At 67.3% G+C, this 222,160-nt stretch carries 229 protein-coding genes, 2 tRNA genes and 18 pseudogenes (2 of these 249 running past the window's edge); 152 read left to right on the top strand and 97 right to left on the bottom strand.

Going from position 1 to position 222,160, the window contains the following annotated elements:
* From ACFQE0_RS14550 to ACFQE0_RS14535, 4 genes are all read right to left on the bottom strand, one after another.
* On the bottom strand, positions 1–1,244 hold the 5' end (the start) of the coding sequence (locus tag ACFQE0_RS14550; protein ID WP_378970816.1) for an ATP-binding protein. Its footprint begins 2,686 nt before the window's first position; 1,244 of the gene's 3,930 nt are visible here — the first part of the coding sequence; its start codon is at positions 1,242–1,244; its stop codon lies off the left edge, out of view.
* Positions 1,245–1,333: 89 nt separating this feature from the next.
* On the bottom strand, positions 1,334–2,254 hold the full coding sequence (locus ACFQE0_RS14545; protein ID WP_378970813.1) for a molybdopterin-binding protein: 921 nt from the start codon (positions 2,252–2,254) through the stop codon (positions 1,334–1,336).
* Entirely contained in the window at positions 2,251–3,138 is an 888-nt protein-coding gene (locus ACFQE0_RS14540) for a cytochrome b/b6 domain-containing protein (protein ID WP_378970810.1), read from the bottom strand. Before ACFQE0_RS14540 ends, ACFQE0_RS14545 begins: the two co-directional genes overlap by 4 nt.
* Before the next feature lie 76 nt (positions 3,139–3,214).
* A complete protein-coding gene (locus ACFQE0_RS14535) occupies positions 3,215–3,448 on the bottom strand; it encodes a hypothetical protein (RefSeq protein WP_378970808.1) in 234 nt (77 codons plus the stop codon).
* 559 nt (positions 3,449–4,007) lie between these two features.
* Between ACFQE0_RS14535 and ACFQE0_RS14530 the strand changes: the two are divergent.
* From ACFQE0_RS14530 to ACFQE0_RS14520, 3 genes and pseudogenes are all read left to right on the top strand, one after another.
* Positions 4,008–6,088 (top strand): annotated as a pseudogene (locus tag ACFQE0_RS14530) (ATP-binding protein).
* Positions 6,089–6,275: 187 nt separating this feature from the next.
* Positions 6,276–6,858 (top strand): annotated as a pseudogene (locus ACFQE0_RS14525) (molybdopterin-dependent oxidoreductase); the annotation flags it as partial.
* A gap of 111 nt (positions 6,859–6,969) precedes the next feature.
* A complete protein-coding gene (locus ACFQE0_RS14520) occupies positions 6,970–7,356 on the top strand; it encodes a molybdopterin-binding protein (RefSeq protein ID WP_378975482.1) in 387 nt (128 codons plus the stop codon).
* A 162-nt stretch (positions 7,357–7,518) separates the two neighbouring features.
* Here ACFQE0_RS14520 and ACFQE0_RS14515 read toward each other — a convergent pair whose 3' ends face one another.
* From ACFQE0_RS14515 to ACFQE0_RS14480, 8 genes and pseudogenes are all read right to left on the bottom strand, one after another.
* Positions 7,519–7,767, bottom strand: a complete 249-nt coding sequence (locus ACFQE0_RS14515) for a hypothetical protein (protein ID WP_378970805.1) — start codon at positions 7,765–7,767, stop codon at positions 7,519–7,521.
* A 6-nt stretch (positions 7,768–7,773) separates the two neighbouring features.
* A complete protein-coding gene (locus tag ACFQE0_RS14510; protein ID WP_378970803.1) occupies positions 7,774–8,718 on the bottom strand; it encodes a permease in 945 nt (314 codons plus the stop codon).
* Between the two features lie 48 nt (positions 8,719–8,766).
* Entirely contained in the window at positions 8,767–10,464 is a 1,698-nt protein-coding gene (locus ACFQE0_RS14505) for a GMC family oxidoreductase (RefSeq protein ID WP_378970800.1), read from the bottom strand.
* Between the two features lie 14 nt (positions 10,465–10,478).
* Entirely contained in the window at positions 10,479–11,138 is a 660-nt protein-coding gene (locus ACFQE0_RS14500; RefSeq protein ID WP_378970798.1) for a gluconate 2-dehydrogenase subunit 3 family protein, read from the bottom strand.
* Between the two features lie 14 nt (positions 11,139–11,152).
* Positions 11,153–12,187 carry a hypothetical protein gene (locus ACFQE0_RS14495; RefSeq protein WP_378970795.1) on the bottom strand — a complete coding sequence of 345 codons (1,035 nt, stop codon included), beginning with the start codon at positions 12,185–12,187 and terminating at the stop codon, positions 11,153–11,155.
* Positions 12,177–13,271 (bottom strand): enolase C-terminal domain-like protein, encoded by a 1,095-nt coding sequence (locus ACFQE0_RS14490; protein WP_378970793.1) that lies wholly within the window; start codon positions 13,269–13,271, stop codon positions 12,177–12,179. The genes ACFQE0_RS14495 and ACFQE0_RS14490 overlap by 11 nt, the downstream gene beginning before the upstream one ends.
* Before the next feature lie 15 nt (positions 13,272–13,286).
* Positions 13,287–15,073: pseudogene (locus ACFQE0_RS14485) on the bottom strand (thiamine pyrophosphate-requiring protein).
* A 157-nt stretch (positions 15,074–15,230) separates the two neighbouring features.
* Entirely contained in the window at positions 15,231–16,175 is a 945-nt protein-coding gene (locus ACFQE0_RS14480) for an SMP-30/gluconolactonase/LRE family protein (protein WP_378970791.1), read from the bottom strand.
* Positions 16,176–16,451: 276 nt separating this feature from the next.
* Here ACFQE0_RS14480 and ACFQE0_RS14475 point away from each other — a divergent pair, with 276 nt between their 5' ends.
* The 10 genes and pseudogenes from ACFQE0_RS14475 (at position 16,452) to ACFQE0_RS14425 (ending at position 29,379) form a co-directional block, all read left to right on the top strand.
* A complete protein-coding gene (locus ACFQE0_RS14475; RefSeq protein WP_378970789.1) occupies positions 16,452–16,691 on the top strand; it encodes an ATP-binding protein in 240 nt (79 codons plus the stop codon).
* A gap of 167 nt (positions 16,692–16,858) precedes the next feature.
* Positions 16,859–17,668 (top strand): Crp/Fnr family transcriptional regulator, encoded by an 810-nt coding sequence (locus tag ACFQE0_RS14470; protein ID WP_378970787.1) that lies wholly within the window; start codon positions 16,859–16,861, stop codon positions 17,666–17,668.
* A pseudogene (locus ACFQE0_RS14460) lies at positions 17,665–21,242 on the top strand (PAS domain S-box protein). Before ACFQE0_RS14470 ends, ACFQE0_RS14460 begins: the two are co-directional and overlap by 4 nt.
* The gene (locus ACFQE0_RS14455) at positions 21,239–21,670 is read left to right on the top strand and encodes a response regulator (RefSeq protein WP_378970780.1); all 432 of its coding nucleotides are present in this window, start codon (positions 21,239–21,241) and stop codon (positions 21,668–21,670) included. The pseudogene ACFQE0_RS14460 and the gene ACFQE0_RS14455 overlap by 4 nt, the downstream one beginning before the upstream one ends.
* Before the next feature lie 117 nt (positions 21,671–21,787).
* Positions 21,788–24,227: pseudogene (locus tag ACFQE0_RS14450) on the top strand (hybrid sensor histidine kinase/response regulator).
* 452 nt (positions 24,228–24,679) lie between these two features.
* Positions 24,680–27,619 carry a hybrid sensor histidine kinase/response regulator gene (locus ACFQE0_RS14445; protein WP_378970778.1) on the top strand — a complete coding sequence of 980 codons (2,940 nt, stop codon included), beginning with the start codon at positions 24,680–24,682 and terminating at the stop codon, positions 27,617–27,619.
* Positions 27,502–27,792: a DUF2934 domain-containing protein gene (locus ACFQE0_RS14440; RefSeq protein ID WP_378970775.1), complete on the top strand. Its 291-nt coding sequence runs from the start codon at positions 27,502–27,504 to the stop codon at positions 27,790–27,792. The genes ACFQE0_RS14445 and ACFQE0_RS14440 overlap by 118 nt, the downstream gene beginning before the upstream one ends.
* Before the next feature lie 439 nt (positions 27,793–28,231).
* Positions 28,232–28,399, top strand: coding sequence for a hypothetical protein (locus tag ACFQE0_RS14435; RefSeq protein WP_378970773.1), 168 nt, complete (start codon positions 28,232–28,234; stop codon positions 28,397–28,399).
* 283 nt (positions 28,400–28,682) lie between these two features.
* Positions 28,683–28,958: a hypothetical protein gene (locus ACFQE0_RS14430; protein WP_378970771.1), complete on the top strand. Its 276-nt coding sequence runs from the start codon at positions 28,683–28,685 to the stop codon at positions 28,956–28,958.
* Positions 28,959–29,001: 43 nt separating this feature from the next.
* Complete coding sequence (locus tag ACFQE0_RS14425; protein WP_378970768.1) at positions 29,002–29,379, top strand: hypothetical protein; 378 nt, start codon at positions 29,002–29,004, stop codon at positions 29,377–29,379.
* A gap of 157 nt (positions 29,380–29,536) precedes the next feature.
* On the opposite strand, the gene ACFQE0_RS14420 is transcribed toward ACFQE0_RS14425, so the two are convergent.
* Together ACFQE0_RS14420 and ACFQE0_RS14415 are read right to left on the bottom strand one after the other, a co-directional pair.
* Positions 29,537–29,947 (bottom strand): hypothetical protein, encoded by a 411-nt coding sequence (locus ACFQE0_RS14420; RefSeq protein WP_378970766.1) that lies wholly within the window; start codon positions 29,945–29,947, stop codon positions 29,537–29,539.
* A 224-nt stretch (positions 29,948–30,171) separates the two neighbouring features.
* A pseudogene (locus tag ACFQE0_RS14415) lies at positions 30,172–31,443 on the bottom strand (flavin monoamine oxidase family protein).
* Between the two features lie 155 nt (positions 31,444–31,598).
* Between ACFQE0_RS14415 and ACFQE0_RS14410 the strand changes: the two are divergent.
* The 8 genes from ACFQE0_RS14410 (at position 31,599) to ACFQE0_RS14375 (ending at position 40,817) form a co-directional block, all read left to right on the top strand.
* A complete protein-coding gene (locus ACFQE0_RS14410) occupies positions 31,599–32,198 on the top strand; it encodes a sensor histidine kinase (protein ID WP_378970764.1) in 600 nt (199 codons plus the stop codon).
* Positions 32,199–32,691: 493 nt separating this feature from the next.
* The gene (locus ACFQE0_RS14405; protein WP_378970762.1) at positions 32,692–33,810 is read left to right on the top strand and encodes a sensor histidine kinase; all 1,119 of its coding nucleotides are present in this window, start codon (positions 32,692–32,694) and stop codon (positions 33,808–33,810) included.
* A gap of 20 nt (positions 33,811–33,830) precedes the next feature.
* Positions 33,831–34,271, top strand: coding sequence for a response regulator (locus ACFQE0_RS14400; protein ID WP_378970760.1), 441 nt, complete (start codon positions 33,831–33,833; stop codon positions 34,269–34,271).
* Between the two features lie 1,276 nt (positions 34,272–35,547).
* Positions 35,548–37,191, top strand: a complete 1,644-nt coding sequence (locus ACFQE0_RS14395) for a PAS domain-containing protein (protein WP_378970757.1) — start codon at positions 35,548–35,550, stop codon at positions 37,189–37,191.
* 2 nt (positions 37,192–37,193) lie between these two features.
* Positions 37,194–37,586, top strand: a complete 393-nt coding sequence (locus ACFQE0_RS14390) for a response regulator (protein WP_378970755.1) — start codon at positions 37,194–37,196, stop codon at positions 37,584–37,586.
* 204 nt (positions 37,587–37,790) lie between these two features.
* Complete coding sequence (locus ACFQE0_RS14385; RefSeq protein WP_378970753.1) at positions 37,791–38,858, top strand: hypothetical protein; 1,068 nt, start codon at positions 37,791–37,793, stop codon at positions 38,856–38,858.
* A 12-nt stretch (positions 38,859–38,870) separates the two neighbouring features.
* Positions 38,871–39,692, top strand: a complete 822-nt coding sequence (locus ACFQE0_RS14380; RefSeq protein ID WP_378970750.1) for a mechanosensitive ion channel family protein — start codon at positions 38,871–38,873, stop codon at positions 39,690–39,692.
* A gap of 108 nt (positions 39,693–39,800) precedes the next feature.
* Complete coding sequence (locus tag ACFQE0_RS14375; protein WP_378975480.1) at positions 39,801–40,817, top strand: mechanosensitive ion channel family protein; 1,017 nt, start codon at positions 39,801–39,803, stop codon at positions 40,815–40,817.
* Here the strand turns inward: ACFQE0_RS14375 and ACFQE0_RS14370 are convergent.
* From ACFQE0_RS14370 to ACFQE0_RS14360, 3 genes are all read right to left on the bottom strand, one after another.
* The gene (locus ACFQE0_RS14370) at positions 40,811–42,253 is read right to left on the bottom strand and encodes a carbohydrate porin (protein WP_378970747.1); all 1,443 of its coding nucleotides are present in this window, start codon (positions 42,251–42,253) and stop codon (positions 40,811–40,813) included. The genes ACFQE0_RS14375 and ACFQE0_RS14370 overlap by 7 nt on opposite strands.
* 222 nt (positions 42,254–42,475) lie before the next feature.
* A complete protein-coding gene (locus ACFQE0_RS14365) occupies positions 42,476–42,727 on the bottom strand; it encodes a hypothetical protein (RefSeq protein WP_378970745.1) in 252 nt (83 codons plus the stop codon).
* Between the two features lie 26 nt (positions 42,728–42,753).
* Positions 42,754–43,209, bottom strand: coding sequence for a PRC-barrel domain-containing protein (locus ACFQE0_RS14360; RefSeq protein WP_378970743.1), 456 nt, complete (start codon positions 43,207–43,209; stop codon positions 42,754–42,756).
* A 309-nt stretch (positions 43,210–43,518) separates the two neighbouring features.
* On the opposite strand from ACFQE0_RS14360, the gene ACFQE0_RS14355 reads away from it, so the two are divergent.
* From ACFQE0_RS14355 to ACFQE0_RS14280, 16 genes and pseudogenes are all read left to right on the top strand, one after another.
* Positions 43,519–43,848 carry a hypothetical protein gene (locus ACFQE0_RS14355; RefSeq protein WP_378970741.1) on the top strand — a complete coding sequence of 110 codons (330 nt, stop codon included), beginning with the start codon at positions 43,519–43,521 and terminating at the stop codon, positions 43,846–43,848.
* Between the two features lie 22 nt (positions 43,849–43,870).
* A complete protein-coding gene (locus ACFQE0_RS14350; RefSeq protein WP_378970738.1) occupies positions 43,871–44,938 on the top strand; it encodes an endonuclease/exonuclease/phosphatase family protein in 1,068 nt (355 codons plus the stop codon).
* 55 nt (positions 44,939–44,993) lie between these two features.
* On the top strand, positions 44,994–46,265 hold the full coding sequence (locus ACFQE0_RS14345; RefSeq protein ID WP_378970736.1) for a cation:proton antiporter: 1,272 nt from the start codon (positions 44,994–44,996) through the stop codon (positions 46,263–46,265).
* A gap of 967 nt (positions 46,266–47,232) precedes the next feature.
* Complete coding sequence (locus ACFQE0_RS14340) at positions 47,233–47,655, top strand: MerR family transcriptional regulator (protein WP_378970734.1); 423 nt, start codon at positions 47,233–47,235, stop codon at positions 47,653–47,655.
* Between the two features lie 108 nt (positions 47,656–47,763).
* Entirely contained in the window at positions 47,764–48,723 is a 960-nt protein-coding gene (locus tag ACFQE0_RS14335) for a cation diffusion facilitator family transporter (RefSeq protein WP_378970731.1), read from the top strand.
* 7 nt (positions 48,724–48,730) lie between these two features.
* A pseudogene (locus ACFQE0_RS14330) lies at positions 48,731–49,416 on the top strand (ZIP family metal transporter).
* A gap of 15 nt (positions 49,417–49,431) precedes the next feature.
* Positions 49,432–50,169, top strand: a complete 738-nt coding sequence (locus ACFQE0_RS14325) for a response regulator transcription factor (RefSeq protein WP_378970729.1) — start codon at positions 49,432–49,434, stop codon at positions 50,167–50,169.
* Entirely contained in the window at positions 50,166–51,500 is a 1,335-nt protein-coding gene (locus ACFQE0_RS14320) for an ATP-binding protein (RefSeq protein WP_378970727.1), read from the top strand. Before ACFQE0_RS14325 ends, ACFQE0_RS14320 begins: the two co-directional genes overlap by 4 nt.
* Positions 51,501–51,596: 96 nt before the next feature.
* Complete coding sequence (locus ACFQE0_RS14315) at positions 51,597–51,851, top strand: hypothetical protein (RefSeq protein ID WP_378970725.1); 255 nt, start codon at positions 51,597–51,599, stop codon at positions 51,849–51,851.
* 225 nt (positions 51,852–52,076) lie between these two features.
* Positions 52,077–52,274, top strand: a complete 198-nt coding sequence (locus ACFQE0_RS14310) for a hypothetical protein (RefSeq protein ID WP_378970723.1) — start codon at positions 52,077–52,079, stop codon at positions 52,272–52,274.
* 415 nt (positions 52,275–52,689) lie between these two features.
* A complete protein-coding gene (locus ACFQE0_RS14305) occupies positions 52,690–52,995 on the top strand; it encodes a hypothetical protein (RefSeq protein WP_378970721.1) in 306 nt (101 codons plus the stop codon).
* 123 nt (positions 52,996–53,118) lie between these two features.
* Positions 53,119–54,476, top strand: a pseudogene (locus tag ACFQE0_RS14300) (efflux RND transporter periplasmic adaptor subunit).
* A 12-nt stretch (positions 54,477–54,488) separates the two neighbouring features.
* A complete protein-coding gene (locus ACFQE0_RS14295) occupies positions 54,489–57,737 on the top strand; it encodes an efflux RND transporter permease subunit (protein WP_378970719.1) in 3,249 nt (1,082 codons plus the stop codon).
* Positions 57,738–57,741: 4 nt separating this feature from the next.
* Positions 57,742–58,289: pseudogene (locus ACFQE0_RS14290) on the top strand (threonyl-trna synthetase).
* 45 nt (positions 58,290–58,334) lie between these two features.
* A complete protein-coding gene (locus tag ACFQE0_RS14285; protein WP_378970717.1) occupies positions 58,335–59,252 on the top strand; it encodes a cation diffusion facilitator family transporter in 918 nt (305 codons plus the stop codon).
* Positions 59,253–59,261: 9 nt separating this feature from the next.
* Complete coding sequence (locus tag ACFQE0_RS14280) at positions 59,262–59,432, top strand: hypothetical protein (protein WP_378970715.1); 171 nt, start codon at positions 59,262–59,264, stop codon at positions 59,430–59,432.
* A gap of 394 nt (positions 59,433–59,826) precedes the next feature.
* On the opposite strand, the gene ACFQE0_RS14275 is transcribed toward ACFQE0_RS14280, so the two are convergent.
* From ACFQE0_RS14275 to ACFQE0_RS14265, 3 genes and pseudogenes are all read right to left on the bottom strand, one after another.
* The gene (locus tag ACFQE0_RS14275) at positions 59,827–60,804 is read right to left on the bottom strand and encodes an Ldh family oxidoreductase (RefSeq protein ID WP_378970713.1); all 978 of its coding nucleotides are present in this window, start codon (positions 60,802–60,804) and stop codon (positions 59,827–59,829) included.
* A 109-nt stretch (positions 60,805–60,913) separates the two neighbouring features.
* Positions 60,914–61,572 (bottom strand): annotated as a pseudogene (locus tag ACFQE0_RS14270) (aspartate/glutamate racemase family protein).
* 279 nt (positions 61,573–61,851) lie between these two features.
* Entirely contained in the window at positions 61,852–62,409 is a 558-nt protein-coding gene (locus tag ACFQE0_RS14265) for a sugar O-acetyltransferase (RefSeq protein WP_378970711.1), read from the bottom strand.
* Between the two features lie 144 nt (positions 62,410–62,553).
* Here ACFQE0_RS14265 and ACFQE0_RS14260 point away from each other — a divergent pair, with 144 nt between their 5' ends.
* The 3 genes from ACFQE0_RS14260 (at position 62,554) to ACFQE0_RS14250 (ending at position 65,140) form a co-directional block, all read left to right on the top strand.
* On the top strand, positions 62,554–63,099 hold the full coding sequence (locus tag ACFQE0_RS14260) for a TetR/AcrR family transcriptional regulator (protein WP_378970709.1): 546 nt from the start codon (positions 62,554–62,556) through the stop codon (positions 63,097–63,099).
* Between the two features lie 385 nt (positions 63,100–63,484).
* A complete protein-coding gene (locus ACFQE0_RS14255; protein ID WP_378970706.1) occupies positions 63,485–64,504 on the top strand; it encodes a YihY/virulence factor BrkB family protein in 1,020 nt (339 codons plus the stop codon).
* A gap of 204 nt (positions 64,505–64,708) precedes the next feature.
* Positions 64,709–65,140 (top strand): response regulator, encoded by a 432-nt coding sequence (locus ACFQE0_RS14250; RefSeq protein ID WP_378970704.1) that lies wholly within the window; start codon positions 64,709–64,711, stop codon positions 65,138–65,140.
* A 182-nt stretch (positions 65,141–65,322) separates the two neighbouring features.
* On the opposite strand, the gene ACFQE0_RS14245 is transcribed toward ACFQE0_RS14250, so the two are convergent.
* The 3 genes from ACFQE0_RS14245 to ACFQE0_RS14235 are packed head-to-tail and all read right to left on the bottom strand — an operon-like array spanning position 65,323 to position 67,489.
* Positions 65,323–65,796, bottom strand: coding sequence for a hypothetical protein (locus tag ACFQE0_RS14245; protein ID WP_378970701.1), 474 nt, complete (start codon positions 65,794–65,796; stop codon positions 65,323–65,325).
* On the bottom strand, positions 65,793–66,476 hold the full coding sequence (uvsE, locus tag ACFQE0_RS14240) for a UV DNA damage repair endonuclease UvsE (protein ID WP_378970699.1): 684 nt from the start codon (positions 66,474–66,476) through the stop codon (positions 65,793–65,795). The genes ACFQE0_RS14245 and uvsE overlap by 4 nt, the downstream gene beginning before the upstream one ends.
* Positions 66,473–67,489: a DHH family phosphoesterase gene (locus ACFQE0_RS14235; protein WP_378970697.1), complete on the bottom strand. Its 1,017-nt coding sequence runs from the start codon at positions 67,487–67,489 to the stop codon at positions 66,473–66,475. The genes uvsE and ACFQE0_RS14235 overlap by 4 nt, the downstream gene beginning before the upstream one ends.
* A gap of 628 nt (positions 67,490–68,117) precedes the next feature.
* On the opposite strand from ACFQE0_RS14235, the gene ACFQE0_RS14230 reads away from it, so the two are divergent.
* Entirely contained in the window at positions 68,118–68,528 is a 411-nt protein-coding gene (locus ACFQE0_RS14230; protein ID WP_378970695.1) for a hypothetical protein, read from the top strand.
* On the opposite strand, the gene ACFQE0_RS14225 is transcribed toward ACFQE0_RS14230, so the two are convergent.
* Positions 68,525–68,962: a response regulator gene (locus ACFQE0_RS14225; RefSeq protein WP_378970693.1), complete on the bottom strand. Its 438-nt coding sequence runs from the start codon at positions 68,960–68,962 to the stop codon at positions 68,525–68,527. The genes ACFQE0_RS14230 and ACFQE0_RS14225 overlap by 4 nt on opposite strands.
* Before the next feature lie 30 nt (positions 68,963–68,992).
* Positions 68,993–69,505 (bottom strand): GAF domain-containing protein, encoded by a 513-nt coding sequence (locus ACFQE0_RS14220; RefSeq protein ID WP_378970690.1) that lies wholly within the window; start codon positions 69,503–69,505, stop codon positions 68,993–68,995.
* A gap of 324 nt (positions 69,506–69,829) precedes the next feature.
* On the opposite strand from ACFQE0_RS14220, the gene ACFQE0_RS14215 reads away from it, so the two are divergent.
* From ACFQE0_RS14215 to ACFQE0_RS14200, 4 genes are all read left to right on the top strand, one after another.
* Entirely contained in the window at positions 69,830–70,258 is a 429-nt protein-coding gene (locus tag ACFQE0_RS14215; protein WP_092044055.1) for a LexA family protein, read from the top strand.
* Entirely contained in the window at positions 70,255–71,541 is a 1,287-nt protein-coding gene (locus tag ACFQE0_RS14210) for a Y-family DNA polymerase (RefSeq protein ID WP_378970688.1), read from the top strand. The genes ACFQE0_RS14215 and ACFQE0_RS14210 overlap by 4 nt, the downstream gene beginning before the upstream one ends.
* A gap of 634 nt (positions 71,542–72,175) precedes the next feature.
* Entirely contained in the window at positions 72,176–72,526 is a 351-nt protein-coding gene (locus ACFQE0_RS14205; protein ID WP_378970685.1) for a hypothetical protein, read from the top strand.
* Positions 72,527–72,751: 225 nt separating this feature from the next.
* On the top strand, positions 72,752–73,084 hold the full coding sequence (locus ACFQE0_RS14200) for a hypothetical protein (RefSeq protein ID WP_378970683.1): 333 nt from the start codon (positions 72,752–72,754) through the stop codon (positions 73,082–73,084).
* A gap of 75 nt (positions 73,085–73,159) precedes the next feature.
* Here the strand turns inward: ACFQE0_RS14200 and ACFQE0_RS14195 are convergent, their stop codons facing one another.
* Positions 73,160–73,954 (bottom strand): hypothetical protein, encoded by a 795-nt coding sequence (locus ACFQE0_RS14195; RefSeq protein WP_378970681.1) that lies wholly within the window; start codon positions 73,952–73,954, stop codon positions 73,160–73,162.
* An 84-nt stretch (positions 73,955–74,038) separates the two neighbouring features.
* Positions 74,039–74,770, bottom strand: coding sequence for a hypothetical protein (locus ACFQE0_RS14190; protein WP_378970678.1), 732 nt, complete (start codon positions 74,768–74,770; stop codon positions 74,039–74,041).
* A 218-nt stretch (positions 74,771–74,988) separates the two neighbouring features.
* Here ACFQE0_RS14190 and ACFQE0_RS14185 point away from each other — a divergent pair, with 218 nt between their 5' ends.
* From ACFQE0_RS14185 to ACFQE0_RS14165, 5 genes are all read left to right on the top strand, one after another.
* Positions 74,989–75,270, top strand: a complete 282-nt coding sequence (locus ACFQE0_RS14185) for a hypothetical protein (protein WP_378970676.1) — start codon at positions 74,989–74,991, stop codon at positions 75,268–75,270.
* The gene (locus ACFQE0_RS14180) at positions 75,270–76,436 is read left to right on the top strand and encodes a hypothetical protein (protein ID WP_378970673.1); all 1,167 of its coding nucleotides are present in this window, start codon (positions 75,270–75,272) and stop codon (positions 76,434–76,436) included. The genes ACFQE0_RS14185 and ACFQE0_RS14180 overlap by 1 nt, the downstream gene beginning before the upstream one ends.
* A 74-nt stretch (positions 76,437–76,510) precedes the next feature.
* The gene (locus ACFQE0_RS14175) at positions 76,511–78,346 is read left to right on the top strand and encodes a ParB/RepB/Spo0J family partition protein (protein ID WP_378970671.1); all 1,836 of its coding nucleotides are present in this window, start codon (positions 76,511–76,513) and stop codon (positions 78,344–78,346) included.
* Between the two features lie 59 nt (positions 78,347–78,405).
* Entirely contained in the window at positions 78,406–78,690 is a 285-nt protein-coding gene (locus ACFQE0_RS14170; protein ID WP_378970669.1) for a hypothetical protein, read from the top strand.
* A complete protein-coding gene (locus ACFQE0_RS14165) occupies positions 78,687–79,412 on the top strand; it encodes an HIRAN domain-containing protein (RefSeq protein WP_378970666.1) in 726 nt (241 codons plus the stop codon). The genes ACFQE0_RS14170 and ACFQE0_RS14165 overlap by 4 nt, the downstream gene beginning before the upstream one ends.
* Before the next feature lie 123 nt (positions 79,413–79,535).
* Here the strand turns inward: ACFQE0_RS14165 and ACFQE0_RS14160 are convergent, their stop codons facing one another.
* From ACFQE0_RS14160 to ACFQE0_RS14150, 3 genes are all read right to left on the bottom strand, one after another.
* Positions 79,536–80,078 carry a hypothetical protein gene (locus ACFQE0_RS14160; RefSeq protein WP_378970664.1) on the bottom strand — a complete coding sequence of 181 codons (543 nt, stop codon included), beginning with the start codon at positions 80,076–80,078 and terminating at the stop codon, positions 79,536–79,538.
* Between the two features lie 73 nt (positions 80,079–80,151).
* On the bottom strand, positions 80,152–80,646 hold the full coding sequence (locus ACFQE0_RS14155; RefSeq protein WP_378970662.1) for a hypothetical protein: 495 nt from the start codon (positions 80,644–80,646) through the stop codon (positions 80,152–80,154).
* Positions 80,647–80,680: 34 nt separating this feature from the next.
* Positions 80,681–81,199, bottom strand: a complete 519-nt coding sequence (locus ACFQE0_RS14150) for a metallophosphoesterase (protein ID WP_378970660.1) — start codon at positions 81,197–81,199, stop codon at positions 80,681–80,683.
* Positions 81,200–81,803: 604 nt separating this feature from the next.
* Between ACFQE0_RS14150 and ACFQE0_RS14145 the strand changes: the two genes are divergently transcribed.
* The gene (locus ACFQE0_RS14145; protein WP_378970658.1) at positions 81,804–83,282 is read left to right on the top strand and encodes a hypothetical protein; all 1,479 of its coding nucleotides are present in this window, start codon (positions 81,804–81,806) and stop codon (positions 83,280–83,282) included.
* Between the two features lie 107 nt (positions 83,283–83,389).
* On the opposite strand, the gene ACFQE0_RS14140 is transcribed toward ACFQE0_RS14145, so the two are convergent.
* The 23 genes from ACFQE0_RS14140 to ACFQE0_RS14030 all read right to left on the bottom strand — a co-directional run bounded on the left by ACFQE0_RS14140 (position 83,390) and on the right by ACFQE0_RS14030 (position 95,468).
* Positions 83,390–83,457 (bottom strand) — tRNA-Leu (locus tag ACFQE0_RS14140).
* Positions 83,450–84,643: a site-specific integrase gene (locus ACFQE0_RS14135; RefSeq protein ID WP_378970656.1), complete on the bottom strand. Its 1,194-nt coding sequence runs from the start codon at positions 84,641–84,643 to the stop codon at positions 83,450–83,452. The genes ACFQE0_RS14140 and ACFQE0_RS14135 overlap by 8 nt, the downstream gene beginning before the upstream one ends.
* 208 nt (positions 84,644–84,851) lie before the next feature.
* Positions 84,852–85,265, bottom strand: a complete 414-nt coding sequence (locus tag ACFQE0_RS14130; RefSeq protein WP_378970653.1) for a hypothetical protein — start codon at positions 85,263–85,265, stop codon at positions 84,852–84,854.
* Positions 85,265–85,747 (bottom strand): phosphatase domain-containing protein, encoded by a 483-nt coding sequence (locus ACFQE0_RS14125; protein WP_378970651.1) that lies wholly within the window; start codon positions 85,745–85,747, stop codon positions 85,265–85,267. Before ACFQE0_RS14125 ends, ACFQE0_RS14130 begins: the two co-directional genes overlap by 1 nt.
* Complete coding sequence (locus tag ACFQE0_RS14120; RefSeq protein ID WP_378970649.1) at positions 85,744–86,175, bottom strand: ASCH domain-containing protein; 432 nt, start codon at positions 86,173–86,175, stop codon at positions 85,744–85,746. Before ACFQE0_RS14120 ends, ACFQE0_RS14125 begins: the two co-directional genes overlap by 4 nt.
* Entirely contained in the window at positions 86,175–86,354 is a 180-nt protein-coding gene (locus ACFQE0_RS14115) for a hypothetical protein (RefSeq protein ID WP_378970647.1), read from the bottom strand. The genes ACFQE0_RS14120 and ACFQE0_RS14115 overlap by 1 nt, the downstream gene beginning before the upstream one ends.
* Complete coding sequence (locus ACFQE0_RS14110; protein WP_378970645.1) at positions 86,347–86,706, bottom strand: HNH endonuclease; 360 nt, start codon at positions 86,704–86,706, stop codon at positions 86,347–86,349. Before ACFQE0_RS14110 ends, ACFQE0_RS14115 begins: the two co-directional genes overlap by 8 nt.
* Entirely contained in the window at positions 86,706–87,203 is a 498-nt protein-coding gene (locus ACFQE0_RS14105; protein WP_378970643.1) for a hypothetical protein, read from the bottom strand. Before ACFQE0_RS14105 ends, ACFQE0_RS14110 begins: the two co-directional genes overlap by 1 nt.
* A gap of 4 nt (positions 87,204–87,207) precedes the next feature.
* Entirely contained in the window at positions 87,208–87,909 is a 702-nt protein-coding gene (locus ACFQE0_RS14100; protein ID WP_378970641.1) for a hypothetical protein, read from the bottom strand.
* The gene (locus tag ACFQE0_RS14095) at positions 87,906–88,400 is read right to left on the bottom strand and encodes a zinc-finger-containing protein (RefSeq protein ID WP_378970639.1); all 495 of its coding nucleotides are present in this window, start codon (positions 88,398–88,400) and stop codon (positions 87,906–87,908) included. The genes ACFQE0_RS14100 and ACFQE0_RS14095 overlap by 4 nt, the downstream gene beginning before the upstream one ends.
* A complete protein-coding gene (locus ACFQE0_RS14090) occupies positions 88,400–88,816 on the bottom strand; it encodes a helix-turn-helix domain-containing protein (RefSeq protein WP_378975478.1) in 417 nt (138 codons plus the stop codon). The genes ACFQE0_RS14095 and ACFQE0_RS14090 overlap by 1 nt, the downstream gene beginning before the upstream one ends.
* Positions 88,816–89,037, bottom strand: a complete 222-nt coding sequence (locus ACFQE0_RS14085) for a hypothetical protein (protein WP_378970636.1) — start codon at positions 89,035–89,037, stop codon at positions 88,816–88,818. The genes ACFQE0_RS14090 and ACFQE0_RS14085 overlap by 1 nt, the downstream gene beginning before the upstream one ends.
* A 2-nt stretch (positions 89,038–89,039) precedes the next feature.
* Complete coding sequence (locus ACFQE0_RS14080; RefSeq protein WP_378970634.1) at positions 89,040–90,038, bottom strand: DEAD/DEAH box helicase family protein; 999 nt, start codon at positions 90,036–90,038, stop codon at positions 89,040–89,042.
* Positions 90,035–90,241, bottom strand: coding sequence for a hypothetical protein (locus ACFQE0_RS14075; protein WP_378970632.1), 207 nt, complete (start codon positions 90,239–90,241; stop codon positions 90,035–90,037). Before ACFQE0_RS14075 ends, ACFQE0_RS14080 begins: the two co-directional genes overlap by 4 nt.
* Positions 90,205–91,542, bottom strand: a complete 1,338-nt coding sequence (locus ACFQE0_RS14070; protein ID WP_378970630.1) for a hypothetical protein — start codon at positions 91,540–91,542, stop codon at positions 90,205–90,207. The genes ACFQE0_RS14075 and ACFQE0_RS14070 overlap by 37 nt, the downstream gene beginning before the upstream one ends.
* 5 nt (positions 91,543–91,547) lie before the next feature.
* A complete protein-coding gene (locus ACFQE0_RS14065; protein ID WP_378970628.1) occupies positions 91,548–92,147 on the bottom strand; it encodes a hypothetical protein in 600 nt (199 codons plus the stop codon).
* Complete coding sequence (locus ACFQE0_RS14060) at positions 92,119–92,853, bottom strand: AAA family ATPase (RefSeq protein WP_378970625.1); 735 nt, start codon at positions 92,851–92,853, stop codon at positions 92,119–92,121. Before ACFQE0_RS14060 ends, ACFQE0_RS14065 begins: the two co-directional genes overlap by 29 nt.
* A gap of 5 nt (positions 92,854–92,858) precedes the next feature.
* Positions 92,859–93,110: a hypothetical protein gene (locus tag ACFQE0_RS14055; RefSeq protein ID WP_378970623.1), complete on the bottom strand. Its 252-nt coding sequence runs from the start codon at positions 93,108–93,110 to the stop codon at positions 92,859–92,861.
* Positions 93,111–93,183: 73 nt separating this feature from the next.
* Positions 93,184–93,399: a hypothetical protein gene (locus ACFQE0_RS14050; protein ID WP_378970620.1), complete on the bottom strand. Its 216-nt coding sequence runs from the start codon at positions 93,397–93,399 to the stop codon at positions 93,184–93,186.
* Positions 93,396–93,623 (bottom strand): hypothetical protein, encoded by a 228-nt coding sequence (locus tag ACFQE0_RS14045; RefSeq protein ID WP_378970618.1) that lies wholly within the window; start codon positions 93,621–93,623, stop codon positions 93,396–93,398. Before ACFQE0_RS14045 ends, ACFQE0_RS14050 begins: the two co-directional genes overlap by 4 nt.
* Position 93,624: 1 nt before the next feature.
* A complete protein-coding gene (locus tag ACFQE0_RS14040) occupies positions 93,625–93,975 on the bottom strand; it encodes a hypothetical protein (protein ID WP_378970616.1) in 351 nt (116 codons plus the stop codon).
* A gap of 120 nt (positions 93,976–94,095) precedes the next feature.
* Entirely contained in the window at positions 94,096–94,287 is a 192-nt protein-coding gene (locus ACFQE0_RS14035) for a hypothetical protein (RefSeq protein WP_378970614.1), read from the bottom strand.
* A 413-nt stretch (positions 94,288–94,700) separates the two neighbouring features.
* The gene (locus tag ACFQE0_RS14030) at positions 94,701–95,468 is read right to left on the bottom strand and encodes a helix-turn-helix domain-containing protein (RefSeq protein WP_378970611.1); all 768 of its coding nucleotides are present in this window, start codon (positions 95,466–95,468) and stop codon (positions 94,701–94,703) included.
* 66 nt (positions 95,469–95,534) lie between these two features.
* Between ACFQE0_RS14030 and ACFQE0_RS14025 the strand changes: the two genes are divergently transcribed.
* The 38 genes from ACFQE0_RS14025 (at position 95,535) to ACFQE0_RS13840 (ending at position 117,000) form a co-directional block, all read left to right on the top strand.
* Positions 95,535–95,765, top strand: a complete 231-nt coding sequence (locus ACFQE0_RS14025) for a transcriptional regulator (protein WP_378970609.1) — start codon at positions 95,535–95,537, stop codon at positions 95,763–95,765.
* On the top strand, positions 95,765–96,202 hold the full coding sequence (locus tag ACFQE0_RS14020) for a GIY-YIG nuclease family protein (RefSeq protein ID WP_378970607.1): 438 nt from the start codon (positions 95,765–95,767) through the stop codon (positions 96,200–96,202). The genes ACFQE0_RS14025 and ACFQE0_RS14020 overlap by 1 nt, the downstream gene beginning before the upstream one ends.
* 250 nt (positions 96,203–96,452) lie before the next feature.
* A complete protein-coding gene (locus ACFQE0_RS14015; RefSeq protein ID WP_378970605.1) occupies positions 96,453–96,647 on the top strand; it encodes a hypothetical protein in 195 nt (64 codons plus the stop codon).
* Positions 96,647–96,940 carry a hypothetical protein gene (locus ACFQE0_RS14010; protein WP_378970603.1) on the top strand — a complete coding sequence of 98 codons (294 nt, stop codon included), beginning with the start codon at positions 96,647–96,649 and terminating at the stop codon, positions 96,938–96,940. The genes ACFQE0_RS14015 and ACFQE0_RS14010 overlap by 1 nt, the downstream gene beginning before the upstream one ends.
* Before the next feature lies 1 nt (position 96,941).
* Positions 96,942–97,130, top strand: a complete 189-nt coding sequence (locus ACFQE0_RS14005) for a hypothetical protein (RefSeq protein WP_378970600.1) — start codon at positions 96,942–96,944, stop codon at positions 97,128–97,130.
* A gap of 341 nt (positions 97,131–97,471) precedes the next feature.
* Positions 97,472–97,834: a hypothetical protein gene (locus ACFQE0_RS14000; RefSeq protein ID WP_378970598.1), complete on the top strand. Its 363-nt coding sequence runs from the start codon at positions 97,472–97,474 to the stop codon at positions 97,832–97,834.
* A 2-nt stretch (positions 97,835–97,836) separates the two neighbouring features.
* Positions 97,837–98,370 carry a DUF2829 domain-containing protein gene (locus ACFQE0_RS13995; protein ID WP_378970596.1) on the top strand — a complete coding sequence of 178 codons (534 nt, stop codon included), beginning with the start codon at positions 97,837–97,839 and terminating at the stop codon, positions 98,368–98,370.
* Positions 98,371–98,421: 51 nt separating this feature from the next.
* On the top strand, positions 98,422–98,727 hold the full coding sequence (locus tag ACFQE0_RS13990; protein ID WP_378970593.1) for a Gp49 family protein: 306 nt from the start codon (positions 98,422–98,424) through the stop codon (positions 98,725–98,727).
* The gene (locus ACFQE0_RS13985; protein ID WP_378970590.1) at positions 98,727–99,026 is read left to right on the top strand and encodes a hypothetical protein; all 300 of its coding nucleotides are present in this window, start codon (positions 98,727–98,729) and stop codon (positions 99,024–99,026) included. Before ACFQE0_RS13990 ends, ACFQE0_RS13985 begins: the two co-directional genes overlap by 1 nt.
* Positions 99,027–99,067: 41 nt before the next feature.
* Positions 99,068–99,517 carry a hypothetical protein gene (locus tag ACFQE0_RS13980; RefSeq protein ID WP_378970588.1) on the top strand — a complete coding sequence of 150 codons (450 nt, stop codon included), beginning with the start codon at positions 99,068–99,070 and terminating at the stop codon, positions 99,515–99,517.
* Positions 99,518–99,540: 23 nt separating this feature from the next.
* Complete coding sequence (locus ACFQE0_RS13975; RefSeq protein ID WP_378970585.1) at positions 99,541–99,945, top strand: hypothetical protein; 405 nt, start codon at positions 99,541–99,543, stop codon at positions 99,943–99,945.
* 88 nt (positions 99,946–100,033) lie between these two features.
* Positions 100,034–100,624 (top strand): hypothetical protein, encoded by a 591-nt coding sequence (locus tag ACFQE0_RS13970; protein WP_378970583.1) that lies wholly within the window; start codon positions 100,034–100,036, stop codon positions 100,622–100,624.
* Positions 100,625–100,678: 54 nt separating this feature from the next.
* Complete coding sequence (locus ACFQE0_RS13965; RefSeq protein ID WP_378970580.1) at positions 100,679–101,098, top strand: RusA family crossover junction endodeoxyribonuclease; 420 nt, start codon at positions 100,679–100,681, stop codon at positions 101,096–101,098.
* Positions 101,095–101,337: a hypothetical protein gene (locus tag ACFQE0_RS13960; protein WP_378970578.1), complete on the top strand. Its 243-nt coding sequence runs from the start codon at positions 101,095–101,097 to the stop codon at positions 101,335–101,337. The genes ACFQE0_RS13965 and ACFQE0_RS13960 overlap by 4 nt, the downstream gene beginning before the upstream one ends.
* Positions 101,334–102,014, top strand: a complete 681-nt coding sequence (locus tag ACFQE0_RS13955; protein ID WP_378970576.1) for a DNA methyltransferase family protein — start codon at positions 101,334–101,336, stop codon at positions 102,012–102,014. The genes ACFQE0_RS13960 and ACFQE0_RS13955 overlap by 4 nt, the downstream gene beginning before the upstream one ends.
* 5 nt (positions 102,015–102,019) lie before the next feature.
* Entirely contained in the window at positions 102,020–102,232 is a 213-nt protein-coding gene (locus tag ACFQE0_RS13950; protein ID WP_378970574.1) for a hypothetical protein, read from the top strand.
* Positions 102,233–102,234: 2 nt separating this feature from the next.
* Entirely contained in the window at positions 102,235–102,564 is a 330-nt protein-coding gene (locus ACFQE0_RS13945) for an endonuclease domain-containing protein (RefSeq protein ID WP_378970571.1), read from the top strand.
* Complete coding sequence (locus ACFQE0_RS13940; RefSeq protein WP_378970569.1) at positions 102,561–103,385, top strand: helix-turn-helix domain-containing protein; 825 nt, start codon at positions 102,561–102,563, stop codon at positions 103,383–103,385. The genes ACFQE0_RS13945 and ACFQE0_RS13940 overlap by 4 nt, the downstream gene beginning before the upstream one ends.
* Before the next feature lies 1 nt (position 103,386).
* The gene (locus tag ACFQE0_RS13935; RefSeq protein ID WP_378970567.1) at positions 103,387–104,061 is read left to right on the top strand and encodes a hypothetical protein; all 675 of its coding nucleotides are present in this window, start codon (positions 103,387–103,389) and stop codon (positions 104,059–104,061) included.
* Positions 104,058–104,489, top strand: coding sequence for a hypothetical protein (locus ACFQE0_RS13930; RefSeq protein ID WP_378970565.1), 432 nt, complete (start codon positions 104,058–104,060; stop codon positions 104,487–104,489). The genes ACFQE0_RS13935 and ACFQE0_RS13930 overlap by 4 nt, the downstream gene beginning before the upstream one ends.
* A 2-nt stretch (positions 104,490–104,491) precedes the next feature.
* Positions 104,492–104,914, top strand: a complete 423-nt coding sequence (locus tag ACFQE0_RS13925; RefSeq protein ID WP_378970563.1) for a Ros/MucR family transcriptional regulator — start codon at positions 104,492–104,494, stop codon at positions 104,912–104,914.
* Positions 104,915–105,108: 194 nt separating this feature from the next.
* The gene (locus ACFQE0_RS13920; protein ID WP_378970561.1) at positions 105,109–105,540 is read left to right on the top strand and encodes a hypothetical protein; all 432 of its coding nucleotides are present in this window, start codon (positions 105,109–105,111) and stop codon (positions 105,538–105,540) included.
* 96 nt (positions 105,541–105,636) lie between these two features.
* The gene (locus ACFQE0_RS13915; protein WP_378970559.1) at positions 105,637–105,912 is read left to right on the top strand and encodes a hypothetical protein; all 276 of its coding nucleotides are present in this window, start codon (positions 105,637–105,639) and stop codon (positions 105,910–105,912) included.
* Positions 105,912–106,652 carry a hypothetical protein gene (locus tag ACFQE0_RS13910; protein WP_378970557.1) on the top strand — a complete coding sequence of 247 codons (741 nt, stop codon included), beginning with the start codon at positions 105,912–105,914 and terminating at the stop codon, positions 106,650–106,652. Before ACFQE0_RS13915 ends, ACFQE0_RS13910 begins: the two co-directional genes overlap by 1 nt.
* Positions 106,653–106,931: 279 nt before the next feature.
* Positions 106,932–107,207 carry a hypothetical protein gene (locus ACFQE0_RS13905; protein ID WP_378970554.1) on the top strand — a complete coding sequence of 92 codons (276 nt, stop codon included), beginning with the start codon at positions 106,932–106,934 and terminating at the stop codon, positions 107,205–107,207.
* 155 nt (positions 107,208–107,362) lie between these two features.
* Positions 107,363–108,208, top strand: coding sequence for a recombinase family protein (locus ACFQE0_RS13900; RefSeq protein WP_378970552.1), 846 nt, complete (start codon positions 107,363–107,365; stop codon positions 108,206–108,208).
* A 62-nt stretch (positions 108,209–108,270) separates the two neighbouring features.
* Positions 108,271–108,444, top strand: a complete 174-nt coding sequence (locus ACFQE0_RS13895; RefSeq protein WP_378970550.1) for a hypothetical protein — start codon at positions 108,271–108,273, stop codon at positions 108,442–108,444.
* Positions 108,441–108,641 (top strand): hypothetical protein, encoded by a 201-nt coding sequence (locus tag ACFQE0_RS13890; protein WP_378970547.1) that lies wholly within the window; start codon positions 108,441–108,443, stop codon positions 108,639–108,641. Before ACFQE0_RS13895 ends, ACFQE0_RS13890 begins: the two co-directional genes overlap by 4 nt.
* Before the next feature lie 341 nt (positions 108,642–108,982).
* Positions 108,983–109,195 (top strand): hypothetical protein, encoded by a 213-nt coding sequence (locus ACFQE0_RS13885; RefSeq protein ID WP_378970545.1) that lies wholly within the window; start codon positions 108,983–108,985, stop codon positions 109,193–109,195.
* Positions 109,195–109,830, top strand: a complete 636-nt coding sequence (locus ACFQE0_RS13880; protein ID WP_378970543.1) for a putative metallopeptidase — start codon at positions 109,195–109,197, stop codon at positions 109,828–109,830. The genes ACFQE0_RS13885 and ACFQE0_RS13880 overlap by 1 nt, the downstream gene beginning before the upstream one ends.
* Before the next feature lie 19 nt (positions 109,831–109,849).
* The gene (locus ACFQE0_RS13875; protein WP_378970540.1) at positions 109,850–110,281 is read left to right on the top strand and encodes a DUF2280 domain-containing protein; all 432 of its coding nucleotides are present in this window, start codon (positions 109,850–109,852) and stop codon (positions 110,279–110,281) included.
* Complete coding sequence (locus ACFQE0_RS13870) at positions 110,235–111,803, top strand: hypothetical protein (RefSeq protein WP_378970538.1); 1,569 nt, start codon at positions 110,235–110,237, stop codon at positions 111,801–111,803. Before ACFQE0_RS13875 ends, ACFQE0_RS13870 begins: the two co-directional genes overlap by 47 nt.
* 49 nt (positions 111,804–111,852) lie before the next feature.
* Positions 111,853–114,138, top strand: coding sequence for a portal protein (locus ACFQE0_RS13865; RefSeq protein WP_378970536.1), 2,286 nt, complete (start codon positions 111,853–111,855; stop codon positions 114,136–114,138).
* Between the two features lie 13 nt (positions 114,139–114,151).
* Complete coding sequence (locus ACFQE0_RS13860) at positions 114,152–114,469, top strand: hypothetical protein (RefSeq protein ID WP_378970534.1); 318 nt, start codon at positions 114,152–114,154, stop codon at positions 114,467–114,469.
* An 83-nt stretch (positions 114,470–114,552) separates the two neighbouring features.
* Positions 114,553–114,966 (top strand): hypothetical protein, encoded by a 414-nt coding sequence (locus ACFQE0_RS13855; protein ID WP_378970532.1) that lies wholly within the window; start codon positions 114,553–114,555, stop codon positions 114,964–114,966.
* A gap of 59 nt (positions 114,967–115,025) precedes the next feature.
* Positions 115,026–115,265 carry a hypothetical protein gene (locus ACFQE0_RS13850; RefSeq protein ID WP_378970530.1) on the top strand — a complete coding sequence of 80 codons (240 nt, stop codon included), beginning with the start codon at positions 115,026–115,028 and terminating at the stop codon, positions 115,263–115,265.
* 3 nt (positions 115,266–115,268) lie between these two features.
* Complete coding sequence (locus ACFQE0_RS13845; RefSeq protein ID WP_378970528.1) at positions 115,269–115,400, top strand: hypothetical protein; 132 nt, start codon at positions 115,269–115,271, stop codon at positions 115,398–115,400.
* A 37-nt stretch (positions 115,401–115,437) separates the two neighbouring features.
* Positions 115,438–117,000, top strand: coding sequence for an SGNH/GDSL hydrolase family protein (locus ACFQE0_RS13840; RefSeq protein ID WP_378970526.1), 1,563 nt, complete (start codon positions 115,438–115,440; stop codon positions 116,998–117,000).
* 311 nt (positions 117,001–117,311) lie between these two features.
* Here ACFQE0_RS13840 and ACFQE0_RS13835 read toward each other — a convergent pair whose 3' ends face one another.
* A complete protein-coding gene (locus tag ACFQE0_RS13835) occupies positions 117,312–118,301 on the bottom strand; it encodes a hypothetical protein (protein WP_378970523.1) in 990 nt (329 codons plus the stop codon).
* Positions 118,302–118,655: 354 nt separating this feature from the next.
* Here ACFQE0_RS13835 and ACFQE0_RS13830 point away from each other — a divergent pair, with 354 nt between their 5' ends.
* The 11 genes from ACFQE0_RS13830 to ACFQE0_RS13780 all read left to right on the top strand — a co-directional run bounded on the left by ACFQE0_RS13830 (position 118,656) and on the right by ACFQE0_RS13780 (position 128,263).
* Positions 118,656–119,516 (top strand): hypothetical protein, encoded by an 861-nt coding sequence (locus ACFQE0_RS13830; RefSeq protein WP_378970521.1) that lies wholly within the window; start codon positions 118,656–118,658, stop codon positions 119,514–119,516.
* Positions 119,517–119,537: 21 nt separating this feature from the next.
* On the top strand, positions 119,538–120,797 hold the full coding sequence (locus tag ACFQE0_RS13825; protein ID WP_378970519.1) for a P22 phage major capsid protein family protein: 1,260 nt from the start codon (positions 119,538–119,540) through the stop codon (positions 120,795–120,797).
* 63 nt (positions 120,798–120,860) lie between these two features.
* On the top strand, positions 120,861–121,418 hold the full coding sequence (locus ACFQE0_RS13820; protein WP_378970516.1) for a hypothetical protein: 558 nt from the start codon (positions 120,861–120,863) through the stop codon (positions 121,416–121,418).
* 1 nt (position 121,419) lies between these two features.
* Positions 121,420–121,842, top strand: coding sequence for a hypothetical protein (locus ACFQE0_RS13815; protein ID WP_378970514.1), 423 nt, complete (start codon positions 121,420–121,422; stop codon positions 121,840–121,842).
* Positions 121,843–121,845: 3 nt separating this feature from the next.
* Positions 121,846–123,267 (top strand): hypothetical protein, encoded by a 1,422-nt coding sequence (locus ACFQE0_RS13810; RefSeq protein ID WP_378970512.1) that lies wholly within the window; start codon positions 121,846–121,848, stop codon positions 123,265–123,267.
* Positions 123,264–123,419: a hypothetical protein gene (locus ACFQE0_RS13805; protein WP_378970509.1), complete on the top strand. Its 156-nt coding sequence runs from the start codon at positions 123,264–123,266 to the stop codon at positions 123,417–123,419. Before ACFQE0_RS13810 ends, ACFQE0_RS13805 begins: the two co-directional genes overlap by 4 nt.
* A 10-nt stretch (positions 123,420–123,429) precedes the next feature.
* On the top strand, positions 123,430–124,107 hold the full coding sequence (locus ACFQE0_RS13800; RefSeq protein ID WP_378970506.1) for a hypothetical protein: 678 nt from the start codon (positions 123,430–123,432) through the stop codon (positions 124,105–124,107).
* 330 nt (positions 124,108–124,437) lie between these two features.
* Positions 124,438–125,256, top strand: a complete 819-nt coding sequence (locus tag ACFQE0_RS13795) for a hypothetical protein (RefSeq protein ID WP_378970504.1) — start codon at positions 124,438–124,440, stop codon at positions 125,254–125,256.
* Entirely contained in the window at positions 125,168–126,229 is a 1,062-nt protein-coding gene (locus ACFQE0_RS13790) for a hypothetical protein (protein ID WP_378970502.1), read from the top strand. The genes ACFQE0_RS13795 and ACFQE0_RS13790 overlap by 89 nt, the downstream gene beginning before the upstream one ends.
* Positions 126,226–126,564 carry a hypothetical protein gene (locus ACFQE0_RS13785; RefSeq protein ID WP_378970499.1) on the top strand — a complete coding sequence of 113 codons (339 nt, stop codon included), beginning with the start codon at positions 126,226–126,228 and terminating at the stop codon, positions 126,562–126,564. The genes ACFQE0_RS13790 and ACFQE0_RS13785 overlap by 4 nt, the downstream gene beginning before the upstream one ends.
* Positions 126,565–126,724: 160 nt before the next feature.
* Entirely contained in the window at positions 126,725–128,263 is a 1,539-nt protein-coding gene (locus ACFQE0_RS13780) for a hypothetical protein (protein WP_378970497.1), read from the top strand.
* A gap of 278 nt (positions 128,264–128,541) precedes the next feature.
* On the opposite strand, the gene ACFQE0_RS13775 is transcribed toward ACFQE0_RS13780, so the two are convergent.
* Complete coding sequence (locus ACFQE0_RS13775) at positions 128,542–128,883, bottom strand: Arc family DNA-binding protein (protein ID WP_378970494.1); 342 nt, start codon at positions 128,881–128,883, stop codon at positions 128,542–128,544.
* 130 nt (positions 128,884–129,013) lie between these two features.
* Between ACFQE0_RS13775 and ACFQE0_RS13770 the strand changes: the two genes are divergently transcribed.
* The 12 genes from ACFQE0_RS13770 (at position 129,014) to ACFQE0_RS13715 (ending at position 137,610) form a co-directional block, all read left to right on the top strand.
* On the top strand, positions 129,014–129,223 hold the full coding sequence (locus ACFQE0_RS13770) for an Arc family DNA-binding protein (protein WP_378970492.1): 210 nt from the start codon (positions 129,014–129,016) through the stop codon (positions 129,221–129,223).
* Between the two features lie 13 nt (positions 129,224–129,236).
* The gene (locus tag ACFQE0_RS13765; RefSeq protein WP_378970489.1) at positions 129,237–129,827 is read left to right on the top strand and encodes a phage antirepressor N-terminal domain-containing protein; all 591 of its coding nucleotides are present in this window, start codon (positions 129,237–129,239) and stop codon (positions 129,825–129,827) included.
* Between the two features lie 77 nt (positions 129,828–129,904).
* Complete coding sequence (locus ACFQE0_RS13760) at positions 129,905–130,630, top strand: Rha family transcriptional regulator (protein ID WP_378970487.1); 726 nt, start codon at positions 129,905–129,907, stop codon at positions 130,628–130,630.
* Between the two features lie 916 nt (positions 130,631–131,546).
* Positions 131,547–131,807, top strand: coding sequence for a hypothetical protein (locus tag ACFQE0_RS13755; RefSeq protein WP_378970484.1), 261 nt, complete (start codon positions 131,547–131,549; stop codon positions 131,805–131,807).
* Positions 131,808–131,898: 91 nt separating this feature from the next.
* Positions 131,899–132,705 carry a hypothetical protein gene (locus ACFQE0_RS13750; protein WP_378970481.1) on the top strand — a complete coding sequence of 269 codons (807 nt, stop codon included), beginning with the start codon at positions 131,899–131,901 and terminating at the stop codon, positions 132,703–132,705.
* Between the two features lie 5 nt (positions 132,706–132,710).
* A complete protein-coding gene (locus ACFQE0_RS13745) occupies positions 132,711–133,115 on the top strand; it encodes a hypothetical protein (protein ID WP_378970479.1) in 405 nt (134 codons plus the stop codon).
* 9 nt (positions 133,116–133,124) lie between these two features.
* Entirely contained in the window at positions 133,125–133,460 is a 336-nt protein-coding gene (locus ACFQE0_RS13740) for a hypothetical protein (RefSeq protein WP_378970477.1), read from the top strand.
* Between the two features lie 8 nt (positions 133,461–133,468).
* Positions 133,469–135,550, top strand: a complete 2,082-nt coding sequence (locus ACFQE0_RS13735; RefSeq protein WP_378970474.1) for a hypothetical protein — start codon at positions 133,469–133,471, stop codon at positions 135,548–135,550.
* Between the two features lie 83 nt (positions 135,551–135,633).
* Entirely contained in the window at positions 135,634–136,404 is a 771-nt protein-coding gene (locus ACFQE0_RS13730) for a hypothetical protein (RefSeq protein ID WP_378970472.1), read from the top strand.
* 1 nt (position 136,405) lies between these two features.
* Complete coding sequence (locus ACFQE0_RS13725) at positions 136,406–136,678, top strand: hypothetical protein (RefSeq protein WP_378970469.1); 273 nt, start codon at positions 136,406–136,408, stop codon at positions 136,676–136,678.
* Positions 136,678–137,100: a hypothetical protein gene (locus ACFQE0_RS13720; RefSeq protein WP_378970466.1), complete on the top strand. Its 423-nt coding sequence runs from the start codon at positions 136,678–136,680 to the stop codon at positions 137,098–137,100. Before ACFQE0_RS13725 ends, ACFQE0_RS13720 begins: the two co-directional genes overlap by 1 nt.
* Positions 137,101–137,277: 177 nt before the next feature.
* Positions 137,278–137,610, top strand: a complete 333-nt coding sequence (locus ACFQE0_RS13715) for a DUF7201 family protein (RefSeq protein WP_378970464.1) — start codon at positions 137,278–137,280, stop codon at positions 137,608–137,610.
* A gap of 70 nt (positions 137,611–137,680) precedes the next feature.
* Here ACFQE0_RS13715 and ACFQE0_RS13710 read toward each other — a convergent pair whose 3' ends face one another.
* Both ACFQE0_RS13710 and ACFQE0_RS13705 read right to left on the bottom strand, forming a co-directional pair.
* Positions 137,681–137,995, bottom strand: a complete 315-nt coding sequence (locus ACFQE0_RS13710) for a hypothetical protein (RefSeq protein ID WP_378970461.1) — start codon at positions 137,993–137,995, stop codon at positions 137,681–137,683.
* Positions 137,996–138,225: 230 nt separating this feature from the next.
* A complete protein-coding gene (locus ACFQE0_RS13705; protein ID WP_378970459.1) occupies positions 138,226–138,516 on the bottom strand; it encodes a hypothetical protein in 291 nt (96 codons plus the stop codon).
* A gap of 113 nt (positions 138,517–138,629) precedes the next feature.
* On the opposite strand from ACFQE0_RS13705, the gene ACFQE0_RS13700 reads away from it, so the two are divergent.
* Entirely contained in the window at positions 138,630–138,806 is a 177-nt protein-coding gene (locus ACFQE0_RS13700; RefSeq protein ID WP_378970456.1) for a hypothetical protein, read from the top strand.
* A complete protein-coding gene (locus ACFQE0_RS13695) occupies positions 138,803–139,297 on the top strand; it encodes a GIY-YIG nuclease family protein (RefSeq protein WP_378970454.1) in 495 nt (164 codons plus the stop codon). Before ACFQE0_RS13700 ends, ACFQE0_RS13695 begins: the two co-directional genes overlap by 4 nt.
* On the opposite strand, the gene ACFQE0_RS13690 is transcribed toward ACFQE0_RS13695, so the two are convergent.
* The 4 genes from ACFQE0_RS13690 to ACFQE0_RS13675 form a co-directional block, all read right to left on the bottom strand.
* Positions 139,294–139,527, bottom strand: a complete 234-nt coding sequence (locus ACFQE0_RS13690) for a hypothetical protein (RefSeq protein WP_378970451.1) — start codon at positions 139,525–139,527, stop codon at positions 139,294–139,296. The two genes, ACFQE0_RS13695 and ACFQE0_RS13690, sit on opposite strands and share 4 nt — an antisense overlap.
* Positions 139,528–139,752: a hypothetical protein gene (locus ACFQE0_RS13685; RefSeq protein ID WP_378970448.1), complete on the bottom strand. Its 225-nt coding sequence runs from the start codon at positions 139,750–139,752 to the stop codon at positions 139,528–139,530.
* A 19-nt stretch (positions 139,753–139,771) separates the two neighbouring features.
* Positions 139,772–139,848, bottom strand: a tRNA-Pro gene (locus tag ACFQE0_RS13680).
* Positions 139,849–139,925: 77 nt separating this feature from the next.
* Positions 139,926–140,630 carry a 4'-phosphopantetheinyl transferase family protein gene (locus ACFQE0_RS13675; protein WP_378970446.1) on the bottom strand — a complete coding sequence of 235 codons (705 nt, stop codon included), beginning with the start codon at positions 140,628–140,630 and terminating at the stop codon, positions 139,926–139,928.
* A gap of 46 nt (positions 140,631–140,676) precedes the next feature.
* On the opposite strand from ACFQE0_RS13675, the gene ligA reads away from it, so the two are divergent.
* Together ligA and ACFQE0_RS13665 are read left to right on the top strand one after the other, a co-directional pair.
* Positions 140,677–143,097, top strand: coding sequence for an NAD-dependent DNA ligase LigA (ligA, locus tag ACFQE0_RS13670; protein ID WP_378970444.1), 2,421 nt, complete (start codon positions 140,677–140,679; stop codon positions 143,095–143,097).
* 16 nt (positions 143,098–143,113) lie between these two features.
* Positions 143,114–143,968 carry a 3'-5' exonuclease gene (locus ACFQE0_RS13665; RefSeq protein WP_378970442.1) on the top strand — a complete coding sequence of 285 codons (855 nt, stop codon included), beginning with the start codon at positions 143,114–143,116 and terminating at the stop codon, positions 143,966–143,968.
* A 2-nt stretch (positions 143,969–143,970) separates the two neighbouring features.
* On the opposite strand, the gene ACFQE0_RS13660 is transcribed toward ACFQE0_RS13665, so the two are convergent.
* The 3 genes and pseudogenes from ACFQE0_RS13660 to ACFQE0_RS13650 all read right to left on the bottom strand — a co-directional run.
* Positions 143,971–145,020: a GntG family PLP-dependent aldolase gene (locus tag ACFQE0_RS13660; RefSeq protein ID WP_378970439.1), complete on the bottom strand. Its 1,050-nt coding sequence runs from the start codon at positions 145,018–145,020 to the stop codon at positions 143,971–143,973.
* Positions 145,017–145,436, bottom strand: a complete 420-nt coding sequence (locus ACFQE0_RS13655) for a type 2 periplasmic-binding domain-containing protein (RefSeq protein WP_378975747.1) — start codon at positions 145,434–145,436, stop codon at positions 145,017–145,019. Before ACFQE0_RS13655 ends, ACFQE0_RS13660 begins: the two co-directional genes overlap by 4 nt.
* 92 nt (positions 145,437–145,528) lie before the next feature.
* A pseudogene (locus ACFQE0_RS13650) lies at positions 145,529–145,930 on the bottom strand (transporter substrate-binding domain-containing protein); the annotation flags it as partial.
* A 152-nt stretch (positions 145,931–146,082) separates the two neighbouring features.
* Here ACFQE0_RS13650 and ACFQE0_RS13645 point away from each other — a divergent pair.
* Complete coding sequence (locus tag ACFQE0_RS13645) at positions 146,083–147,009, top strand: LysR substrate-binding domain-containing protein (protein WP_378970437.1); 927 nt, start codon at positions 146,083–146,085, stop codon at positions 147,007–147,009.
* A gap of 2 nt (positions 147,010–147,011) precedes the next feature.
* Here ACFQE0_RS13645 and ACFQE0_RS13640 read toward each other — a convergent pair whose 3' ends face one another.
* Positions 147,012–149,210, bottom strand: a complete 2,199-nt coding sequence (locus ACFQE0_RS13640; protein ID WP_378970435.1) for an FAD-dependent oxidoreductase — start codon at positions 149,208–149,210, stop codon at positions 147,012–147,014.
* Between the two features lie 115 nt (positions 149,211–149,325).
* Here ACFQE0_RS13640 and ACFQE0_RS13635 point away from each other — a divergent pair, with 115 nt between their 5' ends.
* Positions 149,326–150,105: an EAL domain-containing protein gene (locus ACFQE0_RS13635; protein WP_378970432.1), complete on the top strand. Its 780-nt coding sequence runs from the start codon at positions 149,326–149,328 to the stop codon at positions 150,103–150,105.
* A 42-nt stretch (positions 150,106–150,147) separates the two neighbouring features.
* Here the strand turns inward: ACFQE0_RS13635 and ACFQE0_RS13630 are convergent, their stop codons facing one another.
* From ACFQE0_RS13630 to ACFQE0_RS13620, 3 genes are all read right to left on the bottom strand, one after another.
* Positions 150,148–150,648 carry a DUF2059 domain-containing protein gene (locus ACFQE0_RS13630; protein WP_378970430.1) on the bottom strand — a complete coding sequence of 167 codons (501 nt, stop codon included), beginning with the start codon at positions 150,646–150,648 and terminating at the stop codon, positions 150,148–150,150.
* Between the two features lie 116 nt (positions 150,649–150,764).
* Entirely contained in the window at positions 150,765–151,973 is a 1,209-nt protein-coding gene (locus ACFQE0_RS13625) for an acetyl-CoA C-acetyltransferase (RefSeq protein WP_378970428.1), read from the bottom strand.
* Between the two features lie 69 nt (positions 151,974–152,042).
* Entirely contained in the window at positions 152,043–152,822 is a 780-nt protein-coding gene (locus ACFQE0_RS13620; RefSeq protein ID WP_378970426.1) for an HpcH/HpaI aldolase family protein, read from the bottom strand.
* Positions 152,823–153,104: 282 nt separating this feature from the next.
* On the opposite strand from ACFQE0_RS13620, the gene tolQ reads away from it, so the two are divergent.
* The 4 genes from tolQ to tolB are packed head-to-tail and all read left to right on the top strand — an operon-like array spanning position 153,105 to position 157,072.
* Positions 153,105–153,824, top strand: a complete 720-nt coding sequence (gene tolQ / locus ACFQE0_RS13615; RefSeq protein ID WP_378970423.1) for a protein TolQ — start codon at positions 153,105–153,107, stop codon at positions 153,822–153,824.
* 12 nt (positions 153,825–153,836) lie between these two features.
* Complete coding sequence (locus ACFQE0_RS13610; protein ID WP_378970421.1) at positions 153,837–154,283, top strand: ExbD/TolR family protein; 447 nt, start codon at positions 153,837–153,839, stop codon at positions 154,281–154,283.
* Positions 154,284–154,302: 19 nt separating this feature from the next.
* Positions 154,303–155,673, top strand: a complete 1,371-nt coding sequence (tolA, locus tag ACFQE0_RS13605; RefSeq protein WP_378975476.1) for a cell envelope integrity protein TolA — start codon at positions 154,303–154,305, stop codon at positions 155,671–155,673.
* 55 nt (positions 155,674–155,728) lie between these two features.
* Positions 155,729–157,072 carry a Tol-Pal system beta propeller repeat protein TolB gene (gene tolB / locus ACFQE0_RS13600; protein WP_378970418.1) on the top strand — a complete coding sequence of 448 codons (1,344 nt, stop codon included), beginning with the start codon at positions 155,729–155,731 and terminating at the stop codon, positions 157,070–157,072.
* Positions 157,073–157,076: 4 nt separating this feature from the next.
* Here tolB and ACFQE0_RS13595 read toward each other — a convergent pair whose 3' ends face one another.
* The 7 genes and pseudogenes from ACFQE0_RS13595 to secA all read right to left on the bottom strand — a co-directional run bounded on the left by ACFQE0_RS13595 (position 157,077) and on the right by secA (position 168,849).
* Positions 157,077–158,309, bottom strand: coding sequence for an MFS transporter (locus tag ACFQE0_RS13595; RefSeq protein WP_378970415.1), 1,233 nt, complete (start codon positions 158,307–158,309; stop codon positions 157,077–157,079).
* A gap of 47 nt (positions 158,310–158,356) precedes the next feature.
* The gene (locus ACFQE0_RS13590; RefSeq protein WP_378970412.1) at positions 158,357–160,885 is read right to left on the bottom strand and encodes a sensor histidine kinase; all 2,529 of its coding nucleotides are present in this window, start codon (positions 160,883–160,885) and stop codon (positions 158,357–158,359) included.
* A gap of 297 nt (positions 160,886–161,182) precedes the next feature.
* Positions 161,183–162,582 (bottom strand): annotated as a pseudogene (ahcY, locus tag ACFQE0_RS13585) (adenosylhomocysteinase).
* A 108-nt stretch (positions 162,583–162,690) separates the two neighbouring features.
* The gene (locus ACFQE0_RS13580) at positions 162,691–163,107 is read right to left on the bottom strand and encodes a CsbD family protein (RefSeq protein ID WP_378970410.1); all 417 of its coding nucleotides are present in this window, start codon (positions 163,105–163,107) and stop codon (positions 162,691–162,693) included.
* 125 nt (positions 163,108–163,232) lie between these two features.
* Positions 163,233–165,182, bottom strand: coding sequence for a potassium transporter Kup (locus ACFQE0_RS13575; protein WP_378970407.1), 1,950 nt, complete (start codon positions 165,180–165,182; stop codon positions 163,233–163,235).
* 116 nt (positions 165,183–165,298) lie between these two features.
* Positions 165,299–165,967: a dethiobiotin synthase gene (gene bioD, locus ACFQE0_RS13570; RefSeq protein ID WP_378970405.1), complete on the bottom strand. Its 669-nt coding sequence runs from the start codon at positions 165,965–165,967 to the stop codon at positions 165,299–165,301.
* Complete coding sequence (gene secA / locus ACFQE0_RS13565) at positions 165,964–168,849, bottom strand: preprotein translocase subunit SecA (protein WP_378970402.1); 2,886 nt, start codon at positions 168,847–168,849, stop codon at positions 165,964–165,966. The genes bioD and secA overlap by 4 nt, the downstream gene beginning before the upstream one ends.
* Positions 168,850–169,106: 257 nt before the next feature.
* Between secA and ACFQE0_RS13560 the strand changes: the two genes are divergently transcribed.
* Positions 169,107–170,006 carry a peptidylprolyl isomerase gene (locus tag ACFQE0_RS13560; protein WP_378970399.1) on the top strand — a complete coding sequence of 300 codons (900 nt, stop codon included), beginning with the start codon at positions 169,107–169,109 and terminating at the stop codon, positions 170,004–170,006.
* Between the two features lie 108 nt (positions 170,007–170,114).
* On the opposite strand, the gene ACFQE0_RS13555 is transcribed toward ACFQE0_RS13560, so the two are convergent.
* Both ACFQE0_RS13555 and hemH read right to left on the bottom strand, forming a co-directional pair.
* Positions 170,115–170,273, bottom strand: a complete 159-nt coding sequence (locus ACFQE0_RS13555) for a hypothetical protein (RefSeq protein WP_378970398.1) — start codon at positions 170,271–170,273, stop codon at positions 170,115–170,117.
* 119 nt (positions 170,274–170,392) lie between these two features.
* The gene (gene hemH / locus ACFQE0_RS13550; RefSeq protein ID WP_378970396.1) at positions 170,393–171,475 is read right to left on the bottom strand and encodes a ferrochelatase; all 1,083 of its coding nucleotides are present in this window, start codon (positions 171,473–171,475) and stop codon (positions 170,393–170,395) included.
* A gap of 195 nt (positions 171,476–171,670) precedes the next feature.
* Between hemH and ACFQE0_RS13545 the strand changes: the two genes are divergently transcribed.
* A complete protein-coding gene (locus ACFQE0_RS13545) occupies positions 171,671–172,360 on the top strand; it encodes a uracil-DNA glycosylase (protein WP_378970393.1) in 690 nt (229 codons plus the stop codon).
* A gap of 1 nt (position 172,361) precedes the next feature.
* On the opposite strand, the gene ACFQE0_RS13540 is transcribed toward ACFQE0_RS13545, so the two are convergent.
* Positions 172,362–172,766 carry a hypothetical protein gene (locus ACFQE0_RS13540; RefSeq protein ID WP_378970391.1) on the bottom strand — a complete coding sequence of 135 codons (405 nt, stop codon included), beginning with the start codon at positions 172,764–172,766 and terminating at the stop codon, positions 172,362–172,364.
* A gap of 261 nt (positions 172,767–173,027) precedes the next feature.
* On the opposite strand from ACFQE0_RS13540, the gene ACFQE0_RS13535 reads away from it, so the two are divergent.
* The 4 genes from ACFQE0_RS13535 (at position 173,028) to ACFQE0_RS13520 (ending at position 176,249) form a co-directional block, all read left to right on the top strand.
* Positions 173,028–173,486 carry an AMP-dependent synthetase gene (locus ACFQE0_RS13535; protein ID WP_378970388.1) on the top strand — a complete coding sequence of 153 codons (459 nt, stop codon included), beginning with the start codon at positions 173,028–173,030 and terminating at the stop codon, positions 173,484–173,486.
* Positions 173,487–173,547: 61 nt separating this feature from the next.
* Positions 173,548–174,351 carry an enoyl-CoA hydratase gene (locus ACFQE0_RS13530; protein WP_378970386.1) on the top strand — a complete coding sequence of 268 codons (804 nt, stop codon included), beginning with the start codon at positions 173,548–173,550 and terminating at the stop codon, positions 174,349–174,351.
* 105 nt (positions 174,352–174,456) lie between these two features.
* The gene (locus ACFQE0_RS13525) at positions 174,457–174,735 is read left to right on the top strand and encodes a hypothetical protein (RefSeq protein ID WP_378970383.1); all 279 of its coding nucleotides are present in this window, start codon (positions 174,457–174,459) and stop codon (positions 174,733–174,735) included.
* A 77-nt stretch (positions 174,736–174,812) separates the two neighbouring features.
* Entirely contained in the window at positions 174,813–176,249 is a 1,437-nt protein-coding gene (locus ACFQE0_RS13520) for a phospholipase D-like domain-containing protein (protein ID WP_378970381.1), read from the top strand.
* Here the strand turns inward: ACFQE0_RS13520 and ACFQE0_RS13515 are convergent.
* Positions 176,167–176,835, bottom strand: coding sequence for an endonuclease/exonuclease/phosphatase family protein (locus ACFQE0_RS13515; protein WP_378975474.1), 669 nt, complete (start codon positions 176,833–176,835; stop codon positions 176,167–176,169). The two genes, ACFQE0_RS13520 and ACFQE0_RS13515, sit on opposite strands and share 83 nt — an antisense overlap.
* A 445-nt stretch (positions 176,836–177,280) precedes the next feature.
* Between ACFQE0_RS13515 and ACFQE0_RS13510 the strand changes: the two genes are divergently transcribed.
* Entirely contained in the window at positions 177,281–178,030 is a 750-nt protein-coding gene (locus ACFQE0_RS13510) for a lytic murein transglycosylase (protein ID WP_378975472.1), read from the top strand.
* Between the two features lie 57 nt (positions 178,031–178,087).
* Here ACFQE0_RS13510 and ACFQE0_RS13505 read toward each other — a convergent pair whose 3' ends face one another.
* Positions 178,088–179,449 carry an MFS family transporter gene (locus tag ACFQE0_RS13505; RefSeq protein ID WP_378970379.1) on the bottom strand — a complete coding sequence of 454 codons (1,362 nt, stop codon included), beginning with the start codon at positions 179,447–179,449 and terminating at the stop codon, positions 178,088–178,090.
* A gap of 307 nt (positions 179,450–179,756) precedes the next feature.
* Between ACFQE0_RS13505 and ACFQE0_RS13500 the strand changes: the two genes are divergently transcribed.
* Positions 179,757–180,476 carry a DUF1236 domain-containing protein gene (locus ACFQE0_RS13500; RefSeq protein ID WP_378970377.1) on the top strand — a complete coding sequence of 240 codons (720 nt, stop codon included), beginning with the start codon at positions 179,757–179,759 and terminating at the stop codon, positions 180,474–180,476.
* A gap of 7 nt (positions 180,477–180,483) precedes the next feature.
* Here ACFQE0_RS13500 and hrcA read toward each other — a convergent pair.
* Positions 180,484–181,539, bottom strand: a pseudogene (gene hrcA / locus ACFQE0_RS13495) (heat-inducible transcriptional repressor HrcA).
* 161 nt (positions 181,540–181,700) lie between these two features.
* On the opposite strand from hrcA, the gene rph reads away from it, so the two are divergent.
* The 3 genes from rph to hemW are packed head-to-tail and all read left to right on the top strand — an operon-like array spanning position 181,701 to position 184,218.
* A complete protein-coding gene (gene rph, locus ACFQE0_RS13490) occupies positions 181,701–182,414 on the top strand; it encodes a ribonuclease PH (RefSeq protein WP_378970375.1) in 714 nt (237 codons plus the stop codon).
* Positions 182,411–183,046, top strand: a complete 636-nt coding sequence (gene rdgB, locus ACFQE0_RS13485) for an RdgB/HAM1 family non-canonical purine NTP pyrophosphatase (protein WP_378970372.1) — start codon at positions 182,411–182,413, stop codon at positions 183,044–183,046. The genes rph and rdgB overlap by 4 nt, the downstream gene beginning before the upstream one ends.
* Positions 183,019–184,218, top strand: coding sequence for a radical SAM family heme chaperone HemW (hemW, locus tag ACFQE0_RS13480; RefSeq protein WP_378970370.1), 1,200 nt, complete (start codon positions 183,019–183,021; stop codon positions 184,216–184,218). Before rdgB ends, hemW begins: the two co-directional genes overlap by 28 nt.
* A 61-nt stretch (positions 184,219–184,279) precedes the next feature.
* Here hemW and ACFQE0_RS13475 read toward each other — a convergent pair.
* A pseudogene (locus tag ACFQE0_RS13475) lies at positions 184,280–185,228 on the bottom strand (L,D-transpeptidase).
* Between the two features lie 424 nt (positions 185,229–185,652).
* Between ACFQE0_RS13475 and ACFQE0_RS13470 the strand changes: the two are divergent.
* From ACFQE0_RS13470 to ACFQE0_RS13455, 4 genes are all read left to right on the top strand, one after another.
* Entirely contained in the window at positions 185,653–186,903 is a 1,251-nt protein-coding gene (locus ACFQE0_RS13470; protein ID WP_378970368.1) for an MFS transporter, read from the top strand.
* A gap of 216 nt (positions 186,904–187,119) precedes the next feature.
* Positions 187,120–188,412: an MFS transporter gene (locus tag ACFQE0_RS13465; protein ID WP_378970366.1), complete on the top strand. Its 1,293-nt coding sequence runs from the start codon at positions 187,120–187,122 to the stop codon at positions 188,410–188,412.
* 4 nt (positions 188,413–188,416) lie between these two features.
* A complete protein-coding gene (locus tag ACFQE0_RS13460; protein ID WP_378970363.1) occupies positions 188,417–189,640 on the top strand; it encodes a CaiB/BaiF CoA transferase family protein in 1,224 nt (407 codons plus the stop codon).
* A gap of 22 nt (positions 189,641–189,662) precedes the next feature.
* Positions 189,663–190,475 carry an enoyl-CoA hydratase/isomerase family protein gene (locus ACFQE0_RS13455; RefSeq protein WP_378970361.1) on the top strand — a complete coding sequence of 271 codons (813 nt, stop codon included), beginning with the start codon at positions 189,663–189,665 and terminating at the stop codon, positions 190,473–190,475.
* 31 nt (positions 190,476–190,506) lie between these two features.
* Here ACFQE0_RS13455 and xoxJ read toward each other — a convergent pair whose 3' ends face one another.
* The 5 genes from xoxJ to rnd all read right to left on the bottom strand — a co-directional run bounded on the left by xoxJ (position 190,507) and on the right by rnd (position 196,104).
* Positions 190,507–191,352, bottom strand: a complete 846-nt coding sequence (xoxJ, locus tag ACFQE0_RS13450; protein ID WP_378970358.1) for a rare earth element methanol dehydrogenase accessory protein XoxJ — start codon at positions 191,350–191,352, stop codon at positions 190,507–190,509.
* The gene (locus ACFQE0_RS13445; protein ID WP_378970356.1) at positions 191,352–191,960 is read right to left on the bottom strand and encodes a c-type cytochrome, methanol metabolism-related; all 609 of its coding nucleotides are present in this window, start codon (positions 191,958–191,960) and stop codon (positions 191,352–191,354) included. The genes xoxJ and ACFQE0_RS13445 overlap by 1 nt, the downstream gene beginning before the upstream one ends.
* Before the next feature lie 132 nt (positions 191,961–192,092).
* Entirely contained in the window at positions 192,093–193,898 is a 1,806-nt protein-coding gene (gene xoxF1, locus ACFQE0_RS13440; RefSeq protein WP_378970353.1) for a lanthanide-dependent methanol dehydrogenase XoxF1, read from the bottom strand.
* A gap of 657 nt (positions 193,899–194,555) precedes the next feature.
* Positions 194,556–194,843, bottom strand: a complete 288-nt coding sequence (locus ACFQE0_RS13435) for a hypothetical protein (RefSeq protein WP_378970350.1) — start codon at positions 194,841–194,843, stop codon at positions 194,556–194,558.
* A 97-nt stretch (positions 194,844–194,940) separates the two neighbouring features.
* Positions 194,941–196,104, bottom strand: a complete 1,164-nt coding sequence (gene rnd / locus ACFQE0_RS13430; RefSeq protein WP_378970348.1) for a ribonuclease D — start codon at positions 196,102–196,104, stop codon at positions 194,941–194,943.
* Between the two features lie 207 nt (positions 196,105–196,311).
* Between rnd and aspS the strand changes: the two genes are divergently transcribed.
* The 4 genes from aspS to ACFQE0_RS13410 all read left to right on the top strand — a co-directional run bounded on the left by aspS (position 196,312) and on the right by ACFQE0_RS13410 (position 200,517).
* Positions 196,312–198,156, top strand: coding sequence for an aspartate--tRNA ligase (gene aspS / locus ACFQE0_RS13425; protein WP_378970345.1), 1,845 nt, complete (start codon positions 196,312–196,314; stop codon positions 198,154–198,156).
* A 110-nt stretch (positions 198,157–198,266) separates the two neighbouring features.
* A complete protein-coding gene (locus ACFQE0_RS13420; protein WP_378970343.1) occupies positions 198,267–199,136 on the top strand; it encodes a glycosyltransferase family 2 protein in 870 nt (289 codons plus the stop codon).
* Positions 199,133–200,212: an acyltransferase family protein gene (locus ACFQE0_RS13415; RefSeq protein WP_378970341.1), complete on the top strand. Its 1,080-nt coding sequence runs from the start codon at positions 199,133–199,135 to the stop codon at positions 200,210–200,212. The genes ACFQE0_RS13420 and ACFQE0_RS13415 overlap by 4 nt, the downstream gene beginning before the upstream one ends.
* Positions 200,209–200,517, top strand: coding sequence for a hypothetical protein (locus tag ACFQE0_RS13410; protein WP_378970339.1), 309 nt, complete (start codon positions 200,209–200,211; stop codon positions 200,515–200,517). Before ACFQE0_RS13415 ends, ACFQE0_RS13410 begins: the two co-directional genes overlap by 4 nt.
* Before the next feature lie 22 nt (positions 200,518–200,539).
* On the opposite strand, the pseudogene ACFQE0_RS13405 reads toward ACFQE0_RS13410, so the two are convergent.
* Positions 200,540–202,869 (bottom strand): annotated as a pseudogene (locus ACFQE0_RS13405) (NADP-dependent malic enzyme).
* 69 nt (positions 202,870–202,938) lie between these two features.
* On the opposite strand from ACFQE0_RS13405, the gene ACFQE0_RS13400 reads away from it, so the two are divergent.
* Both ACFQE0_RS13400 and ACFQE0_RS13395 read left to right on the top strand, forming a co-directional pair.
* Entirely contained in the window at positions 202,939–203,607 is a 669-nt protein-coding gene (locus ACFQE0_RS13400; RefSeq protein WP_378975470.1) for a CatB-related O-acetyltransferase, read from the top strand.
* On the top strand, positions 203,604–203,852 hold the full coding sequence (locus ACFQE0_RS13395; RefSeq protein WP_378970337.1) for a DUF3297 family protein: 249 nt from the start codon (positions 203,604–203,606) through the stop codon (positions 203,850–203,852). The genes ACFQE0_RS13400 and ACFQE0_RS13395 overlap by 4 nt, the downstream gene beginning before the upstream one ends.
* A 35-nt stretch (positions 203,853–203,887) precedes the next feature.
* Here the strand turns inward: ACFQE0_RS13395 and ppx are convergent, their stop codons facing one another.
* The 3 genes from ppx to ACFQE0_RS13380 all read right to left on the bottom strand — a co-directional run bounded on the left by ppx (position 203,888) and on the right by ACFQE0_RS13380 (position 208,646).
* Positions 203,888–205,429 carry an exopolyphosphatase gene (gene ppx, locus ACFQE0_RS13390; protein WP_378970334.1) on the bottom strand — a complete coding sequence of 514 codons (1,542 nt, stop codon included), beginning with the start codon at positions 205,427–205,429 and terminating at the stop codon, positions 203,888–203,890.
* A gap of 11 nt (positions 205,430–205,440) precedes the next feature.
* Positions 205,441–207,843 (bottom strand): RNA degradosome polyphosphate kinase, encoded by a 2,403-nt coding sequence (locus ACFQE0_RS13385; protein WP_378970332.1) that lies wholly within the window; start codon positions 207,841–207,843, stop codon positions 205,441–205,443.
* Between the two features lie 89 nt (positions 207,844–207,932).
* Positions 207,933–208,646, bottom strand: a complete 714-nt coding sequence (locus tag ACFQE0_RS13380) for a P-loop NTPase family protein (protein ID WP_378970330.1) — start codon at positions 208,644–208,646, stop codon at positions 207,933–207,935.
* Positions 208,647–208,750: 104 nt separating this feature from the next.
* Between ACFQE0_RS13380 and purM the strand changes: the two genes are divergently transcribed.
* Together purM and purN are read left to right on the top strand one after the other, a co-directional pair.
* The gene (gene purM / locus ACFQE0_RS13375; RefSeq protein ID WP_378970327.1) at positions 208,751–209,815 is read left to right on the top strand and encodes a phosphoribosylformylglycinamidine cyclo-ligase; all 1,065 of its coding nucleotides are present in this window, start codon (positions 208,751–208,753) and stop codon (positions 209,813–209,815) included.
* Positions 209,815–210,465 (top strand): phosphoribosylglycinamide formyltransferase, encoded by a 651-nt coding sequence (gene purN, locus ACFQE0_RS13370; protein ID WP_378970325.1) that lies wholly within the window; start codon positions 209,815–209,817, stop codon positions 210,463–210,465. Before purM ends, purN begins: the two co-directional genes overlap by 1 nt.
* Positions 210,466–210,579: 114 nt before the next feature.
* Here the strand turns inward: purN and ACFQE0_RS13365 are convergent, their stop codons facing one another.
* Positions 210,580–210,942, bottom strand: coding sequence for a hypothetical protein (locus tag ACFQE0_RS13365; protein WP_378970322.1), 363 nt, complete (start codon positions 210,940–210,942; stop codon positions 210,580–210,582).
* A gap of 151 nt (positions 210,943–211,093) precedes the next feature.
* The gene (ndk, locus tag ACFQE0_RS13360) at positions 211,094–211,516 is read right to left on the bottom strand and encodes a nucleoside-diphosphate kinase (protein WP_378970320.1); all 423 of its coding nucleotides are present in this window, start codon (positions 211,514–211,516) and stop codon (positions 211,094–211,096) included.
* A gap of 288 nt (positions 211,517–211,804) precedes the next feature.
* Between ndk and ACFQE0_RS13355 the strand changes: the two genes are divergently transcribed.
* Positions 211,805–212,281 (top strand): DUF2147 domain-containing protein, encoded by a 477-nt coding sequence (locus ACFQE0_RS13355; protein WP_378970317.1) that lies wholly within the window; start codon positions 211,805–211,807, stop codon positions 212,279–212,281.
* A 4-nt stretch (positions 212,282–212,285) separates the two neighbouring features.
* Here ACFQE0_RS13355 and ACFQE0_RS13350 read toward each other — a convergent pair.
* Positions 212,286–212,920: pseudogene (locus tag ACFQE0_RS13350) on the bottom strand (glutathione S-transferase family protein).
* 212 nt (positions 212,921–213,132) lie between these two features.
* Here ACFQE0_RS13350 and ACFQE0_RS13345 point away from each other — a divergent pair.
* The 4 genes and pseudogenes from ACFQE0_RS13345 to ACFQE0_RS13330 all read left to right on the top strand — a co-directional run bounded on the left by ACFQE0_RS13345 (position 213,133) and on the right by ACFQE0_RS13330 (position 216,821).
* Entirely contained in the window at positions 213,133–213,405 is a 273-nt protein-coding gene (locus ACFQE0_RS13345) for a hypothetical protein (protein ID WP_378970315.1), read from the top strand.
* A gap of 91 nt (positions 213,406–213,496) precedes the next feature.
* Positions 213,497–215,529 (top strand): annotated as a pseudogene (locus tag ACFQE0_RS13340) (FUSC family protein).
* 22 nt (positions 215,530–215,551) lie between these two features.
* Positions 215,552–215,745: pseudogene (locus ACFQE0_RS13335) on the top strand (DUF1656 domain-containing protein).
* On the top strand, positions 215,745–216,821 hold the full coding sequence (locus ACFQE0_RS13330) for an HlyD family secretion protein (RefSeq protein ID WP_378970313.1): 1,077 nt from the start codon (positions 215,745–215,747) through the stop codon (positions 216,819–216,821). Before ACFQE0_RS13335 ends, ACFQE0_RS13330 begins: the two are co-directional and overlap by 1 nt.
* Before the next feature lie 567 nt (positions 216,822–217,388).
* On the opposite strand, the gene ACFQE0_RS13325 is transcribed toward ACFQE0_RS13330, so the two are convergent.
* Together ACFQE0_RS13325 and ACFQE0_RS13320 are read right to left on the bottom strand one after the other, a co-directional pair.
* On the bottom strand, positions 217,389–218,324 hold the full coding sequence (locus tag ACFQE0_RS13325; protein WP_378970310.1) for an alpha/beta fold hydrolase: 936 nt from the start codon (positions 218,322–218,324) through the stop codon (positions 217,389–217,391).
* A complete protein-coding gene (locus tag ACFQE0_RS13320) occupies positions 218,321–218,860 on the bottom strand; it encodes a phasin family protein (RefSeq protein ID WP_378970308.1) in 540 nt (179 codons plus the stop codon). The genes ACFQE0_RS13325 and ACFQE0_RS13320 overlap by 4 nt, the downstream gene beginning before the upstream one ends.
* A 216-nt stretch (positions 218,861–219,076) precedes the next feature.
* Here ACFQE0_RS13320 and ACFQE0_RS13315 point away from each other — a divergent pair, with 216 nt between their 5' ends.
* On the top strand, positions 219,077–220,720 hold the full coding sequence (locus ACFQE0_RS13315; RefSeq protein WP_378970306.1) for an AMP-binding protein: 1,644 nt from the start codon (positions 219,077–219,079) through the stop codon (positions 220,718–220,720).
* A 7-nt stretch (positions 220,721–220,727) separates the two neighbouring features.
* Here the strand turns inward: ACFQE0_RS13315 and ACFQE0_RS13310 are convergent, their stop codons facing one another.
* Positions 220,728–220,943: a hypothetical protein gene (locus tag ACFQE0_RS13310; RefSeq protein ID WP_378970303.1), complete on the bottom strand. Its 216-nt coding sequence runs from the start codon at positions 220,941–220,943 to the stop codon at positions 220,728–220,730.
* A gap of 98 nt (positions 220,944–221,041) precedes the next feature.
* On the opposite strand from ACFQE0_RS13310, the gene xseA reads away from it, so the two are divergent.
* Positions 221,042–222,160, top strand: the 5' portion of a protein-coding gene (gene xseA / locus ACFQE0_RS13305; protein ID WP_378970301.1) for an exodeoxyribonuclease VII large subunit. The gene runs 504 nt beyond the window's last position; the window shows 1,119 of its 1,623 coding nt (coding positions 1–1,119); its start codon is at positions 221,042–221,044; its stop codon lies off the right edge, out of view.

The following is a 222,160-nucleotide window of genomic DNA, read 5'->3' as shown; positions in this document are numbered from 1 at the left end:
CCGGCCGGCGGCTTGGCGAGGATCTCCTCCAACGGGCTGAGCATCAACGTCAGCGGCGTGCGGAACTCGTGGCTGACGTTGGAGAAGAAGGCGGTCTTGGCTCGGTCGATCTCGGCCAGGCGCTCCGCGCGGGCCCGTTCCTCCTGGTAGGCGAGCGCGTTGGTCACGGCGGCGCTGAGGTTGGAGGCGACCTGCTCGCAGAAGGCTTGGTAGCGCTCGTCGAACCGTAGGCGCGGGCTGATACCGATGACCGCGATTCCGCTGGTGCGGCCTCCTGTTCCGGCCGTGACGGGCATGACCCGTGCCTGGGTGACCGGCTCCGGCCAAGGCCCGCCCGGCAGCCCGGGAATCCGCGCGTCGAGCCCTTCCACCAGGATGGGCGTACCGGTGGCGGCCACGTGGCGCAGCGACCATGGATCGGTCCCGGCCTTGTCCGACAGGGCGAAGCGGGTTGCTGCGTCCGGCATGCCGACCTGGCCGGCGAGCGTCAGGCCCGGCCCCTCCGCGTCGAAGGTGTAGAGCAGCGCGAACGGTACGTCGTGCGGGTCACCGGCCAGCACATCGGCGGCGACGGCATAGGCCTCCTCGGTCGACTTCGCCTCGATGGACCGGGCGGCCAGGTCGCGCAGCAACCTCGTGCGGCGGTCGGCCAGCACCCGCTGCGTCGTCTCGGCGACGGCCGTGAAGATGCCCTCGACGCGGGCCTGCTCGCCGCGGATCGGGCTGTACGAGTAGTAGAAGTAGCACTCCTCGACGTACCCGAAGCGATTGAGGGGCAGGAGCTGGTCGTCGGACCACGTCGCCTCGCCCGTCTCGAAGACCGTGTCGAACATCGGGCCGATGATGTCCCAGATCTCGGCCCAGACCTCGGTGCCCGCCCGCCCGAACGACCAGGGATGCTTGTCGCCGACGACCGGCCGCCATGCGTCGTTGTAGATCAACGCCCGCTCCGGCCCATAGTACAGCACGACGGGAAAACGGGTCGTCAGGCAGATGCTGACGGCCGAACGCAGGGCCTGGGACCAGTCGGAGACTGGGCCGAACGAGGTTTGCGACCAGTCCATGGACCGCATGAGCGCGCCCATCTCGCCGCCGCCGGCCATGAAGCCGGTGTCGACCGGCGCGTCGGCCGCGTCGAACGGAACGCCGGCCTGCCGCAGCATCTCGCGGAGCCTGGCGTTCTCAAGGGCCAGCTCTCGGTCGGCGCCTTCCGCGCGCGCGAAGGGAAGCACGTTCTCGGACACGGATCCCGGTCAATTCCACAGGGTCAGCAGGGATGCCGATATCGGTCAGGATATGAACGAAACCAAGGCCGCGCCCAGGGCATCGGCCTTCATATGCCGGCGTACCAGGCGTAGCCCTGGTCCTCCCAGTATCCGCCCTTGCCTTCGCCGATGTCGGCGAAGCTCTCCACGACCTCGATCCGCATGACGTACTTGGCCTGCTTGTAGCCGAGGTTGCGTTCGAGGCGCAGCCGCAAGGGGGCACCGTTCGCCACCGGCAACGCCTCCCCGTTCAGGTCGTAGGCGAGGATGGTCTGGGGGTGGAAGGCGTCCACGAGGTCGATGCTCTCGTAGTAGCGAACGGGTGCGTCGTCGCCAGCGGAGGTCCCCTCAGCGGCCTGTTGGCCCCCGGAATCCCGCTTGTCCTCACCCCCGCCTGTTTGCTTAGTCATCGCGGGATTGGCGTTGCCGCCGGACGAGGCGTCCTCCGTCCCGTCCCCTTCGGCGCCATCGTCCTCGCCCTGGTCCATCGTGTCGGCGCAGCGGAACACGACGTAGCGCGCCTCCGGTTTCAGCCGCGCCCGGTCCAGGATCTCGGACAGGGGCACGCCGGTCCACTTGCCGATGCAGCTCCACCCCTCGACGCAATCGTGCCGGGTGATCTGCGTGCGGGCAGGAAGCTTGCGCAGCTCGGCCAGGGAGAGCTTCAGCGGGGTCTCGACGAGGCCGCCGACCTCCAGCCGGTAGTCCGCGAACTTGCGCCGCGCCAGCGCCTTGTAGGCCTTGTCGGGCGGGTCCTCGGTGCCGTTCGGCTTGAACCATGGCGAGATTTCCGCCTCGGCGTACTCGGGCGCGAGCGTCCGCTCGGTGAGGAGTAGCCGTTGCACGAACTGGTTGGCGTCCTCGCCGGTCTTGAGCGTGCGCCGGAACCAGTCGGCCTCGCCGAGCCGGTCGCAGCCCCCGAGCATCGCGGTGCCGGCCGCGGCGGTGGCGCCGAGCAGGAGAGAGCGTCGGCTGGGCGGCTGGATCATGCGCGGTGCTCCCGGACATCATTCCCCGCCGCGGGCTCGATCCGGCGCTCGATCACGAACCAGCCGGTGAGCATGCCGCGCATGTTGTTCCAGAAGCCCGACAGCACGACGAGGGCGACGTGGACGACGACGAACAGGACCAGCAGGGCCGCGACGACAAAGTGGACGGTCCGCGCCGACTGCCGCCCGTCGAACAGCGTCAACAGGAACGGGAACGCCGCGTCCATCGCGGGCGACATCGCCAGGCCGGCCAGCACCTGCACCGGCAGCAGCACGAACAGCACGACCGCGTAGGTGAGCTTCTGAATGACGTTGTAGCGCTTGGCCTCGTCACCTTGCGGGAAACGCAGGGTCAGGTGCTCCCAGACCGAGGCGGCGAAATGGCGGACCTGGTCCCGCTGCGGGACGACGCGGAAGCGCAACTGACCGCTCAGCAACCCGTACAGCAGGTACAGGGCGCCGTTCAGGACGAAGGCCCAGGCGAAGAAGAAGTGCCAGCTGCGCCCACCGGTGAGGTCCTGGTCGCTCGGCAGGGTCAGCCACGCAGGGAAACCCCGGTCAGCCGGCTCGCCATCGGCGCCCGCCGAGGAGCCGAGCCAGCCGGTGGTGTCGAGGCTGTGGCCTAGCAGAGTCGTGACGCCTTTGGGCGGGTCGTCGTCGGTCGAAGTCATCGATAGCAGCGGGTGGTCGAAGGTCGAGACCTTGCCCCAGTCCAGCGCCGGGTGGGCGTTGAAGATCTGCAGGCCGCTCATCAGCAGGACAAGCAGGCACAGGGCGTTGACCCAATGGGTGATCCGGATGACGGCGGGGTGCCGGAACATCCAGCGCCGACGCTCGACCTCGCCGGTGTCGGGGGCGGAGCGCGTCAAGTAGGTGCGGGGCACGTGCGCGACGTATCCTGGGAACCGCGGGGCGCGGCGATCGACCCGAAGGTCGAGCCGCCGCGTTCGAGAAGACCGCTTACATGCGGTTCATCATCATCTTCCGCTTCATCATCCGGCGCTTCATCATCTTCTTATGCATCATGCGCTTCTTCATCATCATGCGCTCGCTGTGCGTCATACGCACCTGCGTGATGCCTGCCGGGCCGGCCTGGAGGCCGTTCGGGCCCATCGGTGCGGCTGAAGCGGCGCCGGTGCCGAGCGTGAGGCCTCCGAGGACCGAGGCGGCGAGCGCGAGGGTGGTGATCTTCATTCGTCGTCTCCTGTACGGGGAAGAATTCCCCCTGTCGCACAATGAGGCAAGACGATGTATGCGCGTAAGTTCCTGATTTTTATAAAAAAAACTATGGTGTATGGGCGTCGGGCACGGTTATTGGGGCGCTGAAGCGAGGCCTCGCGCCGTGCCCTGGCCGGGCGTATGCCCGCCTGTACGAGGGGTTGTCCCGGAAGGTTTCACGGGACGGGAATAATCTGGTCCCGGGTATGAATGGGGTGATGGTGTTCCACACCCGACCGGCTTCGCGAACGAGACCCAAACGGAAGCCGAGCAGCCTGCCCTGTACGGGCCGATCAACGGACGAAGGCTGGCCAGACTTCCACTTTACGCTTCAGCGCCGACGAGAGGACGGTTTTCTCCCCGGCCAGATCGGCGAGATCCTGGTAACCACGGCTCCCAGACGGCACAACCGCGAACGTCGCCTGAGTCGGTGCGTTCTCCCAAGGCCAGGTGGCAAACGGGAATAGAATTGGCACAGGTTCCTCGACGAGCGGACGGCACGGCCGCAACGGGTTCCGCGGCAAAGGCGAGGGCCATGTCCCAGGCGCTTGCCTGCCTCGGCATCGTGGTCTCGCTCACGGTCGCCTCCGGCTGGGCGTTCCGTCTGCCTCTCCTGACGACAATCCTTCCGGGCGAGGCGCCGATGGTGGCGCTGACCGCCCTCGCGGTGCTGGCCCTGTCGGTCTCGCTGCTGCTCTCGGCACAGCACGAGGGGCGAGTGGACGACAGGCGTGTCGGCCGCTGGCTCGCCGTCGTCGCGGTCGCAGTGGCTGCCGGCGGGGGCATCCAGTACGCCGTTCCGCACGGTTTCCGGCTCGACGACTGGCTGCAGCGACTCGTGTCAGGTCCGCTTGGGCCGGACAACGGAATATCGCTTGCGACCGTGGTCTGCGTCCTGGGCGCCGCGGCCGGCATCATCCTCGGCGATGCGCGAGGCCGGACGTTCACCCGCCTCGGCGTGGCGGCGGCGGCCCTCGCCTTCGTCGCCGCCGCCGTGGGCGGCCTGGGCTACGTCTACGGGGTCGGGGCCTTCCATCAAGGCGGACCCTACTCGCGCATGTCGTTACTCACCGCCCTGACCTTGGGCCTGCTGTCGGCCGGAGTTCTGCTCTCCAGGCCGCACGGGCCGTGGGTCGCGACCGTGCTCCGCGGCGGGGAGGTCGCTCGGCTCCTTCTGCCGGCCGTCGTGGTCGTCCCGCTGCTGCTCGGGGGCCTGCAGATCTACGCCGTCCGTTTGGACCTGCTGGAGCCCGAGACCGGGACCGCGCTCCTCGTCACCGTGCTCGCGATCTGCCTGGCCGCGCTCGCCCTCCGCCTCGCCCGTGACGTGGAGCGGCGCATCGTCGGCGAGCGTCGGCTCCGGGACACCCTTCAGGACATGAACGAGGCGCTGGAGCGGCGGGTCGATGAGCGGACCCGAGACCTCGCGCAGGCGCAGGACGCTCTGATCCAGGCCCAGAAGATGGAGGCCATCGGGCAGCTCACCGGCGGTGTGGCCCACGACTTCAACAACCTTCTGACCATCATCCGGTCGTCGGTCGAGTTCCTGCGCCGGCCGAACCTGCCGGAGGAACGGCGTGTTCGCTACATGGACGCCGTGTCCGACACCGTGGACCGTGCGGCGAGGCTCACCGGACAGCTCCTTGCCTTCGCCCGCCGGCAGCCGCTGAGGCCCGAGACCTTCGACGTAAGCTCCCGCCTCGTCGGCTTGGCCACGATGTTGGACACCCTGACGGGGGCCCGCATCCGCGTCGTGACGACCAAGCCCGAGTGCCCCTGCTTCGTGCGCGCCGACGCCAGCCAGTTCGACACCGCCATCGTCAACCTCGCCGTGAACGCCCGCGACGCGATGGACGGCGAGGGCACGCTGACCTTGGCCCTGTCCTGCGGCAGGGCGAAGCCGGCGATCCGCGGCCACGCTGGCCTGTCGACGCCGTTCGTGACGCTCGCTGTCGGCGATACCGGCTCGGGAATCGCGGCAGAGAGCGTCGCCCGCATCTTCGAGCCATTCTTCACCACGAAGGAGGTCGGCAAGGGGACCGGCCTTGGCCTCAGCCAGGTCATTGGCTTCGCGAAGCAGTCTGGCGGCGACGTCGACGTCGCGAGCGTCGTAGGCCGCAGGACCACTTTCACGCTCTACCTGCCGCAGGCCGAGGAGGCGGTCATGGACGTCGTCGAGGACGTCGTCGAGGACACGCTGGCCGACGACAATGATCGGTGCATCCTAGTGGTCGAGGACAACGTGGAGATCGGACGCTTCTGCACGCAGATCCTGGACGACCTGGGCTACGGCACGACCCTGGCGCAGACCGCGGAGGCGGGGCTCGCGGAGATCGAGGCTGCACCATCCCGCTTCGACGCGGTCTTCTCGGACGTCGTCATGCCGGGCATGGGCGGCTTGGGCTCGCCAAGCGGCTTCGGGCGACCCATCCGGGGCTGCCGGTGGTCCTGACGTCCGGCTACAGCCACGTGCTGGTGCAGGACGACGCCCACGGCTTCGACCTGGTGAGGAAGCCTTATTCCGCCGCCCAGGTCGATGGGGCCTTGCGCTCGGCGACGCGGCGGCGGCGACGCGCGGACATGCGGCCGGCACCCGTGCAGGAGACGACTTCATGACCACCTTGAAGCTTCTCCTCGTCGGCCTCAACCACGTCGCATGGAAGGTCGGCGACATCGGGGTGGCGCTCCGAGGCAACCATGAGGACGAGCCGTGATCCGATGTCCCGCTCGGCGTCGCTTAACTCGGACGCCACTGTGTGCGCCGATATGCTTTGAGCCCAATCTCTCCTGAGAAGAGCGCCTGATGTCGAGCTTGGCCAAACGCAAGATGCGCCTGATCGTCCACGGCGAGCGGCCCTACAACGCCGAGACACCCCTGGCTCGACTGCGCGCGCACTATAGAACCACCGTGGACGATTTCTACGTGCGATCCCACGGCGATCTGCCGGACATCGATGCCGCGGCGTGGCGTCTGTCCGTCGTCGGTGCGGTGGGGAACGTCCTCGACCTGTCGCTGTCGGATCTGCGCACGCGCTTTTCGGAGACGACAGTCACCGCCACGATGCAATGTGCCGGCAATCGCCGAGCTCGACATGAGGGCGGTCGCTCCGGTTTCCGGCGATCCCTGGGATGGGGGCGCCATCGGCACGGCCGACTGGACCGGCGTGCGCCTCGCCGACGTCTTGACCGCCGCGGACGTCGCCCCGGGGCCGGACCTGCACGTGGCTTTCGAGAGTCACGACGTCGTGGACGGCCAGCCCTACGGAGTCTCGATCTCGCTCGCCAAGGCGACCGCAGGCGAGACCCTCCTGGCCTATGCGATGAACGGAACGCCGCTGCCGCGGGAGCACGGTTTCCCGCTCCGCGCGGTCGTGCCGGGCTATGCCGGCGTGCGCAGCCCGAAATGGCTGCGGCGCATCACCGTGCAGGACCACCCGTCGACCAACCCGATACAGGCGGAGGATTACAAGCTCTTTCCACCACACGTCAGCGCCGAGATGGCTGATCCCGCGCAGGGACACACCATCGAGACGATGCCGCTCAACGCAGCGATCTGCGAGCCCGCCCGGGGGGCCCACCTTTCAGCGGGTACGACCGTCGTCCGAGGATACGCCATCGCGGGAGATCGCGCGGTGGTGCGTGTCGATGTTTCGGGCGATGGCGGTCGATCCTGGCGTCAGGCGAAGATGGAGCATGAGGCCGGCGCCCCCTTCGCCTGGACGTTCTGGACGATCGTGCTGGATTTGCCCCCGGGAGCGCACGAACTGGCGGTGCGGGCCTGGGATGCCGCCGGGCAGACCCAACCGAGTCAGCCGGACGACACGTGGAATTACAAGGGCTACCTCAGTACATCGTGGCACCGCGTCCCCGTCGAGGTCACCTGAGTCTTGCGGTCGGCCGAAACGGGTGTGGTAGTCGCATCACTGTCGATCGCCGGGTAGAAGGCAGGCAGCGGCGAGGCGCAAACCGCCAAGGTCGGCCCGGACGGCGAGGTCGTTGACTGACGCCGTCGCGGCCCCGCCGTACCGAGTCCGCCATTAATTGGCTCACCCGTTGCGGTGTTGTTCCGAGCCCGACCTTTGATTGGCATGCTCATGCTCGTCATGGCCATGCTGCATCGGATGCTGCCGACTGATCCACCAAAGGTATAACCCCAGCGCCCCGAACAGCAGGTTCAGCCAGAACGTGTAGTTCAGAGAAAAGTGCGTCAGTTGCGCCCGAACGTCGGTATCATGGCTCGGTACCAGCCGTAGACCGGTGAATATCAGGTCCATCACCAGCGCGGCGATGACCATAGTCAGTTAGAACACCCCGGCGATGTAGGCGGCCATTTTCCAGCCGAAGTAGCGCCGGTAGGTGTCAAGCAGCGGCAGCACGATCAAGTCGGCGTATAGGAACGCCAAGACGCCGCCGAAACTGGCACCGCCGGCCCACAGCACCGCGGCGAGCGGCACGTTGCCAATCGAGCAGACGAAGGTCAGGACGGCGATCAGGGGCCCGAGCAGAGCGTTGAGTAACACCTTCAGCCACGGTGAGGCGTCGGTCAAAAACAGGGACTTCCAAAAGGCGTTCGGCACGAAGGCGGAGAGGAACCCGCCGACGAGGAAGCCGATCGCGAGATCCTTCCACAGCATCGACCATTCCATCGTGAAGTTCTGAGCCATGCGAATCCGGGTTTGTGGGTTGGTCAGCCGCTGGCCGATCGTGTCGCCCTCGACCGCCATCGTCATATGGTTGTGCCCGCCCACCGCCTCCTCGTGGTTGCGGGCCTCCTCGGCGAGCTTTCGCGGGTAAGTCAGCTTGACCAGAATGCTCATCACCACGACGAGCACGATCCCGCCGATCCATTCACCGGCCATGAACTGCCACCCGAGCAGGAGGTAGAGGATGATGCCGAGTTCGAGCACGAGGTTTGTCGAGGCGAACATGAAGGCGAGCGAGGTCGCCAGCGCGGCGCCCTTCTTAAACAGGGTGCGCATGATCGCCGCCGAGGCGTAGGAGCATGAGGACGAGGCGGCGCCGGCGACCGATGCCAGGGCCAATTCCTTCGGGCCGCTGCGGCCGAGCACCGTCTCCATCTGGTCGGTCGAGACGACCGACTGCAGTAGCGCCGAGATCGCAAAGCCGAGGATCAGCGTCCAGCCGGTCTGCCACGCCATCCCTACGGCGATGAGCAGAGCTTGGCCTAAGTGTCGACGCTGCCCAACACGTGCAGACCTCCGTGTCGAGAGCAAAAATGGAGACACGCGATCCCGTTCCGCTCGAACGGGTATCCCCGATGCCGCTCACGCCGATCACCGTCTCCCCGCCAAAATTCGATCGGCTGTGCGCAAAGCGACGGCTTGGATCGTGAGCGAGGGATTCACGCCGCCCACCGTCGGGAAGACCGAACCATCGCAGACGTACAGGTTCGGGATGTCCCAGGACCGGCAATCTGCATCGACCACGGAAGTGCGCGGGTCGGCACCCATGCGAGCCGTACCGTTGAGGTGGCAGGTGTCGTCGCCCTGGTCCCAGACCTCGCGCCCGCCTGCCGCCACCAGGGCCTCGCGCAGGAACTTGAGCGCGTGGCGGTTCAGCGCCTTGTCGTTGTCACACCAGGAATAGGTGATGCGCGCCACCGGCAGCCCGTACTGGTCCTTCACGTCGGAGAGCGTCACCCGGTTGCGCTCCTGCGGCATGTATTCGGAGACGACCTTCAGCCCGGCGACGTGGTTGTAGCGCTGCATCTCCGAGACGAGCGCCTCACCCCACAGACCGTGCGCGGAGGCCTGGGTGTTGGCCCAGAGCCGGGGCAGCGGCCCCTGGCTCATGTAGGAGTAACCGCCGAAGAAGTCCTTGGCGAAGGGGCCACGGCCCTTGTCGTCGTAGTTCCAGTGCTCGCTGATCGCGAGCGAGGGCGGCCCCTTGTAGCTGCGGATCTCCTCGTCGAAGACGCCCCAGACCGCTTGGTTGCCCTGAACCATCAGGTTCCTGCCGACGAGGCCCGAGGAGTTGGCGAGTCCGTCCGGGAACTCCTGGTTGGCCGAGTTGAGGAGAAGCCGCGGCGTCTCGATGGCGTAGCCCGCCACCACGACGTTCTTAGCACGTTGGAACCGCCACTTTCCCTCGCGGAAATAGTGAACACCGGTGGCGCGCCCGTTCCTCGTTTCGATGCGCCCGACCATTGCGAGGTCGCGGATCTCGGCGCCGGCCTTCAGGGCGCGGGGCAGGTAGCTTACAAGAACGCTCTGCTTGGCGTTGGTGGAGCAGCCCAGCGTGCAGAAGCCGCGGTAGACGCAAGGGGGCGCATCGCCGTGCGGAGCCGAGACCGTGGCGAGCGGCGTCGGCGTCCAGCCGATCCCCATCGCCTCGGCGCCCCGGGCCAGCACTTTGGCGGCGGCGTTGATCTCGTGCGCGCGGCGATGGTAGCGCCGCCGGTGCGGCCCCCAGGGGTAGGAGACCGGACCGGAGATCTTCAGGTCGTCTTCGACCTGATCGTAGTAACGCCACATCTCCCGCCAATCGAGCGGCCAGTCGGCGCCGTAGCCCATCAGGGTGCGGGTCTTGAACCATTCCGGTCGAAAGCGCAGGGCAACCATGGCGTAGTGGACGGTCGAGCCGCCCACCGCCTTGCCGGAATTGTTCGAGCCCATCTGCAACGGGTTCTCGCCGTCGACGATGCGCTCGTCCGTCCAGTAGAGCTTGGATTGGTGGCTCTCGTCCGAGGCGAAATCCTCCAGCGGCCGGAAATACGGGCCGGCATCGAAGGCCACCACCGAGAGGCCACCCTCCGCGAGCCGACAGGCCAGGGTTCCGCCGCCCGCCCCGGTGCCGACGATGGCGAAGTCGACCTCGTCCTCGTCCCGGTGCTGGCGCATCGGCACCCATTCGCCGATCCGCATGACGTTGGGGGCGCGACCGTCGCGGGCGCGGGGATGGTGCTCCGGGTCGTCGTCGGGCGTGACGTGCTTGGGGTTGTCGGCGGCGTTGCCGAGGCCGGGGATGCGCATCGACGGAGGTATCCTTATCGGCCGACCCGGAGGTTCTCTTGGTAGGCCTCGTCCTCGCGGCCGGGCTTGGCCTCGGCGGCCTCCCAGGGGTCGCGGCGGTCGAAATCCATGCGGACGTAGCCCCGCGGGCTCGCCGGCCCGCCCCAGCCGATCTCGTTCCAGGCCGTGGGGTGGGCGTAGTACGCCTTCACCACGTCGGCGAGGATGCGCCGGTGGAAGAACAGCTTCGAGGGCATGCCCTCCCAGACAGCGCTATTCAGGTCACCCTTCTCGGCAAGCTTCAACAGCTCGTCCTGCGCCCAGGCGCCGAGCTCGTGGAAGCGTGCACCGAACCGCGCCCGTGCCTCGCTATCGAGGGCCCGCAGTCCCAGGCGCCATGCCTCGCGCTCCTCCGGCAGTTCGGCGTTGCGGTAGCCGTCGCGGGTATCGGTCGCGAGCTTATGGTCCACGAGGGCGGCCACCGGCACCGGATCCCCCCGGTCGGCGGGTTGCGGCACGATCCGCTCAGCCAGCGCCGTCATCGTCGACCATTCGATCTCGTCGAAGAAGCGGCGCGTCTCCGGTCCGATGGCGAGCCTTTCCTCCAGAACCTCGCGGGTCTTGGCGTTCCAAGACGGGCCGTCGCGCTTCGCGAGCACGTCGTAGCCCGGATAAAGGTCCAGTCTCGGCCGCATGATGATCTCTCGGCTCAGAAGCGGAAGCGGCTGCGTTCGATGAGTTCGAGGGCCGCGAGCCCCCCGAGCGCCACCCCCGAGAAGGAGGGCGGTGCCGGCAGCGGCGGTCCGTCGATGAGGTTCTGGCGCCAGTTGGCCCAGCCGCCCATCATCCGGGCGACGCCGTAGGCGTGGAACGCGACGCCGCCGACGCCCATCGCCGACACCGCCCACATCCCCCACTTGGCCCCCGCCTGACTCGCTCCCTCCGGCTTGGTCGCCGCGCGGACGAGAAGGGCGGCGGCGAGCGGCGGCAGGGTGACGGGAACGAACATCGCCGGGTTCTGAAAGGCACCCCGAAAGTGAAGCAGCCCGGCTTCCAGGGTCGTGCCGGCGAGCATGCCCGCCGTGGCGACCGCAAGGGAACGCCCCGCCGGCAAGCCACCGAGCCGGGGCTCGTCGGGGTCGGCGTCGCGAACGCGTTCAGCGACGACCCCGAGGACCCCGGCCAGCGTCAGCGCCATCGGCGCGCCGATGGGGGCGGAATAGAACAGGTTCTGGAAGGAGTAGCCGCCCTCGCGCTTGCCGACGTTGTAGGCGTGGAAGCCGAAGCCGATCAGCCCTGTCAGGCCGGCGAGCGCCTGCACCCCGTGCCGGACGCGGGAGCGGCCGGGATCGGTGTCGCCGGCCCCGTGCAGGGACGCCGCCAGAGTGACGCTGGACACGATGATGGGGGTGTACATCGCCCGGTTGAAGAACTGGCCGCGGTAATGCTCCAGGCCGGAATCGAACAGTACCGAGGCGGCGAGCATCGTCGAGGCGTGGTTCAGGCGCTGCGCCGCGCTCGCGGTGACATCGCGCCCGCGCGGACTGTATCGGCGGCCGCCGGAAGCGAGCCCCAGAGGCTTGGAGCGCCCCGCGGCGAACCAGGTCAGCAGACCGGCCCCCGCTGCCGCCGCCGCGAGGACCACCACCGGGTGGACGGCCGCCTCGACACGTACGGGTGCGACACGACGCTTGACGCTGGCGGCGCGCCGTCTCGGCGAATGGGAGGCGCGGTCAGACGGCATAGGCATCGGCGTCCCGAGTCTTGAGGATCAGGCCGTGGCCCGGCCGGGTCGGGTCGGGGGTGATCACGCCATCGCGCGGCACGGGTGCCCCGTCGAACAGCATCCGCTCGATGCGGACGTGGTCGTGGAACCATTCGAGGTGTCGGAAGCGGGGGGCGGCAACGGCCACCGGGAGGTGCAGGGCGGGGGCGCAATGGCCGGACAGGTCCAAATGCGCCGCCTCGCAGAGAGCCGCGATCTTCAGGAAGCCGCTGTAACCACCGCAGCGGGTCACGTCCGCCTGGGCCACGTCGACCGCCCCCACGTCGAGCAGTCCGCACAAGTCGTCCAGGGTGTAGACGTACTCGCCCGCGGCGACCTCCATGCCGGCAGGTGCTGAGGCGCGGACGAAAGCCATCCCCACAGGATCGTCGCTGGACACGGGCTCCTCGAACCACGTGACGCCGAACCGCTCCGCAACGTGCGCCGCCTCGATGGCGCGCTTCGGGGTGAAAGCGCCGTTGGCGTCGATGAACAGACGTGCATCGCCGATGGCCGCCTTCGCGACCGCCATGCGTGCCGGGTCACGCTCGGGAGCGCTGCCCACCTTCATCTTTACCGCCCGACAGCTATCCCGCTCGACCCACCCGGCAAGCTGCTCGCGCAACTGACGGTCGTCGTAGCTCGTGAAGCCGCCGCTTCCATAGATCTCCGCGTGTTCCCGCGCCTGCCCGAACAGGCTTGCCAGGGATACGTCGAGGAGGCGTGCCTTGAGGTCCCAAAAGGCGGTGTCCAATGCCGAGATCGCCGTGGCGGCAAGCCCGGAGCGCCCGAGGTTCCGCACGGCGCCCCACAGCACGGCGTTGGCCCGCGGGATGTCGAAGGCTGACAACCCAGCCAAACGCGATGCGAGTGTCCCTACAATCAAGTGCGCAACACTGGGGTCGGTGTAGCTGTAGCCGAGGCCGGTCTCACCGCCGGCTTCGACATGGACGACGACAATCGTCGTCTTGTCCCAACTGAGCGTCCCGTCCGCCTCCGGCGCGTCGGTGGGAACAGTGTAGGCTCGCGCCCGCACCGTTCCGATTCTCGGATCGTCACGCATGCCGTGGAAGCCGTCCTACTTGCTGCCGGGTAGCACGGAACTCAGCACCTGACGCGCGGTGTCGACGAGCAGGTGGCGTTCCTTCGGATCGCCCTTGCCGAGCATCGACATGAAGTTCTGCACCTGCTGGAGCGTGAAGAACGGCGGCAGCGGCGGCACCTCGGGGTCGGTCTTCACCTCCAGCACCACCGGCACGGAGCTAGCGAGCGCCTCGTCCCAAGCCGCCCCCATGCGCTGGGGATCGTCGACGTAGATGCCCTTCAGGCCGATCAGCTCTGCAAACTTGTGGTAGGGCACGTTCGGGATGGTCTGGCTCGCCTCGAACTTCGGGTTGCCCTCCATCACCCGCTGCTCCCAGGTCACCTGGTTCAGGTCCTCGTTGTTGAACACGCAGCAGATCCAGGTCTTGTTAGACCAGCGGTGCATGTACTTCGCCACGGTGATCAACTCGGCCATGTTGTTCATCTGCATGGCGCCGTCGCCGACCAGCGCGATCACCGGCCGGTCGGGATGGGCCACCTTCGCCGCGATGGCGTAGGGGACCGCGGCACCCATGGAGGCGAGGCCGCCCGAGAGCGAGCACATCTGGCCGCGTCGCATCTTCAGGTCCCGGGCGAACCAGTTGGCGCAGGAGCCGGAATCCGACGTGATGATCGCCCGCTCGGGCATGCGCGGCGAGAGTTCCCAAGTGACGCGCTGTGGATTGACCGGGTTGGCCTTGGCCATCGCCCGATCCTCCGCCTCCTTCCACCAGGAGACCATCCCCTTCTCGATACCAGTGCGCCAGGAGCCACCCTCCGTCTTCTGCTCCAGCAGCGGCAGCAAGGCGCGCAAGGTCTCGGCGGACTCACCGCACAGCGGCACCTCCATCGGATAGCGTAGCGACAGCATCTCCGGGGAGATGTCGATCTGTACCCCGCGCGCCTGCCCCTCCTTCGGCAGGAACTCGGCCCAGGGGAAGCCGGAACCGATCATCAACAGGGTGTCGCAATCCTCCATCATGTCCGACGAGGGCTTGGACCCGAGGAGGCCGATGGTGCCGGTCACGAAGGGCAGGTCGTCCGGCAGCGCCGCCTTGCCGAGAAGGGCCTTCGCGACGCCGGCCTGGAGCTTGTTGGCCACGGCGATGACCTCGTCGGTGGCATGCAAAGCGCCTGCTCCAACCAGGATCGCGACCTTCTTGCCGGCGTTCAGCACGTCGGCGGCGCGGCGCAGATCGGCATCGAACGGCACGACCTTCGGCGCGGTGTAGCCGACGCCGGAAAAGGTGTTGCCGTGCTTGTGGACCGGCGCCTCGTAGGGAACGTCCTGCAGGTCGTTAGGCAGGATGATGGCCGAGACCTTCCGTTCGGCCTTGGCGATCCGCATGGCGCGGTCGACGATATGACGGACTTGCGCGGGCGAGGATGCCTGCTGCACATAGGCCGAGACGTCTTTAAAAACGCTCGTGAGGTCAAATTCCTGCTGGTAGTGGGCGCCGTTGACGTTGCGCGCCTGCTGCCCGCAGATGGCGAGAAGCGGTACGTGGTCGAGATGGGCGTCGTACATCCCGGTGAGAAGGTGCGTCGCGCCGGGACCGGAGGTCGCCATGCAGACGCCGACCTCGCCGGTGAACTTAGCGTAGGCCGCGGCCATGAACGCAGCCATTTCCTCGTGCCGCACCTGAATGAACTCGAACGGCAGGTCGCTGCGCTGGAGCGCCCCAAGCAGCCCGTTGATGCCGTCGCCGGGATAGCCGAAGATCTTCTTCACCCCCACTCGGCGAGGCGTTTCCAGAAGAAGTCGGCGACGGCGTCGGCCATGATAGTTCCTCAAGCCTGTGCGTCCCCGTGACCCGACGTGAGCCACGGGCCCACGCATCGATATGCGGGGTGTGATCTGTCCTTGGCCAACTGGTTGCACCTGCGGTCGTTCCAGCCACGCGCACCGGCGCTTTGACGTTTGCGTGAGCAGTCGGATCTACGCCGCTGTCAGATCGAGGGCGTAAAGATGCTGCTTGGAGGTGATGAACAGCCGTGCCTCGCCGGGGCCAAAGCAGCAGTTGGAGCAGACCTGCGGGGTCGGGATCAGCCCCAGCCGATGTCCTTCTGCCGAGAAGACCTGAACCCCGGCTTCGGAACTCGTCCAGATCCAGCCACGGCGGTCGACGCGAAAGCCGTCGGGAAAGCCGGGCTCAATCTCGGCGAAAATCCGTCGCTCCCCCAGGCTGGCATCCTCGCCCACAGCGAAGGCGTAGATCGTATGCCCATCGCCGCCCTCGGTGCGCGAGGTGTCGCTGACGTAGAGGATGCGCCCATCCGGTGCGAAAGCCAGCCCATTCGGCTGGCCGAGATCCGCCATCCGGCGAACGCTGTCGTCGGCTGGGTCGAAGCGGTAGACGCTGTGGTGGCCGAGGTCAGAGACGTCGAGCACCCCCTGTTTCGGCAGGCGTAGTCCGTAGGTAGGGTCGCTGAACCAGAGAGCGCCGTCGGCAGCGCAGACGACATCGTTCGGAGCGTTGAAGCGGCGGCCGTCGAAGGTCTCTACGAGCGCTGTGTATGTTCCATCCGGTGCCGTCCGGGATAAGCGGCGGTTGCCATGCTCGCAGTGGACCAGGTTACCGTCACGGTCGACCGTATTGCCGTTGATGAATGGTGTGGCGTCGATGACCACGCGGACGCATCCATCCGGATGCCAGCCGAGCACCCGGCGGCCTTCGATATCGGACCAGACGAGAATATTGCGGGCCGTCCACCATGTCGGTCCCTCGCTGAAGATGGCTTGATCGTAGAGCGAGATGAGGCGAGCGTGATGCGGCACCACCTCGGAGAAGCACGGGTCGGACGCACGCGGCGGATCGACATGGGGTACGGGTTCCGGCGGGCCGGGCTGGCGTAACAGGTTTGACCTCTGCTCGACGGTCATGGGACCTCAACGTAAGAAACTCGCTCGAAGCAGACCCCACTCTGCAGCAAGCAAAACGAGCGGGTCGGATCGCCGTCAGGACAGTGCAAAGAAGCCGCCCCCTTTTGCCCTGTGCATCCCTGAGGCCGCGCAGCAACGCGCGATGTCCTCGGCATCCATCGGCACCGCGTTCCTCCCAACCAACTGCAGCCCCGGACTGGGAGCCAATCTTCCCATGGCAAGGCGGTTCCCGACCGTTCCGATGAAGACGTCCGTCCAGCAGATGCGGGGCTGGGGTTGGCGCGCCGGCGACGGCAAGGACCGCTGGTTTCTCTCTGGCTGCACCTTACCGCGAACGGCACGGCGGGCGAGCGGGGAAGCGGGCTCGGCCTGCTGCTATGCCGGGATCTCGTCGAGCGACAGGGCGCCGTGCTGACTGTGACGAGTGCCATCGACCGTGGCACGACCTTCTGGTTCCGTCTGGCAGCTTCGATCCTGGCTGGACAGCTCCCCAACTCGGCCGCTTCAGCTTTCTGACCCCACCCGACGATCCTGATCGTTTGGAGGTGACAAAACCCCCGTAGACCAGGGGAAAAAGTCGCGCCCGTCATCCGGTTTTGGCACCATTTGTCAGGTATCGGACATCTTCGTCCCAAGAAGTCCGCTAGTGGACAACCCAACGGCCAGCGCTGCGACCATCCCCTGTGAACATCCGATTTTCGTCTGCCATCGACGGCAACCTGCTGCTCGAAGCCCTCGAAGCTGACGACCGGGCCCTGCTCGCACCGCATGCCGAGCGCCGCGAGGTCCGACGCGGCGACGTGCTGTTCCGCGCCGGCGACGACGTCAGCCACGTCACTTTCCCCGCGCACCATTGCGTCGTCACCCTGGTGGTTCCGCTCATAGACGGGAAGTCGGTCGAGACCGCCACGGTCGGCCGCGAGGGCGCCATGGGCGGCGTTGTCAGCCACGGCTACCTTCCCGCCTTTGGGCAGGCGGTCGTACAGGTCGGCGGCCCGGTCATCCGGATCGACGCCGCCCGCCTGTCCGAGGCCAAGCAGGCTTCGAAGGGCATTCGCGACCTGTTCGTGCGCTACGCCGACTGCCTTCTGGCGCAAGTGCTGCAGTCGGTTGCCTGCAACGCTGCCCACACCATCGAGCGGCGCTGCCTGCGCTGGCTCCTGACCTTACAGGACCGGATCGGCACGCCCGAATTGCCGGTCACCCACGAACTCCTGGCCGACATGCTCGGTGTGCGCCGCTCCTACCTGACCGAGGTGCTCGGCCGCATGCAGCGCGATGGCCTGATCACCATCGGCCACGGACGCATCACCCTCCCGGACCGGGAGCGCGCCGAAGCCGGCTCGTGCGAGTGCCACGCCGCGGTCCGGCGGCATTTCGAGGAAGTGATGGGAGCGGTCTACGCCCCGGGCGGCCGCATCGTCGCCGTCGATGTCGGCGATCCGGAGCGGCTGCGTCCCCCGTCGCCGCTCGTGCAGGACGCGACCCCGTGAACCAAGTCACACGTCCCGTCCAGGTCGAGGAGGACGCGCGGCTGGCCGCGCTCGCCGCATTCGACATCCTCGACACCCCGCCCGAGCGCGGCTTCGACGACATCGTCCATCTCGCGCGACGCCTCTGCGCCGCGCCGGTGGCGCTGGTCAGTCTGGTCGACCGCGACCGCCAGTGGTTCAAGGCCCGCGCCGGCTTCCCGCCCTGCGAGACGGACCTCGACCGCTCGGTGTGCAAGTTCGTCCTCACGGAACCCGGCGTCCTGCAGATCCCGGACCTCACACGGGACGCGCGCACCTGCGCCAACCCGCTGGTGACAGGCGAGCCGCACCTGCGCTTCTACGCCGGCGCCCCCTTCGCACGCCCGACGGGCAGGTGGTCGGCAGCCTGTGCGTGATCGACCATGTCCCGCGCCCGGGGGGCCTCTCCACGGAACAGGTTTCGGACCTGGAGGCCCTCGCCCGGCAGGTCATGGACCAGCTCCTGCTGCGCCGCTCCCGGTCGGACCGGGACCGCGCCGGGCGCCAGGGCGAGGCTGTCGCCGTGACCCTGGCCGGCGTCGCGGCGGCGGGCGGCGACCTCGCCGAGAGCTTCCGGGCCGTGCTTGCCGGCGCGATGCGCGCCGTCCCCGCCGCCGAGGCCGGCACGGTCGAGATCCGCGAGGGGAATTTCCTCGTCTACCGCGCCGTCACGGAAAGCCTCGCGCCGCATCTCGGCCTTCGCGTTCCGCTCCGGGGAAGCCTCGCGGGAGCCTGTTATCGGGAGGGCGTCCCGCTCCTCGTCCCCGATGTCCTGAGCGACGACCGGGTCGAACCTGAACTGGCCGAGCGGCTTCGCCAGCGCTCGTGCATGCTGGTGCCCGTCCGCCGCGGCGGGGTCGTGGTCGGTGTCCTGAAGCTGCAATCGAGCCGCCCGGGCGCGTTCGCGGGGGAGGACCTGCAGGTTCTCGGCGTCCTCGCCGGTTCCGTCGCCTCCGGCCTTGCCGAGGCCGGCGAGCGCGCCGCCAACCGGGCGGCAGCCCTGACCGAATACCGGCGTCGCGCCGTGTTCGACAGCGCGCTGGATTATGCCATCATCCTGCTCGACCTCGACGGCAAGATCACCGACTGGAACGCTGGCGCGACCCGCATCCTCGGCTGGCGTCCCGAGGAGATGTGCGGTCAGACCGCCGACGCGTTCTTCACCCCCGAGGACCGGCGCGATGGCATCCCGGCCATGGAGATGCAGTCGGCCCTGGAGAAGGGCACCGGCATCGACGAGCGCTGGCACCTGCGCCGCGACGGCGAGCGATTCTGGGCCAACGGCGAGATGATGGTCCTGCGCGACGGGGCAGGCGCCGCCATCGGGTTCGTGAAGATCCTGCGCGACCGGACGGAGCAGAAGGAGGCCGCCGCCCGCCTGCAGGAGAGCCAGGACCGCTACAGGCTCGCGGCCCGGGCCACCAACGACGCGATCTGGGACTGGGACCTCGCCACCAACCACGTTCTCTGGAACGAAGCCCTCACCGAGGCCTACGGCCATGCAGCCGAGACGGTCGACACGACCGGCGACTGGTGGATCGCGCAGATCCATCCCGACGACCGCGCCCGTATCGACGCGTCGATCCACGCTGTCATCGACGGCGTCGGTACGACTTGGACCGACGAGTACCGCTTCCGCCGCGCGGATGGCTCCTACGCGCATGTCCTCGACCGCGGCCACGTCATGCGTGACGCCGAGGGCCGGGCCTTTCGCATGATCGGCGCGATATTCGACCTGACCGAGCGCAAGCGGGCCGAGGACGCGATGAGGGAGAGCGAGCGCCGCCTCAGCCTCGAGCGCGGCTTGCTGGAATCGATCTTCCGTCAGGCCCCCGTCGGCATCTCCATCGCCGGAGCCGAGGCCGGCATGCCATCGTCGTTGAACGCCAAGGCCGAGGAGATCCTCGGCCATGGGCTCGGGACGGAGGGCGACGCCCGCTACGTCTCCTACGGCGCCCTACACCCGGACGGTCAAAGGTACGAGCCTGCCGATTACCCGACGCTGCGCGCCCTGCGGAAGGGCGAGACGGTGCGCGGCGAGGAGATGCGCTACCGCAACGCCGGTACGGGCGAAATTCGCCTCCTGGAGGTGTCGAGTGGCCCGGTGCGCGATGCCGAGGGCGCGATCCAGGCCGCGGTGACCGTGCTGGTCGATGTCGAAGACCAGCGCCGGGCCGATGCCGAGACGCGCCGCCTTGCCGCCCTGGTTGAGCAAAGCCAGGACTTCATCGGCTTGGCAGCCCCCGACGGGAGCGTCGACTTCGTCAACGAGGCCGGCCGACGCCTCATCGGCCTACCCGACCTCGCGTCGGCCCGGGCAATGCCCATCGTCGACTACTTCGTGCCGGAGGAGCGCGTGCGCGTCCTCGACGAGGTGCTGCCGGCCGTCGAGCGGGACGGCTTCTGGGAAGGTGAACTGCACTTCCGTCACGTGGTCACCGGGGCGGCGGTCCCGGTCCTGTACAACCTCTTCCCCGTGCGCGACGCCGATGGGCGCAAGCTGGGCTACGGCACCGTCACGCGCGACCTCACGGAACAGCACCGCGCCCGCCAGGCCTTGCAAGCCAGCGAGGCGACGTTGCGCGCCGTGCTCGACACGGTCCCGGTCGGCATCCTGTTCGCGGAGGCGCCATCCGGTCGCATCGTCGCCGGCAACCGTCGGCTAGAGGAGATCCTCCGCCATCCCATCCTGCCGTCGCCCGACACCGACAGCTACGGCGAATGGGTCGCCTTCCACGAGGACGGCCGGCCGGTCGAGGCCGCCGAGTACCCTCTCAGCCGCCTCATCCGGGAAGGCGTAGAGCACGCCGAGATGCGCTGCGAGTACCAGCGCGGCGACGGTACCCGGCTCTGGATCGAGATCGCCGGTGCGCCGATGCGCGACGAGGCCGGGACGATGGTCGGCGCCGTGGTGGCGGTCGCCGACGTCGACACCCGCCGCCGGGCCGAGGAACGGCAAGACCTGCTCAACCAGGAGCTTTCGCACCGGATGAAGAACCTATTGGCGATGGTGCAGGCCATCGCCGCGTCGACGCTGCGCGGCGCCACCGACATGGACGCGGCGCGCGAGGTCCTGGGCAGCCGGCTGGTCGCGCTCGGCAAGGCGCACGACGTTCTGCTTGGGGGCGCCGCCGAGAGCGCCTCCCTGGCGGCGGTGATCCGAGAGGGCGTCGGCGTCCAGGAATCGGCAGGTCGGCGCGTCGCGTACGAGGGCCCGGACGTCGAGATCGGCGGCAAGGCCGCGCTGTCGCTCGCCCTCACCCTGCACGAGCTGACCACGAACGCGGTCAAGTACGGCGCTCTGTCGGTGCCCGGCGGCAAGGTCGCTGTGACGGCTTCGCTGGTCGGGCCGGAGGACGCGCTGCGCCTGCGCATCGTCTGGTCCGAGAGCGGCGGCCCGCCGGTCGTACCGCCATCGCGAAAAGGGTTCGGGTCGCGCCTGATTGAGCGCGGGCTGACGGCGCAGGTCAACGCCAGCCTCGCCCTCGACTACCTCCCGGGGGGCGTGGTCTGCGTCGTCGAGGCGTCGCTGGCCGATTTCCAGGCGGTCGCTTGACGGTTCGGCGCAACGAAGGGTTCGGCGGGCCGTTGCCGCTCGCCATGACTGATGCCCCGAACGCGAAGACGGCCCTGGTGGTCGAGGACGAGATGCTGTTCCGCCTGGAGGTCCGCGATTTCCTTGAGGCGAAAGGCTACGCCGTGGTCGAGGCCGGCAACGCCGCCCAGGCGCTGGAACGGCTCGACGACGGGGTCGCGCTGGTGGTGACCGACGTGCGTATGCCGGGGTGGATGGATGGCCTGGCGCTGGCGCGCGAGGTCATCCGTCGCCGGCCGGACGTGGCCATTGTCGTCGTGTCGGCGCAGGTGACGCCGCGGCCTGGGGACCTGCCCGGCCACGTGCCCTTCGTCGCGCGGCCGTTCCTGGAGAGCCGCTTCCGCGACGCCGTCGACCGGGCCGAGGCGGCCAGGAACGGAGGACGATGATGCCTACGGGCTTCTTAACCGCGCTGGCCTCGGCCAGACCAAAGGACGCACCCGACATCCGGCTCGGCGCCCCCGATGGCGTTGGCCTCCGCACAAACGGTGGTTAGAGACCGGGGCATGAGCGACGAGGATCTTCGGGGGAGGTCGAGCGGCTGCGCCGACGCGAGAGTGAGTTGGTGGCGGAGAACTCCCGCCTGCGCGCAGGCCGCGAACCGGATGCCCCCTCCACGGCGAGCGAGGCCGGCGTCGGGACCCTCAGGCCCGACCTGCTGTTCACCGCCGCTGACAAGACGCGGATGGCGATGATCGTCACCGACCCGAACCTGCCCGACAACCCCATCGTTTTCGCCAACCGCGCCTTCCTGGGCTCTCCGGCTACGCGGCGGAAGAGTTGATCGGGCGCAACTGCCGCTTCCTTCAGGGGCCGGAGACCGACCCGGCCCACGTCGCCCGCATCCGGGATGCCGTCGCGGCACGGCGGGACGTGGTCGTGGAGTTGTTGAACTACCGGCGCGACGGCAGCCCCTTCGTCAACGAGCTCTACGTCAGCCCGGTCTTCGGCCCGCACGGCGAGTTGCTGTTCTTCTTCGGCAGCCAACTCGACCTCACGCGTTTCCGGGAGCAGGAGGGCAAAGCCGTCCGGCGGGGCGCCTCCTTCCGCAGCCTGCTGGAGGACGGCGAGGCCGGGTTTTGCATCATCGAGATGCGGTTTGACGGGGAAGGCCGGGCCGAGGACTACCGCTTCGTCGAGGTCAACGCCGCCTTTGAGCGTCAGTCCGGGCTCGCGAACGCCGAGGGCCGGTGGATGCGCGAGCTCGAACCTGAGCTTGAGCGGCACTGGTTCGACACCTACGGCGAGGTCGCCCGCACGGGACACGACGCGCGGTTCAGGGGCACGGCGTCCCGGCTGGGGCGCGTGTTCGACGTGCATGCGGTGCGCATCGGCAGCCAAGCGCAAAACCGGGTCGCGGTGTTGTTCGAGGACGCCACCGCCAAACAGAAGGGTGAGGAGCGACGCGAGGCGCGGGACCGGGACCACCTGGTCGAGCGTGACTTGGTCTGGCGTACGAGCCGCGACCTCCTCGTGATCTGCGGCCTCGACGGGACCATCCGTGCGGTCGGGCCGGCCTGGACCGAGACACTCGGCTGGCCTGCGGGAAGCCTCGTGGGCACTCGAATCGACGACTTGGTTCATCCGGATGACCGGGATGCCGCGACACGGGCCTTCGAGACGCTGGCTGCCGGCCGGCACCTCACCGACCTCGATGTCCGCTTCAGGGCCGCGGACGGTGGCCACCGTTGGATCTCGTGGAACGCCATTCCGCAAGGGGACCGCTACCACGCCACCGGCCGGGACGTGACCGAGCGCAGGACGCTGGAGGAGCAACTGCGCCAATCCCAGAAGATGGAGGCGGTCGGGCAGTTGACCGGCGGCGTCGCGCACGACTTCAACAACCTGCTGACGGTCATCAAGTCCTCGACCGACCTGCTGAAGCGACCGAACCTCGCGGAGGAGCGCCGGGTCCGCTACGTCGACGCCATCTCCGACACGGTCGACCGTGCGGCCAAGCTGACCAGCCAGTTGCTCGCGTTCGCGCGCCGCCAGGCGCTGCGGCCGACTGTGTTCGATGCCAGCCAGTCGGTGGCTGCCATCGCCGACATGGTCGGCACGCTCACCGGCGCCCGCATCCACGTCGAGACCGATACGAATGCCGGGACGGACGAGGCCGGGCGCGCGCTGCCCTGCCACGTCGACGCCGACCCGAGCCAGTTCGACACGGCGCTCGTGAACCTCGTCGTGAACGCCCGCGACGCGATGCAGGGCGAGGGGCGCCTGCGCATCGCTGTCCGGCGCGCGGACCGCATCCCGGCCCTGCGCTCGCACCCGGCGGTGCCGGGGGACTTCGTGGCCGTGTCGGTCTCGGATACCGGCGCAGGCATCGAGTCGGACCTTCTGGAGCGCATCTTCGAGCCGTTCTTCACGACGAAGGGCGTGGGGCACGGCACCGGGCTCGGCCTCAGCCAGGTCTTCGGCTTCGCTAAGCAGTCGGGCGGCGACGTCGCGGTCGACAGCGCGGTCGGAGTCGGGACCACCTTCACCCTGTACCTCCTCCGATCCGCCGAAGCCGGGGCTCGGAACCCCGCGCGAGATGATCCGGGACCGCTCGCCGAGGGGCACGGCACTCCGGTCCTGGTCGTTGAGGACAACGTTGAGGTCGGCGCCTTCGCCACCCAGGCCCTCGGGGAACTCGGCTACCAGGCCGTCTGGGTGAAGGACGCCCGGGCTGCCCTGGCGGAGATCGAGGCCTCGGGCCAACGGTTCGAGGTGGTCTTCTCCGACGTGGTGATGCCCGGCATGAACGGGGTCGACCTGGCCAGGGAGATCAGGCGGCGTTGGCCATACCTGCCCGTGGTGCTGACTTCCGGGTACAGCCACATCCTGGCCTTCGAGGGCACGGATGGCTTTCCGCTGCTGGGCAAACCCTACTCGGTGGCCGACCTCAGCCGGGCCCTGCGCAAGGTCCTGCGGGAGCGGTTGGCGCTGACGTTCGGCTGAGCCGCCCGCCACCGAACGGTGGAAAGCGTCGGCTAGGGGCGCACCCACGACGGCCGACGCGCGTTGTCGACCGCCGCCATACCGGCCGACGAGTGGGGACAACCATGCAATCCGATACGCCGCGCCCTGGGGAGGAGCCCTTGCCGCCCATCGGCGACCCGCCGCCGGACCCGGCTCCGCCCGAGGGGGATCCCCCGTCGGAGCCGCCGGCACCGCAGCCGCCCGGCCCGATCAGCGCGTCCTGACGAGAGTCCCTGTACCGCAGCGTTCCGGTAGCGACGCCGCGGTGGGGGGGCACCCTCGCATCCGGCAAGGTGCCGGACGCTTTCGCCCAAACCGTTTTCAAACCCCCGACATCGCCGACGACCGGGCGCATCCGCCATCGGGCCATCGCGCCGTCGTCCTTCACCAAGCCAGCTTTCATGAATGCAACGCGACCGGACCCGGGGACGATGTCCCGTGAGCAACTCGAAGCGGAGGTCCGCCTCCTGCGAGGACACTCGGCATCCCTCGCGCAGATGTTCGAGCAGGCCCCGGGCTTCATCGCCCTGCTCGGCGGGGCCGAACACCGCTTCACCCTGACGAACGCCGCCTACCAACGTGCCGTGGGCGGGCGCGACGTGGTCGGACGCACCGTGGCCGAGGCGCTGCCCGAGGCCGTCGCCCAGGGCTACGTCGACCTGCTCGACGAGGTCTTCCGGACCGGCCGTCCCCATCGGGCGACCGGCGCGAGGCTCGCCCTGTGGGACGGCCCGGGCGGACCGGTCACGGAGCGCTACCTCGATTTCGTCTACCAGCCGGTCGCGGGCGCGGACGGCCAGGTCGAGGGCATCTTCGTCGAGGGCCACGACGTCACCGAGCGTACCCGCGCCGAGGCCGCACTGCGTGAGAGCGAGACACGCTACCGGACTCTGTTCGAGAGCATCGAGGTCGGGTTCTGCATCATCGAGATGAGGTTCGAGGGTGACCGGGCCGTCGATTACCTCATCGTCGAGGCCAACCCCGCCTTCGTCGCGCAGACGGGGGCGGACGTGGCTGGAAGGTGGGTGAGCGAGTTCGCACCGGACCTGGAGCGATACTGGTTCGACACCTACGGCCGGGTCGCGCTCACGGGCGAACCCGCGCATTTCGAGCACTACGCCGACGTGTTCGGGCGCTGGTTCGACGTGCGTGCCCTGCGCACCGGCGAGCCGTCCGCGCACCGGGTCGCGATCTTCTTCTCGGACATCACCGAACGACGGGCGGTGGAGCAACGCGCGGAGGCCGGCGAGCGCGAGCTGCGCCTTATCGCGGACGCCCTGCCGGTGCTGATCGCCTTCATCGGATCGGACCACGTCTACCGCTTCGCGAACGAGGCCTATGTCGATTGGTTCTTCGTCCCCGCCGGGGAGATCGTGGGCCGCGACGTCCGGGACCTGCTCGGGCCGGACGCGTACGCGGCGCGTCGGCCGTTCATCGACCGGGCGCTCGCGGGCGAGCCCGTCACCTTCGAGATGGACTGGCCCCACCGCGATGGGCGCCACCGCGTCGCCGAGATCCGATACCTGCCGCGCCGGGACGCCGACGGCCGCGCCGACGGCTTCCACGTCTTCGTGCAGGACGTGACCATCCGCTCCCAGACCGAGTCCGACCTGGCCCGTCAGGTCGCCGAGCGGACCGCCGAGCGCGACCAGATCTGGCAGGCCTCATCCGACCTGCTGTGCGTAGCCAACTTCGAGGGCTACTTCGTCGGCCTCAACCCGGCCTGGCCGCAAACGCTTGGCTGGACCGATGCCGAGATGAAGGCACGGCCGTTCCTCGATTTCGTCCACCCCGACGACATCGCGGCGACCGTGGCGGCGGCGGGAGGGCTGGCGCGCGGGGAGGCACAGCTCACCTTCGAGAACCGTTATCGGCACAAGGACGGCGGCTACGTCTGGCTGTCTTGGAACGCCGTGCCACGCGACGGGCTGATCTACTCGTCCGTGCGCGACGTGACAGGGAGCAAGCGGCAGGCCGAAGCGCTGGCCAGGACCGAGGAGGCGCTGCGGCAGTCGCAGAAGATGGAGGCGGTCGGCCAACTCACCGGAGGCCTCGCGCACGACTTCAACAACCTGCTCGCCGGCATCTCGGGCTCGCTCGAACTGATGCAGACCCGGATGAGCCAGGGCCGCATGGGAGACCTTGACCGCTACATGACCGTCGCCCAGGGCGCGGCCAAGCGCGCAGCCGCGCTGACCCATCGCCTGCTCGCCTTCTCCCGCCGCCAGACCCTTGACCCCAAGCCCACCAACGTGAACCGCCTCGTCACCGAGATGGAGGAACTGATCCGGCGCACGGTCGGTCCGTCCGTCCACTTGGAGGTCGTCGGCCTCGCGGGGCTGTGGCCGGCGCTGATCGACGCCGGGCAGTTGGAGAATGCCCTGCTCAACCTGTGCATCAACGCCCGCGATGCGATGCCGGACGGCGGACGCATTACCATCGAAACCGCCAACCGGTGGATCGACGAGGCCGGCGGCCGCCTGCACGACCTCGCCCCCGGCCAGTATCTCGGCGTCTGCGTGACCGACACCGGCACCGGCATGGCGCCGGACCTGATCGGCAAGGTGTTCGAGCCGTTCTTCACGACGAAGCCCACCGGCGAGGGCACGGGCCTCGGATTGTCCATGGTCTACGGCTTCGCCAAGCAGTCCGGCGGGCAGGTGCGCATCTACTCGGAGGTCGGCGAAGGCACGACCGTCTGCCTGTACCTGCCGCGCCACTACGGCGAAGCGGACGAGGACGAGGTCGCCCGCAGGCTTGAGGAAGTCGGACAGGCTCGTCAGGGCGAGACGGTGCTGATCGTCGACGACGAGCCTTCGGTGCGCATGCTGGTCACCGAGGTGCTGGAGGATCTCGGCTACACCGCCATTGAGGCCGCCGACAGCGTCGCCGGCCTGAAGGTCCTGCAGTCGGACGTGCGCATAGACCTACTCGTGACCGACGTTGGCCTGCCGGGCGGCATGAACGGGCGGCAGATGGCGGATGCCGGCCGCGAGCGGCGGCCGGACCTGAAGGTGCTGTTCATCACCGGCTATGCCGAGAACGCGGTGCTGGGGAACGGCTACCTGCGCCCCGGCATGCAGGTGCTGACCAAGCCGTTCGTGCTGGAGACGCTCGCCACCCGCATCGAGGAGCCATCGCCGAGGCTTGAGGCGCGCGACCCGTCCTACGGCGGGCGAACCGTGTCGTCTTACGCGGTGGCCGGGCTCCGGCTGGGCGATATCGCGAACCACCCATTTCGTTCAGCGGGGAAATGGCACACTTGGCACCACTGCTCGGATCGTTTCTCGAAGGCTATGTGGCCCCCCTCCATGAGGGGAACCAACTTCCGACAATGTCCAAGCCAACTTCCAACCCACCCCCTCACGTAGGGGCGATCCCGGATGGGGAGGTCCGTGAACGGGCCTATGACATTTGGGAGCGGCATCACCGTCCCGAAGGATTCGAGATGCAGTTCTGGCTCATGGCCAGGCGTGAGTTGATGGCGGAGCGGGAAGCGAGGAAACCGACCGGCACGGCTGCGGGCGAAGAGGAAGACAGCTAGCGAAGTCTGCGCGATTCCCTCGCGGCGCATCTTGCCCCCTGCCGAGCCGTCACCCTTCCCTATGCAGGCGGCTCGAAGCAGGGCGAGCGACCTGACCCCGCCTGACGACGTCTGGAGGTGCGGGAGGAATCGCCGGATACCGGTACATCTCTCTCAATGGGCTTGGCCGGGCTCCACATATATCGTTTCCACCGCATGCTCGGGTCTTCCGGGCATCCGATCCCCATCCCGAGGTCATACCGGGCGCTCCCTCCGATCAGCGCCTGGGACGGCCGCGAGGCCGGGCGCATGCGTCATTCCGGCCGCGCGTCCGGCCCGTCGCCCCTTCCAACAGGGCAGTCCGGGGCCCCGTACCTAACCGCTCGCTCCTATGTTCCAGTCCGATGCCGGCGACGAACGACGGCGCCTGTACGACCAGCGGGTCCTCGACGAGGCGAGGATGACAGGTCTGTACGACGACGACATCGCGGCCGTGCTGTGCGGCAGGTTGCCGACCGAGGTGGTCCTCCCGCTTCCTGGCGAGGAGGTCGATGCCTACGCGGAGCGCGCCGTGGGCGAGTTACTCGTCCTCTACGTCACCCGATGGCCAGGGGGGCCGAGCGGGTGACGCGGACGCCGCCGCGGTGCCCGTCGAGGCTTTCCATCACCGGAGGCGTCGCATTGGAAATGTCGGTGGGGCTCGATGAGCAATGGCACCTAACGGGCTCGAGCCGCGCGATCGACGCGCATCGCGAACATGCTCGTCGTGTCGGTCGAGAGTTTTTCGGCCAGGGGGCCGGCATCGCCGGTGGCGAAGCTGGCCCAGGTCCATCAGCAACTCGCCAATCCGTCCTCTCCCGCGCCGAGTTAGCTGGGCCACCGATCCGCCGAACAGTAGGAAGAGACCGCCGATGAACCTTCGTATCCCCACCCTGGTGATACTCGCGCTCGCGTTCCCCCTGGCCGCAAGCCGCCCGTCCTCCGCGCAAGAGGGACCGGGGATGGAGGCCATGAGGGCGAGTTGCGGGGGCGACTACCTTCGCTTCTGCGCCGGGATGAGGCCGGACGGACCCGAAGTGAAAGCCTGCTTCAAGCGCAATCGCCCGAACCTGTCGGAGGAATGCTCGGAGGCCATCGTGGCATACGAGCGAACCCGTGCCGGATCGGACGGCGGGGCCGACCGCTGACCCACGCGACGGGCAGGCCGGCAGCCAACCCCGCGACCGACCGATGGTGCACGAGGGGTGCTGTCGCCATCGGCCCTATCTGACCTCGCAGGAGGAGGCGGTCGACGTCATGAACATCGTAAGAAAAACGATCTATGCCGCGTCGAACGGCGACCGTTGGTTCCTATGCGTCGGCGAGGAGCCGACGGACGTATTCGTCCTCCATGAGCCGAACGGTATCTCGGGCGGGAGGCCGTCCCGCATCGAACTCTCGATCTTCCTCTCCTCCGGCGCGGACTGCCCGGAAAGGCTCGTGCTACTCGGCGTGATCGGCTCGCTCGTCGCGGCCTCCAGCGCCACCGTGCCGGTGTCCCCGTCCGGTCCGGAACCCGGCGCGGCAGGAGCCGAATCGACACCCGGGGAGACGGTCTCATCGACCTGAAGGCGGCTTGTACTCGATGAACCCGGTTACGCGCATCGAAGTCCTGGTCAACGCCCTCGGGCTGCGCCCATACGCAAAACGGCGCCCGACAGTCTGTCGGGCGCCGTTCTGCTGGACGAGATGGGGCAGCCGCCGGGATGCCGCCCGAGGCGATGCCTCAGTATCCGTAGCCGTAAGCCGAATATCCGTAGCCATAGGCCGGAGCGTACCCATAGGCTGGCGCGTAGCCGTAGCCGCCGTAGTACCCGACCGGGCGGCCATAGCCGTAACCGTAGCCGCCGTACGAGTTCGCGACGATGGCGCCGGCTGCAAGGCCCGCGATCCCGAGGCCGATGGCCGCTCCAGGACCGATGCCGCGGCGATAGCCGTAGCCGCGATAGACGTAACCCCGTCCGTAGCCGCCGTAGCCGCCCCGGAACCCGACGCCGCGATATCCGCCGCCGTAGCCGTATCCGCCATGGCCGTAGCCGTAGCCACCGCCATAGCCCCAGCCGCGTGCCTCCGCCGGCGCCGATGCCAGAATTCCGAGACCGAACAGGGCCGTAGAAGCGAGTAAGATCTTACGCATTCGAAATCTCATGTCGCATGGGAATGGCATCTCAACAGCTCGGGGCTTGCGCCGTTCCAAGGCCATGTGCGGCACGGCACGGTGAGGCGCCTGTCCGATGGGAGACGGCCGCAGCATCGCCGTCGAGGGACTCCAGCCCGCAACCATGACGCCCGGACGGGAGCACCGCCCCTCCTGGACGGCGACTGCGCCATCCCAGGGGAACGAGGTCACCATCTGGCCGGTCAAGCCGCGAACGGAGGATCCCGCCTATCGAGGACATGGCTGTTCCGAAGGGCAGCCAAGGCCTCATCGGCGGCGCGTTGCCCGCTATCGTGGGCACCGTGGGCGGTCGTGAAGTCGAATGGGTGCGTCGCCTCGCCAGCGAAGAACAGCCTGTTCTCGAAAGGCTGCGCCAAGCGCGAACGCGCCTGCGAGCGACCCGGAAGCGCGCAGCTATACGCACCGCCAATGGACGCCATCCGGCTCCACGAGGTCGCCGCGAGCAAACGGATCGCCGACGCTACGTCACTGCCGAACAAGGCGACCAACTGTGACGTCACGAAGGAGAAGCCGGCGGCCGGGCCATCCTCGTCCAGGATGCCTGCCCCCTCACCACCGAGGAAGGCCTCGATCACCGGCCACCCGTTCGGCCGGATGGAATAGGCCGCCGACCTCGGGTCCCTCAGGTCGCCGTAGGCGTCCGAGTCCGGCCCGAACGCGCTGTCGCTTCCGATCTCCAGAAAGATCTTCTCGTTGCGCCCGAGGGGAAGGGCGGCCGCCGCTTCCCGCCAGGGGTCGATGCCGGGGGAAGGCGGATCGCGTCGCCAGCCAGAACCGCGGTCGAGACCGTGAGGACGGCGGCCTTGGCGCGGATGGCACCCGCGCGAGTGATCACCTCGACGCCGTCCACGGTTAGATCGATCCGTTCGGCGGACGTGGCCAACCGGACGGTGGCAGAGGCTGGCAGGCTGGCGGCAACCAGGGTGCCGTAGCCGAGCGGCAGGTTCCAGTTCCTGCCCGTCGAGGCGTCGTCGCACGTTAGGTAGTCGGTCGCCGAGATGCGTTCCGGCGCGGCTCCGTTCATGAACCCTACGTTGGCCCGGATATAGCCGTTCCAGGGGCCTTCGGGCTGAAGGGCATCCTTTACCCGGTCGGTGCCCGGGACAACGGCGCGGAGCCGTTCCTCCCAGTCGCCATAGGCCTTCCACGCCGCCTCTTGGTCGTTCTCGTCGTCGGCCAGGGAGGGATGCGCCTTCGCCCATGGCGGGTCGTCCCGGTCGACAGGGAACCCGGACGCCTCGGCGATGCCGACTCATGCGTTGCGGTCGCCCGAGTGGAGCCACTCGCAGCCTAGGTCGAGCGGGTACCCTTCGAGATCCTATGTGAACGCTCGTCCGCCGAGTTGGGATGGTGCCTCAAACAACAGCACCGCCTTCCCGTATGCCGCGAGCCGCCGTGCCGCGCCATTGCCGGCGGCGCCTCCCTACGATGATGACGTCAAACTCGCTGGCCATGTGGCTGTAGGTCAGGCCAGCCATTGGGTGCGACAAGCAATGAGGCTTGCGGTGGGCCGCATCGTTCAAGACTATTGGGTGCTTCCTGGACTTACAGGCTGAGCTGCTGGGGCGTCCGCTTCGGAGAACGCGCCGCAGTTGGCTGCACGGCCGCAATGGGCGCGAAGCCGAATGTCCGGTTCTGCGCGCGATGGCGATCCATCGTGACGGAGTCTGGCCGAAAGCGGAACGACCGCTTTGGAGAGGGCGAACCAGAAAAGCGGACGGCCTCCTATCGACCCAACCGCCTGATCGCGCTCGGCAAGTCGCACGATCTGCTGCTGGGTGGTTCCTTGTCGAAGGCTCCCCTGAGGAGCGTGATCGAGAACGCCGTGGAAATTCATCAGGACCGGCTGGACCGGTTCGTGATCGACGGACCTCTGATCATGATCGGCTCCAGGGCGGCGCTGTCGCTCGCGCTGATGCTGCACGAACTGGCGACCAATGCCGCTAAGTATGGCGCGCTCTCGAACGCGAGCGGTCGCGTCACCATCGATTGGCAGATTGACGGCGACGGCGAGGATGCGTCGGTCACAGTGCGGTGGGCCGAGGCGGGCGGCCCGCCGGTCGAAGCACCGACCCGGACTGGGTTCGGCACGCGGCTGATCGCGCGCGGTCTCGCGGGGAGTTTCGATGGGGAGGTGGATTTGCGTTACCCGCCAACGGGGGTCGTCTGCACGATCGTTGCTCCGCAGCGCGGGCTGATGACAAGCTAGGCGGAGATCCCATGCACCGGATCGGTCCGAGCGATTGCCCGGGCTTACTCATCCGAGCCGCGGCGATCGCCATCATCGAGCGCGCACGCGTGGACGCGTAACGCCGCCAGAACGTCCATCTCGCGCCGGAGCGCTCGATAGGCTCCGTCGATTGCAGATCGGGACATAGACTGTTCGATCAGCGCGTGCGCATGGGCCCCCGCCCGTGCTTCCGCGGCGATGATGGCCACTGTGATAGCGAGTCGTTGCTGTCGGGATATTATCATGGAGGCCGCGGGAGGGTACGACGGACGCCGCCGATAGACGGACGATTGCGCGCGTTCAATCCCCGTCCATGCCGCAGACTTCGACGGGAACAACTGTCATGAATCATGCATTTGTCCGTCCACGTCGCGAGCTGGGCGGTGGTATTTTGTAAACACGATCCGACCCGGCGGTTCGTCGGTGCCATCTTCCAAAGCCCGGACCAAACCTACCTCCAAGGGTCGCTTCAGTGTCGAATTCGCGGCAGCCGCTTCAATCTGCCCCCGCCGCCAGCACCCCTCTCGCGAGCCTCAGGCGCGGTGCCGACCAGCTCTTCGAGACTGAACGGCGCCTCAATGCCGTTCTCGACAACGCGTCGGTCTCAATCTTTTTGATGGATGACCGTCAGCACTGCATCTACATGAACCGCGCCGCTGAGCTGCTGACCGGCTGGACGCTGGGCGAGGTCCTCGCACGCGACTGCCCACTGCACGACATCGTCCATCACACCTACCCGGACGGACGGCCGTTCCCGCTGGCCGAGTGCGCGATCGACCGTGCTTTCCCCGAGAACAACCAGGAGCGTGGCGAGGAAGTGTTCGTTCACCGGAACGGGCATTTCTATCCCGTTGGCTTCACCGCCAGCCCGATCCGGGACGATGCCGCCAACATCATCGGCACGATCATCGAGGTGCGGGACATCAGTGAGGAGAAGGCCGCGGCCCAGCGTCAGCACCTGCTGATCAACGAGCTGAATCACCGCGTCAAAAATACACTGGCGACGGTGCAGTCGATCGCCGCGCAGACCTTCCGCGGGCAGACCGATCAGGCCGCCCGCGCCGTGTTCGATGCCCGGATGGCTGCCTTGTCGACCGCCCATAACGTGCTGGTCGAGGACAACTGGGAAAGCGCCAGCCTTCGCAGCGTGATCGAGCGTGCGCTGGCCCCCCACCGTCTGGCCGAGATCGACGTCAACCGCTTCCGCCTGGAGGGACCGGACACGCGGTTGCATCCGAAGGTGGCGGTGACATTGGCGATGGCGTTGCACGAGCTGATGACGAATGCCACCAAGTACGGAGCCCTGTCGGTGGCTGCGGGTCGCGTGGTCGTGACGTGGTCTCTGCACGACCAGGAGGACAGCCGTCAGCAACTCGACCTGCGCTGGGAAGAGCTGGACGGCCCGTCCGTAGTGCCGCCGACCCACAAGGGGTTCGGCTCTCGTCTGATCGAACGGCAGTTGCCGATGGAGTTCGACGGCAGCGCCACGATCACCTATGCGCCGGGTGGAGTGATTTGCGTTCTTGACATTCCACTCACGCCTTTGGGCTGGATCGGTCAGGAGACGGTGAAAGAGCAGGCCGCCCGATGAGTTCGTTGGCGGGACGCCGGGTGTTGCTCGTCGAGGACGAGAGCCTCGTCGCTATGAACGTCGAGGATATGCTGCTCGATCTCGGATGTGAGGTTGTGCTGGCGATGCGCCTCGACAAGGCACTCGCGTATGCCTCCAGCGAGCCGTTCGATCTGGCCGTTCTGGACGTCAACCTGGGCGACGCGCGCAGCTATCCCGTTGCCGACCTGCTATTCGAGCGTTGTACGCCATTCCTGTTTGCCACCGGCTACGGTCGGCAGGGGCTGGAGGGGGCCTACCGGAAGGTGCCGGTTTTGCAGAAACCCTATCAGGCTGGACCGCTGGAGCATCTGTTGATCCATTTGCTGACCTGCGAGGTGCCGGCACGAAAGGATAATCTAGAGCTGCGCGTGGCGTGCGCATGTCAGGATCCTGGATGTCCTGAAGGCAGTGGATCGTTCCGAGCGGATCCGGGACGGTGAGCGGCCCAACCAGCCTGCCGCACCCGGGACAATCCCTCATCGCTCGGAGGACGGATCTGACATCGCGAGGTCCGCTTCGATGCTCTGCCGTCCGAAAGCGAACGGCCAGACATCCTGAGCAATCACAGTGAGCAGTAGGACCTGCGCAATCTTGTGATGTGCATCAACCAATCGGTTGTGCCAATTCGATTTTGCCGATTTCGTCGGTAACGCCTGCGCTGGTGCCTCTCAACCCCTCGATCCGCTGGCGTAGGCGTCTGCAACGCTCGGAGGCGATCATCCACATGATCCCGCCCGCACTGGACCAATCATCGCGTGTCAGGCTCGCCAACCAGTATCGATGAGCCTGCACTGGGTGCCCGGATGTACCGTGTATTCAGCCTCAGCGGAGATGGGAAGGTGGGAGAGAGCTACACGATCCAGGCGCAAAGTGATGATGAAGCGAAGGCCATCGCCTCGACGCTCCCCAATGGCCATGGCATCGATCTATGGGAGCGCGCCCGTTACTTGGCCAGCTACCCCCTCAAAGCGCGTCATATCCCAAGCCATAGCCGCCGAGACCCTCGGGCCTGGAGCTGCGTTCGAAGTCAGCCCGGCATCATGAAAGCGCGCCGAGCGATGTCCGCTTCATCGCCTTTTCTACTCTGAAGCACACTGGCCGAAATCCACCCGTTCCCGACACAGGGCCGAGATCCGCCGTCGCCTTCAAGTTCTATAGGAAGTCGTAACGGCACGTTCGAGAGCCGGTACGTTGGAGCACGAGCCGATCTTGCTACCTATGTCCGCGAGCCACCGGTCCGCCGTCGAACGACGATATCCGACGCTTCTCCCGTGCCTCGGGACGCCAAGGAGTTGAGATCCCGATCAGCGCGGGCAACCGTCTGGCACCCGCGATACATCCGGAAGGCACGGTTCCGGTCGCCGCGGCGAGGTGAACGCCGCACCCGAACGGGTCGGGGCTGCGACATCGTCCGCAGGGACCGGCTCCCCACGGGGTCAATCGTTTGGCTTCCACCGAACCTCGCATGCGCAAGGAATCCAGCGTGCCTTATCCGCCTACTACGAAAGGACATCTCCCGGCCTTTGCTATGTCACAATCATTGCCGCTTTGAGATTTGCCCGGCGCCTTTCGTCGTGCCCCTGCGGGAACACGACCATTTCGGCCCTCGTCCTCTCCCACCTCCGCGCCGGCGTCGTCGCCAGCCCACCCCCGGTCTTTCCGAGGTACGGCATTGCCACCGCGGCAGTCCTCGCCGTCGCACTATTGCGCTACGCGTTGTTCGCCGAGTTCGCGCCTTGGTTCCTGTTCACCCCCGCCATCGTGGCGGTCACCCTGCTTCTCGGTGGCGGAGCCGGGATGTGGGCGACGCTCCTCTCGACCCTCTGCGCCGGCTTCGTGCTCCTCGACGTTCCCCCGGTCGGCATTCTCTCGCCGACACAGTGGGCCGCGTCCGGGATCTACGCCGCGACCACGTCCGGGCTCGTCGGGGTCGTCGTCGCCCTCAGGCAGGCATTGCGGGACTCGGATGCCGCACGGGAAAACTTGGTGCGGGCCGCCGCGGACGCGGCTGAGCGCGAGGGTTTCCTCGCTGGCGTGTTGGGGAGCTCGACCGATTGCATCAAGGTGCTCGACCTGGACGGCAAACTGACCTTCATGAGCGAGGGCGGCCAGCGGGTGATGGAGGTCAGCGACTTCAATGCCATTTCCGGCTGCCCCTGGCCCGACTTTTGGGCCGGTAGCGGCCATGCCGAGGCGGTCGCGGCGGTGCAGGGCGCGCGCGAGGGGCGGTCGGCCAGCTTCGTGGGTTGTGCCAGCACCATGATGGGCACGCCGAAGTGGTGGCACGTCGCGGTCAGCCCCATCCCCGGCCGGGACGCGAAACCGCAACGCATCCTGTCCGTCTCGCGCGACATCACCGCGTTGCGCGAGAGCGAGGAGGAGCGCGACCGCTTCGTCCGGCTGGCCGAGAACAGCACCGACTTCATCGGCATGGCCCACGTCGACGGACGCGTGTTCTACATGAACGACGCCGCACGGCGGCTCGTCGGTTTGGAGGCGGCGGACGTCACGACAATCGCCATCCCGGATTTCTTCCCGCCCGAGGATGCCGCCGCGGTGGCCGGGGAGGTCCTACCGGCGGTGCAGCGGGATGGTCACTGGGCCGGCGAACTGCGCTTCCGCCATTTCGGGACGGGCGAGCTCATCCCCGTCCTCTACTCGGTCTTCCCCGTCACCGACCCCGACGGCAGGACGCTCGGCTACGGCACAGTCACCCGCGACTTCCGGGCCCGCAAGCGGGCCGAGGACGACATGCGGATGATGAACGGCGAACTGGCGCACCGGCTGAAGAACGTGCTGGCCGTCGTGCAGTCGGTCGCGCACCAGACCTTGCGCAACGCCGTCGACATACCGTCCGCCAGCCAAAGCCTGTCCGCGCGCCTCGTGGCGCTGGGGGCGGCCACCGACGTGCTGACGGGCGGCTCCTGGCGCTCGGCAGACCTTCGGGTGCTTGCGGAACACGCCCTGGCACCCCACGGCGAGCTCGGGACACGCATCCTCCTCGACGGACCTCCGGTCGCCTTGCAGCCCCAGGTGGCCGTGGCCCTGGCCCTCGCACTGCATGAACTCGCCACCAACGCGGCCAAGTATGGCGCCTTGTCGAACGATTCGGGGCGCGTCGACCTGTCCTGGCGGGTTGACGGGACGGGACCGGTAGCCAGGTTCAAGCTGGCTTGGCGTGAGCACGGCGGGCCGCAGGTCTCGGAGCCGACGCGGCGCGGGTTCGGTTCGACCCTGATCGACCGCTCGCTGCGTTCGTATTTCGGGGGAACGGCGGCAACCGAATTCCACCCGGAGGGCTTGAGGTTCACGCTGGAGGCACGCGCCTGTGACGCGGTCCTCGTCGAGGAGAACGCGTAGCGGTGGGTCAGAGCACGCCTATCGGATCGAAGACGGTCCTCGTGGTCGAGGACGAGGCGCTACTGCGCTTCGACATCGTCGACTTCTTCGAGGAGCGGGGATGGCGGGTGTTCGAGGCCGGGAATTCCGAGGAGGCCATCGCAATCCTCGACCGGCACGGGGAGATCCGCGTCGTGCTGACCGACGTGCAGATGCCGGGCGACATGGACGGCCTGAAGCTAGCCCATTACGTGCGCGAGCGGTTTCCCCCCACGCTCTTGTTCGTGGTCTCGGATCAGGCGCCGGTCACCCGCGAGGCACTGCCTGCCCGGGCCACCTTCCTGCCCAAGCCCTTCGACTTGCACCGGGTGCTCCGCCAGATCGACCGTAGCGAGGTCCACGTACCACGGACGTAAGGCACCACGTCGAGTGAATGCCGATACCGTTAGTTCCCCGCCGCAACGAACCGCAAGCGTTCGCGTTGTCCGGCCTCGGCAAGGAGGGTCGGACGTATAGTGGATGCGGAGGAGGCGGAGCACCTTATACCCCTTGAGGACGCCGAACGGCCCCAACTCCCGCGGGAAGAGGCCGCCCGTCGCTACGTCGGCCGGCTACTGGCGTTGTTCCAACGTAAGAAGTCCGAGCCGTTCATCGCCGACGACAAGCTCCACCGTGCGACCCTGCGCCGGCTCGACGAGGTCGTCGCCCCTCCCGCCTGCGGCACGGTCCTCGCCGAGATCGACGCGACGGTCGAGGCATGGCTGGCGACCCTGCCTTCAGCCCCGCACATCCTGACCGTCGTGCTGCCACCCTGCGACGAGAACGCGGTGGTTGAGACCTGGGCCCGGCAGGCGGGTCACCAAGTGCTGCCGCCGCCGTCGCGACAGGATCTCGTTGCCCCGGAAGAGACCGTCCGGCCCGACCTCGGGGGAACCGGCATCCTGGTCGTTCCCCGACTGGAGGACTGGTTCCTGCGCCACCGCGACGGCTTGCGCACCGTCCGGGCGCTGCTGTCCGCCCTGGACGCGGTGGACCGCCCCGTGGTCGTGGGCTGCAACGGTTGGGCGTGGGCGTTCCTCGCCAAGTCGGCCGGCGCGGGCGCGCTGCTGCCCGACCCTGTCACCGTCCGACCGTTCGACGCCGCGAGGCTGCACGGATGGTTCGTCAGCCTTGCCAAGGCCGAGGCGACCGGCTCCATGCGGTTCCGGCTGCCCTCGACCGGCGAGGACGTCCTCGCCGTGGATGAACAGGACACGCCGCGCAGCGATTACCTGCGCAGGCTCGCCGGGCGAAGTCTCGGCATTCCGTGGGTCGCGTGGCACCTTTGGCGCCGCAGCCTGCGCACGGGCGATGACGAGACCGTCGCGGATGACGCGCGGGCGGTCGTCACGGATGGCGATGCCAGCGAACAAACGATGTGGGTGGCGGCGCTCGACGAGTACCTGCTGCCGGGGACCGGCGACGACGCGACGCTGCACGTCCTGCACGCGCTGTTGGTCCACGGGGCACTGACGGCGGCTGAACTCGCGCTCGTTCTCCCCGGGGTGGGGGGATTCGACATGATCCCGGTGCTGGTCAGGTCGGGGTTCGTGGAACGGCGGGGCGAGTACCTCGTCTGTCGAGCGGCAGCCTACCCGGCGATCCGGGACGGGTTGGAAGCCGCGGGCTTCCCGATGGGTCGGGTCTGAGCGGGGAACGGCATGGCGACGGCGGGTGACGCCCAGGCGGGCAGCATGCAACTGGTCCATAACCTCCAGGACATCCGGTTCTGGGAGATCGGCCTGATCGTCGCGGGCACCTGGGCGGCGATCTGGCTGGTGCGGGCAACCTTCCCGTACCTCGCCGAGCGCGGGCCGAGCCGGCTTCGACTTTACCTGCTGGCCGCCGTTCCCATCGCCAGGCTCGCCCTGATGGTGTTCGCGGTCGCCTGGATCGTCCCGCTGGTCTTCAACGTCACGCTGCAGAACTTCGTCGTCATCGCCGGTGCGGCGAGCGTGGCCATCGGCTTCGCGTTCAAGGACTATGTCAGCAGCCTGATCGCCGGGGTGGTGGCGCTCGTCGAGCGGCCCTATCGCCCCGGGGACTGGGTCAAGGTCGGATCGGACTACGGAGAGGTGCGCGACGTCGGCCTGCGCGCCATCGTGCTCCAGACGCCCGACGACAACGCGGTGACCGTGCCCCATTCGGTCATCTGGTCGGACCGGGTGACCAACTCGAACGACGGCGCCCAGACCCTCCAGTGCGTCGCCGACTTCTACCTGCTGCCGCGCCACGACGCGGCCCTCGTCCGTTCGCTGCTGGAGGACGTGGCGTTGACCAGCCCGTACCTCAGCTACGCCAAGCCGGTCCGGGTGGTCCTGCACGAGGAGCCGTGGGGAACGCATTACAAGCTCCGGGCCTACCCCTTCGATATGCGCGACCAGTTCGCCTTCGTCAGCGACCTCACCGTGCGGGGCAAACTGGCCATCGCCGATGCCGGGGCGGTCGAGGCCGTGGCCGTCACCCCGGCGAACGTGACCTGAACCCCGGGGCACGGACTTCCCGCTTCGCTCGTTCGGACCGGATGGCTCGGTCCGGGCGGGAGCGATGCCTACCCGCCGTCCGTGGGACGGCAATCATGACGACTGTTGATGGAGGCCAGCGCGTTGCACTTCTTCGGGATCGATTGGGTCGGCGTGAACGCCGAGAACGGACGCAAGCTCATCCTGTCCGTCGTGTTCATCGCGGTCATCGTCGGCGGTAGCCTCGGGCTGCGGGCCCTCGTCGGGCTGGTGCTGTCGCGTTCGGACCATGCCAGCGTACAGACGCGGTTCTGGACGCGCCAGGGCGTCAGCCTCCTCGCGGCCGCCCTGCTCATCCTCGGCCTGATGTCGATCTGGTTCGACGACCCGACCCGGCTTGCCACCGCCTTCGGCCTCGTCTCGGCGGGGCTGGCCTTCGCCCTGCAGCAGGTGATCACCTCGCTCGCCGGCTACTTCGTCATCCTGCGCGGCGCGACCTTCACGGTGGGCGACCGCATCTCGATGGGCGGCGTACGCGGTGACGTCATGCGCCTGGGCTTCATCCAGACGACGATCATGGAGATGGGCCAGCCACCCTCCGTCCAGGGCGCCGAGCCCGCGATGTGGGTGCGCAGCCGCCAGTTCACAGGGCGCATCGTGACCGTGAGCAACGCGAAGATCTTCTCCGACCCGGTCTACAACTACACCCGCGACTTCCCCTTCATCTGGGAGGAGATCGCCATCCCGGTCAGCTACTCGGACGACCGGGCCAGGGCCGAGGCCATCCTCCTCGACGCCGCGCGCCGGCATGCCATCGACCCAGCCATGATGGCCGCCGATGCGAAGGCACGGCTGGAGGCACGGTTCGGCGTCGAGCCACTCGACCTCGAACCTCGGGTGTTCTGGCGCATCACGGACAACTGGCTCGAACTCAGCGTCCGCTTCATCCTCGGCACCCACCAGATCCGGGGGACCAAGGACGCGATGAGCCGGGACATCCTGGCGGGCTTCGACGCGGCCGGGATCGGCATCGCCTCGGCAACCTACGACATCGTCGGGCTGCCGCCGGTGCGACTGGCCGACCGTGGGGGCCGGGGCAAGGTTCCCGATGCAACCCCACCCGGTCCGCAGGTGCCGGGTCAGTAGCGGACGGTCGTACGCAACCCCATGACGAGGGCATCGCCGATCCGCGCGAATCCCGGCGCGAACGGGTCCTGGATGCCGCCGCCCGGGCGGACGATGTACTGGACGGTCGGCTGCAGTACCCACCCCGGCACGATCCGGGCCTGGTAGGTCGCCTCCAGGGCGATTTCCGAGGAGCGGACGGGGTAGGCTTGTCCAAGGAACCGCGCCACGTCCCTGTCGAGGGCGACGGCTGGGCCCGAGATCCGGGCGTAGGCGACCGCCGCCCCGAACGTGTCGAAGGGTCGGCCCGGCACCAGACCGCTGACGCTGACGCCCGCGTCGGCGTACAGGTCGATAAGGTTGCGGTCGGACGGGCTGAGCGACACGCGGCCGAACACCCCGACGCCCGCGTCCGGCCGGTCGGGCGGGCGGTACACCAGTTGGTCGAGGATCAGGTACATGCCGCCGTCGCCACGCAGGCGTCGCGGTACGCCCGTCCCCGCGGGGTCGGCGAGCGACAAACCGTCCGGGCCGAAGCGCAGGTCGTTGAAACGACCGGAATGTGTCCAGGCGCCGATCTTGGCCGTCCCCGGCAGGTGGTCCGCGGCCTTGCCATAGTCGAGCACTGCCTCCGCGATGGCGAACGGCGGGTCCTGCACACGGAAGGCCAGGCCCGTGGCGTCGATGCGCTGGGGCTCGCCGATGCCGCTGCCGGCGGGATTGCCGTTGAACACCGCCGCGCGCATCCGGAAGGTTTCGCTCGGCCGCCACTCGACGCGTGCGCCGGGGGTGGCGAGCACGAAGGCCGGCCCACCACTCGGAAGGTTGGCGCTGGTGATGCCGGGCCAGGAGAAAGTCGCGTTGACGAACAGGCCGGCGTATCGGCTGCGCAGGAACTCGGAGTCCGCCGCGAGTTGCCCGACGCGCACGGAACCGGCGTCGCCGGGGAACTTGTGTTCTACGTAGACCTCGAACAGGCGGGTCGAGGCGAGGGCCTCGATGCCCGACACCACCAAAAGGTTGTCGAGGTGGAAGGTCGACAGGCCGCGCCCGTGGATCTGGTAGCCGTTGGCATGCAGCACCGTTCGGTCCAGGCCGACCAGCCGCTCCAGGTCGGCTGTGACCTGCAGGTCGAGCCGTCCCTCATAGAGGACGCCGCGCTTCACCCCACCGGAGGCATTGCCGAGCACCTCGCCGATGTAGTCGAGCGTGTAAGTTATCCCGTGGCGCGCCAGGAACGCGCGCATGCCCCCCGGGTCGGCGTATGGGCCGAGCGAGGTGGCCACCGACGGCGCCCCGCGGGCATTGTAGGGCGTATCCGAGAAGGTCGCCTCGGCCGGCAATTCGCGTGCGTCGCCGGCGTCGAGACTACTAGAGCGAGGGTCGTCCGGTGCCGCAAGTCCGGTCGCCGGAAGCAAGGCATACAGCAGGCACACGACGGACAGGCGGCGCTGCATCCCTCTCACCGAACTCGGTCCCGCGCCTCCCGGACCCCGACCGGACCCCGACCGGACCTTACCGTCCGGAAGCCCTGATGACGAGGCGTCAAAACCCGACGGCACGCGAACCGGACGTCGCCGTATCTCCCTACCCTGGCGGAGTGATCGGAAAATCTTCAGTGGATACCGTCGGCGGCCCAGGGGTCCGTTCGATCCCCCTGGGCCGCTCGGATCGAGGGTTTAGCGGAGGGGACCGCCTGTGGTCCCGCCATACTGCTGGCCGCGGGCTCCGCGCGACGGCATCGCGGCATTGCCACGGCTGGCCGAACCCTGGCGCATCCGGTGGCGGCGATGCATGCGCACCTGCACGAGGTCGGCGTTCGCCGGGGCGGTCACACCTGCGGCGTTCATGGGCAGTGCGATCGAAGGCATGGTCGAGGCGGCGAGGCCCAGGCCGGCCAGGAGCGCCGAGGCGAAAAGGGTGTTCTTCATGATCGGGTTTCCTTTGCCGGGCGGGTTCAGCTCTTCTTCTTCGAATAGGTGAACTTCGGTGCGTTCTTCAGCGTGTCCTTGTCGGTGTCGGCGTGGACGGCCCACTTGCCGTCCTTGTCGCTGATGGCCAGCGTCGACGGGTCGAGGACGACGTAGCTCTCGCCCATGCCGAGGAAGCCTCCGACGCTGACGACGACGCCGGTCACCGTCTTGCCGTTCTCGATCACGAGATCCTCGACCTCGCCGACGCTCTCGTTCTTGTTGTTGTAGACGGTCGTGCCGATCAGCTTGGACGACATCACGTCGGCCGGCTTCACGGTCACGTACTTGAGCTTCACCGTCGCGGTGTCGGCCATCTTCATTCCGGTGCCCATGTCGGTGGCCGCCGGCATCGCGGTGGCGGGCGCCGGGGTCGTCTGGGCGAGGGCCGGGAACGCCACGCACGACAAGGCGAGCGCGCCCAGGAGGATGTGCTTCGACATGATGTTCTTCCGTAGGTGGAAAGGCGATGGTTCCGGGTTCGGTGACCGACGCTCATCGCCGAGTCCCGCCCGACCACGCGGTTCGGGGTCCAGAACGTGCGGCCTTCAGAAACGTTCAGCAAAAACTGTCGGCCGTCTTTCGGTCCCATCATGATGTCGTCGGCTCGACCGTTTCGGTGCCGCCCCCTCAATCCATAACCATCCGGTTGCGCGCCCCCCATCCGCGACCTGGCAGGAACAAAGGCGTGGGTCCGAGCTTCAAGGTCGACGCCGCCACAACCCTCGATCCAGCCGAAAGCGCCGAGACCGATGATGATCCGTTCTTCCGACGAACACGCCGACCGGCGCGGCAGACACCTCGGCGCCCTCGCCCTGGCCCTGGGAATGCCCCTTTCGACCCCGGCATTCGCGCAGACCGTCGGAAGCGCCATCGACCAACCGACCGCCGGAACGCTGCCCCCGGGGACGTCTACGGTGAAGGGTGGTGCCGACGTCGGTGACCGGAGTGGCAGCCAAGTAGCCCCACCGAGCGCGATCCAGTCGTCCACGGACGTGATGCAGGGTGGCGGAACGGTCCAGGGCAAGACCCAGAGCGGGACGACGGACCCGATCAAGCATCTCCCGAAGGACATGCGGTAGACGTGCCGGTACCGGAGGTGTCGTGACGACGTATGCCCGCCGTGGCCTCCTGCTGCTTGCCCTCGTCCTCGCCGCAGCCAGCCTGATCCCGCTGGTACCGACCGAATGGTGGGCGGTGCGGCTGCTGGATTTTCCGCGCCTACCACTCGCCTTCGCGCTGGCCGGGGCCTTTCTCGCCCTGGTACCCTTCCTACGCCGTAACCCCGGGTCGACCGCGACGGCACTCGGCGTGGTCGCCTCCGCGCTCGTCGTCGACATCTGGATTCTGTGGCCTTACCTGCCCACCCCGTCGCCGCAAGCCGTCGCCTGCCCGGTCGAGCGCAAGCTGTCGGTGCTGGTCGCGAACGTGCAGTTGGGCAACCGGAAGGCAAGGCCCTTGGTCGAGACCGTCGAGCGCGAGCGGCCCGACCTCTTCCTGGCGATGGAGACGGACGCTTGGTGGGACGAGTCCCTGAAACCCCTGCGTTCGTCGATGCCCTATGCCCTGCAGCGGATCACGGGGTCGTATTACGGCATCCACCTCCTCTCGCGCCTTCCGCTGGTGAACGGTGAGGTGCGCCACCTCGCCGGGCAGGACACGCCGACCGTGGTGACCGGCGTCACCCTTCGAACCGGGGAGGTGGTCGACTTCATCGGCCTCCACCCGAAGCCACCGATGCCTTGGCAATCGGCCCGCGGTCGCGACGCCCAACTTTACGCGGCGGCGGTCGTGTTGCGTGAACGGGTCGAGGCGGGCGTCATCGCCGGCGATCTCAACGCCACGCCCTGGGAGATCGCGGTCGAGCGCATGAGGAGGCTGTCAGGGCTGATCGACCCACGCCGCGACCGAGGCTACGTCGCCACCTGGAACGCCCATTCGTCGTTGTGGCGCTGGCCGCTCGACCACGTCTTCCACGAGGGTGGCTTCGCGACGGTTTCGGTCGAACGTCTCGACGCCTTCGGCTCGGACCACTTCCCCTATCTCGTACGCCTTTGCCGACGGTCGGGCGACGGACCCGCGGCGGAGACCCCGCGGGAAGCCGGCGACGTCGCCGCCGCGAACGCCGTCCTCTCCGCCGCCGGCGCGACCGAACGCGTCCAAGCGCGTTGAGCCACCTCATCGAAAGGCCCCCCGCGTCCTCCCGCGGCCCGGGCGGGGGACACCCGTGATTTCCTTCTTCGACCTCGCCGCCCTGCTGCTGACCCTGTCGGCGCTGTTCGGCTGGCTCAACCGCCGCTTCCTCAGGATGCCTCACACCATAGGCCTGCTGGTGATGGGGTTGCTCGCCTCGCTCGCCCTCGTGGGGCTCGACGTCGTCTTCCCCGCGCAGCACCTCTACCAGGACCTGACGCGGGTCCTGGGGCAGGTCGACTTCACCGACGTGGTGATGAACGGCATGCTGGCCTTCCTGCTGTTCGCCGGTGCCATGAGCCTGGACCTGCGGGCGCTACGCGACCGGGCGGGGGCGGTGGCGACGCTCGCCCTGGTCGGCACGCTGATCTCCACCGCCATCGTCGGGGGCGCGTTCTGGTTCGCGGCCGACCTGCTGGGCCAGCCCATCCCGCTCGCCTGGGCCCTCGTGTTCGGCGCGCTGATCAGCCCGACCGACCCCGTGGCGGTGCTGGCCACCCTCAAGAACGTGCGGGTGCCGGAGGCGCTTGAGGTCGAGATGCAGGGCGAGGCGCTGTTCAACGACGGCATCGGCATCGTGCTGTTCACCGTCCTCGTCGCGTTCGCCTCCGGCTCGGGCGGGGAAGCCACGAGCGCCGGCGGCGTCACCCGCCTCCTCCTGCAGGAAGCCGGCGGCGGGCTCGTCCTCGGCGTGGTGACCGGCTACGTCGCCTACCGGGCCATGCGCGCCATCGACGACTTCCCGGTCGAGGTGCTGATCACCCTCGCGCTCGTCGCCGGCACCTACGCGCTCGCCCAGAAGCTGCACTTCAGCGGGCCGCTCGCGGTGGTCGCGGCGGGAATGCTCGTCGGCGACCGCGCGCCGCGCGACGCGATGAGCGACGAGACGCAGGGTTACGTCGAGTCCCTCTGGACGCTGATCGACGAGGTGCTGAACTCGGTCCTTTTCCTGCTCATCGGTCTGGAGGTGCTGGTCCTGCGCTTCGAGGTCGGTGGCTTGGTCCTGGCCGCCTGCGCCGTTCCCATCGTACTGCTTGCCCGCTTGGTCGCCGTCTCGACCCCGCTGCTCGCATTCCGCTGGGGCGGCAACCTCTCCCCGCGCAACGTACCGTTCCTGACCTGGGCCGGGGTGCGCGGCGGCATCTCCGTGGCGCTGGCCCTGTCGGTCCCCGCGAGCGACGCCAAGCCGGCCATCCTGGCGGCGACTTATGCGGTGGTGCTTTTCACCATCGTCGTCCAGGGCTCGACGCTGGGCTTGGTGGCGCGGCGGACCCTCGGGTCCCCTCCGCACCGGCAGGCTGCCTGATGCCTTCGGCAGGATGACCGGACATCCTGGGACCAAACGGCATGTTCCTGAACCATCACGACTCGTTCGCCTCGGGACGGTCCGACGCCCTCGCCAAGGCCTGCGGGCAACCGGGAATGGCCTTGCGCGGCCTGCCCCAGCGCTCCCGTTGATATACTATGTCGGATCATGCGGGAGTCGTTGGTGCTGGTTTCTCGGGCGATCATCACCATCACTCGCCGCACCATCCCCGGGCACACAATGCGATCGCCCGGGCGCACTATCACGACGTTGCTGGCATCAGGCTCGCGGCGCGCAAAGCTTCGGTCGTACCGCCAAAATTCTCCGGCGCCGTCTCCGGGAAGAGACCGGTCAACCTGCAGATACTCGCCCGGGCGAGGTTGGAGGCAATGCCCTCCAACACCTCGCCGACGAGAATATAAAGACGACGGTCGCTGCGTCCTCGGTTGACCTGACGACGGTCACGCCGACCGCGACGATTGTCATTAGCGTCTCATTGCGAAAAGGCGTCCCACACCGGGCTGCTAAGGCGGGACGGCGGGCGACCGACATTGGGCCGACCGTCATAGTTGAGGGAAAAGCCAAGGGGTCGGTCGCCGGAGCCTCATGCCACAACGCGTAAACCACTACGAAATCTTTGCGATCCTCGCCGACTTCCCTGCCTCCGGGTCCTCGGCGCAGTAGCCGAGCCCGCGCACAGCCGCTTTGATGGGGCGGACGTCGGTCTCTGAATTATGCCGGACGGGAAGCTCTCCATCACGATTGATACCTTCACCCACTGAATGTCGAGCAGCGCCGCATGGTGGTCTTCGCCTTCGCCGTGCAGGAAGCGCCCTCATGACATACGCTTTGAAGATAGTTGGCAGAGTTTCGGTCCGTACCGGCATCGCTACGTCATTCACGACGGGTACCTTCCATCCTTTCGGAAATCGCTCTACTTCCTCCCGCAACCGTAGGAGTATGCGCCGTGAAGCCCATTGCCATTGGGGAATTGTCGCGGCGCACCGCGGTGAAAGTGACGACGATCCGATTTTATGAAGAGCGGGGTCTGCTACCGAAACCGGTTCGTACCGACGCAAACCGTCGCACCTACGAGGAAGCCGACGTGCGTCGCCTGCAATTCATCCGACACGCGCGCGAGTTAGGCTTCGAGGTCAAAGACATCCTGACGTTGCTTGACCTCTCCGCTCATCCCGAGCGTCCATGCGACCAAGCCGATGCAGTCGCCCGCAAACACTTGTCAAATATCGATGATCGGCTCGCGCGGCTGAACGGCCTCAGGCAGGAGGTCCAGGCCATGCTCGACCAATGTTTGGGCGGCCCCGTCCGGGAATGCCGCATCATCGAGGTGCTGGCCAACCATGGCGAGTGTCTGCACGACCAGCACTGAGTGGCCATTCAGGTGTTCACTTGCTTCTCCAGCGGCTAGAGGAAGTAGGAGCCGCCCCATTCGACTCGTGCTGCCCCTCGGCCGCAGCGAGCCGCACCTGGAGCGGAGATGATGGGACACCACGACCATTCCGATCACGGACATTCCCATGACCACGGCGGAGACGCCCATGGGCCGGGTCACCTCCATGCGCCCGCGAGCTTCGGCAAGGCCTTCGCCCTTGGCATCACATTGAACGTCGGGTTCGTGGCCGTTGAGGCCGCCTATGGTTTGCTCGCCAACTCAGTGGCGTTGCTAGCGGATGCCGGCCACAACCTGTCTGACGTGCTCGGGCTTATCGTCGCCTGGGCTGCAACGGTCTTGGCGAAGCGCGCGCCGACGTCGCGATATACCTACGGGATGAAGGGCTCGTCGATCCTAGCGGCGCTGTTCAACGCCGTGTTCCTGCTCGTGGCCGTCGGGGCCATCGCGTGGGAAGCGGTCCAACGCTTCGGCGAGCCAGCCCCGGTCGCTGGCAAGACCGTGATGGTGGTGGCCGCGGTCGGCATCGCCGTCAACGGCGTGACCGCTTGGCTGTTTGCGTCCGGCGCCAAGGGCGACATCAACATCAAGGGTGCCTTCCTACATATGGCGGCGGACACGGCGGTCTCCGCGGGGGTGGTCCTCGCCGGCCTCGTCATCATCTACACCGGTTGGGCTTGGCTCGATCCGGTGGTCAGCCTCGGCATCGTGGCCGTGATCGTCTGGAGCACCTGGGGGTTGCTGCATGACAGCTTGAAGCTATCGCTCGCGGCGGTGCCGCCCGGTATCGATCCCGATGCCGTCCGCCGTCACCTAGGGGGGCTACCTGGAGTAGCGGAGCTGCACGACCTCCACATCTGGCCAATGAGTACCACCGAGACCGCCCTGACGTCACACCTCGTCATTCCGGGCGGGCATCCCGGGGACGCCTTCCTGATGCAGGCGGCACACGACCTGCGGGAGAAGTTCGGGATCGGCCACACCACCCTGCAGGTCGAAACAAGCGCCGACAACGCGTGCGCCCTTGCCCCGGACCATGTGGTCTGAGGCCATGATGCAGGCGTGGGCCTACACTCTGATCCCCGCCGCGGCCGCCATCGCCGGCGCCGCGGTCGCGGTCAACCTGCGGCCGGGACCCGTCCTGGTCAGCGCCATTCAGCACTTCGCGGCCGGCGTCGTCTTCGCGGCGGCGGCGGGCGAGATCCTGCCCGATCTGAAGCATGCGGGCTCGGCCGGGGCGACACTCGTCGGCGGGGGGCTAGGGGTCGCGGCCATGCTGGCCGTGCGCAACCTTGAGAAGCGGGTCAACGGCCCGGTCGGGCTGATGGCGGTGACGGGCGTCGACATCCTCGTGGACGGCTTGGTCCTGGGCATCGCCTTCGCCGCGGGCGCCAAGGCCGGAATCCTGCTTACCGTCGCCCTTACCATCGAGGTGCTGTTCCTGGGCCTGACCGTCGCAAACGAGCCGGCGAGGGCGGTGCGTCGAAGTGGAAGGTGGTCGGCTCGACCGCAGGGCTCGTACTTCTCCTGCCGCTCGGGGCCTTGATGGGCGGCCCGGTCGGCTCGATGCCCGCTCCCGTCCAGGGCGGCTTCCTCGCCTTCGGCCTGATCGCGCTCCTCTACCTCGTCACAGAGGAGCTTCTCGTCGAGGCGCACACGACCGAGGACCGACCCTGGGTCACGGCGATGTTCTTCGCGGGCTTCCTGCTGCTGCTCCTCCTCGACGAGATGGTCGGCTAGAGGAAGGGACTGACGGTGAACAACACGCTCGATGCATCACCCGAGGCGGCCCATGTCCTCCTCGTCGAGGACGATGACGGCATGCGCGTGCTCGTGACCCGCATCCTGCGCGAAAGCGGGTTCCGGGTCACGGGCTGTCGCGGCGGCGCTGAGATGTGGTCGTTCTTGCCAAGCCTCGCCGTCGACCTCGTCCTGCTAGACGTCATGCTGCCCGGGGCCTCTGGGTTCGACCTGCTGAGGGCCCTTCGCGCGAGGGGCACCGTACCCGTCATCATGCTGAGCGCCCGGAACGAGGAGGCGGACCGGGTGCTCGGGCTGGAGCTCGGGGCCGACGACTACGTCGCCAAGCCGTTCGGCCGGCCGGAACTCCTCGCCCGCATCCGGGCGGTGCTGCGCCGGACCTTCATCGCGCCGATGCCGGCGACGGCGCGGGCCGAGGTCATGACCTTCGCCGGGTGGCGGCTTGACCTGCGCAGCCGCGTCCTGACCGATCCCGAGGGGGCCGCCGTCGACCTGTCCGGCGCGGAGCATGACCTGCTGCTGGTCTTCATCGAACACCCCGGGCGGGTGCTCGGCCGCGAGCAGATCCTGGAAATGAGCCGCGGGCGCCTGTCCTCCCCCTCCGACCGCAGCGTCGACACCCTGGTCAGCCGGCTCCGGCGCAAGCTCGAACCACCCGCGGGCGTGGCCCCGGTCATCAAGACCGTGCGCGGCTCCGGCTACATGCTGGCCGCCAAGGTGGAGCGGGCATGAAGGCCCTCGTCGACCTCGCCCGCAGCCTGGAAGGGCGGACGGTCGCCGTGCTGCTACTCGCGGTCCTCCTCGTCCACGGCGGGGCGCTCACGATCTATCGGCGCTCGGCAGCGGCCGCGGCCGACGAAGCCTTCGCGACGGAGGTCGCCCGGCAGCTCGTCCTGGCGCGCGAGGCGGTCCTGCGGCGCCCCCCGGATGCGCGCGCGACGGAGGCCAAGGCTCTCTCCTCGAACCATTTCGAGATCGGCTGGGACCCTCGCGGGCAAGCCCGGACCGCCACGGCGACCGATCCCGTCCTCCGGGACTTGCGCGACCGCCTCGTGGCGCTCGAACCGATCCTGGACCCCGGGTTGACCCTCACCTTGGAGGCACCGAACGAGCCGCTCCACCGACAGGACCTGCGCGGGTCGTTCCCGCTCCTGGACGGTGGCGCACTTACGTTCCGCTCGGCCCATGGGCCGAGCCTCAACCCAGTCACCCCATGGGCGTCGCTCGCGACGGCCATGGCCATCCTCATCGGGGTGGCCGCCGTCGTCCTGATGCATCGCATCGCCGGGCCGCTTCGCGAGCTGACGCAGGCGACCGGCCGGATCGGGCATGGCGCGGTCGTGCGGCTGCCCGAGATCGGTCCCGACGAGATGCGCGGCATCGCCCGGGCGCTCAACGCGATGCAGGACCGCATCCATCGCCTCGTCGGCGAGCGGACGCAGGCTCTCGCCGCCGTCTCACACGACCTGCGCACGCCGATGGCGCGGTTGCGCCTGCGTCTCGACCGCGTCGAGGACGAGGGCGAGCGCCGCGCCATGGCGTCCGACCTCGACGAGATGCAGGCGATGGTCGAGGCCACGCTCGCCTACCTTCGCGGCGACGCCGACCCGGAGACGCGCCAGGTCACCAACGTGGCGAGCGTCCTGATGGGCATCGCGGACGCCTCGGTGGATGCGAACCGGGACGTTGTCTTCGAGGGGCCTGCCCGAGCGCTCGCGACGGTGCGGTCGAGCGCCTTTCGCCGGGCGCTGGAGAACCTCGTCGACAACGGCGTGCGCTACGGGACGCGGGTCCGCATCGGCTTGCGCGTCGAGGATGCGGCCATGATGCTGCAGGTCGACGACGATGGTCCCGGCATCCCGCCGGCGGAAATCGCCCGCGCCTTTGAGCCTTTCGTCAGGCTGGAGGGCTCGCGAAACCGGAACACCGGCGGGACGGGGCTCGGGCTGACCATCGCCAAGCGGGCCGTGGAGGCGGACGGTGGCTCCCTCGAACTGATTAACCGGCCCGGGGGCGGCCTGCGGGCCGCGATCCGCCTGCCACGGGCTGGCTCCGGGGGCTGACACACTTCGTCACGGACGCGGCGAACGAGAGACACCCGGCTCGGCTATCTCCGTCTTCGACGCGGCGGACGCCGCTTGGGTACGGGAGATGAACCAATGAAGCTTACGATGGCTGCCATTCTTGCCGCGGGCATGCTTGCCGGGGCCGCGGCGCCCGCCCTGGCCATCGACGGCCACGGCAACGCGTCGAATCCCGAACGGGCGGTCCCGAACACCGGCAACGTCTCGGGCGGTCCGGCCCATCGCGACGACCCGCGTATCCGCGAGGCACAGGAGACTCGCCCCGACGGCAAACCCGTGCACGCTGACGGCGACGGCCATGCCCACGGTCACAGCCACGGCAAGAAGTAACGTCCTGTGGAGGGCCCTCGGGGACGGCGCGATGCGGATGCTGCCCCTTCTGTTCGTTTTCGCCCTCCTCGCGGCAGGCATCGGCTACGCGCTCGGGTGAACCGCGCCCGCACGGGACATGTTTCACAGCGCGCATCCGCCCCTCAAACGCGCCGTGGAAGGCCCGCTCCAGCGCGAGCCGGAGCGGGCACCTCCAACCCAAGGCCTTCAATCGTCGAAGTCGTGATGATGATGGTGATGCGGCCGCCCATCGTGGAACCCACGGTCGTCGTACCTCCGCGGGTGGTGATGGCGGACGACAACGTCGTCATGGTCGCCGTGGCGGTAGACATCGACGTGCTCGTGCGGTCGGCGGTAGCCATAACCACCTTGGTAGTATTGCGCGGAAGCCGTCATTGGCGTGAACGCAAGGACCAACGCTAGACCCGCGAGGAACGTCCTAATGTACCGCTCCGAAGCTGCATCCGAAAATCGGTACGGTGTTCCGTACCGATTGAACCCGCCCTGAAACCGCCGTTCAGCGAATGGCAACCTTCAAGAGCTTCGTAACCGAGAAGGGCGGGAATGCGCCGGTCGATCTGCTCCTCTGGAAGGTATTTGTGAAGCAAGCATGGCGCGCCTCGCCAGGGAGCCGAACGAGGAAATTTTTGGTCGTCGGAGAGAAGACATCGTCTTCACTTTCCCGCGTCGGTGGAAAGTTTGTTCACGCCGAGTTCAACGGGACGGGTCGATGCTTGGTGCAATCCGGAGTGAAGCACACATAAGGCCGGAGATGATTTCAGGGCGCGGACATAGCCGCCGGGGAGCGGTGCGAGGATGGTGGGCGTTCGCTGCCCGCATGCTCGCGCTTGTGCTCGCCCTGTCTTTGGTGTCGCCCCTGGCCAGTCTCGCGGACGACCTGGCCTACTACGCCGGCGGCCAAACCCACGTCACCGAGCTCGCGAGCGTCGACATCGCGCCCCACGCGGACGCGTCCGATCCCGGCTTGGCCAGCCATCTCCATTGCGGCTGCCATCAGGCTGCGCCCCTCAAGACCGCCTTGGTGGAGCCGCTCTTCGACGGCGTGCGCCCGCGGTACGCCCGGCTGACCGTTGCCGTGTCCTCGGTTTCCCCGGATCCCATGCCGAGGCCGCCCCGCACCTGAGGTGACGCCGCGAAGGCACGCGTCGTCGACCCAGGGCTGACCGCCTCCGGACCGTTCCCCCACACCATCCAGCAGGACTGTTCGGCGCCCCTCGGCGCGCCGGGTCCTGGCCGAGCCGACATCATGCGCATCTTCCTGATCGCGGCCCTGGTGGCCGCCAGCGTCCTCGTGGGCGCCATAGTCCCCTCCGTGTCGGGGTTCGTCCGCGGCCTCCTCGCCTCGGCCGGGTTGTCACCGACCGCCCTGACCTTCGCCGCCGGGCCGGAACCCGGGTCGCCCGGGGAGCCTCGCCACGACGTGGGCGACGGGCACGACCACGGCGCGGCGGCCCCCGCCAAGGCCGCGGAACCCAAGGCCGGCGACGGGCACGCCCACGGCGAGCACGCCCATTCCGAGGCCGAGGGCGAGGAGGGTCACGTCAAAATGAACGCCCGGCAGATCGAGAGCCAGAACATCAAGGTGGCCAAGGTTGAAGGCGGCCTGCTGTCGCGACACATCCTCGTGCCGGGCACGATCACGACGGACGCCGACCGGATCGCGCGCGTCCCGGTTCGCGTCGTCGGCACGGTGTCCGAGATGCGCAAGCGCCTCGGCGACGACGTGCGGAAGGGGGACGTCGTCGCCGTTTTGGACAGCCGCGAGGTGGCGGACGCCAAGAGCGAATACCTCACCGCCATGGTCCAATCGGACCTGCAGAAGGTGAACTTCGAGCGCCAGCAGCGTCTGCTCGCCTCCGCGGCGGCATCCCAGGCAGCCTTCGACAACGCCAAGGCGACATTCCAGGAGAACCAGCTCCGCGTCGACCTCGCCCGGCAGAAGCTTTCGGCGCTCGGCCTGAACGCGGCCGAGGTCGCCGCCGCGCAGAAGCGCGACGAAGCCACGCCCAACGCCTCGACGCTCCGCCAGTACGAGTTGCGGGCGCCGATCTCCGGCCGCATCGTCGAGCGCAAGGTCGACGTGGGCACCGCCGTCGGCAAGGAGGGCGACCCGGCCGACGTCTACACCGTGGCCGACCTCTCGACCGTCTGGATCGAGCTCGCGGTGCCGACCTCGGACCTCGACGAGGTGCGCGAGGGGGCGCGGGTCACGATCGCCCGCGGCGGGCGCAGCGAGCAGGGCAAGGTCGTGTTCGTCAGCCCGCTCCTGAATGCCGAGACCCGCTCGGCCCGGGTGGTGGTCTCGCTGCCGAACAAGGACATGGCGTGGCGCCCGGGGACCTACGTCACGGCCGAGGTCGAGACCGAGACCGACCGGGTGCCCGTCCGGGTCGCCAAGGCGTCGCTCCAGACCGTCGAGGGTAAGCGCGTCGTCTTCGTGCGCACCGAGGAGGGTTTCGAGAAGCGCGAGGTCGAGCCGGGCGCTCGGACGACGACGCGTTCGAGGTCGTCTCCGGCCTCAAACCCGGCGAGGACATCGCCGTCGCCAACACCTTCCTCCTCAAGGCCGAGCTCGGAAAGAGCGAAGCCGACCACGGCCATTGAGGAGCGCAAGACATGATCTCGAAGATCCTCGATGTCTCTGTCCACCAGCGCTGGCTGGTGCTGCTCCTGTCGCTGCTGGCCGCTGCCTTCGGCGGCTACGCGGTGACCAGGCTGCCCATCGACGCGGTGCCCGACATCACGAACAACCAAGTGCAGATCAACACGACCGCGCCCTCCCTGTCGCCGGTCGACATCGAGAAGCAGGTCACCTACCCGGTCGAGACCGCGCTCGCCGGCATCAAGGGGCTGGACTACACCCGCTCGCTCTCGCGCAACGGCTTCTCACAGGTCACCGCCGTCTTCGCCGAGAAGCTCGACATCTACTTCGCCCGCCAGCAGGTCGCCGAGCGCCTGTCCCAGGTGAAGCGGGACCTGCCGCCGGGCGCCGAGCCCGCCATGGGGCCGATCTCGACCGGGCTCGGCGAGATCTACATGTGGTCGATCCACTACGCGAAGCCCGGCGAGCGGACGGTGTCGGCCGACGGCAAGCCCGGCTGGCAACCCGACGGTAGCTACCTGACCACCGAGGGCCAGCGCCTCAGGACCGAGTTGGAGCAGACCGCCTACCTGCGGACCGTGCAGGACTGGATCATCCGCCCGCAGGTCAGGACCGTGCCCGGTGTGGCCGGGGTGGACGGCATCGGCGGCTACGAGAAGCAGTACCACGTCCAGCCGGACCCCAATAAGCTCGCCTCCCTCGACCTGTCCTTCGCCGACGTCGCCCGCGCGCTGGAGAGCAACAACGCCAACCAGGGCGCCCGCTACCTGGAGGACAACGGCGAGGGCTACGTCGTGCGTGCGGCCGGGCGCCTGGAGGACATGGACGACATCGGCGACGTGGTGGTCGCGACCCGTGGCGGCGTGCCGGTGCGGGTCAAGGACATCGCCGAGGTCCGCATCGGGCGCGACCTTCGTACCGGCTCGGGCAGCGAGGACGGCCGGGAGGTCGTCGTCGGCACTGCGCTGATGCTGATCGGCGAGAACAGCCGCACGGTGGCCGCCGCCGTCGACGCGCGGATGGACCAGATCCGCAAGAGCCTGCCACCAGGAATCGAAGTCCAGACCGTCCTCGACCGGACCCGCCTCGTCGAAGCGACCGTATGGACGGTGGCCAAAAATCTGTCCGAGGGCGCCGCCCTCGTCATCGTCATCCTGTTCCTGCTGCTCGGCAACATCCGCGCCGCTCTCATCACGGCGCTGGTGATCCCGGTGGCCATGCTGATGACCATGACCGGGATGGTCGAGGCGCGGATCTCGGCGAACCTGATGAGCCTGGGCGCCCTCGACTTCGGGCTGATCGTCGATGGCGCCGTCATCATCACCGAAAACGCGCTGCGTCATCTCGCCGAACGGCAGCACGAACTCGGGCGGACCCTCGACACCGAGGAGCGTCTGCGGACCGTCCAGGCCTCGGCCGAGGAGATGATCAAGCCGTCCCTGTACGGGCAGGCGATCATCGTCCTGGTCTACGTGCCGCTCCTGACCTTCACGGGCGTGGAGGGCAAGATGTTCGAGCCGATGGCGCTGACGGTGATCATCGCGCTGGTCTCGGCCTTCGTGCTGTCCCTGACCTTCGTGCCGGCCCTCATCGCCATCGTCATCACCGGCAAGGTCACCGAGACGGACAACCTCATCATCCGGGCGCTGAAGGCGGCCTACCGGCCGGTGCTTGGTGCCGCGGTGCGGGGTCCGTTCGCCTTCATCGGGGCGGCCCTGCTGCTGCTCGTCGGGGCGGGACTCCTGTTCACCCGGCTCGGGACCGAGTTCATCCCGCAACTCGACGAGAAGAGCATCGCGCTCAACGCGACCCGCATCCCCTCGACCTCGCTGAGCCAGTCGCAGGCGATGCAATTGAACGTCGAGAAGGCGGTCTCGAAGTTCCCGCAGGTGGCGTACGTCTTCTCGAAGACCGGCACGGCCGAGGTCGCCTCCGACCCGATGCCGCCGAACTCGTCCGACACCTTCGTCATGCTCAAGCTGCGGGAGGAATGGCCGGACCCGAGCCTATCGAAGGCCGACCTGCAGGAGCAGATCGAGAAGGCGGTGGGGGCGCTGGCGGGCAACGTCTACGAGTTCTCGCAGCCGATCCAGCTCCGCTTCAACGAGCTTCTGGCCGGCACCCGCGGCGACCTCGCCGTCAAGGTGTTCGGCGAGGAATTCGAGCCGATGCTGAAGGCCGCCAACGCGATCGCGACGGCGCTGAAGGGCATCGACGGCGCCGAGGACGTGAAGGTCGAGCAGACGGCGGGCCTGCCCTTCCTGGAAATCAAGATCAACAAGCCCGAGGCGGCGCGCTACGGCCTCAGCACCGGGGCGATCCAGGAGGTCATCGGCGCGGCCATCGGCGGCAAGGAGGCTGGCGTCGTCTTCGAGGGCGACCGGCGCTTCCCCATCGTCGTGCGCCTGACCGACAAGGTGCGCGAGGACCGGGAGGCTTTGGAGAACATCCCGGTGCCGCTGCCGCCCGGCCCGAACGGCAAGGCGAGCTCGGTCCTGCTCAAGCAGGTCGCGAGCTTCTCGGTGACCGAAGGGCCGAACCAGATCTCGCGTGAGAACGGCAAGCGCCGGGTGGTCGTCACCGCCAATGTCCGTGGCCGCGATATCGGCTCGCTCGTTGCGGAGGCGCAAGGCAAGGTCGGGAATCAAGTGCAGTTGCCACCGGGATACTACGTGACCTGGGGCGGGCAGTTCGAGAACCTCGCCTCGGCCAAGCAGCGGCTCATGGTGGTGGTGCCGGTCTGCTTCTTCCTGATCTTCCTGCTGCTCTATTCAGCCCTGGGCTCGCCGCGGGATGCGCTGCTGGTGTTCAGCGCGGTGCCGCTGGCGCTCACAGGCGGTATCGTCGCCTTGTGGCTGCGCGGCATGCCGGTGTCGGTGCCAGCGGCAGTCGGCTTCATCGCGCTGTCGGGCGTGGCGGTCCTCAACGGGCTGGTCATGCTGACCTTCATCAAGCAGCTCGTGGCGGAGGGCCGCCCGAAGCGGGAGGCCATTCTGGAGGGGGCCATGACCCGGCTCCGGCCGGTGGCGATGACAGCGCTGGTCGCGTCGCTCGGCTTCGTTCCGATGGCCATCGCCACCGAGACCGGCGCCGAGATCCAGCGCCCGCTCGCCACTGTGGTCATCGGCGGCCTGATCAGCGCCACCCTGCTGACGCTGGTGGTCCTGCCGGCCCTCTACGCGCGCTTCGGCCGGGTCCGGACCGCCGAGGCCGCGGCGCGGGTCCTGGAGCCGGAGCGGCCCCGTCTCAAGGCGGCGGAATAGGACGATGCTCCCGACATCCCTCTACGCGACCGCGCTGGCCGTCCTCACGCTGGCGGGTCCGGCCGGGGCGGCGGGATCGGGCGACGCGCCGTTCGGCCTGGCGTGGGGACCTGTCGCCAACGTGCCCCGCCCGCTCATGGCCGACCGCGAGGCGAACCTGACGGCTCTGTACTACCCGCAGGGCATGGCCCCGGCCATCGGCCCCGGGACCGCCGGGGTGATCCTCGTGGTCTGCCGCGACGAGGGGCTGCAGCAGGTGATCTGGGTCGGCCTCCCCTTGCTGGGGAGGCCGGCGAGCGGGCGCGCCGGGCCATTCGCGAGGAAGGCGTCCGCCGCTACGGCGAACCCCATCCGGGCGCCGCGCCCGACTCCGAGGTCTGGCCCGGCGGCCGGGCCACGCTGGCTGGCCGCGAGGTCGGGGACGGGCGGCGCGAGCTCGTCATGACCGCCTTCGGCCCTGGTTACGCGGCCTGTTCGGACAGGCATCGCGCCGAGACCGGTCACCCGGCCGGCGCGCACGCGTCGGACCTGGTCGCCCCGGACCTGCCCTAGCCCCCCGACGCATCATCGACCCATCACGGACAAGGAGACGGACCCATGGGACACGGACACTCGCACGGGGGAGGAATTCCCGCGGGCTCGGCGGCGGTCCGGAACAAGGGGCGCCTCGCGGGGGCGCTCGCCCTGACGCTGGCCTACATGGCCGCGGAGGTCGTCGGCGGGCTGCTCACCGGAAGCCTCGCGCTGCTCGCCGACGCCGCGCACATGGTGACCGACGCGGGCGGCCTCGCCCTGTCGCTCCTCGCCATCCACTACGCGGCCAAGGCGCCGACTCCGGGCAAGAGCTTCGGCTACATGCGCTTCGAGATCCTGGCGGCGCTCGCCAACGCCGTCGTGTTGCTCGGGGTGACGGCCTACATCCTCTACGAGGCGTACCGCCGCTTCCTGGAGCCGACAGAGATCCTCGGCTGGCCGATGATGCTGGTGGCCGCCGTGGGCCTCGCCGTGAACCTCGCCAGCATGAAGCTGCTGTCGGGGGGCTCGTCGGACAGCCTCAACGTCAAGGGCGCCTACTTCGAGGTGTTCTCGGATATGCTGGGCTCGGTCGGCGTCATCGCCGCCGCCCTGGTGGTGATGGCGACCGGGTGGCGCTGGGTCGATCCGTTGGTCGGCGCCGGCATCGGCCTGTTCATCGTGCCGCGCACGTGGCGGCTGATGGGCGAGGCCCTGCACATCCTGCTGGAGGGTACGCCGCCGGGCGTCGACCTCGGCGCGCTGAAAGGGGAGATCGAGGCGATGCCGGGGGTGCGGCGCGCCTACGACCTGCATGCCTGGACGTTGACCTCGGGCTTCGACGCGATGAGCGGACACGTGGTCGTGGACGACGTCGCCGTGGGACCCGGCGTGATCCGGGGCGTCCGGAGCCTGATGAAGGACCGCCACGGCATCGAACACGTCACCGTTCAGGTCGAGGACGAGGCGCTCGCCGCCGAGGCCGCCCACCTTCCGATCTAGGTCGCGCCGATGGTCGGCAAGAAGCTCGCCCGGGAGCAACTCGATTGGGGTCGGCGCTCACGGCGGCGCCGACGCGCCCGCCCGGAGATCCGGAAGGCGGCGGCCCGGTCGCTGGTGAGGGCGATGGCGCTGGTCCTGGCCGCGCTCACGTTGCTGGTCACGGCGGCGCGGTATCTGTGATCGGTGCGCCTCCTGATGGTAAGGTGGTCACTGGCCGCGGTGCATATCGAACGCATCCTACTCTTATCCGAGGTTTGGTTCCGAGGCCCTGAACCGGGCGTATGCGTCGTCCGTAGCCGTCGCCACGCCTTCCAGGAAGACGGCAAGGGCGTGATGGCGATGATCCACGACATGCGCCTCGACTGGGCGCCTCGCTGCGTGTCAGCGTGTTCGGCGGCTGTTTCCGATGTGCAACGGCATCGGAGAGACAGCGCTGCCCCATTGGTCCGAGCGTCTATCGAGGATCAGAGTGGATCGCTCCAAACTATCGTAACGAGCATCCCTCACCATCCGGGTTTGATCCCGGTAGCCTTGGCCAGCTTGTGGAGGTCGGCGAGGGTATCCTCTGGTAGGATTAGACCTCCGACGCGGTTCCGCGCGTCGTTGCGGGCCTCGATCTCCCCGGATACAAGACTTCCTCAAAGCCCTGTGCCAGCGGCACGGCCTTCAGGTCGGCGATAAGTCGATCCATACGGGCCGCGAACTCCGCGAGCGGCTGGATCTGGGCGATATCGATCGCGACCATCATTTGGCCCGCACCGCTGCGGTGTTCGGTCTGGTAGGGACCGGTCACGCGCGGCCCGAAGGCGCTGCCGGTGAGCACGCCCGAGAGCATGTCCATCATCAGCGCGATGGCGTAGCCCTTATGCTGGGCCATCGGCAGGATGATCCCGTCGATGGCAGCCACAGGATCGGTGGTTGGCCTGCCCTCGGCGTCGAGGGCCCACCCCTCCGGGATCGACTGTCCCTTCTGTTTCGCGAGGTAAACCTTGCCCCGGGCCACCCCTGTGTTGGCGATGTCGAGAACCATCGGGGCGTGCGAGCCGGCCGGGCAGGCCCAAGACCAGGGATTGGTGCCGACCGTCTTTCTCCGACCGCCCCATGGGGCCATCGCCGGACTGGCATTTGTCGAGAGGAACGCCACACAACCTTCGCGGGCGGCCATCAGGGTGAAGTACATGGCCGTTCCGAAATGCCCGGAGTTGCGCAGCGCGACGGCGCTGACTCCATGTGCCTTAGCCCGGTGGATCGCCTGCCGCATCGCGTGGGCGGTGAGCACTTGGCCCATGCCATCATGCCCGTCGATCACCGCGAGGCCGCCGGCATCGACCACGGTTTCGGGGCGAGCCACCGACGTGCAGGCCCCGGCCTTCAACCGAGCCGTGTACCAGGAGAGCCGCATGACGCCGTGCGACTGATGTCCCCACAGGTCGGCTTGAACGAGGGTGTCGGCGGCAAGCTGCGCCTCGGCAGCGGGCATGCCGGCCGAAGCATACACCGCGGCTGCGAAATCGAGCAGCTTGTCAGCGGGGATGCGTGCGGCGCTTGCCATGAGTGGATCCTGATGTCTCAGCGAGAGAGTGGATTTCGGTTTGCTGGGAGGACCGCGCTACGGGTTTATCGGGCGGCCGTCATTCGGGCGGCGCGGGACGCAATTCGGTCTATCTAAGAACCGCCTCTCGCATTCCCACGACCGCTGCGTGCGGTGCTGTCAGCACCGGAACGCGTATCACCGCTCGGATCGCGTCGGCGGCCCGAGCAGTCGAGAACTGGGCGAGCACGACCGCATCGCAGTCGGCAAGTTCGCGCGCACGCTCGGCTATCAATCTGTCGTGCGTCTCGGCCTCGCCGGCTCGCAATTGTTCCATCGCCCCCTCGACCACCACGGAACGCAAGCTCGCCGGACGACCCGCTTCCCGTGCAAGTTCGTTGAACTCATGCGTCATGGGGGCAATCGACGACCGGAAGGTTGCGAGCATACCGATCCGATCACCCTGCACGATGGCGGCGCGAACATTGCCTCGTTGGGCTTGAGTACCGGTACAGGAACAGACCGGGCCAGCCGTTCGATGGCCGGACCGAATGCAGCGCAGGTGGCCAGGATGCCGGTTGCCCCTTGGTCGAATCCGTAGCGTCCGAACCGCACGAACCGCTCGATCATCCCTTCCGAGATCTCGCCCTCCTCGCGCGCCCGATCCAACGACAGACTCTCATCGAGCAGGTTGACAGTCTCGGCTTCGGGCCATTGCTCGGCGAACGCCGTTTCGATGGGGGCGATGGCGAGTGGCGTGGCGTGGAGGAGGACGATGCGTGGAGGCATTGCTGCTTGGACCTGCGCTGGGTGGCGGCGGCACTCGGCCATTCAGTTCGAGAGGCGCGTGAGCACACCTGTGACGCAAGGCGGAAGCTTCCGAGCCCCAGCGGTATCGTCACCGAAGAGAGCCTTCATGGCTGCTTTGTGACAGCACGGACGGCTCTCGCTACGGCTTGGATGGAGGGGTATCTGCCATTCTAATTTCAGGCAGGAGTGTATGCAGGCGGGCGTTGCCGCCACGTCCGCCGCCGGCAGTCATGTAGGTTCCCTCGTCATGCGCTTTGCTTAGACCCCGCGCAGCCGGGCCGGGTTGCCTGCGGCGATGCCGCCTGCGGGTACATCGCGCGTCACCACGCTGCCGGCTCCGATGATGGCGTTGTCCCCAATGGTGACGCCCGGCATGATGAGTGCCCCGCCGCCGATCCAGACGTTCGCCCCGATGCGGATCGGGCGCCCGAACTCCAGCATCCGCCGACGCTCGACCGGGTCACGCGGGTGGTCGGCAGTGAGGATCTGCACGCCTGGTCCGATCTGGGTCATATCCCCGATGCTGACCGCGACCACATCGAGGATGCAGCAGTTGAAATTCAAGAACACGCCCCGGCCCAGGCTGATGTTGTAGCCGTAGTCGCAATGGAAGGGCGGGCGAATGTTGCAGCCTTCGCCGACCTGCGCGAACGCTTCCGTAAGAAGCGCTTGCCGCTCGGGTTGTGTCTTCGTATTTGTGGCATTGTAGCGGTCGAGCCAGACCGAGATGCGTCGGTTGTCCTCCGCGAGTTCGGGGTCGTCGGCGATGTAGAGATCGCCCGCGAGCATCCGTTGCTTCTGAGAGCGCACATCCATGGATCGGTCCTTTAGAGGTAGGGTTCGGTGCGGCGGTAGCTCGCGACGAAGCGCAACTCGCTTGCATCTGGAAATAGTATGTACAAATGTACGCATGGCTTGTGAAGCTGCTTCCGCCCCGTCCGGCTATGACGTGAGCGCATCGTGACGGTCGCCAAACGACGCCTTGACCCTGACCGTCGCAGCCGCATCATCGACGTGGCGTTGGATGTCATCGCCGAGTATGGGGTCGCCGGCACGACGCACCGCAAAGTGGCCGAAGCCGCGGACGTCCCGCTCGGCTCGATGTCCTATCACTTCAGCGGCATAGACGAGCTTCTCATAGAGGCGTTCCGCCGCTTGGCGGCGACAGTCTCGGCCCGGTTCACGGAACTGCTCGTGGCGGCTCAGACGCCGGACGAGGCACGGCAGGCGGTGGTTGCCATCATCACCGATGGGTCCTGGACAAGCACGCGTCACCTGCTGCTGAGCTATGAACTCTATGCCTTCGGAGCCCGAAACCCGGCGCTCCAGACGGTCATGCGAGATTGGATGGAAGCAAGCCGGCGGGCACTCGAACGACACTTCGACCGCGATACAGCCCGCATGCTGGATGCACTGATCGAAGGTCTGACTATCCACCGCTCGGTCGACCCCGAACCAGTCGACCCCACACGCATCCGGGCCATCGTTGACAAGCTGACCGCGTGACCGCGGTTCGGGCATTCGACGAAAGAACGTTGAGCCGTATGTCGGCCGCAAGCGCTCGGTCATTCAAAAGGCGAGCAAAAAGAAGCAGCGACAATTCGCTCAGGTAAGCGCTTGGGCAAGTTCAAGAACCTCGAAAAATTCTTAATTTTTTAAAAGGCTATGTGACGGACTCCGTCCCCTCCGGACCGGCAGGCCGCCTGATGCCCTCAGCAGGATGACCGGCCATCCTGGGACCAAACGGCATGTACCTGGACCATCGCGACTCGTTCGCCTCGGGACGGTCCGACGCCCTCGCCAAGGCCTGCGGGCAACCGGGAATGGCCTTGCGCGGCCTGCCCCATCGTTCCTGATGATGTAACTCGGTTGAATCATGAGGGAGTCGCCGGTGCCCGTTTCCCGGGCGATCATCGCCATCGTCCGCCGCGCCATGCTGGCAGCGAATGATCACGGCATCAGCTTCATGGCGGCGGGCGTTGCGTTCTGGACCGCACTCGCCCTGTTCCCGGCCGTCATCCTGCTGGTCTGGTTCGCTCATCACCTTCTAGGGGTCGCGGACGTGCGCGATGCCATCAGTGCGGCGACGGATGTCTTGCCCGACAGCGCAGGGGATATCGTCGCGCGGGCGCTCCGGACGGCGGCCGCCTCCGGGTCGGCGGAACGTGGTGCCGGTCTCGCCGGACCTGGCGGGCCGGCAATCGGGCTCGTCTTGAGCCTTTGGAGCGTGATCGTGGCGACGCAAGCGCTGTTCCACGCGCTTGACCTGACATTCGAGACGGAGGGGCGCCGCTCCTGGCTGCGTCTGACGGCGGTGAGCCTGGCTTTCACCCTAGGGGCGCTGATCGTCATGACCTGCGCGTTGGCGGCGGCAGTCGCCATGACGCGTTCGCTCGCCCCCTTCGATGGCGCGTTGCCCGGGTCATTGGTGCGCTGGGCGACAGCCTTCGTCGCCTTCCTCCTGACGGTCACGACCCTGTATCGTATCGCCCCGTCCGACGGCCGGAAGGGCTCGCCGTTCCTGACGGCAGGTGGCTTGTTCGCGGCGGTCGCCCTCTTGGCGGATTGCGCCCTGTTCTCATGGATGGTCAGCCACTTCGCCACGCTCGACGTGACCTACGGCTCGCTCAGCACCGTCGCGGCGTTCCTGCTCTGGCTGTGGGTTTCCGTCGTCATCGTCCTGGCGGGGGCGGAACTCGACATGGCCATCCAACGCGAAAACCGCTTGTACGGAGACGTCGGTACAAGAGGCCGGACCACGGGCGATGGCTGGGTGGAACGTGCCTCGACCTTTCCGGCCCAACCCAATGACGGTTACCCTCCTCCCGCCGCTCCATCTCGGAGTCCTGGGACGGCAAGGCTCGACGCCGCGAACGCCGACGGTGATCGGACCCGGCCCAAGGGACGGTAGGTCAACGATCTGGCGACGAACGTCCCACCCTGGCAGTTTGGCAAGGAGACGGGTTACGAGCGACCTCGGACGACCCTAGCCGGCCGAACTCATACTTCAGGGACGACCTTCGTAATCCTTGGCGGAGCATCATGCGAGCCGTGGCCGTTCGGGTATGAGGGCACGCGGGGACCTTCTTGGCGGTTCACGACTTCTTACCCCGCCATGGCTCACCCTACCCCCTCCTCATCCCCCTGCGCCCTCGTGGTGGACGACGACCCATTCATCCGGATGGATGCGTTGGATATCCTGGAGAATGCCGGGTTCGACACCATGGAAGCCGCGCATGCCGATGCCGCGTTGAAACTGCTGCAGGAGCGCCACACGGATCTCTCCCTGTTGTTCACCGACGTGCACATGCCGGGGGAGATGGACGGCTTCGCCCTGGCCCGCTACGCCGCCAATCGCTGGCCCCACATCTCCATCGTCGTGGCTTCGGGCGAGGCCAAGCCGGCCCCCGGGGACCTTCCGGACAGCGCCCATTTCATCGCCAAGCCGTTCAGCGCGCAGATCGTGCACGATCACCTGAACAGCGTGCTACCGGAGGATCGGAAACCGGAACCGTTGCGCAAGGCACGACGCCCCAGCCCTCGTTGAGTTCACGCGACTGAGCCACCGAAGGTAGGAGCTCGCCTCGATCCCGGGCGGACAGTCACCAAACTGGCCGCCCGGAGATACCCGTCGACGAAGGCATCGGACGCCAGCCCTTGAAGCGGGCAATCCTGCGGATGACCTTGCCCGCAGGTACCGTTAGCCGTCACCCGAGCGTCGTGGGACGTTCACTCCGCCGCCTGCGTCTGCCCCTCGTCCACGTCAGCCTCCTCGTCGGCATCGACGCCTTCCTCCAGTTGCGCCTCGTCGTCGGTCGCTTCCCCCGCGGTGATGCCGAAGCGCGCGGCGACGTCGGGGGCGAAGCGCAGCAGGTCCGGCCTCAAGCGAAGGAGGCTGAGGTCCTTGGACTTGCCCTCCAGCATCACGTCGAAGGTCAGCCCCTCCGCCATCCGCATGAACGTCGCGAACTCGAACGGGTTGGTGAAGTCCGCATGGCCCGTCCAGACCGGCGGCCGCAGCACCGTCTTGACCCGCGCCGTCGCCTTGACCGGCGCCTTGAGAACCTCTTTCGAACCACCGCGGGTCTTACCCGCCTTCGCTGCCTCCCGCTGCTTGGGGGTGATCTTCTGTTTGACCTCCCGCAACTCGGTGCGTGGCGAGGAGAAGTGCATCTTGGGGCGGACACCGGCGGGCCAGGTCACCAGGAAGCGCTCGAACGTGTCGCGGATGTCGAGTCGCTCGGGTTAAGGCACCAGAAGTGCTGGTAGTCGAAGATCAATCTGACGCCGGTGCGCTCGTGTATCCATAGGACGTCCGCCGCCGAGAAACGCAGGTCGTCGTTCTCCAGAACCAGGCGACGCCTGACGTGCTCCGGGCACTGGTTCCAACCCTCGATCCAACGGGCCCGGCTCGCCTCGTGGTCGTCGTAGACGCCGCCGACATGGGTGATCATGACGGCCTCGTCGTCGAGCTCCATCCGGTCCAGCATCTCCGCCTGGCTGGACGAGTCCCAGATACTCTTCCGGGTCAATTCGGGATTGGGGGCGTTCAGCAGGATGTACTGCGACGGGTGGAAAGACAGCCGGATGTCGTAGGCCTTGGCCTTGGCGCCGAACGCGCGCAACTCCGCGTCGCTCTCCGCCACCATGCCGTGGAACTGCGGCATGTCCGGATGGGTCGCGTAGGGCGCGATGTCCGAGGACATCCGGTACATATCGAGGTTCTTTGACTTCAGGTAGTCCAGGACGTGGTCCAGCAGTTCGAGCGAGCACTTCAGGTGCGGGCCCTTCTGCCAACGCCGGGTATCCTGCGACTTGAGGTCCGGTCGGCCCATGACCTTGACCGGGAAGCCCAACCGGAGGGGGCGTTCGTTGCCGGTCATGCGTCCACCTGTGCCTGCGGGAACCCGAGTCCCCGGATGAAGCCGTTCCAGTCGGCATTGCGCAGCGCCCCGCCGGTCGCCTGGGCGTGGCCATTGCCGTAGCGCCCGTCCGCGTTCTCCGGGCGGTGCTGGGCGAGGAAGGCGATGAGGTCGCGCCCGCTGGCAGACCGCGCGGCGAAGTGCACCCAGCCGGGGCGATAGCCCGCGTTGGCCGCGATGACGATCTTGTCCTTGAGGCGCCCACGCCATTGCTGCGCCACCAGGGGATGGATCTGGCACGGCGAGTTAAGCGAGATCAGCGCGACGTCGCCGCCGATTGCGGGTGGGACGCGCTTGGCGACCTCCGTGGCGGCGCGGACCTCCGCCTTGGCCGCTTGCAGGGCCAGGGCGTCCGCGTCATCGCCCTTGGTGATGCGTTTCGGGCCGTCCGACGCCAGTAGAAGCCTCAGCGCCGGCCCCGCATCGGCCGCCGCGGTCCGGCGGGGGGCGTTGACGAGCGACGTGGCGTCCCGCAGCGCCGTCTTGCCCCACCGGGTCTGGGCCTCGGCGATCTCCGGGAAATCGAGGCCCTCCGCCATGTCCCCGATCAGTCCCACGGCCGCCAGCCACAGGAGGTCGGCCTGGTCGCCCAGGGCTCCTGCCGCCCACCACGCCAGAAGGGCGGAGGTGGGCTCGGGGTCGAGACCGTTCCCGCTGATGGTCACGGCACCTTCCGGTTCGCCGGTCGGGACGTGATGGTCGATCACGAGGGTCGGGCAACCCGGCAGGACGGGATCGGCCCGGGTCCCCAGGTCCGCGACGATCAGGCCCCCCGGCCGAAGTTCGGCCAGACGCGCACCGACGTCCGGGTCCCACGGAGACTCGCCCTTGCCCATGACGACGGGACCGGCGTCCTTGCCCGCGTGACGGAGGGCCCGGATCAGGATGGCGGCCGCCGTCAGCCCGTCGGCGTCGAAGTGGCTGACGACCAGGATGGGCCTATCCCCTTCGAAGGTTGCGAGCGCGGCCTCCATTGCGTCCCTGGCGGCGGCCCGGACGTCAGCATCCGGATACAGGCGACCGACCCTGCTCGTCCCTGCCTTGGGGCCCATGAAGCGCTTCGTCCCGTGTGTGCCTGTGTCCGCCCCGGCCGCGACCGGCGATGGATGAGGGGCAGCAGCGTAATCGCTCCTCCCCAACCCCCGAGTGCTCGATTCGATGGGCCACTCCGGCAAAAAAACTTCGGGTTTGTATCGCGGGGCATCGGAAAGGGGATGGCTTTCCGTTCACCATGTGTTCTCAATTCGCGGTTGTCGCCGATGGCCGAATTGGGGCCAGGTTGGGAACGGTTGGGGTTTTCAAAAGGCATGCCTCGTTCGACTTGTCTGTATCCGGCGACCTGCGCAGCTGCGGGTCGTGGCGGCCCATGCCGACGATGCGATGCGGCCGCGATTGCGAGGCGCGCCGTCAGCCTTCGTGAGCGCATCGCCGCGAACGTAGCGGAGGGACGTCCACCCTACGCCAGTCGTCCCCCTGAACCGGACTGCCCGCGTGATGGGGGGCTGACGCCTCGTCCCGGAGCGAGGGACTATCCGGCTTCATGATCGCGGTGGCCGCATCACCTACCGGAAGGCCCTTGATCATCCGGACGATTTCGGACGGTTGGCCGCCCTTGACGTCATTCCGATCATGGAGGCCTGGGACCGGGCCGACACCCGCTACATGCGGACCTACCAGCCCTGGAGCCTGCAGGCACAGGTGGCAACCGTGCCCGACGATTACATCCTTGGCGCGCCGGAGGCGGTGTTCCGAAACCCGCCCGAAGCGGGGTCGTTCGGCACCGGGATCCCGGAGCAGTGCGTCCCGACCTTTCGTGACCCGGTCCGCGCGCACGGGATCCGCGAGGGGTATCGAGCGGCGGCGACTGTCGACGTCGACCACGACCATGCGGACCTAGGTGCGGGGCGGCGAATCTTCTGCCCCACGCGGACGGTGCAGGTCCGGTGGCATGGAGGGGCCCGGGACGCGGCGCCGGGAGCTTCGCACCGAAGGCGTCCGGCGCGGGAAGGCTAATCCAAGATCACGGCGTTCTGCCGCGGGTCCGTTAGCCTGGGAATGGTGGGCGTCCGCTTCCTTTCGGACGCCTCGGCGATCTGCGCCCTCAGATCCGCGGGTGTGAACGGCTTGAGGAGGATACCATCCACCCCGGCCTCGTGGGCCGCATCGACCACCGCGGCGGACCGCGATGTCGTCATCATGAGCGTTATGGCCCGTCCGTTCGTGAGCTTCCGCGCCAGCGTGATGAATGCGGTGGCGGGCATCGGGGCGATGCGCGCGTCGAGTATCACGATGTCGGGGGTTCTCGCCTCCATCTGCCCACGCGCGGTGGGGGTGTCGAAGGCGACGTCGGTGTTGGGCAGTCCGGCGACTCCGAATATCTTGGCGACCAACCGCGCGACGGCGACCTGACCGTCCACGATCAGAATGCGGGCGTCCGCGTGTGTCATCGGTCGACCTTCCGCCGGGGTGTCGCGATCTCAGGCATGGTGATGCTCTGATCGAGCCGCCTGCCGCACCCAGATCTCCCCCGCGACCTGGTCGGCCAACCCCCTCAGGGACTCCACGTCGACCTCGGCCACCGACCGGGGTCGCTGGTCGATGATGCACAAGGCCCCCAGACGGATACCCTCGCCGTAGTAGAGGGGGGCTCCCGCGTAGAACCGGATGTAGGGAGGTCCGACCACGAGGGGATTGTCGGAAAACCTCGGATCCCGGGTTGCGTCGGGGACGATCAGGATCGCGTCCTCGGCCACCACGTAGTTGCAGAACGAGGCGTCCCGCGTCGTCTCGCAAACGTCCAGGCCGACCCTGGCCTTGAACCACTGCCGATGCGCGTCGAGCAGGGTGATCAGGGCGATTGGCGCCGCGAAGGACTGCGCGGCCTCCCGGCACAGGTCATCGAACGCCGGATCCGGCGATGAGTCGAGCAGATCGAGGTGCCTCAGGACCTCCAGGCGCTCTCGCTCATTCGGGGGAACGGGAAAACTCATGCCGCGCGGTCCGACGTCAATTTCTCTTCGGACGATCCTGGGACGGCCGCGATAAGAAATCGTTAGGCCGGCGTGGATGCCTGCCGTTGCGCCGTTCGCGACATCCAGTGTTGACCCGCGCCCTCGGCGCGGTCGTCGCCTTGGCACGGGGCCGGTGCCGCCAACCCCGGTCTGCCGCCCAGCCTTCGCGCGTACCACGGGCCGGGTTTGCGCCTGGGTTATCCACACCCATACACGCGCACGCGATGTCACAAGCTTAACGGCTTGGCGGAACCTCGAGCCTGTGTTCCACTTTTGTTCTTTGCGGATTCGTGGAGCGCGCGCATGCAGGTCCTGGGTGTCACGGTCGGGCTGCCGACCCCGGTCCCCATCCTCGCCAGGGCGGTCCGCGCGGGCTTCCCCAGCCCGGCGGACGACTTCGTCGAGGACGAGATCGACCTTCAGCGTCTGCTAATCGCGAACCGACCGGCGACTTTTCTGGTGCGGGTCGCGGGCGACAGCATGCTCTTGGCCCGCCTGCACGACGGCGACCTCGCGGTGGTCGACCGGTCGCTGACCCCGCGCAACGGCGACGTGGTGGTCGTCGACATCGACGGAGAGCGCTCGTTCAAGGTCTGGCGGCGCCAGGGCCCGCGGGTGATCCTGTCCTTCGCCAACCCGCGCTTCCCCGAGTTCCGCCTCGCCCCGGACGCGGTCGTCGAGGTGTGGGGCGTGGTGTCGGGGTCGATCAACCCGAGGCGCCGCGCGGAATGAGCCGGGCCTACGCCCTCTCCGACGGCAACAGCTTCTACTGCTCGTGCGAGAGGGTGTTCGACGCCCGCCTGGCCCGCGTGCCCGTGATCGTGCTGTCGAACAACGACGGCTGCGCCATTGCCCGGACGCCCGAGGCGAAGGCGCTGGGCATCCGCATGGGCGAGCCGTTCTTCAAGATCCGCGACATGTGCCGGTCGCAGGGCGTGCGGGTCTACTCCTCGAACTACGCCTTGTACGGCGACATGTCGGCCCGGGTGAATACGGTCTACCGAGGCTTCTCCCCCCGCATCGAGATCTACTCCATCGACGAGAGCTTCCTGGACCTCTCTGACGTGCGCGAGGCCGACCGCGTGACCCTGTGCCGGGACATGCGCGAGACCGTGCGGGCATGGACGGGCATTCCGACCTGCGTCGGCATCGGGGCCACCAAGACGCTGGCCAAGCTCGCCAACCACGTGGCCAAGAAGGTGCCCGAGCTCGGCGGGGTGTGCGACCTGACCGATCCGATCCAGTACGACCACTGGATGGCCCGCATCCCTCCCGAGGACATCTGGGGCGTCGGGCCGGCCAACGCCCGCAAGCTGGAGGCGCTGGGCTGCGAGAGCGTCGCCGACGTTCGAGACCTCGACACCCGGGTGGTGCGCAAGGCCATGACGGTGGTGGGCGAGCGCCTCGTACAGGAACTGCGCGGCATGGCCTGCGTCGACCTGGAGGAGGTCGCCCCGACCCGGAAGGGGTGCGCCGTGACCCGGAGCTTCTCCGACCGTGTCGAGGATCTCGCCACCATGGAGCAGGCGGTCGCCACCCACGCCGCAAGGCTGGGCGAGAAGCTGCGCGCCGGCAGGCTCGGGACCGACCACGTCACGGTGTTCTTCCATACCTCGGAGCATGACCGGGACCGGCCGCAGCGGTCGGTCTCGTCGGTGGTGACCCTGCCGGAGGCGTCGAACGACACCTTCGTGCTGGTGAAGGCATGCCTGCACGGCGTCCGGAAGACCTGGAGGGACGGCTACCGCTACTCCAAGGCTGGTGTCGTCACCACGGACCTCGTGCCCCTGGCGGCCTCGCAGCGGGCCTTCCCGGGGCTCGGGCAACTCGACCGGGAGCACGGGGCGGCGCTGATGGGTGCCCTGGATGCCTGCAATCGCCGGTTCGGGCGTGGGGCGGTCGTCCCGGGCAGTGCCGGGTTCGCCCCCAAACGGGAATGGTCGACCAAGTTCGACATGCGGTCGCCTCGCTACACCACCAGGGTCGACGAGGTGCCGGTGGTGATGGCGGCATGAACGATCTACCAGGTGTTCGATCACCAGAATATCGTGGCCGCCGGCTTGATCGATGTCTGCTTCGGAGACGCACACGAGGGCCATCTAGTGGCTGGAATGGGCGCTAGGCGGAATGACCGCTTTCGGCAGCCGGCTTGCGATAGGAATCCGCGGCAACCAGTTGATGGCCAGCTACGACGCCCCTGGGGCCAGGCCGACGCCGTCCGTGCTAAGGACGGCCTCGCCGCGCAAGTCGCCTAGGCTCATGCCGGGCCGCTCCAGACCTTCCTGGATCGCCTCAAGCCGGTGGTCCCCTCGGCCAAGCCGTGCCGCCTTACCCGCCCGGACTACCCCGAGGGGATGCGGGACAGCCACGCGCGCACGCAGCTCCGGGCCGGGGACATCGCCGGATGGGGCTGGGACCGGCTTTCCGCCGCGGCCTCGCTCGACCACGAAGTCGTCGTGACGCTGCGGCCCCGAGTTCGCGCCGACGCGTAGTCCGACGTGCGCCCGCCGTCGGGCGGTGTGCGCCACCTGTGCGCCCGTGAAAATGAACAAATCTTCAGGTTCAGGCGACATGTCCGACTTTAATGGTGACATGTCCTGGTAGCTTGCAAGCCGGCGGGGCATCCTCCTCCCTCACCAGGAGGACACTATGCGCGTCAGGATCTCCACACTGTCCCAGGCCGAGCGCGTCGCCCACACCCGTGACCTCGGCCGCAAGCGCAAGGCAGGTGAAAGGGAGCGCCAGCGCGACGCCGGCAGGCCGATCGCCGCCACGGTCGACCGGGCGGTCGTCGACGCCGTCCGAGGGTTCCTGGCCGCCGACCCCACCGGCTCGCGCCCGATCGCACCGGACGCCCTGCTGCGGACCGTCGCGCTACACCTGCTCCGGCGCTCCCACAGGGCCTACGAGGCCGGGGCCGAAGGCGGGACATTCTCGCGCGAGGGCGTCGAGGCGGCGCTGCGGGATCGCCTCCTCACGCGGGTATCCAGGGCCGCATAGGGGGTCCTGGCGGTCAGCCAAATCCGCGTTACCAACCTCGCGTCAGGCGATTCTTTGGACAGGAGTAACGTTAGGACAACCCTCTGACCCTTAAAGCGCTCGCTGGACACGTCCCAGGTTAACTCGCGGCCAGGAATACCTATCAAAACGCGGGCCGGTCCCCTAGACGCAGGAATCCGCCCAGGCCCATCTTAGGGGCATACCCCGCCGCCGATGGAGCCCCCGATGAACCGGATCGCCGCCGAAGTCTCGCTCGACGTGGTCGGCAAGTTCACCTCCATCGGCAGCGCCATCAACCTGGGGATCCAGATCGCCAAGGCCGAGAGCCGGGCCCGACGCGACGAGGCCGTCGATTCCGTCACGCGGCTCGCCTACCGCCTGCAGGACGCTCGTGACGACCAAGCCGACGCCGAGGAGCGGGCGGCCGCTGCCGAGGCCCGGCTGGCCGCCGTCGAGATGGCGCTGGCTCGGTCCGTGGCCGAGGCGGACGTGCTGCGCGAGGCCCTCCGCGCTGAGATGGATCTGACGGCCGGGCTGAGGCAGATCATTGGCCACTGAGCCGGCGAATCCGAACCCTGAAACGCGAAAGGCCGCCGGTCACCCCGGCGGCCTTTTCTGTCGATCGGGGTGCCCTCAGCCGAAAGCGGGGCGAGGCCCCGGACCGGAACGGCGAGGGGCGTACTCCTCGGCATCGTCCTCGGTGGGCAGCACGGGTCGGGGCCCGCGCTTCATCATGGCCGCCACCTCCGCCCGGTCCGTGGCCGCCCTCGCCCGGATCTCGGCGAGCAGCTTCCGGGTGTCCAGCGCCGCCGGGGCGGGCTGGGAGGCGAGCGGGGGCACCGCGGGGATCCCGGCGAGCGCCGCGCGGCCCTGGACATGCGCGGCGACGTGCGTGATTTCCGCCCTCGCAATGTGGCGCAGGTCGTTGGGCGACAGGCCGGCCAGCCAGGCGCCGACGTTCGGAGGCAGGTCCTGGTCGAGGAAGGCGGCCCGGCCCAAGTCACCGGAGGCTCGGGCCTCGGCGGCCCTCTGCACGGCCCCGCCGAGCATCATAACCTCCTGCAGCTCGGCACGCGCGGCCGGAGGGATCTGTCCCACCGGAAGTGCCGCGGGCCGGCGGTTGTCCCGGTTGACGGCGGCGTCCGCCACATCCCGAGGGCCGACGGGCCGGCGGGGCAGCAGCACCCCGAGCACAGATCCCACGGTCCCGGTCGCGAAGTCCAGCGCCCGGGCCGGTCCGGCCAGGCCCCGACCGGCGAGTTGGGCGGTGTGAGCGACGGCCTCCCGCACGCCACCGGCAACCATGCGGGCGTCGGCCGCGATCGACTGCCCGGCCTCCTTCACTCCGCCGAAAATCGCGCGGATCATGGCCATGACCATCGCGGCGATGGCTGCAGCGGCGCGGGCAAGCTTTTCCTTCAGGTTCATGACGTCTCTCCTTCAAGGCGGGGGGAACGGTGTGCCGCGAGGGAAGCGTGCCTCCCTCGCTTGCAAGGCACAAAGCGGGACATGTCACGCCTCGGGGAAGAGCTGGTCCCGGAGCGCCGGGGGCAGCTGCCGCCTGTGGGCGTGGACGAGCTGCCGAACGTGGGCGGCCTGTACGACGTCGAGCGAATCGGTCGACGCCAAGCGGTGCCCCTCTGCACTCGCCACGGCTGACCAGCCCGCCCCGTTCCGGTCCCTCGCCCGGTCTCCGTCTAGCCCGCTCAGGTGCCGGCACGCCGCGAGCAGGTCGGCCCGGACGTCGGGATCCCGGGCGGCGGCGACGTCCTTCGGCGCGGCGGGCTGGGCGAGCCGGCGGTCCACGGCCGCGACGACGTCCCGGGCCTCCGTCAGGAGCGCGTGCGCGAGGCGGGCTTGCCCCGGCGTGAGCCGCCGTGCCCCGGCAAGCCCCCAAGCCAGTGGTGCCTTGCTCCGGAACGCCCAGCCGTGGCGCGTGAGCCCGTCGGCGAGGGCGTCCTGCACGGCCACGAGGGCGCCCTCGTCCACGCCGCCGTTCGCCACCTTCACCCGGGCGTGGTGCGCGAGGTCCTGCCGGACGTCCTGCTCCCAGCGCGAAATCTGCTTCGGCAGGTCGGGCATCTGCGCCGCGGCCGAGAGGTCCCATTCGATGATGCGATCCCGGACGATGAGGCCAGCCCGCGCCGTGGCGTTGGGGAACCGGGCGAGGAGCCGGTCGCCCTGCTCCGTGCGCCCGGCGATCCAGCGTCCGTGGCCTGCCCGACGCCAAGCCAGGTCAAGCAACGCAGGCGGTTCTCCAAGAGTTGACGCGCTCTCGGTCCTAAGGATCGGGCAATCTATCCTTTGAATCATCGTCCCCTCCAATCTTTGTCAAATGATACTGAACGCCATTTCGCTTCCCGAAGCGGAAAAAACTGCGTGCAGCTTCATTTTCGCTCTTGCGCGCAATTCCACAAGTGCTTGAATAGGGTGGAGTTCAACTTTTTATCGGGGATGACTGTATGAGCGCCGAACCCTTTTCCGGTGCCGGGAGCCTCGTGCCCGTGGTGAGCTACGACGACATCGTCGCCCTGCTGCGCGCTGGCGTGGCCGAGGCCGGCTCCCAGCGGGCCTACGCGCAGGCCCGCGCAATCCACGAAGGCGACCTTTCGCAGGTCCTGCGCGAGCGCAGGTTGCCGACGGAGAGGATGGCTCTCTGGGTCGGGGTCGAGCGGCACCTCGTCCGCGTCGGGGATCCCATCAGCCCGGTGTCCGGGACCGCCCTCTGCAGGTGGAGGCCCTGATGGCCCATGAGACGCGCGAGCCCGCCTGGGATAAGGGGACGGCCGATCGAATCGCGGCCGACGACGGGCACGCCTGGGTGCGCCTGACGACGTGGCAGGCCCTCGACCGGGAGGGCAGCTGCATGGGCCATTGCGTCGGCGACGGGGACTACGACACCGCCGTCGGCTCGGAGGAGATGCACGACGACGCCATCTGGAGCCTGCGTCGGCCCGACGGCGTGTCGGTGCTGACGGCGGAGGTCGAGGAGCTCTGGGTGATGTCCGCCAAGGGCCCCCGGAACAGCAAGGTCGGTCGCTTCGAGGCCATGCAGGTCGCCCACCTGGTCGCGGCCTTCAAGGTGGCAGGCCACGCGCTGCGGGTCTCTGAGGACACGGAGATCACCCTACTGGCGGACGGCCGAACATTCCGTGATGACCGGCTCTCGCCCGACGTAGCTGCGGCCCGAGCCGAGGCGGCGCGGAGCCTGCGTGAGGCGCACGCGAGTGCCCTTGCGGCGATACGGTCAGATGCGGTCGGCGAGCGGTACGTGATGATCACCGGCCGGGCCGAATTCCGACCGGCCGGCAGTCCGGCATTCATCCCGCTCGGCGACGTCGCACCATTCGGATTCGGTGCTGGCGGCGGCGGCGCTGTCTTCGTCAATGCGTCACCCGGCAACGGCGGTTTCCCGGGCGGCGGTGGCGGTCGCGGCGGGGCGGCTCGGATCGAGGAGCGCATCGAGCGTCTGGAGATCCGCTGCGACGAGGATCCCCGGCGCCCGATCCTCGAAACGGTTAGCTACCAGACGCCGGTCCACCTCGCCATGGAGCTGACCGCGAACGAGCCTGACCCGATCGTCGAGTGCCGGTACTCGTTCGACACCGGTATGGAGACATTCCGGACGCGATCCGGGATCCGCTTCTCGGACGGCCGCCAATTCTCGCTCATGGCCTCCGGCTCCCGGGACCTCATTCAGGCATACCGCGCCGCGATCGCCCGGGCCGAGGCGGAACGGGCGCCCGCGCAGCCGCCTACGCGCTTCCAGGCCATGATGGTGGACGCGATTGTGACGTCAGTCACGCCCGACGGATTCGAGGCCCGTTGGGAGGGGGAACCCCGCACGATCGAGCAGGCCCGCGTGGCCCCAGGCCCAGGCCAACCCACAACCGCGGAGCCGCCTAGCTGACCGGCTCCCCCGCCGACGCGCCCGGCGACAGGGGCGCCCCCGATATCCCCCCTCTCACCGATGGTGCTGCATCCGTGACCCTGATCAAGAACTCCTTCCCCCTGACCCCGCTCTCCCGCCTCCGCCACGGCCACGACGAGGGCGCCCCCGCGGGCGTCTGCAACGTCAGGATCGCCGGCCGAGAGAACGGCCTCGACGAGCTGGCGGCCTCGATCGCCTCGGTCGGCCTGCTCCAGCCTCTTGTCGTCGTGCGGCACGAGGGGCTGTCCTACGTCGCCGACGGCAACCGCCGGCTGGCCGCGCTGATGCGCCTCGCCGCGGCCGGGACGATCTCCACCGAGCACGAGATCGACGTCGTCGAGCGCGACGCCGCGACAGCCCGGGAGGCTGGGCTCGCCGCCAACTTGACCCAGTCGACCATGCACGAGGCCGACCAGATGCTCGGATTCGCCGAGCTCGCCGCCGGGGGCCTCAAGCCGAAGGAGATCGCCGGCCGCTTCGGCGTCTCCGTCCCGCACGTGAAGAAGCTGCTGGCGCTGGGCTCGGTCGCCCCGTGCATCCTCGACGCCTGGCGCGCCGGGAAGCACGGCGTCAACATCGAAACAGTGAAGTCCTTCACGCTCGCGCCGTCGGTGGCCGAGCAGGAGCGCGTCTACGGTAAGCTCGCGAAGGAAGGTGGCAGCATGTACTGCCACCAGATCCGTGAGGAGCTCGGGGCCGGGCATTCGACCGCGACGATGCTGAAGCGCGTCGGGCTCGACGCCTTCAAGGCCGCCGGCGGCCACGTCATCAAGGACCTGTTCGGAGACCAGAGCGCCGTCAGCGATCCGGCCCTGCTCAAGCGTCTCGCGGATGAGCGCTTGATCGCCCGCCGCGACGAGCTTCGGGCGGACGGGTGGGTTTGGGTCGAGCTCGAATCCGACCTGCCCTTCGAGGCCCGCTACAGCTGGTCGACGCTGCACGCCGAACGGCGCGAGCCGACGGCGGCGGAGGCGGCGCGGCTCCGCGAGATCGAGGCGATCGTTGAGGCCGACGACGACGGCTCGGTGTCCGACGAGATGGTGCAGGCGCTGACGGATGAGCACCGCACGATCGAGGCCTCCCTCATGGGCAAGCCCGGCCCCGAGGATCGCGCCCGGACAGGGTGCGTCGTGTCGTGGAACTGGGACGGCGAGATCTCGGTGAAGGAGTACGTCCTCCGTCCTGAGGATGCGAAGCCCGTCCCAGCCAATGCCGGGCCTGCGCCCGATGTCGCCCCCGCTGAGCCCGAGGCGAAGGGGTTGTCCTCGGCCCTGCTCGACCGCCTCTCCACGCAGATGACCGAGGCTGTCAGGGACGCCCTAGACACCGCTCCACGGGCCGCCCTGGCTGGCCTGTTGGCCGGTGCGACTTGCAAGAACCCGTGGTCGGCGCCGGTCCGCCTTCGCCTGGAGGGACTCGGGCACGAGAACGCCAGGGTCGCCGACAACGAGACGTTCGAGGTGCTGTTCAACCGATACCTCTCGATGTCGGACGAGGACCTGTTCGCGAGCCTCGGACGGGTCTTGGCCCGCGGCGTCGACCTGCGGAGCCGGACGCCAGGCGCAGGGACGAACGCCGGCGCGCCCGCGAACAGCCCGGCGATCCAGGGCCTCGCCGGCGCGATCGATGCCGACACGCTCGCTGCCCGTCTCGCGGAACGGTTCGACGCTCAGGACTTCTTTTCCTCGGCGCCGAAGGCCGTGACGCTCGCCGCGATCGCGGAGGCTTGCGGGGCCGAGGCATCCGCCCGGGCAGGCAAGCTCAAGAAGGCCGAGATCGTCGCGATCGCCCTCGCCGAGGTCGTCCCTACGGGCTGGCTGCCCCGCGAGATCCGCTGGCCGGGCTACGCCGGGCCCGGCGCCGAGCAGGCCCTGGCCGAGGCCGCCTGACCCCTGCCGGGGCGGCCGCCTGGTCGCCCCGGCCTCTTCCTCAGCCGATGGAGCAGACGATGAGCGTAGTCGATTCGCGAGGCCGAGAGGGCAGCCGCTTCACGCAGACGATCCGGGACGTCCAGGCGGGCGTCGCGTACCTTGTCCGGACACCGTACGGCCGGCCAGCTCGCGACATGTGGGACGTGGAAGTGGTCGCCCACGACTCGCTGATGCCGCCGAGGCTCTACGCTGTCGACCGGGCGTGGGGGGTCGTCACGTTCGAGATGGACCATGCGATCGTCACCGTCATCGCGCGCGCAGTCCGGCAGCCCGTCACCGCGATCGGCAAGAGGACCTCGTGAGGGATCCCCTGCCGATCGTCCCCGATCTCGACGGGCTGGCCGACACGCCTGTCGGCATCGAGCACGACGGTCTTGCCCGCGGCGAGGCGTGGTTCACATGCGAGGTCGCGGGCTTGCAGTTCTACGACTACCACCGGCATGACGACGACCTCGACGTGCTGGTCATGCCGGCAGCGGGCGACCGCCTGCAGCTCGTGCGGGATCCCGAGAACCCGCACGACCGCAACGCGATCCGGGTCGTCTGGCGCAACGACCGGCAACTCGGGCACGTCCCGCGTACGCTCGCCTGCGACGTCGCCCCGCTCCTCGATGCCGGCGCTTCAGGCAGGGCGTACGTGGTCGATGCCGGCGATGGCGAGGCCTGGTCGTGCCGGGCCCTGATCGTCGGGGCCGCGGCCGCGCCCTGGCACGAGCGGCACATGCGCCACGTCGTCCGGGAGGCCCTGGACGCCCGGCCGGTCGAGGAAGGCCGGCTCTACCGCCGGGCCCTCAAGCGTGCGGAGCGATCCGCGGACCGGGCGTGCACGATGCGCACGCGTCGGCTGCAGCAGGCAGTCGACACGCTCCTGGCCGTCCCGTTCGATCCGGGCTCCCCGCCATCGGCGGGCGCTGCACCCCGGAGTCCCTGGCTCGGGCCCTGGCATGCAGCCGGTCGACGGTCGTCCGGATCGCGGGCGGCGTCGGAATCCCGATCGGCCGCTACACGCACGACATCGAGATGACGCCCGAGCCGACGCCGCCCTGAGGGCCTGGTGCCAGAAGCCCCGGTCGAAGATCGATCCCTGGGGCATCCAGGGGGCGCGGATCCACAGACAAGAGCCGCCGTGGGACTGGGGCGCCTGCCGCTAGGGGGCCAGGTCCCCTAGCGCTTCCTCATCGCCCTCGGGCAGCTCTCCGGCGGGGTCGGGCAGGATCCGGTCCCCGGCGGGGTCGAGCCCCTCCAGGAGATGGAGGTACGACCCGAGCACAAGGTGGTCCCGGTCGCCGCCGCAATCCTTCCAGACCCTGTCGCGCGTCATCCCAATCCAGTGCCAGTACGGCCCGAAATCGGTCCTGGGCACATCAGGATGGTAAGGATCGTGCACGGCGTCGGCGGAGTCCGCGAGCGCATAGGTCTCCTCCCTGACCCAGAAAGGGGCGGTCCAGATAAGCGCCTCGACCGGGCCGTCCCGGTCGAGGCGGACCTCCTTCAGGATCCGAGGCTCAACCGTCAGCATCTGCTCCCTGACATTGCCGAGCGGCGCGAGCTGGAAGATCGGATGGCCGATGAGCACCGCCGCGCCGTCGGGCAGCGTGGTCGTCCACATCGTCTTCGTCGGAAGGTCCGGCGACCCGCGGTTCACGGTCGGGCGGTAGAAGGCGAGGGCTCGGATGAGGCGACGGGGCATGCCACATCCTGGCAGCCCGCCCTTACCGCCCCGTCTACGCCGCCTCGGCGAGGGCGGCCACCGCCCCTGCCCCCTACCGGGGCTCCCACGCCTGGGGCGTCAGCGAGTGGAGCGCATCGAGGTCCGGGGCGGACCTGGCCTCCCGTTGGGCCCAGATGTCGTCGGCGAGCACCGCGAATCCGTTGCCCTCGGAGCCGCCCCAGACCGCTGACGCGGTGTGCCTCGTGAGCGCGACGACCGAGAAGTCGCGGTTCACCTTCCCGTGCATCCGGTGTTCCGACAGTCGGATCTCGACGTCGACCGGCCACGGATCGAAGACGAGTACGAAAGCGGAGATCTCCGTCTCCTCAGGCAAGCGGGCCTCCCAGGCATCGCAGACGGGCGCCAGGGCCGCAAGCGTCGCCCTGTGCTCAGCGCTCAGGTGGATGTGCTGCCAGAGCGACCGATCGACGAAGCCCTCCCCAGCCGGGATCCGGCGGGCGACGAACTGCATCGGCGGCCGTCCATCGGGATCGGACTCGTGGAACCGGAGGGAGATCGGTCGGGCGGTGCGAGTGCGCCAGGGCATGCTCCATCCTGGCAGCCCCGGCTTACCGCCCCGTCTACGCCGCCTCGGCCAGCGCCACCGCCGCCCCTACCCCGGCCTCCCTGGCGGCCGAGTCCGCCAGGGCCTCCCGGATCTCCGAGAGCCTCACCGGCCGCCAGTCCCAAGCGTCGACGCCCACGTCCAGGCTCGCCGACGTGCCAGGCAGGCTGCCGTGGGAATGCCCGTACAGATGCAGGACGCCGCGGTGCATCCCCGGCCACACCCGGTGCGCGCAGTGAGCCAGGTAGAGGGCCTGGGCCTTCGCCATCCCGGGGTCCTGCACGTGGACGGTGGCGGCCATGACGGGCGGGGATGCCCAAGGCAGGCGGATCCCGCGTTCCTCGTGATTCCCGATGACGAGGCACTTCCGGCCGCGGAGCTGGTCGAAGATCTCCCGCGCCCTCGAATGGCTGCACCCATAGGCGAAGTCGCCCAGGCACCAGACGACGTCGTCGGCACTGACGCGATCGTTCCAGCGCGACACCAGGATCCGGTCATGCTCCTCGATCGAGGCGAACGGCCGGGGTCGGCTCATCCGATCGGAGAGAAGGCCCTTGTGCCCGAAATGTTGATCGCTTGAGAACCAGTGGACGGCCATCTCGGCCCCCTCGAACAGGTGAACGCATGCCGGCCGGGGATCCCAGCGGCGGTGGCTGGCCTCAGGCCAAGCGCTGGCGTTTGCCTATGCGGAGGAGCGTGCTCATGGGGGCGAGCCTCGCCGATCGGCGCGCCGGCGGCAAGGGCGGATTCGAGCGACGGTTAGCGAACCCCTGGCCGGGATGTCCGAGCCCAGGGACCGGCGCACCCTCGACGTTAACCTTCGACCTCCGTCACGCTTTCGCCGGCCACGTTTTCGGGCATGATCCCCCCATGCCGACCTACATCTTCGACACGGGTCTGACCTTCGATCTCTGGGCCGACGCCCGCCTCGCCGAGGGGGCGCACGACGACGCGCCGCTGACGCTGGAGCAGGCATGCTGGCTGCCCGAGCTATGCCAGCCCGACGAGATCCTGGGTTGTGCCCCGATATGGACGGCGGCCGCGCTCCGCGGCGCCATCGACCGGGGCGACCTCATCGTGGAGAGGCACGGTCGGCTGCAGTACGTCACCAAGCGGCTCGTCCGCGAATGGAGAGCCAGATGCCGGACGACGCCCCGAAGTCCAAGCGAATCCGCCCCAGCCGTGCGGCCGCCAAGCCCCGCACCCTCGGCAAGACCGGTAGAGGCCTCCCCTATTTGTGGTGGCGACCCGGCAGGTCCGACGCCGACGGCGTCGACCGCTCCGGCGTGTGGTGGATCGTTCACCGCGGCCGGCAGGTCCGCAGCTCTGGCTGCGGTCATGGCAAGGACCAGGAACGCGAAGCGCTCCGGGCGCTAGACGAGTACACAGCGAGCCTCTCCGTCGTCGCCCCGGACGCTTACGGCCCTCGGAAGAACCGCGCGGCGGCCGACGTGCTCGTGGCCGAGGTCCTCGATCGCTACCTCGCTGCTAAGAAGGGACGGACCGATCCTGTCACCGGCGAGGTGAAGGGCGGCGTCGCGCGGCACCACGAGCTCGCCCAGCGTGTCCTCACCTTGCTGGAATGGTGGGGCGAGAGAACCCTCGACGAGGTCGACAGCGCGACTTGTGCCGCCTACGTCGCGAGCCGCGTCGGAACGCCATGGAAGGCCCACGCCCGGGCCGGGCTCGACCGCGACGGGAACCCGCGGGCCGGGGACGCCGGGCCTGTCCGTCGCGGACATTCGAAGCCCACCAAGCAGCGGGTCGTCACCGAGGGCGGGGCCCGGCGTGAGCTGGAGGACCTGCGCGCAGCCATCAACGCCGCGATCGCGGACGGCCTGACGAGAGACGTCGTCCGGGTCACCTTGCCCGAGAAGGGGCAGGAGCGCGACCGCTGGCTGACGAAGGCCGAGGCCGCCAGGATCCTGCGCGGCGCCTGGCGAAAGGTGGAGGTCCAGACCGTGCACCGCGGTGCCCGCAAGGGCGAGCAGGTCGTCGGCCGGCGGGTCGGCAGGCACCTCGCCCGATTCGTGCTCGTCGCGCTCCGGACCGGCACGCGGTCGGGTCCTGTCTGCAACGCCAGCTTCGAGAAGGTCGTCGGCAAGCCCTGGATGGAACTCACCACCGAGACGACGGTCGAGGAGCGGATCGAGACCGTCACCGTCGACGGCGCGGTCTATGAGAGGAAGGTCCAGGTCCCGGTCATCAAGCGGGTCGCGATCTTTCACCGAAAGGCCGTCGGCCGGAAGGAGGCGGACAACAAGCGCGCCCCGACGGTCCGTATGCCGGACAGCCTGGTGGCCCATCTCTGGCGGTGGAGGTTCAAGCTCGGACAGACCTACGTTGTCGAGTGGAACAACAATCCTGTAGGATCGACCAAGAGATCCTTCGCGAATATTTGCTACGACCTTGGATTTGGAGACGACGTCGTTCGGCACAGCTTGCGTCACACGGCCGTGACTTGGGGAATGCAGGAGGGCGTCGATATCTGGGAGCTTGCCGGCTACGTGGGCATGACGGTCGAGATGATCGAACGGCGCTACGGCCACCACTCGCCGAAGCACATGGAAGGGGCGCGGGCGGCCCTCGGCGGCAGGGGCCGGAAGCGCGCGGCCTGACGGGTCCAGGGACTTCGTAGGTGCGCGCAGTGGCGCAAATCTGTGGCCGAACCTGTGGCCGGGGTCTCGGGCCCCTGACCGGATGACCGGCTTCCCCTAGGGAAAGATGGTCGGAGTGGCAGGATTTGAACCTGCGACCCCCACGTCCCGAACGTCGGGGTATACCGTCATCCCGTAGGGCGACCGGCCATTTTCAGGACGTTTGTCTGGCTTTGTTCGCCATTTTTTCTGTCGTTCCTGTCGGGTTTCTGTCGGGGCCGCCCGCCAACCTTTCGCGCGGCTTCGCGCTGGTAGTCGGGGTGGTGGTGCCAGTAGTGCCGCTCGATCGTCTCGACGGTCGTCGCGAAGAAGCCAGCGGCGTCCTCTTTCGTCATCCCATTCTGCATGCCCCAGGTGATCGCGGTGTGCTTCAGGACGTGGGGGGTGACGTCGGCAGATAGGCGAGCGTCGGCCACCGTGTTTCGGAAGGCCTTGTCCACGTCCCTCACCGGGGCACCGTTCCACTCCACGACATGGTGCACGCAGGCCCGCATGCGCTTCCATCGGCGCAGGTGCGCCAGCAGGCGGTCCGGGAGGCGGACCGGCGCCTTGCGCTTATTCGTCTCACGCTCGCCCTCGGGGCGGCGGTAGAAGACGCCGGTCTCCAGGTTGACCCATCCCCTCCCCTCGCTCGGCTCGAACGAGGCAGCGCAGATCGCGCCAGCCCGGGTGCCAGTATAAAGAGCGACGAGGATGAACCGGGCGACGTGACGGCGGGAACGGCGTCCGGTGGCGTGCCCCTTCTGGATCTCGCGGTAGCGATAAGCGCTCCAGATCAGGCGGGCGGCTTCGGATCGTGTCAGCCACCGCTCGCGAGCGGCACCCTTCTCCGGCAGCACGACGCGGACGATCTCGCGGTGGAGGCCCTCGCGCAGGTGGTGCTCGATCGCGGATCGCAGGTCTTCGAGCTGGCGGCGCGTCCCGCCCTTCGCCACGTAGGCACGGCAGGTCTCGCCAGTAACCTGGGCGAGCGACTTCGCGCCCCAGAACTTCATCAGCGCGGCTGCGCGCTGGGCAACCTCCCGAGGGCGCGCCTGACGCTCGGCACAGTCCCTCAGGTAGATGTTGATGACGTCGGCGACCGGGACGGCAGCGAGTGGACGGTGGCCTTCGCGCGGCGGCTCGTGCTTCTCGGCGAGGTAGCGCGCGAGTGCTTGCTCGGCTTCTGGAGGAGCCTTTCGATCGTCCTCGACAACGACGCCTGTGCTGCGCTTGGTGCTTCCATCTCGGATGACCCACACGGCTCGTTCGAGGAGGATTCCAGCATTGTCGAACCGGGCGCTCTGCGGCCAGAGGCGCGCGCCTTTCGAAGGCCTCGACATGCGTTCCTCATCCGCTCGATTTCGCGCAGGGTCGTATATTCTCGCCCGGCAATGAATTCCGTGACAAGGCGGCCGGCGTCACGTTCGCCGCGCAACCCGCTCGCCGTCATGCCGCCGCCGGGGAACGCTAACTCGGCCGCAGCATCCAGCCGCAACGGTGTATCGTCCGTGACCTCGGACCGGTCGGGGATTCGCGCGCTACGGGGCATCACCGAGGCCCCTCCAGCAGCAGGGGCTCGGTCGGCATCTGGCCCTTGTCGTAGGCCACCTCCAGCTGTGGCTCGATCCAATCGCCGACCGTGCTGCCGTCGGGCAGGACGACATGGGCAAGCCATTCCTGCTCGACGGTGGTGATGCCTTGAGCGACGGCCTCGATCTTGGCCTTCACCACGAGGCCGATGGCCCGCCAGATCGCGCGGCGACGCTGTTCGTTCGCGTCGCCGGGGATCTCGATCCGGAGCTTGATGAGCCGACCGGCGAGCATGAACATGACGACGGCCTCGAGCGCCTCGTCCATGGTGACGATGCGGGTGGCGGACGCCTTCCGGAGCATCGTCTCGATCTGGCTGCGGCTCTGTGCGATCGGGACTTTCGTGTCCTCAGCGTAGGCGCGGCGGACCATCAGAAATCCCCCGGCGCGACCTGACAGCAGACAATCCCGCGCGAGCGCCACAAGGCGACCACGCTGGCCCGGTCCTCGAAGACGAGATCCGGCGTGCGGCCCTCGTCGAGCCATTCGGCCTTCACGACGGTGTCGGGGCGGTGATCTCCGGCCTTGCGCGTGCGGATCGGGATATGGGCGAGGCCGTGCTCGGTGAGCCAAGCCGTCGTCTTGTCCCGAACCTCGTCCGACCGGCCCGACCAGATCTCGACATGCGCGCCGGTCGCGTCGAGCGCGAGGAGCGTCCGGATGATCGGGTGGCAGGGCTCGTCCTTGTCGCAAGCCGCGTAGAACCCGCGCCAGTCCTTCTCGCGACCGGGCCGGGTGAGGAAGTGCGCGCGATGCTCGGTGAGGGCGAGCGTCCCGTCCAGGTCGAACACGACGAACATGTGCTTCCTCATGTGAGCGCGGATCTGATCGGTGAAGCTGACAGGCGCGCTCATGCTGCCCCCGCGATGTCGAGCGCGTCGGCGGGGACGAGGGCCTGCCAGCGGATGAGCACGCCCTCGAAGGTGAGCACGTTGCCGCCTTCAGGCGGGTGCTCGGCCCACCAGAAGCCGACCATCGCCTCCAGGTCCGCGAACCCGTCGGCCCGGGCGAAGGCGTCCATCTGGGCGCTGGTGACGAGGTAGCTCTCGCCGACCTGCATCAGCTCGGCGGCGCCGCGCTTCGAGAACGCGAACCTCACCGGCAGGACCTCGACGCATTGGCTCTCGCCCAGCCGACGACACTGCCTCGTCCGCATCCCCGTGAAGAGCTGCACCATCTCGCCCGGCCGGGCGTGGCGCTTCCGGTCGGCGCGGATCGTCTGCGCCTTCGTGCCGGCCAGGATCGGCGGGCCGAATTGCTTCTTGAAGCTGTAGGCGACCATCAGAGCCAATCCCCCTCGTCCTCGCAGGCGAATTCGTCGTGGCAGGGGCATTCGCAGGGGCCGCCCTCCATCCGGACGGAAGTATGATCTTCGTCCTCGGCCGGGCGCGGGTAGCGCAGGCGCCAGCAGTCGTACGGGTCGCGGCGCTGGCAGGCGCAGCGAGGCTCGCGATCAGCCATGGATGGCCTCCGCGAAGAAGTCCGGCTGGCCGCGCTTCCGATGGTGGGTGATGCTGGCATTCACCCGGCGGTACGGCGCGTCCCAAGCGTTGTGGCACCGCTGGCAGAGCGCTCGGAGATTGCTTGGGTCGTTGTGGCCAGGGTGCTGGTCCATGTGCGCGATCGTCAGCACGACCTTCGAGCGCGTCTCCGGGTGCGGCTCGGCGTTCACCGCTCGGCAGGCCGGGAACTGTGGGGTGCCCTCACAGCGACCTCCGGCCCTGGCCAGGATCTCCTCGCGCAGGGCGAGCCATTCCGGGGAGCGGATCGAGCCACCGGGATAGAGCTTCATGCGGCTTGCGGAGACGGGCATTAGGCGGCCTCCCCCTGCTCGACGGCGAGGCTCGCGCCCGGCGCCCGCCGGATCCAAGGCTCCCCGCGCCGCTCCGGCCCCGGCCGAAGCTCGTTCTCGATCGCGCCCTTCTGCCGGAGCAGCATGATCTCGATGCCGACCTTCCGGCCGAGGCGCTCGCTAATCTCGTGACGGAAGGGCACGAGTTGCACCCAATCCTCCGGCACGAAGCCGAGGACTTCGACCTGCTCGGGTGTGAGCACGGCGGGCACGTTCAGCGCGGTGATCGCGTCCTCGAGGCTACCCGCCCGGCCGCCGTCCACGCTCCACTCGCGCAGACGGGATACGCCCAGCCGCTTCGTCTCGGCCTCGTCGAGAGTCGGCCGGTCGATGGCCTGGAGGCGCGGGATCGTGGTGTGCCGCCAGATCGTGCCGCCGCCGCGCTTGCCGTAGTTCAGGTGGCCAGCGTCGCGGAGGCGGCCGGCCATGACAATGTCGAGGGTGATCGTCTCGGCCATGGGGCTACTCCGCTGCGAGAGGAAGGGCGGCGCCGAGCTCCATCTGCTCGGGCCGAATGACCCACGCGCCGGGCGTCTGAAGCGCGTCCCACCGGTCGGCGAGGGATCGCGGCGTGTTCTCCGGACGCCAGTGGTTCTGCGCGATGTTGGTGCTGTCGACGGAGGCAAAGGGCCATTGCAGGCCGGCGCATTGGAGGCCGCGCAGCATGTGGATCCAGGGCAGGAGCCGGTGGGCGCGGGCGAGCGCGTTCCAGCACTCGTCCATCCGTCGGCGCCATGCGTCTGACAGGACCTTCGCGAACTCGGCCGTCGAGCCGATGCAGACGCGCGGCCATTCCTGGCAAAGCCGAAGGAGCCGGCTCAGTGGCTCGTCCATGTGCCACACCGGGGCGCCTCTATGGCCGAAGGGCCATTCCCGCACGAGGGCGTCCTGCAACTGCGAGCCACCGTCGATAACGTCGGGGATCACTGCCCACGTCGTCGGGAAGCCGAGCCAGCGCTCGCACCACCGGTAAAAGGCGGGCCAGTCCGTGTCGGCGCCGCGCTTCCACTTCGAGAAGGCGCCGTTGTCGAGCATCACGCTCTGACCAACCTCGTGGACGCGGGCGACCTGCTCCGGCCGGGCGTGGCTGACGCAGAAATGCCGGCCGGCGAGCTGGTAGAGAGCGGCGACGGGTGTGATCGGGGTGCCGTGATAGTGGATCACGCCGCCCTCCGCTTCGTCGGCTTCCGCCGGTCGCCGAACTTCGCCCAATCGCGGATCTGCGGGTACGTGACGCCGTTCAGCGCGACCCACGCCTCGCGGCACTGTTCGAGGGTGAACATGGCCGTGTGGCAGGTGTCGCGGGTGAGCCCCATGCGCTCGGCGAGGAAGCCGTAGACGCGGCCACGGGCGGCCTTGCGGATGACGTTCACCGCTCCGTCGTCGGTGGTGTTGTAGCCCCCGGTCTCCGGCGCGTTCTTCCACAGCGGGTCGATCCGCCGATGGTGGAGGAGAATGCGCGCCTCTCGCAGGGCGCCATCGGCCGGGAAGCCGAGCGGCTCCTCGGTGCCGGGATGGCACCCGACGTACGTGTCCTCGCAGACCGTGCAGGCCCAGATCGGCTTATCGGCGAGGTCCTTCCGGTGCGGGTAGATCTCGCGGCCGTCGGTGAGGCGCGCGGCGGTCCCGCAGGCGGGGCAGATGGGGGCGGCCATCAGGCGGCGCTCCTCTGCTGGTCCCACCGCGCCTGATCGGCCGCGACCGCCGCGTCGAACATCGCGCAGGACTCGGGCGTCATCCGCCAGCCGCGACCCCAGACCGTCTCGATGCGGATCTGCGCCTGCGCCTCCATCAGCTTGCGCCGGAGCTTGCAGATGAAGACGTCGATGATCTTCTGCTCGGGCATGTCCTCCCACATGCCGTAGAGGGCGAGCATCGCGCGCTCGTGGTGAAGCACGTTCGGTCCGACGGCGCGGAGGGCGCGCAGAAGCGTCTCTTCCTTCCCGGTGAGACGCCACGCCCTCGGCAGCAGCCCGCGCGGGGCGAGCGCCTCCTCGTACTGGCGGATCTGCTCGCGCAGGGTTTCGATCTCGTCGCGCTGGGCGCGGATGGTTTGCTCCGAGGACCGCATCACGCGACCGCCTCGCATCGGAAGCCACGGGCGGGCGCGCAACCGCAGGCGGCGAGCGGCATCAGCACGCCGCCGTCGTCCTCGTCGTCGCCCGGCATGGTGTCGCCGAAGTCAATGTCGTCGGCGGCGTCGTCACGACAGGCGGAGTCGTAGCAGTGGTCGCAGCCGCAGCCTTCGAACTCGTCCGAGGCGCAGCAGTAGAAGGCGCACGCGTTGCACATGGTCAGGCCGCCCTTTCGCCGGTGATGGAAGAGGAGCCGGGGAAGTCGTCGGCCGCGTCGGCGTAGGACGCCGTCCGGTCCAGCTCGGACATGATCGGGGCGAGCGCTGCGTCTGCGCGCGGGTCCAGCGACTCCCGGAAAGCCGCGAGCGCATGAACGCCCTTGGCCGCCGCCTCGCGAGCTGCCGTGAACAAGCGCTCGACGCGACTGCCAGCCCTTGGCTCGTCGGGCTTCGACGGGGCCGGCGCTGCGGCGGCTCCGCGCTCGCCCCGCGCCCAAGCGGCCAAGGCGGCGCCATGCTCCTCGCTGATCCGTTCGCCGTGGCGGAAGATCGCCTCGTGGGCGCCCTCCATCTTCCACGACCTCGGGTCCGAGAGATCGATGTAGCCCTTGCGCTCAGCCTCCAGGCGGAAGGAGACCGTGACCTCGTAGGGGAACTGCGAGTTGCAGACCGATTTCAGGATCTTGGTCGGCTTCTCGCCGGCCTCGCCCGGCTTCACGGTCTCCTCGCCCCGGATCGAGAAGATGATCGGGATGCGCCGCTGGAGCAGCGCGTAGACCATCGCCTTATGCGCGGTCTTCGGCTTGATCCAGGAGGCCATCTTCATGCGCTCCTGCTTGCGGTAGTCGTCGCCGGCCATCCGCTGCAGCTCGGCGGCCTGCCAGTCGAGCACGCCGCCGATCCCGACCCACTCCATCGAGAAGCTGTCGATGACCAGGGCGGCATAGCCCGCGTCCTCGGCGGCGCGCGCTGCATCCGAGAACCGCTCCGGCCGGAACGGCGCGTCCATCACGTTCGCATCGAACGCGAAGGCGTCCTTCAGATGCAGGGTGCGCCCGCCCTCGGTGTCGAGCACGGCGATCTTGCCCGAGGGCCCGGCGATGCCGCGCGCGAGGCGCATCGCCGAGAAGGTCTTGCCGGAGTTCGTGCCCCCGGTGAGGGACACGAAAAGGCCGGCGCGCTCCGTGAAGCTGACGGCGGGGGCGAAGGTGAAGCTCACGCCGCGCTCTCCATGTCGAGAGGACGGAAGGGGGAGCGAGCGACGTCCCAATCGACGCCGCGCGTGGTCGGGTCGTTCTCCTCGCGCTCCATCCAGCGCTTCACCGCCCATTCGGGGTAATCGGCGCGGATGATCTGGCCGGGATAGCCGGGCCAGTTTCCGGTCTTCATGCCCTCGCGCCACCGGTGGATGGCCAGCGCCATCTTGCGACGCCCGATCTCAAGGCCCGCACCGTCGGCTTGCGCCACGGTGATGCCGTTCGGCGGGTCGTTCTCGCCGAAGATCCACCGGAAGGTGATCCGGCCGCCGAGCAGGGCCACAGCAGGCCGACGACGTGCGAGTAGAACGCGGCCTGTACCTCCATGGCCATGCCCTCGATCCGGCGCCCGATGTCCTGGGGCGCGGCCGACTGGTCGGAGGTCTTCACGTCGTAGATGACGGCGCTGCCGAGCCGGTGCTCGAAGGCGTCCATCATGATTCGGTACCAGAGCCCGTCGCGGTCGCGAGCGATGGCCACGAGTTCGGTGTCGGCGTCGGCAAACCCGGCGCAGTCGGGCACTTGGACGATCTGGCTGCGGATGCGCTCGGCCAGGACCTCGGCTCGGTCGAGGTCGGGGCGGAGGATTGGCGCGTCGCCGTCCGCGTAGGCCTGGGCCCGCTGCTGCCGCGCGGAGGCGCTCTTATAGTCGTCGGCCATGATGGCGACGAGGTCGCGGCCATGGCCGAGGATGAGCTTGTGGACCGCCGTCCCGATCTCCTTCGGCCGCGTGGGGTCCGATTCCTCGAGAGTACCGCCGAGGCGCGGGTGAGCGACGAAGGCGTGCTGCGCGCTCTGGGCGATGAGGATCTTCGCCAGCGACGACGACAGGCTCGGCTCTGGACAAGGATCCGAATGATAGAGGGCGGCCGGCATCCGATAGAGGCCGGGACCAGGCACGCGCGCGCTGGTGTGCTCGATGATGTCCATGGTGCTCACTCCGCTGCCGCGACCTGGAGGGGTGGCCTCGCCGGCCCGGCTCACACGGCCGTGCTCGGCTAGGTGACAGGGGCGGCAGAGCCAGGTGACGTCGAGTGGGCGCGAGTAGTCGGGGTGGTGAGCCTCCGACGGGACGCCCGCGCAGCGCTCGCAAGGCTGGCGGGCCAGCGTGCCGTTCTGGAGCGCGACTTTCACCGCGTAGCGAGCCGCCAGCTTTTCAGGCGCTCGCACCTTCAGGTTCTCGCGGATGAGAGCCCGCGCCTCCCGGCCGGCCGGCGTCAGTGCGTAGGCGCCAGTTCGAGCGATGATCTGCTCGGCGTTCTGGGCGTAATGCTCGCGGTGATAGGCTCGCCGCCGGTCCTTGTTGCGCTCGCCGTAGTCACGCCAGGACTTGCGAGCCCCGACCCGCGAGCACTCCTCGGAGCAGTAGCGCCCCTGGCTGTGTCGGGTTTCGAAGTCCGTGCGACAGACGCAGCACTGAACGGTTCGGAGCCGTGCAGGTGAGCGTGGTGATCTGGTCTTCGCCATGACCGTCACTCCGCCGCCTGCGCGACGGGCGAGCGGATCGCCCCGTCTTCGATGACGATGCCGACTGTGCCCGACACCCCAACCCGCTCGATCCAGACCTGATAGTCCGCCTCGGCCGCCATCTCGGCGAGGATGCGCATGGCCTCCTCGTCGAGGAGCGAGCCGTCCTGAACCCGGATGACCCGGAGCTTGGGGTTCGCCGCCATGGCGATCGCCACCGACGTGCGGAGCTGCTCGGCGCTGGAGGCCTGCTCGAAGGGCACCCCGCCGAGGAGGATTTCGTCGGCGCCGAAGGTGAGGCCGGGCACCGGCATCTCGGCCTTGGCGACGGCGGCCTGCATCTCGTCCTTGCGCTTGGCGATGGCATCGGTCAGCGCGGCCGACTTCGCCTCGGCGTCCGTGGCCTCACGCTCGATGCTCTCGCGGCGGTCGCGGGCGTCGAAGGCTGCGTTCAGGCGGGAGGCCTCCGCGATCCGCTCACGGAGCGCCGCCGTGTCGATGGGCTCCGGCAGGGGCTGCGCAGTGCGAAGCCGCTCATTCAGCTTATTGGCGGTGGCCTCGTGCTCATCGGCCGCCCTATCGAGCGCCTCCGCACGTTCGCGCAACTGCTTCGCCTGGGTTCTCTCGGTCGCAGCGCTGTCGAGGAATGAGCGAGCCTCGCGGACAGTCTCTTCGCGGCGCGCCTTCCGGCGCTCCAGCTCGGCATTCTGCTCGCCGGCCTTCGTCGAGCTCGTCCACGAGGGCGGCATCGTCCATGCGCTCAGCCGGAAGGTCCTGGGGCACGACGATCCCGGCGGCCTGGGCGCGGAGCTGCTTGGCCTGCCGATTCACGCCGGTTCGCAGGTCGTAATCTACCTCGTTCGCCGCCTCGATCGCCTCGAAGTCGACGTCAGGCACGAAGCGGCGCATCGCCTGCAGTTGCGCCTTCCCGTCCATGCGGGTGAAGGCGAGCGGATCGAAGCTCAGAGCGCCGAGGAGGCTGTCGAGCATCCGCTGGGGCGACGGGAAGCGGGCGCCCTCGACACTCTCGACGACGAGCGTGGTGCCGAAGCTCTCGTCCTCGCGCTTCTTGAAGGTGCGCACGACCTTGATATCGCCGAGGTCCAGCCGGATCCGGGCCTCGTTCTCGCCCTTGCGGATCGGCACGGCCTGGATGTGCGTGGTGCCGGAGAGCGCCCACCAGATCGCGTCCAGGACGCTCGACTTGCCCTGGCCGTTGCGACCGGTGATCTCGACGAGGTTCCCGTCGGGGCGGATGGTGACGGCCCGCAGGCGCTTCACGTTCTCGGCTTCGAGCTGAACGATCTTCATGGCGGCTACTCCGCGGCGTCGGCGATGGGGGAGGTCAGGGCTCGCGCGGGCTCAAATCCGCAGTGGTCGTTCAGGACCGCACAGACCACGGCCGCGAAATCGCGCCGGGCGACGGGTCCGGATCCAGACGGCAGCGCCAGGAAGATCGGCGTGCCATCGCGGTCGGCGATGACGAACGGCTGATCTGCCTGGACCTGGAAGGGCCCCGGCATGCCGAGGGCGGCGACGAAGATCGCTCTGGGGTTCGGGGTCGGCACGGCGGACTCCTGAGTGCGGGGCGGGATCAGCGCCGCGACGGGCGCGAGGAGAGCGAGATCGAAGGGGAGAGGATCACCGGCCCCTCCCCGCGGCGAGGTTCCGGTCGGTGCGGTGCTCGGCGAGCCTCGTCCGCAGGTCGGCGACGTGAGCGCTCTCGCTGCCGTCGCCGAACCGGAGCGCTTTCGCGCCGAAGTCGCCGCGATCGAGAGCGTGAAGGAAGTCGGCCACGGCCTGGGCGAGCCGTTCGTCTGCGAGCGCGACGGAAGGGGCGCGGAACGGCGCGTTCATGCCGCCACCAGCAGTTCTTCCGCGTCGTGCTCAGCGATGGCGAGCGCGATGGCCGCAGCCTCGTCGCGGTCGGCCTGGACGATCTCGTCGATGCGGTCCCAGGCGGCGGCCTCACAGCCGAACTCGCGCTCGATAATCTCGCGACCGAAGCCGCCGGAGTGGATCTCGACGATGGCGAAGCCGTCGCGGAGACGGGTGACGTCGAAGCGGTCGGGGGCAGCCATGTCAGCGGCCCTCCATCATGCGGTCATGGCGAGCGTCTTCGGCGCGACGCTCGGCAGCTTCTTCAGCGGCGGCCGCATCGGTCTCTCGCGCATGGGCGATGAGACTGGCAGCTAGGCTCTCGTCGGCGTCGATGAGCGCCTGCATCCACGTCGGGACGTCGAATTCCTTGGCTTCGTCCGGACGGAGCAGGCGGATACCGACGATCTCGACGGTGTCGGCGCAGCCCGGCTCGTCGTGGGTATCGGCATACCCCCGCACGAAGTTGTACCGGAGGCGCAAGATGAACTCCTGCTCACCGCCGTCTGAAATCGACATGGCGACGGTGGTGTCGAAGGTGCGGGCCTGGGCCATGTCAGCCCTCCATCCGAAGGGCGGCGCGGCCGGCTATCAGGATCCCGCCGACGGCCATGTTCGCGAAGACGAAGACCAGCGTCATCGCCTGCTCGAAGTTGAGCTGCTGGAGCGCGGCCATCAGAAGCTCCACGCCTGGATGCCGTGGGTGGCGCAGTAGGCGCGGGCCTCGCGCTTGCCGGCGATCTCGACCGTGTCGACGGTCGCGCCACCGGGGCCTTCCTTGATCGTCAGGAAGCAGCGGGTCTTCGTCTTGGTGAAGTAGGCGATCCGCATGACCGGCTCCGTCGCGGTGTTGCGATGGAGCATCATAAGCACGGCTTACGATTTGCCGCAAGCACTTTCGTAAGTGACGCTTATCTCGAAGGATCGACCGCTTTCGGCTGGTCTGTGGACGAGTGTGGATAAGCGAATTTCGTCTCGACTCAGACGATCAAGCTCGTTTGGTTGGAAGCCACGCGAGAACGTAAGGTGAACACATGGTCGGGGGCAGCGCAAACGGCTTTGGTGATTTGGTCGGGCTGGGTATCGAATGTGAGAACTGCGGGCGACGTAGGAGGCTAAGTCGGCCTCAGGTTCAGCGCATGATTGGGCGCGGGATCAACACGATCGAACAGCTTGGTCACAAGCTACGGTGCCGGGTGTGCGCAGAACAGGGCAAAATCTCTAAGAACGTATCAATCACACCGTATTATCGATGCGAAGAAGCGATAGCTATTAAAGTGCTATGAAAGTCCTAGCGCCTCTTCCCATGGTATCACTCGATACAATCGCACTGATGCTCGGTCGAATTCAATTTCCTTAGGCGGATTGAATTGCTCGACTATGACCTTTTCGGATGTTCGCTTTTTCAGCCGCTTGAGAAAGGCTGCGTGAGGCTCTCCTTCCTTCGCCGAAATTACTTCAACGACAACATCATCACCGATGGCAGGCGCTCTATGGGGATTTACGTAAAATAACGCGCCTTCACGCCACGCCGGATACATACTATCGTTGACCACATATAACGCGAATATATCTTTTGCATCTGCAAGGCCGTTCGGGCGTATTGCTCTGTCGATCTGTGTTCCGTTGAAATGGAAGTCGCCGTCATTTCCGCCGACAGCTATCCCGTAAACAGGAACGTCTCTCGCAAGCCCTCGGACATAAGTGAAAGCCGGGGCGTCATATGCAGGCTTCACTCCGCCAAACGGAAGGTTGCCGCTCGGCTCCACTTCTTCATTCTTGACACTGTCTGGATGGTCTACGACCCCTTTGGCGCCAGCAAGAACGATTCCTCGCTTAACAAGCTCGCTGATTACCTCGCCCGTCGTGAGATCAAGGCCGAGCACTAGGGCCAGGTCCATCACACGCGGAGGCGCCGGAAAGGTTTCCCCAGATTCCCACTGGGAAACCGCTGAGGCGCTGATGCCCAGCTCTTTGGCGAGGCGCGCCTTGCTCCATCTGCGAGCGGTGCGCTTCTGAGTTATCAGAGAGGCGAGCGGGTTCGTCATATCCCCCTCGATAAGGCGCGCTTATCAAATCGCAAGCTAAGTTGCACTTGCGTACTGTCGTAAGTCATGCTTATGCTTATGCCCATGAGCGAAGCAGCGCTTAAGATCGCTATCGAAAAGGCCGGTGGGCACGCCAAACTCGGGCGCGCTCTAGGCATCTCTGGCGCGGCCATCAGCCAATGGACGCAATGTCCACCCTTGCGGGTACTCGCCGTTGAAGAGCTGACTGGCGTCCCCCGCCACGAGCTTCGGCCCGACCTGTATCCGCCAGTACCGGCCAAGCCGGAGGCGGCGTGATGGCTGACTTCATCTACATCGCCGAGGCTCGGAACGGGCTCGTCAAGATCGGGTGCTCGCTCAATCCACGCGGGCGCGTCCGTCAGATGGAGCTGTTCAGCCCCGTCCTGATCCGTCTGGTTTCGATGTGGTTGATGGCCCCGAAGGAAGAGCTCCTCCTTCATGCCCGGTTCGACTCGCTTCGCTCTCATCGCGAGTGGTTCCGCGTCGAGGGGCCACTCGTCGGCTTCCTCGACTCAGTTTGGGGGAAGGGCGTGGATCGGATCCCCGAGTGGTCCGAGCTTACCTTTCGCGCCGACGACGGCCCTCGCAGCCGGCTGTCCCAATTTCGCAGCGTGTCAGCAAAAGCGCGTTGGGCTGACCCCGAATGGCGCACGCGCACTCTCGCCCGCATGCGTGAAGGGGCTCGCGCTTCAATGATTGAGGGAGCCGCGTGATGCGCGCCTCCCCCGATCTCGGCCGGGCAAAGCGCGGGAATGAGCCCGTAGCGCTCGGCGCTCACCTGGCCGCCGGGCCTGGGTCGAGAACGCCCGTTATCCTTTCGGCCGTTGGCCGTCATCGCGCCCATGGCGGGCGACTCCTCCTAGACTGGCCGGGGCCTTCGGGCTCCGGCCTCTTTCGGGGGCGCTCGTCCTGACCCTCGCGCTCGCCGCCTGCGAGGCCGATCACATCGGCGCGCGGGCGACGTTGCAGGAGTGGGGCTATCGCGGCGTCGGCATCACGGCCGCGCCGCTGCTGAACCGACCCTGCCGCTGGGGCGAGCCCTTCGCCGTGCGCTGGACCGCTCATGACGAGCACGGCGTGTCCGCTGCCGGCTGGCTCTGTGCCGCCGACGAGGCGGCCGAAGACGCGCGAATCCTTCTCGACAAGGCAGGTGCCTGATGACGGAACGCTGCCTTCATTGCGCGATCCGCGCTGCCATTGAGGCGCATGCCGAAGAGCATCTGCCGCGCGATCCGTCGGGAGCCATTCGGGTCGAAAGCTCCCTTGCGCTTGTCGGGCTCGCCGAGGCCGTTGCCGACTTGGTGACCATGCCCGGAGACGAGGAAACGCGGGCCAAAGCGTTCCGCCACTTCATGGTGGCGTTGAGCGAGGCCGTGACCCGTCGCGGCCTGCCGACCGGCTTCACGATCACCGCCGGCCCCGTCGAAGTCCCTTCGCGGGGGCTGCACTGACATGGTCGGCCAGATCGTCTTCCTTTGCCTTGGCTCGATGTGCCTCGCGACCGGTGGGTTCGTCGGCGGTCTGACGTGGTCCGCCAACGAACTCGGCGTGTCAGAGCATCGGGCCGTCGGGTTGACGTGCTGCGCTGGGCTCGGTGTGCTCGGCCTCGCCTGTCTCGTTTTCTCGGGGGCGTTCGCATGATCGCGCGCTCCCTCCCCTATCGCGGCGCGCTTCAGCGCCCGATCGCCTGCCCGGTGTCCTGTTCTGACCGCCGGGTGGGCGTTCCTGTTCCCGCATCCCTGCCGCGTCGCCTGCAAGCTGTCGGCCGAGATGCCTGCGTATTGAGTGCGTACTCTCAAGAACTCCCTTCGCATAAGCGCCTCGCTCTCCGTGGCCTGAAACAACCACGGGGAGCTTTGAGCTTGTGCAAAAGGTCTTTGCGGACATCGCAAATGTCGAATGCTGACGTGATGAGGGGGCAATCCCTCTCAAACGATCTGCTCCGCTGGGAAACACGCGGCCCCGGTGACACCGCGAACGCCATGCGGCGGATCGCGAACCGGGCCGCCGTCCCCTTCGGGAAGCTCTGGGCGCTCCGGTACCGGCCGCCCAAGGAAATCGCCTCGCATGTCCTGGCGCGGATCGAGGCCGCCCACGCCGCCGAACGCGAGCGGCAACTCCGGAGGCTTGCCCATGACGTCGAGATCACCGCCGCGCTCGCCGGGTCTGACCACCCTGCGGTGGCTGCGGCTGCGGCTGCTCTTCGCGCGGCAGGTGTCGCGCCTGAAGGCGCAGCTCCGGGCGTGGTGGGAACGGCTCGCCAATCGGCGCGGACGATCCGGCCCACCCGAGAAGTGGAACTGACGGACCTGCCGCTGTGGCGGGCCGCGAACGAGGAGGAGTGAGGATGCCGCACTTCACGAAGAAGCCGGTCACCGTCGAAGCGGTGCAGTTCCATAAGCTGGGCGATCATCCGGCGGTCGAGGCTTCATTCGGCGAAGGATTCGTCGTCGAGGGCCGCCAGGGCTTCGTTGGCGTGCAGCCAGGCGACTGGATCATCACTGAAGCGAACAGCGGCGGCTTCTATCCCTGCAAACCCGATGTCTTCGAGGCGAACTATGCGCCCGCCCTCGCTGATGGTGGCTCGGGTCTGTCGTTCGGTGTCGCGCTCATCGCGTTGAAGGCTGGCGAGCGGGTCTGCCGGGCCGGATGGAACGGCAAGGGCATGTGGCTCGCGCTTTCCGGACCTCTCGAAGGTCGCGAGATCGCCTTCGAGAACTTCTGGTCGAAGCCGTGCAGCGAGTTCGCTCGGCGGAACGGCGGCTCTGCGACCGTCCTGCCCTGCATCAACATGAAGACCGCCTCCGGCGAGATCCTGATGGGCTGGCTTGCCTCCCAGACGGACATGCTCGCCGACGACTGGATGGTCGTCTCGGACTGATCTGCCGCTTCCGAGCGGCGCCCGGCCGCTCGGCTCACCTAGGAGCCGTCCATGTCGAACGACGAAACTCGCGTCGAGGCCGAGATCCAGGCGAAGGGCCTGAACGCCCCCCGCCTCACGCCCGATCTCATTGACGCCTGTATCTCTGCCGAGGCGTTTCACGTCTTCCCGGGCACGACCCTGACCGTCTGCGCGCTCACCCTGCGCAACGGCTTCATCGTGACGGGCACCAGCGCCGCTGCGAGCCCGCAGAACTTCGACGAAGCCATCGGGCGGGACATTGCCCGGCGCAACGCGCGTGAGCGCATCTGGGAGCTGGAAGGCTACCTGTTGCGCGAAAAGCTGGCCGGCGCGTGATGTCGAACCCGGCCGCCCTCGCCGCCGTGCCCGGTCTAATCCGGGCGACGCGCCTCTCCGTCGAGGCGAACGCCCCGACCGGCGCCATCGCTTACGCGGCTTGGGCAGGCCTGCTCTTCAGTCTCGTGTGCTGCGAGGACATGGCCACCAACCTAGTGAGGTTGGCGCCGGAGGCCCGCGACGCGCCCCGTCAGCCGTCGCAGCAGGTCCATGCCCCGATCGGCGAGTCCGTCGAGCCGCTGGTCCCGCGATGGACCGGGCACGACCCGCGCCTCCCGCCTGGTCGCCCGCATCCCTGATCCCCTTTCGCGCGTCCTCGCGCCCTTCCCGGAGACGTCCCGTGTCCAATCCCTGGAGTGCCCCCGTCGTCAAGCCGCTCTCGAAGCTGCTGAAGTTCATCCGTGTCCAGATGGCGGGGGCGCCGGCAGCGGACGCGGAAGATGCCGTCGACAGCATCGCAGAGCACTTCGCCGATGAGATCCGTGCGGCCGTCGAACCGCTGAAGGAAGAAAACGCCGCGCTGCGCCGAGAGATCGAGACGCTGAAGGGCCTTGTGCCGTCCGCCGCCAGCGATGCCACGGACCTATTCGCTCCGATCCGTGAGGAAATCGCCGAGCTACGTGTCGCTTTGGAGAAGGCGCTGTCCGCAGCCGCCACGCCCGCTGACGAGGTGGTCGCTGCAGTCAAGGCGCTGCACGAACGTGTCACCGCTCTCGAAAAGCCCAGGCCGGCCGCCGCCGTTGCGGCCCGTGCCGCTGCGCCCGCCGCCCGGCCGGCCACCACCGCCTAACCCTTCACCCGCAGGAGCACACCATGGCCGACGCCATCAATCCGAACCTCGTCAACCTCCTCCGCATCATGGTCGGTGCCCATGTGATCGCGCAGGGGCAGATCGGCGAAAATCAGAACGAAATCGCCGACCTCAAGAGCAAGAATGCCGATCTGGAAGCGCGCTTCGCAGATCAGGGCGAGACCATCCTCGCCATGAGCAAGGTCCTCGACAAGCTCGCGAGCACCGTCGCCGAACTCCAAGGACACGCCGAAACGGTCGTCGGCGAGAGCGGCATCGCCACGCAGCTCGGCGATCTCAATGAGCTTCCCGCGCTTCAAGAGCAGCTCGCGGCGGCCATGCCGGCGCCCGTCGAGGCCGCGCCGGTCACCGAGGCTCCGGCCGCCGCGCCCGCGCAGGACCCGGCGCCCCAAGCCGTCGCCGCCTGATCCCGAAACGAGAACCGCCCGGCCTGCAGGCAAGCAGGGGCCGGGCGGTCTGTAGAGAACGGGCGTGGTGCCCGTAGTGGAGAGAGCAATGGAAGCCACATCGGATACAGTTGCGCAAGCGGAAGCGACCGTTGCGCTCGCCGCTGAGACCCTGCGGGGTGATATTCGAGACAAGATCCTCGACGATATCGCCCGCGATATGCCGTGCTGGACCAAGCTGTCCGAGCGCGAGCAGAAGAAGTTCATCGGCCGCGCCGATAATCTCGCCTATCACGTGGTCCGCGAGGCTACGCGGCTCGTAGCGCACCAGGGATTCGCGCACCTGACCGTCTCCACGGGCAAGTGGAGCGTGAAGGACGGGATCAAGCTGGAGGTCAACGCTTCCTCCTCCGTCGACGACATCACCAAGCTCGCCGAGCACGGCTCCGGCAGCGCGGTCCTCGTCCTTGCCGAGGCGTCGGTCTTCTACGGCCAGCGGGCGGAGGCCCTTGCCGACAAGGATCAGCCGGACCTTCCGATCGCAGATGGCGATGGCGTGATCGCTGAGGGGGTGGGCGCGGCTGGGGCTGAGGCCGAAGCCGGGACGGGAGCCGTCGAACCGGATCGCTCACCCCTGCCGGAGCCGCCGACGGCGAGCACGCGCTCGCGCCGTCGCTCCCCCGCCGACGCTGACGCCTGACCGGGAGGCGCGCGATGTCCGACACCGTCATCATCCGCCTGCCCGGCGCCCCTCGTGGCAAGGGCCGACATCGCGCGCAGGCTCGTCCGACGCGGGGGCGTGTCGCGAATCCACTCGCACCCGGACCAGAAGACCGAGGCTTACGAGGGCGCGCTGCGTCTTGCCGCCGGTCTCGAAATGCGCGGCCGGGCCCAACTGACCGGCCCCCTGGAGGTCCGGATCTTCGCCATGCTCCCGATCCCGGCGAGCTGGTCGAAGCGCAAGCGCCTGGACGCGATCGAGGGTCGCCTCCGTCCCACCACCAAGCCCGATTGGGACAACATCGCGAAGGTCATCGATGCGCTGAACACCATCGTCTGGGCCGACGATGCCAGCGTGGTCGATGGCCTCGTGCGGAAATTCTACTCGGAGACGCCCGAACTGGTGATCCAGGTCACGGCGCTCGACGCGCAGGCCGTGAGGGCGGCGGCATGAGCGTCTCATCACCCCTCACCGATTTCGTCGTCGGTCGAATGATCGACGCGCAGGGCGACCGGACGGCGCTGACCGATCTCATCGCCGAGCTGACGGCGGGTATCGGTCTTGCCGTGGCGATCGCTGCCGACGGTGACGCTGCCGAGGCGAACGACCTCTGCGAGGCCGCGAGCCATGGCGTATTCCAACAGGCCTGCCTGCACACCGGCATGGCTCGCATGGTGCGGGGGTTCGCATGATCCCCGCCGGTCACGCCTCCGTCATGGCCTCGCGTCGCGAGCCGCCGGACAGCCTCGACTTTTTCCCGACGCCTCCCTGGGCGACGCGGGCGCTGCTCGCCGAGGTCCTGCCACTTGCCCTCGGCGGCCAGCACATCTGCATGGCCTGGGATCCAGCCTGCGGGGAAGGCCACATGGTGGAGGTCCTGCAGGAAGAGATCGCGATCGTTCGCGGCAGTGACGTCTTCGATTACGGGCGCGGCTACAGCGTCGCCGATTTCCTCGACCGCGATACGCGGATGCCGCCGCCGGTCGATCTGATCTGCACCAACCCGCCCTTTAACGCTGCGGTGAAGTTCGCCCTGCGCGCGCTCGATGAGGCGAACGTAGCGGTCGCGCTCCTGCTGCGCACGGCATGGATGGAGGGTGAGGCCCGTTACGAGAGCCTTTTTCGGCACCGACCGCCGACCGTCATCGCCCCCTTCGTCGAGCGGGTGGCGATGCTCAAGGGTCGGTGGGAGCCGAACGCATCCTCTGCGACGGCCTACGCGTGGTTCGTGTGGGTGAATGGTGAGGCGCCCCGCGCGCCGATCTGGATTCCGCCGGGCCAGAAGCGCTTGCGGACGCGGCCAGACGATGCCCGTCGGTTCGGTGTCAGGGCCGACGCCCCGCTCCTCGACCTCGTGGCTGCGGAGTAGCGGCCATGAACGAGAGCCTATTCGGCATCGAACGCCTCGCTCTTGAAGCCGCTGAGGACGCCTACCGTGATGTCTACCGGCTCTTTGGTGAGGTTCCGGGGGACTCTCCGATTGAGCGGCTTCTCTGCGCTGCTCTGTGGCACCTCGTTCATCGCGGCGACCGAACGACCGAGGAGCTTATCTGGGTGCGCGAGAGCCCACGCTCGAACGCGCTGTAGCGATGGAGTCTGAAAGAGGCCGCCAGTTCACGTCGGCTTACATTGAGCCGCAGGTTCAGATTGTCGGCTGGCGCGTCGATTTCCTGATCCACTTCCCGGATCACACCGGCAAGAGCGCCGCCCTCAGCCGCCTGATCGTCGAATGCGACGGACATGACTTCCATGAGCGCACCAAAGCTCAGGCGGCCAGAGATCGTTCGCGCGACCGCGTCGCACAGCACAACGGGATCCCGGTCCTCCGCTTCACCGGTTCGGAGATCCACCGCGATCCCGCCCGCTGTGCTGAAGAGATCCTCCGCTTCATGGAACGTACGCCGGAGGTCCGGCCATGAGCGTCAAAGCGCACGCGTGGGCGAAGACCGTCAGAGCCGGAAGCCCGACGCTGAAAGCGGTGCTCGTCGCCATTGCGGACTATGCCGATCAGGCCGGCAGGGCTTGGCCCTCGCAGGAGCGCCTCGCCGAGGACACAGAGTTCTCGGTGCGCGCTGTGCGGAACGCCATCCTCGGGCTCGAAGCGAACGGGCTGCTGAAGCGCGAGGAGCGTCGACGGGCTGACGGGACCCGCGGGACGGACATCCTGATCCTCTCCATCAACCGGCAGGAGATGCCGGCTGATGCGGAGCAACCGGCACCACGTTCCAAGCAACCGGCACCTCATACCGACCAACCGGCAGGAGGTGCCGGGCCCACTACGTTAGAACCACCACTGAACCACCAACAGAACCGTTCCGATGCTACCGCATCGGGCCGGACGGCTCAGGCCGCCGAGCCGCTTTCCGTCCGAGATCGGCTTTGGATGGACGGGGTCCTGACGCTGCGCGGGCTCGGCATGAGCGACCCCAGCGCTCGGCGACTGATCGGCAAGCTGCTCCGGGACACGGGCGGCGACGCGGGCCGAATCCACTGGGCAATCGACGAGGCTCGCGCCGCCGAGACCGGCGACCCGGTCCCCTACCTGACCCGCATCCTCAACGACACGCCGACGACGCGCCCGCAGGCTCGCGCCTCTCCCGTCCGGCGCGGCACCGGCAACGGCTACCTCGACGCTCTCCTCGACAACGGGGCTCCCCATGACCCGCCTTCCCACCACCGCGGAACCGAGCACGGAAACGTCCATCGCCTCGCGGCCGGCGGCCGCCACTCGGGCCGGTGACATGCTGATCGCGACCTACCGCAACCGCCTGGACCGCAGCGGCGGCTACGGCGTGCCCCCCGCGATCCGGGCCGACCAAGCCCCGACCGAAGAGCACCGGGCCGCGATGACGGCGCGCCTCGCCGCGCTCCACGATGGCCTGACCGACGGCGAGGACCCGAGGCCGGGGCAGGTGGCCAAGCGCGACGTGATCCTGGCGCTGCTGGCCGGTTTCCCGACTTTCGGGGTCGCGGCGGATGGGGCGCGGGCCACGGCGAACCTCTACGTGCGAGCCCTCGCCGATGTGCCGACGTGGGCGGTGCGGGAGGCAGCGGCGCGGTTTTTGAGCGGGGAGACGGTACTGCCCTGGTCGGATGAGCGCTGCCCCAACCCGCCACAGGTCGCTGCGGAGGCGCGCCGGTCGCCGTCCCTCGTGGCGATCCACGCCGAGATCGCCGCCCTCAAGGACGTGCTGGGCGCGGTGCCCTACCAGCCGATCTCCGACGCCGAGCGGGAGCGGGTGCTGGCGGACATCGCGGCATCGCCCAACAGCCTGCTCTCCGCGAGCCGGACGCCCCGTCTCGCCGCGCCCAGCGACAGCGCTGGCTCGTCGAGCGCCGAGATCGTGGCGCCGCTTCGCTCGCTCGACGTCTCGCACCTGATGGCGAGCCTCGACCGCAAGCGGGTGCCAGCATGAGCGCCGCCCTCGCCCTTTCCGTCGAGCAGCGCCTCGTCGCATCGTGGCGCGCTGGCGTGATGAGCCTGCCGGATGAGCAGATCCCCTGTGCCGGCATGATCTGGAAAGAAGCCGGTCCGCGCGGTCGCTTCGGCGTCTGGGCCGGTGTGCGGACCATGATGTTCCGGTTCGTCGAGCATTGGGGCGACGAAGCCGCCGCTCTGGGCTGGAGCACGGAATCGCTGTTCGGCGTCCACCGGCTTGCCGGGGCGCTGCGCGCGGACAGCGTCGGCGCCCTCGTCACGATCTACCCGCGCAAGGTGGTCGCCATGGACGAGCGCACGATCACCCTGGAGCGAAACGGCTCCAGGCAGGTCTTTCGAGGCCTGTCGAACCCCGTCGAGAGCATCCCGATCTGGGAGTTCTGGCGCTCAACCCGAAAGGTATGACCATGTCCACGATCACGAACGATTCCCCCGTGCTCCGCGCCATGACGACGGACATCGTTGCGGCGTATGTCTCGAAGAACCACGTGGCGGCGGGCGATGTGCCGGGCCTCGTCGCCACGGTGCACGCCGCCCTCGCCGGCCTCGTCGGGGCTGCTCCGGCGCCCGTCGAGGAACTGCCGACGCTGACCCCCGCCGAGATCAAGAAGAGCATCAAGCCCGACGGCCTGATCTCCTTCATCGACGGGCGGCCGTACAAGACTCTGAAGCGGCACCTGTCCTCCAACGGCCTCAACCCCGACAGCTATCGGGCGCGCTTCGGTCTTCCCGCCGACTATCCGATGACGGCGCCGAGCTATTCCGCGCGCCGGTCAGAGCTGGCGAAACAGCTCGGGCTCGGTGTCCAGCATCGGCAGGCGGCGGAGTAAGGCCGATGGAGTGGATGTTCGGGCCTGCCGTCGTCCTTGCGTTCGCAGTGTTCTCTTTCGCCATGGCTGCGGGGAGCGCTCGGCAGACGGATGCCGAGGCTCGCCGGCTCAATGCCAAGGCTCGGCTCCAGGAAGCGGAGAACGCGCGCCTTCAGGCTCGCGTGATGGAATAGGGGCTCACGCTCACAGTGCTGATGAAAACCCCTCTGCGTCCCGAGGGCCCCGACCCGCCAGCGATGACATGTGTCGATGTCGAACGCTGGCTGGTCGCGATGTTCATGACCCTCACCACCACCCCCATCTTCAGCGCGCGGCCCCGCCACGTCGAGGCCGTGAAGCCCAACGTCGCGCCCGGCCCGCTCTTCTGGCTGGAGTTCGCGACCGTTGTGCTGGGCGCTGGCACGCCCGAGCTGATTGCGCTGCTGACCTGGGCCAGGGCCAAGGCGCGGCGGCGGATCAAGCGCCATCGACGGTTGCGACTGCTGAAGGACGTGCCCGGCGGCACCGTCACCGATCACTGCGTCGAGTTCGGTGTGAATCGGCGGACCTTCGACCGACAGCGGAAGCGCGCCTGTGAGCGCGTGGCCGACGCGTGGAACACGCAACACCCGGTCAAGGCAGACTGACGCATCCTGTATTCACGGTTGCGTGTGTCCAAAACCGTGCAGCACTGAAACGGTCGCGGCCCGACGAAAGACGTGGGCGCCTCAAGGGGCAACACCGTGACCAAGAAGGCTTCCGTCTTTCTCGCCGGTTCCCCGGCCTTTCACCCAAATCCGACAGTGGCCCGGCACGCTGCCGCGCTCGACCGCCGGCAGGCCCGGCTCACCCGCGACCGCGCGCAGGGCGCCTCGCCCGACGTCATCGCGCGCCACGAGTTAGAGGTCGTGCAGCTCACCAAGACGGTTCGTCGGTCTGCTCGGCGCGTGGATCGGCTGGCCCTGCTCCGGGCCAAGGCCGCCGACGACGCAGCAGGAAGGCGGACAACGCCCAACTGATGGAGCGCCTCGATGCCAAGCAGGCGGTTGAGGATCAGGCCACGAAGGACCTCTGCCTCGTCGTCATCGACCGCATCCAGAAGCGCGAGGCCGATGCCCGCGACCGCCGGAAGCTCTCGACGCCCGAGCAACGTCACCGCGCCAGCCGCCTCCGGAAGAAGCTGCGGTCGAACCCGCATGTCGAGCGCGACGCGGCGATCCAGATCGGGCGGCGCGTCGTCACCGATCCTGACCGGCTCGGCGGCTTCATCGAGGTCCAGGTCAATAAGCAGCTCGACGTCCTAACGACGGAACACGCTGCTCACCGGATCGACGATGTCGCTTTCGCGGTCGGTCGGCTCCTGCAGGATGCATGGACCGGGCACGGCGAAGGACATGATCGGCGCATGGAGACGATCGCACGGCTTGGTGTCCTGTACGGCTCCGATGGCGAAGACGGTCCGCTGCCTTCTCGAGAGATGGGGATGCTCCGCCAAGTCTTCCGGGTCCGCGCCGTCGCCGAACTGGACGCCAAGATCGCCGGGGTGGTCGGATGGTTCGGGGTCCGATTCCTGAAGGCGATCCTCGTCGAGGGCCACACCTTCAAGTCCTATGCGGGCTGCACCGTTGGTGGCGGCGACCGTGGTGTCGGTCGGATCGGCGACCGTTTCCGGTGGCTCCTCGGCGCAGTAGCCGATGCCCTCCATACCGCGACCGGATCCGAGGGGCAGTTGATCCGGGCGACCCGCGATCCGGCTTGACCCGTCGGGCTATCTCCGGCATTTCCGTACTGTCACCAGACGCGCGCCCGGGATCGAAAGATCGCCGGGCGTTTGCATGTCTGGCGGGCGCAGGAGCGGACCTATCCAGTCGACCCCTCCGCGGTAACGGCGGACAGTAGCTGTGACGCCACCTTGCGCGTCGGCGAAGCGGCATCGGCGCAACCCCGCCTCCTGCGCCACCCTATTTCGAACCTGCTCAACAGCTTAACGTTGTTCCCGTGAGACGCGGGCGGGTTCCCATGCCATGATCGGCCCCCGATGACGCTCCGTAAGCGCTTCTGCTACGCGACCGAGCTGCGGGCCTTCGCCCGTGAGGTCGATGACCTGGCTCTCGCCGATCGGCGGGACCCGGAGGCGCCTATCGTCACCAAGGTCGATCTGGCCAAGCGGATGCGTGAGCGCGCCGCCGAAGTGATGCGCCACGAGGATCCGGCCGAGCGCGGGACGTTCCGGGCCGAGACGGTTTTCGGCAAGCGCAGCGCCCGGCCGGCTCGAGCCGAGATCCGGGGTTCGCGTCGGGTCCAGGCCGCCTGACCAAGAATTTGGAAGTCACTCGCTGAACCATAGAGCGGAACCCGGATCGCACAGCGAAATCAAGGCTTTTTTCCAAATTCTCGCAAGCCTCCATTCAATTGGAAATACAGTTAAGCTAGGCTTCCAAAGTCTTGGCCGAATTAGGAGATCAAACGATGCAGGGCTCCGACCGCGTTAGGCGTCTTCGGAGCCGGGCAAGCGCTAAGCCGCTCGCGAAGGAACTGACCAAGCCGCGAGTTGTCGGATATCTCAGGGTATCAACCGAGGGGCAGTTCTCCGACGGCCACGGCCTTGATGTTCAGGAGCGTGCGGTGAAGGCGTTCGCTCTCAGCCAGGGCTACCAACTGGTCGATGTGGTCACAGACTGCGTCTCCGGGGCAACCGCACCGGCAGAGCGCGAAGGATTCCGCCGCGTCATGGAGCTTGCTGGCGAGGGCGCGTTTTCGATCCTGTTGCTATACAAGTTCGACCGTCTCGCGAGGAACGTGCTGCACGCTGTCACTAGCGTTCACGAGATGCGCGACCGGCACGGCATCGTCATTCGGTCTGTCACCGAGCCGATCGACACCGCCACTCCCATGGGGGAGATGATTTTTACGGTCCTTGCGAGCATGGCCGCGCAGGAGCGCCAAGTCATCACCGAGCGTACCTTCGGCGGCCGTCGCGAAAAGGCGACGAAAGGCGGCTTCGCCGGTGGCGCTGCCCCCTTCGGCTATCAGCGCGACAAGGATGGGGGCCTCGTCGTTGTCGAGGCGGAAGCTGCAATTGTCCGGAGGATCTTCTCCGAGCGCGCTGACGGCCGAACGCTTCAGACGATAGCCGACAGCCTGAACGCTGATGGCCTTCGCTCGAAGCGCGGCGGCCTCTGGCAGGTATCTTCGGTTGCTTACATCGCAGACAACCCAAAATATCGGGGTGTCGTGGAGTATCTCTTCACGTGGAACGGGGCCGATACGCACGTTCTTCGTGAAGGTCAGCACACTCCGATAGTTCTTCCGTAGGCCATCTGCCACGGATGCCCTCAGACCCCGCTTCGGCGGGGTTTTGTCTTTCTGGTTATGCCATGAACCGCGAGACGCACACGGCGGCCGACGCCGAGCGCTGGGTCCGCGCCATGCAGCGCGATCCGGCCGCGAAGGCCTATGGCGATCACCTGCGCCGCAAGGGGCTCCTCGTCGAGCGTGACCGGTCCTTCGCCGAGTTCGTCCGGCTTTGCCGCTCCGAGGTTCGTCCGTGAGCCCGCTCGCCACCTCCCGCGCCCTCGCCGCCCTCGGCGTCGGTCGCGATGGGCCGTCCGCCGCGCAGTGGGTGGAGGCGCTCAAGATCGCCGCCCGCGCCGAGCGCACGCCTGGCCACTCGCTGCACGTCGCATTCATGCCGGGCGGCACGGCCCGGATCACCGAGCATCTGCCCCCGAAGGTCCAGTCCGCATGATCGCCCGCCTCCTCCGGCTGTTCGGACGCCGCGCGCCGGTCGTCATCACCGCGCCCGATCCGGTCATCCGCACCGGCCGCGTGCTCTCGCAGGGCTGCGGTCGATGATGCCGGTGCTGATCGCCACGCCGCCCGCGCCTCCGCCGCTGCCGCCGAGGGTGCCGCAGATCCCGCCCTTCCTGATCGTGCTGCCGGCGGAGCCCGCACCTCGCCCGCAACCTCGTCCGACGGTTCACTGATGCGCCGGCCTCCGATCCTCGGGCCCTGGCGCGTTGTCGCGCTGCTGCTGATCGTCCCGGCAGCCTGGACCTACGTCTGGGCGCTGTCGCCGGCTGCTACCTGATGCGTGAGTATCGCCTTGCCCCTCTGGGGCGCCGCCCGCAGGCCGCCATCGTTCTGCATCCCGGCGATGACGTCGCTGTGGCTCGCGACCTGACCGTCTTCGAGCCAGACGATGCGTGGCAGGATACCGGGTTGCTCGACGCCAGCGGTACGCCGCTGATGCGTCGCGATCGGCTCGGCCCCATCGGCTTCACGGCTCAGATCGAGGACTGATGCTGACCCGCCCTCGCCCGCCGGAGCATCTCCTCGGGGATGAAGGTGCGGTTGCGACCTCGCCCGTCGAACCGGCTCACGATCTGCACGACTGGCTCCGGGCGACCTTCATCGACGAAGGCGCGCCGCTCCTGAACGAGGACCACATCCACCTGCGCGACGCCCGCCTCGGCGTGCTCTGGTGCTCCTTACCCGCCGAGAGGCAAGGCAACACGGTGGTCGGCCTCTGCGAGGAGGCGAGCTTCATCGGCAACCGCTGGGCCAAGGCTCGGTGGACGCAGCAGATCGAGGGCTGGTTCGGCGCGGTGCCGAACTTCCTGCTCACGTTCCATGCGGACTATGCCGACCAGTGCTCCGACGCGGCGTTCTGCGCCCTCGTCGAGCACGAGCTCTATCACGCGGGCCAAGCCAAGGATCGATGGGGCTCGCCGCGCTTCTCGAAGATGACGGGCCTGCCGGTCTTCGCTCTGCGCGGCCATGACGTCGAGGAGTTCGTCGGCATCGTCGAGCGGTATGGCGTCGGCAACGGCGCGGGCAAAACCGCCGCTCTCGTGGCGGCGGCCAACCGAGCCCCGATCATCTGCGAGGCTGACATCACCGTCGCCTGCGGGACCTGCGGTCGTAGTTTGATCTGAGTTTGATGGGATCGCGGTCGTGAATGTCCTGTCCGACGATGTAAAAACCTACATCGTTCAACAGCTTGCGATGTTCGAGCCGCCCTCTGCTGTCGTGAAGGCGGTCAAACAGGAATTCGACCTCGACGTCTCACCGCAGCAGGTCGAGGCCTACGATCCCGGCAAGCGAGCGTCGCGAAATCTCTCGGACGCCTACCGGGAGATCTTCGAGGCCACCCGCAACACGTTCCTGACCGACACGGCGGCGATCGGCGTCTCGCACAAGGTCGTCCGCCTCCGCACGCTCGCCCGCCTGATCGAGACCGCCGAGAAGCGCGGGAACGCTGTGCTGGCGGCGAACCTCCTCGTGCAGGTCGCGAAGGAGATGGGCGAGGCCTACACCAACCGTCAGCGGATCGACGCGAATGTTGCAGTCCGCAGCCACGAGGATGCTCTCGGCGACCTTGAGTGACCGCGAGCGCGCGGTTCGGCAGAAGCTCAAGTCGGACTTCGAGCACTACGCGCCGCGCTGCCTCCGGATCCGGACGAAGTCGGGCAAGATCGTCCCGTTCACGCTGAACCGGGCGCAGCTCTACATCCACGAGAGACTGCAAGAGCAGTTGCTCCGGACCGGCTCGGTGCGAGCGCTGATCCTGAAGGGGCGGCAGCAGGGTGCCTCAACGTACATTGGCGGCCGGTTCTACTGGCGCACCACCCACAAGCGCGGCGTCCGGACCTTCATCCTGACGCACCAGGACGATTCCACGGCCGCCCTCTTCGAGATGGTGAGCCGCTACCACGAGCATTGCCCGACGCTGGTGAAGCCCTCGACGGGTGCGGCGAACGCGAAGGAGCTGCTCTTCGACCGCCTCGACAGCGGCTACAAGGTCGGCACGGCGGGCTCGAAGGCCGTCGGCCGCGGCAACACCCTGCAGCACTTCCACGGCTCCGAGGTCGGGTTCTGGCCGCACGCGCACAGCCACGCGTCGGGCATCCTTCAGGCCATCGCCGACGAGCCGGGGACCGAAGTCATCCTGGAGAGCACGGCCAACGGGGTCGGGAATTACTTCCACCAGCAATGGCGGAAGGCCGAGCGCGGCGAGAGCGAGTTCCAAGCGATCTTCGTCCCGTGGTTCTGGGACGACGGCTACCGGAAGGAGCCGCCCGCCGATTTCACGCTCTCGACCGACACCGATGAGCAGGGCGAGTCCGAGGTCGATTACGCCGAGGCCCACGGCCTCGACGCGGCGCAGATGTTCTGGCGCCGACGCAAGATCGCGGACCTGGGCGAGAGCCTGTTCCGTCAAGAGTATCCCGCAACCGCAGCTGAGGCCTTCCAGATGGCGAACACGAACGGGCTGATCTCCGCCCGGCTCGTCATGGCGGCGCGCAAGCGCACGGTGGAGCCCTCGGGTCCCCTCGTGTTCGGCTACGATCCCGCGCACCAGGGCGGCGATCGTCACGCCCTGGCCAAGCGCCGGGGCCGCAAGGTGCTGTCGGCGGGCGGCCCGGTCGGCATGTCGATCCCGGAGAGCGCGAATTACCTGCGCTGCGAGATCGACAGGGACAACCCGACGAAGTGCTTCATCGACGTGACCGGCGGCTACGGCGCGGGCGTCTACGATCTGCTCCTCGAATGGGGGTATGGCTCGGACGGCCGCAACATCGTCGTCCCGGTGAACTTCGGTGCGGCTCCGACGCAGCCGAAGCGCTACTCGCCGACCACGGGCGAGGAGTTGCCGGGCCCGCTGAATCGCCGGGCTGAAATCTGGCTGTCCTCGCTCGAATGGCTGGAAGATCCGGCCGGCGTTGATCTGCCCGACGAGGACGAGATCCAAGCCGACGCCTGCTCGACCGGCTACAGCCACAACAGCCGCGGCCAGATCCAGCTCTGGTCGAAGGAGAAGATGCGGTCGATGGGCATCCCCTCGCCCGATTGCTGGGACGCCGTCGCGCTGACCTTCGCCGAGCCGGTGATCGAGACCGCCCCCTGAAGCTGGCAAGTGCCTCCGCCCGTCGCGGCGGTGGCTGGATGGGTGCCTGATGGCTCGCAAGCAACCCCGCCGCGTCGAGCGGCCGACCTCGCTCCCGCCGGAGGTCGAGGAGAAGCCGGCGCGCCCGGCCAACCCGAAGGCGGAAGCGAACGCAAAGGTCATCACCGTCGCCACCAAGCGGTGGCAGCGCGCCGATCTGGCCGACAAGGATAACCGGATGGCGGCCTATGCCGATCTGGACTTCCTGTTCGTCGAGGGTGCGCAGTGGCCGGAGGACGCGAAGCTCGCCCGTGCCGGCCGCCCCTGCCTGGAGTTCAACCGCCTGCCGACCACCATCGCCCAGATCACGGGCGATATCCGGCAGATGCGCCCGGCGGTGAAGGTCGTGCCGGTGGACAGCCGAGGCGATGTGAAGACCGCCGACGTGATCGCCGGCATGGTGCGCTACGTCGAGAACCGCTCCGACGCCCCCGCCGCCTACTTCACCGGGGCGGATCAGCAGGTTGCCGCCGGTATCGGGCACTGGCGCGTCGAGACGGAATACGGGTCCGATTCCACGTTCGAGCAGGAGATCCGCATCTCGGCCATCCCGGACGGCATCGCCGTGCGCTGGGACCCGGACGCGAAGAACCCGACCCGCGAGGATGCGCGCTTCTGTTTCGTGCCCGTGGACATGAGCCGGGATGTGTTCGAGGAGACCTATCCCGACGCAACGGCGGCCGAGATGGGCGACGCCGAGCTGACGCAGTCCGGGCTCTCGGAATGGGCGACCGCCGACACGGTGCGCGTCGCCGAGTATTGGACGAAGAGTCCGATCAAGAAGACCCTCGCCCTGATGCCCGACGGCGAGATCCTCGACCTCACCGACACGGCGGACGAGGACCACGAGGAGAAGCTGGCCCGGGCAGAGGCGGCCGGCGCTCGGATCGAGAAGCGCGACGGGCACAAGATCGAGCGCTACCTCATCACGGCGAACGAGGTCCTCGAAGGCCCGACGCCTTGGCCCGGCCGGTTCATCCCCATCGTCCCGGTTGTCGGGATCGAGATGCAGGTCGGTCGCCGCCGCATCCGGCGCGGCGTGGTCCGCACGGCGAAGGATGCCCAACGGGCCTACAACTATGCCCGCTCGACCCAGACGGAGGTCGTCGCGCTCCAACCCAAGGCGCCGTTCATCGGCACGGAGACTCAGTTCAAGGGCTACGAGGCGGTCTGGCAGACGGCCAACACCGAGAACCACCCGTTCCTGCCCTACAACGCGGATCCGAAAGCCGGCACGGCGATGCCGCAGCGGGTGCAGCCGCCGGTCGCCTCCGCCGGCCTCGCCGAGCTGACGCGCGAGGCGGCCGAGGACATGAAGGCGGTGACGGGCGTGTACGACGCCTCGCTCGGCGCCCGCTCGAACGAGACGTCGGGCAGGGCGATCCGCGCCCGCCAGCAAGAGGGCGACGTCGGCTCATTCGTCTACATCGTGAACTTCACCCGGGCGGTGCGGCACACCGGTTCGATCGTCGTCGACCTGATCCCGCACATCTACGACACCGAGCGCACGCTCCGGATCATCGGCGAGGACGGCAAGGTCGATCTCGTCCAGATCAATCAGGCGCAAGGCCTCGCCACCGACGACGTCGCCGAGCGGATCGCCAACGACGTCACGGTCGGCGCGTACGACGTCGCGATGGAGATGGGCCCGAGCTACACCACCCGTCGCGAGGCCGCCCTCGACGGCATGATCCAGCTCCTCGGAGCCGCGCCGGAGGTCGCCCCGCTAGTCCTCGACCTCCTCGCGCAGGCGCAGGACTGGCCGCTCGCCGACAAGATCGCCAAGCGCATCCGCACGATGCTGCCGCCGCAGATCCAGGCCGAGGAGGCGCAGGAAGAGGGCAGGCCGCCGCCCCCGCCGCCTCCGCCCTCACCGGAGCAACAGGCGGCCGCAGCGGCCGAGCAGCACAAGCAGCAGTTGGAGGCCGGTCGCCAGCAGCTCGACCTCGCGAAGCTCGATGTCGAGCGTCAGCGGATCCAGGCCGAGATGGCGAAGGTGCAGGCCGAGATCGATCGTGCCGCTGCCGAGGCGCAGGCCCGCGTCACCGGTCCCGCGCAGCCGGGTCAGCCCGACACCCGCCTCGAAGACATCGCGCAGGCCGTGCAGCACCTCTCGCAGATCGTGGCGACGATCCTGGAGGAGCTTCCGCCTGCGGATGGCACGCCATCGCCGGAAAACGGGCCGCCAGGGCTCGAAACTGCCGAGCCGGGCGCGATGCCCGTCGATCTCTCCGGGGCGCCTCAGGGCGCCCTTTCTTTGACCCGAGCGCAATGGGCATGCCCGGCGCCGAGATGATTGGCCAGCCCGCATGAACCTCCAGCCCTTCCGTCCGACGCCCTTCGGCACGATCCGGCTGAACGCGAACACGGGCGCCGGAGCCGCCACGCCTTTATCGAGCTTGCCGCACGGCGGCGGGTGTCAGGTCCGCCTCTGGAACCGGGGCACGGTCCCGGCCCGCATCGAGTTCGGGAACAAGGCCACGATGGCGGTGCCGGATACCACTTCGATGGCGCTGCCGGCCGGCGCGGTGGAGATCCGCACCGTCCAGCCCGGCGAGCGCTTCGCGGCCGTCCTCGGCGATGGCGGCGCGCCCGACGTCGAGATCACGGTCGGCTCCGGGTTCTAGCGATGCCAGGATACGGGACAGGCCTGACATAGGGTCAGGTCGCGGCGGCCATCGCGTCGAGCGTGCCTTCGCCTGCCGCAGACATGCCCCCGGCGACCGCGCTGGACGGTCGAGCGGGCACGTCCGCCGACTTCGCCCGCGCCGATCACACCCACGCCGCGCGGGTCCAGCGCACCGTCGTGACGACGGCGGCCGACGGCACGTACAAATGGACGTTCGCCCGGCCGATCGTCTGCACGAAGGGTGCGCTGCCCCCGATCGCCTACATGGTCGACGACACCGGCTCCCCGGTCGTCGTCCAGGTCACGGCCCGCGAGTTCACGACCTCGGCCGACGGTCTGACCGACACCCACACCTCCGCGACGGTGAAGGCGCAGCGCTCGCGCACCCTTCCCGCGACACTCGTCTCGCTCGCGGCACTCATCTCCTTCGACGTCTTCGGCCTCGCTGCCGCTGGCGTGAAGGTGAACCTCTGGGCCGCTGATCCGACGCAGTAGCGCGCCGGCCCGACCCCTCTTCGCAACCCCTGTCACTTCCAACGGCCCCGGAGTCGTCGATGCCGCTCGCCTATAGGTCCTCCAGCCCGATTACGCCGGGCACCACCGTGACGGCGGGGGATGGTGTCGCCATCGCCTGCTCGGCCGACGGCTTCGTCCGCCTGCTGATGCAGGAGGGATCATACCTCGACGTCTACGCCCAGACCGGCACGGCGATCATCGACAACCTCGCCGTCATCGGCGTGGACGCCCCCAACACCACGGCGACCGCCAAGGTCTCCGTGCTTCGCCGGAGCTGATCCGTGTCGAAGCGCAACCCCTTCACGCTCTTCCGCGTGCTCGGCCGCTCGCTGCTGCCGTTCCTTGCTCCGTCCGGAGGCCCGATCGCGCCTCCCGGTTTCGTCTTCCTCCTTGGCGCTGATGGCGCCCCCTGACCGGAGCCGATGGCGCTCCTCTGTATGGAGTTGTGTGATGGTGGCGCCGAGGCAAATCAGAGCCACCGACATCGCGTCTATCGCGGGTGCAATTCCACCGATCGAGATCTTCTCCGCGAACATCAAGGGCGATGGAGTTACCGACGACAGTGCAGCCATCAAGGCCGCGCATGACAATGCCTTTTCTCAAGGCGTTCGCACCGTCTACTGCGCCAAGCAGTACTACGCTCCATCTTTGTCCGCGTGTGGCAACGTCATCTTCGTAGGCCAGGGCACGCTGCTTGGCGGCTATCGCAAGCAGATCATACCGCTCAACACGCCCGGCCCCCAGACTTTCGAGCGCGGCGTTCGGCCAAGCAAGCTCTCCAAATTCATTGCGGCTGCGAGTCCTGTGGTTCTCGTGGTGGGCGACAGCATCACTACCAAATCAGACCAGATTTCCGGGACGCTTTACCTGTCGCGGCACCTGCTTCGAAAGCTAACTCGCGAGAACCCCGGCAAGACAATCCAGTGGTTCGAGCGCGGCATCCCGACAACGGGATGGTCACACTTCGCTTCATCGCAGTCGATCTTGGCGCAAGGCTTTTCGTCTGCCGTTCTTCCGCCGTGGTACACGAACACGGCCGCGACGTGGATGAGCTACATCCAGGCGCTGGCGCCGGATCTGATCATCTTCAACTTCGGCGCGAATGCAGGCGTCCCTGCGACTGAGATGGCAGGGTTCTACTCTGCACTGAGCCAGATCGCGGCCTTCACCAAGGCGCCGGATGTGATCCTGCTGACGCCCATGTCTCCGTCTCAGCAGGACGCCAACTTCGGCGTTGTGTTCCAGCAGGAAGCCCGAGATCAGCAGGCGGCGGTGCAGCGTGGGTACGCCCTTCGCACTGGAACGTCATTCATCGACATCAACCGCTACTTCAACATGGCGCGAGATGGCCGAGACATCGGCCGACCGATGTACACTCAGATCCAGCAGGGCTTCGGCGCGGTGTTGCCGTGGACCGGTCCGAGCCAGACGTTAGATGTGTCTCTCGTTGGGCAGTGGCTCGGCGTCGTGGCGACGAACGTTCGCAACGGCACGCCGTTCATCTTCAACATCGGATCGCTTTCAGACAACAACTTTGAAATTTACCGCGATCAGACAAGCGGTAATTTCAAGATCAACGTTCGCGTCACCGGCTCGCTGCTTGCCATCAATGGGCTCGATACCGGTGTGCCATGCCCTACTACCGGCACGATCTACTGGGAACTCTGCACCTATGGAAACTGGGTGCAGTTCGGGTATTCGACTTCGCCACAGGTGCAGGGTGGTTTCACCCCGGTCTGGGGTGGGTTCGTAGAGCGCTGCGGTGGTCTCTTCACCCCTAAGATGTCTCAGGCGGGCTCTGGTGGGCAGACTGTCTTCACCAACTCGCTCGCCACCAGCGTCCCCACACTCGTTATGCCGAACGTCACAGATTACGAGATGTACGGCATCGTCCCAACCGCAAGCGGCGGCTCGATTACGGCCATAGGCGGCAACGCAATCAATCACCCTTCGGCTATTGGCGCGATCAAGATCTGGGAAGCGATGCTGAATGCGGAGAGTTTTGCGACATAAAAAGAGAGACTGCCCGACCTGAAAGCTGAAGCAGCAAAATTATTGCTTTGGCTATTCACTCGGTCTTGTAATAAAATTATCGGTAATACAGGATAAAATCTGAGTCCGCATATTTCTGAAGCTCCACCTAACTTCGATAGCTAATCTCTGCGTGGCCGAAGCGCAGCCTCCGACCACGCCCATGACAAGCTAGCTCTCTAAAAACATAAAACATCAATGATGTTTTAGTTAAAAACGGCGAGTCATACATTATTCGCCGCTCATATGCTTCGTACTTATGACTTGTAGGTCAATATTGCTCGTTACCTAGTTCACACATTATCCAAATCGTACAATTTGTTATACCCTCCAGCTAGAGTGAACTGCAGCAGTATTTCACCGAATTCCGGCTTCCCATAAACGATGATCCGGTCACAAAATTGTATGCGATGGCGCTTTGACTCTATAAATACATCATCGTACTCCAGCCATCCCCAGATGTACAAATCGGCTTTAGATTTGCTTGCGGCAATTAGATGCTGTTGGCTGAACAATCTGGGATTGCTGTGGAAACTTGCGCCCGCTAGAATGGTATGGGGCTCGGACGGCGCATATGTTTGCCTAAACTCAACGCTCCAAGGTCCGTCTTCAGACGTAAAAGCGCCTGCATTAACAGCATGAATAACATTCATTGCAGGTGACGGGCCTGAATTTTTCCAATAAACGTCAATACGACAGCCTGAAGCACCTTTTGGGGCAGCTGGAATAACATCGTATTTTATTTCTTGTATTGTAACGTAAGCGCGTTGAGTTTGGCGCATTGACTGCTCTGAGATTTGCGCGCTGCGTTCGGCTGACCGCGCTGCGAGGCTCGTTGCATATGCAGCCCAAGCTGTTGCCAAGAGAGCAAGCCCCGAAACCGCAGCCCCAATCACGCCGACCCAGAGCTGCTGATGATTGAGCTTCAATCCTTGTTCGGCGGCGTCTGCGGAGCGTCGCTGCTGACACGAGTCAGCGTCTGCGCGCTCTTTGGGGTTGTCGCAGGTATACTGATAAGTTTCTCTCCTGCTTTGCTCCTCCTGGGAAATGAACATCGGATTAGGCTGATTGGCGAGGGATGGAGGTTTCCACATCTCGCGGGGGTATGCTTCTTTTGCGCCGGGATATTTGGATATGCTCTCACGATTTATTTGGCCACTATCTTCAGCGTTTGTGATGCCGGCGTTCATCGACAAGACAATGAGCATAAACGGCAAGCGAACTATACGCAAAATATGCCTTTGCCAGATATAAATACTGTTTTGTTCGGTTTGACTGCTCATTGCCAATTTTCGCCCAGATTTTGCGGGCGTGTCTGAAACGTATAGACTGGCATCATTCACCCCGGTTGAGTCGCATCACCGAGGATGATCGGGCCGGGTCGCTTCCACAAGCGCCCGGCCCACCTGCTTCCGCTCTTGACCCGTCGGGCAATCGGCGGCATTTCACCAGTGTCCCGAGACGTGTGGGCGACGCCCCGTCTCGCTTCCCGATCACTCCGTTCGACGCGCCCCGCTCACAGCGGCCGTTTCCGCGCGTCCGCCCCGATCCCGCAGGCCAGTGCGTGAGGCGCAGGCCGCGAGGATGCACCCGACCCGCCCGCTCGAAGCGCGGCGGGTTTTTTCATGGACAGAGACATGGACGAGGACCTGATCGTGCTGGGCGCGCAGGCGGAAACGCCAGCGGCAGGTGCAGAGGGCTCGCCTGCGGCGGGCGCCGACGAGGGCCACGAGGCCCAGATCGAGACCGCCGCAACGCCAGGGGAAGAGCAGGCTGAATCGGCCGCCCAACCGAAGCCGGAGCCCAAGACGGGCGAGGGCGACGAAGGCGAGCCCGAGAAGCCGAAGAAGCGTACCGGCATCCACCGGATGCAGGACCAGATCGCCCGACTGAAGGCCGAACTTGAGAGCGTTCGCAGTGCGTCGACCGGCGCCGGCGAGGATCGCAAGGCCGCCATCGAGAAGGAGATCGGCCCTGCGCCCAAGGAAGCCGATTTCGACGACTATGCCGCGTTCGAGGACGCTAAGGCCGAGCATCGCCTGAAGAAGGTGCTCGCCGAGCAGCGTCACGCCGACCGCGCGGCTTCGGACGCCAACCGTCAGGCTGCGGCCCGTGACGAGGCGGTCGAAGCGTTCCAGGATCGCCTGGAAGACGTTCGGGAAGCCATCCCCGACGCCGACGCGGTGCTGAAGGCGGCCTCCGACCGTGAGGTCAAGCCGCACGTGCAGGAACTCGTCGTCGAGAGCGAGAAGGGTGGGCTGCTCGCCTACTACCTCGCCAAGAACCCGGAAAAGCTCGCCGAGCTGAACCGGATGACCCCGCTCCAGGCCGCCAAGGCGGTTGGCGCGCTGGAACCCCGCCTCACCCTGGCGAAACCGAAGAAGACCCCCTCAGCCCCCGCTCCCGCGAAGCCCGTCGGCGGCTCCGCTGCGCCATCGTCTCCCGACGCGGAGCTCGATGCGTGGCTGGCCAAGACGTACCGCTCGCGCGGGGCGTAATCCGACAGGAACGATCAGACCATGCCCAACAACTTCATCACCAACAACATGATCGCCAAAGCGGCGGTCAAGGTGCTCGACAACGAACTCGTCGCTGCCTCGAAGGTCTTCCGTGGCTACGAGGCCGAGTTCGCCTCCACGGTGAACGGCTACGAGAAGGGCGCCACCGTCACCATCAAGCGGCCCCCGCAATTCCAGGTCCGCGATGGTGACGTCGCCCAGGCCCAGGACATCACCGAGGGCACGACCTCCATCACCGTGAACAAGAAGAAGGGCGTCGATCTCAAGGTCTCCTCGACCGACCGCACCCTGAACATCGGTGAGCTGTCCGAGCGGGTCATCAAGCCCGCGATGGTCTCCCTGGCCAACCAAGTCGATCAGGACGTGATGGGCCTCTACACCAACGTCGCCAACTGGGTCGGCACCCCGGGCAACGTCCTGTCGAGCTATCCCGGCTTCCTGCGCGGTACCACCCGCCTGAACAACCTCTCGGTGCCCCGCGACTCCCGCTTCTGCATGCTCTCGCCGGATGACGAGTCCGGGCTCGCGGGTGCGCAGAGCCAGTTCTACAACGACAAGCTGGTGGCCGATGCCTACCGCGATGGTGCCGTGGGCCGCATCGCGCAGGTCGATACCTACATGAGCCAGAACGTGCCGACCCTCTCCACGGGGACGCGCACCAACGGCACCGTCAACGGTGCAGGCCAGAACGTCACCTACACCCAAGTCCTCGCCAACGGCGTGGCGGTGAAGGACTTCGGCGGCCAGCTCTTCAACGTGTCGGGCCTCGGTGCCGGCGCCACGATCGCGGCCGGTGAGGTCTTCACCATCGCAGGCGTGTTCGCGGTGAACCACGTCACCAAGCAGCCGCTCTCGTTCCTGCGCCAGTTCACCGTGACGGCCGCCGCCGTGGCGGATGGCTCGGGCAACGCCACCCTCCAGATCCATCCGGCGATCATCGCTCCGGCGGCTCTGCCGGCCGGTGCGTTCACCACCGTCTCGGCTGCTCCGGCGGCTGGCGCGGCGGTGTCCTGGATGGGTGCCGCCAGCTCGAACTACAGCCAGAACATCATGGCCCATAAGAGCGCGTTCGCTCTAGCCGTGGTGCCGCTGGTGAAGCCGGATGGCGCCGTGGTCTGCGAGCGCGAGTCGTACAAGGGACTGAGCGTCCGCCTCATCAGCTACTACGATGGGACGAACGACATCTCGAACATGCGTCTCGACATCCTCTATGGCGTGAAGGCCGTGGATCCGCGCCTCGCGGTTCGCCTGAACGGCTAACCCCCTCCCACCACCGCTAAGACGAAAGGGCGCCCTCGTGGCGCCCTTCGTCGTTCTGGGGCCGTGAGCGCCCCGCCAGACGAGGCGTTCATGGACAATCCCGATCCCGTCATCATCCCGACCTGGGGCTACAAGGCCGACGGCGAGGCCCGCATCTTCCAGCTCGGACTCGGCGAGGACCTGCCCGAGGGCTGGTCCGCCACGCCCGACGTCATCACCGACCCGGCCAAGGCCACGGCGGAGGCGCTCACCGATCGCGCCGCCGGTCGCCCCTACGCCGACTCGGTCGTCAACGCAGTAGACCTGATCCCGGCCGCTGCCTCGCCCGACACCGCCATCGACGAGATCGAGCGGCTGAAGGGCATCATCGCGGCCGGCTCGCAGGAGAACGAGGCCCTCGTCGAGGAGATCGACAAGGCGGAAGGCCTGCTCGGCGCGGCTGCGGCTGAGATCGCCACGCTGAAGACCGCGCTGGCGAAGGCCGAAGCCGACGGCGCCGATGCGGCCGCCGCCCGCGACGAGGCTCATGCCGCGATCGAGAGGCTGGAGGCCGAACTCGCCTCGGCCAAGAAGGACCTCGAAGCCGCCACCGCGCCGAAGACCGCCGCAAGGGCTCGCTAAGATGAAGACCCGCGAGCAGCTCATCGCCCGCGTCCTGAAGAACCTCGGCGTGCTCGCCGCTGGGCAGGCGCCGAGCGACGAGGACCGGGCCGAGGTCGATGATCTGATCGAGCCCGTCTGCGCGAAGCTGCTCGACGACGGGGTCGCCAAACTGACCGGCGACGAGATCGACGACGCGGCCTACCTGCCGCTTGCCGCGATCATAGCCGAAGCGGCCATGGTGCCCTTCGGCATCGCAGGGCAGAAGGCCTCCGATCTCGTCGCGCTCGCCGATCGGGCCCGGATGGATCTGCGCCTCGCGTACCGGGTCTATGACGCTCGGCCGCCCATGCGGATCGAGCCGTTCTGGGGGCGCCGCTGCGGCCTCCCGCCGATCGTTCAGTTCTCCGGCCCTGTCACGCCCTCCGGCTCGTCGTCGGACTGATCCATGCCCGCGATCCAGTGGCCGCTCTCGTCCCGGCCTGGCCTTTCGGCGGCCGAGGGCGCGGGGCGGCTCATCAATGCGTTCGTCGAGCAGCTCGGCGACGGCGCGCGTGCGCCTGCGTCCCGGCGGCGGGCACCGGGTCTGGTCCAGTTCGCTGACACGGCCTGCTACGGCCCGCGCGGCTTCCGCCTCGTCGGCTCGACGGTGCTCGGCGCCTACCACAACAAGCTCGTCGAGATCCGACAGGACGGCTCGGTCAACCTGCTCGGCCAGTTGCCGGGCCGGAAGGCGGTGACCATCGCGCGCAACAACCGCGCGCCGGTACCGGATGCCGTCGCGGTCACGGAATACGGGGCCTATCAGGTCACGCCGACCGCCTCGCCGCGCCCGCTCTCCATCCCCGGTGGCCTGCCCGCGCCGAACAGCGTGACCGAGCTGTTCGGCTTCCTCTTCTTCACTGCGGGGAACGGCTACTGCTACGCGACCAAGGTCAACAGCCTCGAATTCAACACCCTGGATTACACCGTCGAGCAGGCCCGCCCCGGCGGCCTGACCCGTGGCGTGGCGTTCCGGGACGAGCTCTTCCTGTTCGGCCCGGCCGGGATCGGCGTCTACGGCGGACAGGCGCAGGCCAACGGCTTCCCGCTCGCCCGCATCACCGGCATTCCGCGCGGCCTGATCGGACCGTCGGCGGTGGCGGGCCAGGAAGAGGGCTGGTCGAACGAGCTGATCTGGGTCGGCGACGACGCGGTGGTCTACAAGCTCTCTGGCTACACCCCCGCCCGGATCTCGACCCATGACGTCGAGCGCGACCTCGCCGCTGCCGCCGCGATTGATCCGACCGCGATCGAGGCCTCGGTCCATCTCGTCGCCGGTCATGCGTGCTGGGTCGTGTCGATGCCGACGCGGACCTGGGTCTTCGACCTGACCACGGGCCAGTGGCACGAGCGCGCGAGCCACGAGGCGTCGCGCTGGCGGGCCTCGCACTCGGTGAAGGCCTTCGGGCGCTGGCTGGTCGGCGACACCGTTGGGACCGGCCTCCTGACCGTGACAGAGACCGCCCTCGATGAGGTCGGTTCGCCTCTTCGCTTCCGCGTCGAGAGCCTGCCCAGCCAAGCCTTCCCCCAACGGCTCGCGATCCCCCGGGCCGATTTCGATTTCACGATGGGCGTTGGGCGACTCTCCGCCGACCCCACGATCCGCGACCCTCGCACCCTGATCTCCTGGTCGGATGACGGCGGAGTGCGGTGGTCGAACCCGCTGTCGCGTTCGCTCGGCCGCCAGGGCGAGAGCCGGACCCGCGTCTCGCTCCTGCGCACTGGCATGACCGGACCTCAGGGCCGGATCTGGCGCATCGACGTGAGCGACCCCGTCTACTGCGCCCTGCTCGGCGGGGCGCAGGCGATCGACGCGAGGACCGAATGAGCATCGCCGTTCCCCAGATCCCGAGCGCGCAGGCCCCGGCCGTCGCTCTGCCGTCGGGCGCCCCATCCCGCGAGTGGTTCGCCTTCTTCTCCGTGCTGCTCGCCGTGATCCGGGAGCAGGAGGCGCGGATCGCCGCCCTCGAAGCCAAGTAGGAGCCGCTCCGTGTCGTCCATCTTCTCGGGCAAGCCGCAGCGACAGGCTGCGATCTTCGCCGCGCAGCAGCTCCAGCAGGGCAAGGATCAGGGTGATGCTGCTCTCGACCAGGGCTACAGCCGCGCCTCCGACGCCTACGGGCAGGCTGCGACCACCTTCGGCAATCTCGCCAACAGCTATGGGGCAGGGTCGCAACTGTATCAGGACGCCCTCGGAGTGAACGGGCAGGCCGCCGCCGACGCGGCCAAAAACTCGTATCAGCAGAGCGCCGGCTACGGGTTCAACCTCGACCAAGGGCTTCAGGCCCTTAACCGCACCCGGGCCGTAAACGGCACGCTCGCCTCCGGCAACGCCGACACTGATGCGATGAAATTCGCCTCGGGTCTTGCCTCGCAGGATTACGGCAACTGGCTGTCCAATCTCTCCGGTCTCGACACGAAGAGGTATGGCGCCACCACCGGTCAGGCTGGAACATTCGGAGCCCTCGGCAACGCCGCGCTGCAGACCGGTACCGCCAAGGCGGGGCTGGCCTCCTCGACGGCGAACGGCATCGCCCAGGCTGGTGCCGCCGGCCTGCAGGCTGGCCAGCAGGCCCAGATGAATGGCCTGAACGCGATCTTCAGCGGCGTGAAGTCGATCGGCGATCTCGCCGGCGGCATCGGCAAAGCCTTCTCCATTTTCGGATGATGCGATGAGCGGCGGCGCATTCGGGATCGCGGTCCCCAAGGCAGACTTTTCGACGACTCTTGGCGCGCTCGGGAAGAGCTTCGCCGATCAGGTCGATGGCGTTGGCAAGCAGATGCTCGCTCGCGACCTCGGCGAGAAGCTGAAGGCTGGCGACTATTCGGGCGCGGCCGATGTCGCGTTGAAGGCCGGCGATCTCTCGACCGGCCTTGCCCTGGTGAAACTCGGGGAAGGGCGTGGCGCAAGCAAGGAGCCGCAAACACCCTCGGCGGCCTTTTCGGCGGTGGGGCCGACGCGACGTCCGCCTCCGCACCCGGTGGCACGCTCGGCACGATGGGCCAGACCTATCGCGATGCAGGCCAGAAGCTGCCGTCCTTCGCATCGGCTGGCGGCGGGATGGGCAGCTATCTCGACACGGTTAGGGGCGTCGAGAGCGGCGGCTCCGATACGGCCAAGAACCCCAACAGCACCGCGACCGGGCGCTACCAGTTCACTCAGGACACCTGGAACGGGCTCGCGCGGAAGTATCCCGATCTCGGTCTGACCCCGAACGGCCGGACCGATGCCGGGCAGCAGGATCGGGCCATGCAGGCCTTCACCAAGGACAACTCCGACGCGCTGTCCCGCGCCGGCATCCCGATCACGCCAGGTAATCTCTACGTCAGCCACTTCCTCGGTGAGGCTGGCGGCCCGCGCTTCATCGCCGGGGCCACGTCGAACCCTGACGCGCCCGCGACGCAGTTCGTTTCGCCCGGCGCTGCGGCAGCCAACCGGACGATTTTCTTCAACCGCGACGGCTCGCCGAAGACGGCTGGTCAGGTCTACGCCGAGCGCACAGGGCACTTCCCTGGCGGCGCCGCGCCGGTCCAGGCCTCCACACCCACGTCGCCGACGCAGCTTGCCTCGGCCGACCCCGACGCGGCGAACAAGCCCGCTCCCGGTGCACAGCCTGCCGCCTTCGTCATTCCTGGCCAAGACAGCCAGGGGACGGCGGCTCCGTCTGCCGGCGTCAGCAGCATGCCGGTTTCGGTGCAGGCTCGCGGGTGCGGGGATTCCCCGTCCCGTGGCGGGCGCGGTCGGGCGCGCCGCGCCGGGCTCGCCGGAGCGGATCGGAGCGCTGATCCGTGCCTCGCTGATCCCCGGCTTGTCTGAGCAGCAGCAGGGCGTGGTGAAGACCCTGCTCGCGAACGAGATGGAGACCGGCAAGCTCACCAGCGACCAGCGCGAATATGCGATGGCGCAGGCGCAGGGCTTCCCTGGCACCTTCATCCAATACAAAGACGCCCAGCGACGCCCCCTGACACCCACCGTCCTCAGCCCGGGGCAAACCGTTCTCCCGCCGGGCGAATATTCCACCCCAAGCTTCGTGGCCGCTCCGAAGGAGGAGGCGTACACGCTCAGCCCTGGCCAGCAGCGCATGCAGGGCGATCGCGTCGTCGCCTCGGTACCCGACCGGGATAAGAGCACAGAGGCCGAGGCGAAGCTCCGTGGAGAGTTCACCAAGCAGCTCGGCACTTTCAACGACGTGCAGGACGGCTACCGCCGCTTGATCGCCGCTACCGAGCAACGCGAGGCCAACCCGAACAGCATCTCGCCCGCATCCGATATCGCGCTCGTCTTCGGATACATGAGGATGCTCGATCCGGGCTCGGTCGTCCGAGAGGGCGAATACGCGACGGCGCAGAACGCGGGCGGTGTCGATGACAAGGTCAGGAACCTCTATAACAAAGCGATCAACGGCGAGTTTCTGAGCGACGGACAGCGGCAGGACTTCATCGACACCGCCGGTCGTCTCTATGGGCAGGCTCGCCAGGGCGCCGAGTCGGTGGCGTCCCGCTACAGTGACCTCGCGAAGGGCCAGGGCCTGGACGAGGGCCGCGTCGTGAAGTTGCCCGACGCGCTCAAGGGGCCAAAGCTCGCGCCGTCCCGAGCCGATCCGGCGGCGGACAGCGGCAAGCGCGCCCTGCCCGAGGTCGTGAAGGGCGGTCGCCCTCCGGAGGGCTACACCTGGGACAGCTACTTGGCCAAATCGAAGGGCATATTGAAGGACCGCCCGGACCTTCGCCCCCAGCTTGAGGACATGCTCGCGAAGGCGGGTATCGACCCGAGGAAGCTCGGCAAATGAGCGATCCGTTCGACGATCTGATTGCAGCAAACCCGGCGCCCGCTGCGAAACCAAGCGCACGTCTCGATCCCTTCGAGGCCTTGATCGCGGCCAATCCTCCACCGAGCGACTTGCCAGCTGCCGGCTTACCAGGCGACGGCTCGGCCGCCGTCGGGCGTGGCATCATCAACGGCGTCCCCGTCGTCGGTCCCTACCTGCTCGGCGGGGTGAACAGGGCCGTCGCCGGCATCCGCTCGCTGAAGAACGACACGAAGTTCAGCGACGAGCCTGCACAACGTCGAGACCTTCGGCGAGGCGACCGCGAAGGAGAACCCGAAGGCCACGGTTGGCGGTGAAGTGCTCGGTGGGGTCGTCGGCACGGCGCCGCTCGTCGCGGCGGCTCCGGCCGCATTCGGGGCTGGGACCGCAGGTCTCGGCACTCGGACCGTGGCATCACTTGCCTCTGGTGGGATCATCGGCGGCGCCGACTCTGCTGTCAGGAGCGATGGAGATCCGGTGACGGCGCGTAACGGCGCCATCGCGGGTGCTGCTGGCGGCGCAGCTGCACCTATCGTCGGCAATCTCGTCGGCCGGGCGGCACGTGCCGTTGGTGATGCGGTCGCCGCGCGCCGCACGCCAGTTCCCGGCATGGGAACAGATGCGGCGGGCAAGCTCGCGGGAGATCTCCGCAACGCGGGCGGCCCCGACGCGGTGCGGGCCCGACTGACCGAACTCGGTCCCGACGCGATGCTGCTCGACGCCTCGCCCTCGTTCGAGGGCCGGGCGCAGGGCCTTGCCGTGCTGCCGGAAACCCGTGAGGCTGTCACCGACCCGCTCGTCGCCCGCGCTCGTGGCGCCAACGCGCGGCTGACCCGCGATGTCGAGGCCAACATCGGCCCCGCGACCGCCCCGGCCGCTTTCGAGCGGACGCTCCAGGCCGAATACGACCGCGTCGTGCCCCCGCTCTACCAGCGCGCCTTCGCCGAGCCCGTCGAGGTCAACACGGCCAACACGCTGGGCATGATCGACACCCTCGCCGCACGCGAGAAGGGTGGCGCCGCCACCGCGCTCGGCCGGGCCCGCGAGTTGCTGATGACGGACGGCCCGGTCGATGCCAACGGCTTCGTGACCCGTATCGCCGACTCGCGCCCCGAGGCCCTTCACAATGCCAAGGAAGCGCTCGACGCGATGATCGCCACCGTCCAGGCCCAGCCCGGCGGTTCGGCGCGCAACAGCGAGCTTCGGGCGCTGACGCTGACCCGCCGCTCGCTGAACGGCGCCCTGGAAGCGCAGGTGCCGGGCTACGGCTTCGCCAACCGCTCGGCCGAACGGTTCTTCCAACAGCGCGAGGCGTTCGGGCGGGGCCAGACCTTGCTCAACGGCGGGCGCGAGTCGGTACGGCCCGGTCAGCTCGCCGAGGAGACCGCAGAGATGGCCCCCGAGGTCGCGCAGGCGCAGCGCGACGGCCTGCGCACCGAGATCGACCGGCTCGTCGGGACGAAGCTCAACGACCGCGTGGCGCTGGCCGACGCGGTGAAGGGCGAGGGCGACTGGAACAGGGCGCGGCTCAATACCGTGTTTGGCGAGGGGCCCACGGCTGGCGTCGTCGGTGCCGTCGAGCGGGAGCGTGCGTTCGATGGTTCTCACCAGCGCATCGTGAACAACTCCATGACCGAGCTGCGTAAGCGCGCCGCCGACGACGTGGCGCCGCGCGTGGTCGGAGCGAACCCGGCCGATGCGGCTACTGCCATCGCTGGCGCGGTCGGCGGGCCGAAGGCGGCTGCGGCGACGATGGGTCTGAAAGGACTGAAATCGGGAGCCGAGGCCATCGGACGGGAGGCGGACATCGCCCGTAATCGCGAGCTGGCCGACGCCGTGACGATGATCCCCGGCGAGGCGCTGGACAGGCTCATCGAGGCGCTCGGTGCACGCGCGGCGGCGGGTGGCCGAGCCGAGGAGACCGGGCAGGCCGTGGACCGCCTCGTGCAAGCGCTACTTCAGTCCCAAGGCGAGCGCAGCCGCCGCATCTTGCCCGACGCGTCGCGGGGCCAGTAGCCGAACACGGCTGCGACCGCCAAAAGCCCGAAAACGAGCAATGTTGCTGGCCCTTCTCCGAGGGTTTGTCCCAGCCAAGCGTTGAACCCTGGCACCGTCTGACGGATGAGCCACGTCACCCCGGCCATCGCGACCAGGAAGAGGACGAGCGTCAGGGCGACTTCAAGCCAACGGGGCATCCCGCCCCTATAGCACGTCAGTGCGCGCGGCGCTGCTCTCTCGCGTTCAGCCAGTAGGCCAGCCCCGCCAGCAGATCGGCGACAACGTCGCGCGACAGATCATTCCGGGCGAGGTTTTTCCTGGCCTAAAGCAAGGCGGAGCATGTACTTTATATCAGTAAGTTCGTCTTTAATTTTAAGGTAATGATCTATTGCAGATTTTGTCGGGCTAAACGGCTCAGGATTTCCGGGGCGAAGATTTTCTTTCTGAGCTGCAATAAATGTTTTTAGCTCTTCATCCTGACTGCGGATGGAAGCCTCCAGCCTCGCGACGATTTCTGCGTTCATGCTCCGCTTGTTCTGCTCGGCTAACGCTTTGAGACGGTCGCGCATGCCGTCGGGGAACCGCAGCAAGAACTTGTCCGCCTGTTCGCTCGGGTACTCTGAACGGGGCTTGCGCATGCGGAAGGCCATATCATCACGATATGGAGCTTGACAGGCTATGGAGTTGATATGTAGCTTCTCCATATCGCGGCGATATGGAGAGAAAATGGCACGGCCCCGATACCCTAGCGACAGCGGCGATAGGTTGATGCTTCGGTTCCCCGATGGGATGCGAGCGCGACTCGCCGAGCGGGCTCAGAGCAATCTGCGCTCCATGAACAGCGAGGTCGTCATGATCCTCGCGGCCGCCCTCAGCGATGAGGGTAAGCCGGCGACGGGGGGAAGCTTGCAGGCGAACGCCCCCGCCGCCGGACCCAACGACACCGCCTTGCAGGGCAGTCCCGCAACCCACGGATGAGGAGCATCCGCAGATGGGCACCATTAGCACCGTCGATTTCAAGGACGACACACTTTTTGCCGTTGAGCGTGATGATGGGAGGTTCCTAGCAGTCACGCCGGTATGCCGCTCATTGGGGCTCGACGCCCAGAAACAGCGAAATCGTATCGAGGCCGACCCCATTTTGGCTGAAGGGGTATGCCAAGTGGCATACCCCTCTGCTGGCGGGGTGCAGGACATGTTTTGCCTGCGGCTTGATCTCGTGAACGGGTGGCTATTCAGCATCAACGACAAGATGGTCAAGGAGGAGGCGCGTGAGCGCGTTCTTGCCTACAAGCGCGAGTGCTACGCTGTCTTGTTCCGCCATTTCTATGGGCGCCCCCTCGACGAGCGGGCCAACGGCCTTTCCGAGAAAGCGGCCGATGTCACGGCCGAGGAGCCGCTCTCATCAAGGCGGAAGCTAGTGACCGAGGCGCGGCAGACCTTCGGCAATCAGGCTGGTCGGGAAATGTGGTTCAAGATGAACCTGCCGACCGTACCGGCCATGTACGCCGACCCGCGCCAGGGTGAGTTCTTCACATACACGGCGATCAGGCGCGACCCGGAGCCCGGCTCCGACGACTGAGCGGCCTGAAAACTAAGCGGCCTCCGAGCGGTGAGCAGACCGCCGGAGGCCATCACCTCTCACCCCGGAGCAGACCGATGGGACAGGCTGTCGCCACCCTTAGCACACCCGCGCTCTGCGCGGCAGACCTCGACACCGAAGTGAACTGCGAGCCGCGCATCCTTGATACCGTGCTCGGCGCTCATCTCGGAATGGCGCAGGCTCGAAACATCCGGCAGCTAATTGAGGGAGCGGCCCCCGAGATCGCGACCTATGGCGAGGTTTGCACGCGCCACGTGCAAACCTCCGCGAAGGGCGGTCGCCCCGGGAGAGCCTTCTACCTCACCGAGGGCCAAGCCCTCTGCGTTTGTGCCCTCTCCCGCGCCCCGAACGCCCCGCAGGTCCGCCGCGCGCTCATTGAGGCTTTCATGGAGCTTCGGCGCCAGAAACTCGCGTCGCTCGCCGCCCCCGCCACTGTGAAGGTCCGCGAACACACCCGCAGCCTACCCCGTCCAGCCGCGATGAAGGACGGACGCGGATGCATCATCCTAGGCGGGGCCCCAGTCTTCTTCGACACGGCTCGGCGTCCGGCGGTGGGGCAACCCGCTCTTGTGATGTGGCGCACGGGCCGGATCTCGATCGAACCAATGCTGGAGCAGCACCCGGAAGTCCCGGAGGCCTTCGTGCCAGGCCCGGCCTTCATCTGGGTTCTCGAACCAGGAAAGGCGCTCGGCGCCTATCGCTGCCGCCAGAAGGTCACGTTGCTCGGGCTGGTGATCACAGAGAGCGGACGGCCCGCTCCGGCGCGACTCGCCCGAGGCTGAGGGTGATCTGGAGCCAGCGGGGCATGGGGTAGCGTAGCACGGCACGCATTCTGATCGGAATGGGATCTGGGTATCTGCGATCCTAATGCTCGCCTGGGATGGTGATGGTTGCCTTCCTTTCGATGGTCGGCCTCGCCTGTGGCACCAGCACGCTTCCGGTTGGGCCGCGCTCGACTGAAAAGTATGATGTCACACGATCTCGTCGCCCAATGATTGGCCACGTGAAGTCGGCGTGGACCCGTAGCTGAAGGCCGGTGATGTATTTGCTAGCCGCAAGACACCCTCGCGATGCAACTTCACCAGCGCGCAGCGTCGGAATTTTTGGTATGGGACGCTCAGGTGTTTGAAGCTTGCCGATATACGCCTCCTCACCCACAAGGTCGCATGTTATGGACATATCGTAGACTGGTGATTTTCCATTGTTGTTGATTAGAACTTGTGTCTGAAAATCCTGGGATGGGTCTAGATTAGCACCGCTTGTTATCGTCACGCTGGGCCACCACAGCGCTCCAGCACTAACCAAGGTGAAGATCGGCCCGGCATATGCCCAGAAGGTTCTATAGCGCTCTCGAATTCGTAGCCTGGAACCTGTTTTTTCTCGCTGCGGCGTTCTTTCTTGCGTGGCTTGGGGTTTGGGCTGCGTATGGAATCCGACTTCTGTTGGTCTGGGCGCAGTGGGTTTGAGACCTTTCGGCTTGCGCCTGGGCGGCTTCTTCATATGCTGGTGCCAATCTTCGGTAGCTTCGCACCTCCGAGGATGACCGGGCCGGGCCGCTGTCGCAAGCGCCCGGCCCACCCCTTGACCCGACGGGCAATCCATCGGATTTAGCCACCGTCCCGAGACGCGCGCGAGCCTCCCGCCGCGCTGCCCCGAGCCCCGCCCCGTGCGGGGCTTTTTCGTTCCCGGACCCCCGATATGACGATTTCCTGGCCGCTCTCGCGCCAGCAGGTGCTCGACGCCAACGGGCGCCCGTGCCTGCCGGCCTACGCGCATTTCTTCGCGGGCGGCACGACCGACCCGCTGACGGTCTATGCCGACGCAGGCCTGACCGTGCCGCTGCCGGATCCGGTGAAGACCGATGGCGAGGGCCGGTTCCCGCGCGTCTTCTTGCCAGCCGGGCTCTACGCCGAGCAGGTCCTCGGCCCCTACGGCGATCGAGCTCTGGTTCGACGATGATCTCGGCGAGCCGGTCGTCACATCGGGCGGCGAACCCGCGCCAACCGTCGACCCGAACGGCGTCGCCTCGACCGGCGATGTGAAGTGGCGGATGGACGCCGCGATCCTGCCCGGCTGGGTCCGGATGAACGGGCGCACCATCGGCGCACAGGGCTCGGGCGCGACGGAGTTCGCCGACGCCTCGGCCGCCGCGCTGTTCACCTTCCTCTGGACGACGTTTGCGGAGGGTATCGTCTCCGTCGTCGGTGGACGCGGGACTTCGGCGGCGGCGGATTTCTCGGCCGGCAAGCAGATCACCATCCCGACGATGCAGGGGCTCACCGCCGCCGGCCTCGACGACATGGGGTCGAGCCCGGCCGGGCGGATGCAGACGATCACGAACCTCGCCCTAACCGCAGGTTCTACCACCGCGCAGGTCGCGGATGCCTCGCGCCTCGTCGCAGGGATGCAGGTCACCGCGACCGGGGTCTCTCTCGGCACGATCATCCTCGACATTACGGGGACGACGATCATCCTCTCGCAGGCCGCCGCTGCCGGGTCTACCGGGACGGTCTCCGGGCGGTTCTCGCTGATCGGTGACGCGCAGAACCCCGGCCAGATGGGCGGCGATACCATCACCGGCCTGTCGGTGGATCAGCTCCCGCCGGTCACGCCGAGCGGCACGATCGACAACGTGCAGCCGCACACGCACGGCGTGAAGCACAACATCAACCAAGCGTACGGCAACGGCGGACAGCAGGCCGTCATCACGGTCGGCAGCTTACCGGCGAATTCCACGGGCCAGACCGACGAGGCCGGCGGCCAGACCCTTGGCTTCCACGGCAACCAGTTCGGCGCCGGACAGGCCCACCCCAACCTCCAGCCGACCCGCCTCGGCACCTTCTACATGAAGGTCTGACGCCGATGCCGTCCTTCATGAACACGCTCGGCGCTCGCCCCCGCGGCGGACAATGGCGGTTTCGGCACGTCTTCCGGTGGTCCGACGCGCTCGGACGCCTCGACGTCACCGATGCGGGGCTGATCGACTTCTCCAACTGCTCCGAGATCCTGCTGACGGTGACGCCTCGCGACGCCCGCCACCATGGGTGGGGCGAATGCTGGAGCGGATGCAGCTCGGAGCCGCAGCCGGTGCTCTCGGCGGCGCTTTCCACCGGCACGCTCGCGATCTCGAACCCCGGCATCCTCGAGGCGGTCTTCCCGGCCGGCTCGCTGCTCACCTTTCCTCCCGGCCTCTACGACGTGCGCGTGGCGGTCACGATCGGCCCGGAGACGGAAGAGATCTTCCGCGAGCCGATCGAATTTGCCTGAGGCCGCTGCATGTCGAGCTATCCGATCCGTCCAACCTTCCCGATTGATCTGCGCTCGCCGGGTGGTGGCTTGGTGCTGGGGCGCCAGGGGGGCACAGTCACGATTGATACGCCCCCGTCCCCGGCGCAATTTTTCGCCGCTCTGGAGGCCCTGATTCCAGGCGCCTCGGCCACGGTACAGGCTGCGGTTCCGTCCGATCCCAGCGACCCGACGAACCGGGCTTTCCGCCTGACGAACTTCGTCACTCCGGGGTGTGCGCTCCTCACCTTCGTGACCGCAACGCTCGGCCTGACGAGCGTCCAGGTCGCGAACCTGCTCACCCAATCCGCCCTCCAGCCGAAGTGAACGGCCCGATGCTCCGACTGATCTCTCGGGCGCTCGTAGCGCTCGCGCTGCTCACTGGGCCCGTCGCGGCCCAGAGCTTCACGCTGCCTGAACTCGGGCTCCAGAATTCCGGTGCCTGCCGCCAGCTCGCGGCGCGCGATCGCACCAGCAATGCGATGATCTCGCTCGGCTGCCTCGACACAGTCGGCAAGGGCTGGAAGCTGACGCCGAATGTCATCCAGCTTCAGGGACCGGGCTCGACTGGCGACGCCTCGGCGTTCACGGCGCTGCCGACCGGCGGGACGGACATGCGGTCGCTCGCGGACTTGGCGGCCAGTGGCCTCTACGATGCGGTGCCGGATATCCTCAAGGCGCGGGCCGCGCCGGGCTATAACGGCGATGACGCCCCGGCCCTGAATGCAGCTCTGCTCAAGGAAACCGGCGTCGCGCTGCATCCGCCGCGCGGCCAGCAGCTCCTGATCCTGAACCTCAAATCCACTGTCCGGATGCCGAAGCTGAACCAGCGGCTGATCGGGTTCGGCGGCTTGCAGGCAGTCCAGTTCAACCACGACCTGTCGAACACGGGCGACACGCTACAGATCGGGGATCCGACCGATATCACGAAGGGCGCGGGCGCGGCTCACGTCGAGGGGATTTGGTTCACCCACGCTGGGCGCCTCGGCTACACATCCGGCCCGCTGACGAACAAGCTCACTGGCGGGCAAGCGCACATCAGCGCGGTCGGCGGCCAGCACATGGTCTTTCGAGATCTGGGCGGGTACGGCATGCCGTACTTCTTCAACATCTCGGGAAGTGCCAGCACCGTCATCGACAGCATATTCCTGTACGGCGGCGTGTGGAACATCAACGACCCGACTGCGCAGGAAGGTATCGCGCATATCCGGTTCGCATCGTCCCCAATCTTTGGGCACAACACATCCGGATATATCAGCAACTTCACCATGTACGGCGGCAACGTCCTGCCCTCTCAGACGTACACGGTCGGTGGCAAGCAGTACACGTCCACGCGCCGCATCGGCCCCCAGTACGGGATCCTGCTCGAAAGCCTCGAAGACGGCGCGATCAATAAAGGTATTCTAGCGGGGTACGCCGACAGCGCCATCGCGATGATCTCGCGCAAGCCTGCGACGGGTGCGCTGAACTACATCACGAACATCGCGATTTCAAACAGCAACATTGATGAGAGCAATAATAACGGGATCTATATGACGCGAACTTCGGCGGACGCCGGGATCATCAGCGGCATTACGATCCACGACAACACGTTCAACGGGCAGACCATCGGCCTCACCGGCATCAACGTGGACGGCACCTTGGGCTTCCCCGTCGTGACGAAATACAAGGAGCACCACAACACCTATCGGTCGTTCATCAGCGCCCCGGTGAAGCTCAGTGGCGTGGACGGCGGGCAGGCGGATCACAACCGGATCGCCGGATACAATCTCGCGGCCAACGACACGGGCCAGGGCGGAAGCCTCGCGGACACGGCCGGGCGGATCATCTACGGCAACACGCGCAACTTCTCGACCACGAGCGAAGTCTATGGCGGTGGTCAGAATGACGACGTGGAAGGCAACACGAACCAGTGGGGGTATGCCGACCTCACGACGGGGCAGAACAATACCTACTCCAATGTGAGCTTGATCTGGCCGGGAACGATTGGCGGGCTCTCGGCGCTCAACTTGACCGGTGGCTCCCTGACCTACCAGGGCACGTTGGCGCCGCAGCCACGCGCGGCATCGACCAACTACACCCCGACCATCGGGTCGCTGAGCGGCACGATCACCACATCCACGGTCCAAGGCGCTGCCTATACGATCGATCCCGGCACCCGATGGGTGACGGCAAAGGTGCAGGTGCAGATCGCGAACAACGGGACGGGTGCCGGGTATCTGTCGTTCACCCTGCCATTCCCTGCCGTCGCTGGGGCCTCGAACGTGGGCACTGGCATCGTCATCGGTGGCAAGCAGCTCACGGTCCTACTGCCGGGCAACACGAGCACGGCGCAGGTGTTCGATTACGCGGGCGCGTACCCGGCCGCCAACGGCAACTCCCTGGCGCTGCAAATCCGATACGAGGCCGCGCTCTAACGCGCCTTCGCTCCTGCCACCCTGAAATGTCGCCCGTCCTGGCCGCCCTGTGCGGTCTTTTTTATGTGTGCGGACTCCACGACATGAGCATTGATCTCGACCGCGCGAAGTTCTTCGACGCGGTGCGCCGCCAGCCGTTCGCCGGACATCTGACCGCGCCGCAGGTCGCCGGCATGGAGGCGATCCTCGACGCCTGCCCGCCGGATCTCGGCGTCGAGAAGACGGCCTACTGTCTCGCGACCACGTTCCATGAGACGGCACGGACGATGCGGCCCATCGAGGAGATCGGGCGCGGCCGGGGCAGAAGCTACGGGCCCACGGGGTTCTGGGGGCGGGGCTTCGTGCAGCTCACGTGGCAGGCGAACTATGCCAAGGCCACGAAGGAGCTGCGCGCGCGCGGGATCCTGAAGCCGAGCGAGGACCTGGTGAAGACGCCCGCCCTCGCGATGCGGCCCGACGTGGCGGCGGCGATCCTGTTCTTCGGGATGATTGAGGGGTGGTTCACGGGCAAGAAGCTCGGGGACTACTTCGTGCCCGGTCGCTCCGATCCGAAGGGCGCTCGTCGGATCATCAACGGCACGGACTGCGACGCGCTGATCGCGGGCTACCACGCGCAGTTTCGGGTGGCGCTGATCGCCTCGGTGCGGGTCCCGGATCCAGCTCCACCGCCGAAGGTGCCCGATCCGCTCTCGCCAATGGCGAACATGAGCAGCTCGCCAGCTCCTCAGATTAGCTCCCCAGCCTCCCCCCAGCCCGCCCCCTCCGGCGGGCTTTTTCATGCGCCGAGCCCTGCACCGACGGCGCCCGGCTTCTGGTCCCGCGTCCACGCCCTGCTGTCCCGAAAGGCCGCCTGAGATGAACCTCGTCCAGCGCATCAACGCGCGCCTCGTCGGCGTGCGGCTCTACCTGCTCGCGGTCCTGTTCGCCCTGCCCGACGTGCTGAACGCGGTGGTCGGCTTCGATTGGGCGTCCGTGCTGCCGCCGGAATATGCCGGGTACGGCGCGCGGATCGGCTCCGGCCTGGCGCTCGCCCGCCTCGCCCTGCCCCCGATCCTGAAGAACATCCGCGAGGCCGCCAAACCGCCGGGCCCGCGCCCCGGTGATGGTCCCGACGGGGCCGCGCACTGATGGGCGCCCTCGCTGCGATCGGCGGCTTCCTGCTGAAGCTGTTTGGGCCCGGCTTTGCCAGCGCGGTCGTCGCCTACCTGAACAAGCGCTCCGACAACGCGGTGCTGACGAACGGGCAGAACGTGACCGGCGATGTCTCGGTCTCGCAGGCGCAACTCGCCGCCTATGTCGAGGAGCGGAAGGTCATCGCGCAGGAGCGCGCCGCACAGCACCTTTCGCCATGGACGGCCTGGATGATCCCGACGGCGTTCGGGCTCTGCATGATCCACTTCGGCGCGATCGTGCTGGACTCGACCTTCCTGTTTCACTGGAAGATCGCGACGCTTCCCGACCCCTACGACAAGATGGAAAACACCATCGTGCTCTCCGTGATCGGCGTGGCTGGTGTCGCGCCGACTGTCCGCCGGATCTTCGGCAAGTAGGCCTCGGAGCCCGTCATGACCGACGCCAGCCCGCCGCGCAGGCGTCGGCCGTCCGTGCCCCGAAAAGGGCTCGAGCTCATCGCTGAAGGTGTCGCCGCGCGCGTGACACCGCCTGTCCCGCCCGGCCTCGGTGAAGGCCTGCTCAAACGCGCCCGAACCGAAAGGAATCCCCTTGCCATGTCCGCCGGATACGAGGGGGGCGCCGAGGCGAACTCCGATACCCGCATCCTGATCGCCCTGGCTCGCATCGAGGAGCGGCAGAACTCTCTCGTCGCCGCTGGCCAGTCGGCGCAGGCAGCGGCCGAAGCGCGGCACACCAACGTGATGCAGGCGATCGCGACCTTCGTTCCGCGCTCCGAGATCGAAAAGGACAACAAGGCGCTGCACGAGCGGATCGACGCCGCCGAGAAGCGCCTCGACACGATGGAAAAGCGGGTCTGGGGTGCGGTGGCCGGAGCGGTCTCGGCCTTTGGTTCGGTGGTGCTGTCGAAGATCGGCCTGATGCACTGAGCGGCCGTTAACATCCGTCAACACCCACGCGGGCGCCCCTGGCTTCGGCCTGGGGCGCTCTTTTCGCGTTTCAGGGTGCTGCTGCGCTTCCGGCCATCGCGGCCTTTGCCTTCGCGTACATTTCCTCACACGTTTCGGTCCACGGCTCGCCCGATTTGATGACGGAAGCGAAGAAGCCCAGACACTCAGAGACAGCGGCTGGAACCGGTACAAGCGCCAGATCTTCACGGCCCGGCAGATGCGCGACCTTCTCCTGAGCAGCCAAGACCTCCCGCTCCTTCAGAAACGTCTCCACCGAAGACTGATTAGGGGATCTCCCCATCTTCAGGTCGTGCTGGGCGTGATCCTGTGAGGTCACGCCTTCGGGGTATACTTTATCGGCCATCGTTCGCGCTCTGTGAGTGAGGGGGATGGGTTAGAGATTAGCGGCGCGACGCTCTGCGATGGCCCTGATCTTCCGGGCCTCATCAAGCAGAGCATCGGCTTCTCGGATTGCGCGCTCTTTCTCCGCGACGGGGCCGCAGTGACGAGTTCCATCGGCTCGGATGTCGTGCGCCTTCCGCTCTAGGCGGGAGGCCATATCAATCAGTTGCTCGTCGGCCATCGCGTCAGCCCTCAGCGCCAGCCGCACCAAGGACCGGCCATCGGCCGAGCCTTCGGTCGCGGCTTGCGGGCCATGCGAGCGTTGAGGGCGGCCTGCGTGTACTCGCCCGTCTCGCGGTAGAGGCCGCGCTTCAGGGCCAGCAAGAAGGGGCGCGCCTGCGCGGGCTTGTCGGCCTGGATGCGAGCCCACGTCTCGCGAGTCATGTCGCCCGTGTGCTCGCAGGCGAAGGCGCGGGCCAGCGTGTCGTCGTCGCTGTAGAGAGCGTCGAGCGCGGCGTCGGAGATCATGTGAGGATCGGTCATGGCAGGCTCCGTCGTTGCGTTATATGCCAATAAGGTGTAAACTACACACCATTGGCATCTAGCGCAAGGGCGACGTAATGATCCGGTCGAGAAAAGTTCGTGCGGAAGAGCGGATGCGGCCCAAGTTGGACAAGGACAGCACGACGGAGCGCGTGCAGTTGATCGCACCGCGCTCGTGGCTGGATCTCGTGGAGGAATGGAGGGCGAGCCAAAGGCCGGTGCCGAATATGTCGGCGGCAATCCGGCGGCTGGTAGAGCTTGGGCTGGCTGCGGAGGCCAAGCGCCGATGACCCGCCCTTTGGTCGAACGCGAGTACTCGGCGATCTACGCCATCGGCAACGACGGCGGCCCTCAGAAGATCGGCTTCTCCTATGCTCCGAATGTTCGTGCGGCGGCGCTGAGTGAGCGCGGCAAGCCGCGTCTCAAGGTTCACGGGTTCGTCGTTGTAGCTACGTCGGACGCCCGTCAGATCGAACGGCTCGCGCATTGGATGCTGCGCGACAAAGCGCTCGGGGAAGAACGGTTCGCTGTGACGCCTGACGAGGCCACGACCGCAATCGCGAAGGCCGCAGAGCGATTTTACGATGAAGGGGCGCGTGCGCCTGGACCTCCGCGCCACCGGCATCTCGCCCCAACCTTGCCGCAAGAGCTTTTGCGGCGGTTGGAAGAGTGGCGTGCACAGCAACGGCCCATCCCGAATAAATCGGAAGCGGCTCGAATGCTGATTGAGATGGCGTTGGACGCTGTCGAGAAGGCGAGCCAACCGAGGGAGAAGGACTAAGCCTCGTCCCGCCCGTAGGCTCTCACAGTTTCCCGCCCCTCGACGGTGAGAAACCACGCCCGGGCCTCCCGGTGCGCGGTTCGTGAAGTAGGGCGCTCCTCGACCAGCCGCATCTGCACCAGAAGCGGCATCGCGCTCGGGTAGGCGGTGATCCGCAGCCCGCCGGGTGTCGACGCGATGGCGCGCAGGGCCGCTAGCTGCTTGCCTCGAAGCGGCGGGACGTCGGCCACCTACTGCACCCGGTCCGACGCCGGTCGAACGCCATGCCGCGCGGCAAGGCCCATCAGCTCGTCGTCGGTCCAGATCAGGTCGCCGATCTGCCAGCGGTCCATGTCGGGCCCGTGCGGAATCACCGGCCAGCCGAGGGCGATGAGGGCTTCGGCGGCGTCTTGAGCAAGGATGGAAAGGTGCTGTTCGCCGCCGGTTTCTGTCGGGATAACTGTCGGGGCAGTCATCAGAAACCGTGCTAAGTATTGGTCGGAGTGGCAGGATTTGAACCTGCGACCCCCACGTCCCGAACGTGGTGCGCTACCAGACTGCGCTACACTCCGAAGGCCGGTGGGCGCTGTGCGCGACCGGCGAGGCGGCTTATAGCGACGCCTTTCTCAGGCCGCAAGCGCCTCGATCATCATTTCGCATCGAACCCGTCCGCCCACCCTGCCGTAAGCGTGTGGTGTGCGATGGCTAGACCGGGTGCGGTGATCGCTACCGTGGCGAAGGCATCCGGGCCCAGGTCAAGGCTCGTGAGCGTCCAAGATCTCGTGCCGCTTGCCATTTTCAGCAGTGCGGGGGGCTCGGGCGGGACGGTGACGGAGAAGCGGGAGAGCGGCTGCGACAGCCCGGCGCCAAGCGCCTTCACCACCGCCTCCTTTCGTGTCCACAGGCCAAAAAAGGCTGCCTCCCGCTCCGAAACGGGAAGATCTTCGAGCGCGCGGACCTCTTCGGGGGCGAAGTGGCCGCGCGCGATACGAAGCGCATCCGGCAGGGGCCTGCGGATCTCGACATCGACGCCGATGCGCCCTTCGCGGGTGAAACCCACGAGGGCGATCTCGCCCGAATGCGAGAGGTTGAAATCCAGCCCCGAGCCCGAGGGCGCGATCAGGTTCGGCCGCCCCGTCTCCTCGCACCCGAAACGGAACTCGCCGGGCTGCAAGTCGAGCACGTGGCTCAAGACGACGCGCAGCGCGGCATGGCTTGCGATGAAGCGCTCCCGGTCCGCCTGCCGCAGGAACCGCCCGGCGCGCTGCGTCTCTTCCTTGTCGAGCAGGGCGGCGCAGCGTGAGAGGCGCTGTGGATCGAGGTCGAGAGCGACGATGACGACCTGGCTGCTCATCGTATCCGCCCTCTCCTCTCGCGGCATGATGCGCTAGAAGCCCGGCATGGCCGCCGCACAAACCGAACCGTCCCGCATGACCGCCGAAGAGGCCCGTGCCGCGCACGCCGATGTGTCGGAGCGGATCGCCGAGGCGGATCGCCTGTATCATCAGGAGGATGCGCCGGAAATCTCCGACGCCGAATATGACCAGCTGCGCCGGCAGCTCGAAACGATCGAGGCCGCTTTCCCCGAGCTGGCCGGGACGGGCGTGGCCAGCACCTCGGTGGGCGCCAAGCCGTCGGAGAAGTTCGCCAAGGTCCGGCACGCGGTGCCGATGCTCTCGCTGGGCAACGCCTTCGCTGACGAAGAGGTGGTGGATTTCGTCGCCCGCGTCCGCCGGTTCCTGGCCTGGCCGGAGGATAAGCCTTTCGCCTTTACCGCCGAGCCGAAGATCGACGGCCTGTCCCTATCGCTGCGCTACGAGGACGGTTTGCTGGTTACGGCCGCGACGCGGGGCGACGGCGAGGTGGGCGAGAATGTCACCGCCAACGCGCTGACCGTGAACGACATTCCCCGCAAGCTGAAGGGTAGCGGTTGGCCGAGCGTCTGCGAGGTACGTGGCGAGGTCTATCTCTCGCACGCCGACTTCGCGGGCATCAACGCGCGGCAGGAGGCGGCGGGCAAGCCGCTCTTCGCCAACCCTCGCAATGCGGCGGCGGGATCGCTGCGTCAGCTGGACCCGGCGGTGACGGCCTCGCGACCCTTGCGCTTCTTCGCCTATGCCTGGGGCGACGTCTCCGAGGCGCTCGCCGACACGCAAACGGGCGTGCTCGAGCGCTTCGCCACCTGGGGGCTACCGGTGAACCCCCGCACGCGGACCTTCGCCGATACGGAGGGCATGCTCGCCCATTACCGTGCCATCGCCGCCGAGCGGGCCGATCTCGGCTATGACATCGACGGCGTCGTGTACAAGGTCGATGACATCGCCCTTCAGAAGCGCCTCGGCTTCGTGTCGCGCTCGCCCCGCTGGGCGCTGGCGCACAAGTTCGCCGCGGAAGAGGCGACAACCGTGCTGGAAGACATCGTCATCAATGTCGGCCGCACCGGCTCCCTCAATCCCTTGGCGAAGCTGCGTCCCGTCACGGTCGGCGGTGTCGTGGTCTCGAACGCCACCCTGCACAACGAGGGTTACGTGAAGGGCGTCGGCGCCGATGGCGAGCCGATCCGTGAGGGGCGGGACATCCGCATCGGCGACACGGTGACGGTCGTCCGCGCGGGCGATGTGATCCCCAAGGTGATGGACGTCGACCTCACCAAGCGCCCTGCCGAGTCGAAGCCCTTCGAATTTCCCGATCATTGCCCCGCTTGCGGCAGCCGCGCGGTGCGGGCGGTGAACCCACGCACGGGCAAGCTCGATGCGGTCCGCCGCTGCACCGGCGGGTTGATCTGCCCGGCTCAGGGCGTTGAGCGGTTGAAGCACTTCGTCTCGCGCAACGGCTTCGACATCGAAGGGTTCGGCGAGACCTATATCGAGGTTCTGTTCGAGGCGGGGCTCGTCCACCAGCCCGCCGACCTGTTCCGTCTGGATTTCGACAAGCTCAAGCAGGCCGTCGTGGCCCGTCGCGAAGCCCTTTCCGCCGAGCGGCGGGCCGGGGCCGAGCCGCCGAAGAAGGCGGCCAAGAAGAAAGGCGACGAGGAGGATAAGGCGATCAAGAACCTCCTCGCCGGGGTCGAGGCCCGCCGCGCCCTGCCGCTCAACCGCTTCATCTTCGCCCTCGGTATTCCGCAGATCGGCGAGGCGACGGCGAAGGCCCTCGCCAAACGCTTCGAGGACATGCAGGCACTGATCGAGGGGATCGATGCGGCAGCGAAGGCTCAGGGCGGCCCGGACTGGATCGAGATCTCTTCCGTCCCACGCATCGGACCGACCACCCGCGACAGGCTGCTCGATTCGGGGCTACCGTCCGAGGCCGGTGAAGCCGGGATCGGGGAGCGCGTACGCCTGACGTCGACCCAGCGCGAGAGCCTCGTCGCCCATTACGGCGATCTCGACGCCGCTCGTGTGGCCCTGGAACGGGCCGCCGACCAGCGCCCCGGCGATGCCTATCGCGCCTTCGCCGATGACGGTGAAGTCGGCCCCGTGGCGACCGATGCGCTGATCCAGTTCTTCGCGGAGCCGCACAACGCCACGGCGGTGGGAGAGCTTCTCAAGGAGGTCCGCACCGAGCCGATGGAGCGAGCGGGTGCGGCGAGCCCCTTCGCGGGCAAGACGCTGGTCTTCACCGGGAGCCTCGAACGGATGACCCGTAACGAGGCCAAGGCCATCGCCGAACGGCTGGGGGCCAAGGTATCGGGCTCCGTCTCGGCCAAGACCGATCTCGTCGTCGCCGGTCCGGGCGCAGGCTCCAAGTTGAAGGACGCCGAGAAACACGGTGTGAAGGTCGTCAGCGAGGCCGATTGGCTTGGCCTGGTGGAGCAGGAATGAGCCGGGAGCCTTCGGCATGATCACCCTCGCCCTCGATTTCGAGACGGCGAACGAGCGGCGCGACAGCGCCTGCGCGGTGGGGCTCGCCTGGATCACGGACGGGCGCGTGGTGCGGCGGGAGAGCCACCTGATCCGCCCGCCGGAGATGCGCTTCTCCCCCGGCAACATACGCGTTCACGGCATCCTGCCCGCGGACGTGGCGAACCGGCCGGGCTTCGCGGAGGTGATGGCGCCCTATCTCGCGGATCTCGCGGGTGGGGTCATCCTCGCTCACAACGCCACCTTCGATATCGGTGTCCTCCGCGCCGGGCTCGGACGCGCCGGGCTTCCCGTTCCGGACCTATCCTATCTCTGCACGGTGCAGGTGGCCCGGCGGGTCTTTCCCGCGCCGGAGGGCTGCGGCCTCGGCAAGGTCGCGAGGCGGCTCGGGATCACGTTCGAACACCACGATGCGGGCGAGGATGCCTATGCCTGCGCACGTATCGCACTGGCCGCCATGGTTGAGACGTCAGCGGGCGACGTCCACGGCCTCGCTGCGGCCATAGGCGTGCCGGTCACGGCGGTACCAGGCGAATCGGCTCGGCCCGCGCCGGGTCGGGGATTGATCAGCGGGCGGGCCATGGCGGGGTTCGCGCCGCCCGCTTCTGCGAGCCTCAGCTTTCAGATGCGCGGCTCCACCGGCAACCGGTACACAGTGACCTTTGAGGAACGCACGAGCGGTGCCGTCCTGCGCTGCACCTGTATGGCGGGTCGATTCGGACAGCGCTGCCGCCATGTGAAGGCGCTGGAAGTCGGCGATATTACTGACCTCCTGTCCGACAACCATTCCGATCTCGCAACCCTCGCCAAGAGGCTCGCCGGGGCGGCATGAGCCTACGCCACCCCGTCCAGGCAGCGCTGAAAGGCGATCAGCGCTCGCGGGATATCGGCGGGTTCGACGTGCCTGTGAGTGACGAGGCGCAGGCGGCTCGTGCCCAGCGGTCGAACGCGAAGACCCGCTGCATCAAGGTCGGCCACCCAACTTTCGGCATCGCGGCCTGTCCGCGAGACGTCGACCTGTACGATGTTGGTCTGCGGCGTCTGTGCCGTGAGGGGAGAGCCAAGGGCCGTGATGCCGTCGGCAAGTTCGCGCGCGCGGGCATGATCCTCGGCGAGTCGCGGCACCATCGTCGTCAGCGCTTCGAGCCCAGCAGCGGCCATGATTCCGACCTGCCGCTGAGTGCCGCCAATCATCTTACGGAGGCGCCGGGCGGAGTCGATCACGCGGGCACTGCCGACCAGCACTGCGCCGACCGGAGCGCTCAGTCCCTTCGACAGGCAGATCGAGATCGTATCGAGCGGCTCGGCGACCACCGCGGGAGCAACGCCGAGATGGATCGCGGCGTTGAACAGCCGGGCACCATCGCAATGCACCGGAATGCCCGCCTTCTGCGCCATGCTGGCGACCGCTGCCATGTGCGAGAGGGACGGGACCAGTCCACCGGCCGCGTTATGGGTCGTCTCCACGGCAACGAGCGCCGTCCGCAGCGGACTGGCGGCTGGGCGCAAGGCATCGTCCAGCCGGTCGAGGTCCAAGGCGCCGTCATCGCCCGGGAGCCCGAGGAAGAAGGCGCCCGTCAATGTCGCCGCCCCCCGCTCGGTGGTGATCATATGGGCCGAGGCTTCGAGCAGGATCTGCTCGCTGCGCTGGACCTGCACCAGGATCGCCAGAAGGTTGGCCATGGTGCAACTCGGCACGAAGAGCGCGGATTCCTTGCGGAGGATGGTCGCTGCCGCCTCTTCGAGTTCATAAGCGGTCGGGTCGTGATCGAGCCCGTCATCGCCGAGCTTCGCGCTGACCATTCGCCCGTACATGGCCGGGGTCGGGCGCGTGAGCGTATCGCTCCGCAGATCGACTCCGTCGGCTCCGTCGAAATCAATCACCGGTAGGCCGCCTCGTCGCCCGAATCGGTGGGATTGGCGAGCGCGCGCTTCAGAACGTCGCTCATCGGCAGCTCCAAATTGATGCCCTTGGGCGGGATGGGCTGCTCGAAATACTTGCGGTAGAGCCCCGCCACGGTGCCGTCCTTGATGAGCTCGACGACGGCCTTATCGACCGCTGCCTTGAAGGCCGGGTCGTCCTTCGGTTCAAGAATGCCGTAGGGCGCGAATTCGAGTCCCTTCGTGCCGATCTTGAAATCCTTCGGCTGCTTGGCCCCCGCGACAGTCGCATGGGCCAGGGCATCGTCGTTCGCCGAGCCCGCGACGCGGCCGGTTTCAAGGAGCAGAAAAGCCTCGGCGGTATCCTTCGCGGGCACGACCTGGATGTCGAGCTTGTCTTGGGCGCTTTCGCGGACCACCACACGCTGGGTTTGCCCCCGGCCTGAGCCGAGATCGACTTGCCCTTGAAGCTTGAAAGGTCGTTGACGTCGACAGCCGAGTCCTTGCGAGCGACCAGCACCACCTGCGTGACGAAGGTCGTCGGGGCGAAGGAAACCAGCTTGTGCCGTTCGGGCAGGTTGGTGGCGGTTCCGCATTCAAGGTCGATCGTGCCGTTGCCGATGAGCGGAATGCGTGTCGCCGACATGACGGCGGTGTAGCGCACCTCGAGGGCTTTCAGCCCGAGATCGTCCTTGAGCTTTTGTGCCACATGCTCGCATATCTCAAGGGTATAGCCGACCGGCTTGGCATTGCCGTCGAGGAAGGCGAAGGGCGGCGAGGCGTCGGGAAAGCCGATGTCGATCTTTCCGGTTTGACGGATCTTGTCGAGTCGTCCGCCGCCTTCCGCCCAGACCGGTTGAGCGATGAGTGATCCGAGCGCACAAGCCGCTGCCGCGGCGACAAGTTTTCTCACCGTTCGACCCCCTCTTGTTCCAGGGCGGCGGGTCTTCGACCTCGAGGCCGGCTCCCTGGAGCTTGACCATTCGATGGTAAGCTGGCTGCAAAACGCGCGTCCAATTCCGATTCACCACGCAGCCATACTGAATTGATATGTCGAGACGGCCGATGAGCTTTCGCCATATCGAGGCGTTTCGCGCCGTGATGGCGACTGGGTCGATGACCGAGGCAAGCCGCAGGCTCCACACCTCACAGCCACAGATCAGCCGCCTGATCGGTCAACTCGAAGGGATTACCGGTCTTCCCCTGTTCGACCGGGGTGGAAGTCGCCTCGTTCCAACGCTCGACGGCACACGTTTCCACGCGGAGGTCGAGCGGGCGTTCGTCGGATTGGCGAGCCTGGAGGTCGCAGCCTCCCGCATCCGGGCCTTCGGTGCGGAGCGGCTCCGTGTGGCAGCCATGCCGCGCCTCGCAGGGGGCCTTCTCGCGCGAGCAGTGGCCCGCTTCCAGCGAGACCATCCAGGCGTCGTAGTCGCGATCCATTCGGGTGACGACGAGGCGGTGAGCGAGTGGATCGCGACGGGATTCTGCGATGCCGCCGTCACGATGGTTTATGGCGAGATCCCGAAGGCCCGGTTCGACCATGTGAAGACGCTCGAATGCGTCGCGGTTCTGCCCCTCGATCATCCCCTGGCGGCGAAGGCTTCACTGAGCCTGGAGGATCTGCGTGGGGAAAACTTCATTGCCTCCTCGCTCGGCAGCGCCCTGCGCGAGCGGATCGACGCGATGCTGGCGCAGGCGGGCGTGGAGGTTTCGGTGATAGCGGAAGCCGGGCTCGGCTCTGCAATCTGCACGCTCGTCGCGGCGGGGCTCGGGGTCAGCGTGATGAATCCGCTGGCGGCCTATGAAGAGGCGTTGGTCTCATCCATCGCGATCCGCCCCATCGCCCCTGCTCTGCCAGTGCATTTCGCACTTCTCTTCCCGCCGGACCATGCGCGAAGCCGTCTGGTACAGGCCTTCAGCGCCTGCGCCCGAACGATCATGCTGGAGCACCTCGAAGGGCTGCCGCAGCAAAAAGACCACGGCAGCACATAGGGTCAGGCCGCCTGCTGGCTTGGGCCGTAGAATGTGCGGCCGCTCTCCGCCATCTCGACGAGGCTATCGGGCACAGCAAAACGCTCGCCATGGCGCGATTCAAGATACCGGGCCAGGGCGACGAATTCGGGTACGCCCATGAAGTCGATGTAGGAGAGCACTCCGCCCGTGAAGGGCGCGAAGCCGAAGCCCAGGATCGAGCCGACATCGGCCTCGCGCGGGTCGGTGACCACGCCCTCGCCGACGGTGCGAGCGGCCTCGACCGCCTGCACCACCAGCAGGCGATGCTTCAACTCCGTGAAGTCGACGTCCTCCGGCGACAGCCGGTTGGGCTGCAACTCGGCAAGGCCGGGCCACAGGCGCTTCGGCGCGCCCTCCGGATAGTCGTAGAACCCCTTGCGGTTCTTCCGCCCAAGCCGCCCGTGCGTCTCGACCATCTCGGTCAGTATCCACGTCTGAGCGGGATCGACTGCATCGGGCCCCACCTGCGCCTCGGTGGCCCTGGCGATCTTCAGGATGAGATCCAACGCCACTTCGTCGTTGAGGGAGAGCGGGCCGACCGGCATCCCCGCTTGGCGCCCGGCGCTCTCGATCATGGCCGGGGGCACGCCCTCGGCAAGCATCTTGTGCCCCTCAAGCAGGTAGGCGCCGACGCAGCGATTGGCGAAGAAGCCGCGCGAGTCGTTGACGACGATCGGCGTCTTCTTGAGCGCGCGGACGAAATCCACGGCCACGGCGATTGCGCGGTCGCCGGTTGCGCCGCCCTTGATGATCTCGACGAGCATCATCTTCTCGACTGGCGAGAAGAAGTGGATGCCGACGAACAGCTCGGGCCGCCGGGAATGCCGCGCCAACCCTGTGATCGGGAGCGTCGAGGTGTTGGAGGCGAAGACCGCGTCCGGGCCGATCACCGCCTCGATCTTGCCGATCACCTCGGCCTTGATCGCGGGATCCTCGAACACCGCTTCGATCACGAGGTCGCAGCCCTCAAGGGCCGCGTAATCGGCGGTCGCGGTGATCCGGGAGAGCAGCGCGTCGCGGTCGGCGGTCTTGGCGCGGCCCTTGTTGATCTGGCCGGTGATGAGGGCGTGGGCGTGCGCCTTGCCCTTTTCGGCCGCCTCCTGGCTCCGGTCGATCAGCACGGTGTCGAAACCGGCCTGCGCGGAGACATAGGCGACGCCCGCGCCCATGAAACCAGCGCCGACGACTCCGACCTTGCGTAGGGTGGCGGGGGGTACATCCTTCGGCCGCCGGGCGCCCTTGTTCAACTCGCCCATGGAGAGGAACAGCGTGCGGATCATCGCCGCCGCCTCCTTGGTGCGGAGGATCTGCGCGAAGTACCGGCTCTCGACCTTGAGGGCGTGATCCATGGGAAGCTGCAGGCCTTCGTAGACCGAGTTCAGGATCGCCTTGGCCGCGGGGTAATTGTCGTGCGTTTCGCGGCGGTAGATCGCGTTGGCGGCGGGCCAGACCTGCATTCCAGCAGGCGAATAGACCTTACCCGAAGGCGCCTTGAACTTCGGCGCGTCCCAGGGCGCTACAGACGATCCACCGTCACGAATCCAGGCCTTTGCCTGCGCGACGATCTCCGCCACAGGGGCCACTGCGTGGATGAGGCCCATTCCCTTGGCCATGGGCGCGCGGATCTGCTCACCCTTGAACAGCATCTGCAAGGCGTCGCCGGTCTGCATCAGCCGGGCGACCCGCTGCGTGCCGCCGCCGCCGGGGAACAACCCGACCTTGATCTCGGGCAGGCCGACTCTGGTATGGGGGGCGTCTGACGCGATCCGATAATGGCAGGACAGCGCAAGCTCGAAGGCCCCGCCCAGGCACAGGCCATGGATCGCCGCCGCGAAGGGCTTGCCGCACGTCTCCAGGCGCCGGAACAGCAGGGTGAGGCGGCGCGATTCCTCGAAGAAGCGGCGCATGGCCGCCTCCTCGCCTTCCTCAGCGCGCAAGCGTTCATACGCGGCGCGCAGGCCCTGAAGCATGGTGAGGTCGGCTCCGCCCGAGAAGTTCTCCTTCCCGGTGGTGATGACACAGCCCTTGATGGCCGGATCGGAGGCTACGGCCTCAACGATCGACGCCAGTTCATCCATCACCGCCTCGGTGATGACGTTCATGGATCGGTTCGGCATATCCCAGATCGCCAGGGCGATACCATCGGCATCTGTTTCGAAGCGAAAGTAATCTGTGTTCATTCTATCGCTCCTGCGCGAGTATCGCCGGGGTAATACGGAAGCTCTGATCTTAATCGACTGGTGACGTTTTGCGGACTAGGCCTAGGGGCGGCGGGGGCTGTCTTTGGAACCGAGTATGGAACGCACCGTCGGATGTGCTGCCTGTAGGGACAGCACGCCTCTTCCCTTCGCCTTCACCATGGCGTTCCAGCCGATCCTCGATCTCTCGACCGCGCGGGTCTGGGGGTATGAGGCGCTCGTGCGCGGCACGAACGGCGAGCCGGCCGGCGCGATCCTCTCCCAGGTCAACGACGAGACACGCTACCGCTTCGACCAAGCGGCGCGGGTGAAGGCCATCGAACTGGCGGGGAAACTGTTCCCGGCGGACGAGGACGTCCGCCTGTCCATCAACTTCATGCCGAACGCGGTCTACGAGCCCCGTGCCTGCATCCGGGCGTCCCTCGAGGCGGCCCAGCGGGTAGGCTTCTCCCATCGCCGCATCATGTTCGAATTCACCGAGAACGAGCGATTCCGGGATATCGAGCACCTGAAACGCATCGTTGCCGCCTACCGGCAGCAGGGCTTCATGACGGCTTTGGACGATTTCGGCGCGGGCTTCGCGGGGCTCAGCCTGCTCGCGAACTTCCAGCCGGACCTGATCAAGATCGACATGGACGTGCTTCGCGGTCTCGACGCCGATGCCCGCCGCCGAAGCATCGTGGCGGGCATCGTGTCCATCGGGCACTCGCTGGGTATCTCGATCCTCGCCGAGGGGATCGAGACAGCGGCGGAACTTGAGACGGTGCGGGGGCTTGGGATCGATCTGGTGCAGGGCTACCATTTCGCCCGTCCCCTCATCGAAGCACTGCCCGTGGTGCCGGGCATGGCGCTGGGTGCCGTCACGCGCGCAGCGTGAAGGTACGCCGGACGCCGCCCGGTCGCCACGCGCTCCGCGCCCTTACTTCTGGGCGGGAGCTGGCGCCGGAACCGGAACGGGCGGCGCGCCGGGGGGCGGGTTCGTGGTGGCCGAAGCGACGGCGAGCATGTTGAGAAGCTTCGTCACCGAGTTTTGCGAGATCGCCGTCACCGACGAGTTCGGATCGGCGTTCATGGTCTGGAACTTCTCGTAGACCGGGTCCGAATAGATCTCATCGAGATGCTTCAGTTCGGTGAGGCTGAACTTCTGAGCGTATTCCTTCGAAAGGCCCTCGACCATCAGGGTACGCTGCTTTTCGAACTCGGCATTCAATTCCTTGCGCACCGACTCGGCACGCTCTTCCGGCATCGAAGCCGTGGTCTTTTCCAGCGCGACGTTGAAGCCGTTCTGAAGGTTTTTGATCAGGGTCTTGTTGACGAGCTTCGTCGCCTCCGTGACCCGGTCGCTCATGTCGTCGGCGTGGGCGGCGAGCGGTGCGGAGAGCGCAACGCCGAGGCAAAGGGTAGCGATCAGGCGGTTCAAAGTCTTTCCTCCCGTTTGGTATCCGTTCCCGGCAGCCGCCTTCGAGGCAGGCCGCCAGGGCGCGCCGCTCGTTTCGGTCGAAAACGATGCAGCCGCAAGTCCTTGACCTGCTGCGTTCAGACGCGCTCGATGATCGTGGCGGTGCCCATCCCGGCGCCGATGCACAGGGTAATGAGGGCGCGCTCGCGGCCGGTGCGCTCAAGTTCGTCCAGGGCGGTGCCGAGGATAATCGCCCCTGTCGCGCCGAGCGGATGGCCCAGCGCGATGGCGCCGCCATTGACGTTGACCCCATCGGGGTCGAGGTCGAACGCTTGGCAGAAACGCAGCACCACGGCGGCGAAGGCCTCGTTCACTTCGATCAGATCGATGTCGTCGAGGGTCAGCCCCGACCGGTGCAACACCTTATGGGTCACATCAACCGGCCCGGTGAGCATGAGCGCCGGATCGGAGCCGATATTCGCGAAGGCGCGGATGCGCGCCCGTGGCCTGAGGCCTGCCGCCTCACCCGCCTCCCGCGAGCCGATCAGCACGGCGGCCGCGCCATCCACGATGCCGGAGGAATTCCCGGCATGATGGACATGGTCCACGAACTCGACATCCGGATGGGCATCGGTCGCGACCGAATCGAACCCGCCCAGCTGGCCCATCTGCACGAAGGACGGCTTCAGGGCGGCGAGGGACTGCATGTCGGTCCCCGGACGCATGTGTTCGTCGTGGTCGAGCAGGGTGATGCCGTTCACGTCGCGCACCGGCACGACGGAGCGGTCGAACAGGCCGTTCTCCCAGGATTGCGCGGCCAAGGCCTGCGAGCGCACGGCGTAGGCGTCGCACTCTTCGCGGGTGAAGCCGTATTTCGTGGCGATGAGATCGGCCGAGATGCCCTGCGGCATGAAGTAGGACTTCACGGCGATGGCCGGATCGACAGGCCACGCCCCGCCTGAGGCGCCGATGCCGATGCGGCTCATGGATTCCACACCGCCGCCCACGGTCATGTGATGCTGGCCGGACATGATCTGAGCGGCAGCGAAGTTCACCGCATCGAGACCGGATGCGCAGAAGCGATTGATCTGAACGCCGGGAACGTGAATGCCGTAATCGGCGACCAGGGCGGCGGCGCGGGCGATGTCGCCCCCCGCTTCGCCCACGGGATCGACGCAGCCGAGGATCACGTCGTCCACCAAGCGCGTATCGAGGCCGTTGCGATCCTTCAGGGCTCGGAGCGCCGTCTCCGCCAGCCGCAGAGCGGTCACCTCATGCAGAGCGCCATCCGCCTTGCCGCGCCCGCGTGGCGTGCGGACGTGGTCGTAGATGAAAGCGTCTGGCATCGGCGTTTCCCTCGGCTCACCCAGCCTTCCGGGGGGATGTACAGGCCCGGACAGGCGCGGGCCAGCCCATCACCCCTTCCGCGCCTCCGCGACCGCCTTCGCGAAGGCGTCCGAGACGAGGAGCCCGTCGTAACCGATGGAGGAGAGCCTGAAGCCCATCTTCAGCATCTCGCTGGCGCGGGCCGCGCCGGCGGCGAAGGCGCAGGGCACCTTGCCCGCTGCCAACGTGACGCGGACGATCTCGCCGAGCGCCTCCGTCACTGCGCTCCCGAGTGGATCGAAGGCGGCCCCATTCGAAAGGGCGATGGATAGATCTCCCGGTCCCACGAGGATCCCATCAATGCCCGGCACGGCGAGGATGTCGGGCAGGTTGGCGATGGCCTCCCGGGTCTCGCACATGGCGATGGTCATGGTCCGCCCGTTGGCCTGGGTCAGGTAATCCTGCGGATTTTCCAGCCCGGAGAACACCATGGCCCGGTCGGGTCCCCAGCTGCGCTGGCCAACCGGCGGGAACTTGGTAGCGGCGGCCAGGGCCTTCGCATCTTCGACGCTGTTGATCATCGGCGCGACGATGCCTGCCGCGCCCGCATCCAGCATCCGTGAGGCCATACGGAAATCGCCCACCGAGATCCGCACGAGACCGGGCTTTCCGGCCAGCGCCAGTTCCGTGAGCCCCGCGACGGAGGTGGTGACGTCGTAAGTGCCGTGCTGCTGATCGAGGAGCACGACATCGAACCCGCTCCGGGCCATCAGCCCCGCCAGCGCGGGATCGGCGAGGCAGGACCAGCCGAGGAGGTAGCTTCCCTCCCCGCGCAGCAGATCAGGCAGGCTCGGGACGGGTGCGTTCACGATGTGATCCTGTTCTTTCTGCGTCGATCGGCAGAATAGGGAGCGCGTTCCGCTCAGGTCCAGCCATCTGTCATCGGGAATCGTCGCAAGATCGCCTGGATCCTAACCGATACTTAACCTTGCTGAGCCCTTAAAATCCGGCGGACGAGACGGACGGTTCCGGTAGGGCGTAGCCCTTACTTTCGACAGAATCGCGGACGATAGCATTGATATCGCTCGCACTTCCGGCAATGGCGGCCCATTCGCGGCCTCGCGCCGGCTCGGAGCAGGAGACTTCGACGGATGAACCCAGCCGACGCGATGCAGGCCGCCGCACCCGTGGCCGACATGAGCCTGCTCGGCTTGTTCCTCCAGGCGCACTTCGTCGTGAAGATCGTGATGGTGGGCCTGCTCAGCGCCTCCGTGTGGTGCTGGTCGATCATCGTCGACAAGACGCTCCTGTTCCGGCGCATCCGCAACGAGATGGACGCGTTCGAGGATGCGTTCTGGTCGGGCCGCTCCCTTGAAGAGCTCTTCCGTTCCTTCAACGACCGTCCGGCCACCGGCCTCGCGGCGGTTTTCGTGGCCGCCATGCGTGAGTGGAAGCGCTCGTTCGAGGGCTCGGGCCGTCAGGTCCAGTCGCTGTCTCAGCGCATCGAGAAGCAGCTCGACGTCACCATCCATCGCGAGGTCGAGCGTCTGGAATCGCGCCTCCTGTTCCTCGCCTCCATCGGCTCGGCAGGTCCGTATATCGGCCTGTTCGGCACGGTGTGGGGCATCATGACCGCCTTCACCTCGATTGCGGCCTCCAAGAATACGTCGCTTGCCGTCGTGGCGCCCGGCATCGCGGAGGCGCTGTTCGCCACCGCCATCGGCCTGTTCGCCGCGATTCCGGCGGTGCTCGCCTATAACAAGCTCCAGGCTGAGGTCGCCAAGGCGCAGTCGCGCCTGGAAGGCTTCGCCGACGAGTTCTCCGCGATCCTGTCGCGGCAGATCGACGAGCGCCTGTCGCTGGCCGCCTGAGGAGACTGACCGATGGCCATGGCGGCAGGGGCTGGGCAAGGTGGGGCGAAGCGGCGGCGCAGGCGCGGCCGTCGCGGTGGCGCCATCAACGAGATCAACATGACGCCGTTCATCGACGTCGTGCTGGTGCTGCTGATCATCTTCATGGTCGCGGCGCCGATGATGACGGTCGGCGTGCCGCTCGACCTGCCGCAATCCAAGGCTTCGCCCCTCAACTCGGATGTGAAGCCGATCACCCTGTCGATCCGCCAGACCGGGCAGATCTTCCTGGGCGAGGACGAGCTGACCGACGATTCCATCGTGGCCAAGCTGACGGCTGCCGCCAAGAATGGCACCGAGGACCGCGTCTTCGTGCGCGGCGACAAGCGGGTCGATTACGGACGCGTCGCCCAGGTGATGGCCATCGTGACGGGCGGCGGCTTCCGCCACGTCGCGCTCGTCACCGAGCCCGAACACTAGGAGCGACGCTATCTTGGCGATCTCCTTGCCGACCTTCGACCGCCGGGAGCCCGGCGTCTGGATCTCTGCCGGGACCCATGTGGTCCTGCTCGGCCTCGCGCTGGTCACCGTGTCCGCCCCTGCCCTCCCCGAGGCGCAGGAAGGCGTGCCTGTGGAGGTGATTACCGAAAATCAGTTCTCCGAGATCACCAAGGGTGAGCGTCAGGCCGACAAGCCGATGCCGAACCCTCAGAGCCGCGCCGACCGGCAGGCCGAGAAGATCGAGGAGCGCGAGCCGGAGAATTCCAAGACCGACGCTCCCACGCCGCCCAAGCGCCCCGCCGAGATGAAGGTCGCCAACGCGGACGAGATGCCGCTGCGCACCGATCCGGACGAGGCCGAGACCGCCAAGGCAGCCAAGGCCGCCGAGGAGAAGCGCGAGGCCGAGAAAGCCGCGAAGGCTGCCGCCGACAAAGCGGCTGCGGAGAAAGCCGCCGCCGCCGAGAAGGCTGCTGCCGCAAAGGCTGTAGCGGAGAGCAAGGCGAAGGCTGAGGCTGCGGCTGCAGCCAAGGCCGCGCAGGCCAAGGCCGAGGCTGAGAAGCGCGAACAACTCGACAAGCTGATCGAGCGCCAGGAAGCGGAAGCTGCCGCCCAGGCGAAGGCCGAAGCCGCCAAGAAGGCTGCCGAGGCCAAGGCTGCCGCCGAAGCGAAGGCTGCGGAAGCCAAGGCGAAGGCCGAGGCCGCCAAGGAAGCTGCGAAGAAGGCGGCCGACGCGAAGGCCAAGGCTGAGGCCGAAGCCGAGCGCCAGAAGGAAATCGCCGAAGCGAAGGCCGAGGCTGAACGCGAGAAGGCGGAAGCCGCGGCTGCGGCCAAGGCCGAGGCAGCCGCCAAGGCGAAAGCCAAGGCCATGGCCGATGCGAAGGCAAAGTCGGACGCGGAGGCCAAGGCGCGCAAGCAGGCTGAACTGGCCGAGAAGTTCAACGCGGGCGATATCCGCTCGGTGCTCAATTCAAAGGCGCAGTCGCAATCGACGGGCGCAACGGGTCATCAGGTGCAGAAGGTCGCCGCTCTGGGTGCCGCCGCGGGCTCGGCGCAGCGCCTGTCGCCTTCGCTGCGCGACGCGCTGGTCGGCATGCTTCAGCAGCAGATCGAGCGGTGCTATTCGGCTCCGCCCGGCGCTGCTCAGGGCGTGGTGCTTCCGGTGCTCGATATCCGCCTGAACCCGGATGGGTCGCTCAGCACCGAGCCGCGCATCATGCGTGGCGGCGCGAGCGCGGTGGACCAGTCCATCGCCCAGGCTGCGCTTCGCGCGGTGAGGCGGTGCGCGCCGTATCACATACCGGCCACCTATGCGCCGTATTACAACGACTGGAAGGCGATCAACGCGGAGTTCGAGTTCACGGCGACGTAACGCCGGGCACCGCTCCCTCGCCGCCCGTTCCCCTGTCAGCACGACGACCGAGACGATGACCGACAGCTCGATCCGCCGGCACCGCAACGCGCTGCCTGCCCACCTCCTGGCTCTTCTGGCGTTCGCTGCCGTGGCCCTTGGCTTCGCCGGTCCCGCGCAGGCGCAACTTCAGCTGCGGATCGGCGGCGGCAGCTTCCAGCCCATGCCGATCGCCGTCACGGAGTTCGGCGGCGATCCGAGCCTCGGCGGCCTCGTCAGCGGCGTGGTGACGAACAACCTGCGCCGCTCGGGCTATTTCGCGCCCCTCGACCGCGCGCGCTTCCCCGAAAACCCGTCCTTCGACGCTGCCCCGAACTTCGAGAAGTGGCGGGCAACGGGCGTGCAGGGCCTCGTTACCGGCCGCGTCGTGCGTGATGGCGGCGGTCGGCTGAAGGTCGAGTTCCGCCTCTGGGACGTGACCTCCGGCCAGCAGATGATCGGCCAGCAATACGCCACCGATCCGGCCAATGCCCGCCGCACGGGCCATCTCGTATCGGATCAGGTCTACACCAAGATCACCGGCCTCGGCCCTTGGTTCGACAGCCGCATCGCCTTCGTGGACGAGACCGGCCCGAAGGAAAACCGCCGCAAGCGGCTGATGGTGATGGATCAGGACGGCGCCAATGTCCGCGCCATCACCACGGGTGAGATGTCCATCGTCGCTCCGCGCTATTCGCCGAGCAGCCAGGAGATCGCCTTCATGGCGCAGGCGAGCGGCCACCAGCCGCGTGTGCAGGTGATCAACCTCGAAACCGGTTCCCGGCAGGCTTTCGGCTCCGTCGATTCGATGAGCGCCAGCCCGCGCTTCTCCCCCGATGGCCGGCGCCTCGTGATGAGCGTGCAGCAGGGCGGTAACGCCGACATCGTGACCATGGACCTCGCGTCGAAGGCGCAGAAGCCGATCACCAGCGGCCTCGCCATCGACACCTCGCCGACCTACTCGCCAGATGGCAGCCAGATCGCGTTCGAATCCGATCGCGGCGGCTCGCAGCAGGTCTACGTGATGGGCGCGGACGGCTCGAACCCGCACCGCGTCACCTTCGGCGGCGGCTCGGCCTCGCAGCCCGCTTGGTCGCCGCGCGGCGATCTCATCGCCTATACCCGTCAGCGCAACGGCGGTTTCGCCATCTGCGTCGCCAAGCCCGACGGCACCGGCGAGCGCGTGCTCACCGAGGGGTTCCACAACGAGAGCCCATCCTTCTCGCCGAATGGGCAGTATGTCGTGTTCTTCCGTGATCCGGGCGGCCAGGGTGGCGGCAAGCTGTTCATGGTCGACATCACCGGCAAGGTCGAGCAGCCGGTGCCGACGCCGAGCTACGCGTCGGACCCCACGTGGTCGCCGCTCCTGGCGGGCCGCTGAGGGCTCACTTCTGAACGAGGAGATGGTCGCGGTCCCGGAGCGCCGGGAACAGACGACCCCAGAGCACGGCGATGGCGATCGTCGCCGCGCCTCCCAACACGACGGCGGGCACCGCGCCCAAGGCGGCGGCGAGCAGTCCCGATTCGAACTCACCGAGTTCGTTCGAGGCCCCGATGAAGACGGTGTTCACTGCCGCGACCCGGCCACGCATTTCGTCCGGCGTCTCGCCCTGCACGAAGCTCTGCCGCACGTAGACCGAGATCATGTCGGCGGCTCCCGTGACGAACAGGCATGCCATCGACAGGGGCAGCGAGGTTGAGAGGCCGAAGGCCAGGGTGGCGAGGCCGAACACCATCACTGCCCGCAGCATGCGAATGCCCGCGTGGCGGCGTAGCGGGTAGGTTGCGAGGAATAGGGCCATCGTCACGGCGCCCGCAGCGGGCATGCTGCGCAACAGCCCGAGGCCGAGCGGCCCGACATGAAGCACGCTCGCCGCGTAGATCGGCAGCAGTGCTGTCGCGCCGCCGAACAGCACGGCGAACAGGTCCAGGCTGATTGCTCCCAGCACCACCGGCTGAGATCGGATGTAGCCGATCCCCGCGAGCAGGGTCGCCCAGGTGACCGCAGGCCGTTCCGTGACCGGCGCCGGGCGGTGCCGAATGAGCGCGATGCTCACGCTCGCCAGGGCGAAGCTCGTGCCCGCCGCCGCGAAGACCACCTTGGGGCCGAGCGCATAGAGCAACCCGCCGAGGGCGGGCCCCATCACCGAAGCCGTCTGCCAGAGGGACGCATTCCAGGCGATGGCCGAACCGAACAGCGTCGCCGGCACAAGGGTCGGCAGCAGGGCCTGCAAGGCGGGGTTCGCGAAGGCGCGCGCGGTCCCGACGATGACGACCAGAGCATAGACCGGCCAGATCGCCGTGGCACCGCTCAGCGCGTAAGCGAGAAGTCCGAAGCTCGCCACGGATTGCACGGCGAAGGCGAGCGAGCCCACGATGCGCCGCTCATAGACGTCGGCCACGTGGCCGCTCACCAGCGCGCTGAGCATGGCGGGCAGGAAGCCTGCGAGGCCGACGAGACCTAGCGCCAGGGCCGAGTGGGTCAGTTCGTAGACGAACCACCCGATCGCCACGGCCTGCATTTGGTAGGCGAGTCCCGTCAGGAACCTTGCGCCGCCGAAGAGCCGGAAATCGCCATTCGCGAAGACGGCCCAGCCCGAACCCGTTGTCTTGACCATCCGCCTCCGTGAGGCGCCGCCCCGCCGGGGTCAAGCGTGGCGGGCGATCACGCGATGGAGAGGCGTGACAGATCGGGGCGCGGCGGCGGCTTGTTCGCGTTGCGCGGCGTCGGATGAGGCTCTTCCGGCGGGTTGAGGGGAAAGAAGCAGGTGACGCAGGTGCCGAGACCCGGCTCGCTTTCCAGCTCGACCCGTCCGCCATGCAACTCCACGAATGAGCGGACGATGGACAGGCCGAGGCCCACGCCCCGGTGACGCGTGCCGCGCGTGCGGCTTTCGAACCGGTTGAAGACGAGGTCCTTCATCTCCTTCGTCATGCCCACACCGTGGTCGCGGACGCTGAGGACGAGATCGCGGTTCGTGCGTCGCGCGGTGATCTCCACCTGTTGGCCGGGCTCGGAGAAGCCCACGGCATTCGAGAGCAGATTGAAGAGGATCTGGCGAATCCGCTTCCCATCCGCCGGGACGCTGCCGACATCGTCGGCCACATCGACGGACAGGGCGATACGCGCCTCGGCCAGACGGTCCTCGACCCCGCGGACGGCCGCCTCGACGGTGGCCTGAACGTTCACGTCCTCGCGCTGAAGTTCCAGGGACCCGGCATCGATCGAGGCGAGATCGAGAATGTCGTTGATCATCACCAGCAGCGCGCCGGATGAGCGCATGATGTGATCGGCATATTCGCGCTGGCGGGTGTTGAGCGCCCCTACCGTCTCGTCACCCAGCAGCTGTGTGAAGCCGATGATGTTCGTAAGCGGCGAGCGTAGCTCGTAGGACACGTGATGGACGAAGGTGTCGCGCAGTTCGGCGGCCTTCTCCAGGGCTTCGTTCCGCTCGGTCAGCATCCGCTCGACGTTCACACTCGGTGTCACGTCGATCAGCGTCAGCAGGGTCGCACCCTCGGGCAGGGGTTGCGTTGCGCAATCGAGGACCATGCCGTCGACCATTTCGATCCGGCGGGCCAGCGCAGTGCGGGCTTCGAGGCCCACCACCGCGTCGCGGATGTCGAGCCACTGATCCTCTGCCGGGGCGAGGCTCTTGCAGCGCAGGATTACTGAATCGACGTGCGGCCGTGCGTCGATCATCTCCGGATCGAGGCGCCAGATCGTCGTGAAGGCACGGTTGGCGAGGTGCAGCCGTCCATCGGCGCCGAACACGGCCACCGGTTCGGCCAGGGTATCGAGGGTCTCGGCCTGAAGGCGGCGGAGGGCATTGTAGCGCGATTCGGCGTTGAGCCGGTCCGATACGTCCTCGAACAGATAGGTCAGGCCGCCCTGCGGGTTCGGATCGGCTACGACGCGCAGCGTCCGGCCATCCGGGAGATACCACCACGCCTGGTTGGCCTCGGCCGCGCGATAGGCGCCCAGCACGCTGTGTTTCCACGTGCGGAAATCGGCATGCTCCTCGAGTTTGCGCTGCGAGCGCAGCAGATCGAGGATCTCACCGTCCGAGGGGCGGCTATCGAGGAAGTCCTGATCGAGATCCCACAACGCCCGGTAGGCGGCATTGTGGAAGATCAGCCGCTGGCCCACGTCGAACATCGCCACGGCGGTGGGCAATTGGTCGAGGGTGCGGGCGTTGGCATTCATCTGCTGCTGCAGGTCCGCGCGGACGCTCTCCAACTCCGACACGTCCACGGCGATGCCGACCCGGCCGCCATCGACGCTCGTCTCGTAAATGTCGAGGACGCGGCGTTGGCCCGCCATGACGGCCGAGACACGGGGAGCCCTCCGACCGGGACCGGCGGCTTCCTCGCGGGCGATGGTTTCCCGCGCGGGACGGTCTAGCAATTCGATCCCCGCGTCGATCACCGCCTCGCGGCTCGGTGCTTCGAGAGCGGCGACGTAGGCGGCGTTCACCCAGGCGAGACTGCCATCGCGGCTGCGCCGCCAGACCGGTTGCGGAATCGCATCGAGAAGCCCCGCCAAGGCGGTGAGTCCGCGCCGCGTTTCATCAAGGGTGATCCGCAGTTCCGCGATCTCCCGACGCTCGGATGTGGTCTCCCGCAACCGCAGCAGGGCACGGCCCGCTACCGTCCGCCCCTGGGCGTCGACGTTGTGACCCGTCTGGGTCCGCAGATCGATGGCGAAGCCGGTGCCACGGGTCAGGAGCGTGTCGAGGGCGGCTTCGACCGCCTGCGCGTCGGCAGGCATCAGCCACGCGCCGAAGGCGAGGACACGACGGGCCGAATCCGTCACGGCCCGCTCGCCACCGAGGGCGATGCCGACATCGCCCTCGATCACGGGCTCGCCGTTCTCGTTCCAGGTGATGATGACCTGCCGGTCAGTGCTCAGCAGCATCTCGGCGCGATCATGGGCACCGCGCAGCAGGTTGAGTGCAGCGACGAGATCCTGCTCCCGCCGGTTCCAGCGCGCGCGCTCATAGAGATAGAGCAGCGCAAGGATCACCGCGAAGGCGACGAGCCCGCCGAACACCGCGAGGCCGGCGACGCCGTGCATCTCCCGGGGGCTGTGAGCCGCCGGGTTATCCTGCATTTCCGCCAAGGCCGCGCTCGCCGCGAACAGCGCGAGAATCCCCACGCCGACCTGCAGCCGAGCCGCACGTCCGACCCGCATCCGCCTTGCCCCCAAAAGCTATCATTGCCGCCGGCGTGCGCCCGTGCGGCACGGAACGCACCCTGTCACGGATGCCCTCTTACGGGGCGGCCGCGCTACGCCAGTCACTGAGTCGGGCGCACCTTAGCGTGGGGGGGATTCAGGCCGGAAGGAGAACGAAGCGTGGCCGTGCGCGATGCGGGTAAATCGCTCGTTAACGACACACAGAAGACACACCCGCCTGTGTCGAATTGGCCTTGACAAACGAAGGGCCCGGCGAAGCACGCCGGGCCCGATAGTGTGTAGTGCGCAACCGTTCTAGTAGCGGTAGTGCTCGGGCTTGAACGGACCGTTTTCCTTCACGCCGATATACGCGGCCTGATCCGGGCGAAGCTTCGAAAGAGTCGCGCCGACCTTCGCGAGGTGCAGGGCGGCGACCTTCTCATCGAGCGCCTTCGGCAGGGTGTAGACCTGCTTCTCGTACTTGCCCGGGTTGGTCCAGAGCCGATCTGGGCCAGCGTCTGGTTGGTGAATGAGGCCGACATCACGAAGGACGGGTGGCCCGTCGCGTTGCCGAGGTTCACGAGGCGACCCTCCGAGAGGAGGATGATGCGGTGGCCGTCGGCGAACTCGATCTCGTCGACCTGCGGCTTGATGTTGTTCCACTTCAGGTTCTTCAGGCCGGCGACCTGAATCTCGTTATCGAAGTGGCCGATGTTGCAGACGATCGCCCGGTCCTTCATCGCCCGCATGTGGTCGAGGGTGATGATATCACGGTTGCCGGTGGCGGTGACGAAGATGTCGGCGCGCGGAGCGGCGTCTTCCATCGTCACGACCTCGTAGCCCTCCATCGCGGCCTGGAGCGCACAGATCGGATCGATCTCCGAGACCATGACGCGGCAGCCGGCGTTGCGGAGCGAAGCGGCCGAGCCCTTGCCCACGTCGCCGAAGCCCGCAACCATGGCGACCTTGCCGGCCATCATGACGTCGGTGCCGCGCCGGATACCGTCGACCAGCGACTCCTTACAGCCGTAGAGGTTGTCGAACTTCGACTTGGTGACCGAGTCGTTCACGTTGATCGCCGGGAAGAGCAGCTTGCCCTCCTTGGCGAGGATGTAGAGGCGGTGCACGCCCGTGGTCGTCTCCTCGGAGACGCCCTTGATCGAGTCGGCGAGACCGGCGAACCAGCCCTTCGGCTTCTCGGTGAGCTTCTTCTTCAGCAGGGCGAAGAAGATCTCTTCCTCCTCGGAGCCCGGGTTGTCGAGGAAGGCGGTGTCGCCGTTCTCGGCGCGCAGGCCGAGATGAACGAACATCGTGGCGTCGCCGCCGTCGTCCAGGATCATGTTCGGCATGCCGCCGTCATGCCAGTCGAACAGGCGGGAGGTGTAGTCCCAGTACTCTTCCAGCGTCTCGCCCTTCACGGCGAAGACCGGGATGCCGGCAGCGGCGATCGCAGCGGCAGCGTGGTCCTGGGTCGAATAGATGTTGCAGGACACCCAGCGGATGTCGGCGCCGAGAGACTTCAGCGTCTCGATCAGCACCGCCGTCTGGATGGTCATGTGCAGGGAGCCGGCGATCTTGGCGCCCTTCAGCGGCTGCTTCGCGCCGTATTCCTCCCGAACGGACATCAGGCCGGGCATCTCGGTCTCGGCGATCGAGATTTCCTTCCGGCCGTAATCGGCCAGCCCGATATCCTTGACGATGTAGTCCTTGGCCATGCGGCTCTCCTCACTCGCGTTGCGATCCGGCCGGTGGCCTATCACTTCGCGAGCGAGGAAGCAATCAAGACATAAAGATGTCTTTATGCGTTTGGGCGGCTACCCGTCTTAACGGCTCGGGCGGGCGAGCCAGCCGATACCGAAGGCCACGGCCGCCACCAGGGCGAGCGTCGTGCCACGGTTGTCGTCGGCCCGGCGGGCCAGGTGGCGCCCGTGATGGACAGCGCGCGAGCGGATATTGCGGCTGCGCTGAACCGCCTCGTCGGCGAAGGCTTCACCGCGCGAGTAGGCTTCCTCGGCGAAGGCACGGGCGCGATCACGCCCTTCCTCGTAGAGATGCTCGCCGTCGCGGCGCAGATCTTCACCCGTCTCGCGGGCGCGGCCATAGGCGTACTGGGCGGCACCGGCAACCTGATCCACCGCACCGTCGAATTGACGGCCCGGATTGCCGCGCAGGGCGCCGGTTGCGGTCTTCACCCGGCCGCGCAGATGGCGAACCCCGCCTTCCAGACGATCGCTGTTCATCGAAATCCCTCCGTTCGTCCGGCCCCGGCGAGGCATCCCCCGAATGGGGACGCTGCGGAGCCGCTTGGCTCTTCAGGCGAGTCGAACGATGAGAGACGGCCTAGGTTCCGTTCCTGTACGGCGTGTCAGATCTCGATTTCGGTGCCGACTTCGACGACTTGGCGAGTCGGGACACCGAAGAAAGCGCCTGTTCTCTCGGCATTTCGCTGCATGAATGCGAACAGACTTTCCCGCCAAGCAGCCATTCCACGGCTGTCGTTTTTTGGGATCACAGTCTCGTGACCGATAAAGACAGTCACATCCTCTACGCATTGCTGCGGAAGTTCGCCTTTCCGGACCGCGCAGGCGATCCCTTCCGGGATCGATGCATCTTCCATGAAGCCGTAGCGTAGAATGACGCGGTAGAAGTTTGGTGCGAGCTCGATGACGCGTGCCCGCTCGTCGAGGGGCACGCTCGGTGTCTCCTCGTAGAAGGCAGTGACGATCAACACGCGCTCGTGCAGGGCGTGGCTGCGCTCCACGAAGCGCGACAGGTGCAGCGGGATTCCGTGAAGCGCGGAAGACAGAAAGGCTGCCGTGCCGGGTAGCCTGAGAAGCCGTTGATGGCTCAGCTCCTCAAGGAAGGCGTCCTCCGGCTGGCGCATGGCGGTGCGCGCCTCCTCCACCAGCGTGTTTCCCTTCCGCCACGTGAGCATCATCATCGCGACGAAGCCCGCGAGCACCAGGGGAAACCAGCCGCCTTCCAGAATCTTCACGCTGTTGGCGCCGAGGAAGACGAGATCGATGGCGAGGAAGAAGCCGTTGACCGCCAGGACGGCGATAGGGTTGTAGCCCCATTTAAGGGCAATGAGCGCGGCGAGCAGGGTCGTGATCGCCATGAGCATCGACACCGCGATGCCGTAGGCGCCCGCGAGCGCATCGGACGATTCGAACACGACGACCGCCACCAGAGTGGCGATGGCGAGGAGCCAGTTCACGGCCGGGACGTAGATCTGGCCGCGCTCCTCGTGCGCGGTCTGGACGATCCGCATGGCGGGTAGGAAGCCGAGCTGGATCGCCTGTTGCGTCAGCGAGAACACGCCGGAGATGATCGCTTGCGAGGCGATGATCGTCGCGAGCGTCGCGAGGCCGACGAGGGGGATATGCGCCCAGTCAGGCGCGAGGCGAAAGAACGGGTTTTCCAGCGCGTCGGGTTCGGAGAGAAGCAGGGCGCCCTGCCCGAAATAGTTGAGCACCAGAGCGGGAAGCACCAAGGCGAACCACGCCACGCGGATCGGCCGGGCGCCGAAATGGCCAAGATCGGCATACATCGCCTCCCCGCCCGTAACGGCCAGAAAGGCCGCCCCCAGCATGGCGAAGCTGATGCCCCAGCCCGCATGGACGAGGAATTCGACCGCCTTCAGTGGGTTGAGCCCCGCCAGGATCTCGGGGTTGTGCAGGATCGCGCCGATGCCGAGCCATGCCAGGGTCGCGAACCACAGCAGCATGACGGGGCCGAAGATCCGCCCGATCCTCGCCACGCCCTGGAACTGCACGGCGAACAGCCCCACGAGGATCACGAGGGTGATCGGCACCACGTAGCGCCCGAGCGAAGGCGCATCGACCTTCAACCCCTCCACCGCCGAAAGGACGGAGATGGCGGGGGTGATCGCACCATCCCCATAAAGCAAAGCCGCGCCGAGGAGGCCGACCACCAGCAAAAGCGCCTTCGCCGTTCCCGGCTTGGCCTGACGCGCGCCGAGCAAGGCCAGCATGGCGACGATCCCGCCCTCCCCGCGATTGTCCGCCCGCAGGATCAGGATCGCGTATTTGAGCGAGACGACGAGGATCAATGCCCAGAAGATCAGGGACACCGCGCCCGTGACGGCGAGAGGCGTGGCCGTCCCTCCACCCGCTGCCTTCACCGCTTCCTTGTAGGCGTAGAGTGGGCTGGTGCCGATGTCGCCGTAGACGACGCCGAGCGCCCCGAGCAGCAGAGCTGGGCTGAGGCGCCCGCGCTTCTGTTCGGCTGGCTCTGCTGAGGCCGTGTCGCTGACCGGGGCGAGAGAGTGGCTCAACGTTCCTCCGGGGGACATGCACGGAGGCCGTGTGCCTCTGCGCACATCAGCTAAGCGTTGGATCGTCACCGTCCAGCGACGCTCGCGCACCGCCGTGACACTTATTGGTGAATGGCTGCTCGCTGCTGGCGGGATCAGAGAAGATCGGCGAGGGCGTCCGGTGCCGGTTCGCCGCGTTTCATGCAGAAGACGGGGCAGGACACGCGTCGACGAATCTCGGCGGCCACAGTTTGCGGGGGTGTCGGCGCGCCTTCGCTTTCGCTGACGACGACCGCCTTCACCACCTGACCGCGCAGACGCAATACCTCGGCGGCCGTAAGGGCGTGGCTGATCGACCCCAGATAACTGCCGGACACCAGCACCACAGGAATTGCCAGGGCCTCGATCCAGTCGAGCCCCGTGGCCTCCTCCGTGATCGGGCTCATCAGCCCGCCGACGCCCTCGATCACGATGGGATGAGGCGATGACGCGACGCGGCTGCGGCACCATCCGACGATCTCATCCAGATGAAGCGAGTAGCCCTCGATCGCGGCGGCCTGATTGGGCGCAAGCGGTGCAGCGAAGCGCCAGGGCGAACAGGCCGCAACCGCGTCCTCGGTGACAGCCAGGCCCTGCGCGTCGAGCAGCCTGGCCGTGTCGCTCTCTCCGAAGGCCGGATGAGTGACCGGAGCAACGCCGCTCGCCAGTGGCTTGAGGGCGAGGACCGGGCCGCGTTCGCGAAGGCGGCGCGTAAGCGCCGCCGTCACGTAGGTCTTGCCGATCTCGGTTCCCGCTCCGGCAACGAAGAGGGAGCGGGAGCTCACGCCGCGAAGCTGCCGTGGCAGTGCTTGTACTTCTTGCCGGAGCCGCAGGGGCACGGCTCGTTACGCGCGACGCGACCCCAGGTCGACTCGTCGTTCGGGTCACGCTCCAACACGGCGGTGTCGGCCGAGAGTGCCTGCGCGGCATAGCCGTAGGCCGGTCCGCCGCCACCATCGCTGCCGCTGCCGCGAGCGTAATCCATCTCATTCTCGCCGGTCACGGGATCGAGGTGCTGGGCGAACATCGGAGGCAGGCTGGGGTTCTCCATGGGCGGAGCCTCGTCCTGCTGGAACATCACCTCGATGCGAGAGAGCTGGCCCGTCACCTGCTCGCGCAGGGAGGCAACGAGGCTGTTGAACAGCTCGAACGCCTCGGACTTGTACTCGTTCAGCGGGTCGCGCTGGGCGATGCCGCGCCAGCCTACCACCTGCCGCAGGTGATCCAGCGTCACGAGATGCTCGCGCCAGAGATGGTCGAGGCTCTGCAGCAGGACCTGCTTCTCGATGTAGGCCGAGACCTCGGCGCCGTTTTTCTCGACGCGCTCATGATAGGCTTGATCGGCCAGTTTCATCAGGCGTTCGCGGATTTCCTCATCCGCAATTCCCTCTTCCTTCACCCAATCCTCGGCGGGGATATCGAGGTTGAGGCTCTGCTTCACTGCCTCGCGGAGGCCCTCGGCGTCCCATTGCTCGGCATAGGTATCCGGCGGGATGTGACGCGTGACGATGTCGTCCACCACGCCTTCGCGCATGTCGTCCACGGTCTCGCGGACGCTGTCCTGACCCATGAAGTCGCGGCGCTGCTCGAACACGACCTTGCGCTGGTCGTTCATGACGTTGTCGTACTTAAGCACGTTCTTGCGCATGTCGAAGTTGCGCGCTTCGACCTTCTGCTGCGCCTTCTCGATCGCCCGGTTGATCCAGGGGTGGATGATCGCCTCGCCCTGCTCCAAACCGAGCTTCTGCAGCATCCCGTCCATGCGGTCGGACCCGAAGATCCGCATCAGGTCATCCTTGAGGGACAGGTAGAATTTCGAGCGGCCGGGATCGCCCTGACGGCCCGAGCGGCCGCGGAGCTGGTTGTCGATGCGCCGCGATTCGTGGCGCTCCGTACCGATGATGTAGAGACCGCCGGGCAGCGCCTTCTTGCGGCCCGCCGCCGGGTCAGCCGGCTCGCCGGACGCGAGAACCTTGGCGCGGTTCTCGGCAATCTCCGCCTTGATCGCCTCAATGGCGGCGTCGCGCTCCGGCCCCTCGGGCACGTTCGCCAGTTCCTTTTCGACCCGCATCTCGACGTTGCCGCCGAGTTTGATGTCGGTGCCGCGACCGGCCATGTTAGTGGCGATGGTGATGGCGCCCGGCACGCCGGCCTCGGCGACAATATACGCCTCCTGCTCGTGGAAGCGGGCATTAAGCACGGCGAAGCGCTTGGTCACGCGGCCCTCGCGGGCGGCCTTGTAGACGTCGGTCAGCGCGTTCGGGTCGGAATAGTCGAGCGGGGTGTAGCCCGCCTTCACCAGCATGTCGGCGAGGTATTCCGACTTCTCGATCGACCCCGTGCCGACCAGGATCGGCTGATGACGCGCATGCGCCTTGGCGATTTCCTGGATAATTGCCTGATATTTTTCCTCGACGGTCCGATAGACCTCGTCGTCCTCGTCGACGCGCTCGATCTCCTTGTTGGTCGGGATGTCGACCACGTCGAGCTTGTAGATCTCGGCGAACTCGTCCGCCTCGGTCGAGGCCGTGCCGGTCATGCCGGCGAGCTTCTTGTACAGGCGGAAGTAGTTCTGGAAGGTAATCGAGGCGAGTGTCTGGTTCTCGGGCTGGATCGTCACGCGTTCCTTCGCCTCGAGCGCCTGGTGGAGGCCTTCCGAGTAGCGGCGGCCCTGCATCATGCGGCCGGTGAACTCGTCGATGATCACGACTTCGTCGTTGCGGACGATGTAGTCCTTGTCGCGCGTGAACAGGGTGTGGGCGCGCAGTGCCTGGTTCACGTGGTGAACGATGGTGACGTTGTGGGCGTCGTAGAGGTCGCCCTCTTTCAAAATGCCCGCCGCGCGCAGCGCATCCTCTAGGAATTCGTTGCCCTCTTCGGTCAGCGAGACGGTGCGCTGCTTCTCGTCCAGATCGTAATGCGCTGGCTCCAGCAGCGGCATCACGCCGTCGACGGCCATGTAGAGTTCCGAGCGGTCGTCCACCGGGCCGGAGATGATGAGCGGCGTGCGCGCCTCGTCGATGAGGATCGAGTCGACCTCGTCCACGATCGCGTAATTGTGGCCGCGCTGCGCGAGCTGCGCGATCTCGTACTTCATATTGTCGCGCAGGTAGTCGAACCCGAACTCGTTGTTCGTGCCGTAGGTGATGTCGCAGGCGTAGGACGCCTTGCGCTGCTCATCGTCCAGCCCGTGCACGATGGTGCCGACGGTGAGGCCGAGGAAGCGGTAGACCCGACCCATCCACTCCGCGTCGCGGCTGGCGAGGTAGTCGTTCACGGTGATGACGTGGACGCCCTTGCCCTCGAGGGCGTTCAGATAGACCGGCGCGGTGGCGACGAGGGTCTTACCCTCACCGGTCTTCATCTCGGAGATGCCGCCTTCGTGAAGCACCATGCCGCCGATGAGCTGCACGTCGAAGTGGCGCTGGCCCAGCACGCGCTTGGCCGCCTCGCGGACGGTGGCGAAGGCGGGGACGAGGATGTCATCCAGGCTCTTGCCCGCCGCGAGTTCGGCCTTGAGCATGTCGGTACGGGCGCGAAGCTGGTCGTCGCTCAGCGCCGCGATCTCGGGCTCCAGGGCGTTGATCTGAGCGACGCGGGGGCGGTAGCCCTTCACGCGGCGGTCGTTTGAGGAGCCGAAAATCTTCTTGGCGAGCGAGCCGAGCATCGTAAACCTGCGGACGGGCGTGCCCGCCGACGGACGTGACGTCGCGGGCCGGCCTGGGCGGAATGGGGCGGCTTATAGAGGTAAACATCGCCCCGTGCACCTGAAAGAGCCGGAGCCCCGAATGGTTGCGATTTACGGCTCCGCTTGCGTTCTGCGAGCCGCCGGGCCACCTCTGCCGCCGCCGGATTGGCAGCCTACGGGGGGTTAGGGCCCCCGCCGCCGAACCGGCTATCGACAGGCCGACCGAGGTATCTTCCATGCCGACCCATGCTCTGCTCCGGCGCGCCAGCGCGCTCGCGTTGGCGCTCGCCCTCTCCGGCGCGGCGGCGGCCCAGACGCCCCCGGCCGACAAGGCAGCCCCTGCCCCAACCGCCTCTCCGGCTCCCGCCGACCCGGCCGCGGTCGTCGCGACGGTGAACGGCCAGCCGATCACGCAGGCGGATATCGCGATCGCCGCCGACGACCCCGCCCTGTCCCTGCCGGGTGTGGACGAGGCGCAGAAGAAAAATCTGCTCGTGGACTACATGGTCGACCTGAAGGTCGGCGCGCAGGCCGCCGAGGCGGCCAAGGTCGGCGACGGCGCCGACTTCAAGCGCAAGATGGCCTATTTCCGCGACAAGCTGCTGCTCGACGATTACCTCGAGCAGGAGGCCAAGAAGGCGGTGACGCCCGAGGCCGAGAAGGCGGTTTACGACCAGTCGGTCAAGCTGATGAAGCCCGAGGAAGAGATCCACGCCCGACACATCCTCGTGGAGAGCGAGGGCGAGGCCAAGAAGATCGCTGAGCGCATCAAGGGCGGCGAAGATTTCTCCAAGGTGGCCGCCGAGACCTCGAAGGATCCCGGCTCCAAGACCGAGGGCGGTGATCTCGGCTGGTTCACCAAGGAGCGCATGGTCCCCGATTTTGCCACGGCCGCCTTCGCCATGAAGCCGGGCACGGTCTCCGATCCGGTGAAGACGCAGTTCGGCTGGCACGTCATCAAGGTTGAGGAGAAGCGCACCAAGCCTCAGCCGACCTTCGACGAACTGAAGGAGCAGATCGATCAGCACCTCATCCGCAAGGCACAGCAGGATCTCATCCTGAAGCTGCGCGCCGAGGCAAAGATCGATCGCAAGGATGCGCCCGCCGCCGCGCCGCAGACGCCCGCCGCGAAGTAGGCGAAGCCTGGCTCGCTGCCTACATCACGAGCGACGCGATCCGGGGTGCCGTGACGTCCTGAGACGTCGCTGTGCCCTGGATCGTTCCCCTAACGGAGGCGTTCGAAGCTAGTACGGCCGGTCGGGCTTGGTAATGTACGCCGAGTTCCCGGCAGGACGGGGTGCCACGCCCAGCGATTCCAGTTCGGACAGGCGCCGGGATTCCGAGAGCCGGTCGAGCACGATGACCAGGATCCACGGACAGGCGATACCGATAAAGAACGCCACGTCATGACCCTCCCATTTTATGGACCGGACTCACGTCCGCTGAGAGGATGATAGGCCGCGCCGGTCGCGCAGCAAGCGCAACCGGCGGTATCATGCAATTTTTCGCCGATGGGCGGGCGTCAGATCCAGCCCTGAAGCTCCCGTCGCACGACGTGCTCGATGACCTTCATGCCGAGGTCGGTGTCGTTGAGGCAGGGGATATAGGCGAATTGCTCGCCGCCATTCTCCTCGAAATAGTGGCGATTCTCACCGTCGAGCTCTTCGAGCGTTTCCAGGCAATCGGCGGTGAAGCCGGGCGCCACGATGGCCATGCGCTTCACGCCCGACTTGGCCAGCTCCATCACCGTCTCGTCGGTATAGGGCTTCAGCCATTCTTCGTTGCCGAAGCGCGACTGGAAGGTGACGCGCATCCGCTCGGGCGAGAAGCCCAGGGCTTCCCGGATGAGGCGGCCGGTCTTGTGGCACTGGCAGTGGTAGGGGTCGCCCTTCAGCAGATAGCTGCGCGGCACGCCGTGGAACGAGGTGAGGATCACCTCGGGCTCGAAGTCGAGCTTGGCGAGCCCATCGCGGATCGATTGGGCCATGGCTTCGATGTAGACCGCATCGTCGTGATAGGGCGGCGAAACCCGCACGGTCGGCTGCCAGCGCATGTCCATCAGGGCGCGGAAGGCTTGGTCGCAGGCGGTCGCCGAAGTGGCGGCAGCGTATTGCGGGTAGAGCGGCACGAGCAGGATGCGGTCGCAGCCCTGGTCGAGCAGAGCCTGTATGCGGCCCGCGACCTCCGGCTTGCCGTAGCGCATCGCCCAATCGACCACGACGCTCTCGCCCATCGCCGCCTGGAGCTTGTCGCTCTGGCCGCGGGTGATGGTCTTGAGAGGCCCCTCGTTCAGCTCGTTGTTCCAGACGCTGGCGTAGTCGCGCCCCTTCGGACCCGGACGCTTGGACAAAATGATGAGGTTGAGGAGCGGCCACCAGATCAGGCGCGGCACCTCGATGACGCGGCGGTCGGACAGGAACTCCTTCAAATACCGGCGCATCGGCCAGTAGGTCGTGCCTTCCGGCGTGCCGAGGTTCATGAGCAGTACGCCGACGCGGCCCCAGCGAACCGGCGGATGGTCGGTCGGCAGGGTCAGCGGTCCCCTGTCGCCGAGGGCGACGGGCCGGTTATCGGCGAGCGCGGCTGGTTCGATGCGTTCGTTCATCAGAGCGTTACGGCGCCCTGGCGCCGATTCCTTGTCATGGCTTGAGATCGGACCCGCCGTGGCGGGCTCGCCCTATGTAGGTCGCCGGGCGCCTCCGGCGAAGGCGGCACCGGGCCGAGACCCGGTACCTTTCCCGGTATAAGGGCGCGATCCGCGGCGGCAACCGCTCCCGCATCATGGGAATCTCTCAGATCGATGACCGACCGGCCCGTCGCCGCCGCCCTTGCCGCCTTTCGCGAGACCGGTTCCCCCTGGCTTGCCCTGCCCTTCTTCCGAGACGGTGCGGCGGACGAGGTCGCTCGGAAGGTCGACGGGCGCATCGCCGCAGGGGCCCAGGTGCTCCCCGCCGCCAGCGACATCTTCCGCGCGCTGCGCGAGACGCCTCTTCCCGACGTAAAGGCGGTGATCCTCGGCCAGGACCCCTACCCCACTCCGGGCGATGCGAATGGGCTCGCCTTCTCTTATGTCGGAAAGGGGCGCCTCCCCGCCTCGCTCAAGGTGATTCTGGCGGAAGCAGGCTCGCCGCGCGCGGCTGCGGGCGATCTCACACCCTGGGCGCGCCAGGGCGTACTCCTTCTCAACAGCGCGCTCACCGTGGAGGCGGGGAAGGCCGGGGCGCATCTACGATTGGGCTGGTCTGCACTGACGGACGAGGCTGTGTCCGCCGTCGCTGCCCGGACGGAGCCGACGATCTTCTTGCTCTGGGGAGCGCAGGCCCGCGCCAGGGCCGGGCTCATCGACGCCAGCCGCCACGGCATCGTAGAGAGCGGCCATCCCTCGCCCCTCAACCGGGCAAGGGATTTTCCGGGTTCCGACCCGTTCGGACGGGCCAATGCATGGCTCGCCGAACGGGGCCGGACGCCGATCGACTGGCGACTCGGCTAGGTTATTGCGCGGGCTTGGCCGGCGGCGCGGCGGGCTTCTGCGCCTCGGGCACGGCATCCGAGGGCTGGAGGACGTTGCGGGCGATGTTGCCCTCCGGGCCGTATTCCCCGGCCACTGCCGTACAGGAGCCCTCGCGGTTCGGCTGCATCTGGTTCGACATCAGCGTGAACATCATCTGGACGCGGGTGCCGAAGGGACCTCCCGCCTGGATGTCCGAAACACGGGCGTTCTGTTTGGCGAGCAGGGCCTCGAATTCGGGTCCACCGATCCGGAATCCGCAGACATTCGATGCCGCGAAGATGTAGGCAGCCAATTCCATGGCGCGCGGGGATGGCGCGTTGCGGATCTCGGCCTGCGCCGGGCCGCACAGGAAGAGGACCGCAGCGAGCGGGGCGAGATGGCGCATAAAATAAACTCCTCCGAAAACGTGCGGCCTCGTCGTGTGGGCCGCTCGGCGGGTGCACAGATAGACGTTCGGGCCCCGCGCGCCAGGGCGCTTTCTCTGCGTAATCTTCACCGGCTATTGGCCATAGGCTGTGCTGCAGGCGCTGAATTGGCCGTTTTCGAGCCGATCTGTCGCAACGAAGGGCGCGGTATCAGAAAGTCTTAACCCGATCGCGCGAACCCGGAATGGTTCAGCTTGAACATACAGGCCGGTCCGCACCGCATGCTTGGCGCCAGATACAGCGTGACTCTCCCCGTCACTTCGGAAAAGCCGGTGCCCCTGCGCCCGGTCCCGGAGGCGGAACACTCCTCGCCCTTCGTTCCCGGAGCCTGCGCAAAGTGGGCGCGGGACGAGGGCATAAGCTTCGGCGACATGGCGGTCCTGATGGTCGCCGATCCCTTAGAAGCCGCCGCCCTGCGCCAAGGCTTCGCCTGGGTCGGTGCGCGGACCAAGGATCTCGATCCCGGGATCGATGCGCCCGAACTGGCGCTCATTCTGTCCGGTGCGAGCATCGCCATCGTCGATAGCGCCCTCGCGCCGAGCTACGCGCGGGCTTTGGGGCGCCTCGACCGGCTCCCGCCGGTCTGGTGGAACGGTCCCGGCGCCGATTTCGCGCGTCTCGACCTCGCCCTTGCCGAGGCCGCCGAGCCCGATCTGCGCAGCCCGGCCCTCCCGTGCTAGATCATTTCCCTCGCGCCTGAAGCCCGTCGCGCAAGGACGGGCGGGCTGGAGGGAAACGCCGATGTCCGCTAGCCAGTCCCTGGCCGCCGCCGACGAACCTGTCCTGCTGCGGCAGGATGCGGAAGGCATCGCGACGTTGACCCTCAACCGCCCGGCCGCGCGCAACGCGCTGTCGCTCGGGCTGATGAACGCGCTGCAAGACACGCTCGACGCAATTAGCGAGGATGATTCGGTTCGCGTCGTGGTGCTGCGCGCCGCCGGTCCCGCCTTCTGCGCCGGACACGATCTGCGTGAGATGCGCGCCAATCCCTCGCCGGAAGCGACCGAGCACCTGTTCAAGACCTGCGCCCGGTTGATGACGAGCCTCGTGCGTCTGCCGAAGCCGGTCATCGCCCAGGTCCACGGCATTGCAACGGCGGCGGGTTGCCAGCTTGTCGCCTCCTGCGATCTTGCCATCTGCACCGAGGATGCGCGCTTCGCGACCCCCGGCGTCCAGATCGGCCTGTTCTGCTCCACGCCAATGGTCGCCCTGTCGCGGGCGGTGCCGCGCAAGGCCGCGATGGAGATGTTGCTGCTGGGCGAGCCGGTCCCGGCAGCCGAAGCCCTGCGGATCGGGCTGGTGAACCGCGTCGTCCCCGTCGCCGACCTGGACTTGGCCGTCGCGGCCATGGCCGGTGCCATCGCAGCGAAGGCGCGCCGGGTGCTGGCGGTGGGCAAGGAAGCTTTTGCCAAGCAGATCGAGATGGGCCTGGACGAGGCCTATGCCTACACCGCTGCCGTGATGACGAAGAACATGGCCATGGCCGACGCGCAGGAGGGCATTGATGCTTTCCTGACGAAGCGCCGACCGGTCTGGGAGGGGTGATCCGCCGCGCCCCCGTCGCGGCGTAGGGGTGTAGGCGCGGACCCTCGCCGGCCCTACACTTCCGGGCATCCCGCGACATGCGGGCGTGCCGGTGCGGGACGGGCGATGACAGCCACCACCGACTTGATCGGCCTCACCCTGGCCTTCTACGGGGCGATGCCACCGCCACGTCCCCCGCGCCCCGAGCGCGATGGGCCGACTTGGGCGGCCGCCCTTCTGATCGGCGTGGTCTGCATCGCCACGGTCGGGCCGATGTTCACGATCTGGAGCTTCCACCGGCCGCATGAGGCGGCGAAGACGCGTTGCCTGCATGCGGGCGGGCGCATCGTGTACAGCGCGCTCGATGGCAGCGGCTTCCGCTGCGACCCGCCACTGAAGAACTGACGACTTATCCGCGATTCGGGCGGACTTGCGCCGAGGCTGGGCTATATCGCCGGAAGGCTTCACCCCGCAGGATGCAAGTGGACCAGGTCGTCTTCCGTTGGATCAACTCGACCGCGCTACTGCGCGCGGATGTCGAAGCGCTCGTCGGCATCGGGCTCGCGCTGGCGGTGACCCTGCACGCCCTGCTGCGCAAGCGCCGGGTGAGCGTGGCGGTCGGCTGGATTGGGCTCGCGTGGCTTTCGCCGATCTTCGGGTCGGCCTTGTACCTCCTTCTCGGGATCAATCGGGTCTACCGGCGGGCGCGCAAGATGCGCGGGCGGCCTTCCGAAGCGGTGCCGCCGCCCGATACAGACGATGAGGTGGTGCCGAGGGAGCTTTGGCCGCTCGACCGGGCGATCCGGCGCATCACCGGAGCGCCCGCGCTCAAGGGCAACCGGGTGCGGATGTTCCGCAACGGCGACGAGGCCTACCCGGAGATGCTCGCGGCGATCCGCGCAGCGCGGGCCAGCGTCGCCATGACGAGCTACATTTTCAAGGACGATGAGACCGGACGCGAGTTCTGCACGGCTCTGGCCGAGGCGAAGATCCGGGGCGTCGAGGTGAGGGTCATCATCGATGGTATCGGCGGCGGGTACTTCCTCACCCCCGCCTACAAGCGCCTCCGCGCGGCGGGCGTGCCCGCTGCCCTGTTCATGCATTCCGCCCTGCCGTGGCGAATGCCGTTCCTGAACCTGCGCAACCACAAGAAGCTGCTGATCCTCGACGGGCTTACCGCTTACACCGGCGGCCTGAACATCGCCCAGGCGAACCGAGTCTCGACGAAGCCTGAGCACCCGATCCGCGACATCCACTACTTCGTGGAGGGACCGGTCGTGGACCAATTGGCCACAGCCTTCGCGGCCGACTGGGCCTTCGCGGACGGCGAGAATCTCGACGGTCCGCCCTGGTTCATGGAGGCACCAGCCATCGGCGACACGGTGGCCCGCGCCGTGACCTCGGGGCCGGATGCGGACGTGCAGAAGATCGAGCAGGTGGTGATCCAGGCGCTCGGTTGCGCCCGGCGGCGGGTCCGCATCGCCACGCCCTACTTCCTGCCGGACGAATTGGTGACCGGCGCCCTGATGCAGGCTTCGACCCGGGGCGTCACCGTCGAGGTCGTGATCCCCGCCGTGAGCGACCACCGTTTCATCGATTGGGCGATGCGCGCCCATCTCGACGTACTGATCCGGTCCGGGGTGCGGGTCTATCTCGATCGCGATGCGTTCGACCACGCCAAGGCGATGGTTGTCGACGACGTCTGGTGCTTCGTCGGCAGCGCCAACTGGGACATGCGCAGCTTCCGGCTCAACTTCGAGCTGAATGTCGAGGTGATCGATGAGGCTCTGGCCGCTCAGATCGATGCGCTGATCGTGTCCAAGATGGATCTGCCTCTCACGGCGCGGGATCTCGAAGGGCGGTCCTTGCCCGTTCGCCTGCGCGACGCAGCCGTTCGGCTGCTGCTGCCATACCTCTGAGCGGCCGGTGCGCTTCCGGCTCCGGGCAGAGATGGACGACGATGGGCCGGTGGTCCGAGGGACCGCGCGGCAGCACGGCGCTCTCACGGCAGACGAGGCCCCGGGCGAGGCAGCGGTCGAGGCGCAGGGGTAGCACTTCGATCATCGCATGCGTCGGACGACGCGGGCCGATATCCCGGAAGCCCGGCACCATGGCGGGACCGACGATGTTGTAATCGCCCAGCACGGCCGCGCGCGGCGGCAAGCTCGCGACGATGCGGCGAAGCTGACGCCGGTTCAGCACTTGCCCGTGGGACAGGTGCACGTTCGCGACGCCGAACGTGCCGAGGTCCAGCACTTGGCAGACGCGGTGGACGATGGCCCCCGAAGGCAACGTGACCGTGCGCGGCGGTGTTGGAAAGGGGTTGGGGCTCCACATGGCGAGCCCGTGGATCCGGCCCGGCAGGGGCGCCCAGGCATAGTGCCCCCCGACGCGGTCCTTCACGAAGCCGATTCCGCGCGTCGCCTCCTGCATCAGCAGCAGGTCCGGCTTTTCCTGCTCGATCAGGGCGACGACATCCTCGATGGCCGCGCCGACCCGCCGCAGGAGGTTCCAGCTCGACGATCTTGAAGGCGGGGGCCTCTCGGTCGAGGCTTTCGGGCACTACGGGCTTGGCCGTTGCAAGTTCCGGCGCATCCGCAAGGGTGGGTTTCGTCATCGACCCCGACCGTACCGCATCCACCCGGCCTCCCCGCCGTCGCACGCCAACGTTTCTCGGCCCGGTCCGTTCGATGCCGGGTTCGATGCGCTTGCCTCAGGATCCTGGCACCCGTGAGGCCGGAAGCATCCTGGAAACCACGCCGCGATCACTTCTGCCCAAGTGGGGATTATTTCGCACCCCGGGCGGGTGGTCCGGCGTGCGCCAAAGGCCACGATGTGCTTTAGACCGCAGCGATATTGCCGCGCGGTCCAACCGGCCCGTGCGATTTTTCGGGAGTTTCACGTGGCTGCACAGAAGCGTCACTACAGCCTCGCCGCCGCGGCCCTCGCCTTGTTCGGGGGCGCCCTGACGCAGGCGCAGGCCGCCCAATGCGGCAACAGCGCGGGCGGGTTCGAGAACTGGAAGCGGGAGTTCATCGCCGAGAACCGGGGCAAGGCCAGCGCGGCGAGCCTGGATGCCCTTGCAGGGACGACCTACTCCACCGCGACGATCTCGGCCGATCGCGGCCAGCACAGCTTCAAGCTGTCCCTCGACCAGTTCATGGCCAAGCGCGGCGCCGCGACCATCGTGAAGCGCGGTCGCGCCCTCAAGCGCACCAACGCCGCTCTGTTCGATTCCATCGAGCAGCGCTACGGCGTGCCGCCCGGCCCGCTTCTGGCGATCTGGGGCATGGAGACCGGCTTCGGCGCCGTGAAGGGGAATGTGAACACCCTCTCGGCCGTGGCTACCCTTGCCTACGATTGCCGTCGCTCGGAATATTTCACCGATCAGTTGCGCGCCGCGCTCACCTTGGTGGATCGAGGCATCCTGTCGGCGAGCACGCGGGGCGCCGCCCATGGCGAGGTCGGCCACACGCAGTTTCTGCCCAAGAACGTGCTGAACTACGGCACGGGCGGCGACCTGAACAATGTCGGCGCGGCCCTCTCGTCCACGGCGAACTTCCTGAAGGCCCATGGCTGGCAGCGGGGCGCGGGCTACCAGCCCGGCGAGCCGAACTTCGCCGCTCTTCAGGGCTGGAACGCCGCTCAGGTCTACCAGAAGGCCATCGCCATCATCGGTCGCCAGATCGATCAGGACTGAGACGCGGAGGCTTTCGGAATCGAGGGGCGGGCCTTTGCGGCCCGCCCCTTTTTTGTTTCAGGCGTGAACCAAGCCGCGCTTCTTGCCCAAGGCCTCTTCGACGGTGCCGGAGCCATCGAGATAGCCGTGGACCTTCGGGTTCGGCATGATCAGCGAGGCGATGAAGGCGATCGCGAGCATCACCGTCACGTACCAGAAGAACGTGCTCTCCATTCCCGCATCCTTGAACCACAGGGCTGCGAATTCGGCCGTGCCGCCGAACATCGCGTTGGCGATGGCGTAGGACAGGCCGACGCCGAGGGCGCGGACGTTGGTGGGGAACAGCTCGGCTTTCACGATGCCGCTGATGCCGGTGTAGAACGAGATCACCGCCAGCCCGAGGGTGATCATCGCGAAGGCGAGGTAGGGATCCTTGTTGGTGCCGAGGAACGACATCAACGGCACCACCATCAGCATGCCGAGGCCGCTGTAGAGGATCATGTTCGCCTTGCGGCCGATCTTGTCCGACAGGGCTCCGAAGATCGGCTGGATCAGCATGTAGACCAGCAGCACCCAGGTCATCACCTGAGAAGCCGACGTCTTCGGCATGCCTGCGGTGTTGACCAGATACTTCTGCATGTACGTCGTGAAGGTATAAAAGCTGAGCGAGCCACCGGCCGTGTAGGCGAGAACCACGCAGAACGCCCGCCAGTGCTTGAACAGGGCGCTGAACGTGCCTGCGTTCTCCTTGTCGCCGCCCTCCTTCGTCTCGGCGAGGGAGCGCCGGAGATAGAGTGCGACGATGGCGAGCAGCGCGCCGATGAAGAACGGGATGCGCCAGCCGAAGGCGGTCAGCTGCTCAGCGGTCATGAAGTATTGCAGCGTCACCAGCACCAGCGAGGCCAGAAGCTGGCCACCGATCAGGGTGACGTACTGGAACGAGGCGAAGAACCCGCGACGGCCCTTGATCGCCACCTCGCTCATATACGTCGCGGAGGTGCCGTACTCGCCACCGACCGATAGGCCCTGAAGCATGCGGGCGAGCAAGAGCAGCACCGGGGCGAGCGTCCCCACGGTGGCGTAAGTCGGCAGGATGCCGATGAGCAGCGAGCCGAAGCACATCATCAGCACGGAGACGATCATGGAGGTCCGGCGGCCGACGCGGTCGCCGATCCGTCCGAACAGCCACCCGCCCACCGGCCGCATGAAGAAGCCCACCGCGAAGATACCTGCCGTCTGGAGCAGCTGGCTCGTGGCGTCGCCCTTCGGGAAGAAGGCCGGGGCGAAATACAGCGCGAAGAAGGCGTAGCAGTAGAAGTCGTACCACTCGACGAGATTGCCGGAGGACGAGCCGACGATGGCCATGATGCGGCGGCGCTTGTCGGCGGCATCGTGCTCGTCCGACGTGATGCCGATGCGGCCAGCGGGGGTAACGGACATGGCGTCTCCAACATTTGTGTCGCCGGTTCCAGCCCGGCGTCTTGGGCGTGAGGGGACGTTACAGGCAGGATCATTTGCCGCAAGGCACGCAGGGATTTCCCTGTGGGGAGCCCGCCCTGTTGTCACCCGCCGGTCGAGGGGCGCCGGAACGGTTTCCTTTGCCTCCCCGTTCCGGCCCGGGTCGAGCGCAAGGTTGGCGCGCCCTCGGTTTGACGAGGACGAGACATGAACAGGATTCTACGCGGCACCGTGGCCGCAGCCATCATCATGGCGGGCGCGACCACGGCCTTCGCTCAGGGCGGTCCCGGTGGTGGGGGTGCGGGGGGCGGAGGTGCAGGCGGCGCGGGTGGCGGTGGCGCGGCGGCCGGCCCCGGCGGTGGTGGTGGACCGGGCGGCGGTGCCAGCGGTGGCCCTGCCGCGGGCGGACCCGGCGCGGGTGGAGCCTGGCGGCGGCGCGGGCGGAATGCGTGGCGGTGAAGGCGGCGGTCGCGGCCCGGCCGCTGGCGGCGCCGAGCGTGGCGGACCTGCCGAGCAAGGTGGACCGGCTGAACGCGCAGGCGGCCCGGCCGAGCGTGGCGGCTCTTCCGAGCGCGGCGCACAGGAGCGTGGCGGCGCCGAGCGCGGCGGGGCTGAGCGCGGTGACCGGAACGGCGCTGCCGAGCGGGGCGATCGCAACGGGCCGGGTGCCGATGGCGACCGCCGTGGTGCCGAGCGCGGGCCGGGCGCCCGGGGCGGCCGTGATGCCGCCGGACCGGCGCGGGGCGGCTATACCCGCCTCGATACGGCGAAGCGCACCGAGTTCCGCCAGTCGATCACGCGCGTCGGCGGCGCCACGCGCCTCGACCGTGTCGATTTCGCTCTGAGCGTCGGCACGGCGATCCCACGTTCGGTGCGTCTGCACCGCCTGCCGCCGGCCATCGTCTCGCTGGTTCCGGCCTACGAGGGCTACGACTTCATCCTCGTGAGAGACGAGATCATCATCATCGATCCCGACACCTACGAGATCGTGGACGTGATCCCGGCCTAGCCCGCCATCACCGCCCGCCGTCGAGAAGCTTCGAGACGACGCGGGCGGTGTAATCGACCATCGGCACGATGCGGGCATAGTTCAGCCGCGTCGGGCCGATGACGCCGACCACGCCGACGATCTTCTGCGATCCGTCGCGGAAGGGCGCGGCGATGAGCGACGAGCCCGAGAGCGAGAACAGCTTGTTCTCGGAGCCGATGAAGATGCGCACCCCCTCCCCTGCTCGGCGCGGGCCAGGAGGTCGATGACATCCTTCTGCGTTTCTAGATCGTTGAATAGCAGGCGGATCCGTTCGAGATCCTCGGCGGCCCGCAGGTCATCCAGCAGGTTGGCCTGACCCCGGACGATGAGCTCGACGCGCTTCCGAGGGCCCGACCGGCGTCGCGAGCCCGGCATCGACCAACCGCTCGGTCAGTTCGTCCAGTTCGCGCTTCTTGGCGAGGCGGCCCGCCTCGATCTCCGCCCTCAGCACGCCGAGCGTCCGCCCGGCGAGACGGGCGTTGAGGTAGTTCGTCGCCTCCTGCAAAGCCCCCGCCGGGAGACCCGGCGGCAGATCAAGCAGGCGATTCTCGACGGTGCCGTCGTCCGAAACCAGCACGACCAGGGCGCGGGCGGGGTCGAGCCGTACGAACTCGATATGCTTGAGGCTCGCGTTAGCCTTGGTGGTAAGCACCACGCCCGCTCCGCGCGAGACGCCTGAGAGCAGGCTCGATGCCTCGGTGAGCGCGGATTCGAAAGTGTGGCGCGAGGCGACCGCGCGCATCTGACCCTCGATCCGGTCCTTCTCGTCCTGCCCGACATCGCCGAGTTCGAGCATCGCATCGACGAAAAAGCGCAGCCCCTGTTCGGTCGGCAGGCGCCCCGCCGAAGTGTGAGGCGCGAAGATCAGGCCGGAATGTTCGAGATCCGCCATGACGTTGCGGATCGAGGCCGCCGACAGGGCCATCGGCAGGATGCGCGCAAGGTTACGCGATCCGACGGGCTCGCCCGTCGTCAGATAGCTTTCCACGATCTGGCGGAAGATCTCCCGGGCGCGCTCATTGAGGGCCGAGAGGGCTTGCATCGATTGGTTTTGGTGAATGTCCAAGTGCGGATGTGTCATGACGGGGTTACCTGGCCGGCGATCATGTCCGCCCGCGGCCTGCGGATCAATCCGCTGCTTGCCCGGCGCGACGGTGCGGCCTATGAGCCCCGCCCATCTCTCTCATATGGAAAGGGCCTCGCATGCGGCCATCCAACCGTGCCGCCGACGCGCTGCGGCCCGTGACTCTCGAACGTGCCGTCGCGCGCTATGCCGAGGGCTCCTGCCTCGTCAGTTTCGGCAACACCAAGGTGCTGTGCACCGCCTCCCTGGAAGAGCGCGCGCCGCCGTGGCTGCGCGGTTCCGGCCGGGGTTGGGTGACCGCCGAATATTCGATGCTGCCGCGCGCCACCCATGAGCGCACCCGCCGAGAAGTGAATTCCGGCAAGCCGTCCGGTCGCACGCAGGAGATCCAGCGGCTGATCGGCCGCAGCCTCCGCGCCGTCACCAACCTGTCGGCGATCCCCGACAAGCAGATCACGGTGGATTGCGATGTGATCCAGGCCGATGGCGGCACCCGTACCGCTGCCATCACCGGCGCCTGGGTCGCCTTGCACGATTGCTTCGCCTGGATGCGCAGCCGCTCCATGATCTCGGTCGATCCCCTGCGCGACCACGTCGCTGCCGTCTCCTGCGGCATCTACAAGGGTACCCCCGTCCTCGATCTCGAATATGAGGAGGACTCCGCCGCCGATACGGACGCGAACTTCGTCCTGACCGGCAAGGGCGGCATCGTCGAGGTGCAGGGTACCGCCGAGGCCGAGCCCTTCACCGAGGCGCAGCTTCTGGAGATGCTGCGGCTGGCCCGCGCGGGGACCGAGCGGCTCGTCGCCTTGCAGAAAGAGGCCATCGCATGAGGCGCCAACTCACCGGCAAGGTGGTCATCGCCACCCATAATGCTGGCAAGCTCGCGGAGATGCGCGAGCTTCTGGCGCCGTTCGGCATCGAAGCCGTCTCCGCAGGCGAACTCGGCCTGCCGGAGCCGGATGAGACCGGCACGATGTTCGCCGAGAACGCGGCGATCAAGGCACATGCCGCCGCCAGCGCCACGAACCTCCCGGCCTTCGCCGACGATTCCGGCCTGTGTGTCGATGCCCTGGATGGGGCGCCGGGTATCTTCTCCGCCCGTTGGGCCGGGCCGGCCAAGGACTTCTCCGGGGCGATGGCCCGGATCTTCTCCGAGCTGGAGACGCGCGGGGCGACGAACCGCAAGGCGCATTTCGTCTCCGCCCTCGTCCTTGCATGGCCCGATGGCCATACGGAATTGTTCGAGGGCCGGGTGTTCGGCGATCTCGTGGAGCCGCGCGGCACTGCGGGGTTCGGCTACGATCCGCTGTTCAAGCCGGAAGGCCATGATCGCACGTTCGGCGAGATGACCGCCGAGGAAAAGCACGGCGTCGATTGGCAATCGGGCAAGGGATTGTCCCACCGGGCGCGGGCCTTCGTGGACCTCGCCCGAGAATGCCTTGCACCGACGGGCCGGACTTGACCGCTACCATCCCGGACCACCCTACCCGCGACGCCGGGTTCGGGGTGTACCTCCATTGGCCGTTCTGCGCGGCCAAGTGCCCGTATTGCGACTTTAATAGCCACGTTCGCCATGCGGGCGTCGACGAGGCACGCTTCCTTTCGGCCTTCCGCGCCGAGATGGCCCATGTCGCCGCCCGCGTGCCGGGGCGCGAAGTCACGAGCATCTTTCTCGGTGGCGGCACCCCATCGCTGATGAAGCCTGAGACGGTGGCGGGCCTTCTCGATGCCGTGGCCGGGCACTGGCAGATCGCGTCGGGCGCTGAGGTCACGCTGGAGGCCAACCCATCGAGCGTCGAGGCCGGGCGCTTCCGGGGTTACCGGGCCGCCGGGGTGAATCGCGTGTCGCTCGGCGTCCAGGCGCTGGACGATGCCTCTCTCAAAGCTCTCGGACGCCTTCACAATGCGCAGGAAGCCTTCGCGGCAATCACCATCGCGCAGAGCACGTTCGAACGCACCTCGTTCGACCTGATCTACGCCCGCCCCCAGCAGAGCCCCGCCGCGTGGCGGGCCGAGTTGAACGAGGCGATCGCGCGGGCGGCCGAGCATCTGTCGCTCTACCAACTGACCATCGAGCCGGGAACGCCGTTCTATGGCCTCGCCGCCGCAGGCAAGCTGGTCACGCCCGACGATGACGTGTCCCGCGCGCTTTATGATGTGACACAGGAAGTCTGCGAGGCGGCCGGGCTTCCGGCTTACGAGATTTCCAACCACGCCCGTCCGGGCGCGGAGGCGCGGCACAACCTGCTCTACTGGCGATACGGCGAGTATGCGGGCATCGGCCCGGGCGCACATGGCCGTCTCGTCACGGCGGAGGGCCGGATCGGCACCGTGACCGAGCGCACGCCCGAGGCATGGCTCGCCCGTGTCGAGGCTGACGGACACGGCATTTCGGAGACGGAGACCCTCGACGCCCCCGCGCAGGCGGACGAATTTCTCGTCATGGGTCTGCGTCTGACCGAGGGCATCGACCCGGCCCGCTATGCCGCCCTCAAGGGCCGGCCGCTCGATACCGGGAGGATCGCGGCCCTGGTGCAGGATGGACTGCTCAGCGCCAAGCCCGATGGACGCATCGCCGCGACCGCCGCCGGGGCTCCCGTGCTCAACGCGCTCGTCGCGGAATTGGCGCGCTGAACCCCTTTGTCATTGCGAACGAAACAGAATTGAAGGGACGCTGAGCGCCCCTTCGATCACGTCAGTTCAGCACCACGACCTTCGCGCCGACATTCACCCGGCTGAACAGGTCGATGGCGTCCTGGTTGATCATGCGGATGCAACCGGAGGACACGCTCTTGCCGATGGAGAAGGGCTCGAGGGTACCGTGGATGCGGAACAGCGTGTCCTTGTTGCCCTGCCAGAGATACATGGCGCGGGCACCGAGCGGGTTGCGCAGGCCGCCGGACACGCCGAGACCGCTCTGGAGCTTGTCGACCTCGCTGGCGAGCTTCGGGCTGCGGGCGATCATCTCCTTGGGCGGATACCAATCGGGCCAGGCCTGCTTGGAATTGACGGTCGCCGTGCCGGACCACGAAAAGCCCTGCTTGCCGACGCCGACTCCGTAGCGCCGGGCGCGACCGCCCTCCTGCACGAGGGTCGAGCTGATGGGCGCGCGGGTCCACGATGATCGTGCCGGGCTCGTAGGGGCCGTTATAGGCGATCTCCTGCCGGAGGTAGGCCGGGCTCATCTTCTTGTAGTCGAAGGCGCGGACGGGGAAGACGTCGTCTTCGATCGGGCCGTAGGCCTTCGCGTAGTCGATCGGGCCGTTATCGGGCGTGCGGAGAACGGCCTTGGCCTTGGCGGCTTCGATCGGGGACAGGGCCGGATCGCCGGACGCCTCGGGCTGGACCAGTGCGGCTTGCCGGGCGGGCGGAGCCTGCACGGCGGGGGCCGGAACCGGCGCGGCAGCGGCGGGCGTGGCCTGCCGGTCGAATACGGCGCGGCCGAACTCGATGCGTCCGCTGTAAGGCACGTAGCGCTCGCCGCGCTTCAGGTAATAGGCACCGTTCTGGTCCTGGTAGAGCCGGTCGAAATCGGGATCGACACGCGCATCGACAGCGGCTGTGCGGGTCTGTGCGAGAGCGGGCGCGGCCGTCGCGCAGGCGGCGAAGCCAGCGAGTAGCAGGAGGCGGAACGGGGCGGACATAGTCGGTCTTCCTGAAAGACGAGTGCGGACGCTGGTGGGATCGGCCACCGGCTATCCGGTCAAGCTTCCGCGAGATTTACAAACCCGCTCTGCTGCCGCCAAGCGCGGCCATGCCATACCCGCCCCGCGTGTGCGCCGGAATTAGGCTTTCCGGCCGCCTGTTGCATGTGTGCAGCAAGTTAATCCCGAAGGGCCGCGCGAAATTCCACCTGCGCCCGGTTGCACGCCACGCTTGCCTCGTTCGGCGGCAGGAACCCGGCGTGCTCACCGCCGTGATGGCTGGCACGCGCCGTGCATAGCAGGATGGGCCGCCTCTGTTGCGGCGCGCGGAGCAACGGCGCTTCGCAGAGCGGACGGTGTGAGTCCGGATCCCCGGCATGTGCGGCCGCGTCGCGGCTTGCAAACTCTAACGAGCACCTCACCCATGGCGAGCTTCAAGACAGTCATGAAGTCGGGCCACCCCCCGACCCTGTTTGCGGCGTTCCTTTATTTCGATTTCTGCTTTGCGATCTGGGTGCTGAACGGCGCGATGGGCCCGTTCATCACCGAGACCTACAAGCTGACCCCGGCCCAGACCGGCTTCATGATCTCCCTGCCGATCCTGGCGGGCGCGATCATGCGCTTCCCGCTAGGCGTCCTCGCCCAATACATCGGCCGAAAGAACGCCGCTCTCACCGAGATGGGCGTCATCGTCCTGGCGATGGCCTACGGCTTCTTCTTCGTCTCCTCCTACAACGACGTGCTCGCCATGGGCGTGCTGCTCGGCATCGCGGGCGCCTCCTTCGGCGTCGCCCTTTCGCTCGGCTCGGGCTGGTTCCCGCCGGAGCACAAGGGCCTCGCCATGGGCATCGCGGGTGCCGGCAATTCCGGCACCGTGCTCGCCGTGCTGTTCGCACCGCCGCTGGCGCAGATGTACGGCTGGCAGGCCGTCTACGGCTTCGCGGGCGTGGTGATGCTCGTGCCGATCGCGGTGATGATCGCGCTCGCGAAGGAGCCGCCGGATTGCCATGGCCAGTCCTTCAAGGACCATATCTCCTGCCTGTTCACGAAGGACGGCTGGGCCTTCTCGCTCATCTACATCATCACCTTCGGCGGCTTCATCGGCCTGTCGAACTTCCTGCCGACCTTCTTCTACGAGCAGTTCTCGGTCACGAAGGTGGAGGCCGGGCGGCTCACGATGCTCGCCGCCCTGATGGGATCGGGCATCCGCATCGTCGGCGGCTACTTCGCCGACAAGCTCGGCGGCGTGGCGGTTCTCTCGGTGGTGCTGCTGGCGGCGGTGGCGGCCTTCCTCGCCCTGACCGTGAACCCCTCGCTCGCGGCTACGACCATTCTGTTCATGTTCTGCTTCGCGGCTCTCGGCGCGGGCAACGGCGCGCTCTTCCAGCTGGTGCCCCTGCGGTGGCCGAACAACACGGCCGTCGCGGGCTCGATGATCGGCGAGATCGGTGCACTGGGCGGCGCCATCCTGCCGAACGTGATGGGTCTGTCGAAGCAATATACCGGGCATTTCGCGACCGGCTTCGTGATCTACGCCGCTTTCGCCGCTCTGGTGCTGGGCTGCCTTGCCCTGTGGCAGCGCAATTGGGTCGGCTCCTGGGTCGGACCGCGCGGCAAGGCACTGACGGCCGCTTCCACCGAGCAGAACGGCAAGCTTCAGACCGCGACTGCCTGAAGCACGCCATCGCAATTAGGACTGGACGGGGGCCTTCGCGGCCCCCGTTCGCGTTTCGGTGCCTTCCGCTTCGATCCGAGCGCTCATAGGCTGTTGCCAAGGACGTGAAGACCAGATTGAATAACGTATAAGAAATGCCGCCCGGCCCCGAGGGATGGGACGGCATTCGGCACGACGGACGAAAAGTCCGCGGCCGTCGCTTGGGAGGATTGGGCGATGATGAAGCGCGTGAGCGCCACCAATGGTGTGCTCGGCCTGCTCTGCCTCATGTATTTCATCACCTACCTCGACAGGGTGAACCTGGCGACGGCCGGCACGGTGATGATGCACGACCTCGGCATGTCAAAGACCGAGTTCGGTTTGATGCTGTCGGCATTCGCCTATCCTTACGCCATCTTCCAGGTCATCGGCGGATCGGTGGGAGATCGATTCGGCGCCCGTCGGACCTTGATGATCTGCGGCATCATCTGGGCTCTTGCCACGGTGCTCACCGGCATGGTCGGCGGGCTGGTGAGCCTCTTCCTCGCCCGTGTGCTTCTCGGCTTCGGCGAGGGCGCGACCTTCCCCACCGCGACCCGCGCGATGCAGAATTGGACGCCGCCGGGCAAGCGCGGTTTCGCCCAGGGCATCACCCATGCCTTCGCCCGGTTCGGCAACGCCGTCGCCCCGCCGATCGTGGCCTTCCTGATCTACCATTTCGGCTGGCGCGTGAGCTTCTACGTGCTCGGCGTCGCGAGCTTCGCGTGGGTGGTCATCTGGTATCTGTATTTCCGCGACGACCCGTCGGATCACCCCGCCATCACGAAGAAGGAACTCGAGACGCTGCCGGAGCCGCGCAAGGTCGGCGTACGCCAGAGCGTGCCGTGGGGCGCCCTCACCCGCCGTATCCTGCCGGTGACGATCACCTACTTCTGCTACGGCTGGACCCTGTGGCTGTTCCTCGGCTGGCTGCCAACCTTCTTCAAGGAGAGCTACCAGCTCGATTTGAAGAACTCGGCACTGTTCGCCTCCGGCGTGTTCTTCGCGGGCGTGGTCGGCGACACGGTCGGCGGCGTGGCGAGCGACAAGATCGGTCACATGACCGGTAACGTGAAGCTCGCCCGGCTCTCGGTGATCGTGGTCGGCTTTCTCGGCGCCGCCGCGAGCCTGACCGGAGTGTTCTTCACCCGCGATCTCACCCTGGTTGCCCTGCTCCTCTCGTCAGGCTTCTTCTTCTCGGAGCTGATCATCGGCCCGATCTGGTCCGTGCCCATGGACATTGCCCCGAAATACGCAGGCACCGCGAGCGGATTGATGAACACCGGCTCTGCGGTGGCGGCGATCGTCTCACCCATCGTGTTCGGATTCATCGTCGACCGGACGGGAAGCTGGACCCTGCCGTTCATCGGCTCCATCGGCCTGTGCTTGCTTGGTGCGGTCCTCGCCTTCACGATGCATCCCGAGCGTGAATTCGTGGATCCGCCGGTCGAGCCGACCGGCCGGGTCGCCGGTATGCCTGCCGGAGAGTAGTGCCATGGCCAGCGCTGCGAGCGAACGTCACGGCCCCCTGGCTGGCATGCGGGTGATTGAACTCGCGCACATCATGGCAGGTCCTGTTTGCGGGCTGATGCTCGCCGACATGGGCGCGGAGGTCATCAAGGTCGAAAAGCTCGACGGTGACGACACGCGCCGGACCGTGCCTCCCGCCCTCGACGGCGAGAGCGCGGCTTACATGATGATGAACCGGGGCAAGCGCGGCCTAAGCCTCGATCTGAAATCGCCGGAGGGTGTCGCCGTGCTGAGGCGGCTGCTCGGCAAGGCCGATGCGCTGATCGAAAATTATCGCGCGGGCACGATGGAACGCCTCGGCCTCGGCTACGAGAGCCTGCGCGATGAGTTTCCTGGCCTCGTCTATTGCTCGCTTTCCGGCTTTGGCCGTAGCGGCCCCTATGCCGACCGGGCGGGGTTCGATCTCGTCGCACAGGGCATGAGCGGGCTCATGTCCGTGACCGGTGAGGGGCCGGGACGCCCGCCGATGAAGTGCGGTCCGCCCGTCACCGACATCACCGCCGGGATCCTCGCCGCCATGGGCGTGCTCGCGGCCTATACACGCCGTCTGAAGACCGGCCAGGGACAGGTCGTGGATACCTCACTGTTCGAGGCAGGCATTACCCATACCTACTGGCAATCGGCGATTGCCATGGCGACCGGTGTCGCCCCCGGCCCGATGGGCTCGGCCCACCCGCTGAACGCCCCCTACGAAGCGTTCGAGACGGCGGATGGCTGGATCACCATCGGCGCCGCCAACCAGACCAACTGGCTGCGCATGCTGAAGGCCGTCGGGATGGAGGCTTTGGCAGAGGATGTGCGCTTCGCCCTGAACCGCGACCGCATGGCGAATCGCGAGGTCCTGGCGGCGACCCTTGCCCCAGCTTTCCGCGAGCGCAGTTCGCAGGATTGGCTCGGTCGGCTCGAAGCCGAGGGTGTGCCAGCCGGGCCGGTGCTCGATGTGAACGCCATGCACCGTGACCCGCAGACGCTGGCGCGCGAGATGGTCGTGGAAGTGGAGCACTCCCGAGTGGGCCGAATGAAGACTCTCGGCTTGCCCGTGAAATTCTCGGAGACGCCCGGTCGCGTCCATGGGCCCGCACCACTGCTGGGCGAGCATTCCCGTGCCATCCTCGCGGAAGCCGGATACGATGAGGCCGCGATCGATGATCTGATCGCCCGCGGCATCGTGCGCGAAACCCGCGCCTGATCCCGATAAGCGGAGGCCCCGGATGAACGCTCACGCCCCGACCGACGAGTTGCTGTTCACGAAGGACGAGGCCGGCATCGCCCGCATCGTCCTGAACAGGCCGCAAGCACGCAACGCCCTCACCTTCGCGATGTATCGCGGGCTGATCGCCTGCTGCGAAGACATCGCGGCCGATCCCTCGGTGAAGGTGCTCATCATCACGGGCGCGGGCGAGAAGGCCTTCGCCGCAGGCACCGATATCGCCCAGTTCCGCTCGTTCGAGACGGCCGAGGATGCGCTCGGCTACGAGCGATTCATGGATCAGGTGCTCGGCGGGCTGGAGCGGCTTCGCGTGCCGACCATCGCCGCCATCGCCGGTGCCTGCACGGGCGGCGGCGCGGCCATAGCGGCCTCGTGCGATCTACGGATCGCGACCCGCGACGCGCGGTTCGGCTTCCCGATCGCCCGCACGCTCGGCAATTGCCTGTCCCAGGCGAACCTCAAGCGGCTATCGAACCTCATCGGTCCGGCGCGCGTGAAGGACATCATCTTCACAGCCCGGCTCGTGGGCGCGGAGGAAGCGCTGGCCATTGGGCTTGTCGGAGAGGTGGTCGAGGATGCGGCAGCGCTGACCGAGCGTGTCGACACCCTGGCCACCCTGCTGACCAACCATGCCCCGCTGACCATGCAGGCGACCAAGGAAGGCCTGCGTCGCCTCGCCGAAGAGGAGACGTTGCCTGAGGGCGCGCCGCGTCCCGGCGATGACCTGATCCTGCTCTGCTACATGAGCGAGGATTTCCGCGAAGGCATGGAAGCTTTCCTGGGCAAGCGCTCGCCGGACTGGAAGGGGCGCTAGCCGCCTTCCTCACCGCGAGGGACGAGCGCGTTCAGCGCTCGCCCGGTGCTTGGAGCTTGTTCTCGTCCTGGTCGAGAAGAGGCACGTCGAACTCGCGCAAAACCTTCTCGATGTCCGCGCTGCGCTTGCGCAGGGCGTTGTTGAGAATGCGCTTCCAGTCGTTCTCGCCGATCCGCACACCCATGGCGATACGATAGGCCATCGGCGGACGCTCCGGCTCCTTGAGCAGAGGCACCACGCTCATCGGCGTACCGCTCTGCTTGGCGAGCCAGCCGGCGGCCGGTCCCCACAGCACGGCGGCATCGATCTCCTTAGCAGCGAGATCACCGATTACCTCGGCCGAGACGGTCTGGAATTTCCGCTGCGGATCAAGGGCGTAGGGCGGATAAGCCTTCATCAACGTGATGAGGCCGAGATCACCCATGCGGTTGACCGGAGGGGTACCGGCGACGACGCCGATCTTCTTTCCCTTGAGACGCTGATCGTCGAGCCCCGTCACGCCATCGAACTCACCCGCGCGCGTCACGAGAACGTAGGTCGAGCGGTAGTAGGGGTTCGTGGTCTGGACGAGGTCACTGCCGAAGGCTTGACCCATGATGATGTCGCACAGGCCGGTGCCGAGGGTGTTGCGGACGAAGCCCGGGCCCTGGGTCAGCCAATAATAGCGGACCTTCATCTTCAATTCGTCCGCGATGATCGCGGCGATCTTGTTTTCGAAGCCGTCTTCCTTACGCTCGGAGAACGGCATGTTGCCGGGGTCACCACAGACACGCAGAACGTCGGTGGTGACGGTATCCGGCAGATGCTGCGCGACAGCCCCCTGCGCCACCGTCATCGACAGGGCGCAGAGGATCGCAAGCTTGCGTGCTTGGGCCATTAGCTGCCCATGCACTCCTTCTCGTGCTTCTTGGCGGCCTCGGGCTTGTCTTCCTTTTCGTTCGGGCGAACGCGGCCGATAGCACCGGAGGCGCGCGCCTTCAGGTAGACGTAGAGGTCGTCCGAGTAGCACATGACGTTCTTGTTATCGCCGAAGGCAGGCATGACCTTCTGCTCAGCAGCGTTGATGTCCTGCTTGCCACCAACCAGAATGCCGATGAACTCCTCATAAGAGAGGTGCTTCAGCGAGTCTTTCAGGGCCGGGGCGTAGGTCGAACCCATGCCGTCCGGGCCGTGGCAGACGTGGCACTCAGCGTGATAGCGGCGGTAGCCGGAGTAGCTGTACCAGTCGAGCTTCTTGCCATTATCGGTAATGTGGAAGGTCGGATGACCCTCTGCATCGAGATACTTGCCGTCCTCGACCTTGACGGCGGCGTTCTTCTTGAGAAGCTCCGGCTCGCTTTCGGACGTCTTGTCGTCCTTGTTGATCGAGTTCGCGAGAGCGGGGTCTGACTTGGCATCCTCAGCATGTACGGCGACCGCGGAAACGGTCGCTAGGGCGAGGGCGGCCAGAACGGGCCGCGTAATGAGAGTGCTGAGGTGAAGCAACGTACCTGTCTCCCTATGTCGAGGTCTTTCCGTCTCCCTTCGGGCAGAGACCCCTTGAAAGCATCCTAATCATAAAGATGCCGGCGCGGAAACCCGCGCCGGCATCCTTTATCACTTACAGACCGCGGCCGATTAGTTCGGCAGAGCGAAGACGGTCAGCTGGCCGCCGAGGTTGGTGTACTGCGACAGAGCCGCGTAACCACCCACCGCGCCGAGACCGGCGTTCGGGTCGGTCAGGCCGGCCGCAAGGCCGATGCCCGCCCAGCCGCCGACGCCCGAGAGGACGCCCACGTACTGCTTGCCCTTGTGCTGGTAGGTCATCACGTTGCCGATGATGCCCGACGGAGTCTTGAACTTCCAGAGCTCCTTACCGGACTTGTCGTCGACAGCCTTGATGTAGCCTTCCAGGGTTCCGTAGAACACCACGTCACCGGCGGTGGCGAGAGCACCCGACCACACCGAGAACTGCTCGGGGTTCGACCACTTGATCTTACCGTTCACGCCGTCCCAAGCGATGAAGTTACCCATGCCGCCGTGGGAGTTCGGAGCCGGGTACATCGAGAGGGTCGCACCGACGTAGGGCTGGCCCGGGGTGTAGGTCACCCGGAACGGCTCGTAGTCCATGCAGACGTGGTTGGTGGGAACGTAGAACAGGTTGGTCTTCGGCGAGAAGGCAGCAGGCTGCTGGTCCTTGGTGCCGAGGGCCGCCGGGCAGATGCCCTTGGAGTTCACGTCCTCACCGTTCTGCTCGGTCGAGTACTTGGCGACGACGAGCGGACGGCCGTAGGTCTTGGACGACTTGTCCATGTCGACCTTGGACGCCCAGTTGACGGCCGGATCGAACTTCTCGGCCGAGACGAGGGCGCCGGTGTCGCGGTTCAGCGTGTAGCCGAAGCCGTTACGGTCGAAGTGGGTGAGCAGCGGGGTGTCCTTGCCCTCAACCTTCTGATCCGTGAGGATCATCTCGTTGATGCCGTCGAAGTCCCACTCGTCGTGCGGGGTCATCTGGTAGACCCACTTGGCGACGCCCGTGTCGGGGTTACGCGCCCAAATGGTCATCGACCACTTGTTGTCGCCCGGACGCTGCTTCGGGTTCCAGGTCGAGGGGTTGCCCGAGCCGTAGTACACGAGGTTCAGCTTGGGGTCGTAGGAGTACCAGCCCCAGGTGCAGCCGCCGCCGGTCTTCCACTGATCGCCTTCCCAGGTCTTCAGCGAAGAGTCCTTGCCGATCGGCTTGCCGAGCTCGGTGGTCTTCTCCGGGTCGACGAGGAGCTGGTCGTCCGGGCCTTCCGAGAAGCCGCGCCACACCATCTTGCCGGTCTTCAGGTCGTAGGCGGTGACGTGGCACTGCACGCCGAACTCGCCGCCGGAGATGCCGACGATGACCTTGTCCTTGACCGGGAGAACGGTCGCGGTGTTGGTCGCACCCTTGGACGGGTCGCCGTTCTTCACCGACCAGTTGACCTTGCCGGTCTTCGCGTCGAGCGAGACGACCGTCGTGTCGGCCTGGTGCAGGAGGATCGCGCCGTCGGCGTAGGCCAGACCACGGTTGACCGTGTCACAGCACATGACCGGGATCACGGACGGATCCTGCTTCGGCTCGTACTTCCAGAGGATCTTGGCGTCGTGGTCCAGATCCAGGGCGTACACGATGTTCGGGAACGGCGTGTGCACGTACATGACGTTGCCGATCACGAGCGGAGCGCCCTCGTGGCCGCGCAGGACGCCGGTCGAGAACGTCCAGGCAACCTGGAGGTTCTTGACGTTGTCCTTGTTGATTTGGTCGAGCTTCGAAAAGCGCGTGTTAGCGTAATCAACGGTCTGCAGAGCCTGCTCGGCCGGGTTGGCGATGCTCTTCAGAACGCTGTCATTGGCGAGCGCCGGCGTGGCGACGGCCGCAACGCCTGCCCCGAGGGCAAGGAGATGTACCGCTCTCATGGATTCCTCCGACAAGTCATTAGTAAGTTTCCAGAACGGCCACGCGGGCAGAACCAGACAAACTTAGACCCTGACTCTTTCGCAACAGGGATAGAGCCTCGATAGCGGGCAGTTGGGTGACGGAGATCTTCTAGAGATCCCCCGCCAGAAGCCGCCCATCCCCTTAGGCGGCCCCCTCGAAACCGAAGCTGGGATGGACCTTAAGAGATTTTTGAGCGCCGTCAACACGGACTTTGAGCCCTGCGACGGTCGGTGGACGGCTCATGGTTTCGAAGCTGTGAAAACGGCTTAGTTGCTGCTGCGCACAATCTCGCGCTGCGCTGCCCTCGCTTGCGATCGCCCGGATGGGGTTCGTCGAGTCCCCCGAGTGGGCGCGTCCGCCAATCCTGTTGTTTTGTCTAGGATTTATCGCGGCAAAGTATTCTTAGGCTATTTCCGGTCTGCCGGCTTGCGTCCTGCCGCAGCGCAACGAAGCGGCGGGCGAGCCGCCGAACCCTGCTGCACAATGATGCCGTAGATTGTGAGTGGATTGCGCCGTCTCGCCGCACGGTGGCGCCGTCAGGGCCGGGATCATTTGGCAAGCGAGGCCCATCCGCACGGGGTGCAGGGTGTAGAATTCTAAAAGGTTCTTAGAATCGTCCGGCTACGGAGTCGGCTTCAGAGTTCCGGGACCGGTCCGGTCGATTCGAACTCGGCGACGTCGCCCACGAGATCGGTGAGGGAGATCGCGAAGCTGCGCCCGTTCTTCACGCGGAGTTGGGCGTCGGGTTCGAGCCAGATGGGAAAGAGGCCAGCATGCCGACCGGTTAAAGTGCCGGTGGCGGCGGGGCCGTCGGCGCGCTTGTCGAGCACGATGCGATAGCGGACGCGCACGGACTCGCAGCCCTCGGCTAACACGATGCCGCGACCGACATGGATGTTGGGACCGTCCTCGGGCTCGGACATACGCGCGACTGGGCCAGGGAAAAGCGGCAAACCGATTGCCACTTAATCCCGCACGCGTCGTCTGTCACTGCCTCGGTTGGCGAATACCGCTACAGTGTCAGTCCGCGCTGTCGCCGAGATCGTGCACAACGATCCGGTTGCCGCGAGCCGACAGTGCGAGGCGACCGTTCTTGAGGGCAAGCGCTTTCTCGCCGAACAGTGTCCGGCGCCAGCCCTGGAGCACGGGCACCTGCGCCTCGTCGTCATCCGCCAGGGCTTCGAGGTCATCGACGGTGGCGATGATTTTGGGCGCCACGCCCTCCGCCTCGCAGACCGCCTTCAGCAGCACCTTCAGCAGTTCCACCAAGGCACCGTTCCCGCCGGAGCGGCGCGCGCGCTCGGGCATGGCGATCTCGCTGGGGTCGTTGGCGAGACCGCGCGCCACGGCAGCGAGGATGTCCGTGCCGGTGCGCGAGCGTTCGAACCCGGCGGGGATGGTCCGCAGGCGGCCGAGCGCCTCGACGCTGCGGGGGGCGGCCGACGCGACATCGATGACGGCCTCGTCCTTCAGCACGCGCCCGCGTGGGACGTTGCGCGACTGCGCTTCCCGCTCCCGCCAGGCGGCGACTTCCATCAGCACCGCAATCTCGCGCGGCTTCCTCATACGCCCGGCGAGGCGGCGCCATGCTTGGTTCGGATCGGCCTGATAGGTCTCAGGCGAGGTGAGGACACCCATCTCCTCGTCGAGCCACGCACCGCGATCCGTGCGCAGCAATTCCGCGACGAGGGCCTCGTAGATCTTCACGAGGTGGGTCACGTCCGACAGGGCGTAGGCGAGCTGTGCCTCCGAAAGTGGGCGCCGCGACCAGTCGGTGAAGCGGGATGACTTGTCGATCTTGGCCTTGGCCAGATCGTTGACCAACTGCTCGTAGGACACCGAATCGCCGTAGCCGCAGACCATCGCCGCGACCTGCGTGTCGAAGAAGGGATGCGGCAGCGCCTGCCCCAGCATCCACACGATCTCCAGATCCTGCCGGGCCGAGTGGAACACCTTCACCACACCCTCATGGGCCATCAGGTCCACGAAGGGCTGCAAGTCGATGCCGGGCGCCAGGGGATCCACCAGGACGGCGCTGCCGTCCGGCGCGGCCATCTGGATGAGACACAACTTCGGATAGTAAGTCGTTTCCCGCATGAACTCGGTATCGACGGTCACGAAGGGCTGCGCGGAGAGCCGCGTGCATACGTCGCGAAGTTCGGCGGTGTCGGTGATCAGGTCCATGATCCGGCTATACGCAAGGCCCCGCGAATTGGGGAGGCGCTTGGATGCTCTACCCGCTATTTCACCGGGACTTGTCGCATTTTCAGCGCGTTACGCCACCGCGTCCCGCGGCCGCGTGGGCACGGAGGGGGCCGCGGACCGGACGTCACGCTTGACTTGGAAGACCCCGCGTGAATGGTGCCGCCCTTCCCCTGAGAAGAAACCGTCATGCACCGTTACCGTACCCACACCTGCGGGGCATTGCGCCCGTCCGAAGTCGGACAGACCGTCCGCCTCTCCGGCTGGTGCCACCGTGTCCGCGACCATGGCGGCGTGCTCTTCATCGATCTGCGCGACCATTACGGCGTGACGCAGTGCGTGGTGGATTCGGATTCGAAGGCTTTCCCCGCCGCCGAGGCCGTACGGTCGGAATGGGTGATCCGTATCGACGGCCGCGTGCGCACCCGCCCCGCCGGCACCGAGAATGCGGAACTGCCGACAGGCGCGGTCGAGGTCTACATCGACGATCTCGAAGTGCTCGGCCCGGCGGGTGAGTTGCCGCTGCCGGTCTTCGGTGATGTCGAGTACCCCGAGGAGACGCGCCTCAAGTACCGCTTCCTCGACCTGCGCCGGGAGAAGCTGCACGCCAACATCATGAAGCGCGGCGCGATCATCGACTCGCTCCGCCGCCGGATGCGCGATGGCGGCTTCTTCGAGTTTCAGACGCCGATCCTGACGGCATCTTCGCCTGAGGGCGCCCGCGACTATCTGGTGCCGTCGCGTGTCCACCCCGGCAAGTTCTACGCGCTCCCGCAGGCGCCGCAGCAATTCAAGCAGCTGACGATGATCGCGGGCTTCGATCGCTATTTCCAGATCGCACCCTGCTTCCGCGATGAGGATGCCCGCGCCGACCGTTCGCCGGGTGAGTTCTACCAGCTCGACATTGAGATGAGCTTCGTCACCCAGGAAGATGTGTTCCAGGCGGTCGAGCCCGTGCTCCGTGGGGTGTTCGAGGAGTTCGCCGAGGGCAAGCGCGTCACGAAGGAATTCCCGCGCATCACTTACGCGGACGCGATGCTGAAATACGGCGTCGACAAGCCGGACCTGCGCAACCCGCTTCTCATCGCCGACGTGACCGATGAGTTCGCCCGTGACGAGGTGGAGTTCAAGGCGTTCAAGGGCGCGATCAAGTCGGGCGGCGTGGTCCGCGCGATCCCGGCGCCGGGCGCCGGCAGCCAGCCCCGTTCGTTCTTCGACAAGCTGAACGACTGGGCTCGCTCGGAAGGCGCGCCGGGCCTCGGCTACGTCGTGTTCGAGGACGATGGCGGCCAGCTCGTCGGCAAGGGTCCGATCGCCAAGTTCATCCCGGCGCCGGTCCAGGCGATCATCGCCGAGAAGGCCAAGGTGAAGGCGGGTGACGCGGTGTTCTTCTCGGCCGGTGCCGAGGCAAAGGCCGCCGGCCTCGCGGGCAAGGCACGTATCCGCATCGGCGACGAACTGAACCTGTCCGACAAGGATCAGTACGCCTTCTGCTGGATCACCGACTTTCCGATGTACGAGTGGAACGAAGAGGACAAGAAGGTCGACTTCTCGCACAACCCGTTCTCGATGCCGAATATCGACCGGGAAGACTTTCTGAAGTTCGACGTCGAGAAACTCGCGGCCGATGGCGAAGCGGGCGAACTCACGAAGACGATCCTCGATATCAAGGCGTTCCAGTACGACATCGTCTGCAACGGCGTCGAACTCTCGTCGGGCGCGATCCGGAACCACCGTCCGGACGTCATGGAAAAGGCCTTCGCCATCGCTGGCTACGGCAAGGACGTGCTGGAAGCGAAGTTCGGCGGCATGCTGAATGCACTGCGCCTGGGCGCCCCGCCCCACGGCGGCATCGCGCCGGGTGTCGACCGCATCGTCATGCTCCTCTGCAACGAGCCGAACATTCGTGAGGTCGTGCTGTTCCCGATGAACCAGCGCGCCGAGGATCTGATGATGGGCGCGCCTTCCGAGGCGACGGCCAAGCAGCTCCGCGAGTTGCACATCCGGCTCAACCTGCCGGAGAAGAAGGCCTGAGATCCCTTCCGGCATCGCGGATGCCGTGAAGCAAACCAGGGCAGCGCGAAATCTGCGTACGTTGCGCTACCCTGGATTGCCTTTCTCGGCTTGCGATGCCGATTGGGGATATGAGCGAACTCACGGCCATCGTCGTCACGCATGACAGCGCCGACGTCCTCCCCGCTTGCCTTGCGGCCCTGTCGCGGGAAGGCGTCCCGGCAATCGTCGTGGACAATGCCAGCCGCGATTCTTCCGTCGCCGTGGCCGAGGCGGCCGGGGCGCGGGTCGTGCGCAACGCCCGCAACGAGGGCTATGGGCGGGCGAACAACATCGGCGTGCGGGCAGCCGCGAGCGCCGAGTACGTGCTCGTCATCAACCCTGATGTCGAATTGCAGCCTGGTGCCGTCACCGCCCTCCTGACCGCCGCACGGGCTTGGCCCGATGCCGGAGTCTTCGCTCCCCGGATCGTGGAGGCCGACGGGCGCCACTTCTATCAGCCGCGCTCGCTGCTCGCGCCCTACCTGACCAATCCTGGCGGGCGTCTCGATCTGCCTGAGGGCGATGCCTGCGCGCCCTTCCTCTCCGGGGCGTGTTTCCTGGTGAGGCGCGACCTTTTCTTGAGCCTCGGTGGCTTCGATGAGGCGATCTTCTTGTTCTACGAGGATGACGATTGGTGCCGTCGGCTGGCCGATGCGGGCCATGCCCTCATCCATGTCCACGGGGCGGTCGCCTTGCATGGTCGCGGTCGATCATCGGCGCCGGAGGCCGGTCGCGTGTTCCGGTCACGTTGGCATCTGGCTTGGTCGCGGGCCTATGTAAGCCGGAAATACGGCCTGCCGGATCCGAGCCCTTCCACGGTGATCGTCAATCTACCCAAGGCGATCCTGTCGGCGCTGGTTCTGCGCCGGGCCGGGGTCGAGCGCTATGGCGGCTCGGTCGCCGGGGCCTGGGCCGCATGGCGCGGTTGCGGGGCGCTGGATCGTGAGGGCCTGTCATGAGAGGCGCGCCCACCATCGCGGAGGCGCTCTCGCGGGGCCCCAACGGCTTCACCGGGCTGCGCCTGCTTCTGGCTCTCGCGGTCGTCGTATCCCATGCCTTCAGCGTCGCAACCGGACTTGCGACGGACGAGCCGCTGGCGCGGACGACCGGCTACACCCTGGGCGAGCATGCCGTGAACGGGTTCTTCGCCGTCTCCGGCTTCCTCGTGACGATGAGCTGCGACCGGCGCGGCATCCGCGATTACCTGCTGGCGCGAACTCTCCGCATCCTGCCGGGGCTCGTGGCGGCGACGCTGATCGTATCGCTCTTCGTCGGCGGGGCGATGACGCGCCTGGGGCTGGGAGAGTATCTGAGGGATCCCAACCTTTGGTCCTTCGTGCGCAACACGCTGACGACCTTTAAGAGCAATGCCGCCCTGCCGGGCGTGTTCGAGGGCAACCCCTACCGCTCGCCGCTCGGCACGGTCTGGACGCTGAAATACGAAGTGCTCTGCTATGCGGGGGTCGTCGCTGCGGCCCTGTGCGGGTTGCTACGGCGTCGCTGGGTCGTTGCGCTCTTGTGTTTCGCCCTGGCCGTAACCCTGTCGGTTCAGGTCGGGCTCCATGGCGAGGCTCTGCCCAAGGGCGTCGAGACGGCGTTGCGCCTGCCGATGATCTTTTCGGCCGGAGCTTGCCTCTATCTCTGGCGGACGAGCCTGCGCGTGTCCGCCCCGGCCATGCTGTGCCTCGGCATCGCCTTGTTCGTCCTCTCGCGCACGCCGGTCTATCCCGCCCTGCTCTTCCTCGCCGCCGCCTATGGCAGCGTGTGGCTGGCGCTCGGGCCCCTGGCGTCGAAGCTCTTCGACCCATCGGCCGATGTGTCCTACGGGATCTATCTGTATGGTTGGCCGATACAGCAGACCCTGCACGCCCTCTGGCCCACGCCGTCGGGCCTTGCCCTGCTGGCCCCGGCGCTCATCCTTACGCTGCCGGTGGCGGCCTTCTCCTGGTACGCGGTCGAGCGGCCTGCTCTGGCCCTGAAGGCCCGCGCCCTCGGGCGTCGTACCATCGGCACGATCGAGCCCGCAGGCCCATGAGCGTGCCCCTCTCGCCCCTCGCCGCCCTCGATCTCGCCGCACGGCTTCTGTTGCGGGAAGGTTTTGCCATGGCCGCCCGTAACGAGCGCGGTGACAGCTTCTATCTGAAGCGGCCGGAATGCCCCTGGCACATCCGCCTGTCGAACCATTCCCGCACGGCAAAGCAGCGCAAGCGCCGCACGGACATCCTAACGAGCCTCGTCATCGACAAGCCGCGGTCGGCCGATCAGGTCGAGGCGCTTGTGCAGGGCGCGCTGCGCGATTTCGCGGCTAACCGGATCGCACGGGAAGCCCCGGAGACCTGAGCCTCCGGGACGTCCCCACCGATCACTCGGACGTCATGCCCGCGCCGGCCTCGCCGCCGATGGCCGGGGTCTCATCGGCCGATTGAGCCTCAACCACCGCCGCAGCCGTTACGTTGACGATGCCGCGCGCCGTCACGGACGGCGTGAGGATGTGGGCGGGCTTGGCCGGACCGATCAGCAGCGGCCCGACCGGCAGCGCCTCTGCCAGCACCTTCGCGAACTGGAACGCGATGTTGGCCGCGTCGAGGTTCGGGAAGACGAGCACGTTGGCGGCGCCCTTGAGCCGAGAGCCCGGCAGCACCCGATCGCGGACCATTTCGTTCAGCGCCGAATCGGCCTGCATCTCGCCGTCGACCTGGAGGCCCGGATCGCGCTCCTCGATCAGCTTCAGGGCCTGGCGCATCTTCACGGCGGACGCCGAGTCGGATTGGCCGAAATCCGAGTGGCTGAGCAGCGCGATCTTCGGCGTGATGCCGAAGCGAGAAACGTGGTTCGCGCAGGCCTGGGCGATCTCGGCGATCTCCTCGGAGGTCGGATCCGGGCGGACATGGGTGTCCGCCAGGAAGTACGGGCCCTCGTTGGTGATGATCAGGCTCATCGCCGCCAGCGCTTGATGCCCGGCTGCAGGCCGATCACGTCGCGGATGATCCGCAGGCGTGTCTCGAACCGGCCTTCCAGACCGCAGATGAGCGCATCGGCCTCACCCCGGCGCACGGCGATGGCCCCGATGATCGTGCTGTTGGTGCGCACGAGAGTGCGTGCCGCGTCCGGCGTAATGCCCTTGCGGCCAGCCACGTCGAGATAGGTCTGGACGTAGGACCGGTAACGGGGATCGTCCTCGGGATCGATCAACTCGACGTCGCGGCTGAGGCTGAACGACAGTCCGAACCGCTTCAGGCGGGTCTCCACGACGCGCGGACGCCCGACGAGGATGGGCTTGGCCACACCGTCCTCGAGGATGGCCTGCACCGCGCGCAGGACGCGCTCGTCCTCGCCTTCGGCGTAGATCACGCGCTTCGGGTTCTCCTTCGCCTTGGAGAACAACGGCTTCATGATGAGGCCAGAGCGGTGGACGAACCGATCCAGGCTATCGGTATAGGCCTGGATGTCTTCCAGCGGGCGTCCCGCGACGCCCGAATCCATCGCGGCCTGCGCCACGGCGGGGGCGATGCGCAGGATCAGTCGCGGATCGAATGGGCTCGGGATCAGGGACTTCGGACCGAAGGGCCGGGCTTCGCCGCCATAGGCGCGGGCCACCACGTCCGAGGTCGTCTCGTGGGCGAGGCCCGCGATCGCCTTCACGGCGGCCTTCTTCATCTCCTCGTTGATCTTGTGCGCGCCGACATCGAGCGCGCCGCGGAAGATGTAGGGGAAGCAGAGGACATTGTTGACCTGGTTCGGGAAGTCCGACCGGCCGGTGCAGATCATCGCGTCTGGCCGCTCCTTTTCGGCGAGATCGGGCATGATCTCCGGGTACGGATTGGCGAGCGCCATGATGAGCGGGTTCGGTGCCATCTCCCGCAGGTATTCCGGCTTCAGCACGCCGCCTGCCGAAAGGCCGATGAACACGTCGGCGCCGGGGATCACTTCGGCGAGCGTGCGCTTGTCGGTCTCCTGCGCGTAGACGTCCTTCCAACGGTCCATCAGTTCCGGGCGGCCCTTGTAGACCACGCCCTTGATGTCGGTGACCGTGATGTTTTCGACCTTGGCGCCGAGCGACACGAGGAGGTTGAGGCAGGCGAGCGCCGCCGCGCCTGCGCCCGAGGTCACGATGCGGACGTTCTCGAGGTTCTTGCCCGCGAGTTCCAGGCCGTTCAGCACCGCTGCCGCGACGATGATCGCGGTGCCGTGCTGGTCATCGTGGAAGACCGGGATGTTCATCCGCGCCCGGCACTGCTCCTCGACCTCGAAGCATTCCGGCGCCTTGATGTCTTCGAGGTTGATGCCGCCGAAGGTCGGCTCCAGGGCGCAGACGACGTCCACGAGCTTGGTCACGTCCTTTTGGTCGACCTCGATGTCGAACACGTCGATGCCGGCGAATTTTTTGAACAGGACGGCCTTGCCCTCCATCACCGGCTTCGACGCCAGCGGTCCAATATCGCCGAGGCCCAGAACGGCCGTGCCGTTCGAGAGCACTGCCACGAGATTCTGGCGGATGGTGAGGGTCGCGGCCTCCTGCGGGTCGTCGTGGATCGCCATGCAGGCGGCCGCGACGCCGGGGGAATAGGCGAGCGCGAGATCGCGCTGGTTGCCGAGCGGCTTCGTCGCCTGGATCTCGAGCTTTCCGGGCCGCGGCAGCCGATGGTAGACGAGCGCCCCAGTCTTGAGGTCGTCGGACATGTTGTCGGCCATCATCAGCCCTCCTGCTCGCCCTGTATGCGCGCTTCGCCGTCCCGGCGGAGCTGTGCGTTGATGGGTCTGTTGCAACGCCTGCGCAGGGGGCGCAACCCGCACAACGAAACCCGGCTGCACCTCGCCAGGATGGCGCGGCGCTACGGATTCTCCATCGGTGCCTATTCCTACGGTAGGCCCAAGGTTCGCTTCCCCGAAAGTGGCCGGAAGCTGACGATTGGCCGCTATTGTTCCATAGCGGACAAGGTCGAGATCCTGCTCGGGGGTGGCCACAGGCTCGCTTGGGGCTCCACCTACCCCTTCGCCGCCATGCGCGGCCTATTCCCCGAGGCCGATGCACCCGAGGATTATCACGTTTCGCGCGGCGACGTGGTGATCGGCCACGACGTCTGGCTCGGTTCTGGCTGCATGATCCTGTCCGGTGTCACGATCGGCCATGGCGCGGTCATCGCCGCTCGTGCTGTGGTGAGCCGGGACGTGCCGCCCTATGCCGTGGTCGCCGGCAACCCGGCGCGGGTGGTGCGCCATCGCTTCCCCCCGGACATCGTGGACGCCCTGGTCGCGGCCGGCTGGTGGGACAGGCCGGCGGACGAGGTGAGCCGTCTCGTGCCCCTGTTGCAGAGCGAGGACATCGCGGCTCTGCTCGCTGCGTTGCGCAGGCCAGCGGAATCCCGTAACGGCGGGGCCGCGCCCGCACTCCGCGCGGCGGAAGAGATGGAAGCCGGACCGAGGCGATGAGCGAGACGCCCCCCGACCGCCTGGCGGCGAACCCCAACAGCCCGTTCTACGACGAGGCCCTGCTGGAGCGCGGCATCGGCGTACGCTTTAACGGCGCCGAGAAGACCAATGTCGAAGAGTACTGCGTCAGCGAAGGCTGGGTGCGTCTCTCGGCCGGAAAGGCGCTCGACCGCGCGGGCAACCCGATGACCGTGAAGCTTAAGGGCAAGGTCGAACCTTACTTCCGCGAGCCCGCCGAGGGCTGAGCCCCTCCCCTGACGGCCGTCCCAGGCGACGGCCTTCAGCCTACGGTGATCCGTGCGTCGAAGCCGAGGATGCGGCCGACGCCGCGGACGCGGTTCAAAAGACGCTCACCGCTCAGATTGACCCATTCCTGCGGCAGCCGAAGCGTCACGCGCCCGTCCTCGACGGTGAGGGGCGCTCGCGGCAAGGCGCCGTCCATGCCCGCCGTGATCGGGAAGGCGACCCGCAGCAGCGCGCTCAGCAGGCGGGCCCGCTCGAACAGGCGCGGCCCGGCGAGGTTGCGAAGGACCTGATTGGCCTTTTCCGGCGCGACTCCGGTATGGCGCAGGGCGACGGCGAGGCTGAGATAGGCCCGCCCCGGATGATCCACCCCCACGAAGGCCGCGTTCTGGATCGAGGCGATCGACTGCTCGCCCCGGTAATCCGGATGCGCTCGCCAGCCGACATCGGACAGGAGGCAGGCTGCGTGACGGAGGCGCCGCTCGTCGGCAGTCTCCGGCCCGTCGAGGGCCGCTACGAAATGGTCCGTCCAGGCAATCAACTCCTCGCCGTGGCGAGGGGCTCGTGCCCTGAGGGCGTTGAACTCGGCGGCCGAGGCAATCAGCGGATCGAGTTGCCGCGTGTCGCGATCCAGTTGCTCGAAGAGGAGGCCTTCGCGCACCCCTGAGGCCGAGATCGCCACGGCGCGGGGACGACCCACCCGGATGATCTCCTCCAGAACCAGAGCGCCGTAGGCCAGCAGCGGGCGGCGGGCTTCTGAGACCGTCTCGACATCCTGAAGCAGGGCGGCGTCGGTCTGCTCTACGACCTGAAGGAAGCTCAGTTCGTCGGTCGGATCGACCGTGTAGCCGTGCATGACGTGGACGGGGTAGCCCCGTGCCGCTTGATGCAGCTTGGCGATGGCCCGCCACGTGCCGCCGACCGCGTAGAACGTACGCCCCTTCAGGATTTCGAGCTGCGGCTCGGCCTTGCGCATGTGCTCGCGCACGAGCTTGCCCGCCTTCTTCAGCGAGCCGCCCGAGAGATCCTGCAGGGTCAGGCCGCCGAGCGGCATCGTCACGCCCTGTCCGACGACCGTGCCGCGCACGTCCACGAGTTCGAGGGAGCCGCCACCCATATCCCCCACGACGCCATCCGGGGCATGGAAGCCCGAGACGACACCGAGCGCGGACAGTTCGGCTTCTCGTCGGCCGGAGAGAAGCTGGATCTCGCAGCCGCAGGCAGCCTCGGCGGCACGCAGGAAATCCGGGCCGTTCTGGGCATCGCGCGCGGCGGCTGTCGCCAGGACGAAGACCTGCGATACCCGCATCGTCTCGCACAGGATGCGGAAGCGATTCAGGGCGGTAAGCGCGCGCGTCACCGCCTCGTCGTTCAGGCGGCCCGTGGTGAACACGTTCCGCCCGAGGCCGCACAGCACCTTCTCGTTGTACATCGGCGTCGGCGCACGGCTGAGCCCGTCATAGGCGACAAGCCGCACCGAGTTCGAGCCGATATCGATGATGGCGACCGGTCGGCTCCGGTGGCTGGCGAGCCGCTCCGCGATCTCGGCGGGGGCGAGGATGGCGCTGGGGCTTGCCAAGCGGTTCTGTCCTAGTCGTTCTGCGTGGCGCGGGCGCGGCGGCTGAGTGCGCGGGGGCTCGACTTCTTCGAGGATTTACCGCGCCCCGACAGACTGGGGTTCGTCATGAAGTACTTGTGAGCGTTGAACGATTCCTCACCGTCAGAGGGCTGGATCCGCTCACAACCACCCGACGCCAGTACACGCCAACTCTGCCTGTTGTCGAGAAGATTAGCCAGCATGATCTGGTCGAGCACCTGCTGATGCACAGTCGGGTTCGTGATCGGCAGCAGGGCCTCCACGCGACGGTCGAGATTGCGGCTCATCAGATCGGCTGAGGAGATGTAGACGGTAGCCTTCGGGTGCGGCAGCCCGACGCCGTTGCCGAAGGCGTAGATGCGTCCGTGCTCGAGGAAGCGCCCGACGATCGACTTCACCCGAATCGTCTCCGACAGGCCGGGAATGCCCGGCCGCAGGCAGCAGATGCCGCGCACGACGCAATCGATCTGCACCCCCGCCGCCGAGGCGTCGTAGAGCGCATCGATGATCTGCATGTCGACCAGGGAGTTGCACTTGATCCAGATCGCCGCCGGGCGGCCCGCCTTGGCGTGCGCGACCTCGGCCTCGATGTGCTCGAGCAGCTTGTTCTTGAGCGTCAGAGGGGAGACCCCCATCCGCTCCAACTCGGCGGGCTCCGCGTAGCCGGTGATGAAGTTGAAGATCCGGCTGACGTCCCGGGCGATGGCGGGGTCGGCGGTGAAGAACGACAGGTCGGTGTAAATGCGCGCAGTGATCGGGTGATAATTGCCCGTGCCGACATGGCAGTAGGTGACGAGGCGATCGCCCTCGCGCCGAACCACCATCGACAGCTTGGCGTGCGTCTTCAGCTCCACGAAGCCGAACACCACCTGCGCGCCCGCCTTCTCGAGATTGCGCGCCCAGCGGATATTAGCTTCCTCATCGAAGCGCGCCTTCAACTCGACCAGCGCCGTCACCGACTTGCCGAGTTCGGCAGCCTCCGCGAGGGCCGCGACGATCGGCGAATTCGAGGAGGTCCGGTAGAGCGTCTGCTTGATGGCGACGACGTTCGGGTCCCGCGCGGCCTGGGCGAGGAACTGCACCACCGAGTCGAACGACTCGTAGGGGTGGTGGACGATGAAATCCTTCTGCCGGATCGCCGCGAACACGTCGCCGCCGCTCTCGCGGATACGCTCGGGAAAGCGTGGCGTATAGGGCTTGAACTTCAGGTCCGGCCGGTCGATCCCGACGATCTGAGATAGCTCGTTGAGGGCGAGCATGCCTTCCACGAGGAACACGGCGTCGGACGAGATCTCCAATTCGTCCACGACGAAGTTGCGTAGCTCCTCCGACATGCCCGCTTCGACCTCGATGCGGATCACGACGCCGCGGCGGCGCTGCTTCAAGGCGGATTCGAAGTGCAGGACGAGGTCCTCGGCCTCCTCTTCGATTTCGAGATCGGAATCGCGGACCACCCGGAACGCCCCCTGCCCCTTCACGAGGTAGCCGGGGAAGAGCCGCGCGGTGAACATCACGATCACCTGCTCGATCGCGATGAAGCGCGCCTGGGAATCACCCTCCTGCGCGGGCAGCCGCACGAAGCGGTCGAGCAGGCCCGGCATGCGAATCAGCGCCCGCAGCAAACGCCCGTCGCGGGGCCGCACCAGCATCAGCGCCAGGGTCGTGCCGAGGTTGGGGATGAAGGGGAACGGGTGCGCCGGGTCGATGGCCAGCGGGGTCAGCACAGGGAAGACGTAGGTCAGGAAGTAGTCTTCGAGCCATGCGGCCTGCTCGCCGGAAAGGTCGGCAGGCTCCACGAGGTCGATCTCGGCGTTGTGCAGTTCGTGGCGCAACTCCCGCCAGCGCGCCTGCTGGTCGGCGGCGAGGCTCGCCACCTCCGCGCCGATCCGCGTTAGCTGCTCGGTGGGGCTCAGACCGTCCTGCGACGGCATGGTGATGCCCGCCCGGACCTGATCGTGCAGGCCTGCGACCCGCACCATGAAGAACTCGTCCAGGTTGTTGGCCGAGATCGACAGGAAGCGGAGCTGTTCCAGCAGTGGATGGTTGCTGTTCGATGCCTCTTCCAGAACCCGCCGATTGAACTGCAGCCAGGATAGTTCGCGGTTGACGAACCGTTCCGGTGCATGGCGCAGGCTGCGGCCCGCTTCGACCACGGGGTCACGCGCGGGCCCCGCAGGCGTGGCGGGTTCGGGTGAAGCTGGAGAGGTCGGCCATTCCTCGTTGACGTCGGCCTGTGCAGGCGCGCTCTGGCGGGAGCCGGTGGTCGACGGGTTTGCCGAACGGCGCGGCGTAGCTGCGCTCCGCCGGGCGACCGGCGTCCGCGACGCGGGAGCAGACGGTCCGTCCGCCGCATCCCCAGTCTCCTTGCGGTCATGGGGCTTGGGCGTCGATTCCATCAGTTGCGTCCGTGTTCCGAGGTCGGCCTTCGCGGCCCCTTACCACTCGCTTGGCGGCGCCGTCACGACAGTTCGATGACAGTGCCCGTTCAGGCCTCCGAATCCTCCGCCGCCTCGCCGAGGCCCATGCGGCGCAGGACGGAGACGGCCAGCGGTCGGCTGATGCGCCGTCCTCGTCCGAGAGCATCGCGGTCGAGTTCGGCCACCACTTCCCTCGCCCGCCCCAGAGAGCGGTCGATACGCAGGGCAACGGCCTCGATCACTCCAAGATCCACGATGAGTTGCCGGTCCACGAACAGCTTCACCAGTACCGCCCGAAGCAAAGCGTCGTCGGGCGCGTCGATGGCGACGCCTGGGGCGAGGCGGAGGCGCGAGCGCAGGTCGGGCGTCGTAATGCCGAGGGAATCGATCGGCTTGCCGCTGGTGAAGAGTACCGGGCTTCCCCGCTCACGCACGAGGTTGAGCAGGTGGAACAGGGCCGCCTCGTCCCGCCCCTCCGGCCGGTCGATATCCTCGACCACGAGGGCACCGTTCGAGGCGAGGTGCTGAACGCGGTCATGCGTGACCGCAGCCGCCGTCACGGTCCAGGCATGGGCGCGCTCGGCCCAGATCGCCGCGAGGTGGCTTTTGCCGCTCCCCACTGGTCCGGTGAGTACCAGAACCCGGTCCGGCCAATGCGGCCACGCCTCGATAAGGCCGTAGGCGGCCTCGTTGGCATCGCCCACAAGGAAATCCTCGCGCCCGTAGCGGGGATCGAAGGGCAGATCGAAGGTGAGTTGGCGGGGCGGGGAGTCGTTGGGCATGTCCCTCAAGGGTCGGGAGCCGGCTGCGACAGGTCAAGTGCGACTCGCGCGATGGCGCGTGACCCGTTAGAGCGGTGCCGAAATCACTTCGGGATGGCGCTGGCATGACGGCGGACGGGAAAGGCCTCACCTACGCGCAGGCGGGCGTCGATATCGACGCCGGCAATGCGATGGTGGAGACGATCAAGCCTCTGGTTCGCTCGACCCGGCGACCGGGAGCGGACGCGGAGATCGGCGGCTTCGGTGGCCTGTTCGATCTGAAGGCGGCAGGCTTCAAGGATCCGATCCTCGTCGCCGCCAACGACGGCGTCGGCACCAAGGTGAAGATCGCCATCGAGACGGGCAAGCACGACACGATCGGCATCGACCTCGTGGCGATGTGCGTGAACGACCTCGTGGTGCAGGGCGCCGAGCCCCTGTTCTTCCTGGACTATTACGCTACCGGAAAGCTCGTGCCGGGCGTCGGCGCCGACATCGTGCGCGGGATCGCCGAGGGCTGCCGTCAGGCGGGCTGCGCTCTGATCGGCGGTGAGACGGCCGAGATGCCGGGCCTTTACGATGGCTCCGATTACGACCTCGCAGGCTTCGCGGTGGGCGCAGCCGAGCGCGGCACGCTGCTGCCGCGCGACGGCATAGCGCCCGGCGACGTGGTTCTTGGCCTGACCTCCTCCGGTGTTCATTCTAACGGCTACTCGCTGGTGCGCCGGATCGTGGCCCGCACCGGCCTCGGCTGGGATGCGCCCGCACCGTTCGATCCCTCGCGCAGCCTCGGTGCGGCGCTGCTGGAGCCGACGAAAATCTACGTGAAGCCCCTGCTCGCGGCGCTCCGCGCGGCAGAGGGCATCAAGGCGCTCGCCCACATTACGGGCGGCGGTTTCCCCGACAACCTGCCCCGCGTCCTTCCCGATGCAATCGGCATCGAGCTCGACCTCGATGCCCTCACGCCGCCGCCGGTTTTCGGCTGGCTCGCCCGAGAGGGTGGCGTAGCGGCGGCCGAGATGCTGCGCACCTTCAATTGCGGGATCGGCATGGTGGTGGTCGTCGCCGCCGGTACTGAGGACGCCGTCGCACAGGCCCTGACCGACGCGGGCGAACCACCGGTTCGGCTCGGCCGCATCACCGCGCGGGGCGCGGATCCTGTCACCTACACGGGCAGCCTGAGCCTCTGATGTCCGGCACGGCGAAGGTCCGCGTTGCGGTTCTCATCTCCGGGCGCGGCTCGAACATGGTCGCCCTGGCCGAGGCGGCACGCGATCCCGCCTTCCCGGCGGAGATCGTCCTCGTCCTGTCGAACAATCCCGATGCGGAAGGCCTCGCTCGCGCTGCCGCGCTCGGCATTCCGACGCGCAGCATCGACCACCGGGCCTATCCCGACCGGGCGAGTTTCGACGCCGCCATCGACGCGGTGTTGCGAGAATCCGGGGCGGATCTCGTCTGCCTCGCGGGCTTCATGCGCATCCTTACGGACGGGTTCGTGGAGGGTTGGGCCGGGCGGATGATCAACATCCACCCTTCCCTGCTGCCGCTGTTCAAGGGGACGCACACCCATGCGCAGGCGCTCGCGGCGGGCGTTCGGCTCCACGGCTGCACGGTGCATTTCGTGGTGCCAGAACTCGATGCCGGGCCGATCGTGGCGCAGGCAGCCGTGCCGGTGCGCGAGGGTGACGACCCGGATAGCCTTGCCGCGCGTGTCATCGTGCAGGAGCGGCGCCTCTACCCAGCGGCTCTGGCCCTCGTGGCGGGCGGCAAGGCCCGCCTGGAAGGCGACCGCGTCATCATCAGCGAACCACCGCCCGAGGCTGTGCTGTTCAGCCTCTGAAGGCGCCGCCCGTCAGGGCCAGCGGTGCAACGCGATCCAGGGCTAGCGTGACGCTCGAATGCGCCGAGAATCCCTGGAACGCGTCGTCGTCGCTCGCGATAATGCCTGCGAAGATCAGACTGGACGCTGCAGCTTGCAGGCGTCGAGGGCCGAGAGAGCCTTGGCGCGGGCGCTGTCGTTGAAATAGCCGGTGGTGCGGTAGGCTTCGATCTCGGACTCGTCGAGGCTGCGCAGGGTCTGCTTGGCGTAGCAGCCGCAGGGACGCTCTAGGGACGCCTCGGGGGCACTGGTCATGCGGGCCTGCACGACGGCGCAGGCATGGCGCACGCGGCCTTCGAGGTTAGCCTTGCTCGCGGTCTTGAGCGCGGGATCGGGCTGGTATTGCTCGAAGGGGGCCGAAGACCCGCTCGCGAGGGCGGCGGTGGCGCCGAGGGCTAGGAGGCCGGTCGCGATCAGCAGGTTGAAGCGGGTCTTCATCGGTGGATGGTTCCAGGGCTCGGGTGTTTGACCGGGCTCCCTGGTCGCTTCCGTAGTCTTCCGCGTCAATGACGGGGCGGACACACTATCCGTCCATCGTGACGGAGGAATGGGAACCGGCGGAGCTGTGCCCCGCCGGCCACCTTGCGCGTTAGGCGGTGAGGTCGGAATCCTGGAAGAACTGCGCGATCTCGAGCTTCGCGTTCTCCTGGCTGTCGGAGCCGTGGACGGTGTTCTCACCGACCGACTCGGCGAACTGCTTGCGGATGGTGCCCTCGGCGGCCTGGGCCGGGTTGGTGGCACCCATCACCTCACGGTACTTGGCGACGGCGTTCTCGCCCTGGAGAACCTGCACCACGACCGGGCCGGACGTCATGAACTCCACGAGCTCGCCGTAGAACGGGCGCTCCTTGTGGACCTCATAGAACTTCTCGGCCTGGGCCTTGGTCATCTGGATGCGGCGCTGGCCGACGATGCGGAGGCCCGCGCCTTCGATCAGGGCGTTGACGGCGCCGGTGATGTTGCGGCGGGTCGCATCGGGCTTGAGGATCGAGAAGGTGCGCTCGGTGGCCATGGTCCGTCGTCTCTCTGTCGGAATATCGGGGCTGGGGTTCGGGCGCACGAAACTGGTCCGCATCGCTCCGCGGCCCGGAATCGGCGCAAATTGCGTTCGCGCAAAAACCCTTGGGCGGCGGGCTTATAGCCTCGCGTCACCCCTGCCTCAACCCGCGCGGATCGGTTTGGGAAAACCGGGGAAACGTGGCGTTGCCGCAACACGGCCGAAAAATCGCCCGATTGCGAAGGCCTCATCGCCGCATCGGGCCACGGCGTCACGCCACGCCCTCAGAATTCGGAGCTGCCTATGAAGCCGATCTTCCGCGTCGCCCTCAGCCCCGCTTTCCTCCTCGCCGGACTGGCAGGCGCCCAGGCCGAGACGCCCCGCGACCCGTCCGGGACGTGGCTGACGGGTGATGGCCGCGCCAAGATCCAGATCGACCGCTGCGGCGCGAACCCCGCCCATGTCTGCGGCAAGGTCGTGTGGCTCAAGGTGCCAACCAACGAGGCCGGCGCCCCCCGCACGGATGTGAAGAACCCCGATCCGAAGAAGCGGGCCCGCCCGGTCATCGGCCTGCAACTGATTGAGGGCCTGCGTCCCGACGACAGCAAGTTCTCGGGCCAGATCTACAACGTCGAGGAAGGCAAGACCTACGAGGTCAGCATGGAGCGCGAGAGCGAGTCCGAACTGAGCGTCTCTGGCTGCCTGCTGAAGGTCCTCTGCGGCTCGCAGACCTGGACACGCGTGCCGGGCGTGAACCAGCAGGCCGCGAACAAGAACTGATCAGTCAGATCGCCGCGAGGCCGCGCTGAACGGCGGGCCTCGCGAGCACCCGCTCCAGCCAGCGGGCGACATTGGGCAGGGTGGCGATGTCGACGCCCTGTTTGAAGTTCAGCTTCGCCCAGGTCACCGTCGCGATGTCGGCGATGGAAAATTCGTCCGCGATGAAGTCACGCCCTTCGAGCCGCCGCTCCAGCACGCCGTAGAGGCGCTTGGCTTCCGCCGTGAACCGATCGATCGCGTAGGGCACCTTTTCCGGCGCGTAGATGGTGAAATGATGCGTCTGGCCGAGCATCGGCCCGAAGCCCGCAACCTGCCAGAACAGCCATTCATCCACCGCCACGCGCTGGCGCTCGTCGGTGGGATAGAATTGCCCGGTCTTCCGGCCGAGATACTGAAGGATCGCACCAGATTCGAACACGGTGATCGGCTGGCCGCCCGGACCGTCCGGATCGACGATCGCCGGGATCTTGTTGTTCGGTGAGATCGCCAAAAATCCGGCGCGAATTGCTCGTTCTTGGCAATGTTCACGGGCACGACCCGATAGGGCAGCCCGCACTCCTCCAGCATGATCGGGACCTTCCAACCGTTCGGCGTGCTCCATGTGTGCACGTCGATCGGCCGGACGTTGACCGCTGCCATCAAACGTATCCCTTCCAGCGGTCCGCCCCGGACCCTGTGCAGGTGCGAATGAAGACGATTTTATCCTGTGGCTCAAGCTACAAGGTCAAGTTGTCTCACGTGGTCGTGAGGGGATGACCCCGCCTGGGCAGTGCGAAAAGGCTCGATTCCGTTCATCGGCCGTGCCCCGGTTCAATCGTCGCCCGGTCGGGCGGCGACTGAAGGACGACACGATGATCGACCGTTTGTTCGCGGCCAGCCTCCTGGCCTTCTCGCTGGCTGCCGCGCCCGTCGCGCTGGCCAAGGATGCCCAGAATGAGGCTCCCGCCGCCGAGGCACCCCCGAAGACGCCGAGTGCCGGACAATCCGCCGCGAGGGAGCGGCAGAAGCAATGCGGCACCGAATGGCGCGCCCTCACCGACGCGCAGAAGGCCTCGCAGGGGCCGAAGTGGCCGCAATTCTGGAGCAAGTGCAACAAGCGCTTGAAAGGCCACGACAAGGCCTGACGGGACAGCCCTGCCCTCCACGACGCACGGTTGAACTGCAACGCTACGCGTGCGTTCTGCGAGTCTGATGGCTCGGCTTGCGGGAGGTTCGATGAACGCGCGGCAGCAGAACGCCGCGGCGGCCGGTCCATCCCGTCTGGACCGGCTGATCGACCTCGCAGACGATTGGGTTCCCAAACCCGCCGCCTGGGCCTTCGCGACCCGCATCTGGATCGCGATGATGCTGGCCCTCGGCGTGGCGTTCTGGCTTCAGCTGGACAGCGCCTCCTCGGCGGCGACCTGCGTCGCCATCCTCGCCCAGCCGAAGCGAGGCCAAGCTCTGTCGAAGGCCGTGTACCGGCTCGTCGGCACGTTGATCGGCGCGGCCATGTCGATCCTGTTCATCGCCCTGTTCGGGCAGGACCGGGTGCTGCTTCTGGTCTGCGTCTCGGTCTGGCTCGGGCTCTGCGTGTTCGTCGCGCAATATCTGCAGGACAGCCGCGCCTATGGGGCGATGCTGTCCGGCTACACGGTCGCCATCGTCGGGCTGGCGCAGATCGATACGCCGCAGGATACGTTCGACGCCGCCGCCGCCCGGTTGGCGGCAATTGTGCTCGGCATCGTCGCGATCACCTTCATCAATGATGCCCTTGCCTCCCCGAGCACGTGGCGCGCCCTGCTGCCGACCATGGCGGGCGCCTGGGACTCGACTCGTGCCTACGCGGCGGAGACGATGCAGAAGGGCGACCTCGGCGCGGCCCGCATCGCGGCCCTGATCCGCCAGATCGCGCCCATGCGCGCCGATGCCAGCGCCATTGCGGGGGAACTCGATGACGGGCCGTGCCGGGCGGCTGGAGCGCGCAGCTGCATGGCCGCCCTTTACGTCATGGCCGCCGCGATCCGTACCGTCGCGGTGGCGGCTTCGCACGTTCGCAGGCCGACCGCCGCTGTGGAGGAAGCACTAGCGATCTGTCGCCGCATCGCCGAGGGCCCGGACCTGTCACACCTCGACGCCGAAGATGAGCGATTGCGGGAACTGGTCGATGCCGCGATCCGCGATCCGAAGCGCGAGATCGACGAGATCGTCGTGCTCCAGCGGGCGCTCGATTTCGCCTGTGCGGCGATCTACGCGCAGGATGGTTTGAAGGCGCTGGCCGATGGCCATGAGCCTCTGCGCGATGCGCGCCTGCCGACTCACCGCGACTTCCCCATCGCCTTTCGGGGGGCGATGCGTGTGGTCATCGCCTTCGCCGTGACGGCGGCGAGCTTCGTGGCCCTCGGCCTGCCGCAGGCCTCCTTCGCGCTCGTGCAGGTCGCGGCCACGGCCGCCCTCTCGTCGGTGACGCCGGACCCGAAGAAGTTCGCCAACGGCGTGCTCGTCGGGATGACCTTGGCTGCGACCCTCGCGGGGGTGGCGCGTTTCGCCCTGCTCAACGGCGTCCAGGGCTTTCCCATGCTCGCCATGGTGATGGCCCCGGTCATCTACTTCGGCTGCTTCCTCTCATTGAACCCGAAGACCTTCGGCATCGGCTTCATCCTGATCGTGTTCTTCCCCGTGCTGCTTGGGCCCTCCAACCCACAGAGCTACGACGCGCTGACGTTTCTTCTGAACGCCTTCCTCGTGCTGGTCGCTGCGATCATCCTCAGCATCGTGGTGCGTCTCGTTCTTCCGGTAAGCAACGCGCAAAAGCGGATCTTCGCCCTCGACTCCGCCAAGCGCGCGCTTGCGGATGCCATGCTCGGCGAGGGCGGCGGCGCGACGACCCGCACCAGCCTCAATGCCGACCGGCTGTTCCAATTCGCGAGCTACAGTTCGGGCAACAGCGCCGTGCGCCGTGCGAACCTCATGCATGCCTTCGCCCTCGCGAGGCTCGAGGCCGCGGCGGCTCGAGCCACGCGGAACTGCGGGCCCTATGGCGCGTCGAAGCCTTACGGCCGCTCATACCGGGGGCTCGCAATGCCCTTGCGCAGGGCGACGCCTGGGCGCTGGAAGACGCAGCCCGCAAGTTGCTAAGCGCGTCGCGCCACCACGAGCGCGGCGCGCGGCTTCTCACGGCCAGGGTCGTCAGCGATCTCGTTATCGCGTCGCGAACCATTGCATCCCATCGCCGCTTTCTGCAGCGGCTCGATATTGCTCCGTTCTGATTAAGAGGCGGCACGACTGGTCATGTACAAGGATATCCACTTCGGCGGGGTCATGGTCTCGTCCTTCGTGGGGTATGCCCTGGCGGCCTTCGCGATCCTCGTCCTCCTCCGCTTCGTATTCGCGCGGATCCGGTTCAGCCGGTACGTGGCGAACGCCCCCTTGCCGAGGCCGGCATCTACGTCTGCGTCCTCGCCCTGCTGATTGCCTTCATCTGATGACGCAGACCACCGCCGACGAGGACGATCCCAAGAGGATCACGCCGCAGGACAAATCCAAGGCGTCGGAGCCGCCTCCGGTCGATCCGCCCGCCTCGCATGCGAGCTTCACCCGCGCCACCGGCCGTAGCCGGGCCGCGAAGCTGTTCCGCATCGCCGCCACGGTGGTGATCCTCCTCGTCGCCTTCGTGGCGGCGGCCTTCGTCTGGACCTTCTACGTGGAAGCGCCATGGACCCGCGACGGACGGGTGCGCGTGCAGGTCGCCAACATCGCCCCGCAGGTCTCCGGGCAGATCGTGGACGTGCGCGTGGTCGACAACCAGAACGTGAAGAAGGGCGACGTTCTCTACGTGATCGACCCTGTCGATTTCGAAGTCGCCGTCACCTCAGCCGATGCCGAGGTGAAGAATCGCGAGGCCGACCTGTCCGTGAAGAGCGCGCAGGCCGCCCGGCGTGAAGCGTTATCCACCGTCTCGACCTCGGTGGAGGAGAAGCAGATCTACGCGGGCAACGCGAAGATCGCGTCCGCCGCCCTCGAAAGCGCACAGGCGCAACTGCGGCAGGCCAAAATCAATCTTGAGCGCACCCAGGTGCGCTCCACCGTGAACGGGCGCGTCACCAACCTGCTCATGCGTGTCGGGGATTACGCCCGCAGCGGCACATCCAACCTGAACATCGTCGATGTCGATTCGTACTGGATCGATGGCTATTTCGAAGAGACGAAGATGGCCAACATTCAGGTGGGCGCGTCGGCCGACATCGCTTTGATGGGCTACGCGCAGCATCTTCGTGGAACGGTGGGCAGCATCACACTCGGTATCTCGACGGCCAACGCCACCGCGAGCACGCAGGGCCTGCCGGACGTGAACCCCATCTACACCTGGGTTCGCCTCGCTCAGCGCGTACCGGTCCGCATCCGGATCGACCACGTTCCAGCGGAGGTGCCACTGGTGGCCGGCATGACTGCGACGGTGGTGATCGGCGATGGCCGTGCCCCGGCGCCGACTTGGTTCATGGATCTGCGCGACCGGATCGTCGGGAAACCTGCGACCACCGTAGAGGCGGAACGGCAATAGGCGCGAAAGACAGTGGTGCCGTTCAATTGCGGCCCAAACAATTGGCGCCATTTAAGGTCTTTGTTAAGCTTGTGGGCGATCGTCGTCCCTAGACCTCATGCAAGGAAACCGAAGGCCGCTTCATTTTTCGAGTTGACGAGCCCGAAAGACGGGAGCAGTCTCTGTCCTGTGCTTCGCAGATGCGGCGCACGAGCCATCCGGCACCCTATGGATAGTGCGGATGACTGTCGAATACCTAGCAACGAGCTCGTAGGAGACAGGCATGACTCCACCTCAGCAGGCTGCCGCCATCATGGAAACGGGTGCGTTCGGCCCGTAACCTAGCGGTCTTTCGACGGATAACCGGACGGGAGCGGCCCCAGGGGCATGGAAGCGGCCTATCAGGCACGACTTCGAACACGCGAGACGCCCCATCTCAGCCCTCCCGCCACGGCTTCGCCTCAACGTACGCTCTTGTTTCCCCAGGCTCTACTTGCCCGCGCGGCCCTGCCGCAGCGGGGTTTTGCCATGAGCGAAGCTGCGCTAGCTCATTGTCGCAGCAGGCGCAGCCAAGCCATAGCGGAGTCATTACCCCGCCGGGCCCATCCAGTCGGTGATGATGCGAATCTGGTCCGGGTCGAGCAGAGCCGGAGCATGGCCGCAATCGGGAATTTCCACCCTGTAGATGCGCGGGCCCCGCCGCATCATCTCGTCGGCGGTCTCCGCCAAGAGCAGTTCGGATTGCGCGCCTCGCAGCAGCAGGACCGGGCAGGTGATGGCGTCCCAATCGCGCCACATGCTCACGCTGTAAACTCGGCCCGGCCGGAAGGCCTGTCCGATCGCCGGGTCGTAGTGGGGACGCCAGCCGCCGTTCTGGTCCGGGAAGAAGCTGTGCTTGGCGAGGTGCCGCCATTGCTCGTCGTTGAGGGGCCCGAACGCGCCGAGCACGATCCGCAGGCGCGATTCACCCGAGGCGAGGTTGTGGTGCAACCGTGGCGCGTCGCGCAGGCGGTCGCCGATATGGCGGATCGGCGCCCAGGGCAGAAACGGGCCGATGTCGTTGATGACGAGGCGGCGGATCGGCGTGTCCTGCGCGGAGGCCAGCACCATGCCGGTAAGACCGCCGAGCGAGGTACCGATCCAGTCGATCTCACCCTTCAGACCGAGATGGGCGATGAGCGCCGCCATGTCGGCAGCATATTGCGGCAGGCCGTATAGTTCGGGATCGCGCAGCCAGCCGGAGAGGCCCCGTCCCGGAAGGTCCGGGCAGACCACCCGGTAGCCCATCTTGGCCAGGGTGTAGGCCAGCGGGTCGAAGTCCCGCGCTTGGCGGCTGAGGCCGTGAACGCAGATGACGACTCGCTCGCTCGCCAGATCACCCCAGTCGACATAGGCGATCCGGTGGAAATCCTTGGGCGCGTAGGCGAGGAAATGACCCGTCCTGAATGGGACGTCGGCCGAGGCGAGTTCATCGAGCCGCAGCGGCCGGGTGCCGCTGGACTGCCGCGCGAATAGAGCGTTCACCGGGTTTCGGCGCTGATGGCGGCCTCACGCGCCAAGCGGGACGTCGTCTGGTGCAGGTCCACCACCTGATCGGTGATGCGCCGGGACTGGTCCTGCAGGAACGTGACCTGCAATTGCAGCATCTCACGGGGATCGGATGTAGCTGCGAGCTTCTCTGCGAAGTCGAGGGAGGCGCGCACGTTGGTATCGGAAGCGATGAGCATCCGATGCCCGATCTCGCGCATGGCGGCCAGCATCTGGCTCGCATTGTCCTCAGCGGCATTGTAGAGGCGCGCGCCTGCGGCTTCCCATTGTTCCCGCGCCTTGCGAGCGCCCGCGACATTGCTGTCGGTAACCTGCGTCGCCGCTTCGCGGGTCGCGCCCATCACCTGCCGCCAGCCCTCGAAGGCCTGGGCCATGGAGGCTTCGAAGGCGTTCAGCGCCTGCTCGCCGGAATGGGCGTACCGCTCATACACTTCCCGCGCCTTGGCGACGGCACCCTCGGCCATTTCGCGACGCATCGCATCGGACTTGGCTGGCAGGTTGTCGTTGTTCACACTCGGCTCCTGCTCACGGCGAAACCGGTTCAGATCCGGCATGATAGGCATCTGATACCGAGGCGGATCCCGTCAACAGGGTGGGCGCGATGATAAGGCCCAACTCATTACGGACGCCCCGCCCTATCCGGGCTTGCGATTGACACCTCGAACGGTGGGCCGATCATCTGCCTAACGGGCGAACGCCACGCCCTCCGCCTGACCGAGAGGGCACGCATGCCGGACACCCCGATCCCGCTTTCCGCCGGCGCCACGCACCGGTTCGAGGCCGGACTTGAGCGCCGGGCGGCGAATTACGTGCCGCTGACGCCTGTCAGCCTCCTCGCCCGCGCCGCCGCGGCCTTCGGCGCGCGGATCGCGGTGATCGATGGCGAACGCCGCCTGACCTACACCGCGCTGTACGAGCGCTGCCGCCGCCTCGCCTCGGCCCTTGCCGCGCGGGGCGTCGGGCGGCTCGACACTGTGGCGATCCTCGCCTCCAACATCCCCGAGATGGTCGAGGCGCATTTCGCCATCCCGATGCTCGGAGCGGTTCTGAACCCGCTCAACACTCGCCTCGATCCCGCGACCATCGCGTTCTCTCTTCGGCACGGCGGCGCGCGGATCCTGATCGTAGAGGATGCCCATGCGGGCCTCGCCGCGAAGGCGTTGGCCGAGATGGACTCGCCGCCGCTCGTCATCGCCATCGGCGAAGGCGGGATCGACGGGACGCTCGCCTACGAGGACCTGATCGCGGCGGGCGACCCCGCTCATCCCTGGGCGCCGCCGGAGGATGAGTGGCAATCGCTCTGCCTGCTCTACACGTCAGGCACGACCGGCGATCCGAAGGGCGCCGTCTATAGCCATCGCGGCGCCTATCTGCAGGCGCTCGGCAACGCGGTGACCTTCGGCCTGTCGGGCGAGAGCGTGTATCTCTGGACCCTGCCGATGTTCCATTGCAGCGGCTGGTCCTACCCCTGGGCCTGCGTCGCGGCCGGGGCGACGCAGGTCTGCCTGCGCAAGGTAGAGCCCGCGGAGATCTTCCGGCTGATCGCCGAACACGGGGTGACGCATCTGTGCGGCGCGCCGATCGTGCTCTCGATGATCGCTCACGCGCCTGCGCATGAGCAACGCGACTTCTCGCAGATCGTCCGCTGTGCCGTCGGCGGGGCAGCGCCCTCCTCCACGATCATCCGCACCATGGAGGAGCGGGGATTCCGGGTGACCCATCTCTACGGTGCGACCGAGAGTTACGGTCCAGCCACGGCCTGTCTCGCCCAGCCCGATTGGGCCGACCTGACCGACGAGGAGCGCTACCAGCGCATGGCCCGTCAGGGCGTGGCGCTCGCGACGCTCGACGCGGTGACCGTCACCGACCCGGAAACCGGCGAGCCCGTGGCGCAGGACGGAATCCGGATCGGCGAGATCCGGCTTCGCGGCAACACGATCATGAAGGGCTATCTCGGCAATCCAACTGCCACCGAGGCATCCCTCGCCGGGGGCTGGTACGCTACGGGCGATCTCGGCGTATGGCACACGGATGGCGCTGTCGAGATCAAGGACCGATCGAAGGACATCATCATCTCGGGCGGAGAGAACATCTCCAGCCTGGAGGTCGAGGAGGTGCTGATGCGCCATCCAGCCGTGATGCTGGCGGCGGTCGTCGCCCGGCCGGACGCCATCTGGGGCGAAACACCCTGCGCCTTCCTCGAGGTTAAGCCTGGCGCCGCCGTCCCGTCATCCGACGAAGTGATTGCCTTCTGTCGCGAGCGCATGGCCCGCTTCAAGGTGCCCAAGACGGTGGTGTTCGGCCCGCTGCCGAAAACCTCCACGGGCAAGATCCAGAAGTTCGTCCTGCGGGAACAGGCGCGGGCGTTGTAGCGGCGCCTTACTCCTTCACCCGCCGACATTCGGTCTTCAGGTAGGCGGTCTTGCCGATGTCGTCGCGCAGATCGGTGCGGGCGATGATCTCCTGCCAGCCCGTGGCACAGCCGAGTTCGTTGGCCACACGGACCTTTCGCACTTCCAAAGCCTGGGCATCGGTGCAGGCTTCCTGCGCGATGCCGTTGGCGCAGACCAGAACCACCGCGATGAACGCGCTCATGGGGTCGCCTCTCCTCGTTTCGTTCGAGGGAGTACATGCGGCGCTCCGCGCGGGTTTCCATCTTTACCGGCGGGCGCGGGCCGCCTAGCGTCCCAGCAATGCCCCTCGTTCCCCCTCCCCGCCCCAAGGCGCCGCCGCTCTCCACCGACGTGCCGCCCTCTTCGGTGCTCGCCGGAAACCAGCCGGAATGGTCGGTGGGCGACCTCGCCTCCGCACTTAAGCAGACGCTCGAGGAGCGCTTCGGCCATGTCCGCCTGCGCGGCGAGATCTCCGGCTTCCGGGGCGTGCACGGCTCCGGCCACGCCTATTTCTCGCTGAAGGATGGCCAAGCGCGCATCGACGCTGTGGTGTGGAAGGGCGTCTATGGGCGCCTGCGGCAGAAGCCGCAGGAGGGGTTGGAGGTCGTCGCGACAGGCCGGATCACCACCTTCGCGGGCAAATCATCCTACCAGATCGTCATCGACAGCCTGGAACCTGCCGGGCTCGGCGCCTGGATGGCCCTGCTGGAAGAGCGGCGGAAGATGCTCGCGGCCGAAGGGCTATTCCTGCCGGAACACCGCAAGCCGATCCCGTTTCTCCCCCGCATCGTCGGCGTGGTCACCTCCCCGACCGGCGCCGTGATCCGGGACATTCTGCACCGGCTGCAGGATCGTTTCCCCCGGCCGGTTCTGGTGTGGCCAGTGCGTGTACAGGGCGACGGTGCGGCCGAGGAAGTCGCGGCGGCGATCCGCGGCTTCAACGCCCTGACGCCCGGCGGCCCGATCCCCCGACCCGATCTGTTGATCGTGGCGCGCGGCGGCGGCTCCATCGAGGATCTCTGGGCCTTCAACGAGGAATGCGTCGTCCGCGCGGCGTTCGAGAGTGTGATCCCGCTGATCTCGGCCGTCGGCCACGAGACCGACACGACGTTGATCGACCACGTGGCCGACCGCCGGGCCCCGACGCCGACGGGCGCTGCCGAAATGGCGGTGCCGGTGCGCGCAGACCTGATCGCCACCGTGGCCGAGTTGGCGGCCCGGGGTGGCGGAGCGGTTCGCCGTCGGATCGAGCGCGATCGCGCCGACCTGCGTGGCCTCGTCCGCGCCATGCCGGGACCGGACATGCTGCTCGCGACCAAGCGTCAGCGGCTCGACCTCGCGGAAGCCCGGCTCGCCCCGGCCTTGGCAGCGGGCGCGGCCCGGCACCGCATACGGTTGCAAGCTCTGCTGGACCGGCTC

Origin of the sequence: Methylobacterium komagatae, from assembly GCF_042661665.1 — a bacterium.
In the GTDB taxonomy this organism is placed as follows: Bacteria; Pseudomonadota; Alphaproteobacteria; order Rhizobiales; family Beijerinckiaceae; genus Methylobacterium; species Methylobacterium komagatae.
The sequence above is the reverse complement of the archived record's forward strand: the minus strand, read 5'-3'. Positions and strand labels throughout refer to the sequence as shown.

Excerpts from the sequence above, each read along its gene's own strand:
- ACFQE0_RS14200 (WP_378970683.1), top strand. The coding sequence starts at position 72,752 with ATGAACCGGATCGCCGCCGAAGTCTCGCTCGACGTGGTCGGCAAGTTC.
- ACFQE0_RS13735 (WP_378970474.1), top strand. The coding sequence starts at position 133,469 with ATGCTCCGACTGATCTCTCGGGCGCTCGTAGCGCTCGCGCTGCTCACT.
- ACFQE0_RS13580 (WP_378970410.1), bottom strand. The coding sequence starts at position 163,107 with ATGAACAGCGATCGTCTGGAAGGCGGGGTTCGCCATCTGCGCGGCCGG.
- ACFQE0_RS14125 (WP_378970651.1), bottom strand. The coding sequence starts at position 85,747 with ATGAGCGCGCCTGTCAGCTTCACCGATCAGATCCGCGCTCACATGAGG.
- ACFQE0_RS13470 (WP_378970368.1), top strand. The coding sequence starts at position 185,653 with ATGGCGAGCTTCAAGACAGTCATGAAGTCGGGCCACCCCCCGACCCTG.
- ACFQE0_RS14050 (WP_378970620.1), bottom strand. The coding sequence starts at position 93,399 with ATGAACGCGCCGTTCCGCGCCCCTTCCGTCGCGCTCGCAGACGAACGG.
- ACFQE0_RS14280 (WP_378970715.1), top strand. The coding sequence starts at position 59,262 with ATGGTCGGCAAGAAGCTCGCCCGGGAGCAACTCGATTGGGGTCGGCGC.
- ACFQE0_RS14365 (WP_378970745.1), bottom strand. The coding sequence starts at position 42,727 with ATGAAGAACACCCTTTTCGCCTCGGCGCTCCTGGCCGGCCTGGGCCTC.
- ACFQE0_RS14030 (WP_378970611.1), bottom strand. The coding sequence starts at position 95,468 with ATGACGAACCCGCTCGCCTCTCTGATAACTCAGAAGCGCACCGCTCGC.
- ACFQE0_RS13420 (WP_378970343.1), top strand. The coding sequence starts at position 198,267 with ATGAGCGAACTCACGGCCATCGTCGTCACGCATGACAGCGCCGACGTC.
- xoxJ (WP_378970358.1), bottom strand. The coding sequence starts at position 191,352 with ATGGCCCAAGCACGCAAGCTTGCGATCCTCTGCGCCCTGTCGATGACG.
- ACFQE0_RS14085 (WP_378970636.1), bottom strand. The coding sequence starts at position 89,037 with ATGTGCAACGCGTGCGCCTTCTACTGCTGCGCCTCGGACGAGTTCGAA.
- ACFQE0_RS13835 (WP_378970523.1), bottom strand. The coding sequence starts at position 118,301 with ATGAGCAGTCAAACCGAACAAAACAGTATTTATATCTGGCAAAGGCAT.
- ACFQE0_RS13740 (WP_378970477.1), top strand. The coding sequence starts at position 133,125 with ATGTCGAGCTATCCGATCCGTCCAACCTTCCCGATTGATCTGCGCTCG.
- ACFQE0_RS13365 (WP_378970322.1), bottom strand. The coding sequence starts at position 210,942 with ATGAAGACCCGCTTCAACCTGCTGATCGCGACCGGCCTCCTAGCCCTC.
- ACFQE0_RS13755 (WP_378970484.1), top strand. The coding sequence starts at position 131,547 with ATGACGATTTCCTGGCCGCTCTCGCGCCAGCAGGTGCTCGACGCCAAC.
- ACFQE0_RS13595 (WP_378970415.1), bottom strand. The coding sequence starts at position 158,309 with ATGGTCAAGACAACGGGTTCGGGCTGGGCCGTCTTCGCGAATGGCGAT.
- ACFQE0_RS14210 (WP_378970688.1), top strand. The coding sequence starts at position 70,255 with ATGAGCCGGGCCTACGCCCTCTCCGACGGCAACAGCTTCTACTGCTCG.
- rnd (WP_378970348.1), bottom strand. The coding sequence starts at position 196,104 with ATGGACCTGATCACCGACACCGCCGAACTTCGCGACGTATGCACGCGG.
- ACFQE0_RS14425 (WP_378970768.1), top strand. The coding sequence starts at position 29,002 with ATGGTGCACGAGGGGTGCTGTCGCCATCGGCCCTATCTGACCTCGCAG.
- ligA (WP_378970444.1), top strand. The coding sequence starts at position 140,677 with ATGGCCGCCGCACAAACCGAACCGTCCCGCATGACCGCCGAAGAGGCC.
- ACFQE0_RS14515 (WP_378970805.1), bottom strand. The coding sequence starts at position 7,767 with ATGGTCATCGCCGCGCTGGTGATGGACCTGATATTCACCGGTCTACGG.
- ACFQE0_RS13715 (WP_378970464.1), top strand. The coding sequence starts at position 137,278 with ATGTCCGCCGGATACGAGGGGGGCGCCGAGGCGAACTCCGATACCCGC.
- ACFQE0_RS14120 (WP_378970649.1), bottom strand. The coding sequence starts at position 86,175 with ATGGTCGCCTACAGCTTCAAGAAGCAATTCGGCCCGCCGATCCTGGCC.
- uvsE (WP_378970699.1), bottom strand. The coding sequence starts at position 66,476 with ATGACCGGCAACGAACGCCCCCTCCGGTTGGGCTTCCCGGTCAAGGTC.
- ACFQE0_RS13765 (WP_378970489.1), top strand. The coding sequence starts at position 129,237 with ATGGGCACCATTAGCACCGTCGATTTCAAGGACGACACACTTTTTGCC.
- ACFQE0_RS13395 (WP_378970337.1), top strand. The coding sequence starts at position 203,604 with ATGAGCGAGACGCCCCCCGACCGCCTGGCGGCGAACCCCAACAGCCCG.
- ACFQE0_RS13695 (WP_378970454.1), top strand. The coding sequence starts at position 138,803 with ATGACCCGCCCTTTGGTCGAACGCGAGTACTCGGCGATCTACGCCATC.
- ACFQE0_RS14090 (WP_378975478.1), bottom strand. The coding sequence starts at position 88,816 with ATGCGGTCCTCGGAGCAAACCATCCGCGCCCAGCGCGACGAGATCGAA.
- ACFQE0_RS13955 (WP_378970576.1), top strand. The coding sequence starts at position 101,334 with ATGATCCCCGCCGGTCACGCCTCCGTCATGGCCTCGCGTCGCGAGCCG.
- ACFQE0_RS13930 (WP_378970565.1), top strand. The coding sequence starts at position 104,058 with ATGAGCGCCGCCCTCGCCCTTTCCGTCGAGCAGCGCCTCGTCGCATCG.
- ACFQE0_RS14010 (WP_378970603.1), top strand. The coding sequence starts at position 96,647 with ATGACGGAACGCTGCCTTCATTGCGCGATCCGCGCTGCCATTGAGGCG.
- ACFQE0_RS14195 (WP_378970681.1), bottom strand. The coding sequence starts at position 73,954 with ATGAACCTGAAGGAAAAGCTTGCCCGCGCCGCTGCAGCCATCGCCGCG.
- ACFQE0_RS13730 (WP_378970472.1), top strand. The coding sequence starts at position 135,634 with ATGAGCATTGATCTCGACCGCGCGAAGTTCTTCGACGCGGTGCGCCGC.
- ACFQE0_RS13905 (WP_378970554.1), top strand. The coding sequence starts at position 106,932 with ATGACGCTCCGTAAGCGCTTCTGCTACGCGACCGAGCTGCGGGCCTTC.
- secA (WP_378970402.1), bottom strand. The coding sequence starts at position 168,849 with ATGCTCGGCTCGCTCGCCAAGAAGATTTTCGGCTCCTCAAACGACCGC.
- tolQ (WP_378970423.1), top strand. The coding sequence starts at position 153,105 with ATGAACCCAGCCGACGCGATGCAGGCCGCCGCACCCGTGGCCGACATG.
- ACFQE0_RS14520 (WP_378975482.1), top strand. The coding sequence starts at position 6,970 with ATGGCTGATCCCGCGCAGGGACACACCATCGAGACGATGCCGCTCAAC.
- ACFQE0_RS13895 (WP_378970550.1), top strand. The coding sequence starts at position 108,271 with ATGAACCGCGAGACGCACACGGCGGCCGACGCCGAGCGCTGGGTCCGC.
- ACFQE0_RS13460 (WP_378970363.1), top strand. The coding sequence starts at position 188,417 with ATGGCCAGCGCTGCGAGCGAACGTCACGGCCCCCTGGCTGGCATGCGG.
- ACFQE0_RS13950 (WP_378970574.1), top strand. The coding sequence starts at position 102,020 with ATGAACGAGAGCCTATTCGGCATCGAACGCCTCGCTCTTGAAGCCGCT.
- ACFQE0_RS13815 (WP_378970514.1), top strand. The coding sequence starts at position 121,420 with ATGAAGACCCGCGAGCAGCTCATCGCCCGCGTCCTGAAGAACCTCGGC.
- ACFQE0_RS14155 (WP_378970662.1), bottom strand. The coding sequence starts at position 80,646 with ATGCCCTGGCGCACTCGCACCGCCCGACCGATCTCCCTCCGGTTCCAC.
- ACFQE0_RS13625 (WP_378970428.1), bottom strand. The coding sequence starts at position 151,973 with ATGCCAGACGCTTTCATCTACGACCACGTCCGCACGCCACGCGGGCGC.
- ACFQE0_RS13675 (WP_378970446.1), bottom strand. The coding sequence starts at position 140,630 with ATGAGCAGCCAGGTCGTCATCGTCGCTCTCGACCTCGATCCACAGCGC.
- ACFQE0_RS13575 (WP_378970407.1), bottom strand. The coding sequence starts at position 165,182 with ATGTCCCCCGGAGGAACGTTGAGCCACTCTCTCGCCCCGGTCAGCGAC.
- ACFQE0_RS13455 (WP_378970361.1), top strand. The coding sequence starts at position 189,663 with ATGAACGCTCACGCCCCGACCGACGAGTTGCTGTTCACGAAGGACGAG.
- ACFQE0_RS14035 (WP_378970614.1), bottom strand. The coding sequence starts at position 94,287 with ATGATGCTCCATCGCAACACCGCGACGGAGCCGGTCATGCGGATCGCC.
- ACFQE0_RS14360 (WP_378970743.1), bottom strand. The coding sequence starts at position 43,209 with ATGTCGAAGCACATCCTCCTGGGCGCGCTCGCCTTGTCGTGCGTGGCG.
- tolB (WP_378970418.1), top strand. The coding sequence starts at position 155,729 with ATGACCGACAGCTCGATCCGCCGGCACCGCAACGCGCTGCCTGCCCAC.
- ACFQE0_RS14265 (WP_378970711.1), bottom strand. The coding sequence starts at position 62,409 with ATGGATGTGCGCTCTCAGAAGCAACGGATGCTCGCGGGCGATCTCTAC.
- ACFQE0_RS14305 (WP_378970721.1), top strand. The coding sequence starts at position 52,690 with ATGCTCGCGCTTGTGCTCGCCCTGTCTTTGGTGTCGCCCCTGGCCAGT.
- ACFQE0_RS13710 (WP_378970461.1), bottom strand. The coding sequence starts at position 137,995 with ATGGCCGATAAAGTATACCCCGAAGGCGTGACCTCACAGGATCACGCC.
- ACFQE0_RS13935 (WP_378970567.1), top strand. The coding sequence starts at position 103,387 with ATGCTGATCGCGACCTACCGCAACCGCCTGGACCGCAGCGGCGGCTAC.
- ACFQE0_RS14420 (WP_378970766.1), bottom strand. The coding sequence starts at position 29,947 with ATGCGTAAGATCTTACTCGCTTCTACGGCCCTGTTCGGTCTCGGAATT.
- ACFQE0_RS14275 (WP_378970713.1), bottom strand. The coding sequence starts at position 60,804 with ATGGCAAGCGCCGCACGCATCCCCGCTGACAAGCTGCTCGATTTCGCA.
- ACFQE0_RS13720 (WP_378970466.1), top strand. The coding sequence starts at position 136,678 with ATGGGCGCCCTCGCTGCGATCGGCGGCTTCCTGCTGAAGCTGTTTGGG.
- ACFQE0_RS14430 (WP_378970771.1), top strand. The coding sequence starts at position 28,683 with ATGAACCTTCGTATCCCCACCCTGGTGATACTCGCGCTCGCGTTCCCC.
- ACFQE0_RS13785 (WP_378970499.1), top strand. The coding sequence starts at position 126,226 with ATGAGCGATCCGTTCGACGATCTGATTGCAGCAAACCCGGCGCCCGCT.
- ACFQE0_RS13745 (WP_378970479.1), top strand. The coding sequence starts at position 132,711 with ATGCCGTCCTTCATGAACACGCTCGGCGCTCGCCCCCGCGGCGGACAA.
- ndk (WP_378970320.1), bottom strand. The coding sequence starts at position 211,516 with ATGGCCACCGAGCGCACCTTCTCGATCCTCAAGCCCGATGCGACCCGC.
- ACFQE0_RS13505 (WP_378970379.1), bottom strand. The coding sequence starts at position 179,449 with ATGTCCGTTACCCCCGCTGGCCGCATCGGCATCACGTCGGACGAGCAC.
- ACFQE0_RS13885 (WP_378970545.1), top strand. The coding sequence starts at position 108,983 with ATGCGTGAGTATCGCCTTGCCCCTCTGGGGCGCCGCCCGCAGGCCGCC.
- ACFQE0_RS13540 (WP_378970391.1), bottom strand. The coding sequence starts at position 172,766 with ATGCGCCATCTCGCCCCGCTCGCTGCGGTCCTCTTCCTGTGCGGCCCG.
- ACFQE0_RS13760 (WP_378970487.1), top strand. The coding sequence starts at position 129,905 with ATGGGACAGGCTGTCGCCACCCTTAGCACACCCGCGCTCTGCGCGGCA.
- ACFQE0_RS14115 (WP_378970647.1), bottom strand. The coding sequence starts at position 86,354 with ATGGCTGATCGCGAGCCTCGCTGCGCCTGCCAGCGCCGCGACCCGTAC.
- ACFQE0_RS14185 (WP_378970676.1), top strand. The coding sequence starts at position 74,989 with ATGAGCGCCGAACCCTTTTCCGGTGCCGGGAGCCTCGTGCCCGTGGTG.
- ACFQE0_RS14335 (WP_378970731.1), top strand. The coding sequence starts at position 47,764 with ATGATGGGACACCACGACCATTCCGATCACGGACATTCCCATGACCAC.
- ACFQE0_RS14130 (WP_378970653.1), bottom strand. The coding sequence starts at position 85,265 with ATGGTCCGCCGCGCCTACGCTGAGGACACGAAAGTCCCGATCGCACAG.
- ACFQE0_RS13940 (WP_378970569.1), top strand. The coding sequence starts at position 102,561 with ATGAGCGTCAAAGCGCACGCGTGGGCGAAGACCGTCAGAGCCGGAAGC.
- ACFQE0_RS14170 (WP_378970669.1), top strand. The coding sequence starts at position 78,406 with ATGAGCGTAGTCGATTCGCGAGGCCGAGAGGGCAGCCGCTTCACGCAG.
- ACFQE0_RS13995 (WP_378970596.1), top strand. The coding sequence starts at position 97,837 with ATGCCGCACTTCACGAAGAAGCCGGTCACCGTCGAAGCGGTGCAGTTC.
- ACFQE0_RS13415 (WP_378970341.1), top strand. The coding sequence starts at position 199,133 with ATGAGAGGCGCGCCCACCATCGCGGAGGCGCTCTCGCGGGGCCCCAAC.
- ACFQE0_RS14060 (WP_378970625.1), bottom strand. The coding sequence starts at position 92,853 with ATGAAGATCGTTCAGCTCGAAGCCGAGAACGTGAAGCGCCTGCGGGCC.
- rph (WP_378970375.1), top strand. The coding sequence starts at position 181,701 with ATGCGGCCATCCAACCGTGCCGCCGACGCGCTGCGGCCCGTGACTCTC.
- ACFQE0_RS13725 (WP_378970469.1), top strand. The coding sequence starts at position 136,406 with ATGAACCTCGTCCAGCGCATCAACGCGCGCCTCGTCGGCGTGCGGCTC.
- ACFQE0_RS13435 (WP_378970350.1), bottom strand. The coding sequence starts at position 194,843 with ATGTCCGAGCCCGAGGACGGTCCCAACATCCATGTCGGTCGCGGCATC.
- ACFQE0_RS14310 (WP_378970723.1), top strand. The coding sequence starts at position 52,077 with ATGATGATGGTGATGCGGCCGCCCATCGTGGAACCCACGGTCGTCGTA.
- ACFQE0_RS14005 (WP_378970600.1), top strand. The coding sequence starts at position 96,942 with ATGGTCGGCCAGATCGTCTTCCTTTGCCTTGGCTCGATGTGCCTCGCG.
- ACFQE0_RS14020 (WP_378970607.1), top strand. The coding sequence starts at position 95,765 with ATGGCTGACTTCATCTACATCGCCGAGGCTCGGAACGGGCTCGTCAAG.
- ACFQE0_RS13985 (WP_378970590.1), top strand. The coding sequence starts at position 98,727 with ATGTCGAACCCGGCCGCCCTCGCCGCCGTGCCCGGTCTAATCCGGGCG.
- ACFQE0_RS13900 (WP_378970552.1), top strand. The coding sequence starts at position 107,363 with ATGCAGGGCTCCGACCGCGTTAGGCGTCTTCGGAGCCGGGCAAGCGCT.
- ACFQE0_RS13880 (WP_378970543.1), top strand. The coding sequence starts at position 109,195 with ATGCTGACCCGCCCTCGCCCGCCGGAGCATCTCCTCGGGGATGAAGGT.
- ACFQE0_RS13315 (WP_378970306.1), top strand. The coding sequence starts at position 219,077 with ATGCCGGACACCCCGATCCCGCTTTCCGCCGGCGCCACGCACCGGTTC.
- ACFQE0_RS14095 (WP_378970639.1), bottom strand. The coding sequence starts at position 88,400 with ATGGCCGCCCCCATCTGCCCCGCCTGCGGGACCGCCGCGCGCCTCACC.
- ACFQE0_RS14380 (WP_378970750.1), top strand. The coding sequence starts at position 38,871 with ATGGCGACGGCGGGTGACGCCCAGGCGGGCAGCATGCAACTGGTCCAT.
- ACFQE0_RS13700 (WP_378970456.1), top strand. The coding sequence starts at position 138,630 with ATGCGGCCCAAGTTGGACAAGGACAGCACGACGGAGCGCGTGCAGTTG.
- ACFQE0_RS13465 (WP_378970366.1), top strand. The coding sequence starts at position 187,120 with ATGATGAAGCGCGTGAGCGCCACCAATGGTGTGCTCGGCCTGCTCTGC.
- ACFQE0_RS13380 (WP_378970330.1), bottom strand. The coding sequence starts at position 208,646 with ATGCCCAACGACTCCCCGCCCCGCCAACTCACCTTCGATCTGCCCTTC.
- ACFQE0_RS13705 (WP_378970459.1), bottom strand. The coding sequence starts at position 138,516 with ATGACCGATCCTCACATGATCTCCGACGCCGCGCTCGACGCTCTCTAC.
- ACFQE0_RS14315 (WP_378970725.1), top strand. The coding sequence starts at position 51,597 with ATGAAGCTTACGATGGCTGCCATTCTTGCCGCGGGCATGCTTGCCGGG.
- ACFQE0_RS14220 (WP_378970690.1), bottom strand. The coding sequence starts at position 69,505 with ATGAGTTTTCCCGTTCCCCCGAATGAGCGAGAGCGCCTGGAGGTCCTG.
- ACFQE0_RS13825 (WP_378970519.1), top strand. The coding sequence starts at position 119,538 with ATGCCCAACAACTTCATCACCAACAACATGATCGCCAAAGCGGCGGTC.
- ACFQE0_RS14025 (WP_378970609.1), top strand. The coding sequence starts at position 95,535 with ATGCTTATGCTTATGCCCATGAGCGAAGCAGCGCTTAAGATCGCTATC.
- purN (WP_378970325.1), top strand. The coding sequence starts at position 209,815 with ATGTCCGGCACGGCGAAGGTCCGCGTTGCGGTTCTCATCTCCGGGCGC.
- ACFQE0_RS14500 (WP_378970798.1), bottom strand. The coding sequence starts at position 11,138 with ATGCGGCCGAGACTGGACCTTTATCCGGGCTACGACGTGCTCGCGAAG.
- ACFQE0_RS14250 (WP_378970704.1), top strand. The coding sequence starts at position 64,709 with ATGGCTCACCCTACCCCCTCCTCATCCCCCTGCGCCCTCGTGGTGGAC.
- ACFQE0_RS14370 (WP_378970747.1), bottom strand. The coding sequence starts at position 42,253 with ATGCAGCGCCGCCTGTCCGTCGTGTGCCTGCTGTATGCCTTGCTTCCG.
- ACFQE0_RS14440 (WP_378970775.1), top strand. The coding sequence starts at position 27,502 with ATGGCACACTTGGCACCACTGCTCGGATCGTTTCTCGAAGGCTATGTG.
- ACFQE0_RS14215 (WP_092044055.1), top strand. The coding sequence starts at position 69,830 with ATGCAGGTCCTGGGTGTCACGGTCGGGCTGCCGACCCCGGTCCCCATC.
- ACFQE0_RS14160 (WP_378970664.1), bottom strand. The coding sequence starts at position 80,078 with ATGCCCCGTCGCCTCATCCGAGCCCTCGCCTTCTACCGCCCGACCGTG.
- ACFQE0_RS14505 (WP_378970800.1), bottom strand. The coding sequence starts at position 10,464 with ATGCGCATCCCCGGCCTCGGCAACGCCGCCGACAACCCCAAGCACGTC.
- ACFQE0_RS13530 (WP_378970386.1), top strand. The coding sequence starts at position 173,548 with ATGTCCGCTAGCCAGTCCCTGGCCGCCGCCGACGAACCTGTCCTGCTG.
- ACFQE0_RS14110 (WP_378970645.1), bottom strand. The coding sequence starts at position 86,706 with ATGCCCGTCTCCGCAAGCCGCATGAAGCTCTATCCCGGTGGCTCGATC.
- ACFQE0_RS13910 (WP_378970557.1), top strand. The coding sequence starts at position 105,912 with ATGGAGCGCCTCGATGCCAAGCAGGCGGTTGAGGATCAGGCCACGAAG.
- ACFQE0_RS14045 (WP_378970618.1), bottom strand. The coding sequence starts at position 93,623 with ATGGCTGCCCCCGACCGCTTCGACGTCACCCGTCTCCGCGACGGCTTC.
- ACFQE0_RS13855 (WP_378970532.1), top strand. The coding sequence starts at position 114,553 with ATGCCCCCGGCGACCGCGCTGGACGGTCGAGCGGGCACGTCCGCCGAC.
- ACFQE0_RS14445 (WP_378970778.1), top strand. The coding sequence starts at position 24,680 with ATGTCCCGTGAGCAACTCGAAGCGGAGGTCCGCCTCCTGCGAGGACAC.
- ACFQE0_RS13685 (WP_378970448.1), bottom strand. The coding sequence starts at position 139,752 with ATGACTGCCCCGACAGTTATCCCGACAGAAACCGGCGGCGAACAGCAC.
- ACFQE0_RS13385 (WP_378970332.1), bottom strand. The coding sequence starts at position 207,843 with ATGGAATCGACGCCCAAGCCCCATGACCGCAAGGAGACTGGGGATGCG.
- ACFQE0_RS13850 (WP_378970530.1), top strand. The coding sequence starts at position 115,026 with ATGCCGCTCGCCTATAGGTCCTCCAGCCCGATTACGCCGGGCACCACC.
- ACFQE0_RS13560 (WP_378970399.1), top strand. The coding sequence starts at position 169,107 with ATGCCGACCCATGCTCTGCTCCGGCGCGCCAGCGCGCTCGCGTTGGCG.
- ACFQE0_RS13975 (WP_378970585.1), top strand. The coding sequence starts at position 99,541 with ATGGCCGACGCCATCAATCCGAACCTCGTCAACCTCCTCCGCATCATG.
- ACFQE0_RS14295 (WP_378970719.1), top strand. The coding sequence starts at position 54,489 with ATGATCTCGAAGATCCTCGATGTCTCTGTCCACCAGCGCTGGCTGGTG.
- ACFQE0_RS13860 (WP_378970534.1), top strand. The coding sequence starts at position 114,152 with ATGAACCTCCAGCCCTTCCGTCCGACGCCCTTCGGCACGATCCGGCTG.
- ACFQE0_RS14150 (WP_378970660.1), bottom strand. The coding sequence starts at position 81,199 with ATGAGCCGACCCCGGCCGTTCGCCTCGATCGAGGAGCATGACCGGATC.
- ACFQE0_RS13970 (WP_378970583.1), top strand. The coding sequence starts at position 100,034 with ATGGAAGCCACATCGGATACAGTTGCGCAAGCGGAAGCGACCGTTGCG.
- rdgB (WP_378970372.1), top strand. The coding sequence starts at position 182,411 with ATGAGGCGCCAACTCACCGGCAAGGTGGTCATCGCCACCCATAATGCT.
- ACFQE0_RS13925 (WP_378970563.1), top strand. The coding sequence starts at position 104,492 with ATGTCCACGATCACGAACGATTCCCCCGTGCTCCGCGCCATGACGACG.
- ACFQE0_RS13310 (WP_378970303.1), bottom strand. The coding sequence starts at position 220,943 with ATGAGCGCGTTCATCGCGGTGGTTCTGGTCTGCGCCAACGGCATCGCG.
- ACFQE0_RS14410 (WP_378970764.1), top strand. The coding sequence starts at position 31,599 with ATGGGCGCGAAGCCGAATGTCCGGTTCTGCGCGCGATGGCGATCCATC.
- ACFQE0_RS14535 (WP_378970808.1), bottom strand. The coding sequence starts at position 3,448 with ATGAAGATCACCACCCTCGCGCTCGCCGCCTCGGTCCTCGGAGGCCTC.
- ACFQE0_RS14320 (WP_378970727.1), top strand. The coding sequence starts at position 50,166 with ATGAAGGCCCTCGTCGACCTCGCCCGCAGCCTGGAAGGGCGGACGGTC.
- ACFQE0_RS13945 (WP_378970571.1), top strand. The coding sequence starts at position 102,235 with ATGGAGTCTGAAAGAGGCCGCCAGTTCACGTCGGCTTACATTGAGCCG.
- ACFQE0_RS13610 (WP_378970421.1), top strand. The coding sequence starts at position 153,837 with ATGGCCATGGCGGCAGGGGCTGGGCAAGGTGGGGCGAAGCGGCGGCGC.
- xoxF1 (WP_378970353.1), bottom strand. The coding sequence starts at position 193,898 with ATGAGAGCGGTACATCTCCTTGCCCTCGGGGCAGGCGTTGCGGCCGTC.
- ACFQE0_RS14040 (WP_378970616.1), bottom strand. The coding sequence starts at position 93,975 with ATGGCCCAGGCCCGCACCTTCGACACCACCGTCGCCATGTCGATTTCA.
- ACFQE0_RS13645 (WP_378970437.1), top strand. The coding sequence starts at position 146,083 with ATGAGCTTTCGCCATATCGAGGCGTTTCGCGCCGTGATGGCGACTGGG.
- ACFQE0_RS13990 (WP_378970593.1), top strand. The coding sequence starts at position 98,422 with ATGTCGAACGACGAAACTCGCGTCGAGGCCGAGATCCAGGCGAAGGGC.
- ACFQE0_RS13640 (WP_378970435.1), bottom strand. The coding sequence starts at position 149,210 with ATGAACACAGATTACTTTCGCTTCGAAACAGATGCCGATGGTATCGCC.
- ACFQE0_RS14480 (WP_378970791.1), bottom strand. The coding sequence starts at position 16,175 with ATGACCGTCGAGCAGAGGTCAAACCTGTTACGCCAGCCCGGCCCGCCG.
- hemH (WP_378970396.1), bottom strand. The coding sequence starts at position 171,475 with ATGAACGAACGCATCGAACCAGCCGCGCTCGCCGATAACCGGCCCGTC.
- ACFQE0_RS14545 (WP_378970813.1), bottom strand. The coding sequence starts at position 2,254 with ATGATCCAGCCGCCCAGCCGACGCTCTCTCCTGCTCGGCGCCACCGCC.
- ACFQE0_RS14495 (WP_378970795.1), bottom strand. The coding sequence starts at position 12,187 with ATGCCGTCTGACCGCGCCTCCCATTCGCCGAGACGGCGCGCCGCCAGC.
- ACFQE0_RS13525 (WP_378970383.1), top strand. The coding sequence starts at position 174,457 with ATGACAGCCACCACCGACTTGATCGGCCTCACCCTGGCCTTCTACGGG.
- ACFQE0_RS13870 (WP_378970538.1), top strand. The coding sequence starts at position 110,235 with ATGTTGCAGTCCGCAGCCACGAGGATGCTCTCGGCGACCTTGAGTGAC.
- ACFQE0_RS14435 (WP_378970773.1), top strand. The coding sequence starts at position 28,232 with ATGACAGGTCTGTACGACGACGACATCGCGGCCGTGCTGTGCGGCAGG.
- ACFQE0_RS13795 (WP_378970504.1), top strand. The coding sequence starts at position 124,438 with ATGGGCCAGACCTATCGCGATGCAGGCCAGAAGCTGCCGTCCTTCGCA.
- purM (WP_378970327.1), top strand. The coding sequence starts at position 208,751 with ATGACGGCGGACGGGAAAGGCCTCACCTACGCGCAGGCGGGCGTCGAT.
- ACFQE0_RS14105 (WP_378970643.1), bottom strand. The coding sequence starts at position 87,203 with ATGGCCGAGACGATCACCCTCGACATTGTCATGGCCGGCCGCCTCCGC.
- ACFQE0_RS13770 (WP_378970492.1), top strand. The coding sequence starts at position 129,014 with ATGCTTCGGTTCCCCGATGGGATGCGAGCGCGACTCGCCGAGCGGGCT.
- ACFQE0_RS13545 (WP_378970393.1), top strand. The coding sequence starts at position 171,671 with ATGACCGACCGGCCCGTCGCCGCCGCCCTTGCCGCCTTTCGCGAGACC.
- ACFQE0_RS13830 (WP_378970521.1), top strand. The coding sequence starts at position 118,656 with ATGGACGAGGACCTGATCGTGCTGGGCGCGCAGGCGGAAACGCCAGCG.
- ACFQE0_RS13590 (WP_378970412.1), bottom strand. The coding sequence starts at position 160,885 with ATGCGGGTCGGACGTGCGGCTCGGCTGCAGGTCGGCGTGGGGATTCTC.
- ACFQE0_RS13865 (WP_378970536.1), top strand. The coding sequence starts at position 111,853 with ATGGCTCGCAAGCAACCCCGCCGCGTCGAGCGGCCGACCTCGCTCCCG.
- ACFQE0_RS14225 (WP_378970693.1), bottom strand. The coding sequence starts at position 68,962 with ATGACACACGCGGACGCCCGCATTCTGATCGTGGACGGTCAGGTCGCC.
- ACFQE0_RS13665 (WP_378970442.1), top strand. The coding sequence starts at position 143,114 with ATGATCACCCTCGCCCTCGATTTCGAGACGGCGAACGAGCGGCGCGAC.
- ACFQE0_RS13810 (WP_378970512.1), top strand. The coding sequence starts at position 121,846 with ATGCCCGCGATCCAGTGGCCGCTCTCGTCCCGGCCTGGCCTTTCGGCG.
- hemW (WP_378970370.1), top strand. The coding sequence starts at position 183,019 with ATGCCTTGCACCGACGGGCCGGACTTGACCGCTACCATCCCGGACCAC.
- ACFQE0_RS13330 (WP_378970313.1), top strand. The coding sequence starts at position 215,745 with ATGACGCAGACCACCGCCGACGAGGACGATCCCAAGAGGATCACGCCG.
- aspS (WP_378970345.1), top strand. The coding sequence starts at position 196,312 with ATGCACCGTTACCGTACCCACACCTGCGGGGCATTGCGCCCGTCCGAA.
- ACFQE0_RS13410 (WP_378970339.1), top strand. The coding sequence starts at position 200,209 with ATGAGCGTGCCCCTCTCGCCCCTCGCCGCCCTCGATCTCGCCGCACGG.
- ACFQE0_RS14070 (WP_378970630.1), bottom strand. The coding sequence starts at position 91,542 with ATGGCGAAGACCAGATCACCACGCTCACCTGCACGGCTCCGAACCGTT.
- ACFQE0_RS14490 (WP_378970793.1), bottom strand. The coding sequence starts at position 13,271 with ATGCGTGACGATCCGAGAATCGGAACGGTGCGGGCGCGAGCCTACACT.
- ACFQE0_RS14205 (WP_378970685.1), top strand. The coding sequence starts at position 72,176 with ATGCGCGTCAGGATCTCCACACTGTCCCAGGCCGAGCGCGTCGCCCAC.
- ACFQE0_RS14075 (WP_378970632.1), bottom strand. The coding sequence starts at position 90,241 with ATGGCGCTGGCCATCCACCGGTGGCGCGAGGGCATGAAGACCGGAAAC.
- ACFQE0_RS14180 (WP_378970673.1), top strand. The coding sequence starts at position 75,270 with ATGGCCCATGAGACGCGCGAGCCCGCCTGGGATAAGGGGACGGCCGAT.
- ACFQE0_RS13635 (WP_378970432.1), top strand. The coding sequence starts at position 149,326 with ATGGAACGCACCGTCGGATGTGCTGCCTGTAGGGACAGCACGCCTCTT.
- ACFQE0_RS14285 (WP_378970717.1), top strand. The coding sequence starts at position 58,335 with ATGGGACACGGACACTCGCACGGGGGAGGAATTCCCGCGGGCTCGGCG.
- ACFQE0_RS13775 (WP_378970494.1), bottom strand. The coding sequence starts at position 128,883 with ATGCGCAAGCCCCGTTCAGAGTACCCGAGCGAACAGGCGGACAAGTTC.
- ACFQE0_RS13535 (WP_378970388.1), top strand. The coding sequence starts at position 173,028 with ATGCTTGGCGCCAGATACAGCGTGACTCTCCCCGTCACTTCGGAAAAG.
- ACFQE0_RS14235 (WP_378970697.1), bottom strand. The coding sequence starts at position 67,489 with ATGGAGGCCGCGCTCGCAACCTTCGAAGGGGATAGGCCCATCCTGGTC.
- ACFQE0_RS14355 (WP_378970741.1), top strand. The coding sequence starts at position 43,519 with ATGATGATCCGTTCTTCCGACGAACACGCCGACCGGCGCGGCAGACAC.
- ACFQE0_RS14375 (WP_378975480.1), top strand. The coding sequence starts at position 39,801 with ATGGAGGCCAGCGCGTTGCACTTCTTCGGGATCGATTGGGTCGGCGTG.
- ACFQE0_RS14145 (WP_378970658.1), top strand. The coding sequence starts at position 81,804 with ATGCCGGACGACGCCCCGAAGTCCAAGCGAATCCGCCCCAGCCGTGCG.
- ACFQE0_RS14000 (WP_378970598.1), top strand. The coding sequence starts at position 97,472 with ATGCGGCGGATCGCGAACCGGGCCGCCGTCCCCTTCGGGAAGCTCTGG.
- ACFQE0_RS13750 (WP_378970481.1), top strand. The coding sequence starts at position 131,899 with ATGGACGCCGCGATCCTGCCCGGCTGGGTCCGGATGAACGGGCGCACC.
- ACFQE0_RS13355 (WP_378970317.1), top strand. The coding sequence starts at position 211,805 with ATGAAGCCGATCTTCCGCGTCGCCCTCAGCCCCGCTTTCCTCCTCGCC.
- ACFQE0_RS13345 (WP_378970315.1), top strand. The coding sequence starts at position 213,133 with ATGATCGACCGTTTGTTCGCGGCCAGCCTCCTGGCCTTCTCGCTGGCT.
- ACFQE0_RS13920 (WP_378970561.1), top strand. The coding sequence starts at position 105,109 with ATGAAAACCCCTCTGCGTCCCGAGGGCCCCGACCCGCCAGCGATGACA.
- ACFQE0_RS13960 (WP_378970578.1), top strand. The coding sequence starts at position 101,095 with ATGAGCGTCTCATCACCCCTCACCGATTTCGTCGTCGGTCGAATGATC.
- ACFQE0_RS13840 (WP_378970526.1), top strand. The coding sequence starts at position 115,438 with ATGGTGGCGCCGAGGCAAATCAGAGCCACCGACATCGCGTCTATCGCG.
- ACFQE0_RS14135 (WP_378970656.1), bottom strand. The coding sequence starts at position 84,643 with ATGTCGAGGCCTTCGAAAGGCGCGCGCCTCTGGCCGCAGAGCGCCCGG.
- ACFQE0_RS13805 (WP_378970509.1), top strand. The coding sequence starts at position 123,264 with ATGAGCATCGCCGTTCCCCAGATCCCGAGCGCGCAGGCCCCGGCCGTC.